Annotated in this window: 222 protein-coding genes, 3 tRNA genes, 4 pseudogenes and 1 riboswitch (1 of these 230 cut by a window edge); of the genes and pseudogenes, 108 read left to right on the plus strand and 121 right to left on the minus strand. The window is 58.0% G+C overall.

Features of this window, described 5'->3' with window-relative positions; genetic code table 11:
* The 4 genes from ACWGXE_RS16000 to ACWGXE_RS16015 form a co-directional block, all read left to right on the plus strand.
* Positions 1–234 carry the end of an ABC transporter permease gene (locus tag ACWGXE_RS16000; RefSeq protein ID WP_447598961.1) on the plus strand. The gene continues 537 nt to the left of window position 1, outside the view, so the window shows 234 of its 771 coding nt (coding positions 538–771); its start codon lies off the left edge, out of view; it ends in the stop codon at positions 232–234.
* On the plus strand, positions 225–1,751 hold the full coding sequence (locus ACWGXE_RS16005) for a GldG family protein (RefSeq protein ID WP_447598963.1): 1,527 nt from the start codon (positions 225–227) through the stop codon (positions 1,749–1,751). Before ACWGXE_RS16000 ends, ACWGXE_RS16005 begins: the two co-directional genes overlap by 10 nt.
* Before the next feature lie 3 nt (positions 1,752–1,754).
* Positions 1,755–3,134 (plus strand): DUF4340 domain-containing protein, encoded by a 1,380-nt coding sequence (locus tag ACWGXE_RS16010; protein ID WP_447598965.1) that lies wholly within the window; start codon positions 1,755–1,757, stop codon positions 3,132–3,134.
* 217 nt (positions 3,135–3,351) lie between these two features.
* Complete coding sequence (locus ACWGXE_RS16015) at positions 3,352–3,777, plus strand: hypothetical protein (protein WP_447598967.1); 426 nt, start codon at positions 3,352–3,354, stop codon at positions 3,775–3,777.
* 372 nt (positions 3,778–4,149) lie between these two features.
* Here ACWGXE_RS16015 and ACWGXE_RS16020 read toward each other — a convergent pair whose 3' ends face one another.
* Together ACWGXE_RS16020 and ACWGXE_RS16025 are read right to left on the minus strand one after the other, a co-directional pair.
* Positions 4,150–4,371: a hypothetical protein gene (locus tag ACWGXE_RS16020; protein ID WP_447598969.1), complete on the minus strand. Its 222-nt coding sequence runs from the start codon at positions 4,369–4,371 to the stop codon at positions 4,150–4,152.
* 573 nt (positions 4,372–4,944) lie between these two features.
* The gene (locus ACWGXE_RS16025; protein WP_447598970.1) at positions 4,945–6,501 is read right to left on the minus strand and encodes an SGNH/GDSL hydrolase family protein; all 1,557 of its coding nucleotides are present in this window, start codon (positions 6,499–6,501) and stop codon (positions 4,945–4,947) included.
* A 178-nt stretch (positions 6,502–6,679) separates the two neighbouring features.
* Between ACWGXE_RS16025 and ACWGXE_RS16030 the strand changes: the two genes are divergently transcribed.
* The 4 genes from ACWGXE_RS16030 (at position 6,680) to ACWGXE_RS16045 (ending at position 10,930) form a co-directional block, all read left to right on the plus strand.
* A tRNA-Arg gene (locus tag ACWGXE_RS16030) sits at positions 6,680–6,756 on the plus strand.
* A 1,205-nt stretch (positions 6,757–7,961) separates the two neighbouring features.
* Positions 7,962–9,227: a 4Fe-4S binding protein gene (locus ACWGXE_RS16035; protein WP_447598971.1), complete on the plus strand. Its 1,266-nt coding sequence runs from the start codon at positions 7,962–7,964 to the stop codon at positions 9,225–9,227.
* Positions 9,228–9,274: 47 nt separating this feature from the next.
* On the plus strand, positions 9,275–9,457 hold the full coding sequence (locus ACWGXE_RS16040; RefSeq protein WP_447598972.1) for a DUF5989 family protein: 183 nt from the start codon (positions 9,275–9,277) through the stop codon (positions 9,455–9,457).
* A gap of 60 nt (positions 9,458–9,517) precedes the next feature.
* Positions 9,518–10,930: an SGNH/GDSL hydrolase family protein gene (locus ACWGXE_RS16045; protein WP_447598974.1), complete on the plus strand. Its 1,413-nt coding sequence runs from the start codon at positions 9,518–9,520 to the stop codon at positions 10,928–10,930.
* 72 nt (positions 10,931–11,002) lie between these two features.
* Here ACWGXE_RS16045 and ACWGXE_RS16050 read toward each other — a convergent pair.
* Positions 11,003–11,319 (minus strand): annotated as a pseudogene (locus ACWGXE_RS16050) (DUF4372 domain-containing protein); the annotation flags it as partial.
* Positions 11,320–12,087: 768 nt separating this feature from the next.
* On the opposite strand from ACWGXE_RS16050, the gene ACWGXE_RS16055 reads away from it, so the two are divergent.
* Positions 12,088–12,834: a hypothetical protein gene (locus ACWGXE_RS16055; protein ID WP_447598975.1), complete on the plus strand. Its 747-nt coding sequence runs from the start codon at positions 12,088–12,090 to the stop codon at positions 12,832–12,834.
* Positions 12,835–13,719: 885 nt separating this feature from the next.
* Positions 13,720–14,229, plus strand: a complete 510-nt coding sequence (locus ACWGXE_RS16060; RefSeq protein WP_447598977.1) for a response regulator — start codon at positions 13,720–13,722, stop codon at positions 14,227–14,229.
* A gap of 848 nt (positions 14,230–15,077) precedes the next feature.
* On the opposite strand, the gene ACWGXE_RS16065 is transcribed toward ACWGXE_RS16060, so the two are convergent.
* A complete protein-coding gene (locus ACWGXE_RS16065; protein ID WP_447598978.1) occupies positions 15,078–15,302 on the minus strand; it encodes a hypothetical protein in 225 nt (74 codons plus the stop codon).
* Between the two features lie 124 nt (positions 15,303–15,426).
* Between ACWGXE_RS16065 and ACWGXE_RS16070 the strand changes: the two genes are divergently transcribed.
* From ACWGXE_RS16070 to ACWGXE_RS16080, 3 genes are all read left to right on the plus strand, one after another.
* Positions 15,427–16,053 carry a PD-(D/E)XK nuclease domain-containing protein gene (locus tag ACWGXE_RS16070; RefSeq protein WP_447598979.1) on the plus strand — a complete coding sequence of 209 codons (627 nt, stop codon included), beginning with the start codon at positions 15,427–15,429 and terminating at the stop codon, positions 16,051–16,053.
* Between the two features lie 135 nt (positions 16,054–16,188).
* Positions 16,189–16,443, plus strand: coding sequence for an Lrp/AsnC ligand binding domain-containing protein (locus tag ACWGXE_RS16075; protein ID WP_447598980.1), 255 nt, complete (start codon positions 16,189–16,191; stop codon positions 16,441–16,443).
* Positions 16,440–16,886: a hypothetical protein gene (locus ACWGXE_RS16080; RefSeq protein WP_447598981.1), complete on the plus strand. Its 447-nt coding sequence runs from the start codon at positions 16,440–16,442 to the stop codon at positions 16,884–16,886. The genes ACWGXE_RS16075 and ACWGXE_RS16080 overlap by 4 nt, the downstream gene beginning before the upstream one ends.
* Before the next feature lie 39 nt (positions 16,887–16,925).
* Here the strand turns inward: ACWGXE_RS16080 and ACWGXE_RS16085 are convergent, their stop codons facing one another.
* Genes ACWGXE_RS16085 through malQ form a run of 3 tightly spaced genes read right to left on the minus strand, consistent with a single transcriptional unit; the run spans position 16,926 to position 21,775 of the window.
* Entirely contained in the window at positions 16,926–18,317 is a 1,392-nt protein-coding gene (locus ACWGXE_RS16085; RefSeq protein WP_447598983.1) for a sigma-54-dependent transcriptional regulator, read from the minus strand.
* Between the two features lie 5 nt (positions 18,318–18,322).
* On the minus strand, positions 18,323–19,477 hold the full coding sequence (locus tag ACWGXE_RS16090; RefSeq protein ID WP_447598984.1) for a sensor histidine kinase: 1,155 nt from the start codon (positions 19,475–19,477) through the stop codon (positions 18,323–18,325).
* A 30-nt stretch (positions 19,478–19,507) separates the two neighbouring features.
* The gene (gene malQ, locus ACWGXE_RS16095) at positions 19,508–21,775 is read right to left on the minus strand and encodes a 4-alpha-glucanotransferase (RefSeq protein ID WP_447598985.1); all 2,268 of its coding nucleotides are present in this window, start codon (positions 21,773–21,775) and stop codon (positions 19,508–19,510) included.
* A gap of 274 nt (positions 21,776–22,049) precedes the next feature.
* Between malQ and ACWGXE_RS16100 the strand changes: the two genes are divergently transcribed.
* The gene (locus tag ACWGXE_RS16100; protein WP_447598986.1) at positions 22,050–22,802 is read left to right on the plus strand and encodes a hypothetical protein; all 753 of its coding nucleotides are present in this window, start codon (positions 22,050–22,052) and stop codon (positions 22,800–22,802) included.
* 7 nt (positions 22,803–22,809) lie between these two features.
* On the opposite strand, the gene ACWGXE_RS16105 is transcribed toward ACWGXE_RS16100, so the two are convergent.
* From ACWGXE_RS16105 to ald, 10 genes are all read right to left on the minus strand, one after another.
* Positions 22,810–23,643, minus strand: a complete 834-nt coding sequence (locus ACWGXE_RS16105) for an SPFH domain-containing protein (protein WP_447598987.1) — start codon at positions 23,641–23,643, stop codon at positions 22,810–22,812.
* Positions 23,644–23,763: 120 nt separating this feature from the next.
* On the minus strand, positions 23,764–24,165 hold the full coding sequence (locus ACWGXE_RS16110) for a c-type cytochrome (RefSeq protein WP_447603762.1): 402 nt from the start codon (positions 24,163–24,165) through the stop codon (positions 23,764–23,766).
* Between the two features lie 5 nt (positions 24,166–24,170).
* On the minus strand, positions 24,171–24,317 hold the full coding sequence (locus ACWGXE_RS16115; RefSeq protein WP_447598988.1) for a hypothetical protein: 147 nt from the start codon (positions 24,315–24,317) through the stop codon (positions 24,171–24,173).
* A 34-nt stretch (positions 24,318–24,351) separates the two neighbouring features.
* Positions 24,352–25,050 carry a 7-cyano-7-deazaguanine synthase QueC gene (gene queC, locus ACWGXE_RS16120; RefSeq protein ID WP_447598990.1) on the minus strand — a complete coding sequence of 233 codons (699 nt, stop codon included), beginning with the start codon at positions 25,048–25,050 and terminating at the stop codon, positions 24,352–24,354.
* 139 nt (positions 25,051–25,189) lie between these two features.
* On the minus strand, positions 25,190–25,744 hold the full coding sequence (locus ACWGXE_RS16125) for a TraR/DksA family transcriptional regulator (RefSeq protein WP_447598991.1): 555 nt from the start codon (positions 25,742–25,744) through the stop codon (positions 25,190–25,192).
* Positions 25,745–25,851: 107 nt separating this feature from the next.
* On the minus strand, positions 25,852–26,367 hold the full coding sequence (locus ACWGXE_RS16130) for an adenine phosphoribosyltransferase (RefSeq protein ID WP_447598992.1): 516 nt from the start codon (positions 26,365–26,367) through the stop codon (positions 25,852–25,854).
* Between the two features lie 26 nt (positions 26,368–26,393).
* The gene (locus tag ACWGXE_RS16135) at positions 26,394–27,377 is read right to left on the minus strand and encodes a sigma-70 family RNA polymerase sigma factor (RefSeq protein WP_447598993.1); all 984 of its coding nucleotides are present in this window, start codon (positions 27,375–27,377) and stop codon (positions 26,394–26,396) included.
* A gap of 10 nt (positions 27,378–27,387) precedes the next feature.
* On the minus strand, positions 27,388–27,684 hold the full coding sequence (locus ACWGXE_RS16140) for an acylphosphatase (protein WP_447598994.1): 297 nt from the start codon (positions 27,682–27,684) through the stop codon (positions 27,388–27,390).
* A 282-nt stretch (positions 27,685–27,966) separates the two neighbouring features.
* Positions 27,967–28,043 (minus strand) — tRNA-Pro (locus ACWGXE_RS16145).
* 33 nt (positions 28,044–28,076) lie between these two features.
* Positions 28,077–29,180 carry an alanine dehydrogenase gene (gene ald / locus ACWGXE_RS16150; RefSeq protein ID WP_447598995.1) on the minus strand — a complete coding sequence of 368 codons (1,104 nt, stop codon included), beginning with the start codon at positions 29,178–29,180 and terminating at the stop codon, positions 28,077–28,079.
* Positions 29,181–29,329: 149 nt separating this feature from the next.
* On the opposite strand from ald, the gene ACWGXE_RS16155 reads away from it, so the two are divergent.
* From ACWGXE_RS16155 to ACWGXE_RS16170, 4 genes are all read left to right on the plus strand, one after another.
* Positions 29,330–29,701, plus strand: coding sequence for a hypothetical protein (locus ACWGXE_RS16155; RefSeq protein WP_447598997.1), 372 nt, complete (start codon positions 29,330–29,332; stop codon positions 29,699–29,701).
* A 43-nt stretch (positions 29,702–29,744) separates the two neighbouring features.
* A complete protein-coding gene (locus ACWGXE_RS16160; protein ID WP_447598998.1) occupies positions 29,745–30,092 on the plus strand; it encodes a (2Fe-2S) ferredoxin domain-containing protein in 348 nt (115 codons plus the stop codon).
* A gap of 122 nt (positions 30,093–30,214) precedes the next feature.
* Positions 30,215–30,628: a hypothetical protein gene (locus ACWGXE_RS16165; protein WP_447598999.1), complete on the plus strand. Its 414-nt coding sequence runs from the start codon at positions 30,215–30,217 to the stop codon at positions 30,626–30,628.
* Between the two features lie 71 nt (positions 30,629–30,699).
* Complete coding sequence (locus ACWGXE_RS16170; protein ID WP_447599001.1) at positions 30,700–30,987, plus strand: ATP-binding protein; 288 nt, start codon at positions 30,700–30,702, stop codon at positions 30,985–30,987.
* On the opposite strand, the gene ACWGXE_RS16175 is transcribed toward ACWGXE_RS16170, so the two are convergent.
* The 3 genes from ACWGXE_RS16175 to ACWGXE_RS16185 form a co-directional block, all read right to left on the minus strand.
* Positions 30,982–31,545, minus strand: coding sequence for a hypothetical protein (locus tag ACWGXE_RS16175; RefSeq protein WP_447599002.1), 564 nt, complete (start codon positions 31,543–31,545; stop codon positions 30,982–30,984). The two genes, ACWGXE_RS16170 and ACWGXE_RS16175, sit on opposite strands and share 6 nt — an antisense overlap.
* Positions 31,546–31,629: 84 nt before the next feature.
* A complete protein-coding gene (locus ACWGXE_RS16180) occupies positions 31,630–32,688 on the minus strand; it encodes a phytoene/squalene synthase family protein (protein ID WP_447599003.1) in 1,059 nt (352 codons plus the stop codon).
* Positions 32,685–33,104 carry a cupredoxin domain-containing protein gene (locus ACWGXE_RS16185; protein WP_447599004.1) on the minus strand — a complete coding sequence of 140 codons (420 nt, stop codon included), beginning with the start codon at positions 33,102–33,104 and terminating at the stop codon, positions 32,685–32,687. Before ACWGXE_RS16185 ends, ACWGXE_RS16180 begins: the two co-directional genes overlap by 4 nt.
* A 241-nt stretch (positions 33,105–33,345) precedes the next feature.
* Between ACWGXE_RS16185 and htpX the strand changes: the two genes are divergently transcribed.
* Complete coding sequence (htpX, locus tag ACWGXE_RS16190; protein WP_447599005.1) at positions 33,346–34,260, plus strand: protease HtpX; 915 nt, start codon at positions 33,346–33,348, stop codon at positions 34,258–34,260.
* A gap of 47 nt (positions 34,261–34,307) precedes the next feature.
* Here the strand turns inward: htpX and ACWGXE_RS16195 are convergent, their stop codons facing one another.
* Together ACWGXE_RS16195 and ACWGXE_RS16200 are read right to left on the minus strand one after the other, a co-directional pair.
* Positions 34,308–34,583 carry a hypothetical protein gene (locus ACWGXE_RS16195; protein ID WP_447599007.1) on the minus strand — a complete coding sequence of 92 codons (276 nt, stop codon included), beginning with the start codon at positions 34,581–34,583 and terminating at the stop codon, positions 34,308–34,310.
* A gap of 138 nt (positions 34,584–34,721) precedes the next feature.
* On the minus strand, positions 34,722–35,357 hold the full coding sequence (locus tag ACWGXE_RS16200) for a hypothetical protein (protein WP_447599008.1): 636 nt from the start codon (positions 35,355–35,357) through the stop codon (positions 34,722–34,724).
* Between the two features lie 135 nt (positions 35,358–35,492).
* Here ACWGXE_RS16200 and ACWGXE_RS16205 point away from each other — a divergent pair, with 135 nt between their 5' ends.
* On the plus strand, positions 35,493–36,917 hold the full coding sequence (locus ACWGXE_RS16205) for an MFS transporter (RefSeq protein WP_447599010.1): 1,425 nt from the start codon (positions 35,493–35,495) through the stop codon (positions 36,915–36,917).
* 23 nt (positions 36,918–36,940) lie between these two features.
* Here the strand turns inward: ACWGXE_RS16205 and ACWGXE_RS16210 are convergent, their stop codons facing one another.
* Positions 36,941–37,150 carry a hypothetical protein gene (locus ACWGXE_RS16210; protein ID WP_447599011.1) on the minus strand — a complete coding sequence of 70 codons (210 nt, stop codon included), beginning with the start codon at positions 37,148–37,150 and terminating at the stop codon, positions 36,941–36,943.
* Positions 37,151–37,387: 237 nt separating this feature from the next.
* Between ACWGXE_RS16210 and ACWGXE_RS16215 the strand changes: the two genes are divergently transcribed.
* The 5 genes from ACWGXE_RS16215 to ACWGXE_RS16235 all read left to right on the plus strand — a co-directional run bounded on the left by ACWGXE_RS16215 (position 37,388) and on the right by ACWGXE_RS16235 (position 42,380).
* The gene (locus ACWGXE_RS16215; RefSeq protein ID WP_447599013.1) at positions 37,388–37,837 is read left to right on the plus strand and encodes a GatB/YqeY domain-containing protein; all 450 of its coding nucleotides are present in this window, start codon (positions 37,388–37,390) and stop codon (positions 37,835–37,837) included.
* A 141-nt stretch (positions 37,838–37,978) separates the two neighbouring features.
* Positions 37,979–38,626, plus strand: coding sequence for a response regulator (locus ACWGXE_RS16220; RefSeq protein ID WP_447599015.1), 648 nt, complete (start codon positions 37,979–37,981; stop codon positions 38,624–38,626).
* A gap of 48 nt (positions 38,627–38,674) precedes the next feature.
* Entirely contained in the window at positions 38,675–39,679 is a 1,005-nt protein-coding gene (locus tag ACWGXE_RS16225; RefSeq protein ID WP_447599016.1) for a diguanylate cyclase domain-containing protein, read from the plus strand.
* Complete coding sequence (locus tag ACWGXE_RS16230; protein WP_447599017.1) at positions 39,676–42,054, plus strand: response regulator; 2,379 nt, start codon at positions 39,676–39,678, stop codon at positions 42,052–42,054. Before ACWGXE_RS16225 ends, ACWGXE_RS16230 begins: the two co-directional genes overlap by 4 nt.
* Entirely contained in the window at positions 42,051–42,380 is a 330-nt protein-coding gene (locus tag ACWGXE_RS16235) for an Hpt domain-containing protein (protein WP_447599019.1), read from the plus strand. The genes ACWGXE_RS16230 and ACWGXE_RS16235 overlap by 4 nt, the downstream gene beginning before the upstream one ends.
* 1,449 nt (positions 42,381–43,829) lie before the next feature.
* On the opposite strand, the gene ACWGXE_RS16240 is transcribed toward ACWGXE_RS16235, so the two are convergent.
* The 9 genes from ACWGXE_RS16240 to ACWGXE_RS16280 all read right to left on the minus strand — a co-directional run bounded on the left by ACWGXE_RS16240 (position 43,830) and on the right by ACWGXE_RS16280 (position 55,541).
* Entirely contained in the window at positions 43,830–44,867 is a 1,038-nt protein-coding gene (locus ACWGXE_RS16240) for an ABC transporter substrate-binding protein (RefSeq protein ID WP_447599021.1), read from the minus strand.
* Between the two features lie 22 nt (positions 44,868–44,889).
* Positions 44,890–45,849, minus strand: a complete 960-nt coding sequence (locus tag ACWGXE_RS16245) for a hypothetical protein (RefSeq protein ID WP_447599023.1) — start codon at positions 45,847–45,849, stop codon at positions 44,890–44,892.
* Positions 45,850–46,538: 689 nt separating this feature from the next.
* Entirely contained in the window at positions 46,539–46,970 is a 432-nt protein-coding gene (locus tag ACWGXE_RS16250) for a thermonuclease family protein (protein WP_447599025.1), read from the minus strand.
* Between the two features lie 1,519 nt (positions 46,971–48,489).
* Positions 48,490–48,565 (minus strand) — tRNA-Ala (locus ACWGXE_RS16255).
* 251 nt (positions 48,566–48,816) lie between these two features.
* A complete protein-coding gene (purN, locus tag ACWGXE_RS16260) occupies positions 48,817–49,491 on the minus strand; it encodes a phosphoribosylglycinamide formyltransferase (RefSeq protein ID WP_447599026.1) in 675 nt (224 codons plus the stop codon).
* Positions 49,481–50,518, minus strand: coding sequence for a phosphoribosylformylglycinamidine cyclo-ligase (gene purM, locus ACWGXE_RS16265; RefSeq protein WP_447599028.1), 1,038 nt, complete (start codon positions 50,516–50,518; stop codon positions 49,481–49,483). Before purM ends, purN begins: the two co-directional genes overlap by 11 nt.
* Positions 50,519–50,834: 316 nt before the next feature.
* The gene (locus ACWGXE_RS16270; RefSeq protein ID WP_447599029.1) at positions 50,835–52,235 is read right to left on the minus strand and encodes a sigma-54-dependent transcriptional regulator; all 1,401 of its coding nucleotides are present in this window, start codon (positions 52,233–52,235) and stop codon (positions 50,835–50,837) included.
* A gap of 375 nt (positions 52,236–52,610) precedes the next feature.
* Positions 52,611–54,947 carry a sensor histidine kinase gene (locus ACWGXE_RS16275; protein ID WP_447599030.1) on the minus strand — a complete coding sequence of 779 codons (2,337 nt, stop codon included), beginning with the start codon at positions 54,945–54,947 and terminating at the stop codon, positions 52,611–52,613.
* A 186-nt stretch (positions 54,948–55,133) separates the two neighbouring features.
* Positions 55,134–55,541, minus strand: a complete 408-nt coding sequence (locus ACWGXE_RS16280) for a DUF1844 domain-containing protein (RefSeq protein ID WP_447599031.1) — start codon at positions 55,539–55,541, stop codon at positions 55,134–55,136.
* A gap of 127 nt (positions 55,542–55,668) precedes the next feature.
* Here ACWGXE_RS16280 and mazG point away from each other — a divergent pair, with 127 nt between their 5' ends.
* On the plus strand, positions 55,669–56,592 hold the full coding sequence (gene mazG, locus ACWGXE_RS16285; RefSeq protein WP_447599032.1) for a nucleoside triphosphate pyrophosphohydrolase: 924 nt from the start codon (positions 55,669–55,671) through the stop codon (positions 56,590–56,592).
* Positions 56,585–57,196 carry a hypothetical protein gene (locus ACWGXE_RS16290; protein WP_447599033.1) on the plus strand — a complete coding sequence of 204 codons (612 nt, stop codon included), beginning with the start codon at positions 56,585–56,587 and terminating at the stop codon, positions 57,194–57,196. Before mazG ends, ACWGXE_RS16290 begins: the two co-directional genes overlap by 8 nt.
* Before the next feature lie 90 nt (positions 57,197–57,286).
* Here the strand turns inward: ACWGXE_RS16290 and ACWGXE_RS16295 are convergent, their stop codons facing one another.
* The 4 genes from ACWGXE_RS16295 to hemE all read right to left on the minus strand — a co-directional run bounded on the left by ACWGXE_RS16295 (position 57,287) and on the right by hemE (position 61,449).
* Positions 57,287–57,703 (minus strand): hypothetical protein, encoded by a 417-nt coding sequence (locus ACWGXE_RS16295; protein ID WP_447599034.1) that lies wholly within the window; start codon positions 57,701–57,703, stop codon positions 57,287–57,289.
* A gap of 84 nt (positions 57,704–57,787) precedes the next feature.
* Positions 57,788–59,272: a protoporphyrinogen oxidase gene (gene hemG, locus ACWGXE_RS16300; RefSeq protein WP_447599035.1), complete on the minus strand. Its 1,485-nt coding sequence runs from the start codon at positions 59,270–59,272 to the stop codon at positions 57,788–57,790.
* A gap of 90 nt (positions 59,273–59,362) precedes the next feature.
* Positions 59,363–60,307, minus strand: a complete 945-nt coding sequence (hemH, locus tag ACWGXE_RS16305) for a ferrochelatase (RefSeq protein ID WP_447599036.1) — start codon at positions 60,305–60,307, stop codon at positions 59,363–59,365.
* Between the two features lie 116 nt (positions 60,308–60,423).
* Positions 60,424–61,449, minus strand: coding sequence for a uroporphyrinogen decarboxylase (hemE, locus tag ACWGXE_RS16310; RefSeq protein ID WP_447599037.1), 1,026 nt, complete (start codon positions 61,447–61,449; stop codon positions 60,424–60,426).
* A gap of 299 nt (positions 61,450–61,748) precedes the next feature.
* On the opposite strand from hemE, the gene ACWGXE_RS16315 reads away from it, so the two are divergent.
* Positions 61,749–62,729, plus strand: coding sequence for an acyl-CoA desaturase (locus ACWGXE_RS16315; protein WP_447599039.1), 981 nt, complete (start codon positions 61,749–61,751; stop codon positions 62,727–62,729).
* A 12-nt stretch (positions 62,730–62,741) separates the two neighbouring features.
* Here the strand turns inward: ACWGXE_RS16315 and ACWGXE_RS16320 are convergent, their stop codons facing one another.
* The 4 genes from ACWGXE_RS16320 to ACWGXE_RS16335 form a co-directional block, all read right to left on the minus strand.
* Positions 62,742–63,209 (minus strand): hypothetical protein, encoded by a 468-nt coding sequence (locus ACWGXE_RS16320; protein WP_447599040.1) that lies wholly within the window; start codon positions 63,207–63,209, stop codon positions 62,742–62,744.
* Positions 63,210–63,221: 12 nt separating this feature from the next.
* Entirely contained in the window at positions 63,222–64,097 is an 876-nt protein-coding gene (locus tag ACWGXE_RS16325; RefSeq protein WP_447599041.1) for a DMT family transporter, read from the minus strand.
* A gap of 78 nt (positions 64,098–64,175) precedes the next feature.
* The gene (locus ACWGXE_RS16330) at positions 64,176–64,379 is read right to left on the minus strand and encodes a hypothetical protein (protein WP_447599042.1); all 204 of its coding nucleotides are present in this window, start codon (positions 64,377–64,379) and stop codon (positions 64,176–64,178) included.
* Positions 64,380–64,509: 130 nt separating this feature from the next.
* The gene (locus ACWGXE_RS16335) at positions 64,510–64,686 is read right to left on the minus strand and encodes a hypothetical protein (protein WP_447599043.1); all 177 of its coding nucleotides are present in this window, start codon (positions 64,684–64,686) and stop codon (positions 64,510–64,512) included.
* Positions 64,687–64,838: 152 nt separating this feature from the next.
* On the opposite strand from ACWGXE_RS16335, the gene ACWGXE_RS16340 reads away from it, so the two are divergent.
* The 9 genes from ACWGXE_RS16340 (at position 64,839) to tenA (ending at position 74,278) form a co-directional block, all read left to right on the plus strand.
* Positions 64,839–65,171 carry an FmdB family zinc ribbon protein gene (locus tag ACWGXE_RS16340; protein ID WP_447599044.1) on the plus strand — a complete coding sequence of 111 codons (333 nt, stop codon included), beginning with the start codon at positions 64,839–64,841 and terminating at the stop codon, positions 65,169–65,171.
* A gap of 84 nt (positions 65,172–65,255) precedes the next feature.
* Positions 65,256–66,071 (plus strand): substrate-binding domain-containing protein, encoded by an 816-nt coding sequence (locus ACWGXE_RS16345; protein WP_447599046.1) that lies wholly within the window; start codon positions 65,256–65,258, stop codon positions 66,069–66,071.
* A gap of 20 nt (positions 66,072–66,091) precedes the next feature.
* Positions 66,092–66,556, plus strand: coding sequence for an IPT/TIG domain-containing protein (locus ACWGXE_RS16350; RefSeq protein ID WP_447599047.1), 465 nt, complete (start codon positions 66,092–66,094; stop codon positions 66,554–66,556).
* 178 nt (positions 66,557–66,734) lie between these two features.
* The gene (accC, locus tag ACWGXE_RS16355) at positions 66,735–68,153 is read left to right on the plus strand and encodes an acetyl-CoA carboxylase biotin carboxylase subunit (protein WP_447599048.1); all 1,419 of its coding nucleotides are present in this window, start codon (positions 66,735–66,737) and stop codon (positions 68,151–68,153) included.
* A 68-nt stretch (positions 68,154–68,221) separates the two neighbouring features.
* Positions 68,222–70,186, plus strand: a complete 1,965-nt coding sequence (gene oadA / locus ACWGXE_RS16360) for a sodium-extruding oxaloacetate decarboxylase subunit alpha (RefSeq protein WP_447599049.1) — start codon at positions 68,222–68,224, stop codon at positions 70,184–70,186.
* Positions 70,187–70,189: 3 nt separating this feature from the next.
* The gene (locus ACWGXE_RS16365) at positions 70,190–71,155 is read left to right on the plus strand and encodes an alpha/beta fold hydrolase (protein ID WP_447599050.1); all 966 of its coding nucleotides are present in this window, start codon (positions 70,190–70,192) and stop codon (positions 71,153–71,155) included.
* Between the two features lie 82 nt (positions 71,156–71,237).
* Positions 71,238–71,906: a thiol peroxidase gene (gene tpx / locus ACWGXE_RS16370; protein WP_447599052.1), complete on the plus strand. Its 669-nt coding sequence runs from the start codon at positions 71,238–71,240 to the stop codon at positions 71,904–71,906.
* Positions 71,907–72,068: 162 nt separating this feature from the next.
* Positions 72,069–73,472: a Si-specific NAD(P)(+) transhydrogenase gene (gene sthA, locus ACWGXE_RS16375; RefSeq protein WP_447599053.1), complete on the plus strand. Its 1,404-nt coding sequence runs from the start codon at positions 72,069–72,071 to the stop codon at positions 73,470–73,472.
* A gap of 137 nt (positions 73,473–73,609) precedes the next feature.
* Positions 73,610–74,278, plus strand: coding sequence for a thiaminase II (gene tenA / locus ACWGXE_RS16380; RefSeq protein WP_447599054.1), 669 nt, complete (start codon positions 73,610–73,612; stop codon positions 74,276–74,278).
* A 413-nt stretch (positions 74,279–74,691) separates the two neighbouring features.
* On the opposite strand, the gene ACWGXE_RS16385 is transcribed toward tenA, so the two are convergent.
* Entirely contained in the window at positions 74,692–74,853 is a 162-nt protein-coding gene (locus tag ACWGXE_RS16385) for a hypothetical protein (protein WP_447599055.1), read from the minus strand.
* 420 nt (positions 74,854–75,273) lie between these two features.
* Positions 75,274–75,456, minus strand: a complete 183-nt coding sequence (locus ACWGXE_RS16390; protein WP_447599056.1) for a hypothetical protein — start codon at positions 75,454–75,456, stop codon at positions 75,274–75,276.
* A gap of 568 nt (positions 75,457–76,024) precedes the next feature.
* Here ACWGXE_RS16390 and ACWGXE_RS16395 point away from each other — a divergent pair.
* The 4 genes from ACWGXE_RS16395 to ACWGXE_RS16410 are packed head-to-tail and all read left to right on the plus strand — an operon-like array spanning position 76,025 to position 79,966.
* Entirely contained in the window at positions 76,025–77,041 is a 1,017-nt protein-coding gene (locus ACWGXE_RS16395) for a FlgO family outer membrane protein (RefSeq protein ID WP_447599057.1), read from the plus strand.
* Between the two features lie 24 nt (positions 77,042–77,065).
* Positions 77,066–77,860, plus strand: coding sequence for a bifunctional hydroxymethylpyrimidine kinase/phosphomethylpyrimidine kinase (thiD, locus tag ACWGXE_RS16400; protein WP_447599058.1), 795 nt, complete (start codon positions 77,066–77,068; stop codon positions 77,858–77,860).
* Positions 77,861–77,866: 6 nt separating this feature from the next.
* A complete protein-coding gene (locus ACWGXE_RS16405) occupies positions 77,867–79,141 on the plus strand; it encodes a hypothetical protein (RefSeq protein WP_447599059.1) in 1,275 nt (424 codons plus the stop codon).
* Between the two features lie 15 nt (positions 79,142–79,156).
* Positions 79,157–79,966 carry an alpha/beta hydrolase family protein gene (locus ACWGXE_RS16410; RefSeq protein ID WP_447599060.1) on the plus strand — a complete coding sequence of 270 codons (810 nt, stop codon included), beginning with the start codon at positions 79,157–79,159 and terminating at the stop codon, positions 79,964–79,966.
* Positions 79,967–80,595: 629 nt separating this feature from the next.
* Here ACWGXE_RS16410 and ACWGXE_RS16415 read toward each other — a convergent pair.
* Genes ACWGXE_RS16415 through ACWGXE_RS16430 form a run of 4 tightly spaced genes read right to left on the minus strand, consistent with a single transcriptional unit; the run spans position 80,596 to position 83,506 of the window.
* Positions 80,596–81,456, minus strand: a complete 861-nt coding sequence (locus ACWGXE_RS16415) for a formylglycine-generating enzyme family protein (protein WP_447599062.1) — start codon at positions 81,454–81,456, stop codon at positions 80,596–80,598.
* A gap of 6 nt (positions 81,457–81,462) precedes the next feature.
* Entirely contained in the window at positions 81,463–82,122 is a 660-nt protein-coding gene (locus tag ACWGXE_RS16420; protein WP_447603764.1) for a class I SAM-dependent methyltransferase, read from the minus strand.
* Complete coding sequence (locus tag ACWGXE_RS16425) at positions 82,122–82,619, minus strand: MOSC domain-containing protein (protein WP_447599063.1); 498 nt, start codon at positions 82,617–82,619, stop codon at positions 82,122–82,124. Before ACWGXE_RS16425 ends, ACWGXE_RS16420 begins: the two co-directional genes overlap by 1 nt.
* Positions 82,616–83,506: a 50S ribosomal protein L11 methyltransferase gene (locus tag ACWGXE_RS16430; protein WP_447599064.1), complete on the minus strand. Its 891-nt coding sequence runs from the start codon at positions 83,504–83,506 to the stop codon at positions 82,616–82,618. The genes ACWGXE_RS16425 and ACWGXE_RS16430 overlap by 4 nt, the downstream gene beginning before the upstream one ends.
* A 131-nt stretch (positions 83,507–83,637) precedes the next feature.
* Here ACWGXE_RS16430 and ACWGXE_RS16435 point away from each other — a divergent pair, with 131 nt between their 5' ends.
* The 3 genes from ACWGXE_RS16435 to ACWGXE_RS16445 all read left to right on the plus strand — a co-directional run bounded on the left by ACWGXE_RS16435 (position 83,638) and on the right by ACWGXE_RS16445 (position 90,083).
* On the plus strand, positions 83,638–85,449 hold the full coding sequence (locus ACWGXE_RS16435; protein ID WP_447599065.1) for a MutS family DNA mismatch repair protein: 1,812 nt from the start codon (positions 83,638–83,640) through the stop codon (positions 85,447–85,449).
* Positions 85,450–85,529: 80 nt separating this feature from the next.
* Positions 85,530–88,982 (plus strand): acyl-[ACP]--phospholipid O-acyltransferase, encoded by a 3,453-nt coding sequence (locus ACWGXE_RS16440; RefSeq protein ID WP_447599066.1) that lies wholly within the window; start codon positions 85,530–85,532, stop codon positions 88,980–88,982.
* A gap of 69 nt (positions 88,983–89,051) precedes the next feature.
* A complete protein-coding gene (locus tag ACWGXE_RS16445; protein WP_447599068.1) occupies positions 89,052–90,083 on the plus strand; it encodes an amidohydrolase family protein in 1,032 nt (343 codons plus the stop codon).
* 725 nt (positions 90,084–90,808) lie between these two features.
* Here the strand turns inward: ACWGXE_RS16445 and ACWGXE_RS16450 are convergent.
* The 5 genes from ACWGXE_RS16450 to ACWGXE_RS16470 all read right to left on the minus strand — a co-directional run bounded on the left by ACWGXE_RS16450 (position 90,809) and on the right by ACWGXE_RS16470 (position 93,988).
* Positions 90,809–91,339 carry a hypothetical protein gene (locus ACWGXE_RS16450; RefSeq protein WP_447599069.1) on the minus strand — a complete coding sequence of 177 codons (531 nt, stop codon included), beginning with the start codon at positions 91,337–91,339 and terminating at the stop codon, positions 90,809–90,811.
* 7 nt (positions 91,340–91,346) lie between these two features.
* The gene (locus tag ACWGXE_RS16455) at positions 91,347–91,922 is read right to left on the minus strand and encodes a hypothetical protein (protein WP_447599071.1); all 576 of its coding nucleotides are present in this window, start codon (positions 91,920–91,922) and stop codon (positions 91,347–91,349) included.
* A 352-nt stretch (positions 91,923–92,274) separates the two neighbouring features.
* Positions 92,275–92,703, minus strand: coding sequence for a hypothetical protein (locus ACWGXE_RS16460; protein WP_447599072.1), 429 nt, complete (start codon positions 92,701–92,703; stop codon positions 92,275–92,277).
* Positions 92,704–93,382: 679 nt separating this feature from the next.
* Positions 93,383–93,697 carry a HigA family addiction module antitoxin gene (locus ACWGXE_RS16465; protein ID WP_447603766.1) on the minus strand — a complete coding sequence of 105 codons (315 nt, stop codon included), beginning with the start codon at positions 93,695–93,697 and terminating at the stop codon, positions 93,383–93,385.
* Between the two features lie 12 nt (positions 93,698–93,709).
* Positions 93,710–93,988 (minus strand): type II toxin-antitoxin system RelE/ParE family toxin, encoded by a 279-nt coding sequence (locus ACWGXE_RS16470; RefSeq protein ID WP_447599073.1) that lies wholly within the window; start codon positions 93,986–93,988, stop codon positions 93,710–93,712.
* A gap of 728 nt (positions 93,989–94,716) precedes the next feature.
* On the opposite strand from ACWGXE_RS16470, the gene ACWGXE_RS16475 reads away from it, so the two are divergent.
* Entirely contained in the window at positions 94,717–94,917 is a 201-nt protein-coding gene (locus ACWGXE_RS16475) for a hypothetical protein (RefSeq protein ID WP_447599075.1), read from the plus strand.
* A gap of 110 nt (positions 94,918–95,027) precedes the next feature.
* Positions 95,028–95,873 (plus strand): universal stress protein, encoded by an 846-nt coding sequence (locus tag ACWGXE_RS16480; protein ID WP_447599076.1) that lies wholly within the window; start codon positions 95,028–95,030, stop codon positions 95,871–95,873.
* 45 nt (positions 95,874–95,918) lie between these two features.
* Here ACWGXE_RS16480 and ACWGXE_RS16485 read toward each other — a convergent pair whose 3' ends face one another.
* From ACWGXE_RS16485 to ACWGXE_RS16500, 4 genes are all read right to left on the minus strand, one after another.
* On the minus strand, positions 95,919–100,286 hold the full coding sequence (locus ACWGXE_RS16485; protein ID WP_447599078.1) for a DEAD/DEAH box helicase: 4,368 nt from the start codon (positions 100,284–100,286) through the stop codon (positions 95,919–95,921).
* A 79-nt stretch (positions 100,287–100,365) separates the two neighbouring features.
* The gene (locus tag ACWGXE_RS16490) at positions 100,366–100,569 is read right to left on the minus strand and encodes a hypothetical protein (RefSeq protein WP_447599079.1); all 204 of its coding nucleotides are present in this window, start codon (positions 100,567–100,569) and stop codon (positions 100,366–100,368) included.
* 405 nt (positions 100,570–100,974) lie between these two features.
* Positions 100,975–101,619, minus strand: coding sequence for a response regulator (locus ACWGXE_RS16495; protein WP_447599080.1), 645 nt, complete (start codon positions 101,617–101,619; stop codon positions 100,975–100,977).
* On the minus strand, positions 101,616–102,656 hold the full coding sequence (locus tag ACWGXE_RS16500; RefSeq protein WP_447599081.1) for a sensor histidine kinase: 1,041 nt from the start codon (positions 102,654–102,656) through the stop codon (positions 101,616–101,618). Before ACWGXE_RS16500 ends, ACWGXE_RS16495 begins: the two co-directional genes overlap by 4 nt.
* Before the next feature lie 172 nt (positions 102,657–102,828).
* Here ACWGXE_RS16500 and ACWGXE_RS16505 point away from each other — a divergent pair, with 172 nt between their 5' ends.
* Entirely contained in the window at positions 102,829–103,644 is an 816-nt protein-coding gene (locus ACWGXE_RS16505) for a hypothetical protein (RefSeq protein ID WP_447599083.1), read from the plus strand.
* A 15-nt stretch (positions 103,645–103,659) separates the two neighbouring features.
* Here the strand turns inward: ACWGXE_RS16505 and ACWGXE_RS16510 are convergent, their stop codons facing one another.
* The gene (locus ACWGXE_RS16510; protein ID WP_447599085.1) at positions 103,660–105,000 is read right to left on the minus strand and encodes an alginate O-acetyltransferase AlgX-related protein; all 1,341 of its coding nucleotides are present in this window, start codon (positions 104,998–105,000) and stop codon (positions 103,660–103,662) included.
* 299 nt (positions 105,001–105,299) lie between these two features.
* On the opposite strand from ACWGXE_RS16510, the gene ACWGXE_RS16515 reads away from it, so the two are divergent.
* Positions 105,300–105,878: a helix-turn-helix domain-containing protein gene (locus ACWGXE_RS16515; RefSeq protein ID WP_447599086.1), complete on the plus strand. Its 579-nt coding sequence runs from the start codon at positions 105,300–105,302 to the stop codon at positions 105,876–105,878.
* Positions 105,879–105,932: 54 nt separating this feature from the next.
* Here ACWGXE_RS16515 and ACWGXE_RS16520 read toward each other — a convergent pair whose 3' ends face one another.
* Positions 105,933–107,423, minus strand: coding sequence for a CPBP family intramembrane glutamic endopeptidase (locus tag ACWGXE_RS16520; RefSeq protein WP_447599087.1), 1,491 nt, complete (start codon positions 107,421–107,423; stop codon positions 105,933–105,935).
* Positions 107,424–107,871: 448 nt separating this feature from the next.
* On the opposite strand from ACWGXE_RS16520, the gene ACWGXE_RS16525 reads away from it, so the two are divergent.
* From ACWGXE_RS16525 to ACWGXE_RS16535, 3 genes are read left to right on the plus strand one after another with little or no spacing between them, the layout of a single operon-like run.
* Positions 107,872–108,948, plus strand: a complete 1,077-nt coding sequence (locus ACWGXE_RS16525; RefSeq protein ID WP_447599088.1) for a pyridoxal-phosphate-dependent aminotransferase family protein — start codon at positions 107,872–107,874, stop codon at positions 108,946–108,948.
* Complete coding sequence (locus ACWGXE_RS16530; RefSeq protein ID WP_447599089.1) at positions 108,945–109,541, plus strand: Tll0287-like domain-containing protein; 597 nt, start codon at positions 108,945–108,947, stop codon at positions 109,539–109,541. The genes ACWGXE_RS16525 and ACWGXE_RS16530 overlap by 4 nt, the downstream gene beginning before the upstream one ends.
* Before the next feature lie 5 nt (positions 109,542–109,546).
* Complete coding sequence (locus ACWGXE_RS16535; RefSeq protein ID WP_447599090.1) at positions 109,547–110,770, plus strand: amidohydrolase family protein; 1,224 nt, start codon at positions 109,547–109,549, stop codon at positions 110,768–110,770.
* 481 nt (positions 110,771–111,251) lie between these two features.
* Here the strand turns inward: ACWGXE_RS16535 and ACWGXE_RS16540 are convergent.
* A pseudogene (locus tag ACWGXE_RS16540) lies at positions 111,252–111,461 on the minus strand (DnaJ domain-containing protein); the annotation flags it as partial.
* Positions 111,462–111,565: 104 nt separating this feature from the next.
* Between ACWGXE_RS16540 and ACWGXE_RS16545 the strand changes: the two are divergent.
* The 5 genes from ACWGXE_RS16545 (at position 111,566) to ACWGXE_RS16565 (ending at position 115,696) form a co-directional block, all read left to right on the plus strand.
* On the plus strand, positions 111,566–112,849 hold the full coding sequence (locus tag ACWGXE_RS16545; RefSeq protein ID WP_447599091.1) for an MFS transporter: 1,284 nt from the start codon (positions 111,566–111,568) through the stop codon (positions 112,847–112,849).
* Between the two features lie 51 nt (positions 112,850–112,900).
* A complete protein-coding gene (gene pxpB / locus ACWGXE_RS16550) occupies positions 112,901–113,620 on the plus strand; it encodes a 5-oxoprolinase subunit PxpB (RefSeq protein WP_447599092.1) in 720 nt (239 codons plus the stop codon).
* A 59-nt stretch (positions 113,621–113,679) separates the two neighbouring features.
* Entirely contained in the window at positions 113,680–114,462 is a 783-nt protein-coding gene (locus ACWGXE_RS16555; RefSeq protein WP_447599093.1) for a LamB/YcsF family protein, read from the plus strand.
* Positions 114,455–115,426: a 5-oxoprolinase subunit C family protein gene (locus tag ACWGXE_RS16560; protein WP_447603767.1), complete on the plus strand. Its 972-nt coding sequence runs from the start codon at positions 114,455–114,457 to the stop codon at positions 115,424–115,426. Before ACWGXE_RS16555 ends, ACWGXE_RS16560 begins: the two co-directional genes overlap by 8 nt.
* Before the next feature lie 72 nt (positions 115,427–115,498).
* The gene (locus ACWGXE_RS16565) at positions 115,499–115,696 is read left to right on the plus strand and encodes a hypothetical protein (RefSeq protein WP_447599094.1); all 198 of its coding nucleotides are present in this window, start codon (positions 115,499–115,501) and stop codon (positions 115,694–115,696) included.
* 83 nt (positions 115,697–115,779) lie between these two features.
* Here ACWGXE_RS16565 and ACWGXE_RS16570 read toward each other — a convergent pair whose 3' ends face one another.
* Positions 115,780–116,337, minus strand: coding sequence for a metal-dependent hydrolase (locus ACWGXE_RS16570; protein ID WP_447599095.1), 558 nt, complete (start codon positions 116,335–116,337; stop codon positions 115,780–115,782).
* 184 nt (positions 116,338–116,521) lie between these two features.
* On the opposite strand from ACWGXE_RS16570, the gene ACWGXE_RS16575 reads away from it, so the two are divergent.
* On the plus strand, positions 116,522–117,154 hold the full coding sequence (locus ACWGXE_RS16575) for a hypothetical protein (RefSeq protein ID WP_447599096.1): 633 nt from the start codon (positions 116,522–116,524) through the stop codon (positions 117,152–117,154).
* Here ACWGXE_RS16575 and ACWGXE_RS16580 read toward each other — a convergent pair.
* The 5 genes from ACWGXE_RS16580 to ACWGXE_RS16600 all read right to left on the minus strand — a co-directional run bounded on the left by ACWGXE_RS16580 (position 117,145) and on the right by ACWGXE_RS16600 (position 122,639).
* On the minus strand, positions 117,145–119,811 hold the full coding sequence (locus ACWGXE_RS16580) for a CBS domain-containing protein (RefSeq protein ID WP_447599098.1): 2,667 nt from the start codon (positions 119,809–119,811) through the stop codon (positions 117,145–117,147). The genes ACWGXE_RS16575 and ACWGXE_RS16580 overlap by 10 nt on opposite strands.
* 212 nt (positions 119,812–120,023) lie before the next feature.
* Positions 120,024–120,347, minus strand: a complete 324-nt coding sequence (locus ACWGXE_RS16585) for a hypothetical protein (protein ID WP_447599099.1) — start codon at positions 120,345–120,347, stop codon at positions 120,024–120,026.
* A 204-nt stretch (positions 120,348–120,551) separates the two neighbouring features.
* Positions 120,552–121,229: a TIGR04283 family arsenosugar biosynthesis glycosyltransferase gene (locus tag ACWGXE_RS16590; RefSeq protein ID WP_447599100.1), complete on the minus strand. Its 678-nt coding sequence runs from the start codon at positions 121,227–121,229 to the stop codon at positions 120,552–120,554.
* Complete coding sequence (locus ACWGXE_RS16595) at positions 121,226–121,861, minus strand: hypothetical protein (RefSeq protein WP_447599101.1); 636 nt, start codon at positions 121,859–121,861, stop codon at positions 121,226–121,228. Before ACWGXE_RS16595 ends, ACWGXE_RS16590 begins: the two co-directional genes overlap by 4 nt.
* The gene (locus tag ACWGXE_RS16600) at positions 121,842–122,639 is read right to left on the minus strand and encodes a DUF547 domain-containing protein (protein ID WP_447599102.1); all 798 of its coding nucleotides are present in this window, start codon (positions 122,637–122,639) and stop codon (positions 121,842–121,844) included. The genes ACWGXE_RS16595 and ACWGXE_RS16600 overlap by 20 nt, the downstream gene beginning before the upstream one ends.
* Positions 122,640–122,946: 307 nt before the next feature.
* Here ACWGXE_RS16600 and ACWGXE_RS16605 point away from each other — a divergent pair, with 307 nt between their 5' ends.
* On the plus strand, positions 122,947–123,336 hold the full coding sequence (locus ACWGXE_RS16605; RefSeq protein ID WP_447599103.1) for a hypothetical protein: 390 nt from the start codon (positions 122,947–122,949) through the stop codon (positions 123,334–123,336).
* Positions 123,337–123,451: 115 nt separating this feature from the next.
* Here the strand turns inward: ACWGXE_RS16605 and ACWGXE_RS16610 are convergent, their stop codons facing one another.
* From ACWGXE_RS16610 to ACWGXE_RS16620, 3 genes are read right to left on the minus strand one after another with little or no spacing between them, the layout of a single operon-like run.
* On the minus strand, positions 123,452–124,204 hold the full coding sequence (locus tag ACWGXE_RS16610; RefSeq protein ID WP_447599104.1) for a DUF3047 domain-containing protein: 753 nt from the start codon (positions 124,202–124,204) through the stop codon (positions 123,452–123,454).
* Entirely contained in the window at positions 124,189–125,718 is a 1,530-nt protein-coding gene (locus ACWGXE_RS16615; protein WP_447599105.1) for a mercuric reductase, read from the minus strand. The genes ACWGXE_RS16610 and ACWGXE_RS16615 overlap by 16 nt, the downstream gene beginning before the upstream one ends.
* Before the next feature lie 60 nt (positions 125,719–125,778).
* Positions 125,779–126,492 (minus strand): TVP38/TMEM64 family protein, encoded by a 714-nt coding sequence (locus ACWGXE_RS16620; RefSeq protein ID WP_447599106.1) that lies wholly within the window; start codon positions 126,490–126,492, stop codon positions 125,779–125,781.
* Between the two features lie 654 nt (positions 126,493–127,146).
* Between ACWGXE_RS16620 and ACWGXE_RS16625 the strand changes: the two genes are divergently transcribed.
* From ACWGXE_RS16625 to ACWGXE_RS16655, 7 genes are all read left to right on the plus strand, one after another.
* Complete coding sequence (locus ACWGXE_RS16625) at positions 127,147–127,296, plus strand: hypothetical protein (protein WP_447599107.1); 150 nt, start codon at positions 127,147–127,149, stop codon at positions 127,294–127,296.
* Positions 127,297–127,685: 389 nt separating this feature from the next.
* Entirely contained in the window at positions 127,686–129,230 is a 1,545-nt protein-coding gene (locus ACWGXE_RS16630) for a PAS domain-containing sensor histidine kinase (RefSeq protein ID WP_447599108.1), read from the plus strand.
* On the plus strand, positions 129,178–129,843 hold the full coding sequence (locus ACWGXE_RS16635) for a response regulator transcription factor (RefSeq protein ID WP_447599109.1): 666 nt from the start codon (positions 129,178–129,180) through the stop codon (positions 129,841–129,843). Before ACWGXE_RS16630 ends, ACWGXE_RS16635 begins: the two co-directional genes overlap by 53 nt.
* Before the next feature lie 167 nt (positions 129,844–130,010).
* On the plus strand, positions 130,011–130,328 hold the full coding sequence (locus ACWGXE_RS16640) for a response regulator transcription factor (RefSeq protein ID WP_447599110.1): 318 nt from the start codon (positions 130,011–130,013) through the stop codon (positions 130,326–130,328).
* Between the two features lie 126 nt (positions 130,329–130,454).
* Positions 130,455–131,099 carry a sulfite oxidase-like oxidoreductase gene (locus ACWGXE_RS16645; RefSeq protein WP_447599111.1) on the plus strand — a complete coding sequence of 215 codons (645 nt, stop codon included), beginning with the start codon at positions 130,455–130,457 and terminating at the stop codon, positions 131,097–131,099.
* Positions 131,096–132,226, plus strand: coding sequence for a dipeptide epimerase (locus ACWGXE_RS16650; RefSeq protein ID WP_447599112.1), 1,131 nt, complete (start codon positions 131,096–131,098; stop codon positions 132,224–132,226). Before ACWGXE_RS16645 ends, ACWGXE_RS16650 begins: the two co-directional genes overlap by 4 nt.
* A gap of 261 nt (positions 132,227–132,487) precedes the next feature.
* Positions 132,488–133,303, plus strand: a complete 816-nt coding sequence (locus tag ACWGXE_RS16655) for a hypothetical protein (protein WP_447599113.1) — start codon at positions 132,488–132,490, stop codon at positions 133,301–133,303.
* Positions 133,304–133,340: 37 nt separating this feature from the next.
* Here the strand turns inward: ACWGXE_RS16655 and ACWGXE_RS16660 are convergent, their stop codons facing one another.
* Both ACWGXE_RS16660 and ACWGXE_RS16665 read right to left on the minus strand, forming a co-directional pair.
* Positions 133,341–133,532, minus strand: a complete 192-nt coding sequence (locus ACWGXE_RS16660) for a DUF3565 domain-containing protein (protein ID WP_447599115.1) — start codon at positions 133,530–133,532, stop codon at positions 133,341–133,343.
* Entirely contained in the window at positions 133,529–134,071 is a 543-nt protein-coding gene (locus ACWGXE_RS16665) for a hypothetical protein (protein ID WP_447599116.1), read from the minus strand. The genes ACWGXE_RS16660 and ACWGXE_RS16665 overlap by 4 nt, the downstream gene beginning before the upstream one ends.
* A gap of 185 nt (positions 134,072–134,256) precedes the next feature.
* Between ACWGXE_RS16665 and ACWGXE_RS16670 the strand changes: the two genes are divergently transcribed.
* On the plus strand, positions 134,257–135,195 hold the full coding sequence (locus tag ACWGXE_RS16670) for an NAD(P)-dependent oxidoreductase (RefSeq protein WP_447603768.1): 939 nt from the start codon (positions 134,257–134,259) through the stop codon (positions 135,193–135,195).
* A 61-nt stretch (positions 135,196–135,256) separates the two neighbouring features.
* Complete coding sequence (locus tag ACWGXE_RS16675) at positions 135,257–135,571, plus strand: phosphoribosylpyrophosphate synthetase (RefSeq protein ID WP_447599118.1); 315 nt, start codon at positions 135,257–135,259, stop codon at positions 135,569–135,571.
* Between the two features lie 28 nt (positions 135,572–135,599).
* Here the strand turns inward: ACWGXE_RS16675 and ACWGXE_RS16680 are convergent, their stop codons facing one another.
* Positions 135,600–135,908 carry a cupin domain-containing protein gene (locus ACWGXE_RS16680; RefSeq protein ID WP_447599119.1) on the minus strand — a complete coding sequence of 103 codons (309 nt, stop codon included), beginning with the start codon at positions 135,906–135,908 and terminating at the stop codon, positions 135,600–135,602.
* A gap of 23 nt (positions 135,909–135,931) precedes the next feature.
* Complete coding sequence (locus ACWGXE_RS16685) at positions 135,932–137,305, minus strand: cytochrome P450 (RefSeq protein ID WP_447599121.1); 1,374 nt, start codon at positions 137,303–137,305, stop codon at positions 135,932–135,934.
* A gap of 248 nt (positions 137,306–137,553) precedes the next feature.
* On the opposite strand from ACWGXE_RS16685, the gene ACWGXE_RS16690 reads away from it, so the two are divergent.
* The gene (locus ACWGXE_RS16690; protein ID WP_447599123.1) at positions 137,554–137,928 is read left to right on the plus strand and encodes a YybH family protein; all 375 of its coding nucleotides are present in this window, start codon (positions 137,554–137,556) and stop codon (positions 137,926–137,928) included.
* Positions 137,929–138,018: 90 nt separating this feature from the next.
* Positions 138,019–138,402, plus strand: a complete 384-nt coding sequence (locus ACWGXE_RS16695; RefSeq protein WP_447599124.1) for a hypothetical protein — start codon at positions 138,019–138,021, stop codon at positions 138,400–138,402.
* Between the two features lie 173 nt (positions 138,403–138,575).
* On the opposite strand, the gene ACWGXE_RS16700 is transcribed toward ACWGXE_RS16695, so the two are convergent.
* The 11 genes and pseudogenes from ACWGXE_RS16700 to ACWGXE_RS16750 form a co-directional block, all read right to left on the minus strand.
* The gene (locus tag ACWGXE_RS16700; protein ID WP_447599125.1) at positions 138,576–139,031 is read right to left on the minus strand and encodes a hypothetical protein; all 456 of its coding nucleotides are present in this window, start codon (positions 139,029–139,031) and stop codon (positions 138,576–138,578) included.
* Positions 139,028–139,573: a GlcG/HbpS family heme-binding protein gene (locus ACWGXE_RS16705; protein WP_447599126.1), complete on the minus strand. Its 546-nt coding sequence runs from the start codon at positions 139,571–139,573 to the stop codon at positions 139,028–139,030. Before ACWGXE_RS16705 ends, ACWGXE_RS16700 begins: the two co-directional genes overlap by 4 nt.
* Before the next feature lie 187 nt (positions 139,574–139,760).
* Positions 139,761–141,104, minus strand: coding sequence for a TolC family protein (locus tag ACWGXE_RS16710; RefSeq protein ID WP_447599127.1), 1,344 nt, complete (start codon positions 141,102–141,104; stop codon positions 139,761–139,763).
* Positions 141,105–141,244: 140 nt separating this feature from the next.
* Complete coding sequence (locus ACWGXE_RS16715) at positions 141,245–142,072, minus strand: efflux RND transporter periplasmic adaptor subunit (protein ID WP_447599128.1); 828 nt, start codon at positions 142,070–142,072, stop codon at positions 141,245–141,247.
* Between the two features lie 349 nt (positions 142,073–142,421).
* Entirely contained in the window at positions 142,422–142,997 is a 576-nt protein-coding gene (locus ACWGXE_RS16720) for a hypothetical protein (protein WP_447603948.1), read from the minus strand.
* A 133-nt stretch (positions 142,998–143,130) separates the two neighbouring features.
* Positions 143,131–143,943 (minus strand): hypothetical protein, encoded by an 813-nt coding sequence (locus ACWGXE_RS16725; RefSeq protein ID WP_447603949.1) that lies wholly within the window; start codon positions 143,941–143,943, stop codon positions 143,131–143,133.
* Between the two features lie 404 nt (positions 143,944–144,347).
* Positions 144,348–144,488 (minus strand): annotated as a pseudogene (locus ACWGXE_RS16730) (hypothetical protein); the annotation flags it as partial.
* 72 nt (positions 144,489–144,560) lie between these two features.
* The gene (locus ACWGXE_RS16735; RefSeq protein WP_447599129.1) at positions 144,561–145,238 is read right to left on the minus strand and encodes an efflux RND transporter periplasmic adaptor subunit; all 678 of its coding nucleotides are present in this window, start codon (positions 145,236–145,238) and stop codon (positions 144,561–144,563) included.
* A gap of 13 nt (positions 145,239–145,251) precedes the next feature.
* Positions 145,252–147,216 carry a preprotein translocase subunit SecA gene (locus ACWGXE_RS16740; RefSeq protein WP_447599130.1) on the minus strand — a complete coding sequence of 655 codons (1,965 nt, stop codon included), beginning with the start codon at positions 147,214–147,216 and terminating at the stop codon, positions 145,252–145,254.
* 16 nt (positions 147,217–147,232) lie between these two features.
* Positions 147,233–149,380, minus strand: coding sequence for an efflux RND transporter periplasmic adaptor subunit (locus tag ACWGXE_RS16745; RefSeq protein WP_447599131.1), 2,148 nt, complete (start codon positions 149,378–149,380; stop codon positions 147,233–147,235).
* Positions 149,381–149,392: 12 nt separating this feature from the next.
* Positions 149,393–150,856: an HlyD family efflux transporter periplasmic adaptor subunit gene (locus tag ACWGXE_RS16750; RefSeq protein ID WP_447599133.1), complete on the minus strand. Its 1,464-nt coding sequence runs from the start codon at positions 150,854–150,856 to the stop codon at positions 149,393–149,395.
* Between the two features lie 499 nt (positions 150,857–151,355).
* On the opposite strand from ACWGXE_RS16750, the gene ACWGXE_RS16755 reads away from it, so the two are divergent.
* Both ACWGXE_RS16755 and ACWGXE_RS16760 read left to right on the plus strand, forming a co-directional pair.
* Positions 151,356–152,006, plus strand: coding sequence for a hypothetical protein (locus ACWGXE_RS16755; RefSeq protein WP_447599135.1), 651 nt, complete (start codon positions 151,356–151,358; stop codon positions 152,004–152,006).
* Between the two features lie 114 nt (positions 152,007–152,120).
* Complete coding sequence (locus tag ACWGXE_RS16760; RefSeq protein ID WP_447599136.1) at positions 152,121–152,453, plus strand: hypothetical protein; 333 nt, start codon at positions 152,121–152,123, stop codon at positions 152,451–152,453.
* A 52-nt stretch (positions 152,454–152,505) separates the two neighbouring features.
* Here the strand turns inward: ACWGXE_RS16760 and ACWGXE_RS16765 are convergent, their stop codons facing one another.
* The 5 genes from ACWGXE_RS16765 to ACWGXE_RS16785 all read right to left on the minus strand — a co-directional run bounded on the left by ACWGXE_RS16765 (position 152,506) and on the right by ACWGXE_RS16785 (position 159,616).
* Positions 152,506–152,991: a hypothetical protein gene (locus ACWGXE_RS16765; protein WP_447599137.1), complete on the minus strand. Its 486-nt coding sequence runs from the start codon at positions 152,989–152,991 to the stop codon at positions 152,506–152,508.
* A 52-nt stretch (positions 152,992–153,043) separates the two neighbouring features.
* Positions 153,044–155,029, minus strand: coding sequence for an amylo-alpha-1,6-glucosidase (locus tag ACWGXE_RS16770; protein ID WP_447599139.1), 1,986 nt, complete (start codon positions 155,027–155,029; stop codon positions 153,044–153,046).
* Between the two features lie 106 nt (positions 155,030–155,135).
* Positions 155,136–157,820, minus strand: a complete 2,685-nt coding sequence (locus ACWGXE_RS16775) for an MGH1-like glycoside hydrolase domain-containing protein (RefSeq protein ID WP_447603770.1) — start codon at positions 157,818–157,820, stop codon at positions 155,136–155,138.
* A 421-nt stretch (positions 157,821–158,241) separates the two neighbouring features.
* Entirely contained in the window at positions 158,242–158,427 is a 186-nt protein-coding gene (locus tag ACWGXE_RS16780; RefSeq protein WP_447599140.1) for a hypothetical protein, read from the minus strand.
* A gap of 172 nt (positions 158,428–158,599) precedes the next feature.
* Positions 158,600–159,616, minus strand: a complete 1,017-nt coding sequence (locus ACWGXE_RS16785; RefSeq protein WP_447599141.1) for a pectinesterase family protein — start codon at positions 159,614–159,616, stop codon at positions 158,600–158,602.
* Positions 159,617–159,714: 98 nt separating this feature from the next.
* Between ACWGXE_RS16785 and coaE the strand changes: the two genes are divergently transcribed.
* The 4 genes from coaE (at position 159,715) to thiI (ending at position 163,082) form a co-directional block, all read left to right on the plus strand.
* Entirely contained in the window at positions 159,715–160,317 is a 603-nt protein-coding gene (gene coaE, locus ACWGXE_RS16790) for a dephospho-CoA kinase (protein ID WP_447599142.1), read from the plus strand.
* 83 nt (positions 160,318–160,400) lie between these two features.
* Positions 160,401–160,709 (plus strand): GYD domain-containing protein, encoded by a 309-nt coding sequence (locus ACWGXE_RS16795; RefSeq protein WP_447599143.1) that lies wholly within the window; start codon positions 160,401–160,403, stop codon positions 160,707–160,709.
* A 102-nt stretch (positions 160,710–160,811) separates the two neighbouring features.
* Complete coding sequence (gene trxB / locus ACWGXE_RS16800) at positions 160,812–161,732, plus strand: thioredoxin-disulfide reductase (RefSeq protein ID WP_447599145.1); 921 nt, start codon at positions 160,812–160,814, stop codon at positions 161,730–161,732.
* 147 nt (positions 161,733–161,879) lie between these two features.
* Entirely contained in the window at positions 161,880–163,082 is a 1,203-nt protein-coding gene (gene thiI, locus ACWGXE_RS16805; RefSeq protein ID WP_447599147.1) for a tRNA uracil 4-sulfurtransferase ThiI, read from the plus strand.
* Here thiI and ACWGXE_RS16810 read toward each other — a convergent pair.
* The 3 genes from ACWGXE_RS16810 to ACWGXE_RS16820 form a co-directional block, all read right to left on the minus strand.
* Entirely contained in the window at positions 163,042–163,614 is a 573-nt protein-coding gene (locus tag ACWGXE_RS16810) for a hypothetical protein (protein WP_447599149.1), read from the minus strand. The genes thiI and ACWGXE_RS16810 overlap by 41 nt on opposite strands.
* Positions 163,615–163,628: 14 nt before the next feature.
* A complete protein-coding gene (locus ACWGXE_RS16815) occupies positions 163,629–164,741 on the minus strand; it encodes a DGQHR domain-containing protein (RefSeq protein WP_447599150.1) in 1,113 nt (370 codons plus the stop codon).
* Between the two features lie 153 nt (positions 164,742–164,894).
* Positions 164,895–165,650, minus strand: a complete 756-nt coding sequence (locus ACWGXE_RS16820; protein ID WP_447599152.1) for a response regulator — start codon at positions 165,648–165,650, stop codon at positions 164,895–164,897.
* A gap of 580 nt (positions 165,651–166,230) precedes the next feature.
* Between ACWGXE_RS16820 and ACWGXE_RS16825 the strand changes: the two genes are divergently transcribed.
* From ACWGXE_RS16825 to ACWGXE_RS16850, 6 genes are all read left to right on the plus strand, one after another.
* Complete coding sequence (locus ACWGXE_RS16825) at positions 166,231–166,599, plus strand: hypothetical protein (protein ID WP_447599153.1); 369 nt, start codon at positions 166,231–166,233, stop codon at positions 166,597–166,599.
* Positions 166,600–166,604: 5 nt separating this feature from the next.
* Entirely contained in the window at positions 166,605–167,582 is a 978-nt protein-coding gene (queG, locus tag ACWGXE_RS16830) for a tRNA epoxyqueuosine(34) reductase QueG (protein ID WP_447599154.1), read from the plus strand.
* A 100-nt stretch (positions 167,583–167,682) separates the two neighbouring features.
* Positions 167,683–169,056, plus strand: a complete 1,374-nt coding sequence (locus tag ACWGXE_RS16835; RefSeq protein ID WP_447599155.1) for a sigma-54-dependent transcriptional regulator — start codon at positions 167,683–167,685, stop codon at positions 169,054–169,056.
* 13 nt (positions 169,057–169,069) lie between these two features.
* The gene (locus ACWGXE_RS16840) at positions 169,070–171,022 is read left to right on the plus strand and encodes a sensor histidine kinase (RefSeq protein ID WP_447599156.1); all 1,953 of its coding nucleotides are present in this window, start codon (positions 169,070–169,072) and stop codon (positions 171,020–171,022) included.
* A 92-nt stretch (positions 171,023–171,114) separates the two neighbouring features.
* Entirely contained in the window at positions 171,115–172,395 is a 1,281-nt protein-coding gene (gene clpX / locus ACWGXE_RS16845) for an ATP-dependent Clp protease ATP-binding subunit ClpX (protein ID WP_447599157.1), read from the plus strand.
* A 138-nt stretch (positions 172,396–172,533) separates the two neighbouring features.
* A complete protein-coding gene (locus tag ACWGXE_RS16850) occupies positions 172,534–173,937 on the plus strand; it encodes a response regulator (protein ID WP_447599158.1) in 1,404 nt (467 codons plus the stop codon).
* 207 nt (positions 173,938–174,144) lie between these two features.
* Here the strand turns inward: ACWGXE_RS16850 and ACWGXE_RS16855 are convergent, their stop codons facing one another.
* From ACWGXE_RS16855 to ACWGXE_RS16925, 15 genes are all read right to left on the minus strand, one after another.
* The gene (locus ACWGXE_RS16855) at positions 174,145–174,273 is read right to left on the minus strand and encodes a hypothetical protein (RefSeq protein ID WP_447599159.1); all 129 of its coding nucleotides are present in this window, start codon (positions 174,271–174,273) and stop codon (positions 174,145–174,147) included.
* Between the two features lie 245 nt (positions 174,274–174,518).
* The gene (locus tag ACWGXE_RS16860) at positions 174,519–175,385 is read right to left on the minus strand and encodes a M48 family metalloprotease (RefSeq protein ID WP_447599160.1); all 867 of its coding nucleotides are present in this window, start codon (positions 175,383–175,385) and stop codon (positions 174,519–174,521) included.
* Positions 175,375–175,887 carry an SH3 domain-containing protein gene (locus ACWGXE_RS16865; RefSeq protein ID WP_447599161.1) on the minus strand — a complete coding sequence of 171 codons (513 nt, stop codon included), beginning with the start codon at positions 175,885–175,887 and terminating at the stop codon, positions 175,375–175,377. Before ACWGXE_RS16865 ends, ACWGXE_RS16860 begins: the two co-directional genes overlap by 11 nt.
* Before the next feature lie 79 nt (positions 175,888–175,966).
* Positions 175,967–178,105, minus strand: coding sequence for a CHASE2 domain-containing protein (locus ACWGXE_RS16870; RefSeq protein WP_447599162.1), 2,139 nt, complete (start codon positions 178,103–178,105; stop codon positions 175,967–175,969).
* A 125-nt stretch (positions 178,106–178,230) separates the two neighbouring features.
* A complete protein-coding gene (locus ACWGXE_RS16875; protein WP_447599163.1) occupies positions 178,231–179,829 on the minus strand; it encodes an SUMF1/EgtB/PvdO family nonheme iron enzyme in 1,599 nt (532 codons plus the stop codon).
* On the minus strand, positions 179,826–180,611 hold the full coding sequence (locus ACWGXE_RS16880) for a c-type heme family protein (RefSeq protein WP_447599164.1): 786 nt from the start codon (positions 180,609–180,611) through the stop codon (positions 179,826–179,828). Before ACWGXE_RS16880 ends, ACWGXE_RS16875 begins: the two co-directional genes overlap by 4 nt.
* Before the next feature lie 142 nt (positions 180,612–180,753).
* Positions 180,754–181,272 (minus strand): hypothetical protein, encoded by a 519-nt coding sequence (locus tag ACWGXE_RS16885; protein ID WP_447599165.1) that lies wholly within the window; start codon positions 181,270–181,272, stop codon positions 180,754–180,756.
* A 40-nt stretch (positions 181,273–181,312) separates the two neighbouring features.
* Positions 181,313–181,708: a hypothetical protein gene (locus ACWGXE_RS16890; protein WP_447599166.1), complete on the minus strand. Its 396-nt coding sequence runs from the start codon at positions 181,706–181,708 to the stop codon at positions 181,313–181,315.
* 48 nt (positions 181,709–181,756) lie between these two features.
* Positions 181,757–182,095: a hypothetical protein gene (locus tag ACWGXE_RS16895; protein WP_447599167.1), complete on the minus strand. Its 339-nt coding sequence runs from the start codon at positions 182,093–182,095 to the stop codon at positions 181,757–181,759.
* A 142-nt stretch (positions 182,096–182,237) separates the two neighbouring features.
* Positions 182,238–182,882: a response regulator gene (locus ACWGXE_RS16900; protein ID WP_447599168.1), complete on the minus strand. Its 645-nt coding sequence runs from the start codon at positions 182,880–182,882 to the stop codon at positions 182,238–182,240.
* Positions 182,864–185,179 (minus strand): ATP-binding protein, encoded by a 2,316-nt coding sequence (locus ACWGXE_RS16905; RefSeq protein ID WP_447599169.1) that lies wholly within the window; start codon positions 185,177–185,179, stop codon positions 182,864–182,866. The genes ACWGXE_RS16900 and ACWGXE_RS16905 overlap by 19 nt, the downstream gene beginning before the upstream one ends.
* Positions 185,180–185,357: 178 nt before the next feature.
* The gene (locus ACWGXE_RS16910; RefSeq protein WP_447599171.1) at positions 185,358–185,522 is read right to left on the minus strand and encodes a hypothetical protein; all 165 of its coding nucleotides are present in this window, start codon (positions 185,520–185,522) and stop codon (positions 185,358–185,360) included.
* A gap of 54 nt (positions 185,523–185,576) precedes the next feature.
* Complete coding sequence (locus ACWGXE_RS16915) at positions 185,577–185,777, minus strand: hypothetical protein (protein WP_447599172.1); 201 nt, start codon at positions 185,775–185,777, stop codon at positions 185,577–185,579.
* 56 nt (positions 185,778–185,833) lie between these two features.
* On the minus strand, positions 185,834–186,772 hold the full coding sequence (locus tag ACWGXE_RS16920) for a hypothetical protein (RefSeq protein WP_447599173.1): 939 nt from the start codon (positions 186,770–186,772) through the stop codon (positions 185,834–185,836).
* A gap of 336 nt (positions 186,773–187,108) precedes the next feature.
* Positions 187,109–189,529 (minus strand): endonuclease MutS2, encoded by a 2,421-nt coding sequence (locus ACWGXE_RS16925; protein WP_447599175.1) that lies wholly within the window; start codon positions 189,527–189,529, stop codon positions 187,109–187,111.
* Positions 189,530–189,751: 222 nt separating this feature from the next.
* Between ACWGXE_RS16925 and gap the strand changes: the two genes are divergently transcribed.
* From gap to secG, 4 genes are read left to right on the plus strand one after another with little or no spacing between them, the layout of a single operon-like run.
* The gene (gene gap, locus ACWGXE_RS16930) at positions 189,752–190,756 is read left to right on the plus strand and encodes a type I glyceraldehyde-3-phosphate dehydrogenase (protein ID WP_447599176.1); all 1,005 of its coding nucleotides are present in this window, start codon (positions 189,752–189,754) and stop codon (positions 190,754–190,756) included.
* Between the two features lie 21 nt (positions 190,757–190,777).
* A complete protein-coding gene (locus ACWGXE_RS16935; RefSeq protein WP_447599177.1) occupies positions 190,778–191,977 on the plus strand; it encodes a phosphoglycerate kinase in 1,200 nt (399 codons plus the stop codon).
* Positions 191,978–192,011: 34 nt separating this feature from the next.
* Positions 192,012–192,791, plus strand: coding sequence for a triose-phosphate isomerase (gene tpiA / locus ACWGXE_RS16940; protein ID WP_447599179.1), 780 nt, complete (start codon positions 192,012–192,014; stop codon positions 192,789–192,791).
* 6 nt (positions 192,792–192,797) lie between these two features.
* On the plus strand, positions 192,798–193,154 hold the full coding sequence (gene secG, locus ACWGXE_RS16945) for a preprotein translocase subunit SecG (RefSeq protein WP_447599180.1): 357 nt from the start codon (positions 192,798–192,800) through the stop codon (positions 193,152–193,154).
* A 97-nt stretch (positions 193,155–193,251) separates the two neighbouring features.
* Here secG and ACWGXE_RS16950 read toward each other — a convergent pair whose 3' ends face one another.
* Positions 193,252–194,166 carry a branched-chain amino acid transaminase gene (locus ACWGXE_RS16950; RefSeq protein WP_447603772.1) on the minus strand — a complete coding sequence of 305 codons (915 nt, stop codon included), beginning with the start codon at positions 194,164–194,166 and terminating at the stop codon, positions 193,252–193,254.
* 225 nt (positions 194,167–194,391) lie between these two features.
* Between ACWGXE_RS16950 and rplU the strand changes: the two genes are divergently transcribed.
* The 8 genes from rplU to bioB all read left to right on the plus strand — a co-directional run bounded on the left by rplU (position 194,392) and on the right by bioB (position 200,931).
* Positions 194,392–194,706, plus strand: coding sequence for a 50S ribosomal protein L21 (gene rplU / locus ACWGXE_RS16955; RefSeq protein WP_447599181.1), 315 nt, complete (start codon positions 194,392–194,394; stop codon positions 194,704–194,706).
* A 22-nt stretch (positions 194,707–194,728) separates the two neighbouring features.
* Positions 194,729–194,992 carry a 50S ribosomal protein L27 gene (gene rpmA / locus ACWGXE_RS16960; RefSeq protein WP_447599182.1) on the plus strand — a complete coding sequence of 88 codons (264 nt, stop codon included), beginning with the start codon at positions 194,729–194,731 and terminating at the stop codon, positions 194,990–194,992.
* Positions 194,993–195,122: 130 nt separating this feature from the next.
* Positions 195,123–196,154: a GTPase ObgE gene (gene obgE, locus ACWGXE_RS16965; RefSeq protein ID WP_447599183.1), complete on the plus strand. Its 1,032-nt coding sequence runs from the start codon at positions 195,123–195,125 to the stop codon at positions 196,152–196,154.
* The gene (proB, locus tag ACWGXE_RS16970; protein ID WP_447599184.1) at positions 196,136–197,257 is read left to right on the plus strand and encodes a glutamate 5-kinase; all 1,122 of its coding nucleotides are present in this window, start codon (positions 196,136–196,138) and stop codon (positions 197,255–197,257) included. The genes obgE and proB overlap by 19 nt, the downstream gene beginning before the upstream one ends.
* Before the next feature lie 50 nt (positions 197,258–197,307).
* Positions 197,308–197,997 carry a nicotinate-nucleotide adenylyltransferase gene (nadD, locus tag ACWGXE_RS16975; RefSeq protein ID WP_447599185.1) on the plus strand — a complete coding sequence of 230 codons (690 nt, stop codon included), beginning with the start codon at positions 197,308–197,310 and terminating at the stop codon, positions 197,995–197,997.
* Positions 197,998–198,064: 67 nt separating this feature from the next.
* A complete protein-coding gene (gene rsfS / locus ACWGXE_RS16980; RefSeq protein WP_447603774.1) occupies positions 198,065–198,403 on the plus strand; it encodes a ribosome silencing factor in 339 nt (112 codons plus the stop codon).
* A gap of 1 nt (position 198,404) precedes the next feature.
* Complete coding sequence (locus ACWGXE_RS16985) at positions 198,405–199,805, plus strand: tetratricopeptide repeat protein (RefSeq protein ID WP_447599186.1); 1,401 nt, start codon at positions 198,405–198,407, stop codon at positions 199,803–199,805.
* A 94-nt stretch (positions 199,806–199,899) separates the two neighbouring features.
* Positions 199,900–200,931 (plus strand): biotin synthase BioB, encoded by a 1,032-nt coding sequence (gene bioB, locus ACWGXE_RS16990; RefSeq protein ID WP_447599187.1) that lies wholly within the window; start codon positions 199,900–199,902, stop codon positions 200,929–200,931.
* Here bioB and ACWGXE_RS16995 read toward each other — a convergent pair.
* Positions 200,922–203,549 carry an FtsX-like permease family protein gene (locus ACWGXE_RS16995; RefSeq protein ID WP_447599188.1) on the minus strand — a complete coding sequence of 876 codons (2,628 nt, stop codon included), beginning with the start codon at positions 203,547–203,549 and terminating at the stop codon, positions 200,922–200,924. The two genes, bioB and ACWGXE_RS16995, sit on opposite strands and share 10 nt — an antisense overlap.
* A 106-nt stretch (positions 203,550–203,655) precedes the next feature.
* Here ACWGXE_RS16995 and ACWGXE_RS17000 point away from each other — a divergent pair, with 106 nt between their 5' ends.
* Entirely contained in the window at positions 203,656–203,943 is a 288-nt protein-coding gene (locus ACWGXE_RS17000; RefSeq protein ID WP_447599189.1) for a response regulator transcription factor, read from the plus strand.
* Between the two features lie 3 nt (positions 203,944–203,946).
* Here the strand turns inward: ACWGXE_RS17000 and ACWGXE_RS17005 are convergent, their stop codons facing one another.
* Together ACWGXE_RS17005 and ACWGXE_RS17010 are read right to left on the minus strand one after the other, a co-directional pair.
* Positions 203,947–204,873, minus strand: coding sequence for a dihydroorotate oxidase (locus ACWGXE_RS17005; RefSeq protein ID WP_447599190.1), 927 nt, complete (start codon positions 204,871–204,873; stop codon positions 203,947–203,949).
* Between the two features lie 9 nt (positions 204,874–204,882).
* Positions 204,883–205,608, minus strand: a complete 726-nt coding sequence (locus ACWGXE_RS17010) for an ABC transporter ATP-binding protein (protein ID WP_447599191.1) — start codon at positions 205,606–205,608, stop codon at positions 204,883–204,885.
* Between the two features lie 143 nt (positions 205,609–205,751).
* Between ACWGXE_RS17010 and ACWGXE_RS17015 the strand changes: the two are divergent.
* The 7 genes and pseudogenes from ACWGXE_RS17015 to ACWGXE_RS17045 all read left to right on the plus strand — a co-directional run.
* Positions 205,752–205,949: pseudogene (locus ACWGXE_RS17015) on the plus strand (double zinc ribbon domain-containing protein); the annotation flags it as partial.
* Between the two features lie 93 nt (positions 205,950–206,042).
* Positions 206,043–206,603 (plus strand): ComF family protein, encoded by a 561-nt coding sequence (locus ACWGXE_RS17020; protein ID WP_447603776.1) that lies wholly within the window; start codon positions 206,043–206,045, stop codon positions 206,601–206,603.
* Positions 206,590–206,934 carry an FmdB family zinc ribbon protein gene (locus tag ACWGXE_RS17025; protein ID WP_447599192.1) on the plus strand — a complete coding sequence of 115 codons (345 nt, stop codon included), beginning with the start codon at positions 206,590–206,592 and terminating at the stop codon, positions 206,932–206,934. Before ACWGXE_RS17020 ends, ACWGXE_RS17025 begins: the two co-directional genes overlap by 14 nt.
* A 102-nt stretch (positions 206,935–207,036) precedes the next feature.
* Complete coding sequence (locus ACWGXE_RS17030) at positions 207,037–207,252, plus strand: helix-turn-helix domain-containing protein (protein WP_447599194.1); 216 nt, start codon at positions 207,037–207,039, stop codon at positions 207,250–207,252.
* The gene (locus tag ACWGXE_RS17035; protein ID WP_447599196.1) at positions 207,249–207,692 is read left to right on the plus strand and encodes a division/cell wall cluster transcriptional repressor MraZ; all 444 of its coding nucleotides are present in this window, start codon (positions 207,249–207,251) and stop codon (positions 207,690–207,692) included. Before ACWGXE_RS17030 ends, ACWGXE_RS17035 begins: the two co-directional genes overlap by 4 nt.
* A 213-nt stretch (positions 207,693–207,905) precedes the next feature.
* Positions 207,906–208,298 carry a RusA family crossover junction endodeoxyribonuclease gene (locus tag ACWGXE_RS17040; protein WP_447599197.1) on the plus strand — a complete coding sequence of 131 codons (393 nt, stop codon included), beginning with the start codon at positions 207,906–207,908 and terminating at the stop codon, positions 208,296–208,298.
* A gap of 133 nt (positions 208,299–208,431) precedes the next feature.
* Complete coding sequence (locus ACWGXE_RS17045; RefSeq protein WP_447599198.1) at positions 208,432–209,709, plus strand: HD-GYP domain-containing protein; 1,278 nt, start codon at positions 208,432–208,434, stop codon at positions 209,707–209,709.
* 31 nt (positions 209,710–209,740) lie between these two features.
* Here the strand turns inward: ACWGXE_RS17045 and ACWGXE_RS17050 are convergent, their stop codons facing one another.
* The 4 genes from ACWGXE_RS17050 to ACWGXE_RS17065 form a co-directional block, all read right to left on the minus strand.
* Positions 209,741–210,976 (minus strand): ABC transporter permease, encoded by a 1,236-nt coding sequence (locus ACWGXE_RS17050; protein WP_447599200.1) that lies wholly within the window; start codon positions 210,974–210,976, stop codon positions 209,741–209,743.
* A gap of 8 nt (positions 210,977–210,984) precedes the next feature.
* Positions 210,985–211,695, minus strand: coding sequence for an ABC transporter ATP-binding protein (locus ACWGXE_RS17055; RefSeq protein ID WP_447599202.1), 711 nt, complete (start codon positions 211,693–211,695; stop codon positions 210,985–210,987).
* Between the two features lie 72 nt (positions 211,696–211,767).
* Complete coding sequence (locus ACWGXE_RS17060) at positions 211,768–213,045, minus strand: efflux RND transporter periplasmic adaptor subunit (protein WP_447599203.1); 1,278 nt, start codon at positions 213,043–213,045, stop codon at positions 211,768–211,770.
* A gap of 172 nt (positions 213,046–213,217) precedes the next feature.
* Complete coding sequence (locus tag ACWGXE_RS17065; RefSeq protein WP_447599204.1) at positions 213,218–213,952, minus strand: hypothetical protein; 735 nt, start codon at positions 213,950–213,952, stop codon at positions 213,218–213,220.
* Positions 213,953–214,244: 292 nt separating this feature from the next.
* On the opposite strand from ACWGXE_RS17065, the gene ACWGXE_RS17070 reads away from it, so the two are divergent.
* Positions 214,245–215,120, plus strand: a complete 876-nt coding sequence (locus ACWGXE_RS17070; protein ID WP_447599205.1) for an undecaprenyl-diphosphate phosphatase — start codon at positions 214,245–214,247, stop codon at positions 215,118–215,120.
* 29 nt (positions 215,121–215,149) lie between these two features.
* Here ACWGXE_RS17070 and lspA read toward each other — a convergent pair whose 3' ends face one another.
* From lspA to nadA, 3 genes are all read right to left on the minus strand, one after another.
* On the minus strand, positions 215,150–215,683 hold the full coding sequence (lspA, locus tag ACWGXE_RS17075; protein WP_447599206.1) for a signal peptidase II: 534 nt from the start codon (positions 215,681–215,683) through the stop codon (positions 215,150–215,152).
* Entirely contained in the window at positions 215,680–218,526 is a 2,847-nt protein-coding gene (gene ileS / locus ACWGXE_RS17080) for an isoleucine--tRNA ligase (RefSeq protein WP_447599207.1), read from the minus strand. Before ileS ends, lspA begins: the two co-directional genes overlap by 4 nt.
* An 88-nt stretch (positions 218,527–218,614) precedes the next feature.
* Positions 218,615–219,718 carry a quinolinate synthase NadA gene (gene nadA / locus ACWGXE_RS17085; RefSeq protein ID WP_447599208.1) on the minus strand — a complete coding sequence of 368 codons (1,104 nt, stop codon included), beginning with the start codon at positions 219,716–219,718 and terminating at the stop codon, positions 218,615–218,617.
* A gap of 202 nt (positions 219,719–219,920) precedes the next feature.
* Positions 219,921–220,022, plus strand: a riboswitch (TPP riboswitch).
* A 149-nt stretch (positions 220,023–220,171) separates the two neighbouring features.
* On the opposite strand from nadA, the gene thiC reads away from it, so the two are divergent.
* The 5 genes from thiC (at position 220,172) to ygfZ (ending at position 225,360) form a co-directional block, all read left to right on the plus strand.
* Complete coding sequence (thiC, locus tag ACWGXE_RS17090) at positions 220,172–222,034, plus strand: phosphomethylpyrimidine synthase ThiC (protein WP_447603777.1); 1,863 nt, start codon at positions 220,172–220,174, stop codon at positions 222,032–222,034.
* A 221-nt stretch (positions 222,035–222,255) separates the two neighbouring features.
* The gene (locus ACWGXE_RS17095; RefSeq protein ID WP_447599209.1) at positions 222,256–223,056 is read left to right on the plus strand and encodes a sulfide-dependent adenosine diphosphate thiazole synthase; all 801 of its coding nucleotides are present in this window, start codon (positions 222,256–222,258) and stop codon (positions 223,054–223,056) included.
* Between the two features lie 258 nt (positions 223,057–223,314).
* The gene (locus tag ACWGXE_RS17100; protein WP_447599210.1) at positions 223,315–223,830 is read left to right on the plus strand and encodes a tetratricopeptide repeat protein; all 516 of its coding nucleotides are present in this window, start codon (positions 223,315–223,317) and stop codon (positions 223,828–223,830) included.
* A gap of 34 nt (positions 223,831–223,864) precedes the next feature.
* Positions 223,865–224,272: a response regulator gene (locus ACWGXE_RS17105; RefSeq protein ID WP_447599211.1), complete on the plus strand. Its 408-nt coding sequence runs from the start codon at positions 223,865–223,867 to the stop codon at positions 224,270–224,272.
* A complete protein-coding gene (gene ygfZ, locus ACWGXE_RS17110) occupies positions 224,269–225,360 on the plus strand; it encodes a CAF17-like 4Fe-4S cluster assembly/insertion protein YgfZ (RefSeq protein WP_447599212.1) in 1,092 nt (363 codons plus the stop codon). Before ACWGXE_RS17105 ends, ygfZ begins: the two co-directional genes overlap by 4 nt.
* A gap of 159 nt (positions 225,361–225,519) precedes the next feature.
* On the opposite strand, the gene ACWGXE_RS17115 is transcribed toward ygfZ, so the two are convergent.
* From ACWGXE_RS17115 to ACWGXE_RS17125, 3 genes are all read right to left on the minus strand, one after another.
* Entirely contained in the window at positions 225,520–226,002 is a 483-nt protein-coding gene (locus ACWGXE_RS17115; RefSeq protein WP_447599213.1) for a hypothetical protein, read from the minus strand.
* Positions 226,003–226,041: 39 nt separating this feature from the next.
* Positions 226,042–226,293, minus strand: a complete 252-nt coding sequence (locus tag ACWGXE_RS17120; RefSeq protein WP_447603779.1) for a CBU_0592 family membrane protein — start codon at positions 226,291–226,293, stop codon at positions 226,042–226,044.
* 110 nt (positions 226,294–226,403) lie between these two features.
* Positions 226,404–227,936, minus strand: a complete 1,533-nt coding sequence (locus ACWGXE_RS17125) for an alkaline phosphatase D family protein (protein ID WP_447599214.1) — start codon at positions 227,934–227,936, stop codon at positions 226,404–226,406.
* 103 nt (positions 227,937–228,039) lie between these two features.
* On the opposite strand from ACWGXE_RS17125, the gene ACWGXE_RS17130 reads away from it, so the two are divergent.
* Positions 228,040–228,279: a hypothetical protein gene (locus tag ACWGXE_RS17130; RefSeq protein ID WP_447599215.1), complete on the plus strand. Its 240-nt coding sequence runs from the start codon at positions 228,040–228,042 to the stop codon at positions 228,277–228,279.
* Between the two features lie 45 nt (positions 228,280–228,324).
* On the opposite strand, the gene ACWGXE_RS17135 is transcribed toward ACWGXE_RS17130, so the two are convergent.
* Together ACWGXE_RS17135 and ACWGXE_RS17140 are read right to left on the minus strand one after the other, a co-directional pair.
* The gene (locus ACWGXE_RS17135; protein WP_447599216.1) at positions 228,325–228,687 is read right to left on the minus strand and encodes a LuxR C-terminal-related transcriptional regulator; all 363 of its coding nucleotides are present in this window, start codon (positions 228,685–228,687) and stop codon (positions 228,325–228,327) included.
* A gap of 57 nt (positions 228,688–228,744) precedes the next feature.
* Entirely contained in the window at positions 228,745–229,077 is a 333-nt protein-coding gene (locus ACWGXE_RS17140) for a hypothetical protein (protein WP_447599217.1), read from the minus strand.
* Positions 229,078–229,319: the final 242 nt, after the last annotated feature.

Raw genomic sequence — 229,319 nt, forward strand, 5'->3', positions numbered from 1 at the left:
GCCGCCTTCACGAGTTTCGGGCTGCTCCTCATGTTCTGGCTCTTATCCGGGTTAGGCTCCGTGCTTGGCGATACGGCCGGCGGCAAGTTCTTTTCCTACCTCTCCTTCATGGAGCACTATGATCACTTGGTGCATGGCCTGATTGATACGAAAGACCTGGTCTATTATGCCAGCGGTGTGGTTCTGATGTTGTTCTTGTCTCAGCGAGTCGTGGAATCCAGCCGATGGAAGTAACCCGTTCCACGATTCTCGGGATCGCCGGGATCACGTTCGCTGTCGCGGGCTTCGTTCTCTATACTTTGATGCCCGACAAGGTCGCTCTTCTCAGCTTGTGCGAAGGCCTTGCCTTGTTTTGCTTCGCATTGATGCTGGGTATGGAGTTTCAACGACTGAAATCTTTTTCGGCCCGACGCTCGACTCGAATGGGAGCGCATAGCTTCTTAATGATCGCGTTGTTCCTGGGAATCCTCGTCATCATGAATTTTCTGGCCGCCCGGCATTCAGTGCGCTGGGATTTCAGCGAGACCCAAAACTATACGTTGTCCCCGGAGACACACCGCGTACTGAGAAATCTAGGCAAAGATGTCACGATTACGGTATTTACACGCGAGAAAGACCCCGGTTTTCAATCCTACAAGGAACGGCTGGACAGTTATCGACAAGCCAGCAACAAATTGACCGTGCAATTCGTCGATCCGGAGCGGCAGCCGAAAATCGCGCAAAATTATGGAATTAGCAGGACCGATACTGCGGTCTTCGAAAGCGGCGCCCAATCGGTGCGTATCATGTCCCCATCGGAAGTGGAGATCACGGGCGCGCTCCTCCGAGTATCCAAAGACGTGAAGAAACGAATTGTGTTTTTGGAAGGCCACGGTGAACGAAGTCTGGAAGACAAGGATCGTGGCGGATTGTCGTTGACGAAGGAAGCGCTTGGTAAGCAGGGTTACGAGGTCGGCACTGTAAGTCTCCTTCAAGAATCGGCTGTGCCGGACAATACGCAGGTATTGATCATCGCAGGTCCTCGAAAAGCGATTACGCAGGAAGAGAAAGAGCGGCTGTACGCCTATGTCGCCAAAGGCGGACGTGTGATGGTGCTCCTTGATCCCGACACTCAAGCCAATCTCGATGATCTGCTCATACGGTGGGGGATGGAGATGGGCCGCGGCGTGCTCGTCGACCTCCAAGACCGCTTGGCGCAGGGTGATTTGACTCATCTTCTCGTTCGCACATTCACGGAGCATGAGATCACGCAGGATCTAACGTCAGCCGTGCTGTTCCCGTTGTCCCGCCATATCAAGTTTCACGAAGAAGCGGGCAAGGATTGGGAATATGTCCCCTTGGCGCGGACCTCACCAAGAAGCTGGGCGGAAGCCGACTTAAAGGGCCGCGTCGTCAGCTATAACGAAAAAGAGGATATCCAAGGCCCGCTTCCCCTGGCCGCCGCCCTGGTCCCCAAGAAGGCGCCTGAAGAGGGGCAACCGCGTCCCGCCATCGTGATCGTCGGCAACTCGGCATTCGCGAGCAATGGATTTATTAACTTTCCCGGAAACAGCGACTTCTTTCTTCACGCGGTCGGATGGCTGGCCGAAGAACGGGATCTCATAACAATTAGCCCAAAAGAGCCGGCCCTCCGGCCGTTTGTTCCCAATCCCCTTCAAGAGCGGGTTCTGTTATACGTGCAGGTCATATTCCTTCCCGCCATAACGCTTCTTTTGGGCATCGTGGTGTGGCGCAAACGGCGACGTTTGTAGCGTATGACTCGTTATTGGCCTACCCTTCTCATGGCGGTCATCTTTTCTGCCCTCGGCCTCTATGTCTATTTCGTGGAAATTCCGGCTCAGCGTTCAGAGGACAAGCGAGACGCGGAAAGCCGCCGATTACTCGCCTTCGATGAGGCGCAGATCGACAACCTTACAGTGAAAACCGATTCCGGCGAAGTGGGCCTTCAACGAAGCAGCGACCAGACCTGGCGCATCGTCTCTCCCATTCAGGCGGACGCGGACAGGCGTGAGGTCCAAGGACTTATTCGCGCCGTCATCACCGGCAGCGTTAAACGGGTGGTGGAAGAGCAAGGCGGCTCGCTTGAAGCTTTTGGGTTGAGCCGGCCCTCCACGGAAATCTCCATTTCTGCCGGCTCTCAACAGGAACGCGTCGCCATCGGCGACTCGGGTCCACTCTCCTCGACGCTGTATGTGTACCGAAACTCCGATCGGAAAGTCTTGCTGACCGATCTCGCCCCCAAGGATTTTTTGAACAAGTCGCTCATGTCCTTCCGACGAAAAGAATTGCTACAGTTCAGTCACAATGACGTGGAGCGACTCAGGCTCACCTATCCGCAAACTGAGATCGTCCTCTACAGCCAGGAACAGAAACCGAAGAAGAAATGGAAGATTCGGTATCCCGTCGAAGCGGAAGCGGATCGCACGGAAGTGCAGGCGCTGCTGTTTCGTTTAGAAGATCTGAAAGCGATGACCATTATCGACCCCGGTCCCATGCGCGACACGATCGCCAAAACCTTGTCGAAACCAAAGGTTAAGGTCACGATTCACGCGGGAGGCGCAGACCAAACCGTAAGAATTTATCAACCCGATGCCTCCAGCGGCGAGGCCTACGCGGAAACCTCCGCCGACGGTCCTCTCTATAAGGTCAGTCCAACGACCATCAAGGATTTGACGAGAGAACTGTTCCGGCTGCGGGATAAGCGTCTGCTTGGCGCGGAGACGGACGATATCGCCCTCCTGTCCGTCAAAACAAGAGATCAACAGTATGTGCTAATCCACCAGCATGATGAATGGGTATTGGAAGATAAACCGACCGAAAAAGTCAGCCAGGAAATCGCCGACCTCTTTGTCAGCCGGGTGGTGAATCTACCGGTCGAAGAGCGGGTCTTGAAACAACCGGCGGCGTTGGCTCCATACGGGCTGATCGCCCCTGCCGCCGAATTTGTGGCGACCGGTAAAGATGGAAAGATAGTCGGAAAGCTGACCTTGGGTACTCAGGTAGGCGGCTTGATCTATGCGATGGGCCTCCGATTACCCGGGGTCTATCAGGCGCGCGCAGATCTTTTGACTCAGATACCGACCGCGCAGTCTCTTCTGAAGTCGTCGCCGGCTCAGGATGAAAATAAATCTTAAGGACTGGATTCGAGCGAACGGGTCAGAACCCCCCAGGCGCGTGTGAACTGTTGTGTACGTTTCTCTGTATAAGGGCTATCTTGTCGCGATTCCCGGCGATAAAGCGTCATGAAGAATGCGGAGTGGATCTTGCGTTCGGCACTCCACTCCGCTATAACGCTGGCAATCTGCCCTCCATGGCCATGGCCTTCTACCTATTATTGAGGAGGATTCGTCAATGAATGTACGGTCGGTGCTGTTAGGACTATTCTCCGCCATTTTGATCGGCGGCTTGTCTGCCTGTGCGACAGAAGACGCCGGCATGAAACCCTCGAACGCCGCTCCCGCGTCTCGCGCGGCCTCCGGTGCGACTACTGAAAGCTCCGTGCCGAAATCACTCGACACAATAAGTGATTCGTTGAATACTTGCCTTGCCCGGATCCCGAAGGACTCATCTGCGGGCGCCCGCATGATCGCCGAGAACAGCTGCCGCCGCGATGAGGCTATCCGTACAGGAACCGCGAGGAGCGGCGATCGCGCCTCTGCCGGGGCTCAAGACGACACGCTGCAGGCTTGCATGAGCCGCATTCCAAAAGAAGCCACGGCCGGTCAACGGATGCTCGCGGAAGAAAGTTGCAAGCGCGACGAGGCGGCCCGCAAATAACTGTATCCCCCTTCGTTATTGCCACGCTCCGAGGAGCCATACCTGCTCGGAGCGTGCGCCTTTCTCTACTCTTGTATGCCGCCCATACGCGCCGCCGATAGCATAATGAAATACCCTGTTGAGAATGGGCCCTCCTACTGCGATAGAGTCGCAGGCCATCTACAGGAGAGGACCGCATGCCGACGATCACGACCAAGGAGTTGACGACACCTGAAGATCGCGAAACGCTATCACAACACTGTCAAGAGCCGTTTCGCCATTGTGCACTGCGCGATGGACCACGGGATCAAAAGAGCACCCGGCGCTTTGGCTTGGATCGGAAGAGGGTCCGAGCGTGGCGTCGCCGCTGGCTAGGCCGCTGGCCTTGCCGGCTTAGTTCCGCGCTATCCGCCCATCCGCGCGCGCCGCATTGCGGACTCGACCGTAGCGTTGATCGAGCACGCCCGCCGGAACCTCGAGTACGGGGCGGTCCGCACCCGCATTTGGCTCGACCGCGTCCATCGGATCCGGGTCGCCGCCGCCACGATTCGCCGCATCTTCCACCGGCTTGGCTCCCCGTCGCTCTGCCGCAAACCCGCACGCCGTCCTCGGCAACTGATGCTCTTCAGTCGCGAGCGGCCTGGAGACTGTGTGCAGGGGACGTCAAAGAAGTGAAAGTCGGCTGGCACCAAGTGTTTCCAATACACCGCCATCGATGCCTGCACCCGCTACCCGATCCTCCGTCTCTATCTCCGGAAAAATCACCAGACCAGCCACATGTTCTTGACCACGCTCCAGACCGCACTGCCGTTTCCCATCCTAAGACTGCAAGTCGATAACGTACTATATGCGGAACGCAAGCACGCCGTGCGGACAGACCTTGTATCATGAACGAGGATCGGGACGTGATAGATCGCTTCTTCCTCAGGTCTGACAGACCGTGCGCGAGCGTAGGTCATCACGTCCCTTCGTCAGCAAAGCCCGTACAGTTGCCAGGGCCATTGCAAGCCCGCATCGTGGCAAGGCTGGGCGAAGTTGAAGGAGGTGTTATGACGCCCCCACAACGCTTTATCGGAATTGATGTTTCGAAGCATCAACTGGATCTCGCCGTTCTGCCCCGCAGGCCCCGGGCTCTCCGTCGCCAATAGCGCCCAGGGGGTTATCGGAGGAGCGGTGGCTGGAGAAGGACTATTCGATTGAAATGGACATGATGGCCGCCAGGCGCTGTGGGTCTTGCTCTTGGGATGCGCCGGCGGTACGAACGGCGCGATGCGGACTGATCAACTTCCCTAAGAGTAAACCGGTTCGATCCGGCATCACGTCACACTCATAGTCGTGCCGCTCCGGTGTTATAGTCCATCGACACAGCTCTCTTCCGTGCTGATCAAAGACGGACAATGGCTGGTCATGAGGCGCCCAGGCCGCTATCTTGACCAGTGCCTTTCCTGAGGCGGGATCGGGAGCGCGCACCATGAAACGGGGTGTTGCTCCCGTCCGGGATTGGCCTCCTTCCAATGCCCATCGGGCTTTGTCTTCCGGCCGCCCCCACGTGCCGGTGAGATACCTAGCCGACGGATCATCGGTATTGAGCATGAGCTTTGAAGGGATGCCGGCTAGACTCGGCATGTCTACAAATCCTGGTTGCGGCTCTTTCTTCTCCACATAGGAAAAGACAGAACCGGAAAGCATCCAGGACCAGAGAAAGTTAGGGTGTCCGTCTTGATAAATGGCGGTCCAGGGGAGCACTGAACGAGATTCACCCGGAAACGAGACCAGATCGATGCCCAGATCCTGCATCTTCAACGCGATGACGGGGTCCGACGACGGATGACCGGCGATGACAAAGAAGCGGGCCCGGCCTTCTCGAACAATAGCATGCATGTCACGATACAAGCGCATGACGGTCCGTTCCACTGTTTGAAAAACCGGATGCGTTGAATCTTGAAACAGAAGATCGTCCAGCCGGTGAACGGGAACTGGGAAATCCGCCGCCGCTGGAACCCCTTGGTGCGCATAGAGCCAGTCCTGCCAGGCGTAGTAGAAGACATCGGCCGCATACCGTAGCCGCAGAAAGCCAAGCCAAGAGTCTTGGATACGGAACGAAGGTCGTTGAGGAACGCGCTCGTTAAGGATCAACTCGCCTTGCGGATCATAGAACGGTTTGTAGACGCGCGTGGAAGGATACCGGTGGTCGTAAGGCAAGGCCGTATCACCGTAATCGTTCGGGCAAAAGAGCAAGGCGACAACGTCCGGTTTCACGCGATCCAGCAGGCGAGGCAACAACCGGCGCTCTTGCGATGCGCCGAAAGCGGGTATGCCGGCGTTGAAAATCTCGACTGGCAAACCGGTCAGGCGATAGCGATGCGCGAGCGACTCGCTCAGTCGCTCTGACTTCTCCGACCCCCAGCCATACAGCCAACTGTCACCAAGCAACAAGATCTTTTTCGACTGCCTGTCACGCGCCCGACGCAGCTTCTCGTCCCAGTCGTCGTCTCGAAACCCGTCCGCATTAATAGCGACCGGAACCGGGATGGGATAGTCTCCATGGGACGATTGCGTCCGTAGGTTTGCTCGACCGATCCAGCCGATTTCCGGTTCAAAGACGATCTCGTTGAGCGTATTGACCCCGAAAGGGTTGTCAGAAAAACGGTAGCGGGAATACGTTTCGAGCGCCACACCAATCAGGGCAATCCAGGCGAGGAATATGAGCGAAGCGACCCTTAACCGGCGTACGTCAGAATGCATCCCGTCTCCAATGCAGAACCAAAACGCAGCACATTGTAGCACTCCCAGTTGTAAGGAGTCGTTATGGAAGATTGCCCGTACGCCGGAGATCTTAGCCAAGGCAGATCCACCTCGTCCCTGATGGCGACGACGAGGTTAGCTTGACGCGACTTACACAAGCATGTATTTTCAAAGTCATGCCCCCGTAGCTCAGTTGGATAGAGCAGCGGTTTCCTAAACCGCGGGTCGCACGTTCAATTCGTGTCGGGGGCACCAAACTTTGAGCACGTTCCATCGTGGGTCTTCGCATTTCGGTCGGCCTTGTCACCACCGTAATGGGGCGGCACTGGAATCGTGTCGGTACCACCGTGCCGCCGCCCCGAGCCCATTAGCTGTATAACTTATAAACCAACCGGCGTTGTGGAATCTGACGGCGCGGTCAGCTTTGCTATCTCCATCATAATCAGGCGGTGCAGGGAATCAGTGGCGAAGGATATAGAAGGAATAGGTATAAGTGAACGACCAACAACGCTGAAACCCTATCGCGGCGCCTCCTGAGGAATTATTCTCGAATGCTTTCGGGCCTCGTCTAACACAGAGTCAATGACCCCACATCGACCGCTGCTCCATTGATGACAGCCGCATTTGACGCACGGACTGCTAAACGGAAATGCGTTTCGGGTGGCCAGCTTCCTGTCGCGGTAACGCTCTTCATGAAAACGCCGTCTATGATAATGCGGTCCTTTTCATAACAATTCTTATGAGAACCGATTCCATCCTGGCAGCGCGAACTCGGACATCAGTGGCTCATGTAGCATCTCTGTTTGCTGAACTTGTACCGTTAGCATTTGCCGCCTCACTTCTTGAATATTTGATGCCTCGTATCTATTCCAGATGAAGGATAATCGATCCGACCGGAAATGCAGATGCTGCTTCGTCTCCATGAGCCACCTCCAATTTTCCGAGCTCGGAGGATCGTACGGGCCTGTTTATCATTAAGTATCGCAGTGCCAATACGAACGACGAAATCACTCATGACTAATGCTCCTTCCTCTTTTGTTCGGCAAGCCATTTCCTAAATACATGGTCTTCCGCCATGGAATACCGGTTCGCATTGGGCAATGGACAGATTGCCGACTGAGTAGAACTACATACTTGCTCGGCCTCCACGCGTCTATCTCCGAACCGACAATATTAATGACACACCCCTAATGGATGACGTGGGCAATTCACTGTGAGTCTGATTCCAATTATCCCCACGCATTGCTGTGGATATTAACATCAATTCCGTTGTCATTAAGGTGTACAGCGGTGTGCCGTTTTGAACCCTTTTTAATCACTACCATTTCCTCTACCCACCTTAGGAGGAAGCGCCTTATAGGCGCACGAGGGATAGCGCGGCACGCCATACCGGCTATGCTGCTGGATGTTGCGTAATTTGTGACAGCATCACTCACTTACCTCACTAAGGAGAGCCGACGATGAATCTCCTTTTCTCACCCGAGCCCTCGCAACTCCAACTCATCAAGATAGAGCGTCACAAAGAGGAGCCGTCGAGGTCCTGTAAAGTGCATGCTCCCATGAATCTGCCGTCCACGAAGCGCCATCGCTATCGCATGATGGTTTTAGCCTTCGTCCATGCCTATATCGCGTTTCATCTCATTTCCTGGCATATCTTCGGTATTGAGATTTGGGGAAAGACCGCCATGATGGGTGTGCCGTCCTTAGCCAAAGGCACGATTAACGCGGCGGCCATTATGGTGATCTTAATTTTGGCCTCCATCTTTATATGGGGACGCGGGTTTTGTGGCTGGGTCTGTCACATGCGGGGCGCGATAGAGTTCGCCGACTGGATCTTGCGGAAGCTCCAGGTCCGTCAGTATCTGAAACTGCGTGAGAAAAATATCCTGGTCAACACAGAGCATCGCTGGCTCCTGCGCATTGGTGCGCTGTTCGTCCTCCTCTTGCCGGTCATCATTCTGATCCACAATGTTGGGTTTGCCCCAAAGGTGAACGTGATGGCGCCGGTGCCGATGGCCGATTTGCCGGGCTATGAAGGCAAGGCGTTTGCGAAGACCGCATTTTTCAACTTCAACATCAGTCCGACCTGGCACGATTGGGTCATTGCGTTCGGCCTTGCCATTTTTATCCAATTCACCATGAGTATCCTGCTGAACCTTCGCTATGGTCAGGGCGCCTTTTGTCGGATCCTTTGTCCCTATGCCCCAATGATGGTCCCCCTTATGAATCGTTCGCCGATCCAGAAAAAAATTACCCGCGTGGCGCAATGTACGGGCTGCCGCGACTGTAGTAATGCCTGCCCTCAAGGAATCGATGTTAGCCGAGAAATCTTTCACTTTAATGGGAAGGTAGTGAACACCGAGTGCATCAAATGTTACGCCTGCATCGATGCGTGTGATGACAACGTCCTGACAGATACCGCCGCGCCCGCCGTACCACAAACCGACCGACTGAAGCCGTACGAGAAACGCCCCTGGCAGCAGGCGCTCGTCCGGAAGGATGGGTTGTTAACGAATGCCCGGCACATGCAGGTCTTCGAGCCCCTCGGGCCGGTCGCCGATTTCATGTCCATCATTGTGGCGTTGATCTGCGGGGGCATCACCTCCCGATTCGGCGGTTTCTGGTTCTATCCGGGCGCCATCATGGCCTTCATCCTCTTTCGACAGTGTTGTTTGCGGTCCTCTGTCGCGAAGGAGAAGCCGCCCACGGTCGTCGCGCAGCCTTAAGCCAAAATGACTATGCCCAATGTTTCAGCTCACAAAGGAGGAAACCCATGATTACCACCCCAGCACGCGTAAAAGAGTACTACGGCCTCACTGCAGAATTGATGATGTACTTGAAAGAGACGAAATCTTACTGGCTTGCCCCCGTCATTTTCGTGTTGCTCGCATTAAGTGCGCTGACCTTCTTTCTTGAAGGGAGTGTGCTTGCGCCTGCAATTTATTCGATTTTCTAAAGGCACCTGAGCTGATGGTGCTAGGTCAGCCGCGTCATCTTGTCGAACAGCGAGGCGAGCATGTGGAAAGTGGCCGTGCATTGCCATCTGGCGCGAACGATCGGGCTGGGTCTTTTCTTCGTCGCAACCCTCGCCTACCGGTCCCAGAATCCGGCCGTGTTTGGAATCTGGTCTTGGCCGTACCTGGTTATTGTGCTGACAGCCGGCAGCCTATTCTTGGCTTCGGTTCTTCACTCGCGGAGATGTCATCAAGACGAGCAGCTCTGGGGGGAGACCCCGGCTCTGCGATCGGTCTGTGTGGATCTTGCGGTCTTGTTCTGGGGCAGCGGCTATGTCATCAATGGGTTCGAGGCCGCCCGTAATTGGGGACAGATCGCCGATCTGAACTTCTTTGGCAGCGCCACCCCCCCGGCCGTCCTGTTGCTATGGGTAGCCATGTTGACGGCGTGGCTGAGTCTGGCTCGGACAGTCGTGCTTTGGAAACGAAGATCGCGACTAGGGGGCATCATCGTCGCCGTCTGGGTCGCGATCATCGTGTTGCTGGTCGCAGAAGGTGCACTGCGCCTTTGGGGGTTGGCAGCGCCACGACCACAAGGCTATCCCACGTACACCACCGCGCTATGGAGTCGGAAGTTTGCCTCCTTGAATGAGTTGGGCTTTCGCGATGCTGAGCATACAGTGCACAAACCTCCTGATGTGCAGCGAGTGCTCATCGTGGGTGACTCGCTGGCATTCGGCTGGGGGGTCACCAACACGGATGATCGATTTGGCGAGCAATTGGCCGCACACTTGAGGAAGCAAACCGCTGCCAACTGGGAAGTCTTAAATGCCAGTCTGGGAGACACCAATACCTTAGCGCACATCCAATACCTGCAGACGATGCAGCGCTATCAACCGGATGTGATTCTGCTGCTCTACGCGTTTAACGATATTGACTATGTCGTGCCCGTGACCCCGCGCGAGGGCCCTAGTGAGCCGATGACGGGACTGCGTGATCGACTGAGCCCGGTGCGCCTATTGTTTACAAACTGTTTTCTTTTCCAGGAGGTGTATGTGCGCCTCCGCATGTTGGCTTACCAAGCGGCAGCTAGCGAGGGGCAGCCCTATGAGGACCCCTATAATAACGAGGCTATCCTAGATCGGCATTTACAGGACGTGTCTCGTTTTGTGTCGGTGGCCTCCCGGACGAGCGCCATTGTGGCAATTGTGCCGTTTGATATCAAAATCGTGGCCAGCCCCGCGCATCGCGACCGCTACAGGCATTTCGTTCACGCCGCCATGACTCATGGCTTGCCGGTCTGGCCAGCGGGCCCGGAGGTATTTGCGCGTCACGCGTACAGTGACCTGATTGTCAACAAGTTAGATTCCCATCCAAACGCGATCGCCCATCAATTGTTGGCCGCTCGTATCGCGAATCCCTTGCACAGTGTGTTGCAAAGGAACGTTCAAGTGACCAAACACATGTCGCAGTAAGTTCAAGACCTGGATTGGGGCAAACTCTCGTGCTGGACGAGCAGCACACACCTGATCCGCGACTGCGAAGCCCTGGCAGATTAGGCACTGGGCAAATTCGGCATAGATTCGCCAGTCGCGGCCTTCGTTTGCATCGGCCAACGTCGAGCGACTCACCGAGGAACGAAACCCCATGTGATAGAGCGTGCCCTCGCTGGCCGATAGGCATGCTTTGATATCGCGCAGGCTCTCCCAGTATGGCAGTTGAGCGAAGGACATACAGCGGAACTGCTCGGCACAGGTCCAGGTCCGAACGCGATAGTGGCCCCATAGCGCGTCACGATTCGGTGAAAGCCTGCTATGGCAGGAAGCCCGGAACCCGAGCGAAACAAGGTCTTGCCAACATTCAGGTGTCCCTCCGGCGCGAGAAATGCTGAAAGGCTGGCAGACCCGCTCACGGCTATTCAAATTAGAGACATACTCGCAATTGATGGAGCTGTAGCGGGGACATCCTGCAACTGATTCGCGCAGGCGCAATCGATGGGGATTTGGTCTACCATGTAAACATAATCAATACTGAGTGCGTGTATAGTAGTGATAACTCAACAATGTGAACAGATGTGCCGTTTCAATTCGCCCTAGCGGTCGTGTCGAGCTGCCGTAGCTCATTCTGCTTTGTTGCAGAACAGTTTTCCGATTTCCTAATAACGCCTCGGATAGATAATATCTTGGTGAAATACGGATCTAGCTCCCTGCCGTTGTTTACAACCCCCATCAAAAAAGCCTCATGATCAAGCCCTGGGTTACGCCTTCACATTGCGTCAACTTGCGTACAACGTGGATTATAGGAAGACTTTAGCGCAAAAGGCGGCTCCTCAGTCTGACATCGCTTACGTAAAAACATAAGGATGGGCGATCGAACGTTCAAACACATCGCCTGGCTAGATTCCGATACGAAAATCTATTCGGTCAGTTCCAAGTCACCGTTCGCCAGTAAAAGGTCACGGCCAGGGGATAACAGGCCCAGTAGATGAAACAATGGCAGGCCACAAACCCCCTGATAGGCCGGTCTGCCGGTTTTGCTCCAACCTAACCGGCATGGCAAGGGACTTGCGCGGTAACGGGATATATAGTACCTTTTGATCTGCCATAAGACTTCTCCCCGAGACATAGCTATTATGTCATTAGCCTCGGTGCACCAAACTACATCCAAGGCCCGGGGCTACGTTCTTCCTAGACTTATCCACCGAGTACTGTGCAGTTTCCTGTTACTCTGCTTCATCGCGAGCTGCAAGAGCTATTCGACCATCGAAACCCCGATTACGGACGGGTATCACTCCAAACTTCCCAGTCCATATACACGAGCGGTGGTCTGGGGCACGCGTCCTGATACCGTGCAGAGCGTGAGCACCTGGCTGCTTAAAAGGGGGATCTTGGTTGTCGATCAGACCAAACTCATGCAGGCGGCGGCCGACCAGAAGGTATCGATCAGCGGCTATCAGTATCTGGAAACCGACGTCTTGCGCACCGCAAAACTGGTGGGAGCGCGCCTTGTGGTATTCGCCAATGCGGAAGTGGGATCCTGGGAAGTCCTCGGAATGGACTATGGACTCCCACGCAGCATGAAAGTCTATTCCGGAACGATTTCGCTTCGGGCAGTCGATGTCAATACCGGCGAAATCGAATGGAGTGGGAAAGCGCAGTCTTCCGATCGATTCAATAACTTGGAGGAAGGAATCAGCCAGCTGACTTGTCACGCGCTGGCGACAGCATGGGGCCTGCGCAATCCGGGCAATACGAGCCCGGAAACCATCTGTCCGGCAGGTTCAGGAGTCATGGCTCATGATAGTGCCAGCCCTAAAGCTCCACCCCAAACGGCAACACCCACTTCTCCCGCCGCTCCTTCTTTTCAAAGCAATTACTGACCACGGCAATCATAGTGCATTCCTTCTTTTCGATGGGCCGGATCGTCGCCCAGCACTGTGTCCCGCGAGGCAGCGTCTCATTGAAGGGCCTCGCTTGAATAGTCCACCGATTGAGCTGACCTGAATAGAATTCATCTTTTGTCGCTTTTCACGATAGCCAAGCTATACTGAATTATCGCATGTCGATAAAATCACCGGCTTCCTCATCGATACACAGATGATGTACGAGGAATCCCACCCCGTCGATTGTCCGGTCAATTCGGTGACCGCATGGCGCTTAGTTCGCGCCTCGCGCGCAGCGTTGGAATCATTGGTCCGACGGTCAGCAAGCGGTATTCTGGAAGATATATCACCGATCGTGACCCAGAATCGGGCGATCCGAAACATGACCCCTCGCGTCGGAATGCTCCGCGAAGACATTTGGCAGCGTTATGGCCAACCTCGCTCGGTATGGATGAACCCTGAAAACGGAGAAGCCCTATGGGAATATCCTCAATTTGGGCTCACATTGATTTTCGACCATGAAGACATGCTGAAACGGTGGAAATTGGCGAGCGGAAAGCGGCAGCTTGGCCCGGATCAGTCAGGCGCATCTACTTCGGACAAACAAAAAGATCCGGCTCAGCATCTTCCGCCAATCGATTTCACCGATCGCCTCCGTGAACTCGAGGAGCGTCAGGACAGAAATCTAGGCAGCAGGCCAAGCTGTATTGCGCTATTCGATTCCCCGGCCCTCAAGAAATATTTACCCTGCAGAGGGTGCATTGCGAACAACGCGAATACGAACGATACAAGTTTCCTCAGCGAAAGAATTGACGACCAAGCCAAGCCGAATTTCCGCAACCGAGAGCGGAACGATGAGATTGAGACCACGAGGAGGACAGCATGACTGACTCTGTCCGTCCCAATTTTGACAACCCGATGACCATTCTCCTCATCGACGATGATCCTTCCACATTGCTGGTATGCCGAATGCGGCTTCAACAGCAGGGCTTTAGGGTCCTTCAAGTCCCGGGCAGTTCCGAAGCACTCAAGCTGCAGGCCGAACATGCCGGCCCCATTCACCTTGTGATCACGGACATCATGTTGCCTCCGCCGGACTTTCAATTGTCGGTCGCGAACAATCCGTTTCCTCGCGTAAACGGTCTGGAACTGGCGGATCGCCTGCTTGAGGCAAAGGCAGACCTTCGAATCATTTTGATGTCCACGACCAGCAAAGAAGATCTATTGGCGCGCGGCATGATTCGGAAGAGCATGCCGTTCATCCAGAAACCATTTACCGTCGAAGCTTTTAGCAGTCTGATCTATCAAACTCTGGCTGGTCCACCGGCCCCCAAGAACACGACAAAGAAGGACGGCTCCGGCACGGCACGAGAGGTCGATTGGTTCGGATGATGCGCGTTCGGCATGCCGAAGTAACCTCTGATTCCTTGCCGCCTTGTCACACCCGGGGTACATTACTCTCTGGCCGCCGTTTCAGGTAACGCCATGGCGCGAGCAAAGTCCACTGAACAAACCAGAACGAAATCCAAGACCACTGCCGTGGACGATATCATCCGTGGCATTGAACAACTCCAGCACCTTATGGCCCAGATAGAAGATCTCGGTAGAGAAGGCTTTCCGTATCAGGACGCAGTGCGCGCCAGGACGGAATTATCGCTGCGCGAGACCATTCGCCGGATATTCGGCGAGAAATCCGATGAGTATCAAAGCCATAAAAGTCACAAGCTGCGGGCCGGCCATCGGGCGGAATCAGCGCAAACGGCAGCGATAATAAAGCAGCTCGTGAGCGAGTTGGAGCGGCGGAGGCAGGATCTTCTTGGCGTGAGATCCGTAGATCCTGAACCATCGATGGCCAGTCGGAGCCATCAGGACAAGCCGTTGTTAAGACCCGTTCCAACCTCAAATCAAGCTTCAAGCCTCACCGTACGGGTTTCCACTGCGACGAAGGCCGCCCCCCCATCGAGGCATTCGGATGCCGATATGCCACCCGCCGCCATTTCACCTAAATGTTCTCCATCTGAATCTGAGCCGATTCCTTCGGCTGGCGAGACGTCCGGGCCCGGCGCATCTTGCAAGATGCAGCCTTCCATGCCAATACCTTCCGAACCACTGGCGGCTCTACCCTCTAGGTCGGGCCAAGGCGAGAGCCACGGAACAACCTCATCACTTGCAGAGCCGCAGTGTGCAAGCATGCACAACACCGTTGATTCGGGATCGATATCACCCAGCGAAACAGTCCATCATTCGGCCTTGCCGACCATACCGCCTGGTGCTCGTGTCGGGAAGATCCCGGCGTCCGCCTCACCTGCCGGATTGTCTAATTCGGCGACTACTGCCGTACCGTCGCCGATGACTTTCCCGGCAGAGAAGATACCTTCCGCACTTACTGCGATGGAATCGGCGCCTTCTGCGCCATCCGCAGCCGCTTCAATTACGATACCGTTCCAGACACTGCCGGATACCACCCGTGCAGATCGAGACTCAGTACCCCTCCTGCCTGCATTAGAACCGGTCCTGTCCACTGCTCCATTGCAGATGGCGTCAGAGGCGTTAGTTGCCTCTCCCCGTGGAGCCAGCCCGGAGGTTCGTGTGCACACTGATGAACCAGCCCCTGTGGAACTGCCGGCAGCCCTCTCGACCACAGGGTCGGCTAAGACCGGAATAGCGGAAACAGATCAGCAGGAGGCCCAAGTGGAAGTCTGTCCAGTTTCATCTTCGCATATCGCCACCGCTGGCCGCGCCTCATTGTCTCATCATGACGGTTCTTTAGAAATTCTCCGCAGGATTTGTTGCCGATTTCATTTGGTGGTACGCCAACTGCGCCTGCGACGAGACGATCGCTCGACTTTGGAAGTCGAGGATGAGTATGACGTGCAAGACCTCCTGTACGCGCTGTTGCGCCTGGAATTCGAAGACATCGCGACGGAGGACTGGTATCCCAGATACGCGGCCGGAGCCAGCCGCACCGATCATCTCTTGCAGAACGGGCATATCGTGATCATCGCCAAGAAGACGAGGACCGGGTTGACGGTCCGAGATCTGATTGACCAGATTAAAATAGATTTTGCTCATTACTCCGGGCGTGCCGATTGCCGCAGCGTGCTGTGCTTCCTTTATGACCCGGAAGGCCGAGTCGGCAATCCACGCCGGCTTGAATCCGACTTGGCCACGGTCTGCGGCACTCAGGCGCTCGAAGTAGTCATCGCCCCCAAGTAACATTCCACCGAGTGTCTTTTCGCCACACGGATCGATCCAGGCATGGGACGGAACACGTTGACATCACTAGACTGATTCGTTACGTTGCCGCTATAAAGAAGTTGCTGATTCTTTTTCATTGTAAAGGACGCTCGCATGTCTGATCGAGCCTACGTACTCATCAATGTGCTCCCTGGTCAAACCGGTGAAGTCGTTAAAGCCTTGGCAGACATCAAGGAAATCATACAAATCGACCCTTGCTGGGGGAAACCCGACATTTTTACCATCGTCGAAATCCCCCATCAGGATGCACTGACTCAACTAGTGCTGGCAAAGATCCACGCCATTCCAGGTGTCGCTCAAACGGATACGCATCTCGTTTATCGATTACGGGAAGCGAAAGCAAAATGAGCAGGCTTCGGCATCTCCTCATCGCGCTTGGGCTCTGCATGTGGCTAGGCGCGTGCAGCAGCGTGCAAACCGTCCCGGACCGGGATGTCATCAACGCAACGTTGCCGGCTCCGACGGAGAAGGTCACCCCGGCCTTGATCGACGTCCTCGCTTCCGAGGGATATGACATTGATGCGGAAGACGCGGAGACTTTAACGACCGGCTGGCGAGAGGAAATTCGAAGCCCCTGGGATTGGCTGCTCCGCTGGCGGTTTGGAGTCGGGAAAACTCGCGTGGAAGCCAAAGTCACCCCGGTGGAAAGCGACCGCACAGACATTACCCTGCAGGTGTTTCACTTTTCTAAAGACGGCATCTTCGACCGCTGGGATGAGGCCGATTCCCCGCTGCCGCAAAGCGCGGCCAATCAAGTCCGTCTCCTCAAGAACAGGCTGCACATTCTCTGACGAAGCCGAGATTATTGTCCCAGCGGCCTGCAGTCTCTATCATTTGTCCTCGGCATCATCGCCCAGATCCAGGCCAAACCGCTCGGCCATTCGATAGAGTGTCCGTCTATCGATGCCGAGAACCTTTGAGGCCTTGACCTTATTGCCGCGCGTTTCCTTCAATACGCGGACAAGATGCCGTTTATCCACTTCATCCAAGGTCAGTAGAGCCTCGTTCGCGGAATCCGCGGAATCAACGGCGCTTCCTGCCGGCGGCGCTTGTTGGCGAAGTGGTTCGGGTAAATCTTCGGGCAGCAACAGCGGACCATGGCTCAAGGACACGGCGCGCTCAATCGCATTCTCCAGTTCACGCACATTCCCGGGCCAGGCGTATTCCTTCAGCAATCCCATGGTATCGGGATGAAATCCCTTTACGTGAGCCACACCGCCGGCATACTTCTGGAGAAAATGATAGGCCAACATCGGAATATCGTCGCGCCGCTCGGAAAGCGACGGTAGTAGAATACGTACGACGTTCAACCGATAATACAAATCATCCCGAAATCGGCCTTCCTTCACCAAGCCGGCCAAATCACGGTTCGTCGCGGCAATGACGCGAACATCGACCTTGGCCGAAGTCGTACTCCCGACCCGCCGGACTTCCTGGTCCTGCATCACCCTGAGCAATTTCACCTGTAACGCCGCGCCCAAGTCGCCGATCTCGTCCAAAAACAGCGTTCCTCCATTCGCCGACTCAAATAAGCCGGCCTTGGCGACGGCCGCTCCCGTGAAGGCGCCCTTCTCATACCCGAACATCTCCGATTCAAGCAGTTGGTCGGGCAGCGCACCGCAGTTGACCGGCACGAACGGCTTCTCACGCCTTGGACTGTTCGAATGAATCGCGCGGGCGATCAATTCCTTCCCGGTTCCGCTCTCCCCTTCAATGAGAATCGTGCTCCGGCTCTCCGACACGCGGGCAACTAGTTTATAGACTTCCAACATGGCGGGACTGCTGCCAACGAGTTGGGTCCATGTTTCCCGGCCGCGCCGCTCGTCACGAAACCGGGCGTTTTCACGGACGAGCCGGCAATGTTCCAGGCTTCGCTGGACGACCAATCGAATTTCCTCTCTCTTAAACGGTTTAGCCAAGTAGTCATACGCGCCTTGCTTGATGGCTTCGATCGCACCTTCCAGGGACCCAAACGCGGTCAGCAACACGATGGAGGTATCGGGGCTGAACCGTTTGAATTCCCTCAAGACGGTCAGACCATCGACCGTTCCCATGCGGATATCCGTCAATACCAGATCCACCCGGGTTTGCTTGCCGCGTTCAATGGCTTGAGCGCCGCCCTCAAAGGTTTCGACGTCATAGCCCTCTTTGACGAGCGCCTCCCTGAGAAGGTCTCTGGCGACGGCATCGTCGTCAATGACGAAGATTTTTGATTCCGCCATATTTCCTACCCGGACGACATTGATTCGGATTTCAAGCCCGGCAGAGAGACCGTCACGGTCGTTCCTTTTCCCACCTCGCTGTCTATGCTCAGCATTCCTCCGTGGGCCGACACGGTTTCCCGGCTCAGAAACAGCCCCAGGCCCGTCCCCTTGCCCACCGCCTTGGTGGTAAAGAATGGCTCGAACGCCCGCTGGAGATCTTCCTTCGGCATACCGCATCCCGTGTCACGCACCTGCAATAGTGCCATCGTCTCAATGGTTCGCCCGGTACATTGCCCCGCCTCAACTTCATCGGCCGACGCAGAGCGGGATGCAAGCGCCACGGTCACCGTGCCGCCCGCGCCGGTGGCAATCAGTGCATTGGTCAAGAGGTTCACCAGAACTTGATGGATCTTTTCCGCGTCGGCCCACGCCATGGGAAGCGATACCCCCTCCTCCACCTGAAGCAACACCTGCTTCGCACGGAACGCTGGCTCCATCAATGCAACAACAGGCTGGACCAATTCGCTCGGAGAACACCATGACGGTTCCGGCTTCCGCTGCCTGGTGGAGGAAAGCAAATCTTGGATGATACGGACCACCCGATTGAGTTGATCATCGACGATATCAATGCGTTTTTTCATGTCCGGGGTGATGCCGGGCTCTTCGGCCAGCGCCTGCACATGCCAGGCGATTGAATGCAGAGGAGTTCCGACTTCATGTGCGACGGAGGCGACGAGTTGTCCCACGGCGGCAAGCCGCTCCGAGTGATACAGGCGATCTTTCATCTCCACCAACTGCTCATTGGCCCGCAAAAGATTCTCGGTTTGCTTCGCAAGCGCCGCACGCGCCGCCTCCTCCCTGGCTTTTCGTTCCTCCCAGGCCATCCCGATGTAGGCCACTCCGATCAGTACACAGACCACCAGGGTCCGGTTAATCACCACCGTCGTAAAGCGCTCCCTCTTCTTGGTCGGTTGAAACAGGCCCACGTAGGACACCACGACGCAGAGCAGGACGGTAATATACATCAATTTCCGATTGCGCACCGTGGCGATCAGCAAGATGGGCAGCACAAAACCATAGGCGCCGACCACGTTTAAAGGAAACAAGACCTCCACCACGATGATGACGAGACAGAGGACCGCAGCGACGGAGAGAATCAGGCGGTTCCGATTGTTCATCGTTCAACGGCACTGCACGCCACAGCAGATTTACGCCGCCGCCGTCGGCACGGACGGGCGGAGCGTGCGCATCAGGCCGGCCATTTCCCTGATGCGCTTGTCACGGCGTAACTCATCGAGAGTCAGCGACAGCTTGCGAGACCAATTGGGATAACTATCCACCGTCCCGGGAAGATTCATCTGCATCACTTCTCCAATGAGATCGTCCACATTTGCCAAGACGACGGACGAGGAGCTTTTCGCGAGATACGCATGGATCGCTTCGCATAATCCAGAGGTCATGCTCGGCATGTCCGCAGGCTCCTCGCTTGCACCATCGGGCAACAGTCCTTCCAGTTTGAGTGCGCTGAGGATCTTCCTTTTGTCTCGTTGCCGTTCATCCAGAGCGTGTTTCTTGGCTTCCTCGGTCGTATAAATCCCCAGTCCCGCCCGGAGATGGATATCCTCACCGGTCCAGTATCCCGATAGCGTAGGCAAATCATGGGTGGTCACCACGGCCAAAGACTGCTCAGGATACGTGGCCGGCGCTTTCATAGCTCCCTCCGGCGTCCGTTCAAAGTAAAACACCCGATAAGAGAGGACCCTCCTCCGGGACAATTCCTCCCGTACCGAATCCGGTACCGTGCCCAGGTCTTCTCCAATGATCAGCGTGTTGGCCCGCATGCTCTCCAGTGCAAGGATGGACAAGAGATCGGAGGAAGGATAATAGACATAGGTGCCCGCCGAAGCCGGCATCCCTCGGGGAACCCAAAACAAGCGAAACAACGCCATGACATGGTCGATCCGTAGCGCTCCGCCTTGGCCGAGATTCTTCCGGAGCAGTTGGATATAGGGTCGGTATGCCAGGTCTCTCATGCGTAGCGGGTTGAATGGAGGAAAGCCCCAGTTTTGCCCTTGGGGGGCGAAGGCGTCCGGCGGGGCTCCGCAGTCGGCCGTCAATGCGAGCGCTTCTTGAAAGATCCAGCTTTCCGCGCCGCTTCGGTCGCTGCCCAACGCCAAATCTCGATACAGTCCCACCGCCATCCGTGCGGAAAGAGCCCGTGCGCCGACTTCTCTTAGTTGCTCCGCCGCGATCCATTGAATGTATTGAAAAAACCGCACGCGCTTTTTATGCCGGCGTCCGAATTCACGTACCGCCGGCGACGTGGGCGCCTGATATTGTTTGGGCCACTCCTGCCAGACAGTCGCCCGCGGATCGACCAACCGGCGCTCCTCTTCCAAGACCTGGAAAATGGCGTACCACTCGAGCGCCTCTCCCTCCTCCCGAATGAACCGCTCCAAGAGCCATCCTCGTGCGGTCCTGGGTTGAAGGGTCGGTTCATTGCCGCTGTAATTATGGCGGAGAAATTGGCGGTAGGCCCAGTCCAACATGGTCCGTTTGGCTCTGGATACCGCATCATAGTCGACTCGATCGCTTTTTCGCGCCGCCTCCAATGCGTTCTGGAATTCCTGGCTCCCACGGGCCTGTCTCGCATCGGGAGACGAATGGAACTCGGGCAGGCGGTCCAAGTCGATGTAAAGTTCATTCAAATACAAGCGGCTGTTCGGCGCATAAGGGCTCAGATGGTGCGGGTGGCTGTTCTTGAGGGCATGCAACGGGTTCACCCCCACGAGCGAGGCACCGAGATCCTTGCCGGCCCAATCAACCAAATCACGCAGATCGGTAAAGTCCCCTGCACCCCAATTCGTGGCCGAGCGCAATGAATATAACTGCACCGCGAGTCCCCACACCTTCCCACCCTGAAGGAGCGCATCCGGCACATAGCAGTGAGAAGGGGCGACGATTAATCTGAGACAACCGTCGGCCGGCGTGCGGCCCCCTTTGGCCGAGGTCACGACATCGTAATATCCTGGTACGAGCCAAGCTGGAACCGGTATCGCAAATTGGACATACCGATTGCCTGCAATGTACTTGACGTCTTGTGGGACGAGCCCGGGACCTATTTCATCTTGGTGAATCACGGCGCCCGTTTCGTCTCGAAGCTCCCACGTGATACGCAGCTTCTGTTCGTCGGCTCCTTCGAAAGGCAAGCGGAAGGTCCAATGAGCATTGGCGGCCCCCTGCTGGATGACCGTCACCGGGTCGCAAGGCCTGCTCCAAGGCGTTTCATCAATGCGGGTCAGTTCTCTGGCCAACGCTTCACCCGAATCGACGGTGAATCCCATTGCAGCGAGGATACCTTGTTTGGTTTCAGCGGACGCAACGTGGCGGATTCCATGGATGTCATAATACTCGGCGGCGATACCGGCTCGTTCTGCCAGAAGATCTAGGAGCTGAGTTTCATGTTGGTCATACATAGGGGTGAGTCTGAGTGAAGACCTATTTCAAGTCAAGGCATGCGTAGGATTTCAACGACGCCCGCAAGGCGGAGATCGATTCCTGGAGTCGCGTATCTTTTTGCCGTGAACGTCCATCGCCATTCATCAGGGAAGACGGTGTCTCGGCAGCACCGCCGCAAGCTTTCTACAGCCGATCTCAGCCGCATTCCAAAGGATCGCCCGATTGCCGCCTCCTGCATCGCATGGTAGCATAGAAGAACATTTCGCACGTCTTGGCCAAACGGAGGCCACTATGAACGCGCCTTACGCCCGGCTCACGGTCGCGCTAGCAGTCTGGTTGACAGTTTCTGGAACACTGCTGTTGCCCGCGTCGCATGCGACCAACGAATCCACTTCAGTTCAGATCACGGGCGATTATCGTTATGCCTATCATGATCCGGAAACACCAACTCAAGCCCAGGATTTTGCCTGCCGTGAAGCGTTGCGCCTCGCAGTGAGTACCGCAGCCCCGGTTCGAGAACAAACCGGCTCAGTCGTCGATCCGATACTCTTTCGAGAGTTGGTCCATACTCTGGCCACCCGGCATGTGACCGACTACCAGACGGTAGAACAGTTCCGGAAAGGCCGCACGGTATACTGCAAAATACGCGGGCTACTTCACCCCGAGGTTGTGCAGCAGGTGTTCGAGACCCAGAGCCATATGGCGCCGAAAAGGCAAGGCGCCTCCGCTTCAGCAGGTGAATTGGACCGCAACCGGGTGCTTCAAATTATGGCGGTCGAAGAACAGGATGGAATGATCACTGTCACTTATCAAGCATTGCAGCGGTTGGACTGGTCGACCACCGCTTATGCCGGAAGCTTGCAGGGACTCGCCGATGTCATGGTCGATTTCTATGATAGCGACGGAGTTTTGATCCGGACCTATCGCCATCCGGCCAGGCGAACCTCAGGCGGCGACGATGTGATGCAGCCGGGCCAAATCGGCGTCGTGAAGGTTCCGAGGCCCCTGCATGCCAAGACGTATCGGGTCTGGCTGGTAAAATAGCCGGAAACTATCTCTCCGTGGCGAGCGGAGGTAGATTGATCCCAAACCGCTCCAATCCCATGATTACTGTCAACGCCGATGGGGAATGCTGAACGATCTCCTTTTGGACCTCGATCCGCCGCAAGTCCACGAACTCGGGCGCCGTCAATCCCAATGATTCGCGATAGGCGCGATCGGCGATGCCGCGCTGTCTTTCGGCTTTCTCCCGTGATTCTTCGGCCTTCTGGAATTCGACCATCGTAATCTTGCGCTGCTCCTGGATGATCGTTTGAGTAGTCTGCTCGACGACTCCTTTGGGGGGCAAGATGCTTCCGACCACCACTCGGTTCAATCGAACCGGAATAGTCTGTTTCTCGATCAATTTGGCCTGGATTTCACGCCCGATCGCCTCCTGCAGCTTCGTGCGCGTCGTCGGGTCGGTCGTCAGCTGGAACAGCGGATACTTCTGGACTTCCTCACGAACAAACGTCCGAAACGCTTCCTTCACGTTGTTTTGATACCAATTCGGACCAAACCGACTGATCAACTCGGGCGAGCGGCCTTCGATCACATTGGCGATGAGGAAAGCGTCGAAGGAGACCGGGGCATTTTCCGCCGAGATAATGTCGAAATGTTCAGAGTACTGTATTGGTCGGATATCGACATCAATTACCTTGGTAGTCAACGCCACCGCGACTCGCCCCGTCTTGGAAGGGACAGGATCGACGCCGCCGTGACCGAAGAAGAATGGCTGCTCTACCAACACACCCTCATGGCCGGCCTCGATTGCCACACAGCCGGCTGCCCCTGAACAGAGCAGGGCCACAGCGAAAGCCCGGGGCATCATCCATGTGCTTCGCATTATCGTCCTCCTTCGTAAGGGAAACTCCCGTTCACCTGCGATTACCTTACGAACCATTCTCGAAAAATGTCAAACGCGAATCAGGTCGGACGGCATGCCTGTCGGAGCTCGAGAACGGAGTTAAAAGATCCCAGCTTGTCGCTGCAGCCACCGGATATACTTGATGATCTGATCAATGTCACTGGGAGAGACCCCATCGATTTTCGGCATGTTTCCAAAATCCCAGTGATGGGCTCGAACGCCGTTGAGCGCCGCGCGCTGAAAGGCAATATCGGCATGATGATTCGGTTCATAAATCTTATGGACAAGCGGCGGCCCCTGGGAAGTTCCGGCCGCCCGCGCGCCGTGACAGGCCGCGCAATGGGCGGCAAACTTGGCTTCACCGGCTTGAAATTCCACCGGTGTTGCGCCGGCCGCAGAGGGAGCCTCCTCTTTTCCGGCTTGCGATTCGCAGGCAGCGCAGAACATCACGACGACAAAACAAAGGATCGCGCGGGCCAGGCTGTTCCGGACACCAACCATGCCGTTCACGAGTCTTTCGAATGTCCTTCAAATTGATCGCGCAACATCTGCGTGGTTTTCTTCATCGTCGCACGCCGATAGAGCCGGGCCACCACAGGGGCCGCGATGATCAATCCGATCGTCAGGTACATGAAAAATTCTTCTCGCGTCATACTATCATCCGAGTCTTAGCCCTTAGCCCGCATGTCAGAGTACCGCATAGGGGACGGGGTCTACAACTCCCGCTTGGCGAAATCCTTCCCGGCGGATGATGCAGCTGTCGCAGCGCCCGCACGCCGTGCCCGACAGATCGGGGTCGTAACAACTATGTGTGTGCTCGAAAGGAACGTGGAGTTCGGCGCCGTGCCGCACGATGTCCGCTTTGGACAGGGTGAGCAACGGAGCCCGCACCTGGATCGGCCTCCCCGCGACTCCCGTGCTCGTTCCCAATCGCGCCATGGCCTCAAATGCGCGAATGAATTCCGGCCGGCAATCGGGATAGCCGGAGTAATCAAGCACATTCGCGCCGAAATATATCCAGGAAGCCTCGCGCGCCTCGGCATAGGCCAGCGCAAGGGAAAGAAATATCGTATTACGTGCGGGCACATACGTGATCGGGATGCTGTCGGCACGAGCCGCCGCCGTTCGATCCTTGGGAACCGCCATGTGCCCGGTCAGAGCCGAACCGCCGATTGCGCGCAAGTTAACATCGATGACGAGATGTTCCTCCGCCCCCAGAAACGAAGCCACCGCCTGGGCGCGATTGATTTCCACCGCATGGCGCTGGCCATACGCCACGGTGAGGCAGTAAAGCGCTAATCCTTCCTGTCGAGCCATAGCCGCGGTGACGGCCGAATCCAGTCCGCCGCTCAACAGGATGACCGCCTTATCCAATTCCGAACTCATTGGGGGAGCTTCTGTCGACGAGCCGGCCAGATGTAGAACCGAGGCGGCGGAGAGGGGCGGAGACCCGCCCCGATGGCAATCGCTTCGTAACTGGACTGGCTGCTACGAACCGATAGGGCGTGGCCGGTTGAAAGAAACCTCAGTCTCGTTCTTCTTCTCTTTCGATCTTCTCGAGCAATTCCTGCCTTGATTGGCATTCCACACAGAGTTTGGCGAAAGGGACCGCTTCCAGCCGCTTTTCGCTGATTTCCACTCCACATTCCGCACAAATTCCGTAGGTGCCTTCGTTCAGCCTCACCAAGGCTTCATCAATTGATTGCCTTCGCCGATTCCGCATTTCCATGAGGGAGATGCCGAGCTCACGCTCCAGATCCATCAGCGCTTGGTCGCCGACGTCACGAGCGGATTCCAGGCGACGCTGCTGGTCCTCCGTCAAGGCTTGCCCCAGACTCTCTTCGATTTCCCGCAGAATTTCTTGGCGTTTGCTGAACAACATCTGCTGAAGCGCATCACGACGCCGTTCGCGTGCTTCGCGCTCTTTCGGAGATTCTTTGACCCCGATCGGCGCCATGATTCTACCCGTGAAAACTTCCTTCTCTTCCTCGCCGGCCGTCTCGTCGTTTTTTCCCGTTGTTTTTGAAGCCATTTTAGCCTTTGTTGCGGTTTTCTTCTTAGCTTGAACCTTGGTCGCCATGGGATCTTGAGATCCTTTCGTCAGGAGGCCAGGCGAAAATTTCGGCTTCTATATCACGGTACGGGACATTTGACAAGTCCCTCTGGCAGGAGGCAATGAAGAGAAGATCAGGGATAGACGATCGTTGAATGAACGTTGTACCCGGATAATCTATCGCGGCCACGCAGGCTTGTAAGCTCCACAAGGAAATCCAGCGCGGTAATCTCCCCGCCGAGCTGACGAATAAGGTGCACCGTGGCGGCCGCAGTGCCACCGGTAGCCAGGAGGTCGTCCACAATGAGAACCTTTTCTCCCATTTCGATCGCGTCACGATGAATGGCAAGCGAGTTGGAGCCATACTCAAGGTTGTATTTAACCTCGAAAATGTCCGCCGGTAGCTTGCCCGGCTTCCGGACCGGAATAAAGCCGGCGCTGAGACGCGTGGCCAGGATGCCCCCAACGATGAACCCGCGCGATTCGATTCCGACGACCTTGGCAATTCCCATCGTCAGATACCGGTCGGTCAATTCATCGGTGATCGCCCGTAGGGCCTTGGCATCCTTGAGAAGGGTGGTGATATCGTAAAAGAGTATACCGGGTTTGGGAAAGTCAGGGACTTCGCGGATGAGTGCTTTGTAATCCATGAAGACGGCCGCGGCAGTCCGATCGGCTAGAGCAGATCGGTCCGCTTCATTGTCTTTCGCTCAATAATGCCTCGCAGTCTGACAAGGGCCGCGGTTTCGATTTGCCGCACACGTTCGCGCGTCAATCCCATTTCCCGCCCGATCTCTTCGAGCGTCCGCGACTCTTCCCCATTGAGGCCGAATCGCGCAAGGATAACAGTTCGTTCCTTCTCAGGCAACTCCTTTACCCAGGCCATCATTTCAGACCGCCTCAGGACCCCTTCCGCCGTATCGGCCGGGGAGAGGCACAGGGGATCTTCAATGATGTCACGGAGAAAGGTGTCCTGCCCGTCGCTGATCGGGCTATCGAGCGATGAGGTCGTCCGCACCAACTGCTTGAGATCGTCGACTTCCTCCACGCTGGTCTTCATCCGAACGGCCACTTCTTCTGAACTCGGTTCACGTCCCAATTCATGCACCAACTGCTCCACTTTGCCGAGATACCGATTGAGCCGTTCCACCACGTGGACCGGGAGGCGTACCAATTTGCCTTGATTGATGATCGCGCGCTCGATGAACTGCCGGATCCACCAGGACGCATACGTGCTGAACCGAAACCCCCGCTTGTAATTAAATTTTTCGACGGCCTTAATCAGCCCCAGGTTGCCCTCTTCGACGATATCGGCGAATGGAAAGCCGCGGTTCATGTACCGTTTACCGATACTGATGACCAGCCGCAGGTTCGCTTCGATCATTTGCCGGCGAGCGTCTTCATCGCCTGCCATGACCCGCTTACCAAGTTGTTGCTCCTGTTTAAAGGTCAGCAGCGTGGAGCGCCGCACTTCGCGCAGGTAGCTTTTGAGGGTATCAAGCCCTTCGGAACGGTCGGAACCGCCGTTCTCATGATGGTTGTCCTGGCTCTGGGAATCCCCCCCCTCTTCGTCATGGTCCTCGGCGGAGTGCCGGCGCCCCGCCGAGTGGTTCGTCACATCATCGTCATCATGGTTTTGTACGCTCGCTCGCCGGGTCATCAGCGTAATCTCAATACCAAATTTGGAAATCAGCCCAGCGGCCGGAAGCGACAGACCACTCGATATGGATCTGTTGGACCCGCGCCCCTGGGGGGCCGATCTTGAGCTGCTTAATCATATCTTCAATGAAGTTTTTCATTCCTTCGACATCGACTTCGACGTGGCCGTTGTCGAGATTTTTTACGCCCCCGACCAGTCCTCGACTGGAGGCAGCCCGGCGTGTGAAGGCGCGATAGCCGACTCCCTGCACAGAGCCGGTAATGAGAAGTCTGGCGCGTACGCATTCGTCTCGGATGGGGTCGGCCATATCTCGATGAATCACTCAGCATGAAAAGAAAACGATCAGCGTGCGTATAGTCAATATGGTCAGGATATTCTCATACCTCACGGTCCTCGTCACGCGATTTAGAAGTTTACGCGACAATATGAGCCTGCGGCGCACCATCAGGCTGGTCCGGAGGTTCGCGTGTAGAGCTGCCGGGACAACCGAAGGTGGGTACGCTCGGGGGCGAGCAAGGCAGGATCAACCTTACAGGTGGTATTTATCCGCCCGCACCAATTCAATAAAGCGATAACACGAAGTGCGTTATGGTCGGGGCGAGAGGATTTGAACCTCCGACTCCCGCGTCCCGAACGCGGTGCGCTACCGGGCTGCGCTACGCCCCGACAAATGATCGGCAGAAGAACCGGTGTAGTCTGTTACAGAAGAGGGTCAAAACGCAAGCCGTGCGCTTCGGCCACGCCCTGGTGTGTCACCTTGCCGTCTGTTAGATTGACGCCTTTGGCAAGACCCAGTTCCGAACGAATCGCTTGCATGACGCCGCTCGAAGCCAGGCGGACTATAAAGGGTAACGTCGCGCTGGTCAAGGCCAATGTGGATGTCCGTGGGACAATACCCGGCATATTCGGCACGCAATAGTGCAACACATGATTGACCAGGTACACCGGGTCGGAATGAGTCGTAGGTCTGGTTGTCTCCGAGCAGCCTCCTTGGTCGACTGCCACATCAACGAACACCGACCCGGGCTTCATCGCCGCCACCAACTGTCTCGACAGTAACTTTGGCGCCTTGGCGCCGGGCACGAGCACCGCGCCCACGACCAGATCGGCGGCGGAGACAGCATGGCTGATATTCTCCTCTGTGGCGGCCAGCGTGATGATGCGCCCGCGATAGCCGTCATCCAGGCGCCGCAGGCGTTCAATGTCCTGATCGATGACCGCGACATTGGCTCCCATCCCCACGGCAATCCGTGCCGCCGATTCTCCGACGACGCCCGCGCCCAATATTGCCACATGGCCCGGTTCAACTCCCGGCACACCGGACAACAGCACTCCCCGGCCTCCTTGTGTCCGCTCCAGATATCGAGCGCCGATCTGCACGGCAAGCCGTCCGGCAATTTGACTCATCGGCCTCAACATGGGGAGACTCCCGTCCCCGGCTGCAGTGGTCTCATACGCAATGGCCGTCACCCGCGCGTCGAGCAGTGCCTTGGTGAGATCCGATGATGAGGCCAGATGCAAATACGTAAAGACGGACTGTCCTGGCCGTAAGAACCGGCATTCCGATAATTGCGGCTCTTTGACCTTTACGATCAGTTCGGATTGTTTGAAGACTTCACTCGGAGAGGCGGAGAGATGCGCTCCGGCGGATCGATAGTCCTCATCGGAAAATCCGCTGCCGAGGCCGGCGGACCGTTCGAGTACCACTTCATGGCCGGCGTCTCGCAATGTCCGCACGCCCTCGGGTGTGATGCTCACACGGTATTCGTGATCTTTGATTTCCTTCGGAACACCAATGACCATGCGCCCCTCCGTGCTGGAAGTACAAACCGACCGATTCATCATTATACACGCTGTTTCAGGCCCCTGATGAGGAATGGCCGCGGGTGGACATTTCCGAGAATGGTGCGGTAAGATTTCGCCCGGTTTGGCGACATGTGGAGGAGTTTGCCATGAATTCAGCAGGATCATGCAACGGCTGCGGAACGAGCGGGAAGCCGTTGATGAAATTTTCTCTCGGAAAAGATTTCTTCGGCCGCCCGTACGATCGTTTGTCCCCTTCGACGGATCAAAGCCCCAAATGGTATTGCGAGCCCTGCTCGATGCTGAAAAATCTCCAGCGTGACTTCCGCGACATTCTGGCGGAATTCGATAAATTGTCTGCCGGGCAAGCGTCCGCCTTCACTGAAGCAGAGGAACGGCAACGGGCCCAGCTCCGCCTCCGGGAAATCGCCACCATCGCCGAAGGTCGTCCGGATGCTTCCTCGCTGCTGAAACCGGGAGATGTCCGGCAGCTCATCGAACGATTCCACGCGGCTGCGTAAGGACATTTCCAAGTTTGATTCCATCCCGACCCCCGGAGGCGTCATGACAGGCTTCAAGCGGCATATTTTTGTATGTATCAACCAACGGCCGAAGGAGGATCCGCGCGGATGCTGCGCGAACCAGGGATCGGAACGCCTGCACGCCTTCTTTAAGAAGGAAGTGGAGCGAGTGGGCTTGAAAGGTATCGTGCGCGCCAACAAAGCCGGCTGTTTAGACCATTGTGAATATGGACCGAGCGTTGTCATCTACCCCGAAGGAGTCTGGTATTGGGTCGGCTCTGAAGCCGACGTCACAGAAATCGTCGAACGCCATGTCGTACACGGTGAAATCGTCGAGCGCCTTCTCATGCCCGACCATCCGCCCCCGACTCACCTGGAAAAGCTCGGTTAAGATATTTGCCGGCCACGGCAGATCGGCGCAGAACAGCAGGCGCATATTCATGCCGAAGAGCGACTGGCGTTGCTCTCAATGATCCGAGAACCCGTGCTGCCTTGACGATCGCGAGGAGTATTATGAGGCCCGAAGACAAATGGAAGACCAATATGGAAAAAGTGGCTTTCATGAAGCAATTTCCGGGTCTCCTCGCCGGTTGGGAGGCGACCGCCGGCAAGACCATCAAGGCCATTCATCCCTTGAGAGGAAGGGAAGGAGCCGTTGTCGTGGTCTTCACGGACGGATGTTTCCTCCCCGCGCCGCCCTTAACGCCCGAACCCTGGGAAATCGGAGAGGCTCTCCATACGGCCCGACCACACGTGGAACAGGCTCATCGCGAAGCCTATGCGCAATATGATCGGCTGCTTGCCAAAGACAGGGAAGCGAGTCGCGCGGCGCGTTTGGAAAAAATCCTCGGCGCCATACAAAACAATCTGGAACACATCCCCGAGTTGCGTGACCGGATCAAGCAGTTGGTACAAGAATGGGAATAATGAAAATGCGCCGGCGGGGAACCGTCTCGGTGAGATTGTCAATCTTCATGATCGTCCTGTAGAGTGCCTGTATGTCTAAGAACATGTTCGAGATCTTCTCGCAAGGCCTTTTTGAAGGAGTCAAACCTATGATGGTTATCCGCGACCACCTGGTGCGCCATCCCGATCGTTGCACACACCAGGCGGTCTGTATTCCTATATGTCCGACCGGTGCCTGGCTTTCCACCCCACCATTCAAGTTCGATGCGTCCCGCTGCCTAGAATCCTGCCGCTTATGCCTGGACGCTTGTCCCTCGAACGCCATTTATGCCGTCTATCGCAAGGGCGACAAGGTGCTGATGCCGCAAAAGAAATTATGATAGTGAAATTACTTCCTGCTCTTCATACGGATTCATAGTCCCGGTACGTCCGCCGATGAAGCCGAATGCGATGCGCACCGTGGCCGGTGGCGTGAACTGATTGAGCGAGAAGGAAAAGGTTACCGGCCCGACGATATATTCATATACGGCCAGCGCGGGCGGCGTCACATTCTTGTGGGTGCGAAGCCGCTGGCCATCAACCGTCGAGTCGCCTGCGCAACGCTCATCGTAGATTCCCGCGTGCATGGCCCACAGAGTCCCCGACGAATCCGACCGCTCGCTGTAACCCAGGAATCCTGCGCTTTGCTGCGTCAAATTCCCATTCGGCCAGAGCGTGCGAATATCATTGCCGGAGCGATCCACCAGGCCGGTCGGCGTCAGCAAGGGAGGCGGACTCGGCAGATTGATAAGTTCCACTTTGGTAATCAAGGAATTGCGCCGAGCAGCATTCGGATTGTCATAGGACTGATTCCAGACTTTGAGTACAAAGTTCCATCCACCGCCGGTCTGCGTCGAAACCAAATCAATTTTGGCGAAACCCTGGGTCACCGGTGGCATAGTTCGTCCTTTCTTCATGTATTCGGATGCGAAGCATGTGCGTCATAAGTTTTGATCCGTGTGCAGGCTCTATACGGCCGTGCATCAGACAATCTGCTTTCTCACATGGCCCCAGTAGGCTGATCCCGCATACCCGCAGCCCCCTGTCAGAATGGTCACTGCCATGACGCGATAGACAACGCTGCGGGGAGCCTTGATATTGATGGACGGGTCCAGCAGGTCGTGAGAGGCCGCGACTCGTTTCAATGTTTCACCGGCGAGAAGAACGGGCCACATGCAGGCCAGCCGTTGACGAATTTCATGTCGAGGAATCGCCATCGTATAGGTCCAACCCTGATCGAGATATCCGACGGCCAGCCGCACCAGTTGGAGCAGAATGGGCCGAAAACGCGGCAAATTATCCGGCGACAAAAGATCCCTGGGACTGAGTCCGGCATCCCGCAGCAACGCCATGGGTATATAACAGCGGCCTCTCTGAAGATCGCGCGCGAGGTCCTTCAGGATATTTGTCAGTTGAAGCCCTTTCCCAAACCCCACACCGACAGCGGACATCTTCTCCACATCCCACCCGGACAATGCCGGTCGGTGCGCACAGACCATTCTGGTCCAGAACTCACCGACGCAACCCGCCACGTAATAGATGTACTCATCGAGTTCTTTCATCGACTCGAAGGCGGCCGGCGTGGCGGCGGATCCGCCGGCGAAGTGAGCAAGGTCCATAGCCATTCCATTGGGCAGGATCTGCATGAGGCCTCGGATCCGCCGGCGATCCTCTTCCGAGAATTCTCGATAGACGGCAAAGCAATCACCCAGTCGCTGGAGCAAAATTCGTTCGGCAGAGTCATGTTGGAGCGGGACCAGCTCCGCCTGGAGCGCGCCGGTGACCGCATCATCGATCGAGTCGGCATCGAACTGCCTCCGGAAGACGGCGAGGTACTGCGCGCGCCGGTCGCGATCAATCAGGTCGCTGTCCGCGATGGTGTCCGCCGCCCGCGCAAAGAGATACGACAGCCCCATTTGATCGCGCACATTCCCCGGCAGCACATTCAGGGTGAGATAAAACGACCGCGACACCTGTTTAAGGATCTCGTGAAGCAGTTCCTGCCTGGCGGATTTGGTGGACGTGGGAGGGCCTTTTCTCAACGGACTTCCAGCTTGCCTTCCATCCCTTTCTCTCGATGGCTGGCAAAGAACAGCAGTTTCTTGTCGCAATAAAATGAGAAGGTCCCCTTCTGCATGGGAGTGAATTGGAGAACAACCTGTTTGCCCGCCCCGACATCCCGGTCGATAGACAGGCCGGACGCGCCGTCTTTCAGAACGAAGTTATGCGGCGTGATCGTCGTGACGCTGTTCAATATCAATTCAACGGGACGCCCGGCCTGCACGACGACATGGTTGGGATCGTACGAATAACTGTCGAGGACCATCGTCAGCCGTTGCACGCCATCGGAGTCGATCGGGGCAACCGCAATATGCTCGGAGCCCGGCTCGCCGGCGGCACCGGCAATTGAGGGGAGAGAGGTCGCAATCCCGATGAGCAAAATCAGCAGCGGAGCCATGAACCTCATATCCCTTCTTCCATCGCAATAAAATCCCTTCTAACAGAACCCCGGGAGTCGGTCAACCGACCCCGGACTGCGGACCGGCCACGCCTTGACGAACACACAACGTGGTATTATCTCGATGAACGGTTCATGCCGCATCGCCTGCTCGGATGCATTTTAGATCAGGCGTTTGTATACTGTAGTCCCGTTGAACGACTCGAGAATAATCAGTGACGGATCATAGAGGAGGATTTGCATGAAGCGGTTAAAGGGTATTGGCCTGTTTTTAATCGCCAACTTCCTGATTTATATCACCTTATCAATCACGGCGAGTATCCTCGTCAATGTCGTGCTGCCCGCGTTCGGCATCGACGTGCGGGGGGCATTCAGCCAAGAGTTATTGGTATGGTCGCTGGTGATCGGATTTGCCGGGGCTTTTCTCAGTCTCGCTTTTTCGAAGCAGGCGGCCAGAGCCATGCTGGATTGCTATCAAATCACCCAGCCCCGCAACCATGCGGAGCAAGTGATCTACGGAGCAGTTCAGGAAATCGCCCAGCGGTTGCATATCCAGATGCCGGAAGTTTGGGTCTATGAAGCGCCGGATCCCAACGCTTTTGCCACCGGCCCCAGTAAGAATAACTCCATGGTCGCTGTCTCCACCGGTCTCTTGAATAACCTCAAGGAAACCGAAGTGAAAGCCGTGTTGGCGCACGAAATGGGCCATGTGTTCAATGGCGATATGTTTACGACTACCGTGTTGGCCGGTTTGATGAACACCTTCGTGTACTACATCAGCAACTTCGTGTATCACCTCATCGGAAGCTCCCAGGGCCGCGAGGAGGAAGGCCAAGCCGGAAACCCGATTCTCGGGTTTTTCGTCTACATTGTCCTCCAGGTCGTGTTGTCTTTTCTGGCCATGATCGTCATCAGTTGGCATTCGCGGCGTCGTGAATTTGCGGCTGATGCCTTTTCGGCCAAAGTGTACGGCCGGGAGTCGATGATTTCCGCCCTTCAGGCCATTGACCGTTGGGTGAACCGGGCTCACGTCGAATATTCGACCCAGGATGCTCTGGCGACCATGAAAATTTCCGGGAAGACCTCGGGTTTCATGCACCTGTTTGCCACGCATCCGCCGATCGAGGACCGTATCGCGGCCTTGCAACGGCTGTAAAGAAGGGATTCATCAGGCGAGCGGCATTTCGCCGCTCGCCGAAGGGTTCATGTTTTCTTGAGAAATATGATTTGCGCGCGGTATTCCTGAATTGCGGTGGCGAGCGCCTGTTTGCCTAACGGGATATTAGCCTCAAGCGCCGCCTCGATGGCCGGATCTTCGATGACCACTTCATAGCGATCTTGCACATTGGTCCGGACAGCGACACCCTGCTTGATGTCGCGCGGCATATATATTTCAGTCCACACTTCTTTTTCCACCAGGCAGACATCTCTGAACCGCTCATAGAGCAGGGCGAGCTTGTCCGGGTCTTGTTCTTTCATGTGCGGTCTCCGAGTGCGACGGCACGTCTCCGTGCCACCATGATTCCGTGAGCGGGCGAAGAAAAATAAACTATCCTGTAACGAATTTTCAACGGTGAGCAGAGTGCTCGGGGCGGCAGATTACAGGGAGGCGGGAAACTAATCGGAGATAGTGAATCGCATCGTCCCGACTTGATTGACGGCATGAAACGGTTGTTGTCCCAGCGGAGTAATAAAAATCTTGACCAGATAGTTTCCTGGAGACCATCGGCCCTCCGGCTTTTTCAGCTCCAGAAATCCGTACCGTTCGTGGCCGGGAACTTCCAGAGTGTCGCGGCCGACCGGGGCCTCAGCCGAGGCCCCGTCCTCCCCGATCAAGAACCATTGAGCGCTGAATTGTGCCGGATCCTCCAGAGGAGCCACTTCAAAGACAATATAGATAGCGGGGATATCGGCCGTAAACTGTGTCGTCCCCGGCTCGATCGGCTTCAGCCTGGGGTCCTGGGTGTACCAGCCTTTACGACCAAAGCTGTCCCATTCGACTTCGTACCCCTTCGCCATCTTAATCCATACAAATATGGATTGGGGTACCCCCCTTTTCTGTTCATCCAGCGAGGGCGCGACAGTCGGTTCGAACTCAGTGGTCGCTTGTTCTTTGGGAACCATCAGGTCCTTCGCGGCGCTCAGAAACGAACCGTGCCATGCAAAGAATCCTATCAGAACGACAAGGCTCACCCAGACGGTCACCGTCAACCGGCCACGCCATGACTCCAATCTATGGATTCGAGTCTTCATGCATGAACCTTCGGGCTTTTTACAGTACACAGCTATCGTTTATCGTACCGACTGTTTGAAAAGCGGTCAATCGGGTTCAAAGCGGCAATTTCTGGCCTTTGAAGACCCGTTTGATATAATGAGGCACACAGCGCGATGAACAGCCGCCGTTTAGACGCAGCGCAGACAGACCAACACCCTTCTCCACTGCCGGCACTTGATCAGTCACCGAATGCCGACGCCGGGAGCAAGAGCCGCCAATACGGTATTCGCGACGCGGCGTTTCAAGCAGTGACGCAAGGCGGCGGAGAGAATTATTTCTCCGCCTTCGCGCTGCTACTCCAAGCATCTCCATTCCAAATCGCCATCCTTTCGTCACTCCCGCAGCTGATCGGCATCCTGTTCCAGCTGCTCTCGGTCAAGATCCTGCCCTATCTCTCCGGGACCCGGCAATTGATCTCATTTGGGGGAATCGGCCAAGCCCTGTGCTGGATTCCGCTGTTGTCCCTGCCATTGTTCTTGTCCGCTCACGGAGCCTGGTGGCTGATTCTCTGCGTCGTCCTGTACGTCGCGCTCGGCAATCTGACCGTGCCGGCGTGGAACAGTCTATTGATCGGAATCGTCGACGCCAACAGCCGCGGAACCTATTTTGCGCGCCGGTTTCAGATGACATCGTTGACCAGCTTCCTTGCGCTCGGTGCGGCGGGCGCGATTCTCAATGCGGCTGAACGATGGGGATTCCAATGGATCGGGTTTATCGTGGTTTTTTCTGTCGCCGCGTGCGCGCGAGCGTTGGCGACCCGCTATCAACTCAACACGGCACAAGGCGTCACCGCCCCGATTCCGGAGGCGCCGGGCGGCTTCCGTCACTTCATTTTGTGCGCCGCCACACCGGATCTTCGCCGGTTTCTCCTCTTTTCATCCCTCATGCATTTTTCCGTGTTCATCGCGGGGCCGTTCTTCGTTTTTTACATGTTGCAGGACCTGCATCTGTCCTATCTCCAATACGCCGGTTGGATGGCGGCTGGTATCCTGGCCCAATTCCTGACCTTGAGGCCATGGGGTCAATTGAGCGACACCTACGGAAACAAAACCATTCTCCGCCTGACCGGCTTCAGCGTCCCGATCTTGCCGGTGCTGTATCTCATCAGCGATGCCTATCCATTCCTTCTCATGGTGAATTTTGTCGGAGGAGCGACATGGGCGGGGCTGTCGTTGGGTCTCCAAAATTACGTCTTTGATTCGGTGCGGCCCGAGGAACGGACGCGAGGGGTGGCGGTGGCCAATGCGGTGAACGCAGGCGGCTGGTTTCTTGGGGCAATGGCGGGCAGCTGGCTGGCTACCGTGATCCCTTCACAACTCCACATATTGGGACTCACCGTTCACCCGGCCTCCAACCTTCCGTTCTTGTTCGCCATCTCCGGGATCCTTCGCTTCCTGGTCTCGTTCAGTCTCTTGGGGACATTTCGCGAGCCCCGTTCCATCCGGCTGACCTCACCACGACACATTGTCTGGGAACTTCCCCTCGTGAAGCCGTTGCTGGGCTTGGTTCCCTGGAGGAGTTTTCGTGTGCCCCAATAAACGGCACGGCAAGAATTCAATCGTTACTGCCCCGCCGGCTTTCTCTCCCGCTCCTCCTGCTTCAATTTGTCGAACGTCCGATCCGCGCTTCCCTTCACCTGCTCGGGGCTCGGCTGTTGCATCGGCTTCGGCTTGTCACTTGTACAACCGACGACCGCCGTGAAGGCGACCACCAAGAACCCACAGACGCAAACCATTCCATCACGCCTGCCCGTTGCCGTTTGAACCGCCATGGTTTCCTCCATATAGGGTTGTCCGCCAGCCGGGCGACATGCATCAGAAATGCGCCAGGCGACATCCGCGTCATTATGCAGAGCGAGCGCCCCGATCTCAACCTGGGCTCGAACCTCTTCTATACATAGGACGCTGATGTGCCGCATGGCGTGTTGAGCTATCCCGCGGGCCGATTGACTGACCTATCGAATCCCGCTATTCTTAATTTTTATGCCATTCATTTGAGGACCACGCATATGTCTCTCCGAGACCGACTCACTGAAGATCTGAAGCTTGCCATGAAGTCCAGGGACCAGTTGCGCATGGATGTAATTCGAATGATCAAGGCAGCCGTCCTGAACAAGGAAGTGGAGATGAAGAAGGACCTGGATGATGCGGAGATGAGTCGCGTGATGACCACTCTGATCAAGCAGCGGAAGGAAGCGGCCGAACAGTTTGAGAAGGGACACCGCAACGATCTGGCCGCGAAAGAACGGCTGGAGATCAATATCATTGAGGCCTATCTTCCGCCCGCCGTCTCGGACGAAGACATCAGCCGGGCCGTGGACATTGCGGTGCGAGAGGCAGGCGCCCCGTCCTTAAAAGACATGGGCGCGGTCATGAAGGCGGTGATGGCTCGCTTCGCCGGCCAAACCGTGGATGGGAAGCGGGTCAGTGACCTCGTCCGTGCCAAACTTCAATCCTAACCCCACCGCGACTGCTATACTTATCACAGCAGTCCATCTTCAATATCATTCAACACAAGGCGAATCCGCGACTCGGCTATAATTCCGATACGACCGGAAAGCTGCCGGACGAGCCCGACCGTACCATTCAGCCGTGACAACATGAGCATTCTGATTGTCGATGATTCGCCTGATCAGCAATTGATTTTGCGGTCGATCCTGACCAAAGCCGGCCACCAGGAGATCCTGTTCGCGGACTCGGCTGAATCCGCCTACCTTCAACTTGGCGCCTCCGACGCCATTGGCTCCGCCTCCCCGTGCCCTATCGATCTCATTCTGATGGATTTTCTCATGCCCGATATCAACGGTGTCACCGCCTGCGCCCATATCAAAAGTATCGAGCACCTCCGGGATATTCCCATCATCGTCGTGACGGCAAAGACGGAGGTGGAAAATCTCAAGGCCGCGTTCTCTGCCGGGGCCATCGACTTCATTAATAAACCGGTCAACGCCGTGGAACTATTGGCCCGTGTCTCCTCCGCCCTGATGCTCAAGAAAGAGATGGACTGCCGCAAGGCGCGCGAGCAGGAATTGCGGCGCAGCAACGAGGCGCTTCAGAAAGCCTTGCGCGAAGTCAAAGTCCTGAAAGGCCTCGTTCCCATCTGTGCCTCATGCAAGAAGATCCGCAACGACCAGGGATTCTGGCAACAATTGGAGGAGTATATTCAACAGCACTCGGAGGCGGAATTCAGTCACGGCCTCTGCACGCCCTGCATAAAGAAGCTTTATCCTGGTTTTTACAAGGAGTAGCTGCTAGATTTTCTGCTGGTTGCACCGCCTTGTCAGAAAGGGCTCGCGATGAGCATCTTGATCGTTGACGACTCTGCCGATGATCTTCACCTTCTTCAATCGCTCCTTTCAAACGCCGGCTACGAAGACACCCTCATCGCCGATTCCGCCGCCGCCGCGTTCCGGCTCCTCGGTTTGGACGGCGGCAAGCCGTCTCCGCATCGGGTTGATCTGATCCTGATGGATATCGTCATGCCGTCGATGAGCGGCATCGAGGCCTGCCGCCAAATCAAGGCTGTCGAGCGCTTCCGCGACATCCCGATCATCATGGTCACCGTCAAGACAGACCCGGTCGACCTCCAGCTCGCGTTTGCCGCGGGAGCCGTCGATTATGTGGCCAAACCGATCAGCAAAATCGAACTCTTGACCAGAGTGCGTTGCGTGCTTCGGCTGGTCCATGAAATCGATCGCCGGCGCGCCAGGGAACAGGAACTTCTGGAGGTCATGCGCCAGCTGCAGGAGGCGAACCAAATGCTGCTTCGCCTATCCTGCCTCGACGGCTTGACGGGAATCACCAATCGCCGCCAGTTCGACGATTTTCTCGACCAGGAATGGCGGCGGGCCGTCCGCGAACACACTCCTCTCTCCTTGATCATGCTCGATATCGATCAATTCAAGACCTATAACGATGCCAACGGCCATCAAGCCGGCGACGAATGTTTGAGGCAGGTCTCCAACGCCATCTCCGGCGCCGTGAACCGACCCGGCGACCTCGTCGCCCGTTATGGCGGCGATGAATTCGTCATCGTTCTGCCCGGCACGACTGTCGAAGGGGCGGCTCAGGTAGCCGAGACCTTGCGGCGGAGGGTGCAGGAAATGGACATGAAACATCCGAGCGGGGAGCTAGTTACCATCAGCCTGGGATTTGCCAGCACGATCCCCAGCCGAACCGCCGCTCCAACCGATCTTATCAGGGCGGCCGATCAGGCGCTTTACCAGGCCAAACAGGATGGACGAAATCGGACCAAGCAAGCCGGTGTGCTGACGCTGGTCCAACACACACGCGAGGAATGAACCGTCGCCGGCCTTGTCTTCGCGCGCCTGCTGCGACCGCGCAATTCATCTCCCCCTACCTCGTGATGGCAAAAAGAGCCGTTCGTTTCACCAAGAAGCCGCATTCCGCCCCCGACCCCATGCCTTCGCACAGTCTCCCTCAATCCGGAACCGGGTCGGATGCGACGGGACCAGCGGCCACTGTCCCGATTCAACCGAATCCCCCGCTCTTCACTCAGGCGCTGCCCAAGTCGGGGAAGCGCGACCAAGTCCTCAAGGACCACCAGACCGTGCTCCTCGAACTCGTCAAAAGCGAAGGCCTCCATAGCGGCGATTTAACACAAGCCCTGCATGCAATTACGGCCGCCGCCGGCGATGCATTGGCCGTGGAACGCGTGAGCATCTGGCTGTTCGAACAAGACCGCACGGCGATTCGCCTCCTGGATCTGTATGAGCGGGCGACGCAATCGCACCATTCGGGAACAATCCTGCAGGGATGCCAATACCCGGCCTACTTCCAGGCGGTCGAAACAGAAGAGCACGCGATCGCCGCCCACGATGCTCATCACGATCCGCGCACCCGGGAATTCTTGGACGGCTATCTCACTCCGCTGAACATCGGCGCGATGTTGGACGCGCCCATCCGGCGAAAGGGCCTGGTCGTCGGGGTCCTGTGCCATGAGCACGTGGGAGGCCGGCGCACCTGGACAGCGGAGGAGGAGAATGCAGCCTGCTCCCTGGCCACCATGGTGACGCTGGCGATGGAAGCGTCCGAGCGCCGCGAAGTCGAACGGGCCCTCCGCGTCGCAAAGGAGGCCGCTGAAGTTGCCAGCAAAGCCAAAAGCGAATTCCTGGCCAGTATGAGTCACGAAATTCGGACACCGATGAACGCCATTATCGGCATGGCCGACGTGCTCTGGGAAACATCACTCACCGCGGAACAACGAAAATACCTCCGGGTCGTCCGCCGTGCCGGCAGCAGTTTATTGAGTCTGATCAACGACATTCTCGATCTCTCGAAGGTGGAAGCCGGGCACCTGGAACTGGATCGCATCGAGTTCGATCTGAACGAACTGATCGAGAAGGCCATCGAAATCCTTGCCTTGCGGGCAAACGACAAGGGGCTGGAACTGGCCTGCCATGTGAGTCCTGACCTGCCATGCCAGGTCATCGGGGATCCGAATCGACTCCATCAGATTTTGGTTAACCTGATCGGGAATGCGATCAAATTCACAGACCACGGGTCCGTGGTCATGCGGGTCACGCCGGATCCCGACGCGCGCCGCACCGGAGCCATCTGCTTCTCCGTCGAGGATACAGGCATCGGCATTCCACCGGACAAGCTCGGCACGATCTTCGAGAGTTTCACACAAGCGGATAGTTCCATTTCCCGGTTCTATGGCGGGACGGGACTGGGCCTGCCCATTTCCAAACACCTCGCTGAACTCATGGGGGGGCATATTCGGGTCGTCAGCCGGGAAGGACAGGGCAGCACGTTTTATTGCACCGTTCTGCTCGACATCCAAGCCGGCCACGCCGCTTCTGATCCGGCCCCTTCACCTCAGCTCAAGGATATTCGCACATTGGTCGCCGATGACTTTTCGATCAACCGCCAGATTCTTCGCGACATGCTCTCCGCATGGGGCGCTCGCGTCAGCGACGTGGACAATGCGACGGCGGCCGAGGAAGAACTCCGTCGTGCCGCTGCCGGGGGCGAGCCGTATCGCCTGCTCCTCCTGGATTGTCGCATGCCGGGTACGGATGGATTCGAGACGGCTCAAGCCATCAAGGCGGATCCCGCATTCGCCGACTTATTGATCATTATGCTGGCTTCCGACCGCTGGGCCGATGATATCGCAAGGACGTACGACCTCGGTTTAGGCGGCTATCTGGTCAAGCCCATCAAGCGATCGGATTTGGCGCAAACAGTCATGATCGCGCTGGATCGCTCAAAGGGCGTCTGCCAACCGCCGGGGCATAGACTCCACAAACACGGGAACCAGACTACATCGTCGCTGCGCATTCTCTTGGTCGAGGATTCCAGAGATAACCAACTGTTGATTCAAACCTACTTGAAGCAAACAGCCCATCACATCGAACTGGCTGAAAACGGGCAGATCGCCGTGGACAAGTTTCAGAGCGGGCACTATGACGTGGTTCTTATGGACATGCAAATGCCGGTCATGGACGGGTTGGAGGCGACTAGGATAATCCGGGAATGGGAACGACACGAAGGGGTAACGAAGACCCCGATCATTGCGCTCACGGCCCTCGCCCTGAAGCAAGAAGCGGCGAAAATCTTTGAAGCCGGATGCAATGCCCATATGACGAAACCCATTAAGAAGGCGACGCTCCTCGATATTTTGTCGGCGTATGAAGGACAATTGACACCATGACGCATGCGAATACATCGGACTCACATGAGGCCCTCATTGTCTATATTGATCCCGATCTTGAAGAGATTGTTCCCGGGTTTCTCAATAATCGGCGAAAGGACGTGAAGATTCTCGACGGCTGCATAGAGAAAGAACAATGGGATACGATTCGTCTTCTCGGTCACCGCATGAAAGGTGATGGGGGAGGCTACGGATTTGAGACCATCAGCGCCATCGGCCACGATCTGGAACAGGCGGCGCTAAGGCGGGATCTCCTCACCATTCGGGAGCGCACGCTACATTTGACTCAGTTTCTTTCCCGTGTGCGCGTTGTATATAGGCGGTAGCTCTTTCCAGGACAAGCATCGGACCGAGATTCAAAGCATCACCCTAATTGTGTCATTGCGAATAGGCGGCATATCGGCGGCCGCCCGCAACCGGAATGGGAGGAGCGCTCCTCCGATTGGATGCATACACCGTATCCGATTCGATACTGCCGGCCTCCGCACACGAACGTCTTAAGGAACCTCGTATTGTCCACCGCCTATGGAAAACCAATGTCTTATGATTGCCGTATGGGAAGCTACGTGGGAGGAACTGAAGTGGTACGGATCTTGCCGTATCACAGTTGCATCAATCTTCCACACAAAATAGAACGGAGATGACGTCATGAATATCGTAATGAGTCTCTCACTGGTCCTCGGCGCCGGCGCGGCGCTTCTATTCCTCAGGATGCTGTGGCCTGAATGAGTCGGGCAATGAATGGACGCCTCCAGCTCTCTTGCGCAGATGTCTGGGTTCTGTTTCGATCATCGTCCTGCCCTTTTTCCGATCCAGTCTTCTGCATTGCCCACCGAGACTGTCTCGGCCGCCGGCTGGCCCAGTAAACGGCTCTAGCGTAATCACTTATACGAGGGAGGCTGTAGGCAAATCCATACAGCTCGTGGAGGGCCCGATCGGCCCTAGTGACTTCGATTGCTTGAATACCAGTATTTTGTCCCGTACATTCTCCACAAAATCTGTGGATAAGCTTGGGGATAAGATGATTGCTATGACATCAATGGCGCGTTGTGACTGATTGAATATCACATTGCCCATTCGTTGGGCATGAGCGGTCCATCATCTGACAATTACTACATATAGATGCCAACTGGATAATCACACCAACATATTGACGGTTATCGATGAGTTTATTTTAAGTGCCGCTACTTAATTGCATGACCAAATGGAATCGATAGGGACGGACGTACTTATACACAGCAGCGTCAGCCTTACTCTTACATTCTTCGATCCTGAATGGAGACGCCCTAGCACGTAAGTGCCCCCTCTCTTCTATTTGAATGAATGCCCGTCGGGAGCTGAATAGCACCTCCCTTGGGCCAGCACGTCGCAATAGGAGCGATCTGACCTGTACGTTTCTTGGTATCCTACGACATTATTTCCAAATGCTCCGTAGCGCACCACCCTCCTGCATCTAGAAAATACTGTAACCGTTCGGACAGTCGGCGGCCGCGACATCCTTCTCCCTGTGTTTGCACTATTTGGTATGATGCCCATGAGCATGTGTCATCACTGTAGTGAACATTGTGCGGTCATACATGGATATTGCCTATACTGCCGCGCGCAGTGTCGACCGCCCCGTGGTCGGTGGGCTCGGATCAGCTCGTTTTTCACGCGGTGGATTAATTTCCATCGCGTCCCTCCACTTCACGACCGGCCTGCTTCACGGATCTGAACAGCCGCGAGAACCAGGGTCCCGGCTCGTCTGCCGTCCACGGTTCCCTCCCACCTTGCCCTCATTGGTCTCGCTTCACCGTTTGTAGTGCTTCGATAATGACCGATGAATCGAGCGCGTCCTCGGTATCCAGTTCCATTGGGAAGACATTTTCATGAAACATGAATCTGGCGACATACCCCAATCTCCTGTGAAAAACCCCTCCCTTCGCCAACGAATACAGATACCGGCGATCCGCCCACAAGTGGATATTAGGCGGGGGCGCATCCCGGTAGATCTGCTCCACCCATTCTTTCTTGGTACCTGTTTCTTCGACTACTGCGCGGATCGCAGCCGTATGGTTCTTTTGCAAGGCGTCGTAGGCCAATATCAAGGCTTGAAGGAACCGCACCGCCGTCGCCCTGTTTTCCAAAAGCCATTGGCGCTGGACACTGATGCCCGCCACATTCGTGTAGATGCCAAGGTCGCCTTCTATGGCAACGAGTCTCGCATTCCCCTCGTGAATCATTCGCTGGATCCATGGTTCCCACACCATCGCGGCATCAATCTCTTTATGTATTAAGGCGGCCATTTGTATTTCAGGAGGCATATCCAGCAACTTCACTTGGTCGCGAGCTATGCCGTGTTGTCGCAAGGTCATGATCAAACCGTAATGGGCGCTTGACCCAGCAAAATAGCCGATACGCTTGCCTCTCATGTCGCTTGGCGTTTCAATGCCGCTATCTCTCCTCACGACAAGGCCTTCGCTGTAGGCCCCTTCGGAATGGATCCCTATCATCACCCAGTCCAGGCCCTGAGACAGACCGCTGAGAAACGGGAGGACCTTCACAATGGCCACATCAATGCTCCGGTTCTTCGCGGCCGCGATCATCGGCGGCCCCGCGATGAACGGCACATATTCCGGCGCCAAGCCCGCTTTCTCGAACAACTTCAGTTCCTTGGCCGCAAACAATAGCCAGTCATCCGAAGAGGCCGATTGATATCCGATCCTGATAGGGAGGAGGCTCTCGGCAAACGCCTGGGACGCGTCCAATTCATGCCACCTGAATAAAACGAGTATTAATCCGATGACTATCAGCGCTATGCTCTTGCGTATCACTGAGAAGCTCCCTATGAACGGTTTACTTGCTAGCCGGGATCGTCAAAATGGGCGCAGCAGCGCCACCCGGGGTCTCCACGAAGGTGAAGAGGAACATCAGAAAGGTGAACAACTGCTTGGAGCGGAGATCCCGGTCGTCGATGGAGAACCAGTAACCATGGTAGGGCGCGCTGACGAAGGCCGTTTCCGGATGGTTCTCAGTGGAGGTATTAATCCGGATGAGGTCCCGAACCGGCCCTTCAGGACCTAGATCAGCTTCCGGCGTCGGTCCAACCCGGTGTTCCGCCACATGCACTTCCGGTACGTGGATGCGTGATGCGAGGTCCGTGAGGACCTCGAGAATCGATCTGGTCAGCAGGGCGATTTCCTTGTCGCTCGTAGGCACAACGCCGTAGACGACCCGAAAGACCTGCGAGTCGGGATCCAAGTCCAATATTCTCTTGATGTTGAGTAGCGATCCTTCGATGGCGGCAGAAATACGAGGGCGAAAGACTAATTCCAGTACCTCCTCAGAACCAACTTTCTCTATCCGAACGCCAACTTCGTTGGAGGCTTGGACTCGATGCAGATCCTTCAGAAGGGCATAGAACTCCGCATCGGCCGGTCGGACGTGCTGTAGCTGAACGCGCCGGTTATCCACACCATTGACGGACTGTACTGCCAGACGGAATACGAAGTCTACGGGGTAACCACCCTGGAGAATGTTGAGAATCGCCGAAACGGGCAGCGGCATCATCAGGGAACGAGCAAACCGCTCACCCGCAAGAGGCGCATATGTGATGGTGGGGGTATCGGTAAGCACACCCTGAGCGCCCAAACCGAAAGTACCGCTGATCACACCGGGGACAGTACCGCTGTTGAAAATATTCCCGGTTCCATTGGCGCTCAGCGTTCGTTGGAACGAGTAATTGGCCACGATCTGCCCAACGTCGAGAAAGACTGGCGTGTCGCCATAGCGAAGCTTGACCAGGTTCAACAGCATTTGAGTCTTCCATGATTCCGCCACCGTCCCCGAATAGTCGAAGCGGTCACGGCTCATAGACCTCGGCCCGATCGATGCGCAGCCGGTAATAATGATAATGATCAGGAACCAAAGAAGATTTGTGGCATTCACATGACTCCTTCTTGTTGCGTGATGCGAGCGGACAAATCTCTCCACTCCACCGCTAATCCGCATGGATTGCGGGCCTGTCGCAACGAATGCAGCCGGCTAAGCCGCTGCACATTATGCTATGAAGTCGAATTGTCGCGTAGAGTACCATACCGTAACGCAGAGTCGCCATGACATGAATTGTTCACACAAAGTTATAGGTTGGCTCCTTCCGATAACGACGAGTCGAGGGGCGACTAAGGTGACGTGGGGCAGAAATGGGTGACCGAAGACGTTTACTTCCGCATCAGAATGCAATTATCTCGTGAAGAACACGCGGGTCCATCCTATCCGAAGGCATGTGTGGCGACAACCCTCTTTTTTGTCCTTCTGTAGATAGCAAGTTCACTGGTCCGGTGGATGTAGCACATGATCTGTACGGCTGTTCCTCTGCCCCGCTTCCGGAGCACACCGCGATCCTTTACCGCCTCCTGGCACCCGCAGAAAGTCAGCCTCCCTTCCATGGTTAGCCGTGGTGACGATTTCCACCACATATCAGGCTACCCAACCGTTGAAATTGGCTATGGCACGTTCGAGCACCAGTCCATGGACTTGGCGCCGCCGCCATACGTCACCGCTAATTCAGCCTGAACGAGCTTGCCCCCGGCATCTTCTCCATCCACGGACAATCGGGCCAGAAGCCGGAACTGCGTATCGCGCTTTGCATCAATTATCCTGACGTCCTTCGCTCGGACGATCATCTCTTCGATGAAGCGTTTTGCCTGCAACGCCTTCGCCCGCTCCAGCTCACATCGCGCTTGCAACTCCGGTGTGTGAATGCCCATAAGTCGGACGGTGATCTTCCTTCCGAAGACCGGCGGCAGACCGGCGAGATCGAAGATGCAGGTATTGCCGTCGTAGCAGCCGTGAAACGTGGCGATGCGCAGGGCATCGGCTGCGCCGTCGGGGATAGTCCGAGCCGACTGGGTGAAAGACCTGTTTTCTTTGTCCACTACGGGCTGCCTACGTTCCGGCGGCGTGGAATTCGGCGGTGGCGAGCTTACCCCGTCGCGCTGGAAGATTTCGGCAATAGTGGAACGTTTCGGCGCTTCGCTGCGACTACCTTGTTCCCAGAAATGAGAGTCTTTGGTACATGAGAAAGCGGAAAGAAGAATTAAGAAGAGAAAGGGGCCCATGGCCAGGAACTTCCTTTTCCCAGGCGACGTTCGACAACGTGTTGCTCTATGCGAGATCATCTTTCGCTCGGCCTCATGCATGCCATAACTATGAACAAATCTCAACGGCGGACGATTGCAGACATTTTGCCGGTACGAGCCTTATGTCCTTGATCCTCCTCATTTTCTTCCACCATCGAGCATTCTCGCTCGTTTCGCACCGTGCGAAATTCAATCAACATTTAAAAAGTCAAACAGCAGCCTGAAATCCAACCTAAAATGCTTTCCTAATCCGTGGCTTTGGAGGATCTTTCCAGGCAATCTCGGAAATGCTTCAAGCCGATTCAAGGCGGACTAGAACTAGCTTATGCGGACTAGAACTTGCTTATTTAGTTCCGCGCTCCCTAACCGCGGAGCGTCAGTTTCCGGTCAAACGGCAGCTCCGAGGTTCTTGTCAGACCGAGGAATGGCCTTATGCCGCAACAAACAACTACCGGGGATCTTATTCTCGAAGTGGTAAGAACGAAACCTCAGTGTACCTTGAAGAGGTCACGCAACAGTTGCAGGACTGGCCTTCGCAGGATGTGTTCCTTGAGGTGGATAGTCTGAGTCGGTTGGGCCACCTAGCGCTGAACACGAGGCGATATGGACTGGCGACTACACTCCATCGCTCTTTGACCGACCTCCGGCGAGGTGATCATGGCACGCATTGCCACCCATGCGATCTTCGTTATTTTCCATAAAGCATCGTTGAGGAGCTTGGCAAGCCGTACGCCACCTCTTGCTTCATTAACAGACCGGGTCTCAATATGGCTGCTCAGTCTCGGAATGGTCCTGGTTTTCCTCATTCTAGTCTTGTTCCTGATCCAGGTTGTCTCTTCCCGGCCGAAAAACACACATCCAACTGAAAGCGCTTGGTACTGCTATACGTTGCCCCTCTTCAAAGTTCTGAGTCAGGACCGTTCTGGTTCCGTTCTTCCGTCGACTTGCCATACGGCTCTCGAACAGGTGGTCCCGGTCAACATGCAAACTTGGCAGCGGTCTCTCGCGAAATAGAAAACATATTGAGTGGAGTCTTCCAAGAGTTGCTGTCTCGTTTCATCGCCATGGTAGAAATGGCGGCGGTCACATGAACTATTCGGAAGCAAGAAGACTCGCGGACGATGCGCCGCTACGGCGAAAGAGAGCACCGGAGGATTTATCCGTCCGCATCGGATTACGATAATTCTTTGAAGAGCGCGCGGGTCAACTGAAGGTTGGTATCAGAGAAAAGAAGACGCACTGGAGGCGTTTATCCGCCGGCGTCAATGAAGAGAGGCTTCGCCTGAGGAGGCGGCGGCTCACACGAAGTGCGGTTTGGTGGAGGGCAGGGGAGTCGAACCCCCGACCCCTACGTTGCGAACGTAGTGCTCTCCCAACTGAGCTAGCCCCCCACATCGATGCAGTGATGAGTCTGCATGTTGGGACCTTACCTCACCATGCAGCTTAAACATTTGGACGAGCGCCGCAACAAAACCCGCAGGGTTGTCTGCGCGACAGTGCACAGAATTGATGTCCTGCGAAGGAGACGGGGAGAAAGCCCGGCGCTCGTCTTGTCTGACCAGGCTGCATTATACACAACCCCATTTCGTCTCTCTAGCAGGATCTTGAATGTCGTCGTGAAGAATTCTTTACGGCCTGCTCATCACGTCGGGCTGAAAAATCCTTCGGCCGTCTTTCCGGACTCGCGCACGACCACCCGCCTCCCCTCCACGCGCAGGCGTCCTTCCGCATAAAGCTGGACCGCGCGCGGATAAATCCGATGTTCCTGTTCCAGGATACGAGCGGCAAGAATCTCCGCCGTATCGGTTTCGTGGATGGGGACGGCGGCTTGGATGATGATCGGCCCTTCGTCCACTCCCTCGGTGACAAAATGCACCGTACAACCGGCGATTTTGCACCCATGGTCGATGGCTTTTTTCTGCACCTCTAGTCCTGGAAAAGACGGCAGCAATGAGGGATGAATATTCATCATGCGATGTTCATAGGCCTTGACCAATACCGGCGTCACTATTTTCATGTAGCCGGCCAGGAGCACCAACTCGACCTCATGCTTGCGCAGCAGGTCCAAGAGGGCTCGATCATACGCATCTCGACTATCCGGTTGTCCGGCGAATGGTTTGGGATCAAGAAACACATCAGGCACGCCGTGCTTGCGGGCGCGTTCGAGACCGGCGGCGTCTCTCTTATTGCTGATGACGACGGCAATCGTCGCCGACAACGTCCCCGCCTCTACTGCGTCAATCACCGCTTGCAGATTGGAACCTCGTCCCGACAGTAGAACGCCCAGCCGGACCGGATTGGAACGATTATCCGACATATTCGACCGTTCCTTCCCTGGTTTGCTGAGCGATGATTTCTCCGATTCGATAGGCCTGATCGCCCAACTCCCCCGCCCGCTTGATAACCTGATCGACCTGCTCGGCCGGCGTCACCAGAACCAGGCCGATTCCCATATTAAACACGCGAAACATTTCATCGACTGCGACACGTCCCCGCTCTTGAATAACCTGAAAAATCGGCAACGCCGGCCATGACCCGCGGCGGATCAAGGCTCCGCAGTGAGCCGGAAAGACACGAGGCAGATTATCCGTCATCCCGCCACCCGTCACATGCGCGATGCCCTTGATGTCGAATTCCCGAACCAGCGACAAGATTTGTTTGGCATAGATCCTGGTGGGCGTGAGGACGGTCTCCCCGATGGAGGCTCCGAGTTCCGGCAGCCGGCTGTCCACCGTAAGCCGGCTCTGTTCCAACAGCACCTTACGCACGAGCGAGAATCCATTGCTATGCACGCCGGTGGAAGCCAGTCCGACGACGGCGTCGCCCGGCACGATCCGCCGTCCATCAATCAACTTCGGCCGATCCACTACACCGACCGCGAATCCCGCCAGATCGTACTCGCCCTCGGAATAGAACGACGGCATTTCCGCGGTCTCTCCGCCGATGAGCGCGCACCCAGCCTGCCGGCAGCCTTCGGCGATTCCTTTCACGACGGCTTCCGCCTTGGACACGGACAATTTGCCCGTTGCGAAATAATCCAAAAAGAACAAGGGCTCGGCCCCGCTGACGGCAATGTCGTTCACGCACATCGCCACGAGATCGATCCCGACCGTATCGTGCCGGTCCATGAGAAAGGCGATTTTGAGTTTCGTCCCGACCCCGTCCGTTCCAGAGACCAGCACCGGATCGGTGTACCGTTGTGCTTGCAAGCGAAACAGCCCGCCGAATCCCCCGAGATCCGTCATTACTTCAGGCCGAAAGGTGGCCCGCACGTGGGGCTTGATTCGCTCGACAAATTCATCGCCGGCGTCGATGTCGACGCCGGCATCGCGATAGGTCGTCATAAGGGGCGCATCTTAGCGGAGGGGCGCCATAAGGGTCAACGCGGGATGCGGTCCGGTTCAACTATTCTTCTTCACTTTATGTTCACACATCCGTCAGGGCGGTGAAAGGAGTGATCTCGCAGATAAGCCGCGCTGATGTGCGTCGCGAAAGAACGAGCGGGGGCCGACCGGGCTCGGCTGTTACAACAGGCGAGCCCGGATCGGAAACCACCAAATTCCTATTTGGGGGATGGGGGGACCCGCAGCCGTTCTTTCGAAAGTTACAGCAGCTAGGCGAATCTGCGCGAGAACAACGCTACCGCGCTGACGGAATCTGCTAATTTTCCGGCCGCATCTCGACATCGAGCAACTTGATCTTCCGATGAAGATGGCTTCGCTCGATCTGGAGGTCCTCCGCGGTACGCGAAATGTTCCAGTGATGTTCGCGAAGCTTGCGGGAAATATATTCTTTCTCGAACGCGTTGCGCGCGTCCCGCAGGGACTCATACGATTTGTTCGCTAAATGTTGCCCCGGCGGCGGCGAAACGGCCGACTGGGAGGCGGAGAGATTCGGCCGCACTTGCAAGGCGAGCGACGCATGCGTTGCTTCGATCACCGGCCCCGGCACCATGATCATCAGCCGTTCGATCAGGTTCCTCAACTCTCTGATATTGCCCGGCCAATCGTACTGCATGAAGACATCCATAGCCTCAGGCGAGATCTGTTTCATCTTCAATCCCTGTTCCTCGGCATGAACATGAAGGAAGTGTTTGATCAGCACCGGCACATCTTCCCGGCGTTCGCGCAATGGCGGCACGATGATCGGCACTACGTTCAGCCGGTAAAAGAGGTCTTCCCGGAACACCCCTTTTTCGATCTCCTTCAACAGATCTTTATTTGAGGCAGCCAGTACCCGCACATCCACCTTGATCAGTTTCATCCCTCCCACGCGGGTAAACTGCTGCTCCTGGAGAGCTCGCAGCACCTTCGCCTGTGTGTTCAGGCTCATGTCGCCGATCTCGTCCAGGAAGAGCGTGCCTCCGTCCGCTTGCTCGAACTGCCCCCGCTTCATGGACGTCGCCCCGCTGAAAGCCCCCTTTTCATGGCCGAACAACTCGCTTTCAATCAAGGTTTCCGGAATCGCCGCGCAGTTCACGGCGACGAACGGCCGGCTCGCCCTGGCGCTGTGCTGGTGGATCGCGCGTGCGACCAGTTCTTTTCCCGTGCCGTTCTCCCCGCCGATGAGAACACGGCTGTTCGTAGGCCCGGCGGTCTGGATGAGCTGCCGCAATTGATCCATCACCGGTGCCCGGCCGACCAGTTCAAACTTTCCTTCGACCTTGGTCCGGAGTGTGCGATTTTCCTGCTCCAGCCGGTGTTGTTCCAGCGCATGCTTGACCCGCAAGGTGACGTTTTCAAGCGACAGCGGCTTTTCAATATAGTCATAGGCACCGAGCTTGATGGCTTTCACCGCGGTCTCAATAGAGCCGTGGCCGGACATCATCATGACTTGCGTGTACGGCACGAGTTCCTTCACGCGGCGCAGCGTCTCCAAGCCGTCCATCTCGGGCATCCAAATATCCAGCAACATGAGCTCGGGCGGATCCGCGGTGCAAATCTTCAGCGCTTCCGTCCCGCTTTTGGCGACCACCACTTCATGCCCTTCATCCTCGAGAATGCTGCTCAAGGAATTCAGGATCGAGACTTCATCGTCTACAATGAGAATTGACGCCGACATAATGCTCCGTCATTCGCGTGCCAGGTCGAAATGCTTGATTCTGGCGCAACCTTACAAATCACAAGTCCAATCAATCACCAAATCATACTTGATCTCGCACTTTGCCGATCTCACCCGCCCAGCCCGGCAGCGCCGGGACGCTGCCTTTCCCGATTCTCACCCGCCCACCCCGGCAGCGCCGGGACGCTGCCTTTCCCAATTCTCACCCGCCCAGCCCGCGAATTTTTTCACCCACCCCACCTCCGGCTTGCTTCGCAACCGATTAACCGGGACGTGCGCTTTCCTGATCTCACTCACCCATTCCCGCACATCCTTCACCCGCCGTTCCCCCGACTGCTGCGCAACCGCTTCCCCAGGACGTGTGCTTTCCCGGGTCTACACCGGCAGCTCGAACGTAAACACCGCGCCATGCGGATGATTGGGGGCGACCTGGATCTGGCCGTCATGATCCGTAATGATCCGCCGCACGATCGCGAGGCCCAGTCCGGTCCCGGTCTTTTTCCTTGAGAAATAGGGCACGAACAGCTTGTCCTGGTCCTCCGCCGCAATGCCCGTCCCCTCGTCCGCGATAGTCACAACGGCCCGCCTCCGCTTGGTGTCATACCGGGTGTGAACCGACAGCCGGCCCTTCTGGTTCATGGCGTGAATGCCGTTATCGCACAGGTTTACGAAGACCCGCTTGATCTGCTCCCGGTCGAAACTCAAGGCAGGCAGTTCCGGGTCCAGATCCAATTTGAACTCGATGTCCCGGTGCGCGCCGTCATAGAGCGTCACCACCTCTCTGATTACCTCATCCAGCGAACAGACCGACATTTGGGGAGCCGGCATGCGCGCAAACTTGGAAAACTCATCCAGCATCTGTTTGAGACTTCCCACTTCATTGACGATCACTTGAGTCGATTCATCGCAGATGCGGTCGAAGTCCGGCGCCTTGTCCTGGAATTTTTTCCGCAGCCGCTGCGCAGACAGTTGAATCGGCGTCAGCGGATTCTTGATCTCATGAGCGATCCGTTGCGCGACTTCCCGCCAGGCCGCCGCCTTTTGAGCTTTGATCAATTCCGACAAATCTTCAAAGATCAGCACGAAGCCGAGATCTTTCGCCGACTCGTCTCTCATCCGCGAACAGTGGACTCCAATCGTCAGAAACCGGCCTTGCAGATCCAATTGCCCTTCGACGGCCAGATTTTCCCGTTGATCGGCCTGCATGCGATCGTACACCGTTTGGAACAGATCAAGCCCGAATTCCTTGAACGCCTCGTTCGCCGACCGCCCGCGGAATCGGTCCGCCCATAATCCCAAAATACGTTCGGCCGACGGATTGAACGTCGTGATGATGCCTTGCCGGTCGATGGAGATCAGGCCCGCGGCGATGGTATCGACCACGGTTTCGGTATAGGCTCGGCGCCGATCCAGTTCCACGTTGGATTGCCGCAGCGAGATATTGGCCTCCTCTAATTTGGATTTACTGCCCTGCAGGTCTTCCGTCATGCGATTGAAGGAATCAACCAGCGTGCCGATTTCATCGGTGGCCTTGGCCTCGATGCGCACCGACAAATCGCCTTGGGCGATGGCCTCCGTCGCGGCCGCTAACCGTTGAATGGGAACCGTGATGCCGCGCGCCACATAGAATCCGAACCAGGTCGCGCTGAACAGAATCATGACCGTGATGACGGCGACCAGGAGATAGGCGCCGGCCTTGATGGGATTCTTCATGGCCTTCAACTGCTTGTATTCGGCATACTGGCGGCCGATGCTTTCCATTTTTCCCAGCAACGATTCAGGCACATAGGCATCGACCACTACCACCCCGTCGATCTCGCCTCGACGGACACTGGACGCGATCGGCACGCCCGCCCGTACTAATCGTCCGGTCTGGGCCTCCTGAACCGAGGTCAATTCCTGCTTGCCGTTGATGACTTGCAGCACGAGCTGGCCGATCGGCAAGTCCAAGACCGGGGTCGGCACCTCGGGATTCAGCGACTTGGTCAGCGTCTCCATCTTGGCGGAAAAGACCTCGATCCCCGCCACACCGTACTCCGATCGCTTTCTGGCGATGGCGGCCACGAGCAGATCGCGCTGTTCCGGCGCCAACAGCTCTTCACGGAAGATCTCATGACTGATGGCCCGGGCGCTGTTGATCGCGAGGGTCACATGGCCGGCATGATGCATCCGCGCCACCTCGTAAGAATCCTTCATGACATGCTCGATTTGATCATTGAACCAGACATCCACAGCTTTATTGACCAACCCGCTGGCCACTAAGGCCAGCAGCACCGTCGGGATCAATGCAAACCCGATGAAGGCAGCCACGAGCTTGGCCCGGAACCCGGACCCCACCAACCGGTGTCGCCGCTCAAAATAGGCCTTGATCAGGTTCCGCGACAGCAACAGAGTGAGGACGACAAAGCCGATGAGGTCGAGGTTGATGAGGAGCAGTACGAACGCATAGCCGGTGCTCGGGAGAAAAGAATCCGATTCTTCACCGCTCGGGACGACGGTCTGAGAATAGTACACGGTGAGGGCCAGACATGGGAGGAGGAGAATGAGGACGATCCAGACAGGGCGGAGATGCCGCCTCCGCGGTTCCGGCTCTCGCGGGGTCGCCGCAGAACGCCGCTCCGTTCTGACTATGCCGCCGGAAACCGGCGCGTGACCCGCTGGGCCGTCCGCCCGATCGGACGCGCGTCGGCCTCCCTCGTCGAGCTTGACCATGGTGTTATCCATGTGGGTTATGGGGCAGGATCACTGCGTGTACTATAGCGAATTTTCCGCCGACTCTCAAAGCCCGCATGCCTTCCGCCTGATTCACACCGCAGCCGGATCTCACACGGCGGAACGAGGACAATCTCAAGGCGAACAGGTTCGCGCGAAGGTCGAATCAGAGGAAGGACGCCGCGGTCACGGGGTATGCGTAGGCTGCTGCCCGGACGAGAGGCTGACGAATTTCATGCGCAGAGCATACAACATATCTTCGAGCACGCCTTGTTCGTCGGAGGTCAAATTCCCGCGTGTTTTCTCTTCGAGCATCGACAGGAGATCGATGATTTCCTTGGCTTGGGGCAGATTGACGGGCGGTGGCGGTTGTTGAGGACTGAGTTGCTCCCCCATCAACATGAGCGCCGAACTTCCCATGGAGATGACAAACGAAGAAAAGTTAGCCGGAAGATGTGCGTGGTGCCCGGTCTCTAAAACGGGCTCCTCGGCCGGCGCCGATGAGGAAGGAGGAGCTTCGGTTCGGCCCGGCGCGGCGTTGTCACCACGTCCACGGCGGTCACGGATGACGAATCCCTGTTCTTCGTTGCCCATGGCTCGATCTTCTCCGACCAGCTTTTCTTACAGGCGTACCCTACCATAGGGCTTGTGACGGCGCAAGCCGCGCGCACCCGTTGAAGCCGCGCAAGAACTCAGTATAATGGGGCCGGGAGACCGCATCATGTCACAGTCATTCGATCGCGTCGTGGAAATTATGGCCGCCCTTCGCGCGCCAGGCGGGTGTCCTTGGGACAGGAAACAGACACATGAGTCCCTCAAACCTTATTTACTGGAGGAAACCTACGAGGTTCTCGAGACCATTGACCACCAGGACAAGCAAAAGCTGCGGGAAGAACTGGGCGATGTGTTGCTCCAAGTACTGTTCCACAGCCAGATTGCCTCGGAAGACGGCAGCTTTACCGTGACCGACGTCATGGATCAGCTCGGCGATAAGCTCATACGCCGGCACCCCCATGTCTTTCAGAAATCACCCGACGGTGAGGGAGCCGTCAATTCCGACCAGGTCCTCCATCGGTGGGAGGAGATCAAACGCGCGGAACGGCAGGAATCTGGACGCACCGGCTCGGTGTTGCATGATATTCCCAAAACGCTGCCCGCCCTGCTCCGGGCTTATCAGGTGCAAGCTCGCGCAGCCCGCGTCGGGTTCGACTGGCCGGCCAATGCCGAGGGATTGGACCAAGTCAGCGCAAAGATCGACGAAGAGCTCAGTGAATTACGCGGGGCAATCCATCTCTATGGTGCACACCGCGATCATGCAGCGGATCCTTCCCAACAAGGTCCGCTCCGCCCGCACACGGAACGCGACATGATGGAAGCAGAATTCGGCGACGTGCTCTTTTCAATGGTCAACTTCGCACGGCACCTCAAAATCAATCCGGAAGACGCGCTGCGCCAAGCGACCAACCGCTTCGCCGAACGCTTTCATTTTATCGAAGACTGCGCGATCAAGACCGGCCGGACCATCAACGAACTCTCGCTCCAGGAAATGGATGACTATTGGGAGCAAGCCAAGGCGGTGGAGCACTCCCCGCGGCGCCAAGAGTCCGAGCGGCAGGCGGACGCAAGGAACCATAATCATGAGTGAAGAATCGGGCCCGTATCAGGAAGGGAAACGAGCCGGCTTGCATCCGGCGATCGTGGTGTTCGGCGTCATTATTGGAATGTGGCTCCTCATCGCGCTGGCCGTGCCGAGCGGGAAGCAAAAACAAGCTACGGGTCCGGAGATTTCCCAGGTCACCGACGACACGGACACGGCGCCGGTGATGTTCAAGGTGCAGACGACCATGCCGGATGTCAATGCCGTGAGCCTTGTCGTGCCGCGGGAAGCCACAGCGAGCCAGATCGTCGGCCTCCTGAAGCGACTCCGGTCAGCCAGATTGGATCAAACACTGGCCGGATTGATTCCGGAAACAAGCCCGGGACATAAATTAGGCGGGCATGCGGTAGCGGACATCTACATCTTTTCCGAACAGAAATATGCCGAGCCGGAATCGGTCCGTACATTGTCCCGTGGGGCCCATGCTCCCGGCGAGCTGTATCCTCAGATGGTCCCCTTTGAAGAAGCGATGGAGCATGTGAAAGGCCATTATCGGATCGACCTGAATGACACGGGTAATCCCGATTCCGGATCGCTCGGGTTTGCCGACGACTCCGGTATTCATTCCCGACATTATCGCCGGATCTTTTGAGCCATTCATTCCGCTGCGACGGCGCCCATTTCTCTTGGCTGATGGCAACTGCGCCACCCTGATGACTGGACATTCTTCCAGTTGCTCAAGTTACAACCCGATCTTCTGCTTCACCTCGGCCCGGAGCGCCTCCCGCATCTCCTGCACCCACCGGTCCAGCTGCGGGAATAGATGGGCCATCGGTCCGGTAAAAGGTTCGACGAGAACATCGCGCCGGTCCGAGAGCATGCCTTCACTATCGGCAATGCGGAGTTTCTGATCGGCAATGTGCCTGGTGAGTAATTTGTTCAGCATGAGTTGCTGTCCAGGAGAACCGGACACAGGTCCCATAATGATGCCCTTGATGACGTCAAGTTCGTCCGCGATGGCCACTTTAATGCGAACCGCGAACGGCGTGGCCCAGGTGGGGCGCTGAATGGCATAGTCATACGAAAAGACCGACTCTCGCGGCTCACGAAACGGCCCGCTCACATCGGTAACGGTCAAAGCATTGTCAGTTCGGTTCATACATGCTCCTCATCCTCCACTCCAACCATCGCTGACTCCTATCGCCACCGGACGGATCAGTCGTCATGCTGAATAAAGCTTCGATCATGCCGGGTCCGCGGCAGCGGTCGCGGGCTTGAAATCCGGTGTCCGTAGATACTCCATCAATCCGGCGGCAACGGATACCCCGTCTTTAATGCAATCGGGGATGCCCACGCCTCGGTAAGCAGCGCCGGTCAATGCAAGCCCGGGGAACCGGCTGAGGGCGGCATCGATGCGGTTGATCCGCTCCCCATGACCGACGACATATTGCGGCATGGCACGCTCCCAGCGATTGACCTCGACATAGCGCGGCGCCGCCGTTATACCGGCGATGGCAAGAAGTTCCGCTCGAATCAGTCGAACCAATGCCTCATCATCCTGCCGGAGCGCCGACTCTCGGCCCACCCCGCCCACATAGCATCGAACCGACAGCTGGTCAGAAGGAGCTCGATGCGGCCACTTGAGAGAGGTCCACGTCGCGGCAAGCAGTTCACGTCCTTCGACCCGAGGGACGACGAAGCCGGACCCTTCAAGTCGCGCCGTCATCTCACGCGTGTCATAGATCAAGGATACGGTCGCCGTCGACGCATAGGGAATCTGTTCGAGCAGCCCGGCCGCCGCCGGGCTGAGCGAGCGGATCAAATCCGCCGCACCATAGGCCGGGATGGCCAAGACCAGCGCATCGGCGGCCAAGGCCGCTCCATCGTCGCAGATGACGTCGTACATCCAGCGGCCAAGTTGATGGGACCGGACTCGCAACGCCATGACCCCCACGCCGGCCTTGCACACGACGCGATCTTGTTGCAGGCGGTCCACCAGCGTCGTGACGAGGTGGCTCAATCCATTGCGCAGCGTGACGAACATGGTGCGGACCGGACCGGAACCGTGCCCAGCCGCCGCCCGCACCTTTCGGGCGGCCATCATTCCACGGATCACACTCCCATGGCGTTGTTCCAACTCATGAAACCGCGGGAAGGTCGCGCGGAGGCTCATCTGTTCGGCATCCCCGGCATAAATGCCCGCCATCAACGGTTCCAAGACCCGCTCGAAGGCTTCCCGGCCAAACCGGCGGCGGAAAAATGCGGCCAGCGATTCATCTTCAACAGACCGACGTCGCGGGATCACCAGATCGAGACCCATCCGCCCCAGCCCCCGCCATGAGAGCAATCCGCTCCGAAAAAATGGACCGAGCTGATGAGGGACGAAAGTCACGAGCCCCTCCGGTAATTCGTGTAAACGCCCGCGGGAGAAAACGAAGGCCTTCTTCTCCATCGGATTGGTATTGATCAGCTCGCCCCCCAGCCCCAACTGCTGGCACAATTCCAGCGCCCACGGTTTCTGGGAAAGAAATGAATCCGGCCCCGCTTCCATGATCAGATCGCCGATGCGATGGGTCACGATCTTTCCGCCCCAGACCGGTGAGCCCTCGAGCACCGTGCAGTCCAATGAAATCCCGATTTCGGTCGCTTGCCGCTGGAGCGCGTAAGCCGTCGCCAGGCCGGAAATCCCTCCGCCGATAATGACGACTGATTTGCGATGGCTTGTCACGAGGATGACAGGGTTCGGAACGATCGGCCGACCGCTCTGCGCTCGGCGGTCACAGTGCGCGCTCCTGCGTAGGACGGAGCGCCCGGCCGGTCAGTGTACAAGCGAAGATTCGTGCGTCTCCACCACCGACGCCAGAATCTCGATCAGCGCGGCTGAATCGTTCAGCATGGGCATACGTTCCAGTTGAATATTCTTTTTGACTGCCGATTCCTTCAGTTCAATATCCAGATCGTAGAGGGTTTCAATGTGATCGCAGATGAAGCCGATCGGCGCAACGAGGACCTGCCGGTGCCCCGCTTGCCCCAATTCATTCAGCGCCTGCTCCACGGTGGGTCCCAACCACGCCTCTCCCGTTCGGCCCTGGCTCTGATAGGCAAACCGGGTCGGAGTCGCCCCCAACTGTTCGCGCACCGCCTCCATGGTGCCCTCGACCTCCCGCGGATAGGAATCGTTCATGTCCACGATTCGCGACGGTAAGCTGTGCGCGGTGAACAAAATGGGGACGCGGGATCGGACATCGGCCGGAAAACGCTGGAGCCCGATTTGAATATTCTCGACGAGAGCCTGAATCAGGCGTGGATGGCGATACCAGCTCGTGACGAAACTGATCGGCGTCTCATCGTGAAGCGCAGCACGGGCGTCTTCAACCTTCTTCACATAGGCGCCGATGCTCAAAGCCGAATATTGCGGCGCCATGCAGAGGCCGATCACATGCTCCGGAAAGTCGTCTAACAGTTCGGCGTAGGCGTCCTTGATATACGGGCGCCAATGACGCAGCCCGACATAGCAGCGATACCGTTCCCCGCCCGGCCCATTCAACCTCTGCTCAAGATGCCGCGCAACATTGCGGGTGATGTCTAAAACGGGAGATTTGCCTCCGGTCCGCCGATAGCGCTCACGAATTTCTTCCACCAGCTCGGGCGGGGTCGGACGGCCGCCTCGGACATCGAGGAGATAGGGCTCGACATCTTCGAGCCGGCTCGGTCCCCCCATGGCCATCAACAAAATCGCGATCGGTCTTTGCGGCCCCGGCATCTTAAATCTCGCAATGAGGAATGTGGAATGTGCAATGAGGAATTCGAAGAAAGAAACTCGTATTGTCCGGCATGCTCCGTCCTATATTTCTCATTTCTAATTGCTCAGTTCTAATTCTATGTTTTGCTCAGCTTGTGCACCATCTCAACCGCGGCAGCCACATGGTCGACGGGAGTCTGGGGCAGGATGCCATGGCCTAAATTGAAAATATGACCGGGCCGGCCGGCGGCTCGCCTCAGAATATCTTCAACCCGCCGTTCGATTTCATGGATCGGGCCAAAGAGCGCCACCGGATCCAGATTGCCCTGCACGGCCACATCGTGGCCGACCATAGCCCAGGCCTCATCCAGCGGGATGCGCCAATCAACGCCGATCACGGTGCCTCCGGCTTTGCGCATCAGACTCAGGATGGCAGTCGTGCCGGTCCCGAAGTGAATTAGGGGTACACCTTCCTGCTTGAGGCCGTCGAAAATAAGCTGAACATGCGGCATCACATATTCCGCATAGTCGCCGGCGGCCAGGCAACCGACCCAGCTGTCGAACAGTTGAATCGCCTGCGCCCCGGCTCTGATTTGCCGTTTCAAATAACCCGTCACCACCCGTGCGAGCTTGTCCATCAGCCGGTGCCAGGCTTCCGGCTCCCGATACATCAATTGTTTGGTCAGCACATAGTTGCGCGAACCGCCGCCCTCGATCGCATAACTCGCCAGCGTAAACGGCGCCCCGGCAAACCCGATCAGAGGTACCCGGCCCGCGAGCGATCGGCAGGTCAATGTGATGGCATCCGCGACATACTGCAATTCGTCCCCGTCGATGACCTTCAACCGATCAACCCCGGCCCGATCTCGCACGGGATTGTGAATCACGGGCCCTTCCCCTTCGGCAAATTCAAGATGGAGCCCCATCGCCTCGAGCGGCAACAAGATATCCGCGAAAATAATGGCCGCGTCGAGGGCAAACCGGTCGATCGGCTGCAACGTGACTTCGGCCGCCAGGTCCGGCGTCTTGCACATGTCCAGAATCGAATGCGTCGCGCGTAACCGCCGGTATTCGGACATGTACCGGCCTGCCTGGCGCATGAACCAGACCGGCGTACAATCCACCGGCTCCCGCCGGCAGGCTTTGAGAAAACGATCGTTCATAAGAGGCGCATTCTAGAGGCGGGCTTGAAGCACTGTCAAATTGAACGGGCCGGCCTCCGTCCACCGGCCGGACATCCCAGGCCGCTTTTACCGCTTCTCAAAAAAATCTCTTTTCTCCTCGTAGGATTGTGTATAATGCGCTTCCAACGGTAATCGGGTAACTCTCGGTCCACATCGCATCCGGCGGCCTGCCTCACAGAGTTTCTACATCAAGCGCCGCGGTGATTGACAGACTGATCGGGACGACGGCGCAACGCTTCACCAGACCTCGCCGATCCCCAACGCAGCATGGAGGAAACATGAGCGACACACGTGCCCTGCCCCTGCCTAAAGCATCCCGGCCTTTAAAAGGATCGGAGCTTTGGTTCACCGTTCTTCGCTGGTTCGATTCCTGGGCGGGACTCGAGCATATGAAAGTCGAAGGTCCTCCACGCGTGGATTGGCTGCGCTGCGTGCCGATTATCGCGGTTCATCTCATGTGTTTGGGCGTATTCTGGGTGGGATGGAGTTGGACGGCAGTCGGGGTGGCGGCGGCCTTTTATTTCGTCCGAATGTTTGCCATCACCGGCTGGTATCACCGCTACTTTTCACATCGCACCTTCAAGACAGGCCGCGGATGCCAGTTCGCGTTCGCATTGTTGGGCGCGTCTTGCGCGCAACGAGGCCCCTTGTGGTGGGCGGGACATCACCGCCATCATCACATCGCTTCCGACACCAAAGACGACGTGCACTCCCCCCGCCATGGAGGGTTTTTGTGGTCCCACATCGGCTGGTTCACCTCGCAGACGCATTTCGCGCCCCGGCTCAAAAGCATCGGTGATTTCGCGAAATTTCCCGAGTTGCGATTCTTGGATCGATTCGACATCTTAGTGCCCACGTTGTGCGGGTTCGGCATGTTCGGACTGGGTAAACTCTTGGAGGTATACGCGCCGAGTCTGGGGACCAATGGCCCTCAAATGTTGATTTGGGGATTTTTCGTCTCCACCGTTGCCCTGGTCCACGGCACCTGCACGATCAATTCGCTCTCGCATGTGTACGGCTCCCAGCGCTACGACACCGGCGACGACAGCAGAAACAATTTCTGGCTGGCGCTGATCACCCTGGGCGAAGGCTGGCACAACAACCATCACTATTATCCGGCTTCCACGCGGCAAGGATTCTATTGGTGGGAGATCGACATTACGTTTTACATTCTCAAAGCAATGGCGTGGCTGGGTCTCGTCTGGGATGTCCGCGGCGTCCCGATGCATGTGCGTGACGGGAAAAGCAAGGCCGCATGACGTTCGCGCCTCTCATATCCAGTCGGATTCCTCACGGCGCTGCGCCGGGCGGTAGAGTTCGCCGAGCGCCTCCCTGATTCTGCGGCTTTCGCCGTCGAGGCTGGCCATGTCCTCCTCCTTTGCCACCCAGGCATCCTCCGCAGCCAGTTCGATGCGATAATGGTTTTTGCGCAACGAAAACCATTCGATATAGGGATGCGGCGTCAAATGCGGATGAGGATCGAAGGAGATCAGGCTGACATCCCCGATCTGCGGGATCTCCAAATCCACGAGGACCTGTCCGGCTAGTTCCTCATCGGCGAACCGGCTGTTTCGAAAGCAGATCATCCGGCCCTCGATTTCTCCGCGACAATCGCCGCGAAGATAGAATTCAACAGGGCCGATCCCTGCAAACTCGATCTTGCCGACGACGCTGCCTGTCGTGCGATTGTCCAAAAAGCCGTCTCGGACCCACCGACCATTCCCAAATTTTTGCGCCACGATGCCTCTCCTTCATTTGATCGACAGGGATTTGATCGCCATCGAGCTCAATCCGTCCGCAGGCTCGTCTTGTAGTGAACCCAGGACCACTCCGGCCAAAATCAGCAGGCTCCCCACCCAACCCTGCACATCCATAGTTTCACCGAGAAAGTACCAGGCAAGCCATGAGGCACAGGCCGGCTCCAGCGAAAACAGCAACGCCACCTGCTGAGCCGGAAGTATTCGTTGGACCCAGATCTGAACCGCAAAGGCGCCGGTGGCCAAGACTCCAGTCACTCCAAGTCCTATGATCAGCACCGGGCTGAACGTGAAGACCGACGGTGACGGGCCTTCCCAGGCCATCATGGCAAACATGGCCGGAGTCACAAACGCAAGCTGCCAGGCAAACACCGCCAGAGGATCCGCCACCCGCGTGTATCGCTCTAGGCAAGCGATGTGTGCTGCAAAGGCGGCGGCGCAGCCCAGGCTGAGAAGATCTCCGATGTTTCCTTGCGCGGACGGTTTGACGAGCAGCCACAATCCCACCATGGCGGATAATGCCGCCATCCATCCTCTCTGGCCCCATCGCCTAAGGAACAACGGCACAAACACGACGTAGAGCACCGTGATGAAGGCCGAGTTGGACGCACTGGTATAGTGCAAACCGATCGTCTGGAGCACATACCCGAGGAATAACCAGCCCGTTGCGATCACGCTGATGCGGATCGTGAAACGATCGCGAGGGATGCGCCGGCCGGTGATCCAAAGAACCGCAAATACCAGCGTGGCACCGATAAGAAAGCGCAGGAACAGAAATGTCAGCGGAGGAACTTGTTCAAGCGCGGCCTTAGTGGCGGGAAACGTGGCGCCCCACACCAACGTCGTCAGAAGAATCGCCAGCCGGGGCATAACCGAACGAAATTAGGAATGTGGAATGATGAATGAGGAATTAACCGAATAACCGAAGGCGCGCGAGCGTCCTCGCTGTCACGGTTTGCACAGCGGGCAGCGCCGCTGCTCGGTCGTCCCGGCCTGCTCCATGGCGGCAAGCGCACGTTCCTTGTCCGGATAGTCAAACCAGCCGCCGCCCCAGTAATCGCTGTTCGACATGTTCGACGGAACCTCCGAACAGCGCTCGCGGTGAAGCGTCGCCCGATCGATGGCATGCGCGATATGCACCCAATAAATCATAACCAACCGTTCTATCGCGTTCCGGCGCTTACCCTACCACGCGTAGAGGAGGGCAATGCAACCGGCTCGGAGTCGCTTGCGTTGGGGCATGGATGAAGACGAATCGAGAAAATCGAAATGGAGGAACCCGCTAGGGCAGGAGTTGCCATTCGTCCTTTTCAATAAACACCTTGGCGCCGGTCTGCAGTTTTTTGACATCATCCTTTTCGAAGATGCGCATGTAGCGGTCGATCCGATCCGGATCATCAATCCGCTCCTCCTGCATGACTCCACTGGAACTCTTATACCGACGGATTAACAACGACATAACAAAGGCTCCTTCAAATTCTGGACTCGCGTTTAGAACATTGATTTCGGTACAATAGTGCAAATCAGTTCGAACGGTCAAGGCCTCGACTGTGCCTCACGCCGGTTGACATACCATGCGCGAGAATTTCCGCGTGAAACAAGGAGTCATCTATGCCGGTTTATGAATATCGTTGTGACCAATGCGAGGGACAATTCGAAGCGACTCAGTCCGTCCATGCCCGCCCAGAGGATACCATCTGTCCCCATTGCAATGCCCAAAGCGCCACACGGATCATTTCGGCCTGCGCAACGGCGGTCAAGGGGGACCGCAAGCCCGGCTTCAAAGAGATGAAGGCCTACAACATGCTCAACGAACGGATGAGTAAATTCTCCAAGCTTCCGCCTCTCACCGGGAAACGCAACTCGCCGCCGCCGAACATGACCATGCCGCCGGACGTTGCCGGCGGCGGGGGCAGCAACAGCGGCGCATCGGGTTCTTCGTAGCCTGAACGTTCGACAGTCAGCGTCGATCCTATCTCGGCTTCACGGTTTTGCGTGCCGGGCACATTGAAAGGAACGGTATCCAGCGTGAAATACTCGACATCTCTCGTCGCATGGTGCTGCCTGCTGCTGTTGCTTCCTGGCGTGCTTCACGCTGAAGTGTCCGGCAACTTGATCATCGCCGGCAACGGTCCAGAATTAACCGCCATGGAACCGCTCGCCCGGGCGTTTGAGAAGGCCAATCCCCGCGCCTATGTGGACGTGCTGTGGGATGAACGGTCCAAACCTGTCGAGATGGTGAAGGCCGGGCAGGCGCACATCGCCGTCACGGGAACCGGAAATGGAGATCTTCATGCCACTCAGATTGCTTGGGATGGCATCGCCGTGGTCGTTCATTTATCTAATTTCACAAAGGAAATTACCAAGCAGCAGGTCGGAGAGATTTTCTCAGGCACCATCAAGACCTGGTCGGATCTCGGAGGCCCCGACACAAAAATCATGTTGATCGACCGGCCGCGCAATCAAAACATCCGCGATGCGTTTGAGGAACAATTGGGCATTGCAGGGAAAATCCCGGATACGGCCAAGGTCATCGCCCGCGACGACAAGGTCATCAAGACCATTGTAGGAACACTGGCCCCTCTGTCGGCCGTGTCCTATTTGTCGTTGCGGCATGCGCTGGATGCGGTGAACTCCGGCGTGGCGGTGCGGTTGCTCCCAATCGATAAAGTCGAACCGGAGCTTCCGACCGTAAAGGACGGTCGCTACAGTTTGCGTCGCCCCGTGCTGCTACTCTCAAAAAAGGAATCGAATCCTCTCATCGACGCGTTTCATGACTATGCCCTGTCCGCTGAGGGGCAGAAAATCATCTCCGATACATACACTTCGCTAAAGTCTAAATAGCGGCTTGAAAGGAGGGCCTCATGCGCATCGTTCATTACGGGTTGTCGGCGGCAGTCATCCTCACCGGTATGCTCACCGGTCCGGTCGTGGCCATGAGCGCTGAAAATGCCGACCAGGGATCGACCGTCGAAGGCACCGGCTTTACCCTGTTCGATATGGAATCCATCAAGGGGTCGGACTCGGCCAAAGTGGAAAAAGATCCGGTGTGTGACCGGTCCAAGCGGCCGAGCATTTCCAAAGTGGAGCCGGACGAGGCGAAACCCGGCGAGAAGGTCACGATCAAGGGAGAAAATTTCGGCACCAAGGAATGCTTCCACGGTGTCACCTTCAGCGCGGCCTCCAGGGAAAAGGTCGACTACAACTTTCTGAACGAGAGCACCATCGAAGCGACGGTCCCCGACGCCAAGGCAGGCATGTCCTTTGTCATCGTCGTGGCAGGAGGCGGTAGCGCGCAATCAAAACCTCTTCTCATCAAATCGAAATAACGGACCGTGTCTAGGGGGGGTCTTCCAGAGGCCCCCTGGCCCGCGCTTCTCGGATAAACCGCGTCTCATAGCCTCCTGCCCAGACTCGACAACTCTCTTTGCCCTATGCTAGGTTACGCGATCTTTTTTGGATCTCACCCGGAAACGATGGCCGCTGAGCAGGCCGACGAGCGCATACATGTTCCGCAAGATTCTGGTTGCCAATCGCGGCGAAATCGCCATGCGGATCATCCGCGGATGCCGCGAACTCAATATTGCGACGGCCGCGATCTACTCCGACGCTGATTCCACCGCCATCTATGTCAAAAAAGCCGACGAGTCGTACCTCGTCGGTCCAGGCCCGGTCAAAGGCTTCCTCGACATGAAGCAGATCGTGGACCTCGCGAAACGAATTGGCGCTGATGCCATCCATCCGGGATACGGGTTCCTGTCCGAAAACGACAAGTTTGCCGAGCTCTGTCAGAGCTCGGGTATCACCTTCATCGGCCCGTCCCCGAAAGCGATCAGGCTCATGGGCAGCAAGGTCCAAGCGCGCGAGATTGCGAAGCAAGCCGGCATCCCCATTGTGCCCGGCACACCGGGCGGGGTCACCGACGTCGAAGAGGCGCTGGCCTTTGCGCGGGAGGCGGGCTATCCGGTCATGATCAAGGCCAGCTCAGGCGGCGGCGGACGCGGACTCCGCGTCGTTCGCTCGGATGACGAGCTGCGGGACAACATGGAACCGGCGGGGCGCGAAGCGCAGGCGGCGTTCGGCGACGGCAGTGTTTTCGTCGAGAAATACATCGAACGCCCGCATCACATCGAATTCCAGATTCTGGCCGACAAGCATGGCAATATCATCCACCTGGGCGAGCGGGATTGCTCCATCCAGCGGCGGCACCAAAAACTCATCGAAATTGCGCCGTCCCTGGTGCTGACCCCGAAACTTCGGGCGCAGATGGGTGAAGCCGCCATTACTATTGCCCGCACGGTGGAATACGACAATGCCGGCACCGTCGAATTCTTGCTGGACCAGGAAGGCCGGTATTATTTCATCGAGATGAATCCGCGTATCCAGGTCGAGCACACGGTCACGGAACAGATCACCGCGATCGACATCGTTCGCAATCAGATCTCCATTGCGGCCGGCAAGCCGTTGGAGATCCGCCAGCGGGACGTGACGCTGCAGGGCCATGCCATCCAATGCCGCATCAATGCCGAGGATCCGCGGAACAATTTCATGCCTTGCACCGGCACCGTAACGGCCTATCTGTCGCCCGGCGGCATCGGGGTGCGGATCGACGGCGCGGTGTACAAGGACTATACAATTCCGCCCTACTATGACGCGCTGCTCGCGAAGTTGACGGTGCGGGGCCGGACATGGGAAGAAACCGTAAGCCGCATGCGCCGTTCGTTGGAGGAATATGTGCTGCGGGGCGTCAAAACGACGATCCCGTTCATGAACAATATCATGATGGAACCTGATTTCCGATCCGGCCATTTCGACACCTCGTACTTGGAAACGCATCCGGAGCTGTACCAGTACGAAGAATCGGAAGAACCGGAAGATCTGGTGCTGGCCATCTCCGCTGCGATCGCCGCCTACGAAGGACTCTGACCTCGCCAGCCTCAATGCCGGCCGAGACTATTAATCCACCGATTAGGACATAGAACGAGCGTCCATCAATGCCGACACGAAAGAAACCCGTGCAATCCGCCCGCAAGAAATCCCGTCGCGCAGCCGCTCCCGCCCCCAAGGCGAAGACCGCTCGGACGAAGCAGCCGGATCTATCAATCCAACCGGCGCCGCAGAAGAAATTGCTCATCACCGATGTCGCGTTGCGCGACGGGCACCAGTCGTTATTGGCCACGCGCATGCGGACGGAGGATATGCTTCCGATCGCACAGAAGCTCGACGCCGTCGGCTTCTGGTCGCTGGAAGTCTGGGGAGGGGCGACATTCGATACCTGCCTCCGGTTCCTCAAGGAGGATCCATGGGAGCGGCTGCGTGCCCTGCGCGAGGCAATGCCGAACACGAAATTACAGATGCTGCTCCGCGGTCAGAACCTGGTCGGCTATCGGCATTATGCGGACGATGTATTGGAGAAATTTATTGAGCGCTCGGCCGCCAACGGCATCGACGTCTTCCGCATTTTTGACGCGCTCAATGACGTTCGAAATCTCGATCGCGCCATCCGCGAAGTCAGGTCCTGCGGCAAGCACGTGGAGGCGTCGATCTGTTACACCGTCAGTCCCGTCCACAATCTCGATCGCTTTGTCACCATGGCGAGGCAACTGGAGGATTTAGGCACGGATACGCTCTGCATCAAAGACATGGCGGGCCTGCTCGCGCCGCTCGAAGCCTATCACCTCGTACGCCGCCTCAAATCCGCCGTGAAGGTCCCGATTCATCTGCATACTCATTACACCTCCGGCATGGCTTCGATGTCCTCCCTCATGGCCATTCTCGGGGGGCTGGACATGCTCGACACCGCCGTCTCTCCGCTGGCCGGCGGAACCTCCCATCCTCCGACCGAGACGGTGGTGGCGACCTTGCGCAACACGCCGTATGACACGGGGCTCGATCTCCGGCAGTTCGAACCAATCACGGAACATTTCCAGACGGTTCGCCGAAAGTACCGCCAATTCGAGAGCGATTTTACCGGCGTGGACGCCGAGATCCTGACCTCCCAGATCCCGGGCGGCATGTTGTCAAATCTGGCGGCGCAGCTGGCGGAGCAAAATGCGCTGGACCGGATGAAGGAAGTCATGGACGAAGTGCCGCGTGTTCGCAAAGACATGGGCTACCCGCCATTGGTGACGCCGACCAGTCAAATCGTCGGCACGCAGGCCACGCTCAATGTGCTCACCGGCGAACAGGGCGAGCGCTATAAGGTTATCACGACGGAGACGAAGAATTATTTCCTGGGGCTGTACGGCCGCCCGCCCGGCCCGGTCGATAAGGAGATCATGGCCCGCGCCATCGGCGATGAAGAGCCGATCAAGGGACGCCCGGCCGATCGTTTGGAACCGGAACTGGAGCCGATGAAGCAAAATTTGCCGGAGTCCGTCAGCTCGATCGAGGATCAGCTATCGTTCGCGCTGTTTCCGGCCATTGCGCGGGATTACTTCGACGCGCGCGAGCGGGGCGACTTGCAGCCGGAACCGCTGGAACCGTCGGAAACAAAGGGTCCCGCCGTTGCACATGAGTTGCACCTGGCGCCAGCCGAATTCAACATCACGGTCCACGGCGAGACCTATCATGTCGTCGTCTCTGGATCCGGCCGGAAAAAGGACGGCCACAAGCCGTACTATATTCGGGTCAATGACCGGCTGCAGGAGGTGTCTCTCGAGTCGATCCAAGAAGTGCTGGCGGGAGTGCCGGAAGCGCCGGAAGCCGGCAGTGCGAGCCAACCCAAACGGCCGAAGCCGACGAAGCCGGGAGACGTGGCACCGCCCATGCCGGGACGGGTGGTAAAGGTGTTGGTCTCCGAAGGGAGCGCGGTGAAGACGGGAGATCCTCTCTTGATTATCGAGGCGATGAAGATGGAGAGCCGTGTTCCCGCCCCGATGGACGGGCGCGTGTCGGCGATTCTCGTGTCCGAAGGCGAGAACGTGAAGACCGACGAGACCTTGATCCAGTTGGAGTAGACCGTGAGTGCCCTGACGGGGCTCACGCGGGTCCGGCCCTCCGCGTCTCCTTCCATTATCGCCATTCTTCTCGTATGGGGACTCATGGCCGGCTGCTCTTCCTCCCGTGACATCCCGCCCTGGTTTGATCAGATCCAGCGCCTCCCGATCCATTCCGCCACGGTCCAAGGCCATCATCTCGCGTACCTGGATGAGGGACAGGGACCGGCCCTTGTGCTGCTGCATGGATTCGGCGGATCAATGTGGCAGTGGGAATATCAGCAAGCCGACCTGTCCGGCCGCCACCGGGTGATTACGCTGGATCTGCTTGGATCTGGACTGTCCGATAAGCCGGCCATTGATTATCGACCGGCTCTGCTCGTCGAGTCTTTTCGCGGCTTCCTCGACGCGCTGCATATCGAACGAGCGAGCCTGGTCGGCAATTCCATGGGAGCCGGCCTGGCCATCGCCTTCGCGCTGACCTATCCGGATCGTGTGGATCGATTGGTCCTGATCAGCGGCCTGCCACCGGACATCAAGAGCACCCTGACCAGTCCGATTATGAAACGCGCCGTCGAGACGCGCACCCCGGTCTGGCTGATCGAATTCGGTAATTGGCTCTTCGGCTCGAACGCGACCGAAACAGTGCTCAAGGAGATTGTCTTTGACCATAGTCTTTTGACGCCGGCCGTACTGGAGCGTTCCAATAGAAACCGCCGCCGCCCCGGGCTGATGCGGCCCTTGATGTCGCTTCGCGACCATTTGCCCGAATGGGAATCGCAATTCGCCTCTCGTCTCCACGCCGTCGCGCATCCGGCATTGATCATATGGGGCGAGAAGGACCGGCTGTTTCCCCCACGGGTCGGGGAGGAGATGCAGGGACTGATTCCTCATTCGATTCTGCACGTGGTCCCGAATGCCGGCCATATCCCGCAATGGGAGCAGCCCAGGCTGGTGAATCAGCTGCTGTTGAACTTTCTGGAACCTTGACTTACAGCTGAAGCCGGTACATAAAGTGTCTGCACGTTTCAGTCTTCAGGATTGGCAGGAACGATTCATGTCGGAGGCCATCATGCGCGCCCGTATACTCATGTTGCTCCCTGCCATGCCGGCGGCTGTTCTTCTTGCTGTGACCGTCGCATGCACCACCGTCGATCCGACAAGACCGGATTTTTCATACAAGACTCTTCCCGTCGCAGACGGCAGCGCCAAGCCGGGCGATGGCAACAATGTTCTGTTTCAAGGCAAACCGCTGATGTTGTCGGGCACGGCCATCAAGGTCGGAGACCCGCTTCGGGACGTCAAGCTCGTGCAGACCGATCTCACCCTGATCGGCGTCACCGATACGAAGGGCAAAGGCAAAGTTCGGATTATCAGTGTGGTGCCCTCGCTCGACACGAAAGTGTGCGAACAACAAACTCATTACCTGTCCGAGAAAAACAAGGGACTGGACAAGATGGTCGAGCTGATTACGATCAGTGTCGACACGCCATTTGCGCAACGGCGCTTTTCGGAAGAGGCCAAGATTCAGAATGTCACCTTTCTTTCCGACTACCGCGGCGTTGATTTTGGAAAGGCCCACGGGCTGTTTCTGAAGGACCCGCATCTGCTCACGCGGGCCGTCCTCGTGGTGGATAAGGACAATATCGTCCGGTATCTTCAGGTGACGCCCGAACTCGCGCAACTGCCGGACATGGAAGAAGCCTTCAGGTTTGCGCGCAAGCTTGTGACGGCCAGCTGATTCAGACGTAACCCGCTTTTCACTCTCGGCACACGACGGGGGCGACCGCCGTGATCACCCACCGGACAGGCGGCGGGCTCACAGCGGATGTTTCGATACGTCGAAACATCCGCACGGGAAGATCCCCGGTCCGCGGCCGTCCGTCGCCGCGACGAGGTCATCATGGCGCATTTCGACATGCTCGTGATCGGCACCGGCCCCGCCGGGCAAAAGGCCGCCATCCAGGCCTCCAAGCTCGGGGAAGCCGTGGGGATCATTGAACGCAAAGAAGTCGTCGGAGGAGTCTGCACGAATACCGGCACGATCCCCAGCAAGTCCCTCCGTGAAGCCGTTCTTTACCTTTCGGGATTCCATCAGCGCAATCTCTACGGGGCCAGCTATCGCGTCAAGCAGGACGTCACAATGGAGGACCTCATCTTTCGCTCCAATTACGTCATCAAGCGCGAAGTGGAGATCATTCATAACCAGATGGCGAGGAACAATGTCCAGGTACTCTCCGGCACGGCCAGTTTTATCGACCCGCATCAGCTTGCGGTCCATGGCGCCCATGAAAATGCCGAGCATACCGCCGACTATATCGTGATCGCAGCCGGCACCACACCGGCACGCCCTACCCATATCCCATTTGACGACTCCACGATCATCGATACCGACGGTCTTCTCGCACTCAAACAACTCCCGAAGTCGCTCACGATTATCGGCGGCGGCGTGATCGGGACGGAGTATGCCTCGATCTTGGCGACCATGGGTGTCCGCGTCACCTTGATCGAGCGGCGCCCCCGATTGCTTGAGTTCGTCGATACGGAGATCATCGAAGCGTTGCAGTATCAAATGCGCAATATCGGCATTACGCTGCGGTTCAACGAAGAGGTCGTCGGAATCGAGAAAACGCGCGAAGGCCAGGTCATTGTCGGGCTGAAAAGCGGCAAGGAGATCGCCGCGGCCGCCGCCCTGTATTCCGTCGGCAGGATCGGCGCGACCACGGATCTTAACCTGCCGGCAATCGGTCTCGTTCCGGACAATCGAGGCCGGCTGCAGGTCAATGAACACTTCCAAACATCCATTCCGCATATCTACGCGGTCGGCGATATCATCGGATTTCCCGCCCTGGCTTCCACCTCGATGCAGCAGGGACGCCATGCCGCGTGCCATGCCTTCGGACTGGCTTGCTCCACGAAGAACGAATTGTTGCCGTACGGCATCTATTCCATTCCGGAAATCTCCATGGTAGGGCCCAATGAAGAGGATTTGACCAAGAACGGCGTGCCGTATGCCGTCGGCGTCGCTCGCTATCGCGAAATCGCAAGGGGGCAACTGATCGGCGATGACATCGGCATGCTGAAGTTGCTCTTTCACAACAAGACCAGAGAACTCCTGGCTGTCCACGCGATCGGCGACGGAGCCACGGAACTGATCCACATCGGCCAAGCCGTCATGGCTCATCACGGCTTGGTCGATTACTTTGTCGATACCGTCTTCAACTATCCGACCTTGGCCGAATGCTATCGAGTGGCCGCGCTGGACGGAATCAACCGGATGCCCAGACCCTGGGCGGCCCAGCCGTGACTCCTCATCGCTCGTGTCTCGCGCGCCCAATTAAGAGCGGGGTGACTGTACAATTTGGCGATATTCACCTCACCAAATCACGAGATCACCAAATCGGTACTTCCTCTCGGTTACGAGGCTGACAGAAGGATCATCGCATGTCATTTTCCAATCACCTCCGCAAACTTGCACAGCCGATCTGGCGCGCGCAGTTGACGCATCCGTTCGTCGTCGCCCTCGGCAACGGCACATTGCCCGACCGAAAATTCCGGTATTACATTCTGCAGGACGCCCGTTTTCTCGCCGACCTCGCACGCGTCTTTGCCGCGGCGGCACAACGAGCGCCGGATTCCGATTCCGCGTTGCGTTTTGCAAAGTTGGCGGAAGAGACGATCACCGTGGAACGCAGCCTTCACGAGAGTTATGGCGCCCGGTGGAAACTGTCTCAGCAGCAAATGGCGGCGGTACCGATGGCGCCAACCAACCATGCATACACACGACACATGTTATGGGTCGCGGCGAATGGAACCGCCGCCGAAATCACGGTGGTCGCTCTTCCCTGCGCCTGGATCTACTGCGTGGTCGGCAAATACCTTCTGAAGAACGGCCGTCCCGGCCCAAAGCATCCCTACCGCGATTGGCTCATGCTGTATGCGTCTCCCGAGTTCGAAGCGGTGCAGGCGTGGATGCGCCGACAGGTCGATCGCTGGGCACGGAGGGCGGGACAAGATGAAAAGCGGCGGATGGAGCAGTCATTCCTCATCAGCTCGCGCTATGAATGGATGTTTTGGGAAATGGCGTGGACGGAGGAAAAGTGGCCGGTATGAGGAGCAGGCGATTGGTTGCGGAACTTGTTCCATTCCTGCCTTCGGCGAACGGAACCGCGAACAGTCCTCACCGTCCGCCAAAGCGGACCGCAGCAGCTCAGCAAGCGTGGTAACCCGAACCTTGGTGCGATTGACGATGCAGAACCCAGTCGCCCCTGTCTAGAGCATAGAAAGCGGACCGGTAGAGGCGGCGCCACAGCTAAACCGGCTGCGCGCATCCGTCCAGCCGCCTTCACGCCGCTCTTATAAAGAAGCGGACAAGGATTGTCACCATGAACGGCATCTGCCAGCCGATGCCGCTTCACGGTAAACCAGTTCTCTCGCAGCGACGAGACCCATCTGCGATAACGAGAATGTACCGGTAGACGCGGCGAACGCGGTCGCGTACTCGGCACAGACCTCAAGACCGCCGATCAGCCTGCCTTTCGGTATTCGTTCTGCCCTTCAAACGACTCCGATCCCCAATCGGGCTCGGCTTCCCCGATCATCGTGGGATCACTGTCTTGTGTAACGGAAGCCCAGACGGCGATGGCAAGAACCAGAATCGTCAATGCACCGAGGAAAAAGATTGGCATATTGACCTCCTCTGGGTGAGAGGGTTTTCTACCTTCATGCTAGTCCTCTATCGAGCATAATGCTACCCGGGGAAATGCCGAGGCTACATCGGGCAGGCCACCAATCACTCGCAGGTCGATGGGTCGCGTGAGAAGGAACGATTGTAGACGTCGGGGCCTTGGCTGATGAAGGGCAATCGGCGATCAATGCTTCCGCGCTACGTCCAAATCTCTGCGCGCATCCGTTCCAGCCAAGCCGAGAAAGGGCGGCCCCTCGCAATTCTACCTGCCGGATTTCGGCTTCGGCCCGGACGAAATTGGGCCATTCCGATCAAGCCGCTGGACGGAGAGTCGAGGCTGCTATGGGAAAACCATCAAGGGGGTGGAAAAAGTAACAGCATGGACGGATTTCAGTCTCCAGCGATCTTCTGTGAGAAGGTGCTAGCCGGCTTCAAATATGATCAGCCAGGCAAGGCCGAGCCACAAGGCCGCGATCCAAGCCCAGGTAAGCGGATGAATCACGCGAGCCAACAGGCCCCAGCGGAATGGTTCAGTTCCTTCAGACAATGGATTCCGTGAAGTCTTCGGAGAATGGTCGGGCCTATCCAGCTTGTGTGCTTCCATAAGCTCCTCTACCATGTGCTTGGTGAACGCTCAGGTGTAAAATGCAATTGCAATGCCGGAATAATTGACCCTAAACCGAAAATATCAGGGGAGGTCCGGCGGACCAAGCGCGAGCGGGGCGCCCACCGGGGGGTTGCGGGGAAGGAAGGCCGGAACTGACCCACGCCACTGTGGGCTTTGGCAACAGGCACGGGAATTCCGAAATGGCCCACGATGCGATGAATAGAGAGTATCACGTTTGTGCGCGCCGCCGAGTCAGTGAGGCAGGAAATCCGCACGGCAAGACCCGGAAGGGCCACTCCGAAGGGCGGGGAAGCGCGGGTTCCGCCGGCCAACAATTTTGGTTGACGGCTGACTCAAACCCGATTCTCGCCGGCCGACACCGATCCGCACCATGCAATGGCATTACGACCGAGCCCTATAACGGTTGCCCGGTCAACGCTCGCATATTCCTTTCTCGCGATGGTACTGTTAGCAGCTCCGGATCAGCATGCCGAGCATGATCCGGCTTGCTGCATGGCCATTCACAAAGGATCCATGTCTGGACAGGATCATCGGGACGGGTATAATGGGACTCGCTGCTCGGCTTAGACAGGACTACGTATCCATGTGTCATCTTCTGCTGATCCTTGTCGTCCTCATGTCTTGGACCGGCTCCGCGCAGGCGCTGTCGAACTATGAAGAACGCCTCAAGGAACTGGCCGAAGGAGTGAATTCAGAAGCAGCGAAGGTCAAAGCCACCAGGCTCGCGATCCTCGATTTTACCGACCAGAAGGGACATGTCGTTCCGGTGGGGCAGTTTCTTGCCGAAGAACTCGGCACGCAACTGCTCGTGGTGGGAGAGGTCACGGTGGTCGATAGGGCGCTGCTCTCTGCAACCATGTCAAAGCACCGTCTGAACCGGTTGGATGTGTCACAGACGAAAGCCGTCCGGCGGGTCGCAAAAGCTCTGCGAGCCGATGTGTTCGTCGTCGGATCCTTTATCGAGATCCCGGAAGGTATTCAGGTCACGGCAAAACTGATTCGGCCGCAGACTGTTCAAGCGATCGGCGCGGCTCGCGGTGTTCTTCCCAAGGCCGGTCCGCTGATCGCCTTCTTCAAACCACCGCCCGTGCCGCCGGCTCCCCCGCAGCGAAAGGAGCCGGAAGCTCCGGCCGCCGAGCTGCCGACCCATACGAATGATGTCTACGCGATGAAGATTATCGGGGTGGAACAATATGACCGGTATATCGGCCTCGAAATGACACTGGAAAATCGCTCGCCGCGGGATATAAAAATTCATTGTCAATTGCAAGACACCTTTGTGAAAGATGAACGCGGCGACGAATGGCGACAACATGTTTCCGAGAGCCGCGACGGCCTCTGCGTGCGAGGGACGGAATTGGCGCCCGGCAAGAAAGCGCAGGTCGTGCTGATATTTCCCATGCAGGACCACCAGCCCGGATCGACGCTCAGCCTGCACTTTCATGAAATGTCCCCTCGCCGCGACGTCGTCTTTTCCATCGACGGATTGAAACTAGCCCGCCGGCACACAGGCCTTAAACCGGCCGACGTGGAGGCGGGAAACACGACGCCTGCTCACTGATCGGAGGACTTGTAGATTATTGCCATGATTAAACAAGCGCTCACTATCGCCGGTTCAGATTCCGGAGGCGGTGCCGGTATCCAGGCCGACATTAAGGCCATGTCGGCCAACGGCGTGTATGCAATGTCGGTCCTCACCGCGGTGACGGCCCAGAACACCGAAGAGGTCACCGATATTTTCGAACTTCCGGTTTCCATCGTTGCCGCGCAGCTCGACGCGGTCTTCGACGATTTCGATGTCTCGGCCGTCAAGACCGGCATGTTGGCGTCGGCGGACATCGTTCGTATCGTCGTCGCGATGCTTCGAACACAGGCCCAGCCGAATCTCGTGGTCGACCCGGTGATGGTCAGCAAGAGCGGGCGTCCATTGCTGAAGCCGGACGCCGTGGACGCGCTGAAGAAAGAGTTGCTGCCGTTGGCCTTGCTCGTCACGCCGAACGTTCATGAAGCGCAACAATTGTCCGGCATCGAGATCACCGCGCTGGCCGACGCCCGCCGGGCCGCGAAGATCATTCATCAGTCCGGATGCCGGCATGTCCTCATCAAGGGCGGCCATTTGTTGACCGAGCGGGCGACCGATCTGCTGTACGATGGACGGTTTTTTCATGTGTTCAAAGGCGAGTTCATCGACACGCCGCATACCCATGGGACCGGATGCACATTCGCCTCCGCGATTACTGCTCAACTGGCACGGGGCAAGGCGATTGCCGACGCCGTCCAGTCGGCAAAGACTTACCTCACCGAAGCCATCCGCCACAGCCTGGCGATCGGCCATGGCAAAGGTCCCACCGATCATTTTTATTTCCTGGAAAGGGACTAGCGGGGGATGGGAGCAGCCCCCGGATCTCCTTTGATCGTGCTCCTGACCGGACTAACCTGGCTCGTACTGGCCTCATTGCTGGGCCTGTCAATTCTGGTCGGGATCGTTCGCGGGACGCCGCTTTCCCCTGCTCTCACATTGATCCATGTCCACGGCGCGTTGGTCGGCGGCATGCTCCAACTCCTGATCGGCGTGTTTCTCATGAGCCCGCCCAATGTCCGGACCGGGCGCGGCTCTCTATCCTTCCGATATCTTTTTTTCAATATGGCGACCATCGTACTCCTTGCCGGCTTCGGCCTGCGCGACCATCGGTTCGTCGGAGCGGGGGGAGTGGCGATCATTGCCGTGTTGCTGTTCTCGAGCAAAGAAATCCGGCGATTCTTTTTCCATGATCACGAAGAAGCGGTGCAGCGGTTTTATTACGGATCTGCCCTGTTCGCGCTGGCCGGCGGACTCATCATTGGTGCGGGGCTTTCGTTTGATCTATTTCAGAGCCGGTACGGGCATGCGCGCCTCGCTCATATTCATCTCACGGTGCTGGCTTTTATGACCTTAACCTTCATCGGGCTGATCCAGCGGTGGGTGCCCGAGGTCCTGGGCCGGCCGGTTTCTCGCCCCGGCTTAGATATAGTGGCGTTGATTTTGCTGCCCGGCGGCACAGCGGGATTGCTCACGGGGTTTTGGCTGTCCTCGCTTGAGATTCAACTGGCAGCGGGAGGATTTTTCTTTATCGGAATCGCGCTTCACACTGCCAATCAGCTGACGACATGGATCAAAGCGGGGCAGCCGGGATCCAGCGCTTCGGACCATCTCCTGGCCGCCAATGTCTTTCTCTTGCTGACCACGGCGATAGGGCTGGCGGTGAGCGTCAATTCCTTGTGGTCCCCTCCGTTGTTGCCGTATGGCAAGCTCCACATTGTCGCCTATACCCATGCCGCATTTATCGGATTTATGCTTCAGGCCGTGATGGGAGGACTGTCCTTCCTGCTCCCCACATGGATCGCCTCCCGCATCGCCGGCCACAAAAAACGCGCTCCGTATCTCGCGGCGCTGCTTCAGATCATGAACAGGTGGCGCGCGGTCCAATTGTTTAGTCTCAGCGGCGGCACCTTGGGCCTTTCCGTCGTGGCGTCGCTGACCTGGTCCATGCCGCTCGCGTCCACGCCCATTCACGGCGTCGCGTGGGCCAGCGTCGGCCTGCTCGCGGCCAGCATGGCGTTGTTCTGCGCCAAAGTGGCCCAGCTCTTTGCGCACCGTCCTGACCGGGATCCAACCCCATAATTTGGCACGGTAACAATGGCCTCGGCGGAACACAGCCTTTCGTTTCATGATCGTCTCGGATATCGGATCGCCGCCGTCCTGGCGGCACCGGATCGCCCGACCGATCGCCTCGCCGTTCTCTGTCACGGCTTTCTCTCGCACAAGAACAGCACGACCAATACGACATTGGCTCGGCTATTGAGCGATCGGGACATCGCGACCTTACGATTCGACTTTTTCGGCCATGGAGACAGCCAAGGCCCGTTTGAGGACATCACGACGACCATTGGCGTTGCGCAAGCCATGGCCGCTTTACGAGAAGGAGTATCCCGTGGATTCCGTCGGATCGGGCTCGTCGGGTCAAGCTTCGGCGGCCTCGTGTCCATCGTGGCTGCATCCCGTTGGCCGGATGATCGAGGCTCGCGCAGTGAGAGTCCTCCTCTCTCCTGTCTGGCATTGAAATGCCCGGTGGTCGATTTTGCCGAAGAACTGCGTTTGGAATTTGGAACCGAGGGCATGGCGGAATGGAAAGCCAGCGATACGATTCCGAACATGGTCGGTGGAGCCGGCCGTATCCGCCTCCGCTACGGGTTCTATGAAGACTCGCTCGAATTGATCGCCTACGAACCGGCTCGGAGGATCGACGCGCCGACGCTCGTGGTCCAAGGGGATTGCGACGAACTGGTGCCCCTCCATCAAAGCCGCCGACTGATACAATCGCTTGCCGGTACGGCGCGCCTCGAACTCCTGCCGGGCGCCGACCACCAGTTCACGAGAGCGGAGGACTTCCGCACCATGATCTCGCTGATCATCGAGTGGATGACGGGTCATCTCGCCGGGACCTAATCCGGGCCTCGACCACCCGTCTTTCCGTTTCCTCATTCAGAGCGTAGTGAAGGATTCCCCCTTCAGCTTTGGTCCCAATTTGCACAATCGGTGGCCCATCCCACGCAACGGGCATAGATTGTGTTCAACAATTCGAAGATAACAACCGATTTTTGTTCGGCCGATCCGCTGAACGACCGGCACGTCCATTGCTGACAATATCCCATTGGAAATCTTAGAGGGGGCTGACACATGGGTGCTCGGATGGGAATGGGAAGAATTGGCCTTATTGGATGCTTGTGTGTAACTGCAGTCTATTTGATTTTGACCGGCCATTCGAACGCCGGGGAGTGGCAGAACCAATCGCGGCATAGCCTGGTCATTCGACCGGTCACATCGCCCTATACTCCGGCTTCCTTAACACCGTCGAGGCGTTCTGAAAAATCCAAACCGCTCTCTCTGGTGATCCCCATTCAGCCCGCAAGACAGAAAGCCATACTGACATCTTCCATGCCGCCGGCAGCCGAATCCGGCGTCGCAAACTTCTCCAATACGGAGGCCGGACAAGGACGGTAGCACGCGCGCATCCAAGGCAGAAATAGTCTGGACCACGAACCTCTTGTTCCGAGACAACGCGACCGCCGGTAGGTCTAGCGGGATGGGATGGAGGCCGTATCACTGCGGGCACAGCGGAATCCTGTATAGCTGTTCCGGGTACCAGGCGGCAACTTAAAACGACCATAGGTCAGGAGATACTTCGGCAGGTCCGACCAAGACCCTCCGCGTAACACTTTGAACTGCCCGTCCGGCGGCCCAGTTGGATTGCGGGCCTGGCTGGTTTGGTAGTAGTCGGCTCCATACCAATCGTGCGTCCATTCCCACACGTTTCCGGCCATGTGGTATACACCGAACGGACTTTTTCCCTCATGATACTGATCTACCGGCATCAAGACTTGGCTGTAGCTGAACCGAGCCCCCAATGCGAAATTCGCCATCGCCGCGGTCGGCTCCTGATTTCCCCATGGATAGAGGCGTCCGTCGGTGCCCCGCGCGGCCTTTTCCCATTCGGCTTCAGTCGGCAGGCGTTTGCCGGCCCACCGGCAATAGGCGTCCGCATCATGCCAGTCGACCCCGATGACCGGCCGATCGCGGTGCATGCCTAAATTCACACTTTCCCATTGCCATGGAGCAGGCCGCTCGTCTACTGCCAAAAAGGCAGCATAGTGGCCGGTCGTCACTTCGTAGAGATCGATCTCGAATCGATCCAGCCAGACCTCATGTTTGGGTCGTTCATCTTCCAGAGCCTGCCGGCTGTCCGATCCCATACCAAACATCCCTTCAGGAATAACCGCCATCGGAACCTCGGCGGGAGAGGAAGAAGGAACAGCGTGCTGCTTGCGCAACCGATCCAACTGTCCCAGAACCGGCTCAATGGTGGAGAGGACAGTCAGCAGGACCAGCATGCCGATGCCGGCAGGGCAAAATGAGGAGAATAATGGTTTCTGAGACACGATTGGTCAGTGGATGAGGCCGCCGACCACCCAATGGCGATCGTCCGGGACATCGATGAGCAGGCGAGACAAATTCATTTCGGCCAGTTGCGCCGCGACTTCGTCTTCCGTGTAGGCGGCCAAGAGAGAATGGTAGAAATCCCGTTTGAGAATCGGCTGTTCATCCGCCGCATATCGTTCGACAAGTGCTCGCGCCGCCTCGGTTGATTCGGGGCGCAGCAGGTCCATCACCAGCACAGCCGAGCCCGGTTTGACGAGTTGTTTCAAGCGGTACCAGAACTGCAACGGATTCGGCAGGTGATGGAGCAGACTGTTCGACAACGCAGCATCGCCGGGCTCGCCGAGAGCCAGCTGCTGAAACCGTTCGCAGCGCAGCCGGATGCGGTCGGCGAATCCCGCTGATTTGACCGCCTCCTCGGCGAGGGCGATCATCGGTCCGCTGGCATCGACGGCGGTGATCTGCGCGCCGGGATAGCTGCGGGCAAACCGGATCGGGATATCGGCCGGGCCGCATCCCAGATCGATCACATGCCCGGCCGTCCAGTCGGGAAAGTATTCCCGGAACAAATTCACGAAATCTTGATTTTCCCGGCTGAAGTCCGCCGCGGCATAGGCCTTCGCCTGCGCGACGTCATCCATCAACTCCGGCTCGGGCGTTCGCTCCATCACCGTCTTGTCTCCCGGTGGGCCTGATCCGATGTCACCATTACGGAATCACCTTGGCGCACCAGACCTTCCTCCAAAACACGAGCATACAGGCGGCTCCACCCCGGATATCGCTGCTGCGAGATCCGCATGTAGTCGCCGTGCAGGAACCATTGCACGTTGAACCGGCAAGGCGAGGCATAGCTCAATATCTCGAGCCGCACCGACCCAATGATTAGCACATCTCCCGGACGGATGGCAGTCCATTCAAGACCGGCAATCGTGAGGTTCTCACCCGCGCCACCGGCTGTAATTCCATGTCCTTCAGCTCTCAGCGCCTCGATACGCTCGATGGAATAGAGACACACGGCTCGATCCCGTCCTCCATGGATCCGTCTATTTCGCTGGCGGTCGCCGCTCAGCCCATCGACCGTGATCCGTGCTTCGTGCACGGCATGCTTCGGCACACCACCGGCCGACACATTGATCTGATAGAGGTAGGGAGAGTCCGATTTCATGAACCAGACTCAATGGGTGCCTCATCGCATGACAATGCCGCCGCGACATCGAGCGCAAGCCATCCTTCTCGTTGACGCGTAGTTCGCACATATAAGCCTTCGCATGCGAGCGCCCGCTCGATTTCAGGCAACTGGTCATCTAACAAGCCCGAGAGCAGCAGCCGCGCTCCTCTTTTCGCGGAGGCCGCAAGCATCTCCACCGAATCGAGGATCGCCTGCCGATCCAGGTTGGCGACAAGGAGGTTGCCGGCAGCCGGACCCTGTTCGCATAGACACACGGCCGTCCCAACCTGCCACGATACTTCCTCTCCAAAGCCGTTCTGAGCGGCGTATTCGCGAGCGCAATCCATGGCCACCGGATCACAATCTATGCCGACCGCCCGTCCGGCCCCGAGCCGCAGCGCAACCATGGCCAAGATCCCACTCCCGGTTCCAAGATCGACCACTGTTTCGCCGCCGGTGATGATCTCTTGCAGCCACTCGATCAATAACTGAGTCGTCGCATGGTGTCCGGTCCCGAACGCTTGCCTGGGATCGATAATGAGCTCGATATCGTCGGCTTGACACTCTACCCGATGCCAGGACGGACGAATGACGACCCGGCCAATTCGAATCGGCTGAACGGCTTGGGCCCAAGGCTCATTCCAATTTCTATCCGCGAGACTGCCGGCTGCAATGGCCTGATCCGCCGCGGGATCGCCGAGTTGCGCGAGGACAGTCTGCAGGGCGGCCAAACGCTCCGGCCCCCAGACCGAGGAAGGCCAATAGAGACGCACGAGAACATCGTCCTGCCATGAGCCGGAGAGGGCTGGATCGTTCAAACGCGACAGAATCTCGGCCGGGTCCGCCGCCGTCCTCACCGTAACTTCAATCCAATCCTGTCCCATCGCCGAATGTCTCTCCTGGAGCCGCCATCATGTTGACCTGAGCGGCTCCAACCGGTATCGTCGCCTACACTGTGTCGGATGCGCCGCCAGCTCCAACTCCACGCCTCCGGGAGAAGGCTCTCCATCGGACGTTGCGCCGTCTCTCGGGCCTGATCGACCGAGCCGCGGCGACAAGCGCCCGGTTCACCCGCTGGCGGCTCATCCTGTTTCTCGCCGGCGCCGCGGGCACCGTGGCGCCGTATAAACTCGGATGGTATCAAACCGGCAATATCGCGCTCGCCGTTTTCCTCGCCTGCTTCGCCGTGGTGGCGTGGCATCATACCAGGCTCGAACGACGGTTGCACCGCCTGCGCCTCTGGTTGGAACTGAAACAGATCCATGTCGCGCGCCTGCACCTCGATTGGAGTAGGATTCCTCCCCGATCCCTCGCGGCGGCCGAGTCCCATCCTTATGCCAAGGATCTCGATCTCCTGGGCCCCCACTCTCTACTCCATCTGATCGACACGACGGTCTCCACGCATGGACGCGACCGTTTGGCCTCGTGGTTCCTGACCCAGCCGCCGGAGCCCGCTCAATGGAAGGCCCGCCATGCGCTGATCAGAGAATTGACTCCGCTGTCGTTGCTGCGCGACCGGGTCGTGTTGGATGCACTGCTGATCGGGCGGCGCGACATCGAAGGAGAAGCCTTGTTGGCCGTGTTGCGATCGCGCGCCGGGTATCCGGGGCTGATGTGGCTGCTGGCGCTTGAGACTGCGCTCGCTCTCCTGACGTGGATCTTACTGATCGCCGGCTCGCTCGCCGGCCTTCCGGATTACTGGATCGGAACCTTTGCGCTGTACGCCTTTCTCTATCTGCTGGTGCGAGGGAGGACGGCGGACGTTTTCAATCAGGCGGTCGCGCTTCACGGCCAATTGGAACAAGTCGCGGCAGTATTCGGACATTTCGAACGGCGATGTTTGACCGCCACACCGGCCCTCGCGACATTGTGCGCGCGCTTGCGGGAAGAACCGGTCAAACCATCCCGTTCGCTTACTCAAGCCGCCTCATTGCTCAATCGGCTCAGCATCAAGGCCCATCCCCTCGTGCATTATGTCGTCAATGCCGTTGGCCCCTGGGATCTCTATCATACGTACCGACTCCAGAGTCTTCAGGATCGCATTGCGCAAGCCGTACCGACCTGGTTCGATATCCTTGCCGAGTTTGAAGCCGCGTCGGCGCTGGCCAATTTTGCCTATCTCCATCCGAGTTATTGCTGGCCAACGGCTCTCGGGCAGGAGGCACAACATTCCGCTCAGACCCTGGAACCGGCTATGATCGGGACGGAACTGGGCCATCCGCTGATTCCGTCGGCGTCCCGCATCGCTAACGATCTGTCGCTGGAAGGGCGGGGGCGGATCCTGTTGGTGACCGGGTCGAACATGTCGGGGAAAAGCACGTTTCTTCGCACGGTCGGCGTAAACCTCTGTCTTGCACAGGCCGGAGGGCCTGTCTGCGCCAAAGAATATCGTTGGACCTGGGCGCAGCCGGCTTGTTGCATCCGCGTCGATGATTCCCTTGAGACCGGCTTGTCTTTCTTCTATGCTGAGGTCAAACGGCTCAAACTCATTCTTTCCGCGGCGGAGCAACCTCACGGACCGACGGTGTTATTCCTCATCGATGAAGTTTTTCGAGGCACGAACAATCGCGAACGGCTATTGGGCGCCCGCGCGTTCATTGCAGCGCTGGCGCGGAGCCGGGCGTTCGGGCTCGTTACCACGCACGATCTGGAATTGACTGAATTGGAGGGACGGATCGAGCGGCTCAGCAATATGCATTTTCAGGAGACCGTTGAACAAGGACGGCTCGCGTTCGACTATAAACTGAGGCACGGCCCGTGCCCGACGACGAATGCGCTGCGCATCATGGAAATGGAAGGTCTTCCCACAACGATGGACAATCCCTAAGGTGGCCGCGTAACACCGCGCGCATGCCCGCCGATGGAGTGCCTTGATGACGTCTTTTCACACGCACGGTCTCATGTCGCATGACTGATCCGCATCCACACCAATCAGAGAAGCGGTCCTCCGCCTCGCGCCATCCCTTGCGCGGCCTGCTGATCGCCCAATTCTGCGGGGCATTCAACGATAACGCCTGGAAGCTCATGGTAGCGCTCTTGGGCATCCGCCAGGTGAGCGCCGTGATCGCGCCCGGCCCCGCCTTGGAGACCGCTGCTCAAACCGAGACGACGCTCGCGTTTGTCGTCTTTACCCTGCCGCTCATGTTGACCTCCATTGTCGCGGGCATCCTGGCCGACCGGGTCAGCAAACGCACGGTGATGATCATGATGAAGGGGGTCGAACTCGGACTCATGGCAGCGGCCACCGCGGCCTTGTTCTTCAATCCTTCCGGCGGCGTCTTGCCGCTCATCGTATTGGCCGGCATGGGAGTCCACAGCGCCCTTTTCAGTCCCGCGAAATACGGCATCCTGCCGGAATTGATCCCGCATGAACGGCTGGCCTCGGGAAATGGTCTCTTGGAAATGTGGACGTTCACGGCCATCCTGGGCGGAACGGCTGCCGGAGGATTTTTGCTCGGCCAAGCCGGCTCTTCAACCTGGTTAGCTCCCTTGTCGCTCATGCTGGTGGCGATTGCGGGATTCGCTGCCTCCTGGACCGTGCCGCCGGTGCCGCCGGCTCGAACCGAAGGAGGCCTCGCCGCCACCTTGAAAGGCGCGTGGTCGGCTCTTCGCGCTGACCGGCTTTTACGGCTCGCCATTACGGGCAATATCTTCTTCTGGACGATCGCCAGCTTGTTTGCTCAGGACTTGCTCGTCTACGCGAAAGCCGTTCTCGGTCTGTCGGATTCCATGGCCGGCTTGCCAATGACTGTGCTCTCCGTCGGCATCGGCTTCGGTGCACTCTTGGTCGGGCGGTGGTCTCAATCGCGGGTGGAATACGGTCTCATTCCGCTCGGCGCGTTCGGCGTGTTCGGAGCCCTATTGGTCATGGGCTTGGCCGCCCCGCTGCAAGGCGGCACATACACTCTGATGCTGTTCCTCGGCATCTCGAGCGCCATGATTTTCGTGCCGCTCAATGCACTGATTCAGTGGCGGGCGCCGGAGGACCGGCGCGGCTCCGTGATTGCCTTCGAGAATACCTGTGTGTTCGCCGGCATCATGCTGGGTTCCCTGTCCGGCGGCGCGATGGCCACAGCGGGATTATCAACCACCGGCATCTTGATCGCGGCCGCGATGGCGACTCTCTGCGGCACGGTGTGGGCGCTATGGCTCTTGCCGGATGCATTCCTGCGCATGGTGCTCGTCATTCTGACGAGGACCCTGTACCGGCTGCGCATCGTTGAAGGGGAGCGCGTACCCAAGGCCGGCGGGGCGCTGCTGGTGTCGAACCATGTGTCCTTCATCGACGGGCTCTTGCTGATCGCAAGTCTGGACCGGCCGATCCGTTTCGTGGTGGACGCAGACTACGCGGATCATCCGCTGTACAAACCATTTCTCAACGCCTTGCGCGTCATTCCGATTACGTCACAAGAGGGACCGCGCCGGCTCTTGAAGGCCCTTCGCGAGGCGGGTCAGGCGCTTGACGACGGAGAGTTGGTCTGTATCTTTCCCGAAGGCCAGATCACCAGAACCGGCGCCATGCTTCCGTTTCGCCGCGGGTTCGAACGGATCGCCAAGGGCCGCCTCGTCTCGGTGATTCCGGTTCATCTCGATCGTGTCTGGGGCAGCATCTTCAGTTACGTCGGCGGCCGATTCATCACCAAATGGCCGGAACGAATTCCTTATCCCGTGACCGTCTCGTTCGGCCTTCCTGTCCCGCCCGACACACCGGCCCATGAACTCCACAGCATGGTGCAAGACCTCGGTGAAGCCGCCTGGCGCCTGCGCAAATCGGATCGGGTACCGTTACACCGATCATTCATCTCCGCCATGAGGCGCCGACCGTTCCGTCTGGCGATGGCCGATCAAACGAGACCCAAGGTGAACGGCCTGCAAGCGCTCACCGGCGCCATTGCTCTGACGCGGGCGTTACGCGCGGAGTGGGAGGACCAGCCGTCTGTCGGCCTGTTGCTGCCGCCGAGCGTGGCGGGCGCCCTCACGAATGTCGCGGCGGCCATGGCCGGCCGGGTCAGCGTGAACCTCAACTATACGGTCGGAAAAGCCGGACTCGAATCGGCCGTCCGCCAAGCGAAGCTGCGCACGATCGTCACCAGCCGCCTGTTCATTGAGAAAGCCAAACTCGATCTGCCGGATGGTCCTCGCATCATTTGGTTGGAAGAGATCCGCTCAAGGATTCGCGGCCCCCAGCGGGTCGTGGCCCTCTTGCTGGCACTGCTGGCGCCGGCTCGGATCATCGAACGAGCCTGCGGGCAGATTCGTCCGGTCACGATGGATGATCTGGCTACCATCATTTTCAGCAGTGGAAGCACGGACGAGCCGAAAGGGGTTATGCTGTCCCATTTCAATATCGATTCAAACGAACAGGCCGTAGCCCAGGTTCTTCATCTGGACGAGCACGACCGCATTGTAGGAATCTTGCCGCTGTTCCATTCATTCGGGTACCTCGTCTTTTGGTTCGTCATGTTGAACGGCGGCGCGATGGTCTTTCATCCGACGCCATTGGATGCGGCCGCGATTGGCGAATTGTGCGCCCGCTATCGCCTGACGTTTCTGGTCACGACTCCCACGTTCCTCCAACTCTATCAGCGCCGCTGCACGCCGGAACAGTTCAGCTCGCTGAGAGTCGTGCTCACCGGCGCCGAAAAGCTTCCGCTGCGGCTCTATCAATCTTTCGAGGATCGTTTTGGCATCAGGCCCATCGAGGGCTATGGCGTGACTGAATGCGCGCCCGTCATCGCCGTCAATGTCCCGGATTTCCGGGCTGCCGGGTTTTTTCAACCGGCGTCCCGCCGTGGGACCGTGGGCCGGCCGCTCCCCGGCATGTCCGTGCGGACGGTCGATCCGGAGACCTTTGTTCCCACCCCACCCGGCACGCCGGGCATGCTGCTCGTGAAGGGACCCAACGTCATGGTCGGCTATCTGGGAAAGGATGAGTTGACGGCCGCCGTGATGCGGGATGGGTGGTATATCACCGGCGACCTTGCGACTATTGATGAGGATGGCTTTATCACGATCACCGATCGCCTGTCCCGATTCTCCAAAATCGGCGGCGAGATGGTGCCGCATGGTGCCGTCGAGGAAGCGCTTCATCGAGCCGGCGGCTTCGAGACGCAGGTGTTCGCCGTCACCGGGGTGCCGGATGAGCGGCGAGGCGAGCAACTCGCCGTGCTCTATACGATTGAAGACGAGGCCATCCCGGGTATCCTGGCCAAGGCGTCGGCCGAGGGTCTTCCAAACTTGTTTCTTCCGTCGCGCAATCATTTTGTCAAGGTGGATGCGTTGCCGGTGCTGGGCACGGGAAAATTGGATTTGCGCAAGGTCAAGCAAGTGGCGATGGAACAACTACGCAAAAATAAATGAGGAACGCTGAATGAGGAATGAGGAATGAGGGATCCCAGAAAGAACTAAGCTTACGAGCGGCTGCATGTTATGGAGGACATCGTTTCACGAGCGGCGAACGACCAGAGAACGGTTGGAAGGCCCGCGACCAAATCGATCATCGATTGCCATGTCCACTTGGCGGCGCTGCCTGATGCAGGTAACGGCTGCTATATCTCGCCTAAATTGCTCCGCAGCCCGCTCTTTCGCTTCCTGTTGTGGAAGCATGATCTTTCCCCTCAAAAACCACGTGAGGCCAACCGGAAATACATCGCCGATCTGTTGGCGGAACTCCGCGCCTCCACGTATGTCGGCACGGCGGTGCTGCTCGCCTTGGACGGCTGCTACGACAAGGCCGGTCGACTGGACGAATCCCATACAGAGTTCCTCATCGCAAATAAATATTTGTTCGACACGGTCGCCCGGTATCCGGAACAGTTTCTCGCCGGAGCCTCTATCAATCCCGCACGCAGAGACGCGATTGAGGAATTGCATCGCTGTGCCGAAGCCGGGTCGGTCCTGATCAAGTTCTTGCCGAACGCCCAACAGTTCGACCCGACCGATCCCCGCTATAAAATGTTCTACCGAACCATGGCCGAGCGAAAGGTTCCCTTACTTAGCCACGTCGGCTATGAATTCAGTTTGATTGGAAAGGATCAATCCGTTGGAGATCCGGCCAGGTTGCGCCCGGCGCTTGATGAAGGAGTCACCGTCATTGCCGCCCATGCCTGCAGCTCAGGGCTCATGATCTATGAGAAATTTTTGCCGACGTTTCTGGACCTGGCTCAGCGCTATGAGCACTTCTACGCCGATGTGTCCAGCCTCACGATTCCCAACCGCATGCGGATGTTGCTCTACCTCCGTCATTATCCGCATCTTCAAGAGCGGTTGCTTTTCGGAACCGATTATCCTCTGTCCGTATTTCATCTGGCTGCGTGGGGGCGGGTCGGATTCCGCGCGCTGCGCAAGCTGATCCAGACCAAGAATCGCTTTGACCGGCAGTATTTGATGTGCAAAACACTCAAGGTGGGATTCCGGTCGATGGGGGATGTGCTGCCGCATTTCCCTGAGATCGAGCCTTGATAGGCAGGATTCAAAAGAGGAGGCCTTGGCTGACGAACGGCGAGCCCAGCCGGTGTCGGCCGTGATGCGACGGATGCTGAATGGTGAGTCCTGCCCTGCTCAGCGCTATGACTCGGCCGCACGTAAGCCTCGCATCTGCTCGGCTGCGCAACTCGGTTCCGTTGTCCTCCGCAACGGAACGTCGAACAGTGCTCGCCGTCACTCTACGACCCCACCTGCTCGGCAAGTGCGGGGCCCGAGTCTCCGCGCGATTCGCGACGCACAACTCACCATCCATTTTTCTGATACTAGGTGAGGCGCCACGTCCAAACCTCTGCGCGCATCCGTTCCAGCCAAGGCCAGAAAACGCGTGAAGACCGGCAGGGGCATCACCTGGAACTGCCGCCTCACTAAGACGCAGGGTCCTCGGCGGCGCATAGAGGAATTCAAAGACCCTGGGCGCTCACCGTCTCGCGCCCGGGCGCAAGCGTGAGGCGATTTATTCATCGCCTCGCACCCCCCCCATCAGAATGCGGGGGTTTCCGATCCGCGAAACGCGGTCGGACCTCGCTCAATGTCTCGCCGCACACACCAGTATGGCTCACCCGCAAGTCGCTTCATGCACGCCATGATTTTGAAACAAGCCCATGTCACGAAATTGGAGCCTTGTTTTTTTCTAAAGGCACTGCCTCACTGAATACGACATTCAGACCAGTCTTACACTTAAGGCGATGCATCATGACAAACTAAGCCAATTGCAATCTTATCCGCCGAAAATCAATCTCCACTTGCTTAAGGAGAAGAAGAAAGAGAGTTGGTTCGAATCCATAAAGCCCTATCCATTCATTTCCTCCTTTCTCGACAGGATACCGATACAAAATACTCGGTTCTGGATATTTCTTTCTTAGCGCGGCAATTTCGGCCTCGCTCGATCCGGGATACTCTCCTCCGCCGAACGGGATATCCCACTCAAATGTAGACTCGGTAAATCGCATTCGGTATGCCGTGCTGAGATCTTCCAGGCGATGACCATAAGACCCAACATCCTCATCATTAGGAAACCGTTTAAGCAGTGCTCCTTTTAGGAACAGTTCGACAGAATGTGCAGCAAGCATTAGGACTACAGCTGCATCGGGCCAACCATACGCTTTTGGGTCACTGGATATTTTCGAACACAGGACTTCCGAAGCATTCCTGTACGCCTCTGCATATTCAAAGAGTCGTTCAGGGACAGACAAACCGGTTAATTCTGAGGCGGTAATCATGTGCCAGAACATGTTTGAATTATCTTTCGCAGCCAAAGTGAGGGGTTAGAGGGATCGATCCCCACCGGGCATTTAGGTGTTTGAGTACCTTGCGATAGGCACCGGCAACCTCTGTCCCATCTGCCGGCACATCGCTGTCAATCGCCTCCAAGGCCTCCAGTAACCTGCCAATTCCGACAACATCACAGAGGCCGTCGCTCCGACGTGCCACAACATCAGCCGGCCAAGCGTCAGCAGCCTTTGTAAACAGCAAATAGATGCCCCTCGCATTTCTTTGCGCCAAGAATCCGATCTGGCGGATAAATTGTTTCTCCGTCAGATTGGCCCATACCTTCAGTTCACAGTATATGGGGCTTCCATTCACTATTAGCGCAAAATCGAATAGCCCTTGCTCCGGCTCATAAAGAATCGATACGCTCTGGGGAACGCAGGAAAGACCTAAAAGTACCTGGACAAACGTTGGGCTCTTCTCGGCCAGAAGCTGAATAAGCCCACAGTGAATATTCTCGTCGTCATAAATATACTTATCCCAACTCCGAGGATGCTGCTCAGCGCCATAGATTCGTGTCGTCAGGAATAACTCAATGCCAGACATTGGCTTATAAACTTCCCTCTTGTTTCTTCTCAGGAGAGATTGCGCTGTGCCTCACCTTGAGTGGTTTTTTGGTTATGGTAAAGGAGGTCAAGCCGGCGTGGTTATAAATTAATGAATCGCTTTCCTCTGTCCGTCGTTCGCGATTGAATCATTCCATGGCCAGTCATCGTCACCTGGAGAAATTGGCCTTGACCTATCAGTCCATCGGTTTGCAGGTCGCGAACGATTTGTTCCAATGTATCGCGTTGCCCTCGTAGGTCGGGGAGACAGTGTTCGACTACTGTTGCACCTCCGCCCATTCCCCAACCTGGATTTCTCACGTTGTTACGGTCCATCCATTCCACTGGGTTATTCAAAACTGAGAGAACGCAAGATGCCATGGCGTCAGTTGGTCGATGAGCCGTAGGAAAATCATTTGCTCATCTTCGCGCGGTGGATTTGGCAGTGCCGAATTCAATATTGCATTGCGAAGCGCTTCCAATTTAGCCTGCTGATGATTCCGGATAGCAATCTGAGAGGCTTGCATAGCAACCGTTACAAAAGCTTCGTTAGCTGCCAACTTTTCAGGCGTCAAATCGTTTACACGTTCCTGCACTTCTATTAGCACTTCTCTCAACTGTTCGAGCCATACTTGCCTCCGCTTCTCTATTGGAGACGAGAAGATGTTCTCAAAGGCAACCTGTAGCGGACCGCCAGCTGCAGGGATGGCAGCAATAATCCCCCTACTTATCTCTCGAGCGACATCCCCAGCATTCTTCTTTGTTGGAGGTTTTTCAATCATAGCTATGTAAACGCGTGCAATTATGCACGCGCGGCACATTCTCGTTGGATTTACTTACTCTGTCAAGTAAGTGTAAGCACTCTCTTTAGGCAGGAAGCAGCTGTCTGGCAGGAAATAATCGATGTCACTAAAGAAGCTGGCGCTTATCTTTTCTTGACCTCGACGCGGATGAAGAGATGGCAGGGAGGCTGTCGCCATGGTGCTGCATCTGCTGAGGAGATGGACGGTGAGTCGTGCGTCGGAAATCGCGTGGAGCGAGCGTTACATTTTTTATACTTGCCAGGACGCTGTCATGCGGCGTGCGACCTCGCCGGAGGAACGGGGACCCACCGAGGCTTGGCCGAGAAGGAAAGCTGGAACTGACTGAAGCACTGCGATCACATGATCGCAGCTGAAGGAATTCCAGAAGGGATTCCGCTCGGCTGAGCCCGGAAGGGTCGTTCTGAGAGGTAAGGAGCAGCGCACGCACGACAGCGGCCGTCATGGTTTATGTGCGGTCCGCGCCGCAACGTTGAGCAGGTAGGGCCAACCCTTCAGAAATTTTCGCATCATCGCGAAGCCGACGCTGCCCGCGCTTCATCAGGAGAAGCTCACATGAACTTCGGTGAGTCAGCGTAAGGATTGGACCCTTTACGGGCTCGTGAATAAGCTGAAGATGGTGAGAATGAGATTATGGCAGCTAAGATGCTATATCCAAGGACTTCGATCTTGTCCATGGTTTGATCTTCGCGAGTTTGGTGCCCAATGCGCGCTCGGCTATTTCGGTGTCATATGCGGCTTGCGCCCGAAGCCAATAGCCGTTCGAAAGGCCGAAAAATCTACACAAGCGCAAGTCGGTGTCGGCAGTGACAGCCCGCTTCCCCGCGACGATATCGCCGATGCGTTGTGCCGGCACACCGATCTCCTTCGCCAGCCGATACTGGCTGATCTCCATGGGCTTCAAGAACTCTTCCAACAGGAGTTCCCCGGGCGTCACAGGTTTGAGTTTACGCATCGTCATCCCTGCTCAATGATAATCCACAATCTCAACATCTTCAGCGCCTGTATCCGTCCAACGGAAACAGAGGCGGAACTGATCGTTTATGCGAATGCTGTGCTGCCCTACGCGATCATCCTTCAAAGCTTCCAGGCGGTTTCCGGGAGGCACTCGCAGATCGCCTAATCGTCCCGCAATCTCCAACTGTCGAAGCTTGCGCCGTGCTACAGTCGCAATGTTGCTGAACCGCCTGACTCGTTGTCCCTTGGAAAGCGCCTCCGTGTCAGAACATTTAAAACCCCTGATCACGGAATACGATAGTAACGCGCCGCGTGATGGTCGTCAACCGCTTCACCTCAATTTGATCAATATGCTCATTATATGATTTGGTGGATCATCAAAACGTCCAGCCGCATTTCGATAGAGATGGTTGGCACGTATACGGTCGCCATGGCGCCGCGCCTGATATGAGGAATAAATGGTGAGTCGTGTATCGCGAATAGCGCGAAGTCTCGGGCTGCGCTCCTTTACTGATCAGGCCGCTGTCGTGCGGCGTGCGACCTCGCCGAAGGACCGGGGACCCACCGAGGCTTGGCCGAGAAGGAAAGCTGGAAACTGACTGAAGCACTGCGATCACATGATCGCAGCTGAAGGAATTCCAGAAGGGATATTCCGCTCGGCTGAGCCCGGAAGGGTCCTTCTGAGAGGTGGGGAGCAGCGCACGCATGACAGCGGCCATATTAGAATGCTGGATTCCCGCCGGCGCGGGAATGACGGATTGTGCGGTCGATCACCCAATGCTGAGCAGGCGGGCCCTCATCATCCAACAAGCTCATCCTTGCATCATGGCGAAGCCGACATAGCCCGTTCTTCGCCAACCGAAGTTTACCTGCGCCCGACTTCGATGTGATCTCGACCTGGCTGCCGCTTCTTTATCGCACTGCTGACAGAATGGGAAATTGCGCTATAGTTAATGAGAACAGCTCTGGCCCGAGCCCGAGCGCCCATTCAGCGCTTCATCGGAAGGAGATCCCCAGATGAATAACGACACGCCGGGATCGCGAATGTCGCAGCGCGACCGGCTCGCCACCCGATGGACCGACCAACAACGAATCTCGGTGCCATTGCCCGAAGACGAAATCATCTATCTTCATCTTCCCTCACGGATGGTTCCAGGCAGCACTTATATCTTTCCGCTGGCGCTGCGCTCCAGTCCTCTTCCCGGAAAGAAACCCTAAACAGCGAACCATAAGACCTTTCAGCGTCGTGCCATAATCCGCTGGAGCTGTGGTATAGTGCGCCGGTTTATCCGAACTCGTTCAGGCCTTGCAAGACATTCCGGAGGAACATGACTGATCCAGCGAATCCGGTCGCGCTGCAACGGATTTTCCATCCCACTGATTTCTCGCCCGGCAGCCAGGTCGCCTTCGTCCATGCGTTGAAATTGGCGCTGCTGGCACGTGCGGAACTCACCATCATGCACGTCGATCCGACCGTCACCCCGGAAGGTTTTGAAGATTTCCCACAAGTCCGCCCCACATTGGAAAAATGGGGCGCGCTGCCTCCAGGCAGCACCAAAGAGCAGGTTGCGTCACTTGGACTGAGGATCAAAAAAATCCGAGCGCTGGCGAATGACCCTAAAGCGGCGCTGATTCATCATCTGACCCAGTCACGCACCGACCTCATGATTCTATCCACGAACCCGCATCAGGGGCGCTTCCGTTGGGTCCGTGAGCCTGAAGCGGAAGTGGTGTCCCGTGCGGCAGAAGTGCCGACGTTGTTCGTCCCATCGTCTGTGGAAGGTTTTGTATCGCTGGAGAACGGTCGCACGGGGCTGCACCACATTCTGGTTCCGATTTCGCGCGATCTTTCGACTGTCCGGCCCATTGAATTCGCAACCATGTTGGCCACGCTCACCGGCGGCGACAAGGTCACCTTCGAATTGGCGCATTCCGAAGACAGAGAAGGATTACCTCCTATCGAAACCATGGAACGCTCCGGTTGGACCTGGCACATGACGGTAGGAGCCGGCAACGCGGTGGATTGGATTCTCGCTTCGGGGGCCGAGTATGACGTGGACCTCATCGTGATGAGCACAAAAGGCCATGACAGCCTGCTCGACTCACTGCTCGGTAGCACCACCGAACGGGTGTTACATGGAGCGCGTTGTCCGGTGCTCGCGATCCCGGTATAGTCAAAATCCTTGGTTCTGTAGTCGGAAGGCAAGAGACACCGGCTGCTACCCGCGCTGTTCCAGGACAGCCGCCGGTTCATCGGGAGTAAACACCCGCGACTCTCGTCCCAACACCGCCCGCACGAATTCCCCCTCTTTGAACACGACGAAGTTCCAAGGCACGGCCGGTATGCGGGACCCGGGCAGAATAATTCCGACCAAATTCAGCGGATCGGTAGCGGACACACGCAATTCTTGCCCGGTGGGAGACGCCGCGGCTTTCTTCCGCACCGCGCGCAAGGCTTCAAGCGCCTCGGGCAACGCAAACTGTTCTCCGGTGAAGCCGCTCACGAATCGGCCGCCGCGCACCTCTCCTCGCAATTCCATCCGGCGGTACTGTACCAAGAGGTCACGCCAGACAAACGAACCACCCTCCTTACGGACGAGATCGCGGAACACCACGCCATAGCGACGCAACAGTCTGGTTGCCGTCCGTTCGGCCGCACGGTCGCGACCCGAGTCATCCGAAGCCGGGCCCACTCGCAGCACTGACCAGCGCCCTGGAACATGACGCGGCCGCTTGCCGCGACTCTGTGACTCCGCACGCCGGCGTCGAGGGTCCATCAACGCCCTCAAATTATCGAAGCCATCCGCCGTCACCAACCCAGCCGCCACGAGTTCCCAGAGCGCATCTTCAATTTCCGAAGCGAGTCGCCCGGTTCCTCGTATCAGGTCATCAAAAAAGCTCGCGCCACGTTGCGACAAATGGCGATAGACCTGATCGGCCGGCCCGGTGAGGCCGGCACCCCAGGTGATCTCCGTTCCTTCGTCTTGATGATAAGAGGCGAGCAGCCACTCCGCATCTTCCCGCAGAAACATCCCGATCGGCGCAACGCTGGTCGGCTGAATCCGGCGGCCGGGCATCCGCGCATCTTGTTGCGTCAGTTTTGGATGGGGACTCAATCGCCCCCAGGCGACCGCTCCGCCGAGGCATACACGATCCAGCATATCGGGGTCGTATTTGGCCAGACGAACCCGCAAGAGGTGCGGTTCCCAGGCGGAAGCCGCCGCTTCATATCCTCCCAATTGCCCGATGACCTCGAGAAGACCCGCTTCTCCGTGCAATCGCGATCCAGGCGCGACATGCTGCCATTGGAAGAGGAACCGCATGAACTCCGTCGCGGTGGCAGGCTCGATTTCCTTGCGCAGCCTGCCAATGGTCAGGCGGTGAATGCGTGCGAGCAGGCGCCGGTGGCACCACTCAACCGGTGCGGCGGGTGGGGCCGCCGCGCCGGAATGTTGAACGCTAGATGCTGAATGAGGCATGGAGGGACCGGTAGTCGGCCGGAAGCGCCCCCGGAGAATCTGTCCCTGCGCCTCCAAGCGAAGGAAACTTGCGTTCACGTCCACGAGGTCGAGGTGAAGGCGCTGGGCTAATTCGGCGGCCGTCGTCGGACCGATGCTTTCCATCCAGCCGGCCGTGACTTTGTCGATCACCTCGGATTGCTCAGTGGGCTCCTGAGTGTCAGGCGAACCCATAGCCTGCTCTACGGTTGCATGGGGAAGGAGCAGCCGGGCCATGGCATGATAGTCGGCCGGCATCCAACCGATGATGCGTCCCTCCATTCGCAACCTCAAGAGCCGTCGATCCACCAGAAGCGGCGCCGCATGGGCTTCCCATGCAGCGGCATCCTCGGTCGGAACCCATACGAGAGTGAGCAGGGCATCATGGAGTTCATCCGGATCACGCACCACCGGCCAGGCCTCCGCCTCTACCTCGGCTATGGCCGCGGGATCGAGCGCACCAACGGCATCCGCCAATTCAGGGGGCAGGCTCCGACGCATCTCAACGGCCCTGGCCCTCCGTTCTTCGAGCGGAGCATCATCCAGATAGGCATAGGGATTTGCATTCAAAATTTCGTGACAGAAGGGAGACGGAAGCGGCGTGTCGATCGCCACGCATGAGATCGCTCCCTGTTCGATCCGTTCCAAGACGGCGGCGAGTCCGCCCACATCCATCGCCTCGGTTAGACAATCCCGCAAGGTTTCACGGACCAGCGGATGGTCGGGCACCTGACGCGTGAGCCGTTCACCATGGAAGTTGTCTTGGCAGGCGAGGGCATCGGGGAAGACGGTCGCCAAAAGATCCTCCGCTCTCATCCGTTGAATCTGCGGCGGAACACGCTTTCCTCCGGAAAATCGCAGAAGCGCCAACGCCCGCGTGGCATTCCATCGCCATCGGGTCATGAACATCGGCGCCTGGAGGACGGCATGCAGGAGCACTTCACGGACCGTCTCTGATCGGAGATATTCGAAGACCGAGGTCAATGGAAAACTATGTCGCTCCCCCAGCGAAATCACAATACCCTCATCGGTCGCGGCGGCTTGCAGCTCAAAATCAAACGTGACGCAGAACCGCTTCCGCAAGGCGAGGCCCCAGGCCCGATTGATGCGGCCACCGAATGGAGCATGGATGACCAACTGCATCCCACCGCTTTCGTCAAAGAACCGTTCCGCCACGATCGTCTGCTGCGTCGGGACCGTGCCGAGGACAGCGTGCCCGGCGACCAGATAGGCCGCGACCTGCTCGGCCCCCCGCTGATCGAGGCCGCATTCCGTTTTCAGCCAGACGAGAGTTGCTCGCTGAGGATTCTGGCCCTCCTCGACACGGAATAACCGCTCAGCGAGGTCCGCTCTGAGTCCCGCGACCTCTGCCGATAGATCCACCGTTCGTGACGGAGCTTCACCGCGCCAGAACGGGATGGTGGGCGGCGCGCCGTGCGCATTTTCGACCCGCACCCGGCCGTTTTCCACGCCGCGAATGCGCCATGACGTGTTGCCCAAGAGAATGATGTCACCGGCAAGACTTTCAACGGCAAAATCTTCGTCGACCGATCCGACCACCGTCCCGTCCGGCTCGGCAATCACGATATAGTTGGCCGTTTCAGGAATGGCGCCGCCGGAGGTGATCGCCGCCAAACGGGCGCCGCGCCGGCCGCGCACGCGCCGGTTGATCCGATCATAATGTACGTAGGCGTGCCCGCGACCGCGGCTGGTGGCGATGCCGGCCGCCAGCATTTCAACCACATCATCAAAGGCCGAACGGTCCAGGGAGCGATAGGAGTAGGCGCGCCGGACAAGGGCATACAGGTCATCGACATCCCACATGTCCGTCGCGCTGGCCGCCACGAGCTGCTGTGCCATGACATCCAGCGGGCAGAGCGGGATCTCGATACGATCCAGAATCCCCTTCTTCATCGACCTGATCAGCGCTGCGCATTCAACCAATTCATCGCGCGTCGTGGCAAACAGCCGTCCCTTCGGAACGGCGGAGATCCAGTGGCCGGCCCGGCCGATTCGCTGCAAACAGGTCGCGATGGACCGGGGCGAACCAATTTGACAGACGAGATCCACCGTACCGACGTCGATACCCAGTTCAAGCGAAGCTGTCGCAACGACGACCCGCGTCTGTCCGCCTTTCAGCCGGTCTTCCGCCGCGAGTCTGATCTCCTTCGACAGGCTGCCGTGGTGAGCAGCGACGATTCCGGTTCCCATATGTTTGAGACGCTCTTCCAAATGGTGCGACACCCGTTCCGCCAGCCGCCGGGTGTTTACGAAGACCAGCGTGGAGCGATGGGCCTGGACCAAGTCGGCAATCCGGTCATAGATATCCGTCCAGATGGCGTTCGTCGCCACGGCGCCCAATTCGTCCTTGGGGGTTTCCACCGCCACATCCATCTCACGGCGATGCCCGACATCCACAATGACCGGCAGCGGCCGCTCACCGACGAGAAATTGCGCTACCCTTTCGATGGGACGCTGGGTGGCGGAGAGTCCGATGCGCTGCGGCCTCTGGTCGGTCAGCGCCTCCAGGCGCTCCAAGGAAAGCGCCAAATGGGCGCCGCGCTTGCTGGAGGCGACGGCGTGGATTTCGTCCACTATGACGGTGCGGACCGTATGCAATAGACGGCGGCTCTTGTCGGCCGTCAATAAAATGAACAACGATTCGGGAGTCGTGATCAGAATGTGGGGGGGCCGGCGCAACATCTGCTGCCGCGCCGCCATGGGAGTATCGCCGGTCCGTACGAGCACTCGTAGCTCGGGGAGCAATAGGCCAGCAGCCAAAGCCGCCTGGCCGATTTCGGTGAGCGGCTGCTGAAGGTTTTTCTGCACGTCGTTGCTGAGCGCCTTGAGCGGCGAGACGTACAGCACATGAGTGCGGTCGTCGAGTTCGCGAGCCAAGGCCTTCTGAAACAGCACGTCGATGCAGGAAAAAAACGCCGCCAGCGTCTTCCCGGACCCGGTCGGAGCGGCGATCAGCGCGTCATGACCGGCTTGAATGTGCGCCCAGGCCTGCTGCTGAACTTCGGTGGGCATGCCGACGCGTCGTTCAAACCATTCGGCCAGGATGGGATGGAATCGAGCAAGAGCCATGGATGGTCACATCGTACCATCTCTTGCCGGCACGAAGACAGAGCAGGACACCGATCCGCACGAGTCCTGCCGGACCTGATCAGAGACGATTGCCGTATGTGCTCAGCAGCCGATAGGAATTCCGGCAGTCACTGCAATAGTCGCTCGAGAACTCGACTTCCGACGCCGCCAAAATGTGGCGGCTGAGATAGCGCTGCACTTCGATCCACGGCATCTCACCCCTCTGTTGTTGCTGATCGTATACCCGGCGACACAACTCGCACATCGGAATAATTCGGGCCATCGATTTGCTCCGTTTCGGTACGGGGCGCCCATACCCTCCTAATGACGGGCGTTTCATTAGGGGGGCGCCGATTCATATCGTTCCATCCGTTCGGGATGCTGGAATACGCTCACCGGCCACAATGTGATTCAGAAAATGTTGATCACACGTGACGCGCCATCGATCGTCCTTACGGGGTTCACCGGACGGCCCAAACGGACGCGCCAATGTAGGCCTCTGTATATCAAAGCACACCAGTATTGTTACGGGTCTTTTCGCGTGAAATATACTGGTTTTTTATCTAGCAAGTCACCGGCAATGATTGCCATCGAAGAAACCGTCGAGAGAACAGAGACCCCTCGAGAGAGGTCATCGGGATCGACCCAGTGTTTTTGTCGGCGGAAGCAAGAGACGCGGATCAATCCGCTAAGAGTGCCCGGCCAAACCTTGGGCAATGGCATACTTGACCAACTCAACGGTCGTATGAAGATTGAGCTGGTCCATGATTTGCGACTTATGGAACTCCACGGTACGAGGAGAGACCTTCAGCATGCCAGCGATTTCCTTCACGCTATGGCCCTCAGCCAGAAGCTGCAAGACTTCCCGCTGGCGTGTCGTCAGTTCGGACCCTTGCGAAGAGGGCCCCTCCGATCCCCGCAGCAGCCCGTCGATGACTTCACGGGTCACGAGCGGCGTCACATAATAGTTGCCGCTTTCAACCGCACGGAGAGCCTGGCTCAACTCTTCCCCGACCGAGCGCTTCAGCAAATAGGCGGAGGCCCCGGCCTTGAAAGCAGCTCGCACATAGGCCGGATCGGCGTGCATCGTAATGAACAGGATTTTGATGTCCGGATACTTCATCTTGAGCCGGCGGGCGGCTTCGATTCCATTCATGACCGGCATGGAAATGTCCATGATGACGATATCCGGCTTCAGATCCGGCACCGCGTCGAGCAATGCGCGTCCGTCGGCAACCGCCCCCACCAACTCACATTGATTCTCCAAGAGACGCCGAAAGCCCTCGACGACGAGGGTATGGTCATCCGCCAGCAAGACTTTCGGCAACGTCACTGAACCCCCAAGGCCGTCGGAATCCTCGCATGCACGCGAGTCCCCTTGCCCGGCTCGGAATGCACTTCACAGATCCCGTGAAACACCAGCAGCCGTTCCTGCGCATTTAGCAATCCCAGGCCGCGCTGGCTCGTTGTCATGGCTTCCATATCGAATCCGACACCATCGTCCCGGATCATCAACTCGATAAGCCGTTCGTCCCCCGTCAGTTCGACTTCGATTCTCGTCGCCTTTGCGTGGCGGGCCACATTGGATAGACATTCTTGTACTACGCGATAGAGAGCCGTCGCAACGTCCTTTGATAGCAGAGCCGGCAGCGATTGGTGCACAAACAGCACTTTGATATGGGTTCGCGTTGAAAATTCATCGAGAAGGCGCTGCAACGCCGTTTCCAACCCCAAATCGTCAAGAATGGACGGATGGAACCGATAGGCCAGATGCCGGACATCGTCGGAGAGAGACACCAGGCCCCGGAGCACGCTGGACAAACCGTCTCGCGCTTCTTGGGACAGCACACCTGCTTGCTTTTCCACGCTTTGCAAGCCCAGCGTCAGAAGAGCCAGCCGCTGATTGATATCATCATGCAAATCGCGTGAGATGCGCCGGCGTTCTTCTTCCTGCGCGGTGAGGATTCTTCCCGTCAGGGCATGCAACGCATCCTGGCTTCGCTTCAGCGCCTGTTCGCTCGTGGTCAGTGCCGCGGTGCGCTCGTCCACTCGCCGCTCCAAGGATTCATTCGCTTCCCGCAACCGGACCTCCGCGCGGCGGCGCTGGTAGACGAACGCGACAGGAGCCCAAATGGCGACCAGGCTGATGAGGCGGTTGCTGACGCCGAGCCAGAGGGGCACGCCCGGATAAAACGGGCCGAAGAGCGAACCCACGAGAGTTAAGAAAGAACAGCCCGCCGCCGCGACGACCGGCAACCGCGGTCGACGACTGGCCACCGCGCCTGCCAAGAGGACCACGCCTCCATAGAGGACCGCCTCGGCGACCGCGAGCGGGAGAAACAAATCAAGAAGAAACACCAGGAGCGCCAAGCAGGCGATCGTCCCGATCAGAATATGGTCATGGAGAACGGATGACTTGATAGCAAGCTCCTGCAGTTAATCCGACCCGTATGTTGCGAATAAGAATGGATCGCTGTTAGAGATCATCACAAATCAAGGTCGCGGGCAAGCCCTGATCGGCCGAACAGATGGTGACACAGGCATGGTATCTCCACAATTTGTGATTTTGGGAACAGGCTACACCGGGCGCTATCTCTACGCCGGCGTCAAGAAGCGCGGCGCTCACGTCCGGGCGACAAGCCGTGATCCCGAGCACAATTTAACACAGATTTCCATTGACGACCGGCTCACATTCGACCTGGCGCGTCCCGCCACATGGCCGGACTTCCCGCCGGATTGCCGAGTGTTCTGGTGCTTCCCGGTGCAACCGATTGACCTCGTCCGCCGATTCGCCGATGCGCGCCTGGCCGATGTCCGCCGGTTAATCGTCCTGGGCAGCACCTCCGCATACAACTGCCCTCATCCGGAATGGAGGTTTCCGCCGCCTTGGCTGGATGAGTCGGCTTCAGTCGATGCCACAATCCCGCGTGTACAGGGCGAAGAATATCTTCGAACCGCTTGCGGCGCTATCGTCCTTCGAGCGGCGGGCATCTATGGACCGGGGCGCAATCCATTGGATTGGATCAGGCGCGGCCTTGTCGGCCCTTCACGACGCTATGTCAATCTGATCCACGTGGAAGATCTGGCGGGTATCTGCCTAGAGTTATGCGAGCGCGGCCTCCGCGGCGAGACCTACAACGTGAGTGACGGAGTCCCGAGGACCTGGCATGACATCTGTCGCATGGCGCGCGATCGCTGGCTTGTCACGCCTGCCGCCGGCCGGCCAAATGATCATCCCGGCAAACGTATCGCTACCGCCAAACTGCAACAGGCGCTGCACTATACCCTCAAGCATCCGAATCTCTATGATGCCATGGCGTTGATCGAAGCGAACCGGGCCGGCTCCACTCCAATGTGAAGGGACATGTTTGCGCTATAAATTTCCCATCCGGACGATTTGGTGCGGCTCGCGGGCGGAGAGCGCCCGATCGATCGCTTCGGCCGCGACGCGGTGGCCGACCGGCGTCCAATGGGTGTCATCCGGCAAATACGTCGCAATGCCTTTCCCCGATTCGGCCTTCAGCGCCGGCGTGAGGTCAAGATACTCGATATCCGGAGCGGACGCGGTCAATATCTGTTTCAACCGTGACGGCAGATCATTGACCTTCCACGAGCGCAGTTCCTCGGTGCCGAACTCAAAATTGCTGAGGTCGTGGTAGACGCGATATTTTTCAGGCACGAACGCGACTAGAAAGCGAATTTCTTGTTGCCGGCACAGCCTGTACGCCTCCAGGATGTATTCCGATACGGTCTTCATCTCATCCTCCGATGGAGTCACCACCTCGGACGAGGCGAAGAATACCGGCGTTGCGGCATTTGTCTGATCTCTGAATTCGCCCTTGTATTGTTGAATGCTCGTACTGGGTCGACAGTCTTTCATGGAGCGAAAATACAGCGCCAGAAGATTCCTGGAAAAGGAGCGAAACCAAAAATCCTGCCAGTACGGATTCTCTCCGGATAACATTTTTTTGCTCACATCGTACTGTTCGGCATTTGAAAAGTCATTGCCCTCAAAAAATGCCCACACGACCGCCTCCGGTCGCAATCCCAAGCCGAACCGTTTCAATACGCCGAGCTCCTGCTGGGGGCCATACCCGGAATTCCCGAGATTCGCAACCGTCTTGCCTTGCAGTTGGCTGAGCAGGGTCGTGGCCAGCGCCGCATCCGGCGTCATGGGAGCCTCGATATACGAATCGCCGATAACGACGATGTCGGCTTGGCTCAAGTCCCGGTTGTTCCGAAAGCCATGGCGATCGTATCGGACGTGAACCCGCTGTGATGCATCGGGAGGGATGCACAATCCCCGTCCGAGATTGCCCTGATAATTCGCCTCGAACGAATAGTACGGCTCGTACTTCCAAAGGAGCTCTGAATCAAATCGCCGCCCGACGCTGCCCAGAGCATTCTTCGCCTCGAACGTCCCGAACACCCCGCGAAAGTCCACGAGGCGAATCATCGCCGCTCCTTCCGCCAGGACAACACACAGCCCGATGGTAAGCGAGGTCAGAATGAATCTCTTCCCGATCTCGGACCGAGGCAAGTTCGACAGCAAGCCGTAGAGTCCCCACGTGATCAGATAGAGCGCAATCACATTGTCCAGGAGATGTCGGATGGAAGACACGCCCGTCATGAACAAAATGGCATACCCCGCGACAAACAGGATAATGGTCGCAAGTGCGACGGATTTGTATCGCCCCCACAATTTGGCCTGCATCCGATGCCCTCCCGGCCGCCGCGGCCGGTCCACCCTCGCGGCTCATATGCCGCGTACGCCTTCCGCACGATAATGAAACGGGATTCAGTACCGTCTCCGGCCCATCGGCTGTACAGTTATACTGTACGTTGGCCAGTAGGAGCAATCAAGATAGATTTCGGCCCTATCGTTCATGGGCTCATGGCTCATACGGCGGGCCTTCGCTCGGCGAGAGCTTGTGCTGTTCATGAAACTCATGATACAAAACCGTGTTTGAGCGACTATCCCGCATCCTCACCTTCTCATGTCAGGCGGGAACGATGGCTACAGGGCGTGCCTCCAAACAAGGGGGCAAGATAGAAATCCGGATCGGATCAATCCTTCGCCGCCTGCGGGTTCGGCAACAGCTTTCCGTCAGAAGCTTAGCCGACAAATGCGGATTCTCTCCCAGCTTCATCTCTCAGGTTGAACTTGGACAGGCCTCTCCTTCAATTGCTTCTACGGAGCGAATTACGTCGGCCCTGGGAATCACGTTGGGCGAGTTCTTCCGCTCGGCTGCTCCGGCTGCGCCGGCCGTGACCAAGTCACGGAAGCGGCCCGTCCTCCAAAGCCAATGGTCGCGTGCAAAGATTGAGGCGCTGGGCCCGGCAAACACCGACAGCCGGCTGGAGTCGATGCTCATCACGTTGGAATCCGGAGGAGCCAGCGCGGCGCATCCCTTCGCCCGCCAAACCGAGCAACTGGCTGTTATTTTTCGCGGCACGGTGAGGTTGCAACTGGAAGATGAGCCGCACGTCTTGAGAGAGGGCGATTCAGCCTCCATCCCGGCCGGAACCCGACATTTTTGGAAGAACACGTCCCGCAGCCGTTGTCAGATTCTACTCGTCTCACCGCGCTGAATGCCCATTCGGTGAACATCGTCTCGTTTACTCCTCTGCGTATCAGGCGGATGGTCAGACGCGTAGCAGTGCAATCAGACTGAGGCAGACCAGGAGATTATTGACGGCATGGGCAATCATTCCGGGAAGCAGGCTGCCGGTTCGTTCATAGATCCATGCCCATAGGAAGCCGCTCCAAAACACGCTCAGGAACCCGATGAGCCCATAGCCGTGCGCCAGGGCGAAAATTCCCGCGCTGATGGCCGCCGCCGGCATCCACTGAAACCGGCGACGCAGAACTCCGAAGAGCAATCCCCGAAATGCCAGTTCCTCAAAGATAGGAGCGATCACGACGTACTCCACCAGGCCCACCGCCATGACAGGAAGAGGCGCCCACACCAGATCGGCATCAAACCATTCGGTCCAGTGATTGGAGAGATTCAACGGGTCGGCAAGCCTTCCGATCGCCCATTCTCCCAGAAGACCGGCTGCCACCACAGCAAGGATAGCCATGAGCAGTCGGCCGCCTTTACCGGGAGCCACCGTCAGTCCAAATCCATCCCGAAAGGTCAATCCCTGGGGCCTCAACAAATGGAAGTATGCGAGCAGTAAGAGGGGCACATTGGAGAGCGGAACAACAAAAAGGCGGAGCGACGCATAATCAAGGGCGGCGAATAAAAATCCCAAGGTCAGCAGGGAACCGATCGCGCCACCCCGAAGGAGTACTGCCGCGCCTAACTTTCCCGCCCAGCGCGGCGGTAATTCTCCTCGGCTTACGCGAAATGTTTCCTTGCTCCCCCTTCGAAACCAAGTCAGCAAGATGGCCCCGCCGAAGACCATAAGCGCGGCCTCGCTCGCTGCAAAGATGCGGGCACTACGGATCATGGCGCTTGAGCGCCGCTCCGCCGAAGCATGCAACGTTTTCAGGAGCGGCTCATTCCCCTCCGCTTCCGCCAGCCGAACCGCTACTCGGTCATAGAACCAGCCGGCAGGCAGCAGTTCAGCGAGAATCGAGTGGAGATCCTGCGCCCGCGCCGCCGGCAGTCCAGACGGCCCATACGCGGCTTCTACGATGTGGGCGAGGTCAGGATACGGAGCATCACGATGTTTCCATTGCGCAGCTTCGGCCAAAGCCTCTGCTTCACGGCCGGATACGGCCAGCAGAACGGCCAGATTCATATCGACCAGTGGATCTGTAGATACCTCAGATAATTCGCGATACCAGGTAATGGCCTGGTCTCGCTCATGAGCATCACTCCCCATTGTGATCTCGTACAGAACGCGCTCCCATTCAGGCAGTCCGGCAAAGCCCTCTTCCACATCCATCAGGCGGCTGACCATATGGCCCAACGCCCGTTCCGGGTCCGCAATGCGTCCCAATTTCGGGATATCCATCGCGAACCAGGTGACCAGCAAAATCGAGGCTGCCAGCATGAGTCCCGACAAATAGGTCACGCCCTTGGAAAAGCCCGGATCATAATAGCAGGGAGGTGGAGGAGCGCCGATGCAGGGAGCCACCGGTTCAACGGCGCCGGACACGGTCGGTTCGGACAACTGAGAATGCACGTGGACCTCGGTACGCGGAGTATAGCATCCGATATTTGTACGGAGAAATGAGTGACGGAGTTCTGCACCGGGGCACCGGGTGCCCCCGCCGCCTCGCAGAACACCTGATACGCTGAACCAAGAAGCAAGCGACAGAGCACGATGCCAACGTGCGGGTCAGCGCGGCCGCCGAGCGCCCGTGCCTGGTTCTCGGCACTGGATGAACGTCCCGAGTTTCGTTATACTACTGCCCTATCTGACACCAACTCTGGGTCTCCACGTCCACTATGGCCGGCTCTCTGGTGTGATGGCCCTTTAAACAACGTTCATGGACGCGCCAACCGCAGCAACAGACTTTTCCCCACCCAGTCGTCTTCTGTTAGGCCCAGGCCCCAGCTTGGTGCACCCACGCGTGTTGCGAGCCCTTTCTCTTCCGCTCATAGGGCATCTCGATCCGGCGTTTCTCACAATGATGGACGAGATCCAGGAGTTATTGCGGAACACCTTTCGAACGAGCAACCCGCTCACGCTCGCCGTGTCGGGCACCGGCTCGGCCGGCATGGAAGCGGCCATCGTCAACGTCATTGAACCGGGGGATACCGTCGTAGTTGGGATTCATGGGGCCTTCGGCGGTCGGCTGGCGTCCATGGTGGAGCGTTGCGGCGGTCATGCCTTGCGGGTCGAAACGCCGTGGGGCGGCATTATCGACCGGGATATCTTGCGTGCGACGATGTCGAAAGCCGGCCGCATTAAAGCTGTCGCCTTGGTCCATGCCGAAACCTCGACCGGAGTCTCCCAACCGCTGGAGGGAGTGGGCGCGCTGTGCCGCGAATACGGCGCTCTCCTGATCGTGGACGCCGTCACCTCGCTGGCAGGCATGCCGCTGGAAGTGGATGCTTGGGGCATTGATGTCTGCTATAGCGCCACTCAGAAGTGTTTGAGTTGTCCGCCAGGGTTGGCGCCGCTGACCGTGAGTCCGCGCGCATTCGAAGTGATGCGGCGGAGAAAAACGCCCTGCCGGAGCTGGTACTTCGATCTGATGCTCGTCTCGGAGTACTGGACGGAAGGCAAACGCGTTTATCACCATACCGCGCCGATTTCCATGCTGTATGCACTGCGTGAGGCCCTGCGTCTGGTCCACGAAGAGGGACTTCCGGCCCGCTTCGCGCGTCACCAGGCCAACAGCGTTGCGCTTGCCGCGGGCCTCACGGAACTGGGTCTGCTCCCGCTTCCCGCTGACGAACATCAACTTCCTATGTTGAGCTGCGTGCACCTGCCGGACCATATCGACGAGGCCGCCACCAGAGGTATCTTGCTGCAGGAATACGGCATTGAAATCGGCGGCGGGCTGGGCCCGCTCAAAGGAAACGCGTGGCGTATCGGACTGATGGGTGAATCATCGCAGCAGGCTCATGTCCTCACATTGCTCAACGCGCTGGAAGACGTCTTTGCACGGTCCCGCTGGCTGATGAATCCCGGCATCGCCGTCCAGGCAGCGGTGCAAGCGTTCCGCGCGCCCCGGGAATCAATACGGAGCCCTGCATGAGTAGAAGCACGATCTGGATTGTTGCAGCGGCGATCTTCGGCTTTACCGTGGCGGTCACATATTGGATCCTGGCCTTGTTCATCGCGGAATCCCAGAAACCGGAATTGCTGCGCCCCGAAAAGGTCACGAGCTTTCTGCATGCCGTCATCGAAGCGAATCGCGCCAACTACACGCAAAATGTCGTGGATAAGATGCATCGGCAAGGCGTCGTTGAAGCGGTCGAGCACTGGAAGGAAGAGCGCGGGCTCCCGCTGCCCGCTCAATTTCTGTTGGAATCCGGCCGGCTCGCCGCGCAAAAAGATCTCAAATTCAGCTTCCGTCTGGCCAGCTTGACTCCTATCTATGTATGGAACGGCCCGAACAGTGAATTCGAGCGGCGCGGCCTCGAAGCGCTCAACAAGGACTCGGACAAGCCGTTCACCGGATTCATCCAGCAATCGGGAAATCGATACTTCCAGGCTATTTACGCGGACCGCGCCGTTTCCGAAAGCTGTGTCACCTGTCACAATTCCCACGCCAACAGCCCTCGGCGGGATTACAAATTGAACGATGTCATGGGCGGCATCATCATCACCATTCCGCTCAGCGAGTAAGCCGGATGGTGTTGGCGATCACCAATGTCCGCATCCTCGACGGCCTCGGCGGCAATCGGCCGAGGGGAACCGTACTCATTCACGACGCCCGGATCACCGCCGTCGGAGATAGTCGCGAGGCGCGCATGCCGAAAGGCGCTCGACGCGTGGACGGCCGCGGGTTGACCCTCCTGCCCGGCTTGATCGACTGCCACGTTCATCTGTGCCTAGGCGGTGAACCGGATGTCGTCGGCACTATTGAGGCGGAATCGTCGCAGTTGACCCTTCTCAAGGCGGCTCAGGCCGCACGCCGCACCATAGAGGCCGGCTTCACCACGGTCCGAGACCTGGGGTTTCGCGACCATTCCGTTTTCGCGCTTCAACAGGCGATCGCCGCCGGCATGGTTAGAGGGCCGCGCATCCTCGCTGCCGGGCTGGCGATCTGCATGCCGGGCGGCCATGCCCGATTTATCGGCCGTGAAACGGCCGGCGTCAAGGCGGTCCGTGCCGCCGTGCGTGAGCAACTGGCGGCGGGCGCGGAGGTCATCAAGGTCATCGCCTCCGGCGGAGTGCTGACGCCGGGCACCTCGCCAGACGAGGCGCAGATGACGGTAGAAGAGTTGCGCGCGGCGGTTGACGAGGCCGCGCGGCAGGGACGGCGCGTCGCCGCTCATGCGCATGGCGCGACCGGCATGAAGAATGCCCTGCGGGCCGGGGTCCATTCGATCGAACATGCCACCTTAATGGATGACGAAGCCCGGGCCATGATGAAGCGGCAGCATGTTTACATGGTGCCGACTCTGTCCGCGCTGGCCACGACCGCCGGCTGTGGAACCGGATGCGGCATTCCGCTGAGCGCCGTCAAGAAAGCACGGCATATGGTGAAACGACATGAGCGGAGTTTCACGCTGGCCCATGAAGGGGGCCTGCCCATCGCCCTCGGAACGGATGCCGGCACCCCGTTCAATTATCATGGCGAGAATGCGCAGGAACTGGAGCGTATGGTTCGTCTGGGAATGACCTCGATGGAGGCCATCATCGCCGCGACGTCGGCTGCGGCTCGCCTGCTGGGAATTGAGCGTGACGTGGGCACGATTGAAGCGGGCAAAGCGGCGGATCTCTTGATTATCGACGGCGATCCTCTGCGCCGGCTCGGGCTTTTGATGAGAAAGGACCGACTCGCCGGCGTCATGCGGAACGGGCAATTTGTGGCAGGAGGACTGACTGATGAATTAGGAATTAGGAATTAGGAGTGCACCTTACATTTCTCGTTCCACATTCCTCATTTTTCATTGCAATCTATCGTCTTTCGTAGAGCAGTTCGAGAGCCCCGGTAAAACCGCTGACTCGTCCCCTCCCGTACACCTCCTCCAGGCGTCCGCGAAGTGATCTGATTCCGGACTCATCCCCCTGCCGCACGACTCCTTGGGACACCATCATCTGAATCGCCACTTCCAGTAGTCGTTGTTTGCGTTGCTGCATTTCCGGGGTCACGAACTCCTCCATGGCCTCGGCCCCACGCTCCTGTATGATCGACTCCTTAAAGGAATCATAGCCCTGTTGCGCCACTGTCCGCTCACGAATGACCGCAAGCTCGGTCTTGACGCGGGAAATATTCTTCATGAGGACGGCGAACACCTCCTTGCGTCCTTCGTCGAAGAGCTTCTTCTCCATCTCGTCAAGAATGAAGGCCGGACTCGCCGCTTCTTCACGGGGCTCATCGCCCCATTGCAACCGGTCATACGTCTTCCGCCGCTCGGCATCCCCGATGACTTCGTAGGCCGCATTGATCTCCCGGATCTTGTCCTCCGCATGGGCGTTGTCCGGGTTGCGGTCGGGATGATGCTGAAACACCAATCGGCGATAGGCTTTCTTGATGTCTTCTTCCGACGCTTCGCTGGAGACGCCGAGGATCGTGTAATAGTTGTATCGTCGAGCCATGATGTAATCGGCTGAACTATAGCATGCGTGATCGGGCGCATTCATCTTGACACCGGGGCGGCAACCTCCGTAGCCTGGCTCCGCTTTCCGGAGCATTCCATGACATGATGCGGTGGCGCCGTGGCATCACCTCCTACCAATGGCTCGTCCTGTTCGTCGCTTGGCTCGGTTGGGTCTTCGACGCGATGGATGCGACGATTTACGCCATCGTCTTGCACCCGGCGTTGCATGATCTCCTGTCAGGGAGCGCGGCGGCCGCTCCGGTCTCCGATCAAGCCATCGGCTGGTACGGCGGATTGATTTTCTCTATTTTTCTGATCGGCTGGGCCATCGGCGGCATCTGTTTCGGCATCGTCGCGGATTATCTTGGCCGGACGAAAACGCTGATCGCAACGATCTTGATCTATGCCGTCTTTACCGGCCTGGCCGCCTTATCCCAGGACTGGTGGCACCTGGCGCTCTATCGATTTCTGACGGCATTGGGAATCGGCGGTGAGTGGGCGGCAGGCGCCGCCATTGTGGCCGAGACCTGGCCTGAGGAAAAGCGGGCGAAGGCCGCCGGCATTCTTCAGTCCGCATGGGCGGTCGGATTCTTCCTCGCGGCGATCGCCAATTTGCTGCTGAAAAACTATGGCTGGCGAATCTTGTTTCTCGTGGGAGTGCTGCCCGCATTTGTCGCCCTGCTCGTACGCTGGTCAGTCAAGGAGCCGGATCGATGGGTGCGGGCGCACGATCGCAACATGCCGGCGGCGCGAGCCGGCCTGTTTCAGCTGGCCGAACTCTTCGCGCCTTCGTTACGCCGCGGGACATGGGTCGGATCCATCCTGGCTTTCGTCGCCGTCTTCGGCCTGTGGGGCGCAACCAATTGGGTTCCGACGTTGGTCAGAGAACTGCCGGACTTGCAGGGCGAAAATGCCGCAGCCCTTGCTGAATATGTGAGTTATGCAATTATGGCGCTGAATGTGGGAGCCTTGTGCGGGTACCTGGGGTTTGGACCCTTGGCCGATCGGTTCGGCCGGCGGCCGATTTTCGGCGTGATGTGCGCCGGGAGCTTGATCATGTTGCCGCTCGTCTATCTGGTGCCACAGACGTACCTTGGAGTCTTGCTGTTGCTCCCGATTTTAGGTTTTTTCAATAACGGGATCTTCAGCGGCTTTCCGATTTACCTGCCGGAGCTCTATCCCACACGGTTGCGGGCGACCGGCGCAGGCTTCTGCTTCAACGCGGGGCGTGTGTTGGCATCGGCCTCCCCGTTCGTGACCGGCTCGCTTGTGGCGGCGCTCGGATCATTCAATGAGGCGGCCGCCAGCATTGCACTCATTTACCTGCTTGGGCTCGCGGTCTTGCCATTCGCGCCGGAAACCAAAGGCAAGCCGTTGCCGGATTGAGGGAATATCACGCCGCTTGAGGGCAGCAATTGAATCAGATCGGTGATTACCATGCCTCGCTTTCCTCGCATTCTGCCTCTGGGTGATTCCGGGCTCACCATCGAATTCGGCGAGCAGATTGACCCGGCGATTCACAACCGCGTGCTCGCTTGCATGAGAGCACTGGACCGGAAGCCCTTTCCTGGTCAGCTCGAAGTCGTCCCAGCTTATCGATCCGTCACGGTCTATTTCGACCCGGCAATGACCGACAGGGAATCGGTCGGCGCCATCTTATCGCGCGCAGCAACCGGCTCCATGAATGCGCCGCGCCGGCATTCCAAATCCGTCACGTTGCCCGTCTTCTATGACCCGTCCGTGGCTCCGGACCTCGAAGCGGTCGCCGCTGAAGCCAAGCTCACAATCGAGGAGGTCATCACGTTGCATGCCTCGGTGACGTACCGAGTCTACATGCTGGGCTTTGCGCCGGGATTTCCCTATCTCGGCTTGGTGCCCCGACGGATCGCCCGGCCGAGATTACCCACCCCGCGCAAGCTGGTCCCGGCCGGATCAATAGGGATCGCCGGACATCAGACCGGTATTTATCCGTACGACAGCCCGGGAGGATGGCGTATTATCGGCCGGACTCCCACCCGAATATGCGATCTTCACGGACCGGAGCCGTTTCTATTGAAAGCGGGCGACCAGGTCAGATTCGTCGCCATTGATCGGCAGGAGTTCCATGGACGTTTAGAGGACAGTCAGAAACGACCGGCGCGGCGGGCGACGCGGTAAATCGGATGACGGCTAGCCCGTTCTCTGGGCCCGGCTATATGCGTGATCCCGGTGATCCAATGAATCGATCTCTCAGCCATATCGACCTCAACTGTGATGTGGGTGAGGCCGCCACCCCTGAACAGTTGGACGTGGAACGTCACATGATCGACCATGTCACGTCCGTCAATATCGCCTGCGGCCTGCATGCCGGCTCTCCGGACCTGATGCGAGACACACTCAGATTCGCGGCACAACGAGGCCGTGCAGTCGGCGCCCATCCCGGCTTCCCCGATCGCGGCTCGTTCGGCAGATCGGAACACCATTGGCCGGCGTCCTCGATTGAAACCATAGTGGTCTATCAAATCGGCGCGCTCCGGGCGATCGCCAAGTTGGAAGGAATTACCTTGTCTCACGTGAAACTGCACGGCGCGCTGTATAACATGGCCGCACGCGATCCCGAATGGGCGCTCGCCGCGGCGCGAGCCGTAGCTGCGGTCGATCGCAGTCTCATTCTTGTCGGATTAGCCGGCTCCCAACTGCTCGATGCCGGAAAAGAACTCGGACTTCGAGTGGCAGCGGAGGCGTTTGTCGATCGCGCATACCACCAGGACGGCCGGCTGGTCTCCCGAAACGAGCCCAATGCGATCCTCACCGAGGAACAGGCCGTCCTCTCGCGACTCCAAGACCTCGTTCACCATGGCCGGGTCCGGAGTGTGGAAGGTCCTGCCTGCGATCTCAAGAGCGAAACAATCTGCCTGCACGCCGATACGCCGGGAGCAGTGCATTTGGCCCGCGCCATATGGGCAGCCCTGACGGCGGCCGGTATTTCCCTAAGGCGCCTCGACCGTGCCGATGTGTAAGCCGCCTGGTGTCCTGGTTCTCCGCCCCGGATTGTTTACGACGGTCCAGGACCTTGGCCGCGTCGGCTATCAGCGCTACGGGGTATCGGTCAGCGGAGCGATGGATCGGACAGCATTAAGAATCGGCAATCGATTGGTCGGCAACCCGGATGGAGCGGCGGGACTCGAGGTGACCTTGCAAGGTCCTGAACTGGAATTAACTCGGGGAACGCTGCTCGCCATCACCGGAGCGGACCTTTCTCCCACTTTGAACGGCGAGACACTCCCGATGTGGACCGCCGTCGCGGCCTCTTCAGGCGATACCCTACGCTTCGGCCGGCGCCGCCAGGGATCGCGTGCCTACGTCTGTTTCAGCGGAGGCCTCGACCTACCCATGATTTTCGGCAGCCGGTCAACGGATGCCCGCGCCGGGATCGGAGGGCTTGATGGCCGGCCTCTCGGCCGAGGCGATCAGCTTCATTTCGGGCACATACCGCGCACATCACGGACGTCCGCCTCACGGCAATTCCCGGTCGAAGCGCAACCCCTCTATCCCGTTTGTCCTGCGCTCCGTGTTATCCGAGGCCCGCAAGCCGAATCGTTTTCCTTCGGCGCACTGAGTATGTTTCTCGCGAGCCGCTATGTCGTCACGGCGGATTCGAACCGGATGGGCTACCGTCTGAGCGGGACGCCGGTCCCGCATCTCAAAGCCGCCGATATGATATCGGACGCCACAGCGGCCGGGACGATTCAAATACCGGCCGATCAACAACCGATCCTGTTGATGGCGGATTGTCAGACGACGGGAGGCTATCTCAAGATCGCGTCGGTCATTACAGCCGACATAGCGCAGGCAGGACAACTCGGACCGGGCGATCAGATGACGTTCCTGTTGACCACCGTTGAAGAGGCTGTTCTCCTCTGTCGGTCGGAGCGAGAGGAACTTGACCGGCTTCTGCCTCCGATCCCGCCCTGCGGGACCTGATTTCCCGCCACGTCCCTCGCGAACAACCTCGCCCCTCCTTGACATCGCAGGGAACGGATCTATCATTAAACCATGGATAGCGAAGCGACAAGCCGCGCGCTCACCTATGATGAGAAGAAGGCAGCCGAAGCGGCCTTTACGGGTCGCCCGTTCAATCCGGAATGGTCGGAAGCAGCCCGTCGGGTCTATGACGGGATTACCAGCGTAACGGGCACGGCCAAGCCCCTCCTGGATGAAGCCGAACTTCAGCCGGCCGAACCGGTTGCGTGATATTTTCGCGCCGCTTTTTTATCGGTAGTTCTTTCTTCTGCGCCTTTCCATAAGCTCTCTCCGCCGGCTAGAATCATCGCCTTCTATTCCGGATTACGCCTCGCAGAATGCGGAATTCGGCGTATTCCGATGGAAACGACGGCAAACAACAGGCATGGCGGCCAAATCCAGAGCGCTTCGCTGAGCAAGACCCGAAGACCGACCGTCGAGAAAAACACATTCCAGTGCAGCGGGGACACCACGATCGGTCGGAAAGGAAAGAAGTACCGGGTCGTATCGAAGGGCGCGAATAACGCCACACCCAGTCCGCCGTCGGTCACTGCATCACCAAGTCCATGCGATGCGGTGGCGAGAAAAAAGTAGCTCCATCGCGAAAATCGTTCCCTGCCCGTCTCTTTCGAATCGCTCGTGACGCGAGCCATGACAGCGGCAAAGGCCGCGGCGAACAGCAATGAGTGAGTCAGGCCGCGATGGCCCCAGAGAGAACCATAGGGCACCCCGAACCAAAATGTCAGGACATCGATGTCCGGAATCTCCGCACAGAGGACACCTACTGCGAGGAATCTCCAATCGGATTTAGGACGGTTCCAAGCCGTCGCCAGCGAGACCGCCACGACGGCATGAGTTATGGGTGACGCCACCTTTCGTTTCGTTCCCTCCTAGTGTTGTGTCCCAGAAAAGAGTACAGCGACTATTTCAAGTAACCTCGAAAATAGTTTTTCAACAGCCTGCAAGGCTATGCACTCATCCACCGGTGTTGCGCAAAAACGCCGCGGACTGTAGGCTAAAAGGCAGCGACAGTCATTCTGGTCTCCCAGGGATCATATGCGACCGGATACCCCGCCATGCAAAAGCTGCCGATCGGTCCGCATCTGGACGGTGGCAGCCGTCGGGCTTTTGTTGATCGCCTGTCAGTTTCCATCGGTTCCTTCCTTGTCGGTTCTTCCCGCTTCTGTCGTGCCGACCCAACATCCCTTGCCCTATAGTGCGACGATACGGCTTGCCGGTCTTTCCGCCTATGCCGTCGAACCGGGCGCCACATTGAAAACGGATCCTCGCCTCCAAAACTTCATCGCTCCTGCCGGTTCTGTTTTGTCTCTGTCCCCGGAACAGTGGGAAGCGGCGGTGCTGGATTACGTCATCGCGCGGCAAACCTTTCGACGGGTGAACGGGAAAGAGCCAACCGACATTGTGCTGACTTTGCACGTATTCGTCTACATCGATCCGGGAGTTGGATTCAAATTTAACCATACCTATGTTGCGAGGACGGAAGCCGTCCTGTCGGATCCGCAAAGCGGCAGAGCCCTCACGCACTATTCGGGATTAGGAAAGGCGATCGGTCCCGTGTCGCGCAACTCCCCGGAGGATGATCAACCGCCGATCAAGAAGGCGGTGAGGGCGTCGTGGAACGATGTGTTCGGCAAGATCGAATCCGATGCGCGCCTGGCTCAACTCTGAGTCGCTCGGGACCCTTTAACGAGACGCGCGGCCATTGCCCGTTCTTCCGCGTCGCTCGTCACCTCTCCGTTCAAGCGGGCGTCCATCAATCGAGACAGGATCCGTTTGTATTGCGGCCCTGGTTTCAATCCCATTGCGTTGAGATCCGCACCGGTGAGTGACGGCGCCACCTGTTGATACGTTGTGAGGAAGGCGGACACCTGCCGCTTGATTGCTTCGGATTTCGTCATTCCCATCAGATAGACGAGCGGCTCGTCCGCCCAATCGGTCAGGACTCGAAACGTCTCGGCCGGACGCGGAGCCGGTCGCTTGCTTAACAAACGCACGGTCTCCTTGATCCGGAAGCGGGCGGCCTTGATGCGTTCCGATTCGGCTTCGCTGAAGGCAAAGCGCTTCAGCGTCTCGATAACCGCGCGATCGGGAAGCACATTCATCAAAGCCATCACATACGGCAGCCATGGTTCAATCTTCCGATCGAGAAACAGCAGCCTATACCAATCCATCGCCTCTTCAATGCCTTGAAGCAGTTGATCCAACTTACTCGACCACGCCAGTTTGGGATGGATGAATCGCAACAAACCCAACTCGCCCAGCCGGGCCACGGCCGATCGCGGCCGGCGTTCCGAAAACAGCAGGCGCAATTCATCGAGGAGCCGATGGCCGGACAGCCGGTGAAACAATTCCATCTTGACGGCCCCTTTGATCAGAACCAGCGTCTCTTTCCCGAGCGTAAAGTCAAAGCGATGCGCAAACCTGATCGCGCGAAACACGCGGGTCGGATCCTCGATGAAGCTCAAGCTGTGCAGGACTCGGATGATCCCTTCCTTGAGATCCCGTTGGCCGCCGTAGTAATCGATCAATTCCCCAAAGACTCGACTATTGAGTCGGACCGCCAGCGTATTGATGGTGAAATCGCGGCGATACAAATCTTTTTTGATCGAACTCTGCTCCACGGTCGGCAACGCGGTCGGATACTCGTAATACTCCGTCCTGGCCGTGGCGACATCCAATTTAAAACCGTCGGGCAGCAGCACGACCGCCGTTCCGAACCGCTCATGTACCTTCACGCGGGCGTGAAGCGCGTCGGCCAAAGCCCGCGCAAAAATCAACCCGTCGCCTTCGACCACCAAATCGACGTCCAAATTGGGCAGGCCGAGCAGGAGATCCCGCACAAACCCACCGACGACGTAAGCGGACATATTCAGCCGGTCCGCCAATGCGCCGGCCTGCCGCAACAGCATGACCACGTGATCCGGCAAGCGATCACGCAAGTGCCCGCCCACATGTCGCGTTCTCGGGACAAGCGTATCGATGGTTCCGCTCGACTGTTTGGACCGTGCATGGGCTGCCTGCAACACATCATGATGCAGTGTTCGGAGCAGGTCTGTCCTGGTGATCACTCCGACCACCGTCTCTCCGCTGAGGATGGGAACGAATCGCTGGTTCTGCTCCAGCATGCGGGTCTCGACTTCGCGGAAAGGAGTGTCCGGCACCGCCGTATACTGGTCTCGCTGGATAAATTCCTCGATCGGCGACGTGTGGAGTCGGTGGAACAGAGCTTTTTGCACGATCTCTCGCGAAATGACCCCGAGATACCGCTTATCCTGCGCCAATACCGGCAACACATTGATCCCATACTTGGTCAGCGTTCGTTCCGCCTGCTCCACGGTCTCGTCGGCCCATGCAGTCTTTACCGGCCTGGTCATGACGTCTTCGGCCGCCAGCGTCGGTCGATACCGTTCCTTGAGCAGCCGTTCCACCTCTTCCCGTACCTCGACCAATGTCTTCCCTTTGATGCTGGCGGCGGCGGCGACCGCATGCCCCCCACCGCCGAACTCCCGCGCGATCCACGCGACATCGATCTCCGGACGCCGGCTGCGGCCGATCAACTGGATTTTGTCATCCATCGCGATGGCCGCGATGACGGCATCGAAATCCTTGAGTTCCACGAGGCGATGCACCGCTTCGGCGAGATCGCCGGTATAGCGGTCATACGCGCTGCCGGCAAGAAGCAGCTTTCGTCCTTCCAGATAATGCACTTCGCTGGAGCGCAGCAGATCATTGAGCAATGCAATCAAATCAGGGTCCAACGGGCGGCGCAGGGTATCGGAGACCATATTGAGATCGGCTCCCGCTTCCAACACAACGGCTGCGGCCTGAAGATCGCGAGGTGTGGTGGACACGTATGCCATTGAGCCGGTTTCTTCATAGAGGCCCAGCGCCAAGACGGTCGCTTCAAACGGAGTAATCGGGATGCGTTCCTTGGTGAGCCGCTCAACTAACAGCGTCGTGGTCGCACCGACAGCCTCGACGGTGTGCCGGCTCACGCGGGTCGGCCCTCGTTTATCCGGCGATTCTTCCTCGTCCACATGGTGATCGAAAAGATGCACCTCCACGCCAGGCCGGTCCCAGAGTTCCTTCAGCACCCCCAGTCGCTCGGGTTCTTGGGCATCGCAGACGATCAGGCGCCGCACCTGATCCAGCGCAAGATCTTTCTGTTTGGTGAAGCCCAAGTCATGGACCTCAAGAAATCCCCGCACCGCCTCTTGAGCCCCTCCCGATAACACGATGAGGGCCCCCGGATAGAGCTTGCGGGCCGCCAGCATCGACGCAACTCCGTCGAAGTCGGCATTCACATGCGTAGTGATCACGTCCATGCCGGCCATTGTAACAATTTTTTCGCATCTGGTTCACTTTGCCGGCATGGCCCAGCGAAACGTTTGTCATGAATGTACGGTTTGAGTCCGGCTGGCGATGGTGAAGTACGGGCGGCGGCGAAATAATCGTGCGGTTATACAATGTCGTGATGCCCAGGGAACGACGCCTGGGCATCAGGAGGAGGGTTATTTAAGATGTGTATCGCGCTCTATTATCGCCGCACCCCCTGGCGATCATGCTTCTCACGGGTGATGTGGCGGGATGCGCGATCTTGCGCCGCATGCAATTTGGCCCGCTCCTTTTTCGTGACCAAGCCGTCGGACTTGGCTTTGTCCTCCATCCTGTTGATGTGCTCCTGCTGGTTGGTCAATCGATTGGCCTCGCGACCGGTCAATTGCCCGCTCGCGAGACCGCGATCGACGCGTTGTTCCTGATTGGCTTGGCGTCGATCGACGACCGGCATGTCGGCCTGAGCATAGGCCATCGAGGCAAAAAGAAGAGACGCGATTACGGCACACCAGCTGATCATCGTCATGGAGACCTCCTTGGTTAAGAAACATCCAACGTCCGTTCCAACGTATAGAGGCCTCGCGTGGTTGACAACACGATTGCTTTTTTTCAGCCGGAGGGTTGGAGTAGAACGGCGCCGTCCGGAGAGGGGCGTTCGGAGCGGACCCCATAGATTAGGACACGCCCGGCATCGATCGGTGGAGCAAACCGGCCCCACCATCGCTCCGGCTTACCGTACTTCGCGAAAGAATGCGCGAGGAAGGAACGGCACATGAAACTGCACATGAAGAATAATTAAGAGCACGCGGACGAAGCTGCGCCAAACCCCCATTTTCAGGAACTTTCTGGCATCCGTGATCACCGGCGGGGAGAGCAACAGGGGAGTCGTGACTTGGACAAGTTTTTCGCAGAAGGCCACATCTTCGAGAATCGGCACTTCAGGAAATCCGCCGAGCCGATTGAATAGGCTCCGCCGCACGAACATCGCCTGATCCCCGTAGATAATGCGGCTTCTCATGCACCGGAAATTGTCAAGCCAGGAAATCATTCGTAGCCGCCAGTCGGTCCCCGAGAACCGATGGAGGAATCCGCCGGCTTCGGCTGCTGGCTCTCCCTCCAAGCGGTTCACGCGCACCAACGCCTCTCCGGGAAGTAACGTGTCCGCGTGCAAAAAGAGCAACCATTCACCTCGCGCGACTGCCGCCCCAACATTCATCTGCGTTGCCCGCCCTTTTCGAGCATGGAGCACTCTCACGCCTGTCATGCGCGAGGCAATGGCGACGGTACGGTCCCCGCTTCCACCGTCCACGAGGAGCACCTCAAACTCGCCCGGAAGCTGCATCAGATGATGCAACGTCACCGGCAAGGCTCGCTCTTCATTGTAAGCGGGGATAATAACAGAGATCATTCCAGAACCCAGGCCGGCAGGAACGTCCGCACATCGGCGGCCCAGATAGCCGCATCCTCGTTAATCGTATCGAACAAGTCGCAGAGGGTCAGGACCATCGCTTCAGTCAAGTCCAAATAGAGTTGAGCCTGACTCCGCAAGGCATCCCGGTCCAACTCGCCGGCGGCCATCGCGCGTTCAAGGAGACGACGGCCGAAACCATGATGAGCTTCTTCTTGGCGCAACAGTATCCGCCGCAGCCGCGCAAACGGCGCATGTCGTCGCTCCAGGCCCTGTTCGATCCGGAAGAGGATGGCCTCCCCCAAACCTTCGAGAATGACCTGTTCCGCAAGAATGCTCTCGAGGAACCGTCTCTGTTGTAGCGCCTCATCAAGGAGCCGGCGATACTCTTCAAGAGCGGGAAGAAACGGTGCATCGCCAAGATGCCGTGGCGCCAGCCACGCAATCACACCTTGAAACACCACGGCATGCATCGCTTCCTGGCGAGCCTGGCCGGTTAAAAAACGGCGCGCTGCCGGATCGACGATAAGTCCGGCCTGCCGTTGCGCACAGTCGTGTGCAATCCATTCTCCGTGCTGGAGAAACGTCATGAGTCTGGCAATCGGAACGTTCTCATGAGGATGAATCAGCATTGTCGTCCATTCCCGGCGGCACCCCGTTGAGACTCCAATCGTACTCCAGATACTTCACGGTATACGGCGCCGCCGCGACTTCCTTCGCCAACTGTGGGTCGTCAATGTAACGGCCGACGAAACCTTGGACCGAGCCGCTCTGCGCGGCGAAATCGTCGCCGAACCACTCGAAGATCTTCGAGAGATATGCGATTCGCCGCTCCCGATCGAATCGATTTCGGCTTGAGTCGTTCACAAAGGCCCGCGTCACCTGCTCCAGTTGCTCCTCAAGCCTGTCGCTTCGGTAAGCCCAGGCTTGCAATTTGGGACATGACAGAGACGCGCACACGATCGCGAAGTGAATTCTAGGCTCGGAAAACGGAATCAGAATCCGGCGTTCGAGATCGTAGAGGTTGATCGCTTTCCCTCCCACCCGATACTCCCGCGCGATGAAGTAGCGATATCGGCCCCAGAGGGTCATCGGCGAATACCGATCCACGATCCCTTTCATGGCAAAGGCATTGTACGCATTGATCCAAAACGCGATGCGATCCCCGACTGTGGGCAGCCCGGCCGGATCTACATGGTCGAGTTGGGCGAGATATTCGTGAAAGCGCCGGTCGGTCCGTATGGCTTCGTATGTCACCAGTCCATCTTTGACGTGAGCACGCAAGACTTCATCGAAACGGTCGTGTGAGACTTGCGTTGGGTCGATGGGATGACCGGGATGATAGCTCCTCGGAGCCGTTGAACAGCCGACCACCACGGACAGGAGGAAAGCCAAGGACAGGATCGCCATCACAGGTCCACCAGAGCTAAAAGAAGCCGGCGCGAGGCAGGACATGGCTGCAAGGCGCATCGCATGAAGAACCGGCGAATGCTCGCTCACCAGGCCAGATAGGTCACGTCCACAGATGGTTTTTGCTGACCAGTTTTGCACACCAGCTGCCGTTTTTCTTCCATTCCGACTGACTCGTTAGGACGCTATCCCTTGATAGAAACCCTAAATCGCTGAAAAGGCAGCGCCTGTATCGTTCCTGGCGGCGGCATAAGGCTTGCTGAACAGTGGGAACGGCTCTTCTCCGTTCCAGTTAAGGAGGTCCATCATGAGCAATACGAGTGAGAAAATCGTCCCTGCCGCCATTATGGCCTTGGCGTTCATCACATTGATCGGCTCACCAGTATGGGCAAAGAGCCAGAAGAAATCCAGCCGATCGTCGGCTGCGTCCGCCGCGGCTGAGATGGGCCACATGCCGGAAATATCCCCTGCCCCTAAGCCGGGACAGCATGACACCAAGCCGGGGCCTGCATGGAAAACGATCGGAGGCACCGTGAAGGGCATACAAGGCGACGTGTATACGGTCGAAGACTACGAAGGCAATCAAGTCAAACTCCATATCGGTCAGGGAACGAAACACCTCCGCGGCAATAAGAAAATAGGCGATACAATCCGGGCTGAAGTCACCCGCGGTGCGTTCGCGAACTCGGTCCAATAACTCGCCGATGTCACGGCCGCCGGCGGCCTCCTGTTCTACAAGGGCTGATTGGAAGCCCCATCCGGAGCGGGCTACCGAGGCGAACCTTGCCCGTCCATCTTCCTCGCTCGCGCCGCTATCTCGATGCCTTGTAGAATAGGATATCGCCGTAATACGCCGTCGCCGCCTCACGAGTATTGTCGGTATCGCTCATGATCGCCACGCCGTTAATCATGGGCGGCTCCTCATTGAAGGCTTTCTTGTAGTCTTCATACACATTCCGCTCTTCCTCCACCCAACGGCCCACATCGGCTGATCCGCTCCGGACGACGATCATCTTCGCAAAATCTGTGAAAGCATTGTCCACCATTATCCCCTTCGGCGCCTTGCCGTCCCAGATGTAATTGAGCGCTCCGATTGGAAGGTGCCCAAAGATGGCTTGCCCGGCCTTGAATTTCAGTTTCTTGGTGAATCCGACTTTGTCCGGGTCATATTCAAACGTGATATAGAGCCTGGCAGGATAATCATCACCGGCTTTGCGGCGAACGTCGCTGTTTTGGATGAGGTTCATCACCTTCCATCTCCATCGAACGATCGGATATTCCTTGGGGTCAAATTTCACTTCTTTGATCAAACCCGATGCGGAAGACTCGCTCCTGGCCTTTATGACCACGATGTTCTCGTCTTTCACCAGCTCATAGCTGGTATGCCGGTCCACTTTCTTGAATGTGAGCGGCTTCCAACCATCAGGAAGCGATTGCGCCAACGTCGCCGTTGAAAAGGCGCCAACTTCCAGGATGGGAATGGATTCGGCACCGGTGCAAACAGAGGCGATCCAGAACAGGCAGACGATTCCCGCCATAATGACCGCTCCTATTTCCTTGCCCATGCGAACCATTTTCTCAGAATATTTTTTTGGCCGTCGGTGAAGTGTGCTTTTCGCCAAAGGTTCACCGCCTTTTTATTGACCTCCGCCTGCGTCGGATAAGGATGAATCGTACTCGCAAGGACCTTGGCTCCCGCGCCGGCCTTCATCAGCGCCGTGATTTCACTGATGAGGTCCCCGGCATGGGCCGCGACGATTGTGGCGCCCACAATCGTATCCGACCCCTTCCGAATGTGAACTCTGGCAAAGCCCCGGTCTTCGCCGTCGAGCACCGCTCGGTCCACTTCATCGAGTTGGTAGGTGTAGGTCTCGAGCGCGATGCCTTTCTTACGGCCGTCCGCCTCGTACATTCCCACATGGGCGACTTCCGGTTCAGTAAACGTGCACCAGGGTATGATCAGCTGATCCATCTCGGCATACGCCATGCCGAGGGGATGCGGGAAGAGTGCATTCTGAATCACGATCTGCGCCATCGCGTCGGCGGCATGGGTAAATTTGTAGCGCGAACAAATATCTCCGGCTGCGTAAATTCGTGGGCTCGTCGTTTGGAGCCGTCCGTTCACCTTCACCCCGGCTTGGTCATATTCGACGCCTACGGATTCCAACCCGAGACCTTCGACATTGGGCTGACGGCCGACGGCGACCAAGATCTCGTCCACCGTGATATCGTACTGTTGCTCATGCGAATGCACCGATAACTGCTTGCCGTCCTTCCCCTTGCCGACCTTCACCTCCTTGCCGCAACAGAGCAAAGTCACGCCGTCGCGGACCATTGATTGCAGCACGATATCCGCCGCATCGCGATCCTCGTTCGGCAAAATGCCGTGCAAAGCTTCGATCAGATGCACCGAACTGCCGAACCGGGCAAAAGCCTGGGCGAGTTCGCATCCGATCGGACCGGCCCCGATGATTCCCAGGCGCGCAGGCAGTTCGGTCAAACTGAAGACCGTTTCATTGGTGAGATACCGCGCCTCGTGGAGCCCCGGGATCGAGGGCATTGCAGGCCGAGCCCCTGTACAGACAGCTGCTTTGGCAAACCTGAGCTTCCGGTCTCCCGCCGGTCCTTCGACCATGACCGTATCATCGCCCGTGAATCGCGCATGGCCGAGATAGACATCGACTCCGAGAGTCTTGAACCGCTGAGCCGAATCCATGGGGCTGATCCTTGTTCTCAGCCGCCTCATGCGTTCCATGACTGTCCCGAAATCATATGTCACGCCGGCCGGGATCTGGATACCGAACTCCCCTGCGCGCTTGACATCCGTCCAGGCGCGCGAGGCCCGAATCATTGCCTTGGACGGCACGCATCCGACGTTCAGGCAATCGCCGCCCATGAGATGTCGTTCGATCAAGGCGACTTTCGCCCCCACGCCGGCGGCGATGGCGGCCGTCACCAAGCCGGCTGTTCCGGCTCCAATGACGACCATGTTGTAACAGGACGTAGGATTCGGATTCTGCCAGGCCGCGGGATGGACGTTCTCGATCAGTTTCCGGTTGTAGTCATCGTCAGGCAGCATGAGTCCCCACCCCCCGTAACCATCGTTTTTTTCATGGTCGATCAGAAGAGGACCGTGCCGTCATCCGGTCCGTCTCATTCTCTTATAGATGAGAGGCGCTAACGCCAAGAGTCCCAGCAATGTAAACGCCAGCAACACATTGGGCGAGGCAATTTCCTTCAATGAATTAATGCTGCCGAGCTGACGGCCTGCATTGGCATAGACGAAACTGCCCGGAACGATGCCCAACGCCGTCGCTGCAATGTAGGTCCCGGCGCTCATTCGGGTCAGCCCCGATACCAGATTAACCAGGAAGAAAGGGAACAAAGGAATCAATCGCAGGGTCATCAGATAGCTGAACGCGTTCTCGGCAAATCCCTCTTGAATCGGTCGAAGTTTATGCCCGAAGGTGCGCTCGACCCAATCACGCAGCAAATACCGCGAAGCCAAAAACGCGATGGTCGCTCCGCTGGTTGCACCCACATTCACGTAGAGCGTGCCCAGCAGGCCGCCGAAGAGAAACCCGCCGGCCAACGTCATGATCACCGCGCCGGGCAACGACAAGCCGGTCACGACACAATAGAGGGCGATAAAGACAGAAACTGCGGCGGCATAGTGATCGTCGGTAAAGACCAACAGGCGGTCTCGATTCGCCTTGAGCGCCTCCAGAGATAGATATCGCCCGAGGTCGAAATACACAAACGCACCGACGCCGCTTACCAACAGCGCGAAAAGAAGCGCCTTTCCAATGGAAAACTTTTGCGCGGCGGGAGAGCCGGAGACAATGCTTGCCATGATGAAGCGGTATCATGGTGCGCTTCCTACCGGCCTGTCAATGCATGCTCGCGAGGAGTTCCTTGCGTCCTAAGCCCTCTACTCCATGGGAGGGACAAGAGCGGCATATTGAGCCTCACCGGCATTCATCCGCGAGCCATCGACTGTGCCGCGGCTTGACACGGGAATAGGAACAACGGCGCACGGGATTACCAGCCGCCATTGCATTACAATGAGGACACAATTGAGTGTTGACAAGGACTTAGTTTGTCCTGCAAAACTGAACCCGATCCGGGAATCATTCATCTCGCCGGCGGCCTGGATTATGCAGACTTTGCGGAGAGGTGATGGTTTCTTGGTGAGAGGTCTTTCTCTCAAGGATCGGTCCTGTTCCACCGAAAGCTGTATAGCGGCCTGATAGAAACGGAGCTAGGTTTTGCCTACGATGAATCACCCAGTTGAAAGGACGCCCGCCATGCTGGATCACTCGCTTGACGCGCCGCGCAATGAAGGAGCATCTTCCTATAGGGATTGCCACAATCATGCATGGATGCGCTTGTGCCCCTGCTGTCTTCATAAGCTCTCCAAGAGCGACCCGGCAGAGGCATGGACCTGTCGATGCGGCTGGCAAACTCCGTGACGTGGTACACTTAACGGTAACAGGAGGTGGTGAACATGGTGCCTCTTTCCATGCATGACCTCAAGGGTGGATTTTTCTTGCTTGCCAGTTTCATCATGCTCGCCCTTATCTGTGCCATTGCGGCCCTGGGCACGGTGATGCGCCCTCAGCGATGGTGCGAGAGGCAAACAAGATTGTCGGTCTGAAGATCGATCTGTCGCGAACGAGACGATTCACCGACCCGTTACCCTGCCACTCATTTTCTTTCTCTTCATCCTCCACCACGTGATGTCAGTCATCCGGACCGCGGACCCTCAAGCCGGCGTGAGGCTCGTACCACGCAAGCAATGGGGTTTACGGGAGATCTCCGGCCCATGTATGCTAGCGCGTCACATTACTAGGCACGATACACGCCCAGCATTGTCCCGACTGAATTCGATTCGGTTCGGTCCATTGTGAAAAGAACCGCTTGGTGGTTCCCGCGATCTATGAAAGTACTTCCCTCAGTCCCCTCTGCAACGCGACATTTCTTTGATTATCTGACGGATATATCCGGATAAACGGCATGGCGATCAAAGCTTCGAGGACTAAGACAATGTCGACTGCCGGCCATGCAGCCCGTCCCAAGTGTTTCGGGGAGACCCCTGATGAACTCATGGAATACCGGCGGGCGCTGGAGACGTTGCAGGAAAGCGAGGATCGCTTCAGGAGTTTCATGGATCACACGCCGGCGCTGGCATGGCTGAAAGACGAACACGGTCGCTACGTCTATGCCAATCGCATGTGGGAAGAGTCAGTCAAATTATCACCAGGCGAATGGCTTCATCTCACCGACGACTCGATTCACCCACCCGACATGGCCCTTCAATGCCGGGATGGGGATCTTGCCGTCCTCTCGTCACGCAAAGTGTACGAAGGCCTCGAAACATCGAAGGACGACGCAGGGAATATTCATTATTGGTGGGTCTTAAAATACCCATTCCAGGATAGAAAAGGTGTCCGCTACGTCGGAGGCATCGCCCTTAATATCACGGAACGGACCGAAGCAGAGCGTTCCTTGCAAGACAGCGAACAGCGCTATCATGCGCTATACGACGACAATCCGACCATGTTTTTCACACTCTCGATCGACGGCACGGTGCTATCCGTCAATCGATATGGCGCGGGCCAGCTCGGCTATGCGCAACATGACTTGATCGGTCATTCCGTCCTCGACGTGTTCCATCCGGAAGATCACGCACAAGTTCTCGAACAACTCGCCGCCTGCCGAACCAACGTGTCCGAGACTATTACATGGGAATTGCGCAAAGTCCGCAAGGACCGGACTACCCTGTGGGTGAGAGAATGCGCCCGCGCCGTCCCCGATCCGAAAGGGCGGCTCGTCATTCTTATCGTATGCGAAGATATCACCGATCGAAAAATCGCGGAGCGGGCCTTGCGCCGGGCACACGTTCGCATGCAAGCAATCCAAGCCGAGCGGGAACGGCTCGCGCATGATCTTCACGATAATATTATTCAACGGCTGTATGCGATCGGGATGGGCCTGGAGGACGGGCGCTACCGAATAAAGGAAACGGGAGAGGGCTCCATCTCCACTCTGCTCAACCGCTCCATCGAAGAACTAAATTTGGTCATCGAAGACGTGCGGAATTTCATCGGCGGAAAAGATCCTCTGCTGCAGTTAAGCCCGGCATCAACGGCCGCGCGGTTCCGCAAGCTGGCACGGAAGCGCAGTAATGGCTCAGGCACCGCGATTGATGCGCGAATAGACGATGGAGTGGCCGAGGATCTGTCCGACATCCAAAGAAAACACCTCTATCTCATTGCTCAGGAAGCGGTGAACAACATTCTGCGCCATTCACAGGCTGCAAAAGGCTCCCTCTATCTACGTGCGGAGCCACATGGGATCGTTATGACCATCCAGGACAATGGAATCGGATTCGACCCTACCGCCCCGATGATGAGCCGGTTTGGACTGAAAACCATGAGAGCCCGGGCAAAAAAGATCGGCGCTCGCTTCAAGCTACGATCTCACCGGCAAAAGGGCACCACCGTGACGGTTGAACTACGCAAACAACGGATGGAGAATGAGCCGCAGATTGACTCAGACTATTCGCGTGCTTCTCGTAGAAGACCATGAAGTGGTGCGAGAAGGCCTGCGGGCGCTTCTCGAACGCGATCCCGGCATTTCTGTGATCGGCGACGTCGGCACGGCGTCCGCGGCGATCCAGGCCGCGCGTGAGCTATCGCCCCACGTGGTCGTGATGGATGTCCGCCTGCCTGACAACAGCGGCATCACGGCTTGCCGGACAATCCGGGAACATCACCCGGCCGTGCGCATTATCTTTTTGAGCTCATTCACAGACGATATCGCGGTGACAGAAACGATTCTCGGGGGAGCGGACGGGTATCTTCTCAAACGAGTCAACGCCACCGGCCTAACCCGAGCCGTCCACACCGTCGCAGCCGGCCAAACCATTTTGGATCCCGCCGTGAAAGACGCGGTCGTGACCAGAACGGATCGTCCCGGTCATGAAGGCGGCCGCCTGCTGGCTAAGCGCTACCGCTTATCGCCGCAGCAAACCCGCGTGCTGGCTCTTGTGGCGGAGGGAAAGACGAACAAAGAAATCAGCCAGACACTGAATTTGAGTGAGAAGACGGTCAAGAATTATGTGCGCTTCATATTTCACAAGCTAGACTTCACGCGCCGCTCCCAAGCGGCCGCATATTTTGCCCGGATGTCGTCGAACTAGGTAGATCACTAGCTCCTTTTGCAGCCCTTCCCTAGAGCCGAAAAACCTCGTTCGCGTAGATCTAAGGAACCTAGCGGCATCCTGTGTGTTTCTCTACAAAGAGCACTCCATTCGGATACTGATGCGCCCCACTATGGTCGGAACCGCCGTATGGCGACAAGGAAATTATGAAGCGTTCTCGGCAGCCCTCGCAGACAAAGCCACCTTCAAAAGAGTCGGCTCCACAAGAGCTGCACGTCGCCTCTCCGCGACCGACCCGCCGCATCACGCCTCGCGAACAACAGGTCTTACAGATGGTCTGGGAAGGATTCATGAATCGCGATATCGGCCGGCGGCTGAAAATCAGCGTCAGAACCGTGGAAGCGCACCGTTCCTCAATCATGTTGAAAATGGGCGTCTCAAATACGGCGCAACTCCTTCGGGAGGCGATTCAGCTTGGTTTGCTGAAAACAGGCGCGATTCGCCGGAAGCCCGCAAACCATTGAGAGCACGGCGCAAGCGAGCCTGATTACCGCATTTCTTGTTCCACGTCTTCCTCCGCCTTTCATGTGTCATAGCGGGGCTTGTCAAATCGACCTGTCTTGGCCTACTCTCTCCGCAGGAGGCCTGTCATGAACCAGAACGAACGGCTGATTAAGACAAAGGAGCAGTGGGCGAAGGCCCGGCGCGGCGGTGAAGAACGGGAAGTATTCCATGAAGGAGACGATCGATTACCGCCGGGACAGCATGTCGTGGAGACATGGCCGGTCTTGGATCTCGGCCGCAAACCGGACATTTCCCTCCCGGACTGGTCACTGACTGTCGAAGGGTTCGTGTCACGGCCTGTCACATGGAGCTGGGAGGACTTTCTTTCGCAACCCCAGATGACCACCGTCTCGGATTTTCATTGCGTGACCAGCTGGAGCCGCTTTGACAATGAATGGGAGGGAGTCGCCTTCAAACATCTGATCGAGATCGTCCGACCGCTGTCGTCAGCCCGCTTTGTGCTTTTTGCCTCTTACGACGACTACACGACCAATCTTCCGCTGTCCGCCTGTGATGACGAGGACGTGTTGCTGGCTTCCAAATGGAACGGCCGCCCCCTCACGAAGGACCACGGCGGCCCGGTTCGGATGATTGTCCCGAAACGTTACGCCTGGAAAGGCGCGAAGTGGGTGAAGCGCATCGTCTTTTCGGATCGAGACGAAAAAGGCTTTTGGGAGGTCCGCGGCTATTCCAATACCGCTCTTCCCTGGGAGAACGATCGCTATGGATGACCATCATCAAATCATCGCGCCCACCCATGCGATTTACGGTTACCAAAATTGAATTCTGGCCGGTCGATATCCCCATCACCGATCCCTTCGTGGTCGCGACGGGCACGCGGCTAACAGCGCACAACGTCTTTGTCCGCGTCACGCTGGCATCGGGCATCCAGGGGTATGGTGAAGCGGCGCCATTTCCCGAAGTGGGTGGCGAGAGCCGCGAGAGTTGTCTGGCTTCCATGGCGATGCTCGGGAAATCGCTGATCGGACAATCCGTGCTTCAATACAAATATCTCGCGGGATTGCTGGCCGACCTGTCGGATTCCTCACAGCCGGCGGCGCGTTGCGCATTGGAAACCGCCGTCTTGGACGCATTGTGCCGCCAAGCCGGGATCCCGATGTGGGGGCTCTGGGGAGGCGCCGATCTCCGTGAACGGGAAAGCGACATTACCATTCCCATTGTGGACCGGCACAAAACACTGGAATTGGCCCACCGATGGTATGCGGACGGATTCCGCCTGTTCAAAATGAAAGTAGGCAGGCATGTCGATGAGGATATCGCCCGACTCGAAGCGGTGCATCAGGCCTTGCCGGGGATCGGTTTTATCGGCGACGGCAATCAAGGGTTCACCCGTGAAGAATGTCTGGGCTTTACGGAGGGCGTGAAACGATTCGGCGGCAAATTGGTCCTCCTTGAACAGCCGCTGGCCCGGCAGGATCTCGATGGGTTGTCGGCGCTTCGCCATCTGACCGGCGTGCCGGTCGCGGTTGACGAATCGGTTCGTTCGCTCTCCGACGCCAGGACGGTGATCGATAAACAAGCCGCGGATTACGTGAATATCAAGATCATGAAGACCGGCGTCATCGAAGCGCTGGAGATCGCTTCGTTCGTTCGCTCCGCCGGCCTCCGGTTGATGGTGGGAGGAATGGTGGAAACCCGCATCGCCATGGGCTGCTCGCTCAGCCTTGTTTTAGGGCTGGGCGGGTTCGACGTGCTCGACCTCGACACACCGTTGCTCCTGGCCATGGATCCTGTACGGGGCGGCTATCACTATCGCGGCCCCCATTTGCAGCCGTGGGAAGGAGCCGGCCTTGATATGCAGACAGACTGCATCCATCCGGTTACGACTCTCCATTAGTTGAGTTGTTCGCTTGGCAAGCCGCCTGCACTGAGACCTTGCCCGCTGTTCAGAAGCTTGCCTCTCCCTACATCATTGACTGTCCCGATCGTCGCACAAGGCCGCCTGTATCATTTCATCGACCTCGGGGCTGAGAGCATGGAGTTGCACGGCACTTTTCGACTTTTATTTGCCGTTTGGGCTGTTTTCTGGAACAGTAAGCCTTGGATCGGCGGTCAACCGTATTTTCCCTGTTGCACGACTCACCACGAGGGAACACCTATGAAGGTATTTGCCCATTTCCGTTCATACACCTTGGTTCCCTGGAGCCGCCAGCATGTGCGGTACTTCTGTTTTGGCATCGTCTGTGCCGTCTCCCTGGTCGGCTGCGTGTCTAAAAGCCGGTATGAGACCGTGACGACTGAAATGGATGGTCTACGAACCGAACTGACACGGGCGCAAGGCGATGTCCAGAAGCTTGAACAACAGAAAGAGGCCTTGCACAAACTGAATGTCGATGGGGAACAGCTCCTGACCGGCATCAGAGCGGAACTGCAACAAGCGCGGGCCAGTTATGCCGAATACAAAGCGGAACAAAACCGGCTGGAAGCGCTCAAAGCCAAAGCCCATGCGCTCCAAATCGAACACGCAAAACAGGTCCAGGGCGTCAAGGCGGCGAAGCGGGATCAATTACGAATGCAAGCGGTCATCGAACGGTACGAACGAGACATGGGCCAGGCGCCGGACATTGGCGATATGCTCCGCGTTTCGCAAGCAACGGATATGAACGGAGGAAACTCCCGTCTGGTGGCGACCGTGACGCCGCTTCCTTCGGAAACTTCATCGCCTGCATATCCTTCTGCCGACGTACAAGCTGGCCTCGGTGCCCCGCCGGCTCCTCAAGTCGTGGCCGCTGCGGGCACCTCTCCAGCTCCCTCTGTCACACCGGCTGCGCCGGCTTCATCCGTTCAACCCGCGGCCAAACCTGTTCCGCCCGCCGCACCGAGCCCGAAACCACAGCCCACTCATGAAAATGATTCGTGGCTCGGCAGTTTAACGGGATGGCTATCATCTCTGTGGGGCTGGCTGTTCCCATAACGCGGCGAAGCCGGACAGCTTCCCAAGCTCTCTGCCACTACTGGCCTTCATCGCATTTCTTGCAATTCAGCGTCGCGCCGAGTCGATTCCTGCGTCCTTCTTCAGTAAGCACCCAGGGCCTCGTGGTCATCGGCGGTTGATGGCGCACATGCTGCCCGTGGCCGCACTCAAGGTCCGCCACCCAATGGTTCTCTTCGTCCAGGTGATAGCCGACAATTCTGCGGATCACAGAACCTTCGCATTCTGCGCTTCTTGGATAAAGCGCTCAATACAATGCTTGATCCCGGCCCTGATCACCAACCCGCTTGTCGAAAGGGCGGCTGATTGCGCTTGCCTGGATTCGCAGGTGTAAGAATAGGCCACGGCTCCGCTGCGCTTTACTCTGTATGAGACATGGATCTCAAAGACTTGACCGTCTGGCCCTTCATAGTCAAAGTAAAACCGTTCGACTGTTCCGGTAATCACCAACGCCCCCGTGGGCGCCACCTCATAGCCGGAATGATCGAGCTCGCTCTTCAAGGCCTGTGTGAAGAAGTCGCCGATGTTCTGAGATAAGTAGAATGCTTCGAATTCTTGAGCATCGGCCTGCATCTCTTTCGGCCGGTCGATTCCTTGTTGAGGCGCTCGATACTCGAACGTCTCAACCTGCAGCCTACCATGGCCTTTGAGCGGATTGGACGGGATATAATCCAACGAGATCACGCGAGGGCATCCGGCAGTCAACCAGCTGCTCAGAAGCAGGAGAGCGACAACGGCTAAACTGGGCACGGCTTCTCTCGTACCAATCTCAACCTCCCTCTCTACGCCAGAACGCGGCGTAAAGGTACCACGTTTCCTCGAACTTCTTCTATCGGGGCCCGGCTCGCGTCCGATCGCGCCATCACTTTGACCTGGTTCCCCGGCAGGATTCCCGGTCGATAATCGAAGCGACGAACTATGTTAGACTGGCTCTCATTCGTGGCAGCAATTCGAAGGGAGCGACCTACGTGATGACCACCTCTGAGTTTCACATTGGTTTCGTGGGAGTCGGCCGGATGGGCGCCAATATGGCACGCCGGCTCAAAGACAAGCAGTACCGGGTCACGGCGGTGCACGACATCAATCAAGACCAGGCCAATGAACTGGCCAAGGAATTGGATTGCGAAGCGGCAAACCAGCCGGTACAGGCGGCTGCCCGTTCCAATATCTTGTTCACGGTCGTCTCAGATGACGCGGCCATGCGTCGGATCTATGACGCGCACGATCCCGGCAGTCTCCTGCGCCATGCCAAAGATCGACTTTTCATTAACTGCGCGACGCTCTCGCCCTCTGTTCACCAGGAGGTGGAAGCGTTGATCGAACAAGCTGGCGGTCGGAGCTTGGAGGCCTGTATGGCCGGCAGCATCACGCAAGCACGGGAAGGCACTCTTTATCTCATGTGCGGTGGACGGCCGCACACCTTTGAACTGGCAAGGCCGCTGCTGGAGGACCTAAGCGCCAGGATACGCTACATCGGCCCGGCGGGGGCACCCGCGAAGGTCAAAGTGCTCGTCAACATGGTCATGAACTCCAATACGGCGGCGCTGGCCGAGGGGCTCGGATTAGGCGCAGCCTTGGGCCTTGATTTGACGATGCTGCGGGAGGTGTTCGCCCAGACCGGCGCCCATTCCCGAGTGTTGGAAACGGATGGCGAAGATATGCAGCACCGGGCACATGATTGTTATTTTTCTGCCGCTCATGCGGCAAAGGATTCAGGTATCGCGCTAACCCTGGCCGAGGAGGCTGGATTGGATTTGCCGGTCGCCAAGGCCACCTATAGGCAATACCGGCGATTGGTGCAGCAGGGAAAGGGTGACCTTGATAAATCCGCCGTCGCGGAATTGACGTTCAAGGATCGGATGCGCCCCTATTGAACAAGGTCTCGGTCCAACCCATCATGCATGAAGGAAGCCGGGTCGCATGGGGGACGAACCGATGACACTGCAATCGTACAAGACGCTGTCGGAAGCGGTTGAAGGACTTCGGAAGAGAGGCTATACGGCGAACTTCGAGTTTCTCGACAAAACCTTTAAGGCGGTCAACAGCGGGAAAACATTCAGGCCCGATCAGTTGACCATCGTCGAGCACCACCGGTTCGAAGGCGTGAGCGACCCGGATGACATGTCGGTGCTCTATGCCATCGAAGCAAACGACGGCACGCGCGGCACGATCGCCGATGCGTTCGGGCCTCAGGCCAACCCGGAACTCGGCGCCTTTCTTAAGACAGTGAAGATGCACGAAGGAATTTAGGTGGAGGCTCGCGCCGCGGCCAGAATCCCTATACTCTCACACCATCCAGGCTCACCACCGGCTCATCGCCAACCACTTGAGCCGAGTGAACCACGCCGGCCGACACCGCCAGCATATCCCTTGCTTCCAGGACAATCTCTTGGCCCTCGACCACCATTCTAAAGCGCCCCGATATCACGGCATCCATTTTATCCACTCCGTGCGAATGATCAGGGAAATAGACGCCGGCTTGGTACACATACCGGGTCACCGAATAACCGAGGCATTCGATTTTTCGCTTCAAGGCGGCTTCGGTGAGACGTCCGTCCACGGCTAGATTCCAACGTGAAAAGCTCATGTTAGTGATTCAGGCAGGAACCTTCAGAGGCGTTTCCGCACCATCATCTTCAATCCGTTCTTGGGCCTGACGGTCACCGCGACCTCAGGTTCGACTTTGTAACCCGGCGCGACATCCAATTCGTACCGCTGGGCGATGAGCGCCAACAGCAGCGGCCCCTCGATCATGGCGAAGTGGTTTCCGACGCAGGTGCGATGGCCGGCACCGAACGGCATCCAGGCCAGCCGATGGCCGGTGGCATCCGCCCCACCCATAAACCGTTCCGGCCGGAAGGCCTCCGGTTCGGCCCAGAAGTCCGGATGCCGGTGAATATTCCAAAGACCGATGATCACTAACGATCCGGCCTTGATCGGGCAGCCACCCAGGCTCGTGTCATGCAACGCTTTGCGCTGAAGCGCCGGCGCCGGGGGATAGAGCCGCAGTGTCTCTTCAAAAATCGATCTCGTGTAAGGCAAGCGCGGGACATCCTCAACCGTCGGTGTACGGGATTGGAGGACGTCCGCCAATTCGACGTAGAGCTTCGCTCGCACGTCCTGGTGATGGGCCAATAAATACCAGATCCAACTCAAGCCATTGGCAGTGGTCTCATGGCCGGCCGCGGCGATTGTCAGCAACTCATCACGCAGCTGCTCATCGGTAAGGCCTGATCCCGTCTCTTCATCGACGGCGTGCAGCAGATGATCCAACAGATCGCCGTGTCGATCTCTGCTGCGCCGTCGCCCGCTGATCAACCCGTACATCAGCCGGTCCACAGAGGCCTTGGCCTTTTGGAACGCGCGGTTGTCCCGCGTCGGAACCCACAGAGGCAGGCGGAGCGGATTGTGAAAAGATTGAAACGCATAGCGAAGCAGCGTATCGAGCGCCGGGGCAAGGCGGCCTACCTCGTGCAGCAGGCTCGTGCTGAACATCGTCCGCGTGATGACATCGAGCGTGGCCTTCATCATCTCGGCCGCGACATCCATCGTTTGTGGTCGATCCAGCACGTCCCAACGTTGCAGCAGCTCTTCTCCGACCGCCACGATTTCCCGTGCCATCGCGATCACGCGCTGGCGTTGAAATACCGGCTGGATGAGCCGGCGGTTCTTTTTCCAGACCGATCCTTCGCTCGTCAGCAGACCGTTGCCTAGGACGAGGCCCAATCCGGTCGGTTTACCCGGATTGTAGATCTTGCCGAAATCGTCCGGCTTGTGGAGCAGCGCCTCTTCCGCCAAATCCGGATGGCTCAGCAGATAGCAGGCTCTCGTTCCGAGCTGGAAGCGCACGAGATCGCCGTACTGCCGGCGCCACGCCGCCATGATATCCAACGGACGCTGTTTGAATTCCCACAGATGGCCCACGAACCAGCGTCCAGGTGGGACCTGCCTGACCTTGAACGATGGCAACGATGGAAGCGACATGCGCGTCATCTCGTAATCCACTTATAACGAATCTCTCCCGGCATGCAAGCGGGCATACCGAGGTGGATCCGAACGAGGTTGCATTGACAACCTCGGATGGTTCCCTTACCGTCAGGTGGAACAATATTGCAAATCGCTTCACCGCGGATTGGCCATGGACCAACTCATCGCCCCACCCATCTATGACGGTCAATACCGCGAGCCTGGCTTCTCCACAATGGCTGAACTGATCTTGAGGAGGATGATGTATGGATCCGCATTCGCCGAAGAATCTTCATACACAATTCGTAGCGTCATTCAATGCCCGCGATATTGACGGACTGATGGCGCTGTACGAAAAGGCCGCCGCATTGGTGCCGCAACCAGGCGCCGTCACCATCGGCTACGACGCAAACCGCCAAGCGTTGCAACAGTTCCTGGCTCTGAACGGACGCATCGAGATCGACACCATCGAAATTATCCAGGCCGGAGATCTCGCCCTACTTCGCGGCGAATGGCGCCTCACCGGTACCGGACCGGACGGCAAATCACTTGCTATGTCGGGCAGGAATATCGAGGTGGCGCGACGGCAACCTGCCGGTCATTGGCAATTCGTCATTGATCACCCTTACGGCGCCGGATAAGGCTCATCGTGCGCCTCAACGCCATGATCCGCTGTTGAAATATCGACTTCAGTTGCCAGGCAGGGAAGGCATGCTACACCGCTAGCTACCATGCCGGGCGGCGACGACATCGTCCAATGTTTTCAGACACCCTGGGGCATCGCCTGGCTGGCGATTCTGTGCGGCCTCATCTACGGACGGTGTCGGATGAAGTGGTATTTTCCTCTGTCCGCTTCACCATCCCGAATATTTTCACAGGGCGACATGTTGACCAGCAGCACCTCGATGCGGAGAGTCGCGCTGGCCCTCTATGCCGGCGGAGCGGCCGTGACGCTGATCGCCTTTCCCTTCCTTGCCACCCACCTGGCATCCGGCCAATCAGACGGGACCGGCGCCGTCGTCTTGACCCTTGTCGGCTTGGCCGATGTCATTGCAGGCATCATCCTGCTTCGAAACGCCAGGTGCCGGCATGACATGGCTGCCGTAAGGTTTTGAAGCGCTGGGGACGCGTCCTCGTATCGCCTTCACTTCCATGTTATGGACCGACTCGACGGCCAGCCGGCCTTCGCCCATGACATGAGCCGCCTCATAGAGCATCCGCCACACAATCGGTTCATCGAAATCGACCAACCGGCGATAGGAATAGACGCGAGATCCGGCCGCGTCACTCATAAACTTTCAAAAGGACGCTCCGATTGCGAGTCAGGCGACAGGAACCGCCATTGTTTGTGTTCATCGATATCGAACGTGCCCAGGAATATCCGATTCTTTTCCAATAGGTGAAATTCGACCAGCTGAATCGTACAACCATCAGGCCGCAACAGCCTGGCATCATACTGTCCGATGATGAGGAGGGCTCTAGAGTGTGTGAAATACAGATTCCGACGCCCGGCTTGGCCGGTGTCGGGAAACAGATCGCTCGTGGCGATACATCCGTCGCGACGTTCGATGCGCGCCTTCAAGTTGTACCGAGCGAGAAACGGATGGGTGGCGATCCGCGTAATGGTCACTCGCAGGCCGCCCTGCGGCCATTCCATCACGGCGGGCTCGGGCGCCTCACTGTTGCACGCGCCCGACACAATCATGGACAGCAGAATGAGCGATAGACTCCGATTCCGGTTCACTTGCCGGCTGGCGCCTTGGATGCCGCTCCGATCGCGTCGAGCCCCGCTTGCGCGCAAGCATCATCGAGATGAGCGCCCGGCGCTCCGCCAACGCCGATGCCTCCCACCATTTCCCCGTTGATTTCAATCGGCAAACCGCCGCCGAGAATCAGGATATGGCGATCCATGTCCCGCAAGCCTTGGAGCGTCGGGGTCTTGGCCATCAATTCAGCCAACTCGCTCGTAGGGCGCTTCAGACTCGCAGCGGTAAAGGCTTTTTTGCGGCTGCTTTCCACTGTATGCGGACCGGCTCCGTCGAATCGGACCATCGCGCGCAGGACGCCGCCACGATCGACCACGGATGCGGTGACGCGATAGCCGTCCTTCTTGCAAAACTCCACCGCCGCTTGAACCGCCTTGACGGCCAGGCTGGATGGCAGCACGGACTCCTTGAGCAATTCATCGGCGGCCTTGACGGGTCCAGCTCCAAATAGGAATCCCGCCATCCCCGTGATTAGCGCCAGCTTCGTCGAAATTGACCCGATCTCCACACTTCTCCCCATGCCTTCCTCCCATGTCATCGTGAACGGAGACGAACATCGAACGAGAGTACGGAGGTGCGGACTATCTGTCAATATGGCAGGGAGGATTATCAGGGAGGATTATATAGGTCGCTTGGAGTCCTAACTGCCTCCATATTCCAGATAGGAAAGGGCGGCAGGGGTACCGGTCCGCATACCCGATTGAAATCTACTGCAGCTTGTCGAGATCTCCCAAAGCCCGTGCAAGGTTTACTCTTGCTCCGTTCAGGCGAAACATCGCATCCACGGCATTTTCACGGGCCCGCGAAAGCGAATATAACGCGTTGGTCACTTCCAAATTACTCGTGGTCGTGAGAACGGCGTATCGCTCCCGGGCAAGCGCCAACTCTTTCACGGCCGCTTGGAGCCCCGAGTGTGAGATGGCCAACTGCTCCTTCGCCGAGGTCAATGTGACAAGCGCCTCACGAACATCCAACATCACCTGATTGGTCACAACCCGCAGACGAATCTGCTCCTGATTGACCTGGCTTCGCGATTCGCTGATACGGCCTTCGCGAGCCCCCTCGAAGAGTGGAACGGTAAGGAACACCCCCACGTTATACGTGTCGAGCGTATTGTTCATGCGATTGCCGATCAGTCCGTAATCCCCCTGGGCCACAACGGATGGGATTCGCTCGCTTTCCGCCGAGTTCAAGGTTAGGGACGCGGTCTTGATGCGCTGCTGCTGGGCCTTGATCTCCATTCGCTGACTCATGGCGGTCGTGACGGCATCGGCGACGGCCGGGGGATTCGTTACCTCCAGTTTCAGCTGATCCGTCAGGATCAGGCGCGCGTCGTATGATATCCCCAGGCTATTGAGAAGGTTTAACTTCAGCCGCTCGACGTCATACCGCGCCGTCGCAAGTTGCTGCCGTTCATTTTCGAGTTGGGCCTCGAGCCGCGCGGTATCCAGTCCCGTGCCCATGCCTCCTCCACGGCGGCTTCGAGCCAACTCCAGCAATTCCCCCAGCACCTGTAGGTTCGACTCCCGGGCTTTGACGGTGGCCTCGGCCTTGAGGATCTCCACATAGAACAAGCCCACGGCCGACATCGTATCGAACTTCGTGGTTTCCGACTCCAGTTCCGCCACTTTGAGAGCCTGCCTCGAAGCCCGCCATCGCTGGATCAAGCTCAAACTAAAGATGCTCTGTGAGACGTTCGCGCGAGCATCAAAGATACTGAAGGGGTCCGTCCGTATGGGCGCCAGTCCCAGAGTCCCGAGAAAGAGAGTTTGTTGGGATTGTCTGACAGTACTGGACAGATTCGGCAGGAGCGGTCCGAGTTGTGTCTTGCTCGCGGCGCGGGCGGTCTCCACGCGCTCCTTGAACAGCCGTACGTTGGGGTTGTTATCGACGGCCGCCTCCATCGCTTCACGGAGCGTCAGACGCAGTTCGGGAGGCGCTTCCGATGTAGAAGCGTTTGGAGTTTGCGCCACGGCTGTCGTTGCGTCAACAAGGGGGAGGACGACGACAACCACGGTCGCCAAATATCTGTACATTTCACGCATCGTCATTTCATCACCTCTTACATTCCGAGGATTGGGACGGGCACCGTCAAGAAAGAATCTCGACGAAAGAATTACGTCTTCCGTCCAATGCACGCATGCGACTCCACCGTGCAGAGACGTAGAAGAAACGAGGTATGCAGACCGAGTCAAGGAATCGCGAATCGGACGGTGCAGGGAAGACCGGCTGGTATGGTGTACCGTGGATTAGGAAGCTCCAGGAGAACTTCGAACGTACCGCTGGCACTGTTGACCAAGGGATTGATCATCGTGACCCGGCCTTGCATGGGTCCCGGAGACGATGACGCCAAGGTCACTTCACCCTGCATATCGACCGCAATTTTTCCGAGCCAGGACACCGGGGCAAGGACCTCCACATGGAGTGGATCGAGTCGGGCCAATTTCAGTATCGGCGCTTGCTTGACCAGCTCACCGGGCGAGAGGAACCGCTCAACGACAACCCCCCTGATCGGGCTGCGAAGCGTCCGCAGCTGGAGCGCGGTTTTGGCGCGCTCCAACTCGAGCCGAGCTAAACGCCTGTTCTCAAGCGCCTCCAGATGAGCCACTTGAGCCAATCGCTCTTCAGTTTCGGCTTCATCGACCTCATGTTGAGCGATGGCGGAGGTTTTGCTTAGGTTCTTCGCTCGCGTGGATTTTCGTCCACTGAATTCGATTTTCATCTGCGTGCTCTTCTCGGCCGCATCCATTTCAGCCTTCGCCTTCGCCAGTTCTACTTCCGCCTGTTCCAGACTGGACTCGATCGTCGCAAGGACATCGCCTTCATTCACCACATGACCCTGGTCCACCGCCACGGTGCTCAGCACACCGACCACCGGGCTTCCCACAGTGAGGGTCAGCTGCGGCTTCACCAGACAGGGCAGTTCGGATTTCGCCTCGGCGATACCGGCCGTTACACCGGCAGCTATCACGGCAAGGACCGACAGTTTGTACACCAGCCTGCTTCGCATTATTCGCATGTTTCTTGATTCTTCATGCCGATTCACATTCCACCCCGTACATCACGTCAGGTGGGGAGCGGCAAGTCTGCAGCGTAGTCCGTCCGGGCGCAACACTGCACTTGCCGCCTCCCCCATGCGATCATCAGACAGTAGGAGCCAGCGGAATTTGCACGATATACAGATCGCGCCGGCCGTTCTCATTGCCCCAATTACTGGTGAATGCAATGAAGCGGCCATCCGGGCCTAATGCTGGCTCTCGGTCGCCCTGCCACGTGATCCTCTCATCACTTCACCCTTTCACTTTCCCTTCACTCCGGTCTTTCGCAGACCGACCAGAGATCTCCGGCTAGTTCACGTGCGGTCCCGGTCATCCGGGCAGGGATAAGTGGATGTGATCGAACCAGTAATAATCCGTTTGGGTTTTTGTATTGTTCGTGCCACCCCAGGTTGGACTGAGATTGAACTGAACCCATGGCAACTGGTCGAAATTGACGGTGGTATAGTCTCCGGCTAAGGTCCCATTGACCCACCAGCGGAAGATGCCATCGCGGGAGGTAGACGACGTACTATGCTTCGAATACATTTCAACCCTATACCACTCTCCCGGGTTAACGTTCGGCCTGCTGACGTTGCCCATCAATACGCGGGTCCCCGGATCATCGCCATAGCTGGCAGGTAAATGGCCGTTGCTGAGATCTGGTGATTCAAACATCACCGACAGCGCGTATGGCCCCCCCTGTGGACCTTGCATCCCGATGAAAACATCCGGCTGTCCATTGCTGACGAAAAATGCAATCTTGCTAAATCCACTATTAGTTTCCTGTTGCCAGTTCGGGCTAGCTTTCCACCAGAACCCTACGTAGACCTCTCGTTGTTCTCCATTCAGTGAATGCCAAGAGTTGTCAGGAGCATATCCAGCTTGGTGGCCAGTCGCGTATCGCATTTGTAGGACACTGTTAGGCGAGAGAGGTGCCGTCGAGTCGCTGACCACGGATGAATCGCCGCCCGTACTGAACCAACCATCGCCGCTCACGGCATTGTAGTTGTAGTCGGAAATAAGCGTCGATCCCGCAGGCTCATTCGGCCAATTGGCCGCGGCCGTCGCCGTTGGACTGGCCGTCGGCGCCGGACTGGCCGTCGGCGTCGGACTGGCCGTCGCCGTTGGACTGACCGTCGGCGTCGGACTGGCCGTCGCCGTTGGACTGACCGTCGGCGTCGGACTGGCCGTCGCCGTCGGACTGGCCGTCGGCGTCGTTAGACTGGCCGTCGCCGTTGGACTGGCCGTCGGCGTCGGACTGGCCGTCGGCGTCGGACTGACCGTCGGCGTCGGACTGGCCGTCGGCGTCGGACTGGCCGTCGGCGTTGGACTGGCCGTCGCCGTCGGACTGGCCGTCGCCGTCGGACTGGCCGTCGGCGTCGTTAGACTGGCCGTCGTTGTTGGACTGGCCGTCGGCGTCGGACTGGCCGTCGGCGTCGGACTGGCCGTCGGCGTCGGACTGGCCGTCGGCGTCGGACTGGCCGTCGGCGTCGTTAGACTGGCCGTCGTTGTTGGACTGGCCGTCGGCGTCGGACTGGCCGTCGGCGTCGGACTGACCGTCGGCGTCGTTAGACTGGCCGTCGTTGTTGGACTGGCCGTCGCCGTCGGACTGGCCGTCGGCGTCGGACTGGCCGTCGGCGTCGTTAGACTGGCCGTCGTTGTTGGACTGGCCGTCGGCGTCGGACTGACCGTCGGCGTCGGACTGGCCGTCGGCGTCGGACTGGCCGTCGGCGTCGGACTGGCCGTCGCCGTCGTTAGACTGGCCGTCGGCGTTGGACTGGCCGTCGCCGTTGGACTGGCCGTCGGCGTCGTTAGACTGGCCGTCGGGCTGGGACTGGGCGTGGTCGTGCACGCGTCCGCATACACCCGGTCCGTGTAGGTGCGACCGTTTGTCAGAGGATTGCTATTATCCGAAGCCGAGAACCAGAGCGCGTCTCTCCAGTGGCTGAACCGCCCGGCCCCCTGGTGCCGAATCTCGCTATGCCCGGTGTGGGCCGGACCCAACTCCTGCCCGTTCTCATAGATCTTCACCGTTGACGCCGTCGGGGCCTGTCCGCTATCCCCCGGCGTTCCAAAGTTTTGCGCCACCAGATAGGCGCACCCACTGTCCCAGGCCGCTCGACCAATGTTGACCGCCCCCTCCGCATACGAGGGTGATGCTGGCGTCGAGTTCGTCGTCGCCTGTTGTTGCGTCTGGACCACCGCGGCCTGGACGAGTTGCGGCTGCTGGACGACGCTGGCCAGATCTCCACTCAAGAGAACCCGTGCTTCCAGGGATTCCAACTTGAAAGGAGAAGCACGACGGGGGCTTTGTTTGGTTCCTTGATTCGCTGCCCGTCGTCCCCGCCTATTCTGGAAATATGAGGTCAATCCCGACACACGCTTTGGTTCTTCCACGAAGCACCTCTTATTACGGTTAAAAATGAGTTAATACCGCTCTGGCACGTGATCCTCTCATCACTTCACCTTTCACTTTCCTTCACTTCGGTCCTTCAAAACGGTCACGGTGCATTTCAATCCGGCCGGCAGCCGCAAATCCGGGTTCGGCAGTTCCATGCGCACCCCAAAGGTGCCGCTGGCCGCATCCACCACCCGATCGACCACCGTAACCTTGGCCTTGTACACACCGCTGACCGGGGCTTCCGGTTTAAGCTGTACCTCCATACCGACGGCAATCTTGCCGAGCTGCGACACCGGCGCATAGGCTTCGACCCGCAGCGGGTCGATCTGCGCAAGCTTGAAGATGCGCTCCTGTTTGGGGAACTCTCCAGGCGACATGAATCGTTCCACGACCACTCCATTAATCGGACTCCGGATAGTCCGTAACCCGACCTCGGCGGTGGTCCGTTGCAGTTCCAGGTCGGCCAGTCTGCGATTCGACAGTTCCGCCTGCGCATGCGCCACCGCCCCGGTCGCTCGTTCAACACTCGTGTCAAGAACCGCGATAACCTGCCCCTCTTTGACGAGGTCGCCTCGGTCGACGTTCACCGCTTCCAGCAGACCCCCGACGGGGCTGCTAATGGTAATAACGGCAAAGGGATGTATCAGGCAGTTCAGCTCTCCTCCGGCGGCCTCTCCACCCGACCAGGTCAGAGTCGCTCCGGCGATGCAGAAAAGGGACATCAGCATGATTCGTGTCATGGTCATAAGCCTTTCTCTCCTACTCAGATCGACCTGCAAACGCGAGGGTCGAATCCAGTTGTTCGTCTGATTTCATCACGGAACGGCGTATGGAAGCGTGAAGCCGTTCCGCCCGTTTTTGCGCCATGCGAAACAGGAGTCTCCCTGTCCAACGGGCGACACGATGTCCACGGCAGCAGGCTTTCCTCACGAACCACAGCCAGAAACGGCCTGCGTGGTCGGTGATCAACTGATCTTCCAACGACACAATCGCTTCGCAAGTGCCTTGATCCCCTTGGCGGCCACAGCGGCCGAATAACTGGCGATCGACACGATGCGCGTCATGTCGTTCGGTTGCGATCACATGCAATCCTCCTCGCTCGGCGATCTCGGGCGTGAGCCGAATATCCGTCCCTCGTCCCGCCATATTCGTTGCCACGGTAATGCAACCAGGCTCGGCCGCTTGCGCGATAATGGCGGCTTCCTCTCGATCCTGGCGGGCATTGAGCACTCGGTGCGATAATCCCGCGCATGTGAGTAGCCGGCTGAGATGTTCCGACGCCTCAACCGTCCGCGTACCCACGATCACCGGTCGGCCTTGCTGTTGCACATCCACAACGGATCCCATCACGGCCCGCCATTTTTGTTCGGCCGTTGCGTAGATCTGATCCGGCCTCTCTTGCCGTTTTCCGGGGCGATTGGTGGGTATGCGGACTACACCGAGGCGGTAGACCGACCAAAGTTCTCCCGCCACTTCGCGCGCAGTTCCGGTCATGCCGGACAGACGCAAGTACCGACGAAAGAAGCGCTGGTAACTGATTCGTGCCAGAGTGTCCTGGCGATCGGCCGGGGGGCACTGTTCCTTCGTCTCGATCATTTGGTGGAGGCCTCGTTCCCACCGTCGATCCGCCATCACGCGCCCGGTATATTCATCGATGATGTGTATTTTTGAGTCATGCACGAGATATTGCTGATCCCGGTGAAACAGATGGAACGCCACCAGCGCCTGCTCAATGAGCGCTTCTCGCCGTTTGCGCCCCCGCCACAGCCCGCCGAGGCCGGCGGCGAGTTCGGCCGCCCGGGATTCACCCGCAGGAGTAAGCCGGACGACTCGCTCCCGCCGATCCACCGTATAGTGGCAGGCTTCGGTGAGGAGCTTGGCCATGCGCAAGGCGTGCTGATACACCTCCTGCTCAATGTCATCTTCTGCGATGCTCGCGATGATCAGAGGAGTTCTTGCTTCGTCGATGAGAACGCTATCCGCTTCATCGACAATGGCGTAGTGCAAGCCGCGGAGCAGCAGATCGTCGGTCGGTCGCGGCCGGTGGAGACGATCAAGGCAGATATGCAGCCTGCTGGGCGCCTGCCCGATTTGAATCCTGTCCTTCAAGTAATCGAACACCAGTTCTTTATTGGTGCAGTAGACGATATCGCAGGCATAGGCGGCTTGGCGGTCGCTGGAAGTCATTCCGTGGACCACCACTGCTACCGTCAGTCCCAACGCGCGATATACCGGCCCCATGGCGTCGCTGTCGCGGGCCGCCAGATAATCATTCACCGTCACGACATGAACCGGCAGACCGCCGAGCGCAGCCGTGCAAGCCGGTAGAGTCGCGGTCAGTGTTTTGCCTTCACCGGTCTCCATCTCGGCCACGCGTCCCTCTAAAAGTACTCTTCCTCCCAGCAGTTGGACGTCGAAATGACGTTGACCGATTGTTCGATAAGCCGCCTCACGGACCAAGGCGAATGCCTTTGCAACGAGCCCGCACCGGAATCCGTCCCGGATCAATTGAGGTCGAAGATCTGCAGCGCACTCGGTGAGCCCCGCGTCACTCAGTCCAGCGCAACCTCGTCCTTCCTCCGCCACCAGCCGAAGCCAGGGTGCTTGCCGGAACAGACGCCCCTGCAGCCAACGAGAAACCGGCGCGGCGGCGGCTTCGGCAAGCTTATCGAGCTTCCCGGGGGGAGGCGTCAGCCTCTCGGGATACGCAAGACCGTTCATCATGGGCACTCCCATTACGCTAGACATTGAATCGACTCAGAAACAGCTGGCGTAGACGCCGGGACCATTGATCGAGAGGGGACTCCCATCCGTGATTGAACCGAACATAGGCTCGCCCCCCGGCATCAATCGTATGCGCGGCGCCATTCAACGTCAGGTCCACCTGGAAAAACCGCTGCATAGCGGTCATGCCTTTTGGATCTGATTGATCCATAGGCGCCTGACCCCCTCCCGTGCTGCCTAAGGCCGCGCTCGGCAATTGACTCGTGGCCGACGGTACGATGCGAGACAAGCTGGCCGAGACGGTCGTCATGACTTGTTCGGCAAGACGAACCTCCACGGAATCAAGTCGGTGCCGCACCAAATCAATCTCATCCTGTGCGATCAACGCTCGGACGATAATGGTTCGTAAATCGAGCACGTGGGCCAGCGCTTCTCCTTGCTGAAGATATCGTCCCGGCAGATCCTGCGCCTGAGGGACCACAAATGTTCCTACTTGCTTGCTTCGTATTTGAAGATGTTCAACGCGTTCCCTCACCCGATTCCGTTCTTTCAAGGTATAAGCAATTTCTTCCTCTAGTATCGCCGCCTTGACTCTATCGGTCGGCTCCTGCTCAGTGCGGCGCGCGTTCAATTCCTCCAGTCGACCCTCCAGTACAGACAGCTGCGACGACAATTCCGGATTGCGACAGACGACAAGGAGATCGCCCGGCTGCACGCGCGCGCCCGGTTGGGCCACCACCCGTTCAACGAATCCGCTCGTTTCCGCCCGAACAAAGGCTTCGTCGGGCAACCAAACGACTCCTTCGGTCAGCGTGTACAAAGGAATGGGGAGAAAGCAGATCGCGCCCGCCATCGCCGCCGTAAATCCGACGGCGGTCGTCACGGCCCGAATGCGGACGCGCCGGAGACGGGAGTTGGTGAAAAGAAACGAGAGGCCCTTGGCCAGCGGCACCCCGATCATCGTCACGGCGGTGAACCCCGCAAAGAAAATGGCGAGCATGGGAAACTCCTCGCCAAGGAAGAGGAGAATGCCGACCACCACAATGATCCGAAAGACCGACGATGCTCCGCCATACAACATAAACCAGATGCGCTCGCCGATGGTCGCATGAGGCAATTCCGCCTCCCGCTGTCCGAGCACGTACCGCTCCACCACATAGGCGAAATAGCGGGCCGCGCGCGTTTTCAAGTTCGGGATTTCCAGAAAATCCATGAGCATGTAATAGCCGTCGAATCGGAGCAGAGGATTCGCGTTGAATAAAACCGTGGACACCCCCGCAATCAGAATCGTGTTATAGGCCATCATTCGGACCAACCCCGGCTCTGCGCTTACCCAGACAACCAGCGCGAGAGATGCCAGGAATAGTTCTGCCATCATTCCGGCCGCTCCCACCAAAATGCGATGCCACTTATTCGTGAACGCCCAGGCCGCCGATGCATCGACATACGGAACCGGCGTCAAGATCAACAACATAAGGCCGAGCTCATGGACTTCTCCGCCAAAGACTTTCGTAACGAACCCGTGTGCCAGCTCGTGGCACGATTTCAACACGGGGAAAAGAAGCCAGAGGAGAATGGCGTTTTGAGGCGCCAATGCGTGAGTCGTAAAGTCCTCCGACAGCTCCGGCCAATGCATCCCCCCCAACAGCACTCCCGCCCCCACGACAAGGAACCATACGAGACCTGCCGGCCAGCCGACAAATAACCGCGCGACCGGCAAAAACCGGGTGAGCAAGCGGTCCGGGTCGCAGAGCGGGATGCGCCAGGAAAATACTTGCGCCGCGCGCTCCAGCACCTTACGGCGGAAGCGTTGGAGTCGCCGTCGGTTGAATTCGGATAGATCCGGGGCGATATCAAACAACAAGACATCCGCGGCATAGAGCTGACTGATTAGGCCGATCACTTCATCCTGGGTCGGCGCCTCATCCCCAAGACGCTCGCTCGCCTCATCCCAAATCTGCTGGATGGTCCTTCGCCCGTCGATTAATCCGATGACACCGTACGCGGCAGGAGTAAATCGATGAAAACGATCCGTCATGAGGTCCTGGAACACGTACCAGACATGTCCTCGGTATTCATGCCGTTGAAGACGCACGTGGCTTCTTAGTCGCGGAATCACCGCTTTGACCCGATACCACGAAGCGCTGAAAAGATCGCCCGCCACTACACCTCCTTGTCAGGGGAGCCAAGCCCACAGTTTGAGCCGAAGCCAATGAAACGCGTCATGAGTCCAAATCCAAACCAGCCGCCGGTGATCAATGTCGATCTTTGCCACACCTTCCATCGCGGGACGAAGATGGGAAGGGGAATCCACAAAACGGCTTTCCACGCGGAAAAAATTCCGCCCGTCGCGCGAAGTGGATACCGGCATGATTCTTTCCACGACAAACGGCAAGGCATCGTGCGGGAGCGCGGACAGCAACAAGCGACCACGTTGGCCGACGGACACATAGCCGATATCCCGTTCATCCACCTCCAACACGATTCGATACGCGTCCAACGGGGCCAGTTCGAAGAGAACCTTGCCTTCTTCCACGGGTGCGCCGAGCTGCTGGCTCAGATCTCCCGTCACGACAACACCGGCGAACGGCGCCACGGCTTGCGCGCGCGCGAGCTTGTCCGTGGCAAGATCCAGCTGAGCTTGCACCTGCTTTAACTGGGCCGTCAAAATTTCCACTTTCGGGGCTTCGCGCTCCGCCAGGGCCTTTCGATACTCCTTCATCAACTGCTCGCGTTCACTGAGTCGCTTCAACTTTTCCAGCTTCAAATCATGATCCTGCAGTGTCGCCAATACTTGTCCCGCCTGAACGACATCTCCGGCACGTACGGGCGCCGTGTTCAGAAACCCCTGGAACGGCGCTACTGCGGCACGCTGCACCTCCCCTTCCAACACGGCCTTGGCGGATACGCGAAAATCACCGGTGGCGGTCGAAAGGAACCCTGCCGCGCCCGCGATCAACAATGCCGCAAGTTTGAAGCCCAAGTGGCCCGTGCCGATCAACCTGCCGGCCTTGTCGCGACCCGCATCCCATGCTTTCATGAACAACCACCGATCGTCTCGCCGCTTGGTCTCGAGCGCCGGACTGATCAGTGCCGCGATAGCTTCACACAACTGCACGGTCTGGCGGTCGAACGGACGCTCCGTCCCGCGCTCGAAAGTCAAGACGCCGACGATCCGGCCGTATGCCCAGAGCGGGATGGAACACATCGCGATGGACCCGTATCGCCGGCCGAGTTCCTCATGCGCTCGATTGATTTGACCGCGTGAGTCCGGCAACCGAGGAACGATCACACTTTGCTGCTGGTCCCGCGCCTCGTCCATGGCGGACGTGATCGCCTTGATCAAATCGGTCTTGCCGCTGAACTCCACGCTATGGGAAAGGGCCCGAACGTGGAGGCGCCGGCGGGCTATAATCCCGAGGCTCACGCGGTCGCAGCCAAACCGCGCAGCCAAAGTCGTCACGACGGCGGACATGGCAGCGGTAAATCGTGGAGGCTCAAGAGCCGTGGCGGTCACGTCGAGCACGGCTTTGAGGGATTCGATGGGCAGGGCCGGAACCTCTGCGGAGATTGCGCTTTCTGAAGCCGATTGATGCAGAAGGATCGGCTGCCTGCCGGTATGCTCGGAAGAATGAACCATTAGATTATTAACGTAAGCATCACTTCGTAAAATATATGGTGTTACAGTGTGTCGATGTTAGTGATTCAATAACGTGAGGCGCTGCCGAATCGCAATCGTCGTGGGGCAGCATAGCTACAGTGAAATTGCAATGCAAGATGCTAGAATGGCGTAGTATCTTAGGCGTAGTTTACTAGGTACTAAATTACGTAATTCGGCTCACTCATATGGTCAGGACATATGAATATGTCGCTCGCCTGTGGGACCGCTCACGAAGCCGACCGGCTCCTCGTTCGCTCCTGACCCACCTAAGCCTATTACTCACGATAGGCTCATGCAGGTCCTGATTCATGTAGGATGACCTGTAGCTCGGACGTTCCCGCTGGTTGACGAGCCGGCACCGGATAAGTTACCTGTTACATGGGAACCGAACTGTGATCGACAGGGGGATTGTCATCCGCCTGCCGGTGGTGCGCGCCACGGCTCTCGCACGGCTTGAAGCGAAATAAGAGGACATGACATGGATAATGCTGCCGCCCGCCCGCATGATCATTGTGCCCGGCGGATTTTCGCGTCGCTGAGTTTATTCTTCCTGACAGTTATACCGGTTACGCTCCACGCCGTCCAAGCCGGGAAAACCGAAGTTTTTCCGGTCCAGAAATCCGCGCCGGCCGTCGTTTTCGTCGAGGAAACCGGAACCGAGGCGGACCTACGGCGCGCGTTACGGATGAAAACAGGAGTCACCGAACTCGGAGAGCTCAACGTTCGCTTTTCGCAAGCGCCCACCGGAAAATATGGCTTCGTCGCCGGCACGTCGTTGGCGATGGCCCTGGTCACCCAGAGCCCGGATCTCGTTCTGGAACGGGCACGCCTGGGCGCGAACTTTTATGAGGTCCACAAGCTGGCCGACGGCAACGCACTGCTTGTGGGATTTGTGCCGTCGGAGATACTGGCGGATCTCAAACAGCCCGAACGCCCCAAAGCCATCGGGTTATCGTTTGCGTCGATCCCGTCGGATACCGCGCCCTACATCGTGGCCGTTCCCTTGGTCAAATTATCCTCCGACCGCATGCCGTCTCCGATCGATCCCAAGAAATCCGACGCCGGTGTGATACTGCACATGGATCTGCGAGGCACCACCAATCGCCAGCCGCTTCACGGAGTGCCATAGACTCATCGGCTCCGACCCGTCCGCCAGAAGAAAAACTCTGCCGCCGAAGCTTTTCCTTGCCTAGTCGCTCGAACTTGGCGATGATACGCGGGAGGATCCTTACGAGGCAGGCCCGTGCGATTTTTTTGGCCGCTGGCCATCCTACTCACATTGATCAGCGTCGCCGCCGGTTCGGCGGAGCCCCTTCACCGGCTACCAAACGGCACAACTGTCCGCATCCAGTCGGCTGATCTTCTGCCGGGTTGGCATATCGGAAAGTTGGAAATCACCCGCGAAGGCTGCGCGATCATTTGGATGTCTTCTTCGGAAGTACCCGGGGGACGACATGGACTCGGCCTTATGTTCCTTTCCAAGCTGGAACGCCAGGACGGGCCCACATGGATCGATGTCCCGATTGCTCCGCTGATGGAGAAGGAGCCAAAGAGTTGTCAGAACGGGGCGGGATAGAACAAGCGGCACAGCGACGGCCGTGGAGGCGGAAAGCTCGGTCAATCCTTCGCTACAGATCTGAAATAGAAGGCTGCTCGGGATCGAGAGCCCCGGGCGGGAGATCCCTCATCCAATCTTTCGCCCGTTCGACATAGAAGGCATATTCCGCCTCTGGATAGTTCCGCATGACGGCATGGAGAAGCTGCTGCGCTTCCTCAGGTCGCCCGGCGTCCAAGCTGGCCTTCGCTGCCTGCAATGTACAAGAGGCCGCCATGGCTTTCGGATCGACCGTCGTGCGGACCGGCTGTTTCATCACGAATCCATCCAGGCCGCCCGGCAGATCCGATGTCGGCATGACCTGCATATCCGCCGATTGTCGCAGCTGCCGCGCGGCCGACAGCGCAGCCTCGACATTATGACTCTGCTGGCAATCCCGATACAGTTCCCATAGAGACATGACCGACCGATCCTGAGGTTCGCTCGGGTGATCATGCGTAGAAAATAATGAGCAGGCCGCCAGCAACGGCAGGGTTAAGCAGAGGATCGTACGGCTCATACGTAATGGTCGCCAAAGAAGGACGCTTCTTACAGGAAAAAAACCGCGGCTGTCAAGAAAACTGTTTCGAGGAGGGAAAACGGGCTCCGATATCTTCCAGCAAAGTCCGCAACGGTTCCGCAACAGACCAAGCCTGCGCCGGACACCCGCGAGGCGCATGCGGCGGCTCCGCATCGAAAATTTCGGACACCTGCCCGAGACAAGCCTCATCCAAACGGCGTTCGATTCCCTGGAGAAATTCGCGCGCTTGTTTTTTGATTTTCGGCGATCGGCCTTTTGTCGTGATCCATGCGGTCACAAAGGGTCCCAGCAGAAACGGCCACACCGTCCCTTGATGATAGGCGCCGTCTCGATCGGCCACACCACCCTCGTAACGAGGACGATAGCGGGGATCATCAGGCGGCAAGGTTCTGATGCCGACCGGGGTCAACAGCTTGGCACGGACTACATCAAGGACGCGATCGGCCTGCTTCTTCGACACAAGACCGTCATTGAATGCAATCGCATAGAGCTGATTCGGTCTCAGCGTCGCGTCGTGGCCTTCCGGCCCGTCGATCACGTCGTACAGATAGCCTGATGCCTCGCACCAAAAGCGATCCCGGAACGATCGAATCGCCTGCTCGCGATCCTTTCGACACAGGTTCGCATACCGGACCTCACCGTACCGGGCGGCCAACTCTTCGGCGATCGCAAGCGCTCGTACCCATAGGGCCTGGACTTCCACCGGCTTTCCATGACGCGGAGTCACAGGGCGCCCATCGATCTTGACATCCATCCAGGTCAGTTGCACGCCGGGTTCTCCACCCGCGATCAAGCCGTCCCGGTCTCGATGAATATTAAAGCGGGTCCCCTTCCGGTAGCCATCGAGTATCTGCTTGATGGCCGGCCATGCTCGTCGCTTCACGCGCGCTTCGTCTGCGCTGTAGGAGCGATAGCGATCGACTGCATGGATGAACCAGAGCGACGCATCAACGGCATTGTACTCCGGTCGCTCTCCCGCGTCGGGGAACCGATTCGGCACCATTCCTTCCGAAACATGGGCGGCGAAGGCTTCGATGATCTGCCAGGCCGATTCATGCCGGCCGGTGACGAGGCAAAGACCGGGGAGCGCGATGAAGGTGTCGCGGCCCCAATCCGTAAACCACGGATACCCGGCGATGACCGTATGGCCCGCGCCGCGGATCGACAAGTACGACGGTGCGGCACGCCACAGTGAATGAGCCAGTCGGTGCCGCCGGGGCGCCGAATCGACCAGTTGTTTCCGGCGAGCCAGTTCATCTTTTTCCAGATCTGACACATACGCCTCCTCGATGGACTCGGTCGTCAGGATCAAGTCGGCGGATCGCCCGGGCGAGAGCGTAAACGAAATCTCTCCCGGCGACCACCAATCTTCTTGGTCATCGAGGCCTCGCTGTCGTTCCATCGGCAAAGAGAGTCGTCGATACCAGTCCGGCGCATGGCGATATCGGCCGTTATGAACGGCGTGCACCGGCGGCAGCGCACCGTAGGGCTGCCAACTGACCCGGCCGTCACCATCCGACGCCTGCGCTGACAGCGTGCTGTTCTCGTGATGCGTCGCATGATAATCGCGGCCGGAGAGCATCGGCTTCACTCTCAGTGTGACACTCTGGGCAGGTCCCCTCTTTAGCCGCCATCTGATCACAATGACGTCGCGCCCCCAGGAGCAGAACAGTTCCCGTTGAAGGGACAATTCACCCTCCTGATAGGTCCACGTCGGCCAGGGATCAGTTGAAAAGGTTTGGCACCGGCGATAGCCGTCCGGATGGACGACCCCACCATAGAGGTTCGTCGAGAGAGGAAAAGTGTGCGAACCGGACTCCACCCATTCTTCCAGGTGATTCACAAGGACATACCGGTCGGTCGGCGGTTTCAACGCCACCAGCAGTAACGCGTGATATCGCCGTGTGTTCGCGCCCGCGACCGTCCCGGAGGCAAACCCGCCCCGTCCATTCGTTTCCAACCATTCCAGGCTCACCGCCCGAGCGAGATTCCGGCAATCTTCTGTGTCGACCTGCATGACTATCGGCGTGGTTCGTCCTTGTGGAACGTTTGGTCACCAAATCCTACTCATTCTGATTCATTTGCCAATTCGTCCTTCGTCAAATCACCAAATCCTACTTCCCTCACTCCCCGCTTTGCTGGATGAGTTTGGCGACAAGGCCGGTCCAGCCGGTCTGATGGTTCGCCCCGATTCCCGCGCCGTTGTCCCCATGGAAATACTCATAGAATTGGATCAGGTCGTTCCAATGTGGATCGGTTTGAAAGAGCGTCGTGCCGCCGTACACAGGGCGCCGGCCGTCCTCGTCGCGCAGAAAAATCCTCGTTAACCGGCGGGAAAGCTCGGCCGCGACCTCCCATAATGTGACTTTGTTGCCAGAACCGGTCGGAAAATCCACCGTGAACCGATCGCCAAGATAGTAGTGAAATTTCTGCAAGGATTCGATGATGAGATAATTGACCGGAAACCAGACCGGCCCCCGCCAGTTGGAATTGCCGCCGAACAGCCCCGTCGTGGACTCCGCCGGCTCATAATCGACTCGATGTTCTACCCCCATGACAGACATGACATAGGGATGATCTTTATGACGTCGCGATAAGGCCCTCACGCCGTGCGGGGAAAGGAACTCGGCTTCGTCCAACATATATTGCAGCACTTTCCTGAGTCGATGGCGATGAACCAGAGACAGGAAGCGACGGACGCCGCCGTCCGCCGTCTGGGTCTCAACGTGGCTGCTGAAGTCCGGCCGGTTCTCGATGAACCATTGCATCCGATGCTTGAAGCGCGGCAGCTTGTCGACGAGTTCCGAGTCCAACGTTTCCACGGCGAAGAGCGGGATCAGTCCCACCATGGACCGCACCTTCAGCGGGCAATTGCGTCCGTCCGGCAAATGCAGAACGTCGTAGAAGAAGCCGTCCTCCTTGTCCCATAATTCGATCCGCTCGCCGCCCATGTTGTTCATGGCGCGGCAGATATAGACGAAGTGCTCAAAAAACTTACTCGCGACGTCTTCATACGCCCGGTTATCGCGGGCCAGTTCCAGCGCAATCATCAGCATGTTGAGGCAATACATGCCCATCCAACTGGTGGCGTCCGACTGCTCGATATGCCCGCCGGTGGGCAGCGGTTTGCTGCGGTCGAAGACGCCGATATTATCGAGACCGAGAAACCCTCCCTGAAAAATATTCTTCCCGCCCTCGTCCTTCCGATTCACCCACCAGGTGAAGTTCAAGAGGAGTTTATGGAAGACCCGCTCGAGAAAAACCCGATCGCCGGCGCCTTTGCGCTTTTTCTCGATCTTATAGACGCGCCATGCGGCCCAGGCATGGACCGGCGGATTCACGTCCCCGAACGCCCATTCATAGGCTGGAATCTGCCCGTTGGGGTGCATGTACCATTCACGGAGCATGAGGACCAGTTGGTCCTTGGCGAATGTGGAATCAACCAGCGCCAAGGGAATGCAGTGAAACGCCAAATCCCACGCTGCATACCAAGGATATTCCCATTTGTCCGGCATCGAGATGACGTCGGCATTGTAGAGATGCGTCCAATCGGCATTCCGGCCGCGCCACCGTTGGCGTGGCGGCGGAGGGCCGGCCGGATCGCCCTTGAGCCAGCGATCGACGTCATAGTGATAAAATTGCTTGCTCCACAACAGTCCTGCAAAGGCCTGGCGCTGAACGCTTCGGCCGTCTTCCGAGAGATCCTCCGGCGCCAAGCCGTCATAAAACTCGTCGGCCTCCCGAATACGCTGGGTAAAGATGCGATCGTGCGAATCCCTGCTCAGCGTCTGGCTATCCGCGGCGTTGGTCAGTCGCAACCGAATCGTCGAGGCGCCGCCGGGCGGCAGAGCCACGACATACTGAGCGGCAGCTTTGGAGCCGACCTCGTCCGGATTGACGGCTCCTTTATCCCCGTGAACGATATAGTCGTTGATGCTGTCCTTCACGTATCGGGAACCATCCGGATCGCGATACAGCCGGCGGGAATTCGTCTCGTTTTCCGTAAACAAAAGATGGGGAGCGCCTTCGCACAGCAGCCGCCGATACCCATAATGGTCGTGATTGAACTCGATCACGCTGAGATCACCCATGCTCTCTCCACGCCGCATCCGCGGGCGGCGGACGTCGAGCCCCCAGGACCAGGTGTTGCGAAACCAGAGGGTCGGCAGCAGGATCAATTCGGCGGGATCAGGCCCGCGATTAATGGCCTGAATCCTGATAAGAATATCCTCCGGAGACGTCTTGGCATATTCGATAAGAACATCAAAATAGCGATGGTCGTCGAACACGCCTGTATCCACCAGTTCATATTCGAAACTGCTCCGACCGCGCCGGCGGTTCTCTTCCACGAGACGCGCATAGGGAAAGGCCGCCTGCGGATATTTGTACAAAAATTTCATATACGAGTGGGTCGGCGTCGAATCGAGGTAAAAATAATATTCTTTGACATCTTCCCCATGATTGCCTTCATTGCCCGTGAGTCCAAACAGCCGCTCTTTCAGAATCGCATCACGACCATTCCATAAGGCCAGGGCAAAACAGACATATTGATGCCGGTCGCAGATTCCTCCCAATCCGTCTTCGTTCCATCGATAGGCTTTTGAGCGGGCATGGTCATGCGGCAATGCCTCCCACGCAGTGCCGTATGGACTATAGTCCTCGCGGACGGTTCCCCAGGCTCGATCGCTCAGATAAGGGCCCCAGCGCTTCCAATGCTTCTGTCGCTTGGCATCCTCATCGAGGCGATTCAACTCAGCTGATTGATCCGTCTGTCCCGATTTCGTCGGCGCGGGGGTCTCCTCTCGCATAGCCACCTCGATCTTTCCGTTCAATCGCCGTTTTCCGTGGCATAGCATGCGCTCCGGCTCCGGGACAATCAATATCCGTAGCAGATCACCTAGCGGATTATCATCGTCAGCCCGGAGATCACACGGCGGTTAGCCCACGTTATTCATGACGGTTCGTAACGAAACCGCCAAGACGCCAGGCGAGATGGGCGCGTGGCGCGCCGAGCGACCGAAGCATACTTTTGAAACAGTATGTTGAGGCGTATCGGCGATTGCAGTAGAAGCGTCCATGAATACTGTGGGTTCGGGATGTCCTAGGTCCGCCAGGCCCGAGGACATATCCTTACGGAACGACGAAAGAGGAGATCACCGGGAGAACGAGATGCGATGAAGATTGGTGCGGGATGCGTGGAGAAACTAATGGGAAGGCTGCTGCCTCGACCTAGCTCCAGACGACGCTTTCCTGATTCATCAGATAGTCGATGACCTCGATGCTGTCACGCAACTGGAGCTGCGCCTGCTCCGACATGGGAAGAATGGCTCCGACTAACTTGCCCGATTCAATTTCTTCCAGGGAAGGAATTCCGTCCGTGTCACGTTTCTCAAGATTCGGTCGATAACTGGCCACCTATTACCCTCCAATCCTTTTTCGGTAGCATGTGAGCAATTCTTAAGCCAGCTCGAAGCGTGTTCATCGTATCTCACCGATTCTCTGTACATTGAAGCATAGCACATGGTTTTGTTCCACCGTGAAAAAGCGCTCTAACCGTGTAATAACGTGCGGCTTTCGGGACTGGACGTTACTCAGATTGCGCCACCGGAGGCAGCGCGCCGAGATAGGAAAATCCACCGATCTTGACCAGGGAGGTATCGGCCTTCAAGCGAAAGTCATCCGCTTTGGTGTCAACAAACTCCGCGGCAACCGTCAAATCCGAGTCAGGCTGGAGTTCCGGAGCCGGCTGCGGCGGAGAACCATGACGCAAATAGTTGCCCTCCTCATTATGCAGCGCATTGAAGCCCATCGAGACACGGCTGGAAGGACCGACCATGAATCCGAAGCGGTTGAGATTCACAATGTTCCCCCTCGCCTGCACTTGTGAGGCGCCTAGAAACGCGGCGCCCCCTCCATTCTTGACGATCGTGTTGCCGATGAGTTCGGCCGTCGACCGATCACCCACGACCACCCCTTCGAACAAGCTTCTGGTGATGATATTTCGTTCGAGACGCACATTGGACTTGCCGACGACGTTCACACCGTGGTCGTTGTCATGAATGAAGTTTCCTACCAACGCCGCCTGTGAATCGACGAATTGGATACCCGTCGTTTCGCTGCCGCCCAGAACGCTGTCCTCAATGCGGACATCCTCCACTTGCTGCCCGAAGAGCAGGCCGTTTACACGAACCCGGCGCAGCACAATGCGTCGCCCTAGGAACACGCCGACCGCCTGGCCTCCATGCTCGTTGACCGTGAGCCCGCTGATTTCAATGTCCGACGCTCCGTAGGGCAGCTTGCCCACGAAGAGGACGCCGACGACATCGCTGCCAAGCAGGGTCACCTGATCCATGCCGGCCCCGATCAGCTTGATTCGCTCCTTGTTATGAATCCTGACATCCTCCCGGTAGGCCCCGGGACCGATCAAGATGGTGTCCCCCTTCCGAGCCTCATCGATCGCGCTCTGGATGGACCGGTACTGCGCCGATCCGTCCTGCGCGACGGTCAATGTTCTCGAATTCGAAACAAAGGGTTCTTCGGCAACCGCCGATTCCATCACGCCGAGAAGCAGCGCCAAGCAGAGGACCGTTCCAAGTCGAGGCATCACTTAGCTCTTACAGGCGCATGCGCCGGCTTGTCAATTGGGTGTCCATGGCGAGCCTTATTGGCCGGACCGGCATCTCCGTGATAAGGTCCGCGGCTATGATTGTAGTAGGACTCACCGGCGGGGTGGCAACCGGCAAGAGCACCGTCGCTGGTCTGTTTCATCGATGCGGCGCGCTCGTGATTGACGCGGATCAATTAGCGCGGCAGGTCGTGGAGCCGGGCAAACCGGCATGGCGGGACATTGTCCGGACATTCGGCAAATCCATCCTTCGCTCCGACGGATCCATCAATCGACAAGCGCTGGGAGCCATTGTGTTTCAATCACCGCGCAAACTCCGGCGCCTTGAACAGATGATTCATCCGAGAGTCGCACGCCTCCAAACCCGGTTGACAAAGACGATCGCCGAACGACGACCGAATGCCGTCGTCATTTACGAAGTGCCGCTGCTTTTCGAGGCCGGCGTGGATGCACGTGTCGATGAGATTATTGTAGTAAGCGCCGACCGCCGCACCCAGATCGAACGGCTGACTCGGAGGACCGGCCTCCCTCGAGCCCAGGTCCTGCGCCGCATCAACAGCCAGATGCCTCTCGCGCGCAAACGCCGAATGGCCAGCATCGTCTTGGACGGTACCATGCCGCTTTCGAAGTTGAAACGGATGGTTGCCCGTCTCTATCGCGAGCTACAGAAAAAGGCATGATCTCTTCTTGTCCAAACCGGCCAACGGTTTTAGAATCACGCCAGGACCCGATTCGTTCTTCTACCTCAACCGGGAGGTTTTCCATGCCGATCTATGTCAGCCTTGTGAAGTTCACCCAGCAGGGCGTCACCACGATGAAGGAGAAAGGCGTTGAACGGGCGGATATGGTCAGGAAGACCGCGCAATCTCTCGGCGGAAAACTGGTCCAGGCTTACTATTGTCTCGGCGAGTATGATGTCATCGCAATTTGGGATTTTCCCGACAACCGAACGGCGATGAAGGCCGCGGTTCTCAACGCCTCCATGGGCCACATCCAGATCACGACCATGCCGGCCGTCGCTCGAGACGAATGGAAGCAAATTCTCCAGGAAACAGTCGGCAAGCGTAAGTAGCATTAAAGGTCATGCTTGGTGTCGTACAGGCGCCGCCGCCGCGCCATAGAACGAGGCAAGCCAGGCGGTGCAATCCGCCTATCCCTGTGTTAGATTTTTATTATGCACCACGTGATCATTATCGGATCGGGACCGGCAGGGTTGACCGCGGCCATCTATACCTCGCGAGCCAACCTCAACCCGGTCCTGATCGAGGGATGGCAGTCGGGAGGACAACTGGCCTCCACGACCGAAGTGGAAAATTATCCCGGCTTTCCGACGGGAATTATGGGGCCGGACCTCATGAAGCAGGTACGCGCTCAGGCCGAACGGTTCGGCACGCAATTCATTACGGGAGATGTCACCGCTGTCGATTTAAAAACCAGGCCCTTCAAGGTGACCATCGACGGCGACAGAATCGAACAGGCCAAGGCCCTGATCATTGCGACAGGCGCTTCTCCTATCCGACTGGGCCTGCCGGGCGAAGAACGGCTTTGGGGCCATGGCGTTTCAACCTGTGCCACATGCGACGGCTATTTTTTCAGAGGGCAGGAACTCGTTGTGGTCGGCGGCGGCGACAGCGCGATCGAGGAAGCCATTTTCCTCACGAAATTTGCCTCCAAAGTCACGGTGGTCCATCGGCGCGACAGGCTCCGGGCGTCCAAAATCATGCAAGAGCGGGCCATGAAAAATGAGAGGATCACTTTCGCCTGGAACTCTGTCGTCGAAGAAATCTTGGGGGAGAACACGGTGACGGGCGTTCGTCTTCGCAATATCATGACCGGCCACAAGACGGAACTGGCCTGCGGCGGAATTTTCATCGCAATCGGCCATAAGCCCAATACCGACCTCTTCACGAACCAACTGGACATGGATCAGGCCGGATACATCATCACCAGAAAAGGGACCGCCACCAGCATTCCCGGCGTATTTGCGGCCGGCGACGTCCAGGACTACACCTATCGGCAAGCGGTCACGGCCGCCGGTTCAGGCTGCATGGCAGCCATCGACACAGAGCGCTACTTGGAAGCCGCCGGAATGTGATGCGTCGCTCGTGATGCGTCGCTCGTGAAGCGTCGCTCGTGTGCCGAAGCGGGAACGGAGGGCTTTCCCGCTGGCGACGTTTGCCTTTTACGAACACGACTAATCGTACTTTATCGTACGCTGCACGAAATACGAGGAACGCTGAAGATGCGTTGCGCGATCATCCATTATCACGAACTGGCATTGAAGGGACGCAATCGCGAGTCCTTCGAGCAACAATTGCTTCGAAATATCCGCGAAGCTGTGCGTGATGTGGGGGTCAGGCGCGTGGAAGCTCTTCGAGGACGGATGCGGGTGACTGTACCGGACGGCCTCCCGCCTGATCTCATCCGAGAGCGTCTGAGCCGCGTGTTCGGCATCTCCAATTTCCTGTTGACCGAGGCTGTTGATCTGAACCTCTCCTGTCCGGATCTTGAAGACTTGAAGGAAGCCGCGTTCCGGCAGGTCCGCGACGTACCGTTCCACACGTTTCGCGTATCGGCCAAACGGGCGGATAAGCGCCTGCCCCTGACCTCGATGGATGTGGAACGAGTCATCGGCCAACACCTGCGCGAGTCGACCGGCAAGGCGGTCGATTTGGCACATCCGGACCTGACGGTCCATATCGAACTCCTCACGAAGGAAGCGCACCTCTCCGCTCGGAAAGAGTTCGGACCGGGAGGCATGCCGGTCGGCGTCAGCGGCACGATCGCCGCGTTGCTTTCCGGCGGCATCGATTCACCGGTCGCCGCCTACCGGATGATGAAACGGGGCTGCCGTGTGGTGTTTGTGCATTTTTCCGGCCGGCCGCTGGTGAGCCGCGCCTCGGAAGAGAAAGTTCAGGAAATTGCCCGGCTGCTGACCGGCTATCAATATCACTCTCGCCTCTACATCGTTCCATTCGGAGAAATCCAGCGGGACATTGTGACCGGCTCTCCGGCGCCGTTCCGCGTGGTACTCTATCGCCGCATGATGGTCCGCATTGCCGAGGAGCTGGCGCGGCGTGAAGGTTGCTGGGCCCTCGCGACGGGAGACAGCCTGGGACAAGTCGCGTCCCAGACGCCGGATAACCTCTCAGTCACCGAGGAAGCGGCTGAACTGCCGATCCTCCGGCCGCTGATCGGCATGGATAAGATTGAGATTACGGATCAGGCGCAGGCGATCGGGACTTTCGAGACCTCGATCGAACCGGATCAGGATTGCTGCAAACTGTTCGTGCCCGCTCACCCGAGCACGCGCACGAGGTTGGATACCGTGCGCAAAATCGAGCGCGTCTTCGATGTGGGCTCCTTGGTCAAACGCGGGCTCGAAAAAGCCGAATTGACGGAATTCACCTTTCCTTCCGCGCCCGCTCCATCGCCCGTTCCGTGACAATTCTAAAGTGGGCTTCCAGCTCGCGCTGCATCGCCATCGCCATCACCCAATCAGGGACGATCGTCTCAACCTCCACAATCAGGTCAAACTCGGCCCGCGTGTGCAAGCCCCCGTCGGCAGGCCCGAGCCTCCAGACCCGATGATACCGCTTGAAGTCGCCGCTCATAAGTTCCGTCACGAGCCCTCCGGCCGGCAAGGTTTCAGATTCGCAGACCAGTCTCCGGGCTCCCGGCATGAGCGGATGCTCGATGTACAAATCAGTCACTACCCGTCCCTGCCGTTCTTCCACGTCAGCAAGCTTCATCCGCACCTCAAATAGTTCCGGCCATTTCCGGTAATCCGTGAGGACACTTTGTATGATGCGGGGAGAAACGGGGAAGAGCAGGCTCGCCGTCGCTCGAACGCCGCCGGACGGATCGGACGCGACAGCCAGGCTTTGAACCGGTGAAGGCTGTTCCTGGGCGCTTCCCGCCTCGACGCATGCCTGGATGCAGAAGAGGACAATGAATGCGACCACCGGGTATGTCACGAGCGCCCGCATGTCTAACCTGTGAGGGCATCGAGCAACCGCTGATGCACCCGGCGAACTCGTTCCAATTGTCCCTTGGCGGGAAATCGTTCGTAGAATCCCTCGGCCCGAAACTCTTTGCCGAGCGCCGCCCAGGGCTTCAGCAGTTCGGCGAAGGGCTTCGGCGAGCGCGTCGTTTCCCAATCACCGATCAACTTGCGATCGATGATCAAGTCGTCCAAGACGCGCATGAGCGCCTTCAACGTTACGTCCCGGGTAAACATGTATCGCTCGTTATTCCCCCAGACGTCACCCATGACCTCCTTCACGCCCTTCAAGTAATCCCGCACCAGGGCATAGCAGCGGTCGGCGCGCATATTCAAATGCGACTCCATCCAGCGTTTATGGGCGATCAGCACCTTCAGCAACTCGTTGAAGATCTCCGATTGCAGAATCCATTTTTCCTGCTTGCTGCGCCCGCCCAAGCGATTGATCTTATATTGGAGCGGAGAGTCGGTTTCCTCATATAACATGTTGACGACCTTGGCCGTGAATTTTTTCTCGGGACTTTCCCATGATACCTTTTCGTACAGGTCCACCAGATGCGAGCGGTTGATCCGCGTATGAGTGGAGTTGATGATGACAAACATCTCCGTCGCAAAATCGGCGGTGCGCCCGTCAAAGAGGATGCAAGGCACTTCGACCTGCGCGGCCTGATCCGGATGCCGCTCGCGGAAAAAGTGCAGGCCGGCGAGCCGGTGTTGTCCGTCGATGACCAGATACGTGCCCTTCGGTTCACTCAAGTGGCCGAGCGATTCGGAATCCCCCGTTCGTTGAAAGCGCAGTGTCTCGTCCGTAAATAGAAGGATTGTCCCCGGCACCATGGGCTGGGACACGACCGTTTCATAGAAATTCACGATCTGTTTGATTTTCTGCCGATTCAGGACACGCTGAAATCCTTGCTCGCTGCGCTCGATGCCCGCGATAAATTTCGCCACCTCATCGTGCTCGGAAACGGATGCGGCAGGGATCTCCGCCCCTTCGAAGTAATACCGGCTCGTGAATCGGATTTTGTCCAACAACGCCGAAGCCGGATAGGCGATGAAGTAGAAGGTGCCTTCTTTCTGCCGGATGCGAGTGGCGAGCATGGAGTGCTCCTTTCTAGGAACCGGCTTAGCAGCCAGACTTTCAACAGGGCGACGTCAGCTTGATGGCTTAATTAACCTTGTCGAGGGGATTATACCTGGCGGTTCGGTGACGACGCGAGAGGCTTCGGATCGGAGGAACCTCTCTGCCCGAATTTAGGGAACCGGGCGAAAGACTAGGACCGCGCCTGCCGGAAGGCCCTGCGGATCATAAATCAAGGCGGTATTGCTTCTGACCATACGTTCAGTCCCTTCCCGTTCCACCAAGATGCTGGCGATGGTGCCGGAACCGGCTATCCGGGCTGTTTGAATGGCCTCAAGGGCCGGGTTCGTGACCGGCCGGCGCGTGTCGGGGTCCAACAGAATCATAATGTCACCGATCGGACGGCCTATCGCCTCGCCCTTGGTCCAGCCCATCACCGCTTCCGCCGACTGGTTCAATATCGTGATCCTGCCGGAAGGATCGACGGCGATGACCGCATCCCCAATCGCCTGCAGGACAGCATCGAGCCAACGGCCCCTCTGATCCGCCGCCTGGGCCACACGATGGCGAAACAGCGCGAGTTCGACCGCGGCGCGCAAATCGGTGCTGACAAACGGCTTGATCAGGTATGCCAAGGGAAGCGTGTGTCGAGCCCGCGCCAACGTTTCCTCGTCGGAGAACGCGGTCAGATAAATGACGGGAATATTGAAGCGGGCTTGAATAGTCCGGGCGGTTTCGATCCCATCCATCGACCCTTTGAGTTTGATATCCATCAAAATCAGGTCGGGCCGATGCTCGGCTCCCAGGCGAATCGCATCGCTGCCGGAGGAGGCGACCCCGACGACGGTATAGCCGAGGGATCGAAGCTGGCGGCGGATATCCTCAGCCACGACCACTTCGTCATCGACAACAAGAACTTTGGCGTGCACAATTCCAGCCTTTTTCACGGGAATCAGCGGACCCTGCTCAAGTCCGTCATGGCGAGGGGGCTGCCATTCTGCGAGTCACACGAGGCCCTAGCAGGATGTTGAAAAAGCCCTCCAGCTTTGTTCTCGCTTCGCTCAGAGTCTCAACGTACAAACCCGGGAAAAGAGTCTTGGCAGGCTCGGGGCGGCCGGGTAATAATGGAAACGCTTCGCCTTCACGACACTGCCGGCTCATCGACTCGCCTGCGTGCACAAGCCTGACGCTCATTATTCTTCGCGCCGTGCACCTCGCTACGGCCTCGCTGGAAGGCCTTTTTGAACATCCTGCATGGAGTTCTCCGAGAGAGCGATTTCCCATGAGCCAACATCGCTTTTCAACAGCCTGCTAGGCACGCCGATGAACATTCCGGTACGGCAACTCACCACATGCCTGTTACGCAACTTATATGCCCGGTGTACTCCGTCTCGCGCTGTTTTGAATGGACGAATTGAATTGACGAATGATCCAACCGGAGAGCCGTCGGCAGTCGCCCCGTCTGATTCTGCTATGCTAGGATGCCGCAACACAAAGGAGAGCATGACCATGAAGCAATGGACGGCATTCCTGTCCGCGCCAATCTGTGCGCCGTTGTTCCTTCTCTTGGCCGAGGCGGCGAGCGTGTCCGCTCAGCCCCTGAATGATTATGCAGCCACTACTGAACAATCTTGTAGCTTCGGCATGGACAAAGGCGACCCCGCCCACCGGTGTGAAGTGCCTTTTCCGAAAGATTGCAAAGTAGTCCATTTTCCAGGGACGAAGAAGCCGTGGACCAACATTTCGAAGGCCGGGAAGACGTTTTGCCAGTTCGATCCCAAAGCCTCGGACTGGAAAACGAAAATCGTGGGCTCGTGCAGTCGCTGCGATTCCATCCGTTGTTCCGTACAATTCATCGTGCGATTTGACTGCTCGTAGATCCCATGCTCCCTCACTCTCTTGCGCTCGGGATCAAAGACGAGGCGCGCCGGCTTGGGTTCGATGCGGTCGGAATCAGCCGAGTTACTCCTTCCGAGATTTTCTCCCAGACCTTACTTTCCAGGCTCGGATCGTGGCTCAGTCGCGGATATCATGCGACCATGGCCTGGATGGCGCGCGATCCCGAGCGCCGGGCCGATCCCACCCGCGTACTCGCGGGCTGCCGCTCCGTCATCTCCGTCGGCATGAATTACAACAGCGGTCATCGGCCGGACGAGGGGCCCGGCCGCGGTCGCATTGCGCGATACGCCTGGGGATTGGATTATCACACTGTCATGGGATCCCGACTTAAGCTCTTGGAGGCTCACATCACACGCCTGGCGCCCGAAGCGATTACACGCTCGTATGTGGACACCGGACCTGTGATGGAAAAGGCTTGGGCCGAACGAGCCGGCCTTGGCTGGATCGGCAAACATTCCAATCTGGTCTCACCGCAATTCGGCTCCTGGCTGCTGCTCGGCGAACTCCTGACCACGCTCGATCTGGAAGCGGACGACCCGGGAACGGATCTGTGCGGGAGTTGCACCCTCTGCATTCGGGCCTGCCCGACACAGGCCATCACGAATCCGTATGTCGTCGATGCGGGTCGATGCATCTCGTATCTCACGATTGAATTGCGAGATGCCGGCACGATACCGGAGGACATCAAGGCCAGGATCGGCAATCGTATTTTCGGCTGCGACGATTGTTTGGACGCCTGCCCGTACAATATGCATGCCGTCGCCACCGATGAACCGGCCTTCCAGCCCTCTTCCCTGACCCTCGCGCCGGACCTGCAAAAATTGGAACTCTTGAGCGAGGCCGAATTTGCATCGACTTTCAGACAAAGCCCGATTCGCCGGGCGAAACACGGCGGATTTCTGAGAAATATCTCGCTTGCGCGCTCCAAGGAAAAGCATCCGGAGCAGGTGGATAACACATGACTCAACTCGGTTCGCCCGAACTACGCCCACTTCTCCACTCTTTCCAATAATGATAGGCTAGGGGTCGATCCACCCAAGTCCATGCTGATCGGCGATCGCGATGCCCCCTCCGACCCTGCTCATCATTGAAGACGAAGAACGCATGCGACGGCTGTTCGAGTTGGTCCTCAAACCGGCCGGATACGACCTCGTCCTGGCGAGTTCCGGCGCCGACGCCGTTCGGTTGATCCAGGATCAATCGCCGTTCGACTTGATCATTACCGATCTTCAACTCGGAGCGGTCTCCGGCATGGAGGTCCTCGAGGCGGCCAAGCAATCGATGCCCGACGTGCCGGTCCTCATTATCACCGGCTACGGAACGGTCAAGTCCGCCGTCGAGGCGATGCAGAAGGGCGCCTACGACTACATCTCCAAGCCGGTGGACAACGAGGAGTTGAAGATCATCATCAGCCGCGCCCTTCAAGTACGGCGGCTCGCACAGGATAACCGGAATCTTCGGGCCGGGCTCCAGGAACAGTTCGGCTTCGACCGGATTGTAAGCGTGTCGAAGCAGATGGACCTGGTCAAGCGGCTGGCGCAGGAAGTCGCCCAAACCGATGCGACCGTGCTCATCACCGGCGAAAGCGGAACCGGGAAGGACTTACTGGCTCGAGCAATCCATCTGGCCAGCCCGCGGGCCCAAGGGCCGCTCGTGGCGCTGAATTGCGCCGGGATACCGGAGAACCTGCTCGAATCCGAGCTTTTCGGCTATGAAAAGGGCGCCTTCACCGACGCGAAGAAAGGCAAACCGGGACGATTTCAGTTGGCGGATCGCGGGACACTGTTCCTCGACGAGATCGGGGAAATGAGTCTCGCGGCCCAGGCCAAACTCCTTCGCGTCCTGGAGCATCACATCGTCGAGCCTCTGGGCGGGGTCCGAGGCACAAAGGTGGATATCCGCGTCATTGCGGCGACGAACCAGGAGCTCCCCGAACTAATCAAGCGGGAGCGCTTTCGGCTGGATCTGTATTACCGAATCAACGTGTACCAGTTGCGCATCCCCGCGTTGCGTGAACGGCCTGAAGACATTGAGCCGATTCTCGATCTTTTTCTTGACACGGCGCGACGGGAACGAGGAAGCCGCATTCTGGGGATTGCGCCGGAGGCGCTTGCACTGCTCCAGCGTTACTCCTGGCCCGGCAATGTGCGTGAGCTGCATAATGTCGTGGAATGGATCACCATCATCTGCAAAGGCGGTGAGATTCGCCCCGAACATTTACCGACCACGATCAAAGGCGCCGTGGCAGGCCCTGTTGAGGAACCGATAGACCAACGCTCGCTCTTATCGTTCGGACTCTCCGTTGAGGAAATTGAGAAGGCCATGCTCCAGGAAGCCTTACAGAAGACCGGGGGGAACGTGTCGGAAGCCAGTCGCCTGCTGAAAGTGACCCGCAATACCCTCCGATACCGCATGGCGAAATACAATCTGAAGTGAAGACGGCCACGCAATGGACCAGCCGGCGCGCACGGGCGGCCTCCAAAAGAAATTCTTTTTCTCGTTGCTGGTGGTGGGCATCGTGCCGGGAATTGCCGCCCTCATCGCCACGTACCTCTACAGCACCACCAGCCTGAAGCAAGCCATTGGGGACAGTTTTCAAGAGATCGCCCGTTCCACGGCCATCCGGTTGGCCTCCGCCGTAGACAATGAGATCGATCGCGCCATCCGCCTGGCGCTCATCCCCGTTCAGATAAAGCAACGGGTCGTCGCTGCCAATAGGCGGTACCAGGGCCATGACAAGGCGGCTATTCGTCGCCTCTTGTCGGAGGAGGGAATTGCCGGGGATGCCCGGCGGAATCGGGAGCAGGCCGTTCAATCCGATGACACCGCTCGCTATCTTCGAGAATGGGCCGAGCAGACGGGATACTATGTCCGTGTAATGGTCGCCGACCAGCAAGGCGCCCTGGTCGCCTCGACGGATCCCATCACGCGCGCGATCCAGACGGATCAACACTGGTGGCAGGAGGCCATGAAAGCGACCGCCGCCGGTGCGTACGTCAGTTCATTGATTCTCGACCCGCAACTGAATGACTACGTGTTTGAGGTGGCCGCCCCGATTCGGGACGAAACGCGGGAGCGGCCCATCGGGGCGGTCGGCTTGGTGGTCCGGCGCGATGTGCTCACCAATACGATCCTGCCGATCCACATCGGCGATACCGGACATGGCATGTTGCTCGATACGCAAGGGACGCCGCTGATTTGCCCGGTTCTTCCCCCGACTCTGCATCTGATCCCAGAACAACTGCTGGCCAGATTGACCGGCACTCGCCCCATTTGGCTCGTAGCCGAGGATGATGCCCACGGCGGGAGGAATGCCATCGTAGGAGCCGCTCCCGTGCGCTTTGACCATGTGTTGACCCCGTCCAGTTTGGGCGGCGATCACTGGTACGCGTTCGTGAGGCAGGCGCCGGAAGAGACCTATGCCCCCATCTATGCTCTGCTCTGGACGGTAGGCGTACTTGGGTTGGCGCTGGTGGTCACACTTGCTTCGTTGGGATTCGCCGTCGGCTCTCGGATCGTGCGTCCGATTACGTCCCTTCAACGGGAAGCCGAGGCGATCCGGCATGGGCTCGATCGCACGGCGTCCGGCGATGAACCGGTCCTTCCACCGGCACCCCAGGCGGATTATCGTACGGGGGATGAAATCGAGGACCTCGCCAGAAGTTTTCGGGCCATGCGCAACACGCTGGAAGAGAATCTCCGCACCATCAAATTGCAACAACATGAGCTGATCCGTCGGGAGAAACTCGCCTCCGTGGGACAGCTCTTGGCGGCGCTTGCCCACGATTTGCGCAACCCCCTCGGCGTCATCCGCAGTTCCGCGCAGGTCATTCTCGAAAACCGGCAGGACGATGCGGTGAGAGAAGAAGTGGCCCGCTACATCATGGAAGAGGTGGACAAGCTCTCGCACCGCATTAACGATTTTCTTCGCTATGCGAGGCAAAAACCGCCGGATCTCCGGACGATCGCCGTGGAAGAGGTCGCGCGGTCGGCCTTATGGCAGTGGCAGGCCCAAGGGGGGATGGAGCGGCTCCGCGTGGAAACGCGGTTTGGAAGCAATCTGCCCGCCGTTCGAATCGACCCGGAGCAGGTAAAGGAAGCCCTCGTCAATTTGTTGATGAACGCCCGGGAAGCGATGCCGTCCGGAGGTCGTGTGACGATGACCACCCGGCGGGGAGCTAACGGGTTCGTCGAAGTGGAAATCAAAGACACGGGACCGGGTATCACCACCGCGCATTTACCGCGCATATTCGAGCCGTTCTTCACGACCAAGGAATATGGGACCGGGCTGGGCCTGACGAACGTGAAGCGCTTGGTCGAAGACAACGGAGGCATCCTGACAGTGACCAGCGTCGAAGGAACCGGAAGCGTCTTTGTTACCAGCCTCCCCATGGCAGGCTGAGTGGGCCAAGAGCAATCGCAAGGGTCTTGTGCTTGAGACCGCGACAAGACTAAAATCGAAACATCCTCATCCTATTCGGCAGGTGATTGGACGTGTTCTGGGAAAGCCGCCAACCGAAGAGCAAACAGGATCGGCAATGTTCGTTCTGCGGCAAGCGCCAGAGCACGGTGAGGAGTCTGATCCAAAGTCCGGCCACGCATCGTTGCGACTCCTGCCAGGCCAGTTCCACATTGCTGATCTGCAATGAATGCATCAAGCTCTGCTCCACGTTTCTCGCCGAAGAGCATGCGGGGCAGGCGACCAACGGGGACAGCTCGAATTTTCTCCTGCCGAAACCGACCGAAATCAAACGCATCCTGGACGATTACGTCATCGGACAAGATCAGGCGAAGAAAGTCTTGTCCGTGGCGGTCCATAACCATTACAAGCGCATCTTAAGCCGAGACCGGCTCAAAGGCGTCGAACTTCAGAAAGGCAACATTCTGATGATCGGCCCCACCGGCACCGGCAAGACACTGTTGTCGCAAACGCTGGCCAAGGTCCTGCATGTTCCCTTCGCCATTGCCGATGCCACCACGTTGACCGAAGCGGGGTATGTCGGAGAAGACGTGGAGAATGTGGTCCTTAAGCTGCTTCAGGCCTGCGATTACGACTTGAAGCGGGCTGAAACCGGCATCATCTACATCGATGAAATTGACAAGATCAGCCGGAAATCCGAAAGCGCGTCCTTGACACGGGATGTGTCCGGCGAAGGGGTTCAACAGGCTCTGTTGAAAATGGTTGAAGGGACGGTCTGCAATGTGCCCCCGAAGGGGGGCCGCAAACATCCTGAGCAAGACTATCTGCGGGTGGATACGTCGAATATTCTCTTCATCTGCGGCGGCGCATTTGTCGGATTGGATCAGATCGTCGCGCAGCGGACCACCCACAAACGGTTGGGATTCGGCGCCACGATCACCCCGCGCGAAAGTCTGGGGCCCGGCGGCCTGCTGGATCTGGTGCACACGGACGATCTGCTGAAGTTCGGGCTCATTCCCGAGTTCGTCGGCCGCTTCCCCGTCTTTACCACGCTCACGGACCTGGACGAGGGCGCGCTCGTCCGCGTGCTGACCGAACCGAAGAATGCGCTGATCAAGCAGTATCAGGCGCTGTTCGAGTTGGAGCACATCGAGCTGCAATTCACCGATGCCGCCGTGAAAGCCATTGCGCATCGCGCCGGAACCATGAAGACCGGCGCCCGGGCGCTCCGCTCCATTCTTGAGGAAGTCATGTTGGATCTGATGTATGAGGTCCCGGCGCTCGAAGGAGTCAAGTCGGTCGTCATTTCGGAGGACGTCATCCATGGCATCGGTCAGCCTTCGATCCTGACGTAACACTCCACGCCGACACACCCTCCGGTCTCATCATCTCTCCATCATCGTGCCACGGCGCGAACACTGGGCTTGATCCGACCAGCCGGCATACGGTTGGCCGGAGTTCTCACAACGTCATTCATCGATCGAGCCATTCCCATGCCGACGAGCCTCCAGCGGACGGTGAAGCCAAAAATCCTCGTCGCCGACGACGAGCCCAATTGGTTGCGCGTGCTGTCGTTATATCTTCGAGGACGACAATGCGAGGTCACCACAGCCTTGGACGGACACGAAGCCATCCACAAGATCCAACAGGACAAACCGGATCTCATCATCGCCGATATCACCATGCCCGGCATGGACGGCTATGAGCTGTGCCGGCATCTCCGGCGGGATGCCGCGACGCGCACCATTCCGTTTATCTTTCTGACGGCCCGCGACCATGAAGCGGAACGGATGAAAGCCCGCCGTATCGGGGCGGACGAATATCTGACGAAACCCTGTTCGCTGGATCGCGTGGTCCAAAGTGTGGACACCGCCATGGAGCGGATCGAACAAGCCAAGAAGCTCTCGCTTGAACGCATCGGTTGGAGCGGGCGCATCGACGACATCGACATTCTGGACTTGGTGCAGGCGTTGGAGCTGGAACAACGGACGGGGGCGCTCGTGTTGAGCCATGGCGAGCGGACCGGAACGATTTATATCAAGGACGGAGTCATCGTCGAAGCCGACATCCGGTCACCGGCCCGCGAAGAGCCGTTGTTTCGCCTGCTCGGGTGGAAGACGGGACGATTTGCCTTTATCGCCGATGCCGTGCCGGAACAGATGCCGATCACGGCCAGCATGGCGCATCTCCTCTTCGAGGATCTTCGCCTGCTGGAAGAGCACGAGCGCCATCTGGCACAGACTTCACCGGAAGAATCATCGGACACCGTCCCAACTTCGGCAACCGAGCCGGTGGCGGAAACCTTGAGGCTCCTCCAGTCCATCGGTAAACGGTATGCCCTTACCCGAATACAAACTGCGCCTCCCTTGATTTTGCGGATTCTTGTGGTGGGCGACGCGGCGGTGGCGACGGGCGAGGTGATCCATGGACTGGTCATGGATTTGTCCGGCTCGAAGTGGGCGGCCCTGGAACGGCAAGATTCGCCCGATACCTCACAGCATGAAATCGGTCGGGTCCGTTTGTCGTCTCAACTCGCGCTCCACTTAGTCTCGGTGCGCGGGGAGCAACGGTTTTGGCCGGTTTGGGAAGAGTATCTGCCGGAATCGATCGGCGCCATATTTGTACTGGCGGGACAGTCCGAGAAAGAACGGGCCGCACTGCGGAGTTACCTCATCGCCCGCGATATCATCGCCCCGTCGATGCCGGTCGTCGTTTCGCTGCCGGCCATATCATCGGACACCGCACCGGCCGAGCAAGATACCGCCGCATCACTGCTCGCCGGGATGGCCCCCGAACGAACACCGGAGATCATCCCCGGCTCTGCCGCGCAACAAACCGTCCGCCTCCGTCTGCTGTCGCACCTGCTTCAACAGTGGCTGATCCTTAACCCTGAGTAACGTCTGCTGTTACTGTTTATCTGTCTCTTGCTTTCGCCACCCTCGACGGGTGGTACGTCGTTCGGTGGGAGACCGGTATGGAAGGCAGGGGGGAAGACACAGAACCGCCCTGCCAACCTCCCGATTTGTCGTACATTCAGGTCGCGCTTGCCGGAGAGAATCGGATCGCGGAGCCGGTGAGATCCGGAATGCGCACATGATGGTTTTCTACGCCTCGATTGCAAGTGCCAGAGTTTCCGCCAAGTCGGCCAGAGGATGGGAATCGTCTTCCCCGATTTCGTCGATAATATCGTCGAGGACGGCGACGGCGCGATGGTATTCGGCTTCGGTCCGCAACGAGCCTGAGTGGAATCCGTCGCCGAATGGCGCCTGTAGTCGGCATTTGCTTTATGGATGTATTTGGCCAACATGCTCAAGCCCTCCAGGTACCCCGGTCGTATCCGGCATGCGTCAGCACGTGCCGGACGGCTTGCGATGGTTGTCAAAGTGAGGGCAAGAGCGGAGACTGCGAACCGTAACACCAATCATCCGCCTCCGTCTGCCGTCGCGCCTGCTCCAACAGTGGCTGGTCCTCATCGTGGCTATGTCACTTTCCCTCGTCGCGCAAAGCGGTCCGGCAACAGCACGCCGTTCGATTGGAGACTCTTGGCCCGGATGACTTCCTGAACCGCCTTGATGCGCATGGAAAAGTTGGGGTGGGTTTTGAAAAACGCCTGGTCCTCGCCTTTCAATTCTCTGAGGCGAGTCAACAGGCCCACATAGGCCGATGCATCGTATCCGACACGGGCGGCGAACACATCGCCCAAGGCATCCGCTTCGGTCTCCTTGTCCTGGTCGAGTCCTTCATCGAGTAGTTTCTTCACCGCATTATCGATGACATTCTTGAAGACAGCCGGATCTTTGGTCGCATAGGACAATCCGGCTTCGCTGATGCCGGCAATGCGTTTGGTCCGCTGGATCACATCGAGGATATGCTTCTGGCTGACATGCGCGATCTCATGACCCAACACGGCGGCCAATTCCGCCTCATTCTCCATGTGTTTCAGCAACCCGCGGGTGACGAAGATGTAGCCGGCCGGCGCGGCGAAGGCGTTGATCGAGTCATGATTCAAAACGGCCACGCGATACGGGATATCCGGCCGATCCGACGTGTTCGCCACGGCCTTTCCCACGAGATTCACATAGCGAATCAGGTCCGGCTGCTCGACCGTCCCACCGTACCGCGCGACGACTTGCAGCGCGATCGCCTCGCCGATGGACTTTTCCTCGTCATAGCCGATCGGAAGGAGACTCGCGGCCAGCGTACTTGCGCCGTGGATAGCATTGGCCATCCGAGGATTGCCGGACTTCCGCGCCGCATCTTCCGCCACCCGCTGCATTTCGGCGCATCCCGATGCCGCCAGCAGCCCTGCACAGACGGCGACGATCGCGCTTCTGTTATTTCGCATACTCGCCCAGCCCTCCTTCTTTCAAGAATTCTTCGACCTCTTCATCGGGAATCTGATATGCGCTCATGCGATCGACGGCTTGTCGATCCCGTGGGGAAATCCCCGCTCGATCGGCATAGCCTTCCGACGCCTTGTCGAGGCCGCGCGCCCCGGCGGATGCGGTGACGGCCGAGGCGTCGCCGCTTCTCATGTTCTGTCCCAAGCGCGCCAGGGTTTCATTGCCTCCGGACGGTTTCGATTGAGACAGTTTGCTGGAGAACATCCAGCCCTTGGTTCCTCCGGAGGTCTTGACCTGCGTCCAGTTGCCGTCACGCGACAACACTTCGACCGCCTCGCCATACCTGACGTTTCCGACCACGGAGTCGATCGACGTCTTGCCTGCTCGCAGCTGCGCCGTCTTGGCTTGAACGTACAAGGTTTCCGCCCATGCCGGCGAATGGCCGAAGCAGAGGGTCGCACTGAGCACCACCATCCCATACCACCAAGCCTTTCCGGGCCTCACCGGCAACCTCCTTTTTATCGAGTTCTTTCTCATCCCTCAATCTCTGCGTTATATTTCCGCCGCGCGAAAACCGTCGCGCTTATTTCTCCCTCAACTCGTACACGCCGTCCCACGACGCGGGCGGCGGCGCGTTCATATATTGATGCGACCGCAACAGGTAAACCTTTGATGGTCCGTCCGCCGGATCCAGCTCCAGCGCATCGTTGAATCGGGCCTGGGCCAGGGAGAAATTGCGCTCCTTGTAGGCGGCCAGTGCCTCTCGATAGACCGCCACCATTTTCATTCGCGGCGGAGACAGCGCCCCCTTTCTCGCCAGCAATTCATAGACGACTACAGGCTCGGTTTTCCCTTTTACACGTAATCGGTCCACCTCCCGCACTTCAATATCATTTTTCGCCAGCTCCGCCGTCCTGGCTCCAAGCAAAATCGGCGTATCATAGAATTTATTGGCGCCCTCCAAACGGGACGCAAGATTCACGCAATCGCCCATGACCGTATACTCCAACCTGGATTGCGAGCCCATATTGCCGACAATGCAGAATCCCGAGTTGATGCCGATCCTGGCGCTGATCTCGGGCAGCCCCTGTTGCTTCCACGCCTCCCGGAGCCGAGCCAATTCGGCCTGACTGTCCAATGCCGCATAGCAGGCCAGGCTCGCATGGTTCAACTCCCCCAATGGCGCGCCGAACAGCGCCATGATGCCGTCGCCCAAATACTTATTCACGTTTCCGCGGTGGCGTCGAATGATATCGGTCATCGCCGAAAGGTATTGATTGAGCAGCAAAACCAATTCTTCAGGTTCAAGTCGCTCCGAGATCGTGGTGAAGCCGGCCACATCGGAAAAGAAAATGCTGATCTCTTTTTTTTCGCCGCCCAGCTTGATCGACTCCGGATCCCGCATGATCTCGTCCACCACCTCGGGCGACATGTATTTGTCGAACGCCGCCCTGGTTTGGCGCCGCTGCTTTCCTTCGGTGAGATATTCGACGGTCGCGGCCGCTGCAAACGTCATGGCCAACGCCGCCTCGGGAAACACCATGTCCAGCCACCGGCCATGCTCCGTGAAGGCGTACACAGCGAGCCCGTACGACACCGCCGCCAGGATTCCGGTCATGCCGAACTTCACCCAATGGGATGAACTCATCATGAAGGACGCGGCGGAAGAAAGGCACAGTACCAGTAAGAACGTCCGCCCCGCCGCCCGAGGCACCGGCTTGAGAAATTGGCCCTGCAGCAGATTATCCAAGACGGTCATATGAATCAGCACGCCGGGCGTCGCGCTCGAAAATGGCGTCACCCGCAAGTCGTACAAGCCGGCCGCGGTCCCGGCGATAAAGACAATCTTGTCTCGGAAGAGGGCCTGGTCCAACAGGGGCCGCTCGTGTTTTTCCATCTGCGCGAAGGACTGCAGCACCTGGCCGATCGCGTACTGGCGATACGTCTGCTCGAGCGTGCCATGCCAATTGATCCACAATGTCCCGTCGGACACCATCGGAACGGTTCGAGCCCTGAGCCGCAACGAGCCGTCTTCGATCGCGAGGGTCTCAGCTCCGAGAAGGTCTCGGGCTGCGGCCAGGGCGATGTGGGGAACCGTCAACGTCCCGGCCTTCGCCAACAAAGGTACGCGCCTGGTCGGCCCGTCTGCATCGGCGGTGAGATTGATGAATCCCAGGCCACGCGCCGACTGCGCCAAGCCGGGAATCGGAAACTTCACGCTCCGGTAGGAACTCCAGATCTTATTTTTGGCTTCGTCCTCGCCGTTGACCGTGAAACGAGAAAGCGAAGTAGCCGGCTCCCGGTCTTGACCCGCCGCTTCAGTGCGCAACAATACCGGCACATAGACATTGGCCGCTTCTTTCACATCCTGGACAAACGACTCGTCGAATTCGGCGGCATTCTCATCCGGCTCGAAAAACATCAGGTCAAAGACCACCGCCTTAGCGCCGGCCTCTTTGAGATAGCGGACCACGTAGCCATGGCGATCCCTCGGCCAGGGCCAGCGACCGAACGCTTCGAGACTTGATTCATCAATCGCAATCAGGACAATGCCGGGATGGGCTTTCGCCGGGTCGGCATATCCCCGGATCACATGATCCAAGGCCTTTAATTCGGCGACCTGAAGCCATCCGGTCATCTGCACGAGAACAACAGTGACGAAAACGCCGAGCGCGACGGCGAGCGCGGAAAGGATCTTTTTTTGCTGTCTCGACAGACGCATGGACGCAGTCGGCAACCGAGAAGCGAACAGGCGGAACCTATCGTACTGAAGAAGGATTCAGGAGGGAAGAGGATTTGCGAACATCGCGGCGAGATTCGGAGCGGATCGTTTTCAACATTCCCCCATCACGGAGCATCCATGGCGCAACGGACCCCCAGAGTCGGCCCCCAGTACGTCATGTCATCCCATCCACGGTAACTGACACGCAGCTCAGGCAGCCGCTCATTCCACCCCGCCCCGCGCAGCACCCGGAACGATCCCCGTAAGGGGCCCTGCGGATCCCGGGATGACGAGGCGGCATAAAAATCGTCGGCGTACCAGTCCTTGACCCATTCCGAGATGCTCCCCACCAAGTCATAGACTCCATAGGGGGAGGCGGTAGCGGAGGGTGTCCCAACCGGCCCGAGTCCGTTCGCCGTCAATTTCGCGTCGCCTCCCTTCGACTGATGCTGCTCGATGACCGTCTCGTTATTTCCCCAAGGGTAGCGCCGCCCGTCCGTCCCTCGGGCCGCCTTTTCCCATTCCGCTTCGGTCGGAAGCCGCTTTCCCGACCATTGGCAATAAGCTCGGGCTTGTGCCCACGTCACATTGACGACCGGGTACTGAAGCCGTGCAGGATCATCAAAAGCCCCCCGATCTCTCGGAGGCGCACACGTGCCGCCGTCCACGCATTGGCGATACTGGCCGTTCGTTGTTTCGTACCGATCGATCAAATAATTGCTGAGATAGACGCGGTGCAACGGTCGAGCGTCAGGCAGGCCGTCTTCCGTTCCCATCAGGAACTCCCCGGCCGGGATGAGCGCCATGTCATCGGGCGGCGGTTCCCCTCGTTCCTGCAATTTCCTCGTCTCTTCTTCTTGCTCGGCCCGAAGTACCGCATTGGTCTTGGCGATCGTGTCGTCGGTCACAACCGGCATGTCGGCCGACTGATTCTGGCGCAGGCGCGCCGACACAACCGGTGGATTGTCCTTTGCGGCGCCGGCGGGTGGGGAAGGAGGCGCAATCACGGCAACCGGTTCCGACATGCGGACGGTTTCGATCCGAACCGATGTCCGCGCCAAGTCGGGAATGACCTCTTTGCTTTGCCGTCCCGCCTTGGGATCTTTGCCCCGTCCCACCATTGTAAAATCAAAGTCCGGGATATTGGCTAACAACGGCGTCGCATAGCTGATCGGCACCGCGAACGCCATGCCTTCGGGGACGATCCCGGAGGGATGGGTAAACTTAGTCGTCAGGATCCCGATGACTTCCCCTCGACGATTGAACAGCGCGCCGCCGCTATTGCCTGGATTAACCGCGGCATCGACCTGGAAGACCCGCTGCACCCCTCTCATCCGCACAGCGGCCACATGGCCTCTCGTCACCGTGACTTCTTTCAGCCCGAATTGATAGCCCACGGCAATGACGTCTTGATCCAGACGAACCGCTCCGGCATAGCCCAGCGGCGCCTCGCTAAGGCCGACCATTTCCACTTTGAGCAATGCCAGATCATGTTCCTGGTCGGCGCTCACCAGCATCGCCGGCGCGCGAAATTCACCCGGCGTGACGATGACGATCCGCTTCGCGTTTGAGACGACATGGTGGGCGGTCAGCACGTAGCCGTCCTGATGCACGATGACGCCGCTCCCCGACGGTTTTTCGACCGACGCCGGCTGCCGCTCCAGCGCGGATACCGGTTGAAGCGCCATCATCCATGCCAGGAACGTGAGAGTAGGTATCTTCATTTGTTGATGGGAAGAATCACACTGATCGCGCCGGCATTTTGTCCCAGCCGCAGCCCTTCACGAGGATAACCAGTGCGGTCCAAGCTGCCTTTTGGTTCACCATGGCAGTCTAGACACTGTCTGGTCATGTAGAGGGGGAACATCAGGCGGACGGCCTTGTTTTTCGCACTCACTTCGCTGATGATCTTTTCGCGGGGATAGCCGAGCTCGGCAAAGGCCTCAAGCGCCTCCATCTCGAACCGGTCCGGGACATTGGCCGGATTGCGCGGCACGAGGGCCGTCTGCTTCAGCCGGACTCCGGTTCGTGCAGAGAACCGGCCGGCCACCCGCTCCCCAAATACTGCCGGAATGAATCCCTTGGCGCCGGCCCGTGATCGTGAGGTCTGCTGTTTTGCAAGCGCCACTTCCTGCTTGCTGGCGGCCACCAACTCTTTCAACAGGCGCTTGGCTTCGTCGGGAATACCGGCGCTGTTCAAGTCCTGCAAGTCCGCACCGGCCCGGCCGCGAAACATATCGGTCAATTGGCGCTCAAAGAGTTCCGGCGGGAAGGGCTTTCCCGTGGCGTCGTCGTCAAAAAAGGCTTGATTGTCATTGATCACGGCGCGGCCGCTGTCCAACAACACGGCCAGGAGGCGGGCGGTCTGTTCGAGTTCGAGGATGGCTTGGAGAGGAAGGCCTCGCTGCGGAGTGCGCTCGACGGCGCTCGCTGGAACCGTAGAAGCCCCGATTCCCATGAGAAATCCCACCACAGGAGCCACGATCCACCGCAGGGGACTCCGCATAGGCCGCCTCGGTGCTCGTATGAGAAGAAGGGGGATGTGTCCGGTGCTCCTATGGCCTTCATTCCACAAGAGCACCGTCTCACAAAATGGTACGGGTCTCCCGGTAACAAGTCAAGGCGCGGAACGCACGGACCCCGCGGGATTACCGACGAGGATGAATATCGATCATTACATTATCGGCGTCGAGTTCAATGACCACTGGCGTCCCCTCGGGGAACACCGACAACTTGCTGGCCGCCAGGCTATCGACTTCAAATCGCTCCGATCCTGCCGGCGTAGACAAGCGGATTTCGTTCCAGTAGGCGTCGGAATAATCCATGCGTCCGACCAGCAGCCGGTGTTCGAAGAGGTCCGTTCTGCCGGTTGAACCGGCGTCGAGGAGGACATTGCCGGAATCGACCAGCATGAGAACGGAGTCTCCGATTTTGGCATTGTGCAAACCGACACGATCGGCCTTGTTCGGGCTAATGGCCCGCGGTTGGAGGCCATGCGGGATTTTGATGATGAGAACCCCGGCCTGGATTTTGCTGATGGTTCCACTGAGGCCGTAATGCATGTTCTGCACGGCATCGTCGTTCGTTTGGGCGAGGGACATGCCGCCCGCGAGCAACACCGCGCTTAGAAATGTGAGGACCGTCGTCATGCCACGCATAGTCGCCACCTCTTTGCTTCTGTAGGTTTGTTGCGTCAACGCGCCGCCTTCAGAAACCGACCTCCCCGGTCGTCCCCGCCTGCGCGGGAACCGAGATTCCGTATTCTTGAATCGGCGTCACCATCAGCGCAAAATTGAATAATTCATCGGCCGCGACGTCATTGATGCCGTGTTCGCGCGTGCGAAGCATTTTGAACCACTTCCCCATTTCTACTTTCACTGTTCGCTGATCGCCTCCGTTCACCGCTTCCTTGATGGTGTCGAGCTTGAGACTGTACGGCTCCCAGTTCGACGTCGGGTAATTGACCTTGTAGTAGTTAAGGGAATTGCCAATCTCATCGACCCAGGCGGCTTGCGCAAGTCCCAGACTCATCCCTCCGAGCACAAACACTCCGAACAGCAGAACGCCGATCGACCCGTTGCGGCACCAGTGCTGTATCTTCATGAGCCTACCTCCTTGCGAGACTGGAGAATCACCTGCCTACCGCTCGCATTAGAATGACATCGCCGACCGCTCATCGGATTCCCGCGCTTGCTCGACGTCGCTCTGATCCGGTGCCCTGAACGGAAGGCCGCCCATATCTCCGTCCATCTGTGTATCGGGCGCATGCATCGGTCGTTCGAACCCGCGCTCCACTTCCCCGGTGGCCGGCTCATCCGTTGGAATGACTATTACGCCTTCCGCCGGCGACATGGTCTGCTCCGATTCCGCGCCGACACTCTCCTCAAGTAGGATGATTTGAGCGCCGGTCCATGACGGGACCGTGAACCCCATTGCCACCGCCGCGACGAGGACCAGCAATACCTTGACTGCGACTCGTTTGCCTTGCATAACGCACCTCCCGACAGGACCGATTTCGGTCTGTTACGGTGATCGACGGCAGGACGCACCTTACCGGCAATCGCGCGTCCGTCCAATTGCCTCCGGGATGGATTTTGCCTACACCGTTCAGGTGACGAATGGAACAGACCGATTATTTGGATTGGAGGTAGGTAAGGATCGCCTCGACCCGGCCGGTCACGCCCAGCTTCTGATAAATATGGTGCAGATGCGTTTTGACCGTGTCGGGTGACACGCAAAGTTGATCGGCAATTTCCTTGTTCCCGCGCCCGGCCGCCGCGCAGGCGAGAATTTCCCGTTCCCGGTCCGTCAGGACCATGACGCCGCCCTCAGCCTCCCCTTCCGCCGCCTTGATGGCACTCACCACGCGCTTGGCAAACCGGTCCGGCATAAAAGGAGATTGGACTTGCTCGCCGCGATGGGTGGCGCGGATGATGCGCAGAAATTCCTGGTGGTCGGCGTCCTTCAGCACATACCCGCACGCTCCCGCTTGCACCGCCGCCACAATACGGGCGTCTTCATCGTGCATCGACAGCATCAGCACGCGGACGTCCGGCAGACAGCCACGGATCAAGCGGGTCGCGGTCACGCCGTCGAGCCGCGGCATATCGACATCCATCAGAATGATGTCGGGCTTAAGCTTCAGACTGAGCTCCACGGCTTCCCGGCCATCGATTGCTTCTCCGACGACCGCCAGATCCCGTTCATGTTCGAGCAGCAACCGCAGGCTTTGCCGAAACAGCCGCTGGTCCTCCGCGATTACCAGCGTGATAGGCATGGTTCCCCTTGCAGAACCGGCAGCTCAACCGTGAATCGCGCGCCGCCGTTCGGACGATTACCGGCCTGGATCACGCCGTGATGCGCCTCGACCACCAAGCGGCAGAAGTGCAGGCCCAGCCCCCTCCCGATTCGATAGTCCCGGCCGTCTTTCTTTCGAAAAAACATGTCAAAAATGTGAGGGAGGTCCTTCGGTTCAATGCCGGGTCCTTCATCTTCGACGGAGATGTAGGCCATTCGAGTCCCTTCTCTGAGAGACGCGGCGGCGGATTCCATCCCATCCGAAGTCCCGGCATGGATCGACACGGTGATCGCGCCGTGCGCGGGAGAATATTTGAGGGCATTGTGAACCAAGTTAATCAGAACCCGTTGCATACGACGGCTGTCGACCGTGACGACGATCTGTTGTTCATCGTCCGGCGCAACCAGATGGAAACTGACATGCCGGGCCTGCGCCTCGGAGCGGAAGACGTGGAGCACATCCTCGGCCAGTTTCATCACCGATATTTCAGACACCGACAACGGCAGGCCCGAGTAGCTTTCCTGATAGACGTCCAACATGTCGTGGATCATCCCGAGCAGCAGATCCGCCGTAAAGCTCAGATCCTCCAACCAGGAATGCTGCGGTTCTCCCTTCAATTCCGGTCGTTGGCCGAGCCATTCGAGCGTCTTTTTGATCCCGGCCAACGGGTTCCTGATGTCATGGGCGAACATTGAGGCAAACTGGCTCAGCGAGGCCAGCCGCTCGGTTCGGAGCAGTTGCCGCTCGAGTTCCTTACGCTCCGTCAGGTCGATCAGCTGAAGCATCACGGTCTCGATCTGCCGGGGTCCGGCCACGGGGGTCAGGTCCATATCCATCGTCAAGCTGTCGCCCCGCGTTGTCATGGCCTGGATTTCGCCGGCCGATTGTTCCTCGCCGCTTTGAAAGACCTCGTGCAACATCTGTTCAAGTCGCGCCCGCTCTCCTTCGGCAAACCACACAGCAGCCGCCTGCCCAATCATGTCGCGGCCGGAACCGCCGAACTTCATTTCCGCTCGTCGATTCACGTCCAGAATCGTGCCTTCTCGGTTGACAAGAATTTTGGCATCCACGGCATGGTCCCACAGCAGACGATAATGTTCCTCCGACATCCGCAGTTCCTGATTGAGCTGTTCGAGTTCAGCCACATGACGCCGCCGTTCACAGGCGGTCCGTTCCAATCGTTCGGCCAGTTCATCGAAGTTGACCGCCAGCCGATCAATCTCCCGAATGCCGCTCGCCCGGGGGTCAGGCCGAGGGATGGGACTGGAGCCGTCTCCAAATAGCCCGATACGGCCAATTAGTTCATTGATCGGACGAACAATGCGTTTGGCAAGCCGCCACCTCAGCCACACCACGAGCAGGACCGCTCCGCTCCAGAAGCCGGCGAGTTTCCACATCAGCATCCGCACCGGCGCGAACGTTTCAACCGGATCTTGGCTGACCAGGACCGACCATCGTTCAGCCTGAGCGATCTCGTTCGGCAACACCACCGGAGCGAGCCCGCTTATGCCGCCTGACCGGCCGTGCGTGTCTTCAATGGTCGAGCCGAGAGCGGCCACGCCCGCGGGCGATTGAAGATCCGTCGATGAGAACTCAGGGACGAAGATCCTGTGCAGAGCCGGTTCCAATAATGGGCAAGCCAATACCATGCCCGTATCGCTCAGCCACATGACATGCCCGGTGTTGCCGATGATCATATGACCGGAACCGAACCATGGCGATGCTGCAATCGCCACTTTGAGCGCGCCGATGGCGAAACCTTCGTCCTCGAGGATCGGCGCGATGATTTCCAGATATCCCTGTCCATCGTCGTCGAAACGAAAAGTTCCCACCCAAGGCCGGCGCTGGTCGAACACAATCGGCCACCAGGGCTGTTGCGAATAATGGGTTCGGGTAATTTCGCTGGTATAGCCGCCCGTCATACGGCCGTTGCGATCCAGGATGACCATGGAGCGGAAATAGGGCCGTTGTTGATCGCGCCAATGTCGCCACGGCGGATCATTGAGGCGGGGACGAAATCCTTCCCGCACGGACTCGCGGACTTCCGGAAGGGCCGCAAGCCGTTGGACCCAATCGACTTCCTTCGTTAACAGCAGGGAGATGTTGACACTGCTTTGGCGGGCGACTTCCTGAAACGTGGTGCCGACCGTTTCATAGAGGGACTGTTTGGCATGCCAATAGGCATAAGCCAAGCCAAGTGTTCCGCCAAGGACACCGATAGCCAGCACCGACAAGGTGATCAGGCTTTCGAGGCCGATGTCGGCTCTAGCCCTCATTATTCACGAACACTTCTACTGCAATGGCGGATTTCAGGCAGTGGGACAATCGGCGGCCAGAGAACCTCCCCGCCGCGGGTTATTCGAACACGACGGCTCACGCGAAGCTTGGGATGGCAGGCGGGCATCACGCCTGCGTCTCGTCGCTCTGCGTGAGACGATACGGCCGGCGATGTGCCTATGCGGCTTGCCTGCTTTTCGACCGATTCCCGCCGTCGCCGGCCTCTGCGGATGACGACAATCCAAACCGGCGGCGGCGCTCGGATTCACTCTCCGCCGACATCATGACGGCTAAGAGCCAGATGAGCGCACTCATCGTGAACAGTCCGATAATCCAGACCATAAAACTTCCCCTTGTCCGTTGTGAGAAAGAAATCGAACGCGCCGACCGTCTCGGTCACGCCGCGTGTCGGCTCGCTGTCGGAGCATCCGCCGCCCGCCCTTCGATCGGCTCGCCCAATTCATCGAGCCCTTTTCTGGCATGGGCGTACAGAATCTCCATGCAGACGAACAACACGATGACCATCGACAGCAGCCCCCCGACTATTCCCCAGTATCCCCACGACATAAATAACTCGCTCGCTGTTGATACCAACATTCCCTTCTCCGTCGATGCGGAGGCGGGCATCTCGACGATGCCCGCTTCGCTTACGCTTACGCCGTTTTGCGAAACACTCGTTCGGCCGGCTCCATCCTGGTGTACGGCATGACCTCTTCAGACGGACGGCTGCCAAGGTAGAATCCGGCAATCAACAACCCCATGAGTCCGAGAACCGCGCCGACCAGATGGCCGGAAGAAATCTCGGGCCAGGGTTTGGACATACCGGTAGCCATGGTGGCCTCCGGCGCCGTTTCCACTCGCGCCAGTTGGGTGAACTCGTCGGCCTGAAGCTCCGTTCGGATCGCGGCATTGAACAACGCCGCGGTCTGGACCTGGATCGCGCCGCTCGCCTCTTCATAGCCGGACTGCGCCTTGGTGACTCGAACGATTGCGGCGCCAATGCCTTCCTGAATCCGGTCGGCCGCCTGCATATACGCGACGGTCGATCCGACGATCGCTTCGCCTAGATTCACCTGCCATGTCGAGGCAAAACTGTCGGCAACCCGCGAACCGGCCACGTCGGCTTGCTGGATCATCCGGTCGTTGTATTGATTGATATACTGATCGGCGGAGAGCCATCCCTGGCTGATCCCCCGTTTGGTAAAGTTGACGATTGCGCGGCCCTTGACCAATTCGGCCCGTGCGATACTGTCCGCTTCCATCCGCTCCGCCCAGGCCTTCGTCTCATCGAGAATGGCGTCCGGCCCGCTTTGCAGCTCATAGCTCAGCATGGTCGCCCTATTCAACTGCGCGGCGGCGGCGACTGTCTCCTTATCGGTGGACAGATCCAACAGCGCCTGGCTGACGATCGCCTTACCCAGCGCCGGCTCTACGAGTTCCATTTCAGAGATGGCCTGAGCAGAGGAAATAGTTTCGCCGGCAGGCGACCCGATTACTCCACCGGAGACCATGACGAATAAAAATCCACCCAGAATGGTTGCACAGAATCCGATCGCAACCATGATGTCCACCGCTTCAAATGTCCGTTTCATAACCGCCTCCCGGTGTATGGTCCGCGCTTTCATTCAGCGTGATGCGCACCGGCCGTCTTCCCGTGACATGCGGCACGCAGACAATACAGAAGGCAAGCATGATGCCGACCAAGCGGTCCACAGAACGCCTTGAAGTTATTGAAATGCAATGGAGGTAAGTCTTTGTCCGGTGGTTGATTCGCACCAGCTCTGCGTCAAAACAACCACCAGCCGGAGACAGGCTGGACAGCACGGAAGAAAACCCTGATCACATCAGGATGGAATCCTTTGGCGCCCGCCGCCGGCGGCGCCATCCTAAGGAAGGAGTCAGTCACGTGAATCGATTCAACTTCTCCGTCATCTGAGTTCGACAACCGTCACCCCGTCTCCTCCCTCGTTCCGTTCCCCAGCTCGAAAACGGACGACATAGGGCGAGGCCGCCAAATAATCTCGGAGCACCGCTTTCAACCGGCCTGTCCCATATCCATGGATGATACGGATGAGCGGATGGCCTGCCAAAGTTGCCCGGTCGAGCGCGGCCACCACCGATTCCAGCGCTTCGTCACCGGCTTGTCCCCTCACATCGAGCACACTCGCGATCTCGCGGTCCATCAGGTCTCGTTCTGCTTTCTGCCCGACGGTCCGTCTACCGGTACTCTGGGCAGGGTTCGGACGCGACGTCCCGACACCTACGAGATCGGCCACCGTCGCCAAGACTTCCCCTTCCCCAACCTTGACGCGAACACGCTTTTTCCCCTCGGGCGCTTCGAGCAACGTGCCGATGATGCCCAAGCCGGCCAACTCCACTTGATTGCCGGCAACCAGCCGGCCCACTTCCGTCGTCGGCCGATCGGGATCGGCCTCGCGCACGGACAGCATTTCCATGTGAACCAGCCGTTCCTTGGCTTCCTTCGCCTTCTCCAGCTTTTGATCCCGCTTCAATTCGTCGATCGTCGCCTGCACTTGAGCCCGAGCCCGTTGAAACTCCTGCGTCAGCTTTCGCTTCATGCCCTTGCGTTCTTCCCGTTCGGACAGCTGAAGGTCTGCCAGCAGTTTGGTCGCCTCTTCCGCCGCCCGTTCCGCCTCGAGCCTGGCCCGGCCTGCATGATCAAGATCCTCCGCCAGCCGTCGCTGGCGTTCCTGCACATCGCTCAGCAACCGTTCAAGAAGGCGATCATCCCGCTGAAGCCGGCTTCGAGCATCGTCCACAATGGACGCGTCCATCCCGAGGCGGCCGGCGATGTCCAGCGCCGCGGAGCCGCCGGGAAGCCCCATCACCACGCGGTACGTCGGAGACAGAGTGGCCAGGTCGAACTGCACGCTGGCGTTGGCGAATCCCGGCGTCGATTGAGCCAATGCCTTGAGCTCGCTATAGTGCGTCGTCACCACGACTTTGAGTTGTTGCCGAGCCAGGTGGAGGAGCAACGCGCTCGCCAGCGCCGCCCCTTCCATTGGATCCGTCGACGTGACCGGCTCGTCGAGCAACACCAAGACCTGTCGCGCTGAAAGCTGCTCGGCCGGCACAGGGGACCGGCCTGCCACCTCGCGAAGCAATTGGACCATCTGAGTGATGTGGGCGGAAAAACTGGAGAGATCTTTGGTGAGATCCTGCGCATCGCCGATGTCGGCGTAGATCGACGAAAAGAACCCCATTTCAGACCCTGCATCGCAAGGGAGGTGCAGGCCTGCCCGAAGCATTAACGCGAACAGCCCAAGAATTTTGAGCGTCACGGTTTTGCCACCGGTATTGGGACCGGTAATCACCAGGACGGCGACGGACTCGTCGAACAGGATATCGTTCGCCACGACCTCTTCCTTGGCAAGGAGGAGCAATGGATGCCTGGCTTGTCGCAGCATGATCCGTCCCTGGTCGTTCAGAGAGACCGGCGCCGCCCGCAACTGCCGGCTCAGCGCCGCTTTGGCCATGAGGCAGTCCAATTCCGCCAGGATGTCGAGCATGAGACTGAGCAGCTCCGCCCGTTCCGCCACCAACGCGGACAGCTCTCTCAAGATCCGCCGGACTTCCCGTTCAATCTCGAGGTCAGCCGCCTTGATGGCGTTGTTGAGGTCGACCAGCTCCCGTGGTTCGAGAAAGACAGTCGCTCCGCTGGCCGACACATCGTGCAAAATGCCCGGAATGCGTCCTTGCATCTCGACTTTGATCGGCAGGACATATCGACCCTGGCGCTGCGCAAAATACAACTCCTGGAGGACATCGGCATATCGCTTGGAATGGAGAATCTGGTCGAGCTTGTCCCGCATACGCTGCTTCAGCTCTTGCGCATGATGCGTGAGCCGCCGCAGGTCCGGGGTGGCTGATTCCGCAATCGAGCCGTCGGGCAAAATCGCCGTGTTCAAGGAGAGCTTGAGCCGCTGAAGTTGTGATAACTCCTCCAACGGTTTGGCCATTTGAGTGATACGAGACGATTCCCGGTGCCGGGCGACATAGCGCGTCGCCGTTTCGACCGTGCTTAGAACCACGGCGCAATCACGCAATTCCGGCGCCTCGAGCACCGCCCCTTTCTCCACCCGCCTCAAAACCTCGCTGATGTCGGGGAATCCCAAAGAGGGAAATGGATCCGACTGCTCCCGTAATGCCACCATTTCGGTCGTCTCTTCTTGCCGCATTCGGACAGCATCGGGATCGGCTTCCAATTTGAGGGTCGCGCACCGATTTCTCCCTCGACTGGAATGGGCATGGACCGCCAAGGCCTGTAATAATTTCGGCCAGTCGAGGACATCCGCCGCTTCCAGTTGCAAGGGTGACGAGGACGACACAGGCACCGCCGTCAGACTGTAGGTTGATCAATAAACACGCCGCATTGCGCGGCGCTCAACCACTTTACCGAACCGCCGAAGAGGAGGGCAAGCGCGTCCCCGACGCGGCTGACGAAGGAGACGGAGCCGATATTTTTGGATGGTTGACATGGGTAGAGGCTGCCAGTACTATCGCCTCGGACAGCGCTCCTTCGTTGGTTCATTCTTAGGGGATTGAGACACATGGCGACAAGAATCGGCATCAATGGTTTCGGAAGAATCGGCCGTAACGTTTTGCGGGCTTCACTCGGCGATCCCGCCCTCGAGTTCATTGCAATCAATGATCTGACCGACGCGAAAACGCTGGCCTACCTGCTCAAGTATGATTCGGTGCATGGAACACTGACGGTGCCGGTGGAATCGAAGGATGACCATCTTATCGTCGATGGCCGGCCCATTAAAGTGCTTGCTGTCAAGGATCCCAAGGAGTTGCCCTGGAAAGCGCTCGGTGTGGACGTGGTCATTGAATCGACCGGCCGCTTCACCGACCGGGAGGGCGCGGGGAAACATCTCGCCGCCGGCGCGAAGACCGTGATTATTTCAGCCCCGGCCAAAGATCCCGATGCCACGCTGGTGTTGGGAGTGAACGAAAGCGTCTACGACCCCCGCGCTCACCATATCGTCTCGAATGCGTCCTGCACGACGAACTGTCTAGCACCGGTGGCCAAAGTCCTATTGGACAGCTTCGGCATCAAGCACGGTGTCATGACGACGATCCATTCCTATACGAATGATCAGCAATTGCTCGATCTGCCCCACAAAGATTTGCGGCGGGCCAGAGCCGCCGCCATGTCGATGATTCCCACCAGCACCGGCGCCGCCAAAGCGCTGCACCTCGTGCTCCCGCAACTCAAGGGAAAGATGGACGGGTTGGCGATCCGCGTGCCGACGCCGAATGTGTCGTTGGTGGACTTGACGGTGGAGACGGAGCGGGATTGTGACGTGGCATCGGTGAACGAGGCCTTCAAACGGGCCGCCGCGGGATCGATGAAGGCGATTCTCGCCTATTCGGAAGATCCGATTGTGTCGATTGATCAGAAGGGCGACGCCCATTCTGCGACGGTGGACGCCCCCTTGACGACGGTGATCGAGAAACGCCTGGTGAAGGTCACCGCTTGGTATGACAATGAATGGGGATATTCCTGCCGGGTCCGGGATCTGATCAAGTACATCGCCGGCAAACACTAACGGTCCCCTAAGGACGCGCGTATGAACCTACACAAGCAAATTATCGACGACCTGCAATTGAACGGCAAACGCGTCATCATCCGCGCCGATTTCAATGTCCCGCTCGATGATTCGTTGCAGATTACCGACGACACGCGCATCCGGTCCACGCTGCCCACGATCAATCACGTCGTCGATGAAGGAGCCAGAGTCATTCTGTGCTCTCATCTGGGCCGTCCTCACGGAAAATTTGACCCCAAATACAGCCTGGCCCCCGTCGCCAAACGACTGCAGCGTTTGCTCGGCAAGGAAGTGATTTTTGCTCCCGATTGCATCGGGCCTGCCGTAGAAGCGTTGGTGGCGAAAATGAAACCGGGCGACGTCATGCTCCTCGAAAATTTGCGCTTCCATGCCGAGGAGGAAAAAAATGACGATGCCTTCTCGAAGGCGCTCGCCTCCCTCGCCGATGTGTACATCAACGATGCGTTCGGTGCGGCCCATCGTGCCCATGCCTCGACGGTCGGCATCACGAAATTCGTGAAGGAGGCCGCCGCCGGCTATTTGCTCAAAAAGGAAATCGAATATCTTGAAGGAGCCGTCGCCAATCCGATGCGCCCGTTCGTCGCCATCCTCGGCGGGGCCAAAGTCTCCGGCAAGATCGGCGTCATCGAAAATTTGGGCAAGAAGGTCGACAAAGTCATTATCGGAGGCGGCATGGCGTTCACGTTTCTCAAGGCCATGGGTCTCGAAATCGGCAAATCGCTCGTTGAAATGGACATGTTGGACTTCGCGAAGGGCGTGCAGGACCATGCCTTCGCCAGCGGCGTGAAATTTTACCTGCCGGTTGATTGCGTGGTGGCCGCGAGCCGCGAACCGGGCGCCGAAACCAAGATCGTGCCCGTTCAGGAAATTCCGAAAGGCTGGTACGGCCTGGATATCGGACCGGCTTCCGTCAAACTCTTCTCGGAAGCCGTGCAGAATGCCAAGACCATCCTCTGGAACGGACCGATGGGCATGTTCGAGGTCGATGCCTTTGCCCGCGGTACCCTGGCGATGGCCCATGCGGTGGCCAATGCCTATGCTTTGAGCATCGTCGGCGGAGGAGAAACCGCGCTGGCCGTGCACCGGGCCGGAGAGTCGGAAAGCATTTCATTCATCTCCACCGGCGGCGGGGCAGCTCTGGAACTCCTTGAAGGCAAGACGCTCCCCGGCTTGGCGGCGCTCCCCAATCGCCCGAATTAGCCATCCCTTCACTGATCAGCCCTCCGAGGTTTTTGTGAGAACACCTTTCATTGTCGGCAATTGGAAAATGAACAAGACCGCCTCGGAGGCGGTTGTCCTGGTGCGCGAGTTCCTACGGCTCTGTCCGCGGACCACCGAAATCGAGGTCGGCCTTGCGCCGCCGTTCACCGCCTTGCAGACCGTGCGGGACGCCTTGGGCCCGGATACTCCCTATCAACTCGGAGCTCAAAATCTGTTCTGGGAGGATAAGGGTGCGTTCACCGGCGAAGTTTCCGGCCCGATGCTTAAGGATCTCGGGTGCCGGTTCGTGATCATCGGCCATTCAGAACGCCGGCAGCATTTCGGGGAGCAGGACGAATGGACCAACAAGAAGATCCTGGCCGCGCTACGGTCCGATCTGCGGGCCATCCTGTGCGTTGGAGAAACATTGACGGAACGTGAGGCAGGTCTGACGGAAAGTATTGTGACGCGCCAGATCCAGGCCGGGCTCGCCGGTCTCGATAAGCAGCAGATGAGCCGGTTGGCGCTGGCTTATGAGCCGATCTGGGCTATCGGCACGGGTCAAGCGGCCACCCCGGAACAGGCCCGCTCCGTACATGACCTGCTCCGGAAAACGGTAAGCAATCAGTGGAATCAGGAAGTCGCCGAGGCCTTGCCTATTCTTTATGGCGGGAGCGTGAGCCCACAGAACATCGGCGGTTTTATTTCATGCGAAGAGATCGACGGCGCATTAATCGGCGGGGCTTGTCTCGATCCCGTTTCGTTTGCTACACTGGCCGGCATTGCATTGACCACACGTTCATCCCGCGGATAATCAACCATGTATACACTGCTCGTCGTCATTCATGTCATCGTCTGTTTGCTGATGATTGGAGCGATTTTGCTTCAGTCAGGCAAAGGCGCGGAAATCGGAGCTGCGTTCGGTGGCTCCAGCCAGACTGTCTTCGGAAGCCGCGGCCCGGCAAATTTTCTCAGTAAATTTACCGTGGTGACCGCGTTGGTCTTCATGCTGACTTCGCTCTCACTCGCCATTCTGGCGAAGAATCGGACCTTTTCCTCCACCGTCATTGATCTTGATAAGAAACCGGCGTCCACTGCTCCGGCTTCCTCGGGCACCGAGTCCAAGACCCCGGCCGCGGGTGAGTCCCATTCGGGTGACGCAGCCGGCACTCATTAGGCCGATCCGCTTACAAATTATTCAAACGCTGAGCGCGAGTCGAGGACGGCGGTAGCTTGTGACGAGGAAGCCTACAACACTGCGTTAGGAAAGCCCGCTAAACCGGCGTCAGCCACTGCCGGTGGGTCGTGTCAACTCCGCGGACGACATCAAAGAATGATTTCTGTAAGGAGAGGGTCACAGAGCCCGGCTTCCCGCTTCCGATCGGGCGACGATCGATTTCGGTAACGGGGGTCAATTCGGCCGCCGTTCCGGTCACGAAGACTTCATCGGCGATATACATTTCATCCCGGGTAAACCGCTCTTCCACCACAGGGATGCCGCGCTCCCGCGCCAACTGCAGAATGGAATTCCTGGTAATGCCCTCCAGAATGGAGGTCAGCGGGGTCGTCTTCAATTGTCCTCGGCGAACGATGAAGATATTCTCGCTGGTCCCTTCCGCCACATAGCCTTCAGGGTCCAGCATGATGGCCTCGTCATACCCGTCGGCTTTCACTTCGCGCTTGGCCAAAATTGAATTGACGTAGTAACCGGTGATCTTTCCTCTAGTCATGGACACGTTCACATGATGGCGGGTAAAGGACGAGACCCTCGCTCGAATTCCCTGGGTCAGAGCATCGTCTCCCAGGTAGGTGCCCCATTTCCAAGCCGCGATCGCAAGCTGAATGGGATTCTCACCCGGATACAACCCCATGGCTCCATATCCGATATAGACCAGCGGCCGGATATAACAGGCCTCCAGTCGATTGACGCGCACCGTCTCAATGATGGCGTCCGTCACCTGTTTCTTATCGTAGGGCATCGGCATCAATGCGATGTGCGCGGATTCGAAGAGCCGATCGACGTGCTCGGCCAAGCGGAAGACGGCGGATCCGGAGGCTCCCTTATAGCAGCGAATGCCTTCAAAGGCGGCCAATCCGTAGTGAAGAGAATGCGTCAAGACATGGACGTTCGCGTCGGCCCAATTGACAAACCGGCCGTCCATCCAAATCTTTTCGCTGGCTTGCAGCATGTCCGCACTATAGCAGCGGTTTTCCGGGACCGTCAAGGCGGATACGAGAAGCCGGCGGGTACGCGACCGTGCGTAGTGGTGCCGTGAACCATGTCCGGAACATGAATCGCGGACCACATGCGAGCGGATCAGGCGCTTTCCGGTTTCCAAAACCAAGCCCGCGTTCTTGACTCTCATCGAGCGGCTATGATATCTGCTTGTGTTCCGCATCGGAGGGATGACCACATGTATGCAATAGTTGAAACGGGTGGAAAGCAATATCGAGTCGAACCAGGCGCCATGATTCAGGTGGCGTCGCTGCCCGGTGAGATCGGTGCTGCGGTTCAATTGGGCCACGTGCGTTTGGTCCATGGCGACAACGGTGTGCTGGTCGGCCAGCCGCTGGTATCGGGCGCCTTGGTGACAGCCGAGATCTTGAGACATGGCCGCACGAGATCCATTACGGTCTTTAAGAAAAAGCGACGAAAAAATTATCGCCGGACCAAAGGACACCGCCAAGGTTTTACCCAAATCCGCATCACGGGCATTGAGACGAAATAGCGGCGGCAGAGGAGCATAGAAGATGGCAACAAATAAAGGCGGGGGCTCTACCAGAAACGGCCGCGACAGCAATCCGCAATATCTCGGCGTGAAGGCCTACGGCGGTGAAGTGGTGAAGGCCGGCTCCATTCTCATTCGTCAGCGAGGCACAAAATTCTTTCCTGGATTCAATGTGGGTCTTGGGAAAGACCATACTCTCTTCGCCTGCATCACCGGCGTCGTGAAATTCGAAGGGGGCCGGGGCCGCCAGAAAATCAGCGTCTATCCCGTCCCGGTCAAGGCGTAACTTCTAACTCGCCCTTTGCCATGCGGCGCTTGGAAGGCGCTTTCAGCCTTCGCGCACTCCCTCCCCACGTGACAACCCGGTACGCTATACTGCTGCGTCCGGCTTCATTCAATAGTTAGATCGATGCTCTATGTCGGCCTTTGTCGATCATGTGCGTATTCTTGTCAAAGCCGGTCGAGGCGGTGACGGAGTATGCAGCTTTCGCCGGGAAAAGTATGTGCCTCGCGGCGGGCCGGATGGGGGCGACGGCGGACATGGAGGCCACGTGATTTTTGTCGGCTCTCATCGACTGACCACCTTGCTCGATCTCCGCTATCACCAACATTACGAGGCGGAGGATGGAGGGTCGGGAGAAGGCGGCAATCGGCATGGCCGGAACGGAGCCGACGTGGTCATCTCCGTTCCGGTCGGAACCATGATTTTTGACGACACCACGCAGGAATTGCTGGCCGACTTGACCACCGAAGCCCAAGAATGCATCGCGGCCGAGGGAGGCCGGGGCGGCCGCGGCAATTCCCATTTTGCAACCTCCACCAATCGAGTTCCGACCCATTACGAACTCGGGACGCAGGGCGAAGAACGCCGGCTGCGGCTCGAACTAAAACTGCTGGCCGATGTGGGCCTGGTCGGATTTCCTAATGCCGGCAAATCGACGCTGATCGCAGCCGTCTCTTCCGCCCATCCCAAGATCGCCGACTATCCGTTCACGACTCTGACGCCGAACCTCGGGGTGGTCCGCTGGGCCGAGGACCGGACCTTCGTGGTGGCTGATATCCCCGGTCTCATCGAGGGAGCGCATGAAGGCAAAGGCCTCGGCATTCAGTTCCTCCGCCACATTGAGCGCACGGCGTACTTGCTCCACCTAGTCGATGTCTCCGAATGGGCTGCCGACGAGCCAGTGCGTAGCTTCGAAATCATGCGTCATGAAATCCAATCCTATGACGCGGGATTGGCCGCCCGCCCGTTCGCAGTCGTGGGAACCAAACTTGACGTGAAAGGCGACGGCGCCAAGCTGGAGCAGCTCCGGAAGTACTGCAAACGGCGTCGGTTCCCATTCATGCCGATTTCCGCTGCCACGCGGGAAGGCTTGGATGACCTCGTTCAATTTGTGGGGCGGCAGGTGGATTCCCATCGAAAGGCGCCGTGCGAGACGAAGTCCTGATTCAGGCCAAGCGCCTGGTCATTAAGGTCGGCAGCAGCCTGGTTGCGTCGCGCCAGACCGGGCTCTCCTCGGAAAGAATCGAACGGCTGGCGGCCGAGATCGCATGCTGCAGGAAGGAACGGGAGATTCTGATCGTTTCCTCCGGTGCCATCGTGTCCGGCATCAAAAAGCTGGAACTTCGGGAATATCCGAAAAGCCTGCCGGTCAAACAGGCCGCGGCCGCGGTCGGGCAAAGCCGCTTGATGTGGGCGTATGAGAAGGCCTTTGAGCGCCTCGGGCTCAAAGTGGCGCAGATTCTCCTCACTCATCAAGATCTGGCGGATCGCCGGCGTTTCCTGAATGCCAGACACACGCTTCAAACCTTGATCGGATTCGGGGTGATTCCCATCATCAATGAGAATGATACCGTCGCAGTCGACGAGATTCGTTTCGGGGACAACGATACGCTGGCCGCTCAAGTCGCGCATCTCATCGATGCCGATCTGCTCGTGATACTCTCGGACGTCGACGGACTGTTCACCGAGGACCCTCGCCAGAACCCATCGGCAACCTTGATTTCAGTGATCCACGACATCACCGACGATATTGAGCGCCGCGCCGGCGTGTCGAGCACATTCGAAGGCACGGGCGGCATGGCGACGAAGGTCCGCGCCGCCAAAAAAGTGGGCGACTACGGAGTTCCAACGCTGATCCTCAATGGGACGACTCCGGACTTGTTACCGGCGGTCCTGGGCGGACATCCGGGCGGGAGCTTGTTTTTGGCTCGCGAGCGCCGGATGAACAGCCGGAAGCATTGGATCGCCTTTACGCTGCGTTCCCGCGGCCAGATTACCTTGGATGACGGCGCGGTTGAAGCGTTAGTCCGTCGCGGCAAGAGTCTTCTCGCCACCGGTATTCACCGGATTGCCGGCCACTTCGACGCAGGGGATCCCGTAAGCTGCCTGGATCCGCAAGGCAAGGAATTCGCCAAGGGCCTGGTGAATTTCTCCGCCGAGGTCCTGACTAAAATCAAAGGACTCAAAACCGCGGACATCCAAAAGCTGCCCGGCTTGCAGGATTATGAAGAAGTGATCCATCGCGATAACTTGGTCGTCCTCGATTGAGCGGCCGCCGTCATGATCGCGTCGCGAGCTGAGCCCACACGAGCATGGTCATGACGCGACTGGGGCTGCTCGGCGGAAGCTTCAATCCAATTCACAACTGCCATGTGAGCATCGCGGCGCAGACCCGCGATGCCCTAGGCTTGGATCGCATTCTCTTCATTCCGGCCGGCGATCCTCCGCATAAATTACCGGGCACGCTGGCTCCGGCGATCCATCGTGAAGCGATGGTCCGGCTCGCCATTGAAGGCGAGCCGTCGTTCGGACTCTCGGACATTGAACTCAGGCGTCGAGGGCGTTCCTATTCGATCGATACCGTCCGCGCTCTAAGGTCTCAATTGGGCCCGGGAACCGATCTGTTCTTCATCATCGGGCTGGACGCCTTCCTCGATTTCGCTTCATGGAAGGAGGCGGACACGCTGCTTCAGGCGTGTAATTTCATCGTGGTTTCGCGTCCACGGGTGGCGTTCGAGCAGCTTATTGCAATGCCTCTCTTTCCCCCGGCGGATCCGGTGCAGCTCCGGGCGCTCGACCGCGGCCAGGCCCATCGCCTTTCTGTCCCGATTTCCGGCAGGCAGGAGCTAACATTGTTGCGACTGCCTCCGTGCGACATCTCCGCATCAGAAATCAGACGGCGCGTACGCCAAGGTCGCAGCCTGGCGGATCTGTTGCCCATACCTGTTGAATCTTATATAATTCAACAAGGTCTCTACTCGGAGGACAACGATCGCACCGGAAGCTAAGGCCAAGGCCCTCGCGATAGCAGGGGCGATTCTTGACAAGAAGGCCACCGATGTCCTCATCCTGCATATCGCCAAGCTGACTTCAGTCGCAGATTTTCTCGTATTGTGTTCCGGAGACTCGGAGCGCCAGGCTCGAGCGATTGCGGACCACGTGGACGGAATTCTGTCCGCTCAGGGCCATGGCCCGCTCAGCATTGAAGGCGCGGGATCCGCGAAATGGATCCTCATGGATTTCGGCGATGTGGTCGTCCACATTTTCCTGAAAGATATCCGTGAACATTACGCCCTTGAAAAGCTGTGGGGGGACGCCAAGAAAGTCCGTCTCCCATCGGAGCATGCTCCCCGCCCGTCATTACCGGCGCGCCCGGTGACTATTCGCGCTTCCCGTACGCGGAAACGAGTCTGACATGTTTCGCTTGCTCGCCACGATTTTTCTGGTCGCCGCCGGAACGTTCATCTACAGCTATTTCCGCGAGTTGAACCCAGGATCGGTTGTTATAAAGGCCGGTCCCGACACGTCGTTTGAACTCAACACGGTGTCGTTGATCCTGTTGGCCATGGCGGTCGGCGCCATCGCCGTTGCGGTTCTCGTGAGCGCTCATCAGACGTCCCACGTCATCCTCAATTGGCGCACCAACCGCTTGCTTCGGCGAAAGGAAAAAGTCGACGTGTTGCACCGGGACGGCACTCACGCTTTTATGTCGAAACGCACCGCCGACGCGGTCGCACTCTTTGAGCGGGCCCTGGTGATTGATCCGAACCGAACCGATTCACTCCTGTGGCTGGGAAACATCTATCGCGCCGAGAACAACTTCACCGAGGCAATCCGGCTGCATCAGCAGGCCCATCGGGTCGAGGAACGCAACGTGGAGATCCTTTTGGAATTGGCCAAAGATCTGGAGGCGGCGAAGCGATATGAGGAAGCTCTTCACACGCTCCAGAAGATTCTTCGGATCGAATCGGAAAACCTCACCGCCCTCATTCGTAAACGAGACCTGTACATTCGTCTCGAAAAATGGACGGACGCGCTGGAAGTCCAGCATCGCCTGCTGAAGGCGACCCTGCCGGAGCAGGAAAAGCGGGCGGAACAGCAGCTGTTGGTCGGATGCATGTATGAGGTGGGACGCCAGTTGTTGGAACGAGGGCATCCCGACAAGGCGCGCCGTTATTTCCGCGGTGCGATCAAAAAGGACCGTACCTTTCTCCCGGCTTACATCGGCATCGGAGAGATCCTCGTTCGCGAAGGCAAAACCAAAAACGCGGTTGAAATCCTGAAGAAGATTTACGCCAAGACGAACAGCATCATCATTTTGCATCGGCTCGAGGAACTGTTCCTGGAACTGGGCGAGCCGGATGAGATTATTCGGGTCTACCAGGAAGCTTTGCAGCAGGACCCGCGGAATGTCGCCATCCAGTTTTATCTCGGCAAGCTCTATTATCGCCTCGAAATGGCGGACGAAGCCTACGATATCCTCTCGACGCTGGACGGATCACATGAACAACTCGTTGAGTATCATAAGATCATGGCCAACCTCTATCTTCGCAAGCAACATATGGAGGAGGCCGTCGGCGAGTTGAAGAAAGCGCTGAACTTCAGGAAACGAGTCGTGGTGCCGTACGTCTGCACCCACTGCCATCATCAACAGGTCGAATGGTCGGGCCGGTGCCGCCGCTGCGGGCTCTGGAACACCTATGCCGCCCTTCCCGGCCTGGACGCCTCGAGATCGGAAGCCGACCGCGACAAGGCCTCGTCCCGCCTTCGCACGGTTCCCTACCAAGGCATTGCATCTCCATTTGAAACCGTGTAGGTTCTGTCCGCTTTGAGCCTGGCCGCGGCCATGATCCGCCGCGACGGCGCGACCGATTCACTGTCTTCCCTTGCAGGACGAAGGAGGCCATTCGATGACCGATTTTCGCATACTGTCCGCCAAGGCTCTCCAAGAGACGGCCTTGACACGCCAGGAGTGCCTGGCTGTCCTCCGCGCTCCGGAGGAACAGGTGCTCGATCTGCTAGCAGCGGCGTTCGAGGTTCGCCGTCGTTATTTCGGCAAGACCGTGCGCCTACAGATGTTACTCAACGCCAAGAGCGGCGCCTGCCAGGAGGACTGTCACTACTGTTCTCAGTCGGCGATCTCAAAGGCACCTATTGATCGCTACGGCTTGCTGTCATCGGAAGACATGCGGGAAGGCGCACGCCAGGCCGCATCGGCGAAGGCTCAACGGTACTGTATCGTCATCAGCGGCCGAAGTCCGCTGGATCGCGAAATTACCGAAATCGCGGACGCGGTACGCGCAATCAAGCGGGACATTCCCATTCAAATCTGTTGTTCCCTCGGCCTCTTGGACGCGACCCAAGCCCGCCGATTGAAGGACGCGGGGGTTGATCGGATCAATCATAATTTGAACACGTCGGAAGCCTATCATGCCTCAATCTGCACGACCCATTCCTATCAGAATCGGCTGACCACCATCCGCCACGCTCGGACTGCAGGGCTGGAAATTTGTTCCGGAGGGATCGTCGGGATGGGGGAAAGCGACGAAGACCTGATCGATTTGGCCATGGCCCTTCGGGAAGTCAAACCGGATTCGATCCCGATCAATACGCTGCATCCGGTCGCCGGGACGCCGTTGGAACATTGCCGGCACCTCACCCCGACACGCTGCCTGAGAGTGCTCTGCCTCTTTCGTTTCCTTCATCCAAAAACGGAGATCCGCATTGCCGGCGGCCGGGAACACAATTTGCGCAGCCTCCAGCCGCTTGCCCTCTATCCGGCCGATTCCGTGTTCGTGAACGGTTACCTGACCACGCCGGGCCAACCGGCCGCGGAAGTGTGGCAAATGATCACCGATCTGGGGTTCCAGATTGAAAAAGGCTCCCAACCGCCCGCCGATGAAATGGTTCCGTCCGCCGAACCGGCAGACGTTCATTCGTAGCGGAGTCCCTCGATAGCCGGTTGACGTGAGGCCCAGCGCGCTGGCCAATAGCCGGACAGCGCTGCCACCACCAGCGACATCACAAGCGCCACAGCCCAGACCTCTGGCGTCCATTCCATCTGGATGGTCCATCCGAACGACTGCTTATTGATTACTTTGATGAGCATGTACGACAGGGCGACGCCCCCGACAATGCCCAAGAAAGCCCCGATTGCTCCCAGGTACGAGGCTTCCCAGAGAACCAGCGCTTGAATTTGCCTCTCGCTAGCCCCGATCGCCTGCAACGTGGCGAACTCACGCCGCCGTTCCAGAACCGAGGTCACCAGCGTGTTCACGATGCCGAGCACCGCGATCAACACGGCAATCGCTTCCAACGCATAGGTCAAGAGAAAGGTGCGATCGAAAATATCCAGGATTTCGCGGCGCAGCTCCGCATTACTGACGATCGAGAGACCGGCGCCTGCACGGTCATCGTGCGACAAGCGGCGCAAAATCGCTTCGCGCACCAAAGCAGACTCGGCGCCCGTCGCCAAGTAGACCGGAAAGACGGTAATGGCCTCATCGGCTGTCCACCACCGGCGATAGGTGGCGCGATCCATGACAATCTTGCCCCCATCCGTCGCATAGTCGTAAAATACCCCCACCACCGGAAAGGTCCTTGGACCGGACGGCGTCGCCAACTCCAATCGTTGCCCGACCCTGATGTTCAATAGGCCGGACAGGACTTCGGAGACCACAATGCCGCCCTCCTCGGCCGCTTGTCGTAACAGGGTGGCGGAATCGCCCGACACAAAGAGATAGCGGCTCCGCTCGGCATGCACCCGCAAATCACGAGATACCAGCGCCACCGATCTATCTCCAAGTCTGATGCGAATATCGCGATACCGATCAACCGCCGCCACCCCGTCGATCCGCCGAATATCATCAGCCCAGATTGATGGCAGCGTCCGCTCTCCCGCGCTTTCTCGCGATCCTTGAAGCCAGGCCTGCGGCGTCACAATCAGATCTGCAATGACCGTCTCTTCAATCCACACTTCGACCGTGTGACGAAAACTCCGAACCATTATCAGCACGCCGACCATAATGGCGACTCCGACCAGCAACGCGGATACGGTGACGCTGCTCCGACCGGAGCAACGCACGATCTGTTCGGCAGCAATTTTTCCCAGCGTGCGCCCTGATCCCGATCCGGCTGCTGCCCGAGATTTCCGTTGGCTCCAATAGTGAAGTGCATGGATCACCGGGAGGATCAATGCCGACAATCCCGCCAGCAGACAAAAGGCCGCGGCATATCCGAAGATCGGGATCCCGTCGATTGGTCCGCCCAATAAGAGGACGCCGGACGCCGTTAACAGCAGGCAACCAACCAGGGCCGACGCACCCGTCGCCGATTGCTTTGTGACGTCATAGCTCCCCGGCGCAAGAGCCTGCACGACCACCGTTCGCGCTGCGTCCAGGCTCGGCGCCAGCGCACCGAGCGCCGAGACCACGCCGCCCAGGATTCCGCCTTGAAGCAAGACCGGCAGCCACTGACCGGCTCTTCGGCCCATCATCGAATCCGGCACCGAAGCATACAGTTCGGAAACGGTTCTCCCGAGCAGGCCTGTCAACCCTGCGGCCGTCCACACGCCCAGCAAGGCGCCAAGGAGGCCGCCGACCAAGCCCATCGCGGCCGCTTCAGCCACGAACAAGACCGACACAGTTCGTTCCGACATGCCGATAGCCCGGAAAATTCCAATCTCCCGCCTGCGCTGAATGACGCTGAACGAAATGCTGTTATAGATCAGGAATATGCCGACCAGCAGGCCCACGCCGCTCAACACCGTCAAATTGGTCTGAAAGGCGCGCACCATATTTTCGACTTGCTTCCCGCGCGATCCCGGGCGTTGCACCATGACCGACGGAGGCAACGATTGCCGCAACTGTTCCAGAATCCGCTCCAGCGGTCGGGAAGTACGGGTGATTAATTCGATGCGATCCAATTTCCCGATCGAGTCAAATGTCTTTTGTGCTGCGGCAATATCCATGACGGCCATACCGCTCCAGACAGACCGTATGCCGTTTCCTTCCTGGAACACCCCGCCGACGCGCAGAATGACGTTCTGCGATCCTACGGACAGCACAACGCGGTCGCCCTCCGCCACGTTCCATTCCGTCGCGAGAGTCTGCCCCAGGAACAGGGTGTCGCCGGCCATCAGACGATCCAATCCCTCGGCAGCCCCTTGCTTTCGAAACTCGACGGTTCGTCGGGACAACATCTCGATCACATCGATACCGAGCACGGTAATGGCCCGGCCTGCACGAGAATCCCGCACCATGCTGGCTTCGATCGTCAGGATCGGATCGGCGGACACAATGTCCGGTACTTGCCGGACGGCGGTAATCACGGTTTCGTCTAGCGGAGCATCTACGCCGGTAATTTCGAGCGTCGCGGCTCCTGAAACGATAGCCACCGTTCTCTCAAATGAACGCAGAATTTCGACATTGGCCGCTCGCACGGCAATAAAGGCCGACACGCCCAAGGCTACGCCCACGACGGTCAGGCCGGTTCGGAGCGGCCGCTCCACCATATGGGCCAGTCCGAGACGGCAGAGCATCAATGGATAGGCGAGAGTCATGAAATCGGTGGTCGGGAAAAAGGAAGGAAAGACCTCTAGTAGCTTTGTTTACAGATTTTCCGATGCATGCTAGACTACGTAGCACTATCACATCGAGGTGGTATCTATGCCGAAACCACGCCGCTCAAAAAAACAACTGAAGAGACGTTCGCCCCGGAAGACCACCGCCGCCAAAAGCACCGGAGGCCTGACGCCTCGACAGCGGGAAATTCTCAAATTGGTGTCGCAAGGCTATACGAATCGTGACATCGCCCGCCGGTTGTCCATCAGCGTTCGGACCGTCGAAGTCCATCGCTTCAATCTCATGCGCCGGCTTCGCGTCCGCAATGTCGCTCAGTTGCTTCGGCAAGCCCTGATGCGGGGATTCCTGCCGAAGAATTTCGCGACCCGCTGACTGCTAGAGTTCCTTTAATCGCCCACGACAGGCGGCAGGAGACTCGTAGCCCTTTTTCTCCAGCACCAGCGTCAGCTCACGTTCCAGCCGGTCAAAGAGGCCGAGGCCTTCCTCAACCAGGGCCGTGCCGACCTGCACGGCCGATGCCCCGCATAGAAAATGTTCGAAGGCATCAACGCCGCTCACCACGCCGCCCGTGCCGATGATTGGACACTGTCCTTCGAAGAGCCGCCAAAAAGCTCGGACATTGGCCAAGGCAACGGGCTTGATGATCGATCCGCCCAGCCCGCCGAATCCCCCCTTCGGCTTGATCACCACCGCTTCCCGTTCCGGATCGACGACCAACCCGTTGCCGACGGAATTGATCAGCGTCAGGAAATCGATTCCTGTCCGCCGCAGGACGTCCGCCATCACGGCATGATGAGCCGGGTCGAAATAGGGAGGCAATTTCACACCCATGGGAACCGTGACCAGCGGCCGCACGCGCCGGAGCAACCGCTCCGAATCCTGCGGGTCATAGCCGATTTGCGGCTTGCCCGGGATATTGGGACAGGATAAATTGATCTCCATCAAGTCCGGTTGGGCTCCGTTGACGGCTCCGGCAATCATGACGAAATCGTCTTCACACAGACCCGCCACGCTCGCAATGATCGGCTTCCCGAAGCGGCGCAGATCCGGGATGAGATCGGCATAGGTCCGGTATCCAAGATTGGGCAGCCCCATCGAATTAATCGATCCACCGGGGAATCCGACATAGCGTGGTTCGGGATTGCCGGTGCGAGACTCCAGCGTCATGGACTTCGTCACAATGGCGCCGGACCGGGATCGGCCCAGCGTCGCGAGTTCTTCTCGGGTGACACAGAGCGCGCCGGAAGCGTTCATGAAACAACTGGGAAATTTCACGCCAGCAATGGTTATCGATAGATCCATGAAAGGCCCCTACGCTGGATGTATGTATTCGTTCACGCGACCCAGCAGCCGGCCGTCCCGCATTTCCCACACATAGTCCGCTGCTTGTGCGGCAGCCCAACTGTGCGTGACCAACATGACGGTATGGCCGAAACACCTGGAAATAGACCGCAGGAGATCCACAATTTCGCATCCGCTCTTGGAGTCGAGATTCCCGGTGGGCTCGTCGGCCAGAACAATGCGGGGTTGATGAGCAATGGCTCGGGCGATCGCCACTCGTTGCTGTTCTCCCCCGGATAACTCCGCCGGCCGATGGCGCCGGCGTTCCCACATCCCGACTGCTTCAAGAACTTGTTGAACCCGCCGCGATACCGGAGTCCCCCGTTCGCCTTTGAGCAGCAAGGGCAATGCGACATTTTCATCCGCGCTCAGACCGGGAATCAGGTGGAACGCTTGAAAGACAATGCCCAGACATTCGCGGCGCATGACGGTCCAGTCGGCATTGGTGAAACGTCCCGCATCTTTCCCTTCAAGCATAATCTTCCCGGACGTCGGACGATCCAGTCCCGCAATCAAATTCAACAGCGTGCTCTTGCCGCAACCGCTGGGTCCAATGAACGCGCAAAAGTCTCCTTGCCTTACATCCAATGTAACGTCGCGTAAGGCCTGAACGCCGGCATCACCACGGGCATATACCCGGCTGACGCCATCGAGGGCGACGACTGGTTGCGATTGTTCGAACGCCAAGGCATCCATGCAACGATTGGCAGGCCCCGATCCTGAGACATTCGATGAACACGAGCGGCCGGAAGACGGGATCTTTCCTATATCACAGTGCCTTCCGGGACGACAACCTTGACAGCAGAAGACCAATTTACGATAACATCCCCACCGATATGATGACGAGTTCAGAGCTCTGCCACCGATCCAGCCGGGCGGTTCAAAATTCCGCCCGGTATGCAGTGCGGTTGCTTTTTCCGACTCGATGCCACGCGTGTGAAAGCCGGTTGACGGATGACCCGGTTCCGTTCTTTTGCCGGTCATGCTGGGAATATATTCGGCCGTTGAAAGGGCCCGCCTGTCCTCGGTGCGCTCGCCCGTTTACATCGGCGCTGGCGTCTCTTTACAGCCCAACTCATCTGTGTGGAGATTGCCGAAGAAGAAAACCGGCTTTCACACGGGCTTGGTCGGTGTATCCCTACACCTCCCCCCTGCGGGAAGCCATCAGCCTGCTGAAGTATCAAAGAAAGTACGCCTTGGCCGATTCACTCTGCCGGCTGCTTGTGGTTGCCTTACCGCCCGGATTGAACATTGACGTGATCATGCCGGTTCCGCTCCACCCGATTCGGCTTCGCGAACGGGAATTCAACCAATCACTGCTCCTCGCTCAAGCAGTCAGCCGGCAGCTGGGGTCGGAGCTTTCATATACCAATCTGATCCGAGTCGCGAACAACCCGACTCAAACATCGCTGCCCAGGTCGGCCCGTCTTACGAACCTCCATCATGCCTTCCGGCTTCGGACACCTGAGGCGGTGCAAGGATGCCGCGTGCTGCTGGTCGATGACGTGTTCACCACGGGCACCACGCTGCATGAGTGCGCGAAGGTATTGCGCAAGGCCGGAACCGGCGAGGTCTACGCGTTGACGCTGGCACGCGCGCTCGACCCCGCCATGCTGCCGCAGGCGGTTCTCCCCGCGCCCGTTTCAGAGACGGTGCGAACCAAAGGAATGCAATCCGATGCCCATTTATGAATATCGATGCCAGGACTGTGGCAAGCGAAGCAGCTACATCATTTTGAGTCGGACCAGCCAGGCTTCCGTCGCCTGCAAACAATGCCGAAGCCTGAAACTGGAACGCCTCATGTCGCGTTTCTCCGCTCCAAAATCCGAGGAAGCCAGGATGGAGGCGTTGGCGGACCCGAGTCGATTCGGCGACGTCGATGAAAACGACCCTCAGAGCATGGCTCGATTCATGAAAAAAATGGGGCAGGAAATGGGGGAAGACCTGGGAGAAGACTTCGATGCGGCAATGGAACAATCGGGAGGCGACGTGGGAGAATCGGGTGCGAATGACCTCGATTGACCGGCATTGTCATACATCTTCCTTGACAAGTCGGGCCTTCTTTTCTACGATTGCCCGATCATAGCGCCTTTGGCCTCGTGAGGTTGCTTTCTTTGATCCCATATGCCGGGCGAGACAAAGAACGAGCTCTGGACGGTCATGGAAACATGCCGTTATCTGAAAATTACCCCCCGTACCCTCTATCGCTATATTCAGCAGCACCGTCTTCCCGCATTCAAATTGGGCAAGGAATGGCGCATTGTCCGATCCGACCTCGAACAATGGGTTCGAGCGCGGGCCGATACCGCAATTGATTCCGAGAGGGAGGCGCCTACATGATGTTTGCCGGCGAGTATCTCTGCAAAGTGGATGAGAAGGGACGCTTTCTCGTTCCCTCTCCGATCCGCGAACGCCTGGAAGCCGAAGGCAGCCAGGTCATGTTTCTCAAGGGAGCCGAGCAATCGTTGTGGATCTATTCCGCGACGGAATGGGAAAAGGTCCTAGAGCGAACGAAGACCGCCCTCGACGAGGATCAGAGCCGACTGTTTATGCATCATATCGTTTCCGAAGCGGGCACCTCCGAGATCGATAAAGCCGGCCGAGTTCTGATTCCCGGGCGGCTCCGTAAACTCATCCCGGTCGATGAGGATCAGGAAGTGATCCTGGTGGGGCTCTACCATCGGATGGAAGTATGGAATCCTTCCCAGTGGCGCCGGTATCTCGCCAAGACCGAAGATCGGTATGAAGAAAACATGGCGAAGATTCAGAATCTTCTCTAGGTCATAGGTATTTTGCCGTCGCCACCTCGCCATCGCCGCTCCTCGATCGTACTGAGGAGCAGATCTTTTCGTAAAGACACCCTCTCCTCTCCCGCAGCAGCTATTGATCTCTCCGCTTCCTTATCTTCCAAGCCACGATCCAGCCCACGGTCGGCACGCGAGGCTACAGCAGCAGTGCCGCCCCATTACCTAATGGTGTCTGGTGCGGCAACTGTGGACAGCAAGGCACTCTCGCTGACTCTTCCCATTCCCCCCAGCGTCAATCATCAGTACGCCACCGTCAATGGACGCCGCCTGCTTTCCGCCGGAGGCCGGTCATACAAGGCTCTGGTCGGGCAACACGTCATGATCGCTCTGTCCAGAGTCTCCTGTCGCCAAACCCTGCTGGCTGCCTTCCGGAACGGGGAATTGGTGTTATCCATTCGCTTCTTCTTCACCTCGCGTTTGCGCCGGGATGTTGATGGAGGCCTCAAGATCGCCCAAGACGCCCTGTGCCAAGGTCTCGGCCTCAATGACAATCGCATCGTCGAGACCCATCTTTACAAAGACGTGGATAAGGCCTCGCCGAGAATGGAAGTTCGTCTCTCCCTGGCATCCAAAGCCTGATTATCCGATAGCCTCCACGGGCTTCAGCGGCAGCTACGAACGCCTCCTGCCTCAAGATGTCACACGAATCTGCCGATATGACGGTAGGTTCAGGATCATCCTGAACCACGCAGTCCTTGTGACAAGTCCGACCATGGCTCATCGCCGTATTCCGCTTGCCGCTCTGCGCGTCGGCATGCACGTCGCCAAATTGGATCGCTCTTGGTTCTGGTCACCCCTCTTTGCGTTTTCGTTCCGCATCAAGACCGCCCGGCAGATCGAGAAACTCCGCCGTTCCGGCATCAAAGAAGTGGAAATCGACCTGACCAAGGGACTGGATATCGGTGACGAGCCCGACGCCGAAACTGAAGTCGGAGAGACAGCTGCCGTCCTGGAGCGGGCGGCGCCGGGGAACCAGCAGGTTCCATGTTTGGAAACACTGCTCCGGGATCTCATGCTGGCGCGTGAAGCCAGGCAGCGGCTTGAACAGTCTGTCCGATCCACCTTTTCCAGCATCGCAGCCACCGGGGCTGTCCAGCCGGAGGAGGTCCGAAAAGTTGCCATCGAGGTCGTTTCCGTTGCGCAAACGGTCCCTAAGCCCGCGCTACTCATGGCATTCAGTCACGAACGAGACGAAGATCCGCTTCTGAGCCAACATGCCCTAGCGGTCAGCGGGCTGGCGATAATGCTGGCCCATGCGGCTGATTTTGATCTCATAGCGCTGCTCGACGTCGCAACAGGGGCGTTGCTCCATGACATTGGACTGCTCCAACTGCCGACGGACCTTCGCCGGCGGTGCCATGAGACATCTGGGCTTCTCTCGGGCCGCCAGCAGCAGCTCTACCGGTCTCATCCCAGATTGGCCGCCATGGCACTTCAGCGACAGGGGTCCTTCTCGCCTGCCATCTGCCAACTGGTCGCGGACCATCACGCGGTGCTCGACAATACCGGCTTTCCCGCTGAGAGTCCCGGGCCTTTCACTACCGAAATGACTCGGCTTGTCATGGTCGCCGATCGATATGACGAGTTGCTCACAGGGTTCGGGGGAGCCTCACCGCTGACTCCGCATCAAGCGCTCCAGCGGCTTTATCAGGAGGGACAGGCGGGGACATACGAGTTTCGGTATGTCGCCTGTTTTATCAAAGTGCTGGGCATTTATCCGGTCTATAGCAGTGTTCGACTCAATACGGGCGAGCGGGCGATCGTGACCGTGACCAACGCCGGCAAGTTGCACCAGCCGATCGTAACCATCACGCATGGCGCCAACGGCGCGGCCTATTCGGTTCCGCTGGTCGTTGATCTTGCCGATCAGGAAGAAGGAGCGCCGGTCAGATCGATTGCCGCGCTTGTTGAAGGCGATCCCAGCCTGCTTAATCAGCCGGTCATGCCAGGATCGCTCTTACGGCTCCACGACAACGCGCATCCAAGCTAACCGGGGGCCGCATGGCAACTGTCCCATGCACCTATTCGTATCGCAGCGCTTCGATCGGATTGAGGCGGGCCGCTTTGTTGGCCGGGTATAGGCCGAAAAACAAGCCGATCCCGACGGAAAAAATGAACGCCGTGGCGATCGCGTCGAGTGAAACGATCGTCGGCCAGCCGGCCACGATCGTCGTGATCCTGGCACCCAGCACCCCGACGGCAATTCCGATCAGCCCGCCGACCAAACTTAACGTGACCGCTTCAATAAGGAACTGCATCAGGATATGCTTTCGCCTGGCTCCCACAGCCATGCGAACCCCGATCTCCCTCGTGCGCTCGGTCACCGACACCAAGAGAATATTCATGATCCCGATCCCGCCGACGAGCAGCGAGACCGATGCGATTGCAAACAGCATCACGGTCAATGTTTGACTCGTGCCCTCTTGAATCTTTCCGATATCCACCTGCGTGCGAATAGTGAAATCGTCTGCTTGCTCCGGCTGCAGCCGATGGCGCATCCGCAGGACTGCGCGAATCTCTTCGACCGCCTCCGCCAAATCGTCGGATCGTTCGGTTGAGGCAAACAGGGCTCCGACCGATCCGAGGAATTGCGTTCCAAAGACCTTCCGTTCCGCGGTGGAAAAGGGAATAAACACTATGTCGTCTTGATCCGCGCCCTGCGCCGATTGCCCTTTGGGGGCCAGTACGCCGATCACTCGAAACGGGACATTTCCCAATCGAATGGTGGACCCCACCGGTTCCTCCCCCGGGTCGTACAAGTTTTCGACCGTCGTCTGTCCGATGACGGCCACCCTGGCGGCGCTGTCCAGATCAATCTGAGTAAAGGGACCGCCGCTCGTAAAGAGCCAATCGCGAATGGTGAGATAACTCGGCGAGATCCCCGTCACCGGTCCGTTCCAATTTCGGTTGGCATTCACGATTTGCAGCACATCTCGCCTGGCCCAGCCCGTGTCCGTCAGCAAGGGAATCCGCTTTTTCAACTCCAGACCATCCGTGACGGTGAGGGTGACAGCCCCGCCCTGCCCTCCGCGCACGCCGCCGACGGTGGTCGCGCCCGGCAACACGATAATCACGTTGGTCCCCATGCTGGCAACCTGCGCCCGGACGGCAGCCCTAGCCCCTTGGCCGATGCTGACCATGGCAATCACGGCGGCGACCCCGATCACGATGCCGAGCATGGTAAGCCCGGCCCGCATCCGGTTGCGGCTCAACACCCGGAGCGCGGTCATGATTGTCAGCAGGACGAAGGCGGGCATGGCACGCGTTACTCCACGGCCGAAGCCTGTCGAGCGGTGGGATGATCTTCGTGGATTCTGCCGTCTCGAATCACGATCCGGCGGGACGCACAGCCCGCGACGTCCGATTCGTGCGTGACGACGATAATCGTCATTCGGTCCTCACGGTTCAACCGCTCCAATATCGCCATGATCTCCCGGCTCGATTCCGTATCGAGATTACCGGTCGGTTCATCCGCAAAGAGAATCGCGGGAGACCCAACAAGTGCCCGGGCGATCGCGACCCGCTGTTGTTGTCCGCCGGACAGTTGCGTGGGATAGTGGTATTCCCGCCCGGCCAGACCGACCCGCTCCAGAGCTGCGCCGGCTTGATCTCTTTGCTCCTTCAGCGAGAGTCCCCGGTAGAACAAGGGTAACTGCGCGTTCTCCAGCGCGCTGGTTCTCGGGATGAGATTGAAGTTTTGGAACACGAATCCGACGCGCCGATTCCGAAGGTCGGCCAACTCGTCCGGCTTGGCCCCGGCGACATCGAGACCATCCAGCCAATACCGGCCCCGGCTCGGATAGTCCAGACAACCCAGAATGTTCATGAGCGTCGATTTTCCCGATCCCGACGCCCCCATGATCGCGACAAATTCTCCCCGATCAATGGCCAGATCGACTCCCCGCAATGCCTGCACTTGGACATCGCCCACCCGGTACACTTTCCACAGATTTTCACAGTGGATGAGAGGACCCATGAAGCCCTTCGTGAGAGTGATTGGGCGAGACAGTCGCCGTTATGCGCAGGCCGAGATGTGGAAGAGAATACTTCACAGACGGCGGTCTCGCCGGGAAGAACGTTGCTGTCCCGAGCCGAATCCCGGCGGCAGGTCGTTCGACCGCCGATCGCCACGCGGTATGTCAATGCCGATAATGAGATGATCGCCCTCTTTCACATCGCCGGAAGCGGCCTCCGTGGAGATGCCGTCTGAAATGCCGACTTGCACGGCGGTGCTTTCCGGGTCTCCATTCCCATTCAATTTCCACACGAGCTTGGCTCGTGGATCACCCAATGATGAAACAGGGCGCGTATCGCTCGAAGATGGAAGCGGTCCGGCGGAATTCGTCGCAGATGGCGCCGATTCGCGGATTACAAGACTCGGAGTGAACCGGAGTGCGGCATTGGGAATCTTCAGCGCGCCGTCCCGGCGGGCGACCACAATCGACACATTGGCGGTCATGCCGGGTTTGAGACGAAAATTCGGGTTGTCTACTTCGACGACGACATCGTACGTGACCACGTTCTGCACATTGATCGGAGCATTTCTGACCTGACGCACTTTTCCCTGAAAGACTTCTCCCGGATACGCGTCCACGCTGAAGGTCGCGTCCTTCCCTTCGGTAATCCCGCCGATGTCGGCCTCGCTGACGTTGGTATCGACCTGCATTCTCGTGACATCTTCCGCGATCAAGAACAACGTCGGAATAGAGAAATTAGCCGATATCCGCTGCCCCACTTCCACTTGGCGCGAAATCACCACGCCATCGACCGGCGATCGAATCACCGTGTACTTCAAATCCAACTCGGCCGCTTCCAAGGCCGCCGCCGCCTGCTTCACGGCCGCTTCCGCAAGTTTGATCTGCGCTGCAGCGCCCTCGTACGCGGTCAGCGCTACATCCACCTCGTTTTGCGACACAAACTGCTGTCCGATCAGCGCCTTGGCCCGATCCATTTCGCGTTTGCGCTGAGCAAGATCGATGCGGGCCTTCGCGACGGCAGCATTGGCATTCGCCAGGTTGGCTTCCGCCTGGTCCCGCCTGGCTCGATAGGGAAACGGATCAACCCGTGCCACCACCTGACCCGCCTTCACCTTTGAATTGAAATCGGCATGGAGGCTTTCAATCATCCCCGACACCTGGCTGCCCACCTGAACGGTCGTAATTGGATTGATCGTGCCGGTGGCAATCACGAGCGAGACAATGGACCCCAATTCCACTGGAGCGGTGCGATAACGGACGGGAATCTTCCGTTCGCCGTTGAAAAACACATAGCCGCCGATCATCAGACCGATGAGGAGAACTCCAAGGATCAGGATGACGCGGCGCATCGTGGCGGTCCCGGATGGGGAATCGGCCTATCTTATCAGGAAGTTACCGGAGAAACACTGTGAGCGATTCCACATGACCAGTACGCAGGGAAAAAGCACGAAGGCCGCTCGCCTGAACAGGCAAGCGGCCTTCGCCACAGTCCGTATGGATCGGGCCCATCCGCCTCCGAGACTAGGGGCTGACCGTGATCCGGTCCTTGATCATGTCGAACGTTTCCTTCGGGACGACGTTCTTTGCAACCAACTCCCCCTTGACACGGTACGGGCGATTGCTCACCACCCGGTCGGCCATATCTTTTGTCAGGCCGAGGACGAGCACCATGTCACTGGCGGAAGCTTTGTTGACGTTCATGAGAGCCGCCGCACCGGCCGAGGGAAGGACGACCTCTCCGGAATTCGTTGGGGGAGTCGGCGCTGCGGCAGACCCCATGCCCGGCGTCCCCGGCGAGGATGGAATCGGAGGCGTGGGCACCGCACCGGGAAGCGTGCGCGCACGCTCCTTCATTTCCTTCTGATATCGTGCCACCAACGATTTGAGCTGTTCGTTGTGGCGCCTTGTCTCATCATACTCTTGGCGAATGCCGCGGTTCTGCGCGGTCAACTGTTTGATCTTATCTTCCAGTTCTTTCGTCCGAGCCTCGATGGTATCCCGTTCTTTATCGCGCCCATGTTCGATCCGTTGCAATTCGTCACGGGCCGACTGTGTTTCGGCTCCGAACTTGGAGTTCAACTCCTTGAGCGTTTTCACCTGCTGCTCGAGCGCGTTCTTTTGGGCCCTGGTTCTCTCAAGCTCGGTCTTGGCATTTTCGGTTTCAGTGACGGCTTCCCGATATTTCTTTTCCGCCACGCATCCAGATAAGGCCGCCACGCCGATCAGCGCCAGCCCTGCCATCCACACTTGCCTCATGGGCTTCCTCCCCGGTTCGATCCGAACTCACGGTCCCCGCTCTTCTTACTGTGTGTATGCCAACGGTCGGCCTTTGTCAATATATTTGCCCCTTGGGCAAGCGATTCGACAGACCGCAATTCCGGATCAGCGAGAATCAGATTCAACCGCCGAGCCGGCCGCCATCGGCACAACCATCGGTTGCAGGTGAAGAAAGCGGCTCTACTTGACGGACGGCGATAACTCTGGGATTATGCGTACAAGCTGTCGATCAACAGTCCACCCGCGACAATCGTCCAATTTACATCAACACATGATAGATTGGGGTCCAGAGCTTGCCGTCATCCTCGGCATTATCGAAGGCCTGACTGAATTTCTGCCTGTGTCGTCCACCGGTCATCTCATCCTGGCCGGACATGCCTTGGGCTTTACCGGCGACGTCGCGTCGAACGTCTCGATCTCCATTCAACTCGGAGCCATTTTGGCCGTGATGGTGTACGAGCGGTCCAAAATTGGTTCGCTGCTGTCGCAGGGGATTGCGGAGCAGGCCGAATTTCGCCGGATGCTGGCCGGACCTCATTCAAAAAGTTGGGGCGATGCGCTCAGCTTGTCCATGGCATCCCATCGGAACCTATGGTTTCTGATCGGTATCGGCATGGCTTTCTTGCCGGCCGGGTTGCTCGGCCTCCTGGCGCACAATTGGATTAAGACGTACCTGTTCACGCCGGTCACGGTCGCCGCATCCCTCATTCTCGGAGGAGTCATTATTCTTTTAGTAGAACGACTAGCCGATCGAGCCAAGACCAAACATTTGCTGGATGTGTCGCCTCGGTCCTCGCTGTTGGTCGGATTGGCTCAGTGCGTCTCTCTTATTCCGGGCATGTCCCGCTCCGGCGCGACCATTGTCGGCGGCTTGCTGGCCGGATTGGACCGGCGCGTGGCGACTGAGTATTCCTTTTTCTTGGCGTTGCCCACAATGATTGCCGCGACGATCTACCAGATGTTGAAATCGCAATCCGCCTTCAGCCGGCAAGATTATTTTGCATTGGCTATCGGCCTCGTCGTTTCTTTCTTGGTGGCATGGGCCGTCATCGCGGCGTTCCTGACATACGTGCAGCACCACACATTGCGTGCCTTTGCCTACTACCGCATGATCTTGGGAGTGATTGTCCTAGTCGTGGTTGGCTGAAGGAGAGCGCCGATGGGCCGGTTTCCCGGTCATGGTTTGACGGAACGCGGATCTTCCTGCAATAGCGGCTCCGGCTCTTTCTGTTTTTCGAACGCAAAATGCAAAATCAGAAAGATGACGCCGACGGTGATGGCCGAGTCCGCGACGTTGAACGCGGGCCAGTGATACGTGTCAATGTAGACGTCGAGAAAATCAATTACTTCTCCATACCGCAGCCGATCCAATAAATTGCCGATTGCCCCGCCGAGAATGGCGACGACGCTGATCTGGCCCATCCAGTCATCCTTCGGCATTCGAACCAGGATCGTGCCGAGCAATCCCAAAGCAAAAAGCGAGGTAATGCCGAAAAAGATAAACCGGAACGATCCGCTGCTGCCGGACAAAATCCCAAAGGCGGCGCCCGGGTTCCTGATGTATGTGATGCTGAAGAGATTCGGAATAACCACGATGGATTCATGCAGCCGCATGGTCTGCATGATATACACCTTCGTCGCCTGATCGATGACGACAATGCCCAGGCTCACGAGGCCGAGCAGGACATATCGCGATGTCGTTCCCTTCACGTGGTCGCCTCGCCGAAATATTTCCGCACCGGCCCGATACATCGATCGCATAAGGTGGGATGGTCACTATAGCTTCCCACGGCGGCACGATAATTCCAACAGCGCTCGCATTTTTGGCCGGCCGCCTTCTCGACTGTGATCCTGAAATCAGAGCTATGCGGCAAATGATCGACCGGGCGTAACTCAACGTCCGAGACGATGAAGAATGCTGGGAGGTCTTCAAGATATCGCTGCAGCGCTTGATACCGGTCGGAATTGGCTTCGATCACCACTTTCGCCTCTAACGACGATCCTATCACCTTTTCGCGGCGTTGGCTTTCGAGCATGGCGAGCACCGCTGTACGCACATCCAAGAGTTCGCTCCACCGTTGAGCGAGTTCTCGATCCGACCATTTGGAATCGCCCGCTGGGAACCCGGACACATGGATGCTCGGGCCTCCGGTTCCCTTTCGCGCCGTTTCCTGAAGCACTCCCCAGATCTCTTCGGCCGTGAAGCTTAAGATCGGCGCCATCAATTTCGTCAAAGCCGTGACAATTTCGAACAGCACGGTCTGGGAACCGCGCCGCAACGGAGCATCCTTCTCGAACGTGTAGAGCCGGTCCTTCAGGATATCGAGATACACCGCACTCATATCCACCGAGCAGAAATTGTTCAGCGCATGGAAAATCGTATGGAACTCAAACGCATCGTAGGCGGTCTTGATGCGCGGAATTAAATCGCCGAGTTTCATGAGCGCCCATCGGTCCAGCTCCGGCAACCGTTCGTACGGAACGCGATGGGTCTCAGGATCGAAATCGTACAAATTGCTCAATAGGAAGCGGCAGGTATTCCGAATCTTGCGGTACGCTTCGATGAGATGATTCAGGATCTCATGGGAGATTCGGAGGTCTTCGCGATAGTCTTGAGCCGACACCCACAAACGCAGGATTTCCGCGCCCGACTGCTTGATCACGTCCTGCGGCGCGACGACATTGCCGGCGGACTTCGACATTTTCTTTCCCGCGCCGTCCACCACGAAGCCGTGCGTCAGCACCGCCTTGTACGGAGCCCGCCTATCGGTGATGACGCCCGCCAACAACGCGCTATGAAACCAGCCTCGGTGCTGATCCGATCCTTCCAAATACAGATCCGCAGGCCACCATTGTCGAGGCTTCAGCACCGCGGCGAAACTCACGCCGGACTCAAACCACACATCGAGAATATCCCGTTCTTTCTCAAATTCCCGGCCGCCGCATGCCGCGCAGACCATACGGGGCGGCAATAATGCAGCCGCGGGATTGGCAAACCAGTAATCGGTACCATGTTGCTCGATCAGGCCGGCGACATGGTCGATCACGACCGGCGACGCCAAAACGGTGTGGCAAGCGGTGCATGTGAATCCGGGAATGGGAGTACCCCAGACCCGTTGCCGAGACAAGCACCAATCGGGGCGATTGGCGATCATGCCTTCGATCCGATCCTGTCCCCAAGGGGGCACCCACTGGACCCGCCCGATTTCGGCCAAGGCTTCTTGGCGAAGATGATTGATCTCCATCGACACAAACCATTGCTCCGTCGCACGGAAAATCACCGGCCTCTTACAGCGCCAACAGTGCGGGTAGGAATGGTTCAGCGAGCCCTGTCCGAGCAACCGGCCGTTCTCTCTCAACCGCTCCACGATGCCGGGATTCGCTTTGAGAACATGCTGGCCGGCGAATTCACGCACCGCCTCTGTGAACCGGCCGGCATCATCCACCGGCGCCAGGATGTCCAAGCGCTCTCCAGCGCTCGCCTTGGCGTTGTAATCGAGCACCAGGAGATAGTCTTCCATGCCGTGACCGGGCGCGATGTGGACACAACCGGTGCCCTGCTCCAGCGTCACAAAATCACCAAGGAGAATGGGCGACAAGCCCCTCGTCAACGGACGCTCCGTTTCCAATCCTTCAAACCCGTCCCTGCCCTTCTTTACCCCCAGAATGCGATAGCCGGACAGGTCGCAGGCTTTGGCGACGGCATCGACCAGCCTCTCCGCCATGATTAAGGCGTCATCCCCCACCTGGACGAACGCATAGTCGATGTCCGGGTGCAGACAGATAGCTTGATTGGCCGGAAGCGTCCAAGGCGTCGTAGTCCAGATGACGACCGAAATGCGCTTCACCATATCGGGAACAGACAAGCCCTTGAACGGGGTCTTAGCAAGCACTTCAGGCGGACTGACCAATGGAAACTTCACATAGATCGAGGGCGAGGTGTGATCATCGTATTCGACTTCCGCCTCGGCCAAGGCGGTCTGGTCATGAGTGCACCATAAGACCGGCTTCAGTCCCTTGTAAACTCCGCCCCGTTCCACAAAACGGCCGAACTCCCGCAGGATTGTCGCCTCATATCGCGGGTCCAGCGTCAAATAGGGATGTTGCCAATCACCGAGTACGCCCAGCCGCTGAAATTCTTCCCGCTGTACCTTATAAAACTTCTCCGCATACTCTTTGCACAATCCCCTGATCGTGAGCGTATCGAGATTCTTTTTTTTGTCCCCTAACTCCTTCAATACCTGATGTTCAATCGGCAGTCCGTGACAATCCCACCCCGGTACATAGGGGACATGGTAACCCGACATCGTTTTCGATTTGACAATGATGTCTTTAAGAATTTTGTTCAGCGCATGTCCGATGTGAATGCGGCCGTTGGCGTAGGGGGGGCCATCATGCAGAATATAAAGTTCACGCCCTCGTCCTAATTCCTGTATCCGCTCATAGAGATGCTCCTGTTCCCATCGAGCCAGTAACTCCGGCTCGCGCTGAGGCAGGTTCGCCTTCATGGGGAAATCAGTCTTGGGCAGATTCAGTGTCGATTTGTAGTCCATGGTTGTGCAGAAATCGGGGTTCAAAACCAAGCGTGGCGCCGGTGCGGTAGGACTATACCGAATCGAAGAGCGGGGAACTAGTGATTATTTAGCTGATCGCCATCATCCGGTCGAGAGCCACCTTGGCCCATTCCTTATCGTCCGGCGGCACGACGATATGGTTCACGACATGGCCTTCAGCCAAATGTTCCATCGCCCAACAAAGATGCGGGGCATCGATGCGATACATCGTCGCGCATTGGCATACGGTGGAAGAAAGAAAGAACACCCGCTTCTCAGGTTGATCCCGCTTCAAGCGGTTGACCAGGTTCAGTTCCGTACCGACCGCCCACGTTGTCCCGGGCGGAGCCGCGCTCACCGTCCTGATGATGTATTCGGTCGACCCGATCAGGTCCGCCTTGTTGACCACGTCCTCATGGCACTCGGGATGCACGATCACGGTCCCGTCCGGATATTGGCGGCGGAAGTGATCGACATGCGACGGCTGGAACATCTGATGGACACTGCAGTGTCCCTTCCAGAGAATCAACCGCGCCCGCTTGATCGCCTCGATGGAATTCCCTCCTCGCGGCATGTAGGGATCCCAGACAATCATGTCTTCGCGGGGGATGCCCATTTTATTGGCGGTGTTTCGACCGAGATGTTCATCGGGAAAGAAGAGAATCTTCTCGCGGCGAGCCCAGCTCCAATCGATGACGGCTTTGGCATTCGAGGAAGTACAGGTGATGCCGCCATGTTCGCCGCAGAAGGCCTTCAATACGGCTGCGGAATTCACATAGACCGCCGGCATGACGGTCTCTTCCACCGGCACAATGCGGTTCAACGCGTCCCAACACTGTTCCACCTGTTCAATCGCCGCCATATCGGCCATGGAACAGCCGGCGGCCATATCGGGAAGGAGCACCGTCTGATTCGAGCGGCTCAGAATATCCGCCGTTTCGGCCATGAAATGGACACCGCAGAACACGACATAGGGGCGGTCCGACCGTTCCTCCGCGATCTTCGAGAGCATTAAAGAATCACCGCGAAATTCGGCATGCTGAATCACCTCATCGCGCTGATAGTTATGCCCGAGGATCATCACCTGGTCTCCCAGGGCCGCCTTTGCCGCGCGAATCCGCATAAACAATTCATCGGGCGAGAGATCTTGATACTCGGTGATCGGCCGTGGCAACGTTGCGAGACTTTTCATCGTAGTCATCGGATCGTGGTTGCAGATGGTGTTTCCCATGTGGAATAAAGAAGCGACAACGTTGTCATTCTACGACAGCACACACCCACAATCAACGAACGGCGCGCGCGCAAAGGGCCTATCGATGCCCCTTCACGGATGGGCTAATGAGGCTGGGGCTTCCGCGCACATTGACAAGCTGTCTGTCGGCTAGTACCATCGCACCGACAGCTAGGGGTGCCTTCCGGCTGAGAGTCCGACAATCGGACGACCCTCACAACCTGACCTGGGTAATACCAGCGTAGGGAAGCGAAGGAAAGCTGGTTTCGTGGTTGATGAAGCCGCACCCTTGCCGGATGCGGCTTTTCTTATTTTTGAGCATTCGATTCACGTCACGCCCGCGGAGAAAGGATCGCCATCATGAGTGAGCCTCTTGCCAAAAATGGACATCAACACGGGACCGGGCAGCCGTCGATGACTTCCCCTTTGACCACTGCACCATTTCCGGCATCACGCAAAATTTATGTGGAGGGCGCTTTACCGGGCGTTCGCGTGCCTATGAGAGAGATCAGCCTCTCTCCCGCCCGTGCCCTGGATGGGCGGGAGCCGGCGCCCGACTCCGCCGTCACGGTTTATGATACATCAGGCCCCTATACCGATCCGCATCAACAGATCGACGCCAAGGCCGGCTTAAACCCCATCCGAAGACCATGGATCCTCGGACGCCACGACGTCATCGAACTGTCCGAAGTATCCTCTCATTATGGCCGGCTCCGGGCATCGGATCCCAAGCTGAAAGATTTACGTTTCCAACACATCCGGAAGCCCTTGAAGGCCAAGCCCGGCCTGAATGTGACGCAGATGCACTATGCTCGAAAAGGGATCGTGACGCCCGAGATGGAATTTATCGCGATCCGCGAGAACCAGGTCCGGGACGCCGCCCCCCCCATCCCCTCGGGCCGTAATGGCCATGGAGGGGGAGTCGCGCAGCATCCTGGACAGGCCTGGGGGGCTCGAATTCCTGATCGCATCACGCCGGAGTTTGTTCGCGATGAGGTCGCGCGCGGCCGGGCCATCATTCCGGCCAACATCAATCACCCCGAAAGCGAACCGATGATCATCGGACGCAACTTTCTGGTGAAGATCAACTCCAATATCGGCAACTCCGCGGTGGCCTCCTCCATTGAAGAAGAAGTGGAGAAAATGATCTGGTCGATTCGCTGGGGCGCCGACACGGTCATGGATCTCTCAACCGGCAAGAACATTCACGAGACGCGGGAATGGATCATCCGCAATTCCCCGGTGCCGATCGGAACGGTGCCTATCTACCAAGCGCTCGAAAAGGTCGGCGGCAAGGCGGAAGACCTGACCTGGGAGATTTATCGCGATACTCTTATTGAACAAGCCGAACAGGGCGTGGATTACTTTACGATCCATGCTGGTGTCCGGCTTCGCTATGTCCCGCTCACGGCCGGCAGAATGACGGGCATCGTGTCGCGCGGCGGCTCGATCCACGCCAAATGGTGTCTGGCGCACCATGAAGAAAATTTCGCCTACACCCATTTTGAAGAAATCTGCGAGATCATGAAGACATATGACGTGTCGTTCAGCCTGGGGGACGGCCTGCGCCCTGGCTCGATTGCCGATGCGAACGACGAGGCGCAGTTTGCCGAACTTGAAACATTGGGCGAACTGACCAACATCGCCTGGCGACACGACGTGCAGGTCATGATCGAAGGTCCCGGTCATGTGCCGATGCATCTGATTCACCAGAACATGGAGAAGCAGCTGAAAGAATGTCAGGAGGCGCCGTTTTATACGCTCGGGCCCCTGACGACCGACATTGCCCCCGGGTACGATCACATCACCTCCGGGATCGGCGCGGCCATGATCGGCTGGTACGGATGCGCGATGCTCTGCTACGTGACGCCGAAGGAGCATTTGGGCCTGCCCAATAAAGAAGACGTCAAGACCGGCGTCGTCACGTATAAAATCGCCGCCCACGCGGCGGATCTGGCAAAAGGGCATCCCGGCGCGCAGGCTCGGGACAACGCGCTCTCGAAAGCCCGATTCGAATTCCGCTGGGAAGACCAGTTCAATCTGTCGCTGGACCCCGACACCGCGCGCGCCTTTCACGACGCGACGTTGCCCGACAACGCCGCCAAGGTCGCCCACTTTTGCTCGATGTGCGGCCCGCATTTCTGCTCGATGAAGATCACGCAAGACGTGCGGGAATATGCGGCGCAGAAGAAACTGGACGAGCAGCAGGCGATTCAAATCGGCATGAAAGAAAAGTCTGAGGAATTTCGGCAAGCCGGCTCGGAAATTTACTTGTGAGAGTCGTTAACGGGTGAGGATGCTCAAAACAGTCTTTCAACAAGGCCGCAGGGAGGCGCACGGCGCGATGAATAAAGAGCGCCATGTTTGTGCGCGCCGGCGAGTCAGTGAGCCGGCAGTGTCCCGCCCCCGAGGCGTACTGTCCTATGGGTATGTTGAGGGGGATGAGCGACCGGGAACGATGTTGAAGGCTGTTTTGAGCATCCGTTGAGGAGTACCCCATGGCCAAGCCTAAACCAGCGCCATTGCGCGAACGCGATATCACCCGGCACATCGCCCGGGAATACTATAAAGAGTTCGACCAGCTCATCGAAAGCGATGTGATCATTGTGGGGGCTGGTCCGTCCGGGTTGATTTGCGGCCGCGATCTCGCGGCGATGGGATTTCGCACGCTCATCGTCGAACAGAGCCTGGCCTTGGGAGGCGGGTTCTGGTCCGGCGGGTATCTGATGAATAAGGCGACGATCTGCGCGCCGGCCCATGAGATTTTGGGAGAGATCAACGTCCCCTGCAAACCGGTCAAGGAATGCGAGGGAATGTACATCGTTGATCCTCCTCACGCCACCGGAGCCCTGATTGCCGCCGCCTACCAAGCGGGCGCGAAAATCATGAATCTGACCCGGGTAGTGGACTTGATCCTTCGACGAGATGGAATATTGGAAGGAATCGTCGTGAACAGCACGACCGCCGAGATGGCGGGGCATGATATCATCCACGTGGATCCAATCGCGCTGGAAGGCAAGATTGTCGTCGATGCGACGGGCCACGATGCCGTAGTGGTCTCCCTCTTGAACAAACGGAACTTGTACCAGTCGGTCCCCGGCAACGGAGCCATGTGGGTGTCTCGTTCCGAAGAAGATGTCATGGACAAAACAGGGGAAGTCTATCCGAATTGTTTTGTCATCGGCTTGGCGGTCGCCGCCGTGCACGGGACTCCCCGGATGGGACCGGCCTTCGGCTCCATGCTGCTCTCCGGCCGGTACGGCGCCGAGCTGATTAAGAAAAAGCTCAAGCAGGAATGATAAACTTAGGCTGATGGCTGATAGCAAGAAGCGGCCAACAACCTCGATAAACTATCGGCCATATGCTATCGGCGCCCTGACCGCATAAGTGAGCTAATGGCATAAGACAATGTGTTCTACGCGGCCGCTCAAAGCGTTCCCGGCAAGGCGGCAAGGAACGACAGGCCGAGTCACGAAGCTGATGGCTAATCGCTGAAGAAGCAATCGGCTTTAATCCGATTAGCCAGACGCTATCGGCCATTAGCTCTTGGATTTTTCATGGATGTGCAGGATTTTTTGATTCAGGGCGAAGGCAGCGAAGAAGACAAGCGGGACGCTTGGCAGCTGTTTCAACAGGCCTACGAGCAACAGATGAAAGGCCAGTTGGAAGAGGCTGTGAACCTATACAAGCAGTCCATCGCGGCCCATCCCACCGCGGAAGCCCATACTTTTCTCGGTTGGACTTACAGCTTCATGGGCAAACTCGATGAGGCGATCGAAGAATGTTATAAGGCGATCGACCGGGATCCGGATTTCGGAAATCCCTACAATGATATCGGCGCTTACCTCATCGAAAAAGGACAGCTCGACGAGGCCATTCCTTGGTTCGAGCGGGCCATGCAGGCGAAGCGCTATGAGAATCCGGCTTTTCCCCATCTGAATCTCGGCCGGGTCTACGAGCGGCAGGGAAAATGGGCGGAGGCAATCGATTGTTATAAGAAGGCGTTGACGCTGAATCCCGACTATGCCCTCGCGAAACGGGCGCTGGGTCGGCTCGTCAGCTCGATGAACTAACCGAACCAGGCGATTGGAGACTGCGATTTCCTCCATGACCACCATTTTGGCAGCCGTGAACGACATTTTCTTTTACACCAAGCTTCGCGACGCCCTCAAACCCCATGGTTATCAGCTCGAGCGCGCCCGCTCGCAACAAGACGTCCCCGACAAGATCGCGGCCATTCAGCCGGCGGCGTTTGTCCTTGATATGAATGATCCGGCACTCGACGGTTTGAAGGCTTTGGAAGCGATCAAGGCCGATCCCCGTTTCAATAATCTTCCTGTCCTCGCGTTCGCCAATCACGAAGAAGTCGGCACCTGGCAGCAGGCCAAGCGGCTCGGTGTATCGAAGATCGTCTCGCGCAACGAGTTTTCCGCTCGCACGCGAGATCTTTTGAGGGAAGTCCTGAGCGGCACCCATGGGGATGGGATCAAACCGGAGGCGCCGACCAATCCATGAAACAATCTTCTTTGTACGAGCGCCATGCCTCGCTCGGCGCGACCTTTGAAGAGCAAGCCGGCTGGTCCGTCCCGGCCCATTATGGCGATCCCCTCGCCGAACATACGGCCGTCCGCCGGCAAGCCGGCATCGCCGATCTGTCGCACCGGGGCAAGCTTCGCGTGACGGGGGACGACCGAATCAAATGGCTCCAGAGTATCATCAGCAACGACATCCTGCCATTGAAGCCGGGCCAGGGCCGCTATAGCAGCTTTCTCAGCCATAAGGGGAAAATGCTCGCCTATTTCCGGGTCTATATCCGGCCGGACGAGGTGGTGGTGGAAGATGTCGGCGAAGTCGGCGATGGGACCTTTCAGGCACTTCGCAAGTTTCTCCTATACGGCACCAAAGCAAAAATGGAAAATTGCGGGGAAACGTGGGGGATCATCTTGGTGAGCGGTCCGCAAGCGGCGGCGATTATACGAGCGGCTTTCGGCTGCGACGCGTCTACGCTCGGCCTGCTGGAATTTCTGTCGGTCGATATTGCCGGCAAATCGGCGATGATTATCCGAACGGAAGAGACGGGCGAAGAAGATTTTGAGGTTTTTGTGCCGGCTGAAGCGGCCGTCACGGCTTGGGACCGACTGACGCAAGCAGGTCAGGCGCATGGACTCAGACCGTTTGGAAACCAGGCGCGGGAGGCCTTGCGCATGGAGGCCGGGCTTCCACAGGCCGGACCTGATTTGAATGAAGAAATCGTACCTCCTGAAGCGAACCTTGAAGGAAAAGCCTTCAGTCTGTCCAAGGGCTGCTACCCGGGGCAGGAGGTCGTGGCAAGAATGGACACCTATGGGAGCGTACGGCGAAGGCTGGTGGGGCTGGTGATCGAAGACGCCGTCATTCCGCCATGCGGAGCCAAGCTCTTCAGCGGCGACCGAGAGGTGGGATGGGTCAGCAGCGCCGTGCAATCCCTGCAACTGCAGTCCGCAATCGCCTTCGGATTTCCCTTACGCGATTTCTCAAAACCCGGGACGGCCCTCACCGTTGAGATCAACGGATCGCGCCACCAGGCGACGGTGCATGCGCTCCCGTTCTATACCCGCACATAGAACGCTACGGCCTTGCCCGGGAAAAACGGCATGCGAACAGCTTGAGGTTGGACGGGTGTAATCAGCGGGGTTTTAGCCTCGTGCCCCACTCAATCTTTACCGTCCAAGACCCCATGATGCCTGCTGGCCACGAAATCAGTCCTCCGCAGCCCGCCTACCTTAGCGCTCCGGATTCCTGACCAGCGCCACCGCGGTCGCAAATCCCAGCAAGCTCCGACGTTCCTCTTCATCAAGCGCCAGTAGCAAATGGGTCTCTTCACCGTGCATGAGGCGAAGGCTGAGGAAGGGCTCCTCACGGCGTTTTTCCCGATTGTCCCACACCGCATCGATGACCTGGACCTTATCGAGTTGTGCGATGGACACCACATCGTAGCGAAAATACTGGTCCCCGATGACGACATCAAACAGCACGTTCCCCGCCGTCAGCAGTACAAGATTCAACCGGCCCTGATCCTCATAGCCTTCGGGCAAAAATTTATTCACGTGGCAGCGCATGACTTTGCGGTCTCCAAGCGCCGAACGAAATTTTTCCTTCAAAGCATCGTAATCGATCTGCAACGCCCGTTCATCCGGCCCGGTCGCCGCGACCGCCGCTTCTCTGGCCTTTTCGTACACATCATCCGCCGACATCAAGCCCGCCATGGTGCCTTCTCCTTCTCGATCATGCGTTTAAGAACGATATCAGCCCGTTGCGCGAGGCGAGTGCCTCGCCTTCCAGGCCCGCACAACTCCTACGATTCCCAACCCCGCCCACGCGAACTCCAACAGGATGAAACCGACTTGTCGCTCCGCCACGGCAACGATTCCCAGCAAAACAGACCCGGCGATGTTTAACGCCAGATACCCGGCATCCAGTTCCCGCCAGATGCCGTTTTGAATCAAGCCGTACGCGGCCAGGACCATCAACGCGCCCAAGACCGACAGGACCTGCATGATCACGATGATTTTCCAAACTCTGAAGAGCGCGCCAACGAAGCGGGCTAACGCGGTACGGTAACTGCCGTACCGAGACGATTGCAAGGGGATTTTCGCCGACCAGCGCCTTACCGGGCTTCGAGGTGGTGTGCGAAGCGCCGGCGCCCGCTCTCATCGACAATGGTGACATTGAAATTCATCTCGTCGGCCCTAACCGTCCCGAAATTTCGATAGCCGCCCTCCTGGATGAGAGTTCGGATCTGAAACGGACTTCGCGGCGGCACCATACGGCCGCTTGCGGCGGACAGAGGCCCTGCAACGAACTCATGGAAATCGGGTGTACCATCGCCGTCGACGTCATAGATATTCGCCTCGACGAAATGGACATCGGCCGCCAGCCAGACCACGTTGCGCACCTTTTGGGAAACAATACATTCGGCAATGCGCTTCAGTTCCGTTTCAAATCCGGTTCCATCGGTGCCATTGGCCCACCCATCATTGCCCGGCGTATGAAGCGGCCCTGGTTTGGGAACCGATAAGGGCACACTCGACGCAATGACCTTCCACACGGCGGTCGAACGTTGCAGGCCGTCGAGCAACCAGGCCAGTTGTTCCTTTCCCAACATGGTTTTGTCCGGTCCATCTGGATCGCCGTTCCGGCTCCGGTACTGTCGGGTGTCGAGGATAAAAACGTCGAGTACGGCGCCCGCGCTTACCCGGCGGTACAGCCGGTGTGGATCGATCGGATCGCGGCGAATCGGCCAATACTCAAACAACGCTTGTCGAGCCTCCGGCATCCTCTCCTCAAACGGGCCGGAAAAGTTATTGCGAACTTCATGATCGTCCCAGACGACAAAGACGGGAACGGAAGCCAGAAACCGCTGAAGGGCCAATGAAGCGCGTTGATACCGATGTTTGGCTCGATAGTTCTCCAGCGTGACGGCCGCAAAGTCGCTTCCCGGAGCATTGGGCGGCGCGGAACATCGCTCGTCCGCGTAGACCGTATCGCCCAGCAGCAAGAAAAATTCCATTGGAAATCGGCGGAGGACGTCGAAAATGGGATAGCCGGCGGCCATATCCCGGCATTGCGCTTGACCTCCCACATCGGCGCTCCAACCGAAATTGACGGGGTCGCCTGTGGACGAATCAGGCAGGGTCATAAAACGCCCGGCTAGCTCGTCAGCCTTCGTTTCGGTTCCGGGACGAGAGGCAGCTTCGCCCGAAACCGGCACCGCGGTCATTCGAAAGGCATAGGCGGTCGAAGGGCGCAATCCATCTAGAGAAATCGTGAGGGTATAATCCTGACTCGCAGTCGTCTCGTATGCCGCCTCCGATCGCGGACCCGGTGAGTGGAAAGCCTCTAACCCGGCTTCCGATTCGGGTGCCACCGGCCCATAATTTACGGTGATTCTGGCCGGCCCGTCGGTTCTGACCCAGAGGAGCGCCGAATGACTGGACACGTCCCCTACTGCAATTCCCTGGGACAAGAGCGAGGGGGAGGGCGTTTGGGCTTCAGCAAAGGGGCTGCCCGGCGGCAGGCCGGGCAAATATGACTCGGAGCAACCGAACCACATCATGGCAAAGCCGAGCAAGACGGCGGCGAGCCGGCGAGGAACCATCCGCATGCCGTTGGAATAGCGGAATCGCTTCAGTTGCGTCAAGCGCCATGATGCGGCGTTGCATTCCGAAAGAACGATCCGGCATACTGGGGTGTAGCGACAATCACATGCGGGACCAATCCATCGTCCCGGGGAGTAGCAGAGGATGAGCGATCAAGGATGTATGATCGGCGGCTGCCAGGCGAAAGTCTATGCCCCGGCCGGTACGCAATCGGTATGCAAAGAACACTTCATGAGTTTCCTCAATTGGCGCCGGCGGCGGGGACCGCAAATGTTTATGAAATACGCCGGCATGGCCATGGACCAACGGGACGCGATCGCGGCCGAGTGGCAGAAGACCGTGCGAATCGAGGAAATACCGAGCGCCCTACCGGGCAAACACTAGCTCTTACCCGATTGTTTCGGTTCCATGCGCGCAGTCCATTGCCGGTTAGGCAATGGACTGATCGACGGCATTGACTGTCCCCCTCGGTTCCCCGACCAATGAGATTTGCAGGAGTCCCGCCTCGAATGCCGCTTTGACCAATTGCGCGGTGTTCGAAGCCCGCAGTTTTTTCATCATGTTGGCCCGATGCGCCTCGGCCGTTTTGATGCTGATGTTGAGTTGTTCCGCAATCAGCCGGCTCGTGTTGCCGTCCCATACCAATTGAAGAATTTGCATTTCACGCGGCGTCAGATCTTCCGGCCGGCGCGTACGCCGCTCGACCGTGGGTTGGGTCAGTGCCGTGACGGACTGGGTGGTATGCCTCACGTCCATTCTTCCGTTCTTTACCGGGGGTAGTTCCTTCAACATGAGTTTCTCCTTTCCTTGGATGACAGCAGCGGCACAGGGCCGGCTGTTTTGCCTGGGTCAGTGATCCAGTACTTGAAGCGGGCCTGACATCTGCCACAACCGGTGAAGATAGCTGAGCACCGCCATCGTGACCTGCGTGCGAGACGGTTGCGAGAATTCCTGCACGTCAAACCATTCTGTATCGGCCGAATCCCGCGTGGCCAAATGCTCAAACATTCCGCCGCCTGCCGGTTGAACAGACAGCAACAACTCCTCTTTGTCTGCCCCCTCGATTAGAAAGCCTTTGACCTTCACGGAGGCTCCCTTTCTTCGGATCGCCAGCGATGGATCCGACTTCAATTGTTGTAGGCCGCGCTGACTGCTCGGGACCTCTTCCAACGGCCTTTCCATTACGAATGAGGCATCATCAAGTTATATGCCACCAACGAAATAATGAACTAGACCCATAATTTCAACAGGTTGAATGAGTGAAGATTTTCGGAAGGGATGCAGGACTGTGCCACATGCCCGGATGCTGTGCCACATGCCCATAGCGCCGGCTACGATTTCTAAAAATGGAACGGCCAGGCCGAGGCCGTGGCCCGATCTATTGCAACGGCTGGGAGGGAAGGCAAAGAAGCAGAAGATTATCT

This window comes from Nitrospira sp. Nam80, from assembly GCF_965152575.1.

Bases quoted from the DNA above. Each gene is read 5' to 3' on its own strand.
- ACWGXE_RS16005 (WP_447598963.1), top strand. From the start codon at position 225: ATGGAAGTAACCCGTTCCACGATTCTCGGGATCGCCGGGATCACGTTC.
- ACWGXE_RS16010 (WP_447598965.1), top strand. From the start codon at position 1,755: ATGACTCGTTATTGGCCTACCCTTCTCATGGCGGTCATCTTTTCTGCC.
- ACWGXE_RS16015 (WP_447598967.1), top strand. From the start codon at position 3,352: ATGAATGTACGGTCGGTGCTGTTAGGACTATTCTCCGCCATTTTGATC.
- ACWGXE_RS16025 (WP_447598970.1), bottom strand. From the start codon at position 6,501: ATGCATTCTGACGTACGCCGGTTAAGGGTCGCTTCGCTCATATTCCTC.
- ACWGXE_RS16035 (WP_447598971.1), top strand. From the start codon at position 7,962: ATGAATCTCCTTTTCTCACCCGAGCCCTCGCAACTCCAACTCATCAAG.
- ACWGXE_RS16040 (WP_447598972.1), top strand. From the start codon at position 9,275: ATGATTACCACCCCAGCACGCGTAAAAGAGTACTACGGCCTCACTGCA.
- ACWGXE_RS16045 (WP_447598974.1), top strand. From the start codon at position 9,518: ATGTGGAAAGTGGCCGTGCATTGCCATCTGGCGCGAACGATCGGGCTG.
- ACWGXE_RS16055 (WP_447598975.1), top strand. From the start codon at position 12,088: ATGTCATTAGCCTCGGTGCACCAAACTACATCCAAGGCCCGGGGCTAC.
- ACWGXE_RS16060 (WP_447598977.1), top strand. From the start codon at position 13,720: ATGACTGACTCTGTCCGTCCCAATTTTGACAACCCGATGACCATTCTC.
- ACWGXE_RS16075 (WP_447598980.1), top strand. From the start codon at position 16,189: ATGTCTGATCGAGCCTACGTACTCATCAATGTGCTCCCTGGTCAAACC.
- ACWGXE_RS16080 (WP_447598981.1), top strand. From the start codon at position 16,440: ATGAGCAGGCTTCGGCATCTCCTCATCGCGCTTGGGCTCTGCATGTGG.
- ACWGXE_RS16085 (WP_447598983.1), bottom strand. From the start codon at position 18,317: ATGGCGGAATCAAAAATCTTCGTCATTGACGACGATGCCGTCGCCAGA.
- ACWGXE_RS16090 (WP_447598984.1), bottom strand. From the start codon at position 19,477: ATGAACAATCGGAACCGCCTGATTCTCTCCGTCGCTGCGGTCCTCTGT.
- malQ (WP_447598985.1), bottom strand. From the start codon at position 21,775: ATGTATGACCAACATGAAACTCAGCTCCTAGATCTTCTGGCAGAACGA.
- ACWGXE_RS16100 (WP_447598986.1), top strand. From the start codon at position 22,050: ATGAACGCGCCTTACGCCCGGCTCACGGTCGCGCTAGCAGTCTGGTTG.
- ACWGXE_RS16105 (WP_447598987.1), bottom strand. From the start codon at position 23,643: ATGCGAAGCACATGGATGATGCCCCGGGCTTTCGCTGTGGCCCTGCTC.
- ACWGXE_RS16110 (WP_447603762.1), bottom strand. From the start codon at position 24,165: ATGGTTGGTGTCCGGAACAGCCTGGCCCGCGCGATCCTTTGTTTTGTC.
- ACWGXE_RS16115 (WP_447598988.1), bottom strand. From the start codon at position 24,317: ATGACGCGAGAAGAATTTTTCATGTACCTGACGATCGGATTGATCATC.
- queC (WP_447598990.1), bottom strand. From the start codon at position 25,050: ATGAGTTCGGAATTGGATAAGGCGGTCATCCTGTTGAGCGGCGGACTG.
- ACWGXE_RS16125 (WP_447598991.1), bottom strand. From the start codon at position 25,744: ATGGCGACCAAGGTTCAAGCTAAGAAGAAAACCGCAACAAAGGCTAAA.
- ACWGXE_RS16130 (WP_447598992.1), bottom strand. From the start codon at position 26,367: ATGGATTACAAAGCACTCATCCGCGAAGTCCCTGACTTTCCCAAACCC.
- ACWGXE_RS16135 (WP_447598993.1), bottom strand. From the start codon at position 27,377: ATGACCCGGCGAGCGAGCGTACAAAACCATGATGACGATGATGTGACG.
- ACWGXE_RS16140 (WP_447598994.1), bottom strand. From the start codon at position 27,684: ATGGCCGACCCCATCCGAGACGAATGCGTACGCGCCAGACTTCTCATT.
- ald (WP_447598995.1), bottom strand. From the start codon at position 29,180: ATGGTCATTGGTGTTCCGAAGGAAATCAAAGATCACGAATACCGTGTG.
- ACWGXE_RS16155 (WP_447598997.1), top strand. From the start codon at position 29,330: ATGAATTCAGCAGGATCATGCAACGGCTGCGGAACGAGCGGGAAGCCG.
- ACWGXE_RS16160 (WP_447598998.1), top strand. From the start codon at position 29,745: ATGACAGGCTTCAAGCGGCATATTTTTGTATGTATCAACCAACGGCCG.
- ACWGXE_RS16165 (WP_447598999.1), top strand. From the start codon at position 30,215: ATGAGGCCCGAAGACAAATGGAAGACCAATATGGAAAAAGTGGCTTTC.
- ACWGXE_RS16170 (WP_447599001.1), top strand. From the start codon at position 30,700: ATGTCTAAGAACATGTTCGAGATCTTCTCGCAAGGCCTTTTTGAAGGA.
- ACWGXE_RS16175 (WP_447599002.1), bottom strand. From the start codon at position 31,545: ATGCCACCGGTGACCCAGGGTTTCGCCAAAATTGATTTGGTTTCGACG.
- ACWGXE_RS16185 (WP_447599004.1), bottom strand. From the start codon at position 33,104: ATGGCTCCGCTGCTGATTTTGCTCATCGGGATTGCGACCTCTCTCCCC.
- htpX (WP_447599005.1), top strand. From the start codon at position 33,346: ATGAAGCGGTTAAAGGGTATTGGCCTGTTTTTAATCGCCAACTTCCTG.
- ACWGXE_RS16195 (WP_447599007.1), bottom strand. From the start codon at position 34,583: ATGAAAGAACAAGACCCGGACAAGCTCGCCCTGCTCTATGAGCGGTTC.
- ACWGXE_RS16200 (WP_447599008.1), bottom strand. From the start codon at position 35,357: ATGAAGACTCGAATCCATAGATTGGAGTCATGGCGTGGCCGGTTGACG.
- ACWGXE_RS16205 (WP_447599010.1), top strand. From the start codon at position 35,493: ATGAACAGCCGCCGTTTAGACGCAGCGCAGACAGACCAACACCCTTCT.
- ACWGXE_RS16210 (WP_447599011.1), bottom strand. From the start codon at position 37,150: ATGGCGGTTCAAACGGCAACGGGCAGGCGTGATGGAATGGTTTGCGTC.
- ACWGXE_RS16215 (WP_447599013.1), top strand. From the start codon at position 37,388: ATGTCTCTCCGAGACCGACTCACTGAAGATCTGAAGCTTGCCATGAAG.
- ACWGXE_RS16220 (WP_447599015.1), top strand. From the start codon at position 37,979: ATGAGCATTCTGATTGTCGATGATTCGCCTGATCAGCAATTGATTTTG.
- ACWGXE_RS16225 (WP_447599016.1), top strand. From the start codon at position 38,675: ATGAGCATCTTGATCGTTGACGACTCTGCCGATGATCTTCACCTTCTT.
- ACWGXE_RS16230 (WP_447599017.1), top strand. From the start codon at position 39,676: ATGAACCGTCGCCGGCCTTGTCTTCGCGCGCCTGCTGCGACCGCGCAA.
- ACWGXE_RS16235 (WP_447599019.1), top strand. From the start codon at position 42,051: ATGACGCATGCGAATACATCGGACTCACATGAGGCCCTCATTGTCTAT.
- ACWGXE_RS16245 (WP_447599023.1), bottom strand. From the start codon at position 45,849: ATGCTGTTGAACCTGGTCAAGCTTCGCTATGGCGACACGCCAGTCTTT.
- purN (WP_447599026.1), bottom strand. From the start codon at position 49,491: ATGTCGGATAATCGTTCCAATCCGGTCCGGCTGGGCGTTCTACTGTCG.
- purM (WP_447599028.1), bottom strand. From the start codon at position 50,518: ATGACGACCTATCGCGATGCCGGCGTCGACATCGACGCCGGCGATGAA.
- ACWGXE_RS16270 (WP_447599029.1), bottom strand. From the start codon at position 52,235: ATGTCGGCGTCAATTCTCATTGTAGACGATGAAGTCTCGATCCTGAAT.
- ACWGXE_RS16275 (WP_447599030.1), bottom strand. From the start codon at position 54,947: ATGGTCAAGCTCGACGAGGGAGGCCGACGCGCGTCCGATCGGGCGGAC.
- ACWGXE_RS16280 (WP_447599031.1), bottom strand. From the start codon at position 55,541: ATGGGCAACGAAGAACAGGGATTCGTCATCCGTGACCGCCGTGGACGT.
- mazG (WP_447599032.1), top strand. From the start codon at position 55,669: ATGTCACAGTCATTCGATCGCGTCGTGGAAATTATGGCCGCCCTTCGC.
- ACWGXE_RS16290 (WP_447599033.1), top strand. From the start codon at position 56,585: ATGAGTGAAGAATCGGGCCCGTATCAGGAAGGGAAACGAGCCGGCTTG.
- ACWGXE_RS16295 (WP_447599034.1), bottom strand. From the start codon at position 57,703: ATGAACCGAACTGACAATGCTTTGACCGTTACCGATGTGAGCGGGCCG.
- hemH (WP_447599036.1), bottom strand. From the start codon at position 60,307: ATGCCGGGGCCGCAAAGACCGATCGCGATTTTGTTGATGGCCATGGGG.
- hemE (WP_447599037.1), bottom strand. From the start codon at position 61,449: ATGAACGATCGTTTTCTCAAAGCCTGCCGGCGGGAGCCGGTGGATTGT.
- ACWGXE_RS16315 (WP_447599039.1), top strand. From the start codon at position 61,749: ATGAGCGACACACGTGCCCTGCCCCTGCCTAAAGCATCCCGGCCTTTA.
- ACWGXE_RS16325 (WP_447599041.1), bottom strand. From the start codon at position 64,097: ATGCCCCGGCTGGCGATTCTTCTGACGACGTTGGTGTGGGGCGCCACG.
- ACWGXE_RS16330 (WP_447599042.1), bottom strand. From the start codon at position 64,379: ATGATTTATTGGGTGCATATCGCGCATGCCATCGATCGGGCGACGCTT.
- ACWGXE_RS16335 (WP_447599043.1), bottom strand. From the start codon at position 64,686: ATGTCGTTGTTAATCCGTCGGTATAAGAGTTCCAGTGGAGTCATGCAG.
- ACWGXE_RS16340 (WP_447599044.1), top strand. From the start codon at position 64,839: ATGCCGGTTTATGAATATCGTTGTGACCAATGCGAGGGACAATTCGAA.
- ACWGXE_RS16350 (WP_447599047.1), top strand. From the start codon at position 66,092: ATGCGCATCGTTCATTACGGGTTGTCGGCGGCAGTCATCCTCACCGGT.
- accC (WP_447599048.1), top strand. From the start codon at position 66,735: ATGTTCCGCAAGATTCTGGTTGCCAATCGCGGCGAAATCGCCATGCGG.
- oadA (WP_447599049.1), top strand. From the start codon at position 68,222: ATGCCGACACGAAAGAAACCCGTGCAATCCGCCCGCAAGAAATCCCGT.
- tpx (WP_447599052.1), top strand. From the start codon at position 71,238: ATGCGCGCCCGTATACTCATGTTGCTCCCTGCCATGCCGGCGGCTGTT.
- sthA (WP_447599053.1), top strand. From the start codon at position 72,069: ATGGCGCATTTCGACATGCTCGTGATCGGCACCGGCCCCGCCGGGCAA.
- tenA (WP_447599054.1), top strand. From the start codon at position 73,610: ATGTCATTTTCCAATCACCTCCGCAAACTTGCACAGCCGATCTGGCGC.
- ACWGXE_RS16385 (WP_447599055.1), bottom strand. From the start codon at position 74,853: ATGCCAATCTTTTTCCTCGGTGCATTGACGATTCTGGTTCTTGCCATC.
- ACWGXE_RS16390 (WP_447599056.1), bottom strand. From the start codon at position 75,456: ATGGAAGCACACAAGCTGGATAGGCCCGACCATTCTCCGAAGACTTCA.
- ACWGXE_RS16395 (WP_447599057.1), top strand. From the start codon at position 76,025: ATGGGACTCGCTGCTCGGCTTAGACAGGACTACGTATCCATGTGTCAT.
- thiD (WP_447599058.1), top strand. From the start codon at position 77,066: ATGATTAAACAAGCGCTCACTATCGCCGGTTCAGATTCCGGAGGCGGT.
- ACWGXE_RS16405 (WP_447599059.1), top strand. From the start codon at position 77,867: ATGGGAGCAGCCCCCGGATCTCCTTTGATCGTGCTCCTGACCGGACTA.
- ACWGXE_RS16410 (WP_447599060.1), top strand. From the start codon at position 79,157: ATGGCCTCGGCGGAACACAGCCTTTCGTTTCATGATCGTCTCGGATAT.
- ACWGXE_RS16420 (WP_447603764.1), bottom strand. From the start codon at position 82,122: ATGGAGCGAACGCCCGAGCCGGAGTTGATGGATGACGTCGCGCAGGCG.
- ACWGXE_RS16425 (WP_447599063.1), bottom strand. From the start codon at position 82,619: ATGAAATCGGACTCTCCCTACCTCTATCAGATCAATGTGTCGGCCGGT.
- ACWGXE_RS16430 (WP_447599064.1), bottom strand. From the start codon at position 83,506: ATGGGACAGGATTGGATTGAAGTTACGGTGAGGACGGCGGCGGACCCG.
- ACWGXE_RS16440 (WP_447599066.1), top strand. From the start codon at position 85,530: ATGACTGATCCGCATCCACACCAATCAGAGAAGCGGTCCTCCGCCTCG.
- ACWGXE_RS16445 (WP_447599068.1), top strand. From the start codon at position 89,052: ATGGAGGACATCGTTTCACGAGCGGCGAACGACCAGAGAACGGTTGGA.
- ACWGXE_RS16450 (WP_447599069.1), bottom strand. From the start codon at position 91,339: ATGTTCTGGCACATGATTACCGCCTCAGAATTAACCGGTTTGTCTGTC.
- ACWGXE_RS16455 (WP_447599071.1), bottom strand. From the start codon at position 91,922: ATGTCTGGCATTGAGTTATTCCTGACGACACGAATCTATGGCGCTGAG.
- ACWGXE_RS16460 (WP_447599072.1), bottom strand. From the start codon at position 92,703: ATGATTGAAAAACCTCCAACAAAGAAGAATGCTGGGGATGTCGCTCGA.
- ACWGXE_RS16465 (WP_447603766.1), bottom strand. From the start codon at position 93,697: ATGCGTAAACTCAAACCTGTGACGCCCGGGGAACTCCTGTTGGAAGAG.
- ACWGXE_RS16475 (WP_447599075.1), top strand. From the start codon at position 94,717: ATGAATAACGACACGCCGGGATCGCGAATGTCGCAGCGCGACCGGCTC.
- ACWGXE_RS16480 (WP_447599076.1), top strand. From the start codon at position 95,028: ATGACTGATCCAGCGAATCCGGTCGCGCTGCAACGGATTTTCCATCCC.
- ACWGXE_RS16485 (WP_447599078.1), bottom strand. From the start codon at position 100,286: ATGGCTCTTGCTCGATTCCATCCCATCCTGGCCGAATGGTTTGAACGA.
- ACWGXE_RS16490 (WP_447599079.1), bottom strand. From the start codon at position 100,569: ATGGCCCGAATTATTCCGATGTGCGAGTTGTGTCGCCGGGTATACGAT.
- ACWGXE_RS16505 (WP_447599083.1), top strand. From the start codon at position 102,829: ATGGTATCTCCACAATTTGTGATTTTGGGAACAGGCTACACCGGGCGC.
- ACWGXE_RS16510 (WP_447599085.1), bottom strand. From the start codon at position 105,000: ATGCAGGCCAAATTGTGGGGGCGATACAAATCCGTCGCACTTGCGACC.
- ACWGXE_RS16515 (WP_447599086.1), top strand. From the start codon at position 105,300: ATGGCTACAGGGCGTGCCTCCAAACAAGGGGGCAAGATAGAAATCCGG.
- ACWGXE_RS16525 (WP_447599088.1), top strand. From the start codon at position 107,872: ATGATGGACGAGATCCAGGAGTTATTGCGGAACACCTTTCGAACGAGC.
- ACWGXE_RS16530 (WP_447599089.1), top strand. From the start codon at position 108,945: ATGAGTAGAAGCACGATCTGGATTGTTGCAGCGGCGATCTTCGGCTTT.
- ACWGXE_RS16535 (WP_447599090.1), top strand. From the start codon at position 109,547: ATGGTGTTGGCGATCACCAATGTCCGCATCCTCGACGGCCTCGGCGGC.
- ACWGXE_RS16545 (WP_447599091.1), top strand. From the start codon at position 111,566: ATGATGCGGTGGCGCCGTGGCATCACCTCCTACCAATGGCTCGTCCTG.
- pxpB (WP_447599092.1), top strand. From the start codon at position 112,901: ATGCCTCGCTTTCCTCGCATTCTGCCTCTGGGTGATTCCGGGCTCACC.
- ACWGXE_RS16555 (WP_447599093.1), top strand. From the start codon at position 113,680: ATGAATCGATCTCTCAGCCATATCGACCTCAACTGTGATGTGGGTGAG.
- ACWGXE_RS16560 (WP_447603767.1), top strand. From the start codon at position 114,455: ATGTGTAAGCCGCCTGGTGTCCTGGTTCTCCGCCCCGGATTGTTTACG.
- ACWGXE_RS16565 (WP_447599094.1), top strand. From the start codon at position 115,499: ATGGATAGCGAAGCGACAAGCCGCGCGCTCACCTATGATGAGAAGAAG.
- ACWGXE_RS16575 (WP_447599096.1), top strand. From the start codon at position 116,522: ATGCGACCGGATACCCCGCCATGCAAAAGCTGCCGATCGGTCCGCATC.
- ACWGXE_RS16580 (WP_447599098.1), bottom strand. From the start codon at position 119,811: ATGGACGTGATCACTACGCATGTGAATGCCGACTTCGACGGAGTTGCG.
- ACWGXE_RS16585 (WP_447599099.1), bottom strand. From the start codon at position 120,347: ATGACGATGATCAGCTGGTGTGCCGTAATCGCGTCTCTTCTTTTTGCC.
- ACWGXE_RS16590 (WP_447599100.1), bottom strand. From the start codon at position 121,229: ATGATCTCTGTTATTATCCCCGCTTACAATGAAGAGCGAGCCTTGCCG.
- ACWGXE_RS16595 (WP_447599101.1), bottom strand. From the start codon at position 121,861: ATGCTGATTCATCCTCATGAGAACGTTCCGATTGCCAGACTCATGACG.
- ACWGXE_RS16600 (WP_447599102.1), bottom strand. From the start codon at position 122,639: ATGGCGATCCTGTCCTTGGCTTTCCTCCTGTCCGTGGTGGTCGGCTGT.
- ACWGXE_RS16605 (WP_447599103.1), top strand. From the start codon at position 122,947: ATGAGCAATACGAGTGAGAAAATCGTCCCTGCCGCCATTATGGCCTTG.
- ACWGXE_RS16610 (WP_447599104.1), bottom strand. From the start codon at position 124,204: ATGGGCAAGGAAATAGGAGCGGTCATTATGGCGGGAATCGTCTGCCTG.
- ACWGXE_RS16615 (WP_447599105.1), bottom strand. From the start codon at position 125,718: ATGCTGCCTGACGATGACTACAACCGGAAACTGATCGAGAACGTCCAT.
- ACWGXE_RS16620 (WP_447599106.1), bottom strand. From the start codon at position 126,492: ATGGCAAGCATTGTCTCCGGCTCTCCCGCCGCGCAAAAGTTTTCCATT.
- ACWGXE_RS16625 (WP_447599107.1), top strand. From the start codon at position 127,147: ATGGTGCCTCTTTCCATGCATGACCTCAAGGGTGGATTTTTCTTGCTT.
- ACWGXE_RS16630 (WP_447599108.1), top strand. From the start codon at position 127,686: ATGTCGACTGCCGGCCATGCAGCCCGTCCCAAGTGTTTCGGGGAGACC.
- ACWGXE_RS16635 (WP_447599109.1), top strand. From the start codon at position 129,178: ATGAGCCGCAGATTGACTCAGACTATTCGCGTGCTTCTCGTAGAAGAC.
- ACWGXE_RS16640 (WP_447599110.1), top strand. From the start codon at position 130,011: ATGAAGCGTTCTCGGCAGCCCTCGCAGACAAAGCCACCTTCAAAAGAG.
- ACWGXE_RS16645 (WP_447599111.1), top strand. From the start codon at position 130,455: ATGAACCAGAACGAACGGCTGATTAAGACAAAGGAGCAGTGGGCGAAG.
- ACWGXE_RS16650 (WP_447599112.1), top strand. From the start codon at position 131,096: ATGACCATCATCAAATCATCGCGCCCACCCATGCGATTTACGGTTACC.
- ACWGXE_RS16655 (WP_447599113.1), top strand. From the start codon at position 132,488: ATGAAGGTATTTGCCCATTTCCGTTCATACACCTTGGTTCCCTGGAGC.
- ACWGXE_RS16675 (WP_447599118.1), top strand. From the start codon at position 135,257: ATGACACTGCAATCGTACAAGACGCTGTCGGAAGCGGTTGAAGGACTT.
- ACWGXE_RS16680 (WP_447599119.1), bottom strand. From the start codon at position 135,908: ATGAGCTTTTCACGTTGGAATCTAGCCGTGGACGGACGTCTCACCGAA.
- ACWGXE_RS16685 (WP_447599121.1), bottom strand. From the start codon at position 137,305: ATGTCGCTTCCATCGTTGCCATCGTTCAAGGTCAGGCAGGTCCCACCT.
- ACWGXE_RS16690 (WP_447599123.1), top strand. From the start codon at position 137,554: ATGGATCCGCATTCGCCGAAGAATCTTCATACACAATTCGTAGCGTCA.
- ACWGXE_RS16695 (WP_447599124.1), top strand. From the start codon at position 138,019: ATGCCGGGCGGCGACGACATCGTCCAATGTTTTCAGACACCCTGGGGC.
- ACWGXE_RS16705 (WP_447599126.1), bottom strand. From the start codon at position 139,573: ATGGGGAGAAGTGTGGAGATCGGGTCAATTTCGACGAAGCTGGCGCTA.
- ACWGXE_RS16710 (WP_447599127.1), bottom strand. From the start codon at position 141,104: ATGACGATGCGTGAAATGTACAGATATTTGGCGACCGTGGTTGTCGTC.
- ACWGXE_RS16715 (WP_447599128.1), bottom strand. From the start codon at position 142,072: ATGCGAATAATGCGAAGCAGGCTGGTGTACAAACTGTCGGTCCTTGCC.
- ACWGXE_RS16720 (WP_447603948.1), bottom strand. From the start codon at position 142,997: ATGCGATACGCGACTGGCCACCAAGCTGGATATGCTCCTGACAACTCT.
- ACWGXE_RS16735 (WP_447599129.1), bottom strand. From the start codon at position 145,238: ATGACCATGACACGAATCATGCTGATGTCCCTTTTCTGCATCGCCGGA.
- ACWGXE_RS16740 (WP_447599130.1), bottom strand. From the start codon at position 147,216: ATGATGAACGGTCTTGCGTATCCCGAGAGGCTGACGCCTCCCCCCGGG.
- ACWGXE_RS16750 (WP_447599133.1), bottom strand. From the start codon at position 150,856: ATGGTTCATTCTTCCGAGCATACCGGCAGGCAGCCGATCCTTCTGCAT.
- ACWGXE_RS16755 (WP_447599135.1), top strand. From the start codon at position 151,356: ATGGATAATGCTGCCGCCCGCCCGCATGATCATTGTGCCCGGCGGATT.
- ACWGXE_RS16765 (WP_447599137.1), bottom strand. From the start codon at position 152,991: ATGAGCCGTACGATCCTCTGCTTAACCCTGCCGTTGCTGGCGGCCTGC.
- ACWGXE_RS16770 (WP_447599139.1), bottom strand. From the start codon at position 155,029: ATGCAGGTCGACACAGAAGATTGCCGGAATCTCGCTCGGGCGGTGAGC.
- ACWGXE_RS16775 (WP_447603770.1), bottom strand. From the start codon at position 157,820: ATGCGAGAGGAGACCCCCGCGCCGACGAAATCGGGACAGACGGATCAA.
- ACWGXE_RS16785 (WP_447599141.1), bottom strand. From the start codon at position 159,616: ATGCCTCGACTTGGAACGGTCCTCTGCTTGGCGCTGCTTCTCGGCGTG.
- coaE (WP_447599142.1), top strand. From the start codon at position 159,715: ATGATTGTAGTAGGACTCACCGGCGGGGTGGCAACCGGCAAGAGCACC.
- ACWGXE_RS16795 (WP_447599143.1), top strand. From the start codon at position 160,401: ATGCCGATCTATGTCAGCCTTGTGAAGTTCACCCAGCAGGGCGTCACC.
- trxB (WP_447599145.1), top strand. From the start codon at position 160,812: ATGCACCACGTGATCATTATCGGATCGGGACCGGCAGGGTTGACCGCG.
- thiI (WP_447599147.1), top strand. From the start codon at position 161,880: ATGCGTTGCGCGATCATCCATTATCACGAACTGGCATTGAAGGGACGC.
- ACWGXE_RS16815 (WP_447599150.1), bottom strand. From the start codon at position 164,741: ATGCTCGCCACTCGCATCCGGCAGAAAGAAGGCACCTTCTACTTCATC.
- ACWGXE_RS16825 (WP_447599153.1), top strand. From the start codon at position 166,231: ATGAAGCAATGGACGGCATTCCTGTCCGCGCCAATCTGTGCGCCGTTG.
- queG (WP_447599154.1), top strand. From the start codon at position 166,605: ATGCTCCCTCACTCTCTTGCGCTCGGGATCAAAGACGAGGCGCGCCGG.
- ACWGXE_RS16835 (WP_447599155.1), top strand. From the start codon at position 167,683: ATGCCCCCTCCGACCCTGCTCATCATTGAAGACGAAGAACGCATGCGA.
- ACWGXE_RS16840 (WP_447599156.1), top strand. From the start codon at position 169,070: ATGGACCAGCCGGCGCGCACGGGCGGCCTCCAAAAGAAATTCTTTTTC.
- ACWGXE_RS16850 (WP_447599158.1), top strand. From the start codon at position 172,534: ATGCCGACGAGCCTCCAGCGGACGGTGAAGCCAAAAATCCTCGTCGCC.
- ACWGXE_RS16860 (WP_447599160.1), bottom strand. From the start codon at position 175,385: ATGCGAAATAACAGAAGCGCGATCGTCGCCGTCTGTGCAGGGCTGCTG.
- ACWGXE_RS16870 (WP_447599162.1), bottom strand. From the start codon at position 178,105: ATGCGTCTGTCGAGACAGCAAAAAAAGATCCTTTCCGCGCTCGCCGTC.
- ACWGXE_RS16875 (WP_447599163.1), bottom strand. From the start codon at position 179,829: ATGAAGATACCTACTCTCACGTTCCTGGCATGGATGATGGCGCTTCAA.
- ACWGXE_RS16880 (WP_447599164.1), bottom strand. From the start codon at position 180,611: ATGCGGAGTCCCCTGCGGTGGATCGTGGCTCCTGTGGTGGGATTTCTC.
- ACWGXE_RS16890 (WP_447599166.1), bottom strand. From the start codon at position 181,708: ATGAAGATACAGCACTGGTGCCGCAACGGGTCGATCGGCGTTCTGCTG.
- ACWGXE_RS16895 (WP_447599167.1), bottom strand. From the start codon at position 182,095: ATGCAAGGCAAACGAGTCGCAGTCAAGGTATTGCTGGTCCTCGTCGCG.
- ACWGXE_RS16900 (WP_447599168.1), bottom strand. From the start codon at position 182,882: ATGCCTATCACGCTGGTAATCGCGGAGGACCAGCGGCTGTTTCGGCAA.
- ACWGXE_RS16905 (WP_447599169.1), bottom strand. From the start codon at position 185,179: ATGAGGGCTAGAGCCGACATCGGCCTCGAAAGCCTGATCACCTTGTCG.
- ACWGXE_RS16910 (WP_447599171.1), bottom strand. From the start codon at position 185,522: ATGGTCTGGATTATCGGACTGTTCACGATGAGTGCGCTCATCTGGCTC.
- ACWGXE_RS16915 (WP_447599172.1), bottom strand. From the start codon at position 185,777: ATGTTGGTATCAACAGCGAGCGAGTTATTTATGTCGTGGGGATACTGG.
- ACWGXE_RS16920 (WP_447599173.1), bottom strand. From the start codon at position 186,772: ATGAAACGGACATTTGAAGCGGTGGACATCATGGTTGCGATCGGATTC.
- gap (WP_447599176.1), top strand. From the start codon at position 189,752: ATGGCGACAAGAATCGGCATCAATGGTTTCGGAAGAATCGGCCGTAAC.
- ACWGXE_RS16935 (WP_447599177.1), top strand. From the start codon at position 190,778: ATGAACCTACACAAGCAAATTATCGACGACCTGCAATTGAACGGCAAA.
- secG (WP_447599180.1), top strand. From the start codon at position 192,798: ATGTATACACTGCTCGTCGTCATTCATGTCATCGTCTGTTTGCTGATG.
- ACWGXE_RS16950 (WP_447603772.1), bottom strand. From the start codon at position 194,166: ATGCTGCAAGCCAGCGAAAAGATTTGGATGGACGGCCGGTTTGTCAAT.
- rplU (WP_447599181.1), top strand. From the start codon at position 194,392: ATGTATGCAATAGTTGAAACGGGTGGAAAGCAATATCGAGTCGAACCA.
- rpmA (WP_447599182.1), top strand. From the start codon at position 194,729: ATGGCAACAAATAAAGGCGGGGGCTCTACCAGAAACGGCCGCGACAGC.
- obgE (WP_447599183.1), top strand. From the start codon at position 195,123: ATGTCGGCCTTTGTCGATCATGTGCGTATTCTTGTCAAAGCCGGTCGA.
- nadD (WP_447599185.1), top strand. From the start codon at position 197,308: ATGACGCGACTGGGGCTGCTCGGCGGAAGCTTCAATCCAATTCACAAC.
- ACWGXE_RS16985 (WP_447599186.1), top strand. From the start codon at position 198,405: ATGTTTCGCTTGCTCGCCACGATTTTTCTGGTCGCCGCCGGAACGTTC.
- bioB (WP_447599187.1), top strand. From the start codon at position 199,900: ATGACCGATTTTCGCATACTGTCCGCCAAGGCTCTCCAAGAGACGGCC.
- ACWGXE_RS16995 (WP_447599188.1), bottom strand. From the start codon at position 203,549: ATGACTCTCGCCTATCCATTGATGCTCTGCCGTCTCGGACTGGCCCAT.
- ACWGXE_RS17000 (WP_447599189.1), top strand. From the start codon at position 203,656: ATGCCGAAACCACGCCGCTCAAAAAAACAACTGAAGAGACGTTCGCCC.
- ACWGXE_RS17005 (WP_447599190.1), bottom strand. From the start codon at position 204,873: ATGGATCTATCGATAACCATTGCTGGCGTGAAATTTCCCAGTTGTTTC.
- ACWGXE_RS17010 (WP_447599191.1), bottom strand. From the start codon at position 205,608: ATGGATGCCTTGGCGTTCGAACAATCGCAACCAGTCGTCGCCCTCGAT.
- ACWGXE_RS17025 (WP_447599192.1), top strand. From the start codon at position 206,590: ATGCCCATTTATGAATATCGATGCCAGGACTGTGGCAAGCGAAGCAGC.
- ACWGXE_RS17030 (WP_447599194.1), top strand. From the start codon at position 207,037: ATGCCGGGCGAGACAAAGAACGAGCTCTGGACGGTCATGGAAACATGC.
- ACWGXE_RS17035 (WP_447599196.1), top strand. From the start codon at position 207,249: ATGATGTTTGCCGGCGAGTATCTCTGCAAAGTGGATGAGAAGGGACGC.
- ACWGXE_RS17045 (WP_447599198.1), top strand. From the start codon at position 208,432: ATGGCTCATCGCCGTATTCCGCTTGCCGCTCTGCGCGTCGGCATGCAC.
- ACWGXE_RS17050 (WP_447599200.1), bottom strand. From the start codon at position 210,976: ATGCCCGCCTTCGTCCTGCTGACAATCATGACCGCGCTCCGGGTGTTG.
- ACWGXE_RS17055 (WP_447599202.1), bottom strand. From the start codon at position 211,695: ATGGGTCCTCTCATCCACTGTGAAAATCTGTGGAAAGTGTACCGGGTG.
- ACWGXE_RS17060 (WP_447599203.1), bottom strand. From the start codon at position 213,045: ATGCGCCGCGTCATCCTGATCCTTGGAGTTCTCCTCATCGGTCTGATG.
- ACWGXE_RS17065 (WP_447599204.1), bottom strand. From the start codon at position 213,952: ATGAGGCAAGTGTGGATGGCAGGGCTGGCGCTGATCGGCGTGGCGGCC.
- ACWGXE_RS17070 (WP_447599205.1), top strand. From the start codon at position 214,245: ATGATAGATTGGGGTCCAGAGCTTGCCGTCATCCTCGGCATTATCGAA.
- ileS (WP_447599207.1), bottom strand. From the start codon at position 218,526: ATGGACTACAAATCGACACTGAATCTGCCCAAGACTGATTTCCCCATG.
- nadA (WP_447599208.1), bottom strand. From the start codon at position 219,718: ATGAAAAGTCTCGCAACGTTGCCACGGCCGATCACCGAGTATCAAGAT.
- thiC (WP_447603777.1), top strand. From the start codon at position 220,172: ATGACTTCCCCTTTGACCACTGCACCATTTCCGGCATCACGCAAAATT.
- ACWGXE_RS17095 (WP_447599209.1), top strand. From the start codon at position 222,256: ATGGCCAAGCCTAAACCAGCGCCATTGCGCGAACGCGATATCACCCGG.
- ACWGXE_RS17100 (WP_447599210.1), top strand. From the start codon at position 223,315: ATGGATGTGCAGGATTTTTTGATTCAGGGCGAAGGCAGCGAAGAAGAC.
- ACWGXE_RS17105 (WP_447599211.1), top strand. From the start codon at position 223,865: ATGACCACCATTTTGGCAGCCGTGAACGACATTTTCTTTTACACCAAG.
- ygfZ (WP_447599212.1), top strand. From the start codon at position 224,269: ATGAAACAATCTTCTTTGTACGAGCGCCATGCCTCGCTCGGCGCGACC.
- ACWGXE_RS17115 (WP_447599213.1), bottom strand. From the start codon at position 226,002: ATGGCGGGCTTGATGTCGGCGGATGATGTGTACGAAAAGGCCAGAGAA.
- ACWGXE_RS17120 (WP_447603779.1), bottom strand. From the start codon at position 226,293: ATGCAGGTCCTGTCGGTCTTGGGCGCGTTGATGGTCCTGGCCGCGTAC.
- ACWGXE_RS17130 (WP_447599215.1), top strand. From the start codon at position 228,040: ATGAGCGATCAAGGATGTATGATCGGCGGCTGCCAGGCGAAAGTCTAT.
- ACWGXE_RS17135 (WP_447599216.1), bottom strand. From the start codon at position 228,687: ATGTTGAAGGAACTACCCCCGGTAAAGAACGGAAGAATGGACGTGAGG.
- ACWGXE_RS17140 (WP_447599217.1), bottom strand. From the start codon at position 229,077: ATGGAAAGGCCGTTGGAAGAGGTCCCGAGCAGTCAGCGCGGCCTACAA.